Origin of the sequence: Zeimonas sediminis, from assembly GCF_023721795.1 — a bacterium.
Lineage (GTDB): Bacteria > Pseudomonadota > Gammaproteobacteria > Burkholderiales > Burkholderiaceae_E > Zeimonas > Zeimonas sediminis.
Genome location: NZ_JAMQYE010000001.1, coordinates 1732418 through 1957543 on the forward strand (window position 1 = coordinate 1732418; position 225126 = coordinate 1957543).

A 225126-nucleotide genomic window follows, 5' to 3' on the forward strand; every position below is an offset into this window, starting at 1 on the left:
CCGCTCAGCGGGTAATCGGCCGGATCCAGTTCGGCCGGCGCCCGCATCCCGAAGTTCACCACATACGCCTTCCGCTCCCTGGCGCGCCACAGCACCATGCAGCCGCCGGCGGCGAGACCGCTCATCCAGGGTTCCACCACGCCGAGGGCCAGCGAGGTGGCGATCGCCGCGTCGACCGCGTCGCCGCCCTGGTGCAGGATGCGGGCGCCCACGCGGGCCGCAACGACGTGCTGGGCGGCGACGACTCCGGCGGCCGATCGAACCGCTGGCTTGCGGACCTGTTGCGAGATGGAGAAGTTGTCGAGCATGCTGGGAGCTAAGTGCCAGTGGTGAAGGGGGCGGCCTCTGCGCCGACGCGAGCGGCTCGGTCTTGCGCGCGGGAATTTGGAATTCAAGCACGGCGCGCCACATTCGGGACGGATCGGTGCGTCGGAATCGACATTCGAACCGCCACGTATGCCCAGAGAAGCTCGGAAAGGCCGTTCTCGAGTTCCGCCGTGTCGAGGGCCGCACCGCCCCCGTCATCGGAGAAGATCGGACCGGTGTCTCCGTAAGCTCCCCTAGCCGGTGGACATTCGGAAGTAGACTTTTCTGGCAGTGTGACGTCGGAGGAAGTCCGATGAAGAGGACGAAGTTCAGCGAATCGCAGATCGTGGCGATTCTTCAGGGACGCGACGCGGACGTGCCGTTGACAGCGGGGAAGATGCCGGCAGGCGAGACGTATATAAGGATCTCGCTGCTCGACCGCCCGAACCAGCCCAGTCGGCGACCGCTCCCGAACTCGCGGGGTATCGACCGACACGCGTAAGCGTCGTCGGATGCTCGACAGACCCGTTCAGCCCTAGAATCGGCTAATGTCGAACGGGCGTATGTCGACCTCGGGCTCATCACCCGCTACGAGCGCTGCGATGATCTCGCCCGTGGGTGCGGCCGCCGTGAGCCCGACATGCCCATGCCCGAAAGCGAAGTACACGTTGGGCACGCGCGGCGCCCGACCAACGACGGGCAAGGAATCCGGCAGCGAGGGCCGATGCCCCATCCAGCGCTCGAGCTTGCCGAAGGCCAGATCAGGAAACAGGTTCCGACTCAGCGCAACGAGTGCGTCGGCGCGACTGTAGTTCGGCGGTGCGTCGAGGCCAGCGAGCTCGACGGTCCCGGCTATCCTCAGCCCGCCTTCCATCGGGGTGCAGAAGTACTTCCCCTCTCCCGACATCACAGGCACCTTTGGCACGACCGTGGGCGCCGACAGCATCACGTGGTAGCCGCGCTCGGTCTCGAGGGGCACGACGTGCCCAAGGGCTTTAGCGAGCTCGCCAGAATGGGCGCCGGCGGCGATCACCACGTGATCGGTATCGATCTGGCCGGCATCGGTCAGGACACGATTGGCCCGCCCCTCGCGATGCTCGAATCCAAGGGCTTTCCCCGCGAAGAAACGTGCGCCGCCGGCATGCAAGACCGCGGCGAGCGCCTGTGAGAGGCGAAGCGGATTGGGGCAATGACCTTGTTCGGGAAGCACGACCAGATGAGTGACCGCCTTCGACAGCGCGGGCTCGAACTCCCGGACCTCGCCGCCAGTCAGTACCTCGATCGATACCCCTCGCGCGCGCCTCAGCTCCCTGCCGAGCCCGTCTCCCAGGAAGGCCGACTCGCTCCGATAGGCAAACGCGTAGCCGTTCTGGACGACCAGCTCCGGAACGCCGGCCCGCTGGGCCAGGGGCACCCAGGCGTCGATGCTGCGGTCGAGCAAGGGGTGCAGCGCGTCGGCGATCCGATTGACCTGGTCCAGGGAACTCGCCTTGTGCAGGCGCCACAACCATGGCGCGATGCGCGCTGCGTAGCGCCACGGGATCGAAAGCGGGCCGAGCGGATCCGCCAGCCAGCCCGGCACCTTCTTCCAGGCCCCGGGCAAGCCGAGCGGCACACATGAGGCGCGACTGAAACAACCGGCATTACCGAGCGAGCAGTACTCCCCGGGCGGCCGGGGATCGACAAGCGTTACCGCATAGCCTCGGGCCTGCAGTTGAAGGGCGCAAGCGAGGCCGACGACGCCCGCCCCGACGATGCAGACCCGCTGCGCCATGTCGCCCGGCCGATCACTCATGTCGCCCAATCAGTCGAGCTTCGTGCCCGATACGTCGGCGACCATCTTCCACTTCTTGTTCTCGGCTTCGAGGAAGGTCTTGAACTCCTCTGGCGTGTTGCCGACCACGTCGAAGCCCATCTCGCCAAAACGCTTGCGCACGTCAGGCATGGCCAGGATCGACACGATTTCCCGGTTCAAACGCTCCATCACCGGCTTCGGCGTTCCTGCCGGTGCCGCGATCCCGAACCATTGGACCGCCTCGTAGCCGGGCACTCCCGACTCGCCGACCGTCGGCAATTGCGTCTGGGTCGTCGAACGCTTCGGATTCGTGACCGCTAGCGCCGTGACCTTGCCGGTCTTCACGTGCGGCAGGAAGGCCACGGCCGTGCCGAAGGCCATATCCACCTGGCCACCAATCAGGTCGACAACCATCTGCGCGTCGCCGCGATACGGAACATGATTCAGGTCGACCTTCGCCATGGACTTGAAGTACTCGCCAAGCAGGTGCGAGATCGAGCCGTTTCCGCCAGACGCGAAGGTCAGTTTGCCGGGGTTGGCTTTCGCGTAGTCCAGCAACTCGGGAACCGTCTTGATCGGCAGGCTGGAGCGCACGACGATCATGATGTCCGCCGTACCAAGCAGCGTGATCGGGCTGAGATCCCGGACCGGCTGGTACGGAAGCTTCGTGTAGACGTGCGGGGCGATCGCCATGGTGCTGGCCGTGCCGACCAGCAGCGTATAGCCGTCCGCGGGCGACTTGGCGACATAGTCGGAGCCCAACGCCCCTCCGACTCCGGCACGGTTCTCGACGATCACCGGCTGGCCGAGCTTTGGCGCCAATCTCTCGGCGATCAGGCGGGCCACCGTGTCGGTCGAGCCGCCAGCAGTGAACGGCACCACCATGCTCACCGTCTTCGACGGCCAATTCTGGGCGTTCGCCGGCGCGGCAAACGTGGATGCGAGCCCGAGGGCAAGCAGGGCGACAAGGAATCCACGCTTCATTTCCAGACCTCCTTCAGTACACGGATGAAGTTTCCACCCAGGATCTTCGTGATCGTCTGCCGGCTGTAGCCTCGTCCCAGCATGGCGGCCGCGACGTTCTCGAGCTCCGATCTGTGTGCGAAGCCTTTCATCCCGAGGTTCTCGAACTTCGTGCCTCGAGTGACCTCCGGGTAGTACCACGGCGTCGCCCAGTTGACCTTCGTCTTGCCATCGAACCAATCCGTCGCGAAGCTCACGTGATCGTCCCCGACCACAGCGAGCGCGTGATCGAAATGATCGAGGAAATCGTCGAGGGTCGGCTGGCGGTCGGACCGAATGAACGGGGCGTACGTCGTGATTCCGACGACGCCTCCCTTGGCAGCGACCGCCTTGAGTTGCTCGTCGGTCACGCAACGCGGGTTGTCCGTGATTGCGCGCATCGCAGTGTGCGAGATCACTATCGGCTTCATGGAGTGCTCGACCGCATCGAGCGTCGTTCGCACGCCAACGTGGGAGCAGTCGATCAACAGTCCGAGTCGATTGCACTCGCGCACAACCTGCATCCCGAAGTGAGTCAACCCGCGGTTCTCCGGCTCCAGGCAGCCGTCGCCGAGGAGATTGCGCTCCATGTAGGTAAGCTGAAATGAGCGCAAGCCCAGCTTGTGCAGGAGCCTGAGGCGCTCGCGCTGCGAACCAATGCAACTCGGGCTCTGGATGCCGAGGATCACCCCCAACTGCCCGTTCTTCTTTGCCTCGAAGATGTCCTCGACTCGCTCGACGTGTCGAACCTTCGGGCTCATCTCGAAATTCAGCAGGTTCTCGTAGATCGCAAGCTGAGCCTGCTCCCAGGTGGGGTTGTAGTTGGGCTCGGAGACGAGGGTGACGTGCAGCACGTTCCAGCCCCAGCCAACCAGGCTTTCCTCGTACGTCGAGCCCGGGGGCGCGGCTGGCGTGGGATGAACCACGGCACCACCGAGGCCGTCGAGGACTATCGCGTCGCCGAGGATCTCACGCGCACTCTGTGTCTTGGGTTCCGCCATTCCGCCAACTCGCTTTTCGTGGGAGTCGGACCAGTCTAGAGAGCGGATCCATTAATCACAAATTTAACTTTATTGCCAGAGCATTAATTTAATTAATGCTCTGCCCGCCTTGGCAGGGTCTCCTTCAGATGACTGACGAACGCATCGACGATGCGCGAGGAGGTCGCATTTCGTGGGCGCAACAGGAGCGCCCGTATCTCCACCGTCGGCTCGAGCGGCACCATCACCAGGCCTTCGAGCGGGCGCGCGAGGAACAGGGCGGTTTCCATTAGCGCGATCCCCGCACCATGGAGGGCAAGGGTGACCCCGGTCGCCGAAGTGCCGGTCTCGACCACGATATTCAAGGAGGCGTCCGAGGCACTCAAGACCCTGTCGACATGAGGTCGAAGGACAGCCTGGGAGAGATACGTGACGACAGGATATGGTCGAAGATCGCGCAACCTGAGCTTCCTGCGACGGGCAAGCGGGTGAGTCGCCGGCATGATGCAGCCGATGACCGCACGCATCACCTCGTCGACCCGTACCACAGCGCTCGAAGCAGGCTCGTAGGCGACACCCACGTCCACTTCACGGTTGATCACCCGGTCGAGCACTGCGGACGATGGCAGCGCCCGAAGGCTGACACGAACGCCCGGGCGCCGGGCCACGAAGGTCGCCACGGCCTTCGCGACAAAGCCGTCGCACAGCGGACCGGATGCAGCGATCGACAGGACGCCGCGGGAACCCCCTGCCAGGTCCTGACTGAGGCGTTCGAGGTCCGAGATGCGCCCGAAGATCTCGGCGACGTCAGGGAGCAATGCCTTGGCTTCCGGGGTAGGCTGCAAGCGACCGCCGCTGCGGTCGAAGAGCTTCATCTTCAGCCGACTCTCGAGCTGCTTCAACGCGATGCTAACGGCAGGCTGGGTGACGTTGAGGAGCCGGGCGGCCTCGGTGATCGAGTTGGTGCGCATGATCGCGTAGAAGACCTCGACATGGCGCAGGTTCATTGCGATCGATCTCCCGATTTCCAGAGGTAGTGCGAGATTCTAGCCAGCACCACAGCCGTGCCGTCCAGCGCATCCGGGAAACTGCCCTCACACTCTCTTGATGGCGACCTCGGCGGCAAGGATCACCGGGCAGCTCAGCGGCGTGGCCGATACCCCCATGGCCGCTCGAGCGTGCCGCCCGCGTTCGGGCCCAAAGATTTCGATGATCAGGTCCGAGCAGCCGTTGATCACGTTCGTCGTGCGATCGAAACCGGGGGCCGCCAGCACGAACCCGTCGACTCGGAGCCAGGCCACTATACGGTCCAGATCCCCGAGCTCGCGTGAAAGGCTGCCGAGCATCGACATCGTCGCGAGCTGCGCAGCCCGATTCGTCTCGTCGGCAGTGACCTCGGCGCCAACACGTCCGAACGGGCGATGCTGCCATCTCGCGCCTGCGGGCCATGACCGGCCACGCAGACCCGATCGCCGAAGGAACGAGTCCACGCAAAAGACAGCTTCACGCCGGGTGGCGAAATCACCGCCGGTGGGAGGAACAGGTCGAGTTCGTTCAGACGCTCTTCGACGACCATGATTTCCTCCCAAGGTCGATCGACATCGGTGTTACCCGTGCGGGCAGCGTTCGGCATCCGCACCCCGCCCCGCAATCTGGTGGGCCCCCTGGGAGTCGAACCCAGCACCAACGGATTATGAGACCAAATCAGACCGTCGGTGGGGGCTCGAAAGCCGAAGAAGCGCAACGGATTTTTCGGCGCCGCATCGCCGCGGGTCGAAAACCGAACGTATTCCGAACCTATCCTCGGGGTCGGTCGCGCTCCGAACCGGGAAGTCGAAGGGAATCAACGGAGTAGGCGGGGGCGGACCGAACCGATTCCGAACCGCGGGCCCGGCTCACCTCTCTGAGCACACGTCGCCCCCGTTCGTCCGCCTTGTCTAGTTCGCCCCGACAGAACAGCCATGCCGGGGCTCGGCGAGATGGGGCACCGACACCAGGGCATCAATCCGTTCTCAAGCCGGCTGCGGCGCACGCTCGATGACCATTGCAGGCATCGGCATCGCCGACCGCCGAGTCACCAACGCGTCAAGGATCCACGCCTTATGCGGCGTCAGCAGCAAAGGGTTGATCTCGATTTCGTCGAGTCCCGCGTCCATCACCGCTTCCTGCAGGATCTCGACCGCACGTGCGAGTTCGGAGATCGCCAAAGCTGGGCGACCTCTGAACGGTCCGAACAACGACGCGCAGCGCAAGTCGGCAAGCACTAGGCCCAGATCTCCGCTAGAAAGCCGGCCAATGTGCACCGCATAGTCCCGATCCACCTCGATCTGCACTCCGCCGCGACCGACAACGGTGACAAGCCCCATCAGTGGATCACGGCGAACCGTCACGAACAGCTCGACTCCTTCGGCGGATAAGCGCTCCTCGACCAGGACCCCGTCGATCTTCGCCTCTGGCCTGTGTCGGAAAACATCGGACAAGATCTGATGAAATGCGGCCACCACCTCGCCTGGCTCGGCACTGCAAGGCACGACGCCACCGACTTCGCTCTTGTGAGGCACGTCGGGTGACACGATCTTGAGAACGAGTCGACCGCCGACGGCAGTCGCGGCCACTACAGCGGCCTCCGCATCGGTGCAGACCGACCCGCGGGGGATATCAGCTCCCTTCTCCCGCAACCAAGCCTTCACCGCGGCTTCCGTAGCTAGCGACACGCCCGCATCCGCATCACTGAACTCGTTGCCATCCCGCCCCTCGAAGCGCGGCTTCGCGGACGCCCTGGACATCGCTGCAAGGGCTTCGCCCGCCTGCCCGAGATCACGAAACGCGACCAACGATCGACTCCGACTGAGCGCCGCCCACTCGGCATCGGTTGCCGCTTCCCAGATCACCCAGATCGGACAATCGATCTCGTCCGCCATCCGCTCCATGATGGAGATCTTCTCGAGTCCGCCCATCAGGGTCGGCGAACTCGTGAACATGTAGACCACCAGGTGGTTGAATGCGGGGTTGGAAATCAGGCCGCGCAATGAGGACTCGAAGCTCGCCGCGTCGAATACAGCGGGCCCCATGTCCAGCGGATTGGAGGGGGACAGGAAACCAGGCAGTTGCTTACCGAGCAGGTCGCGTTGCGTCGCATCGAGCTTCGGCATCGACAACCCCAGCCGCTCAGAGTGATCCGCCCACAGAGCACAGGCCCCTCCTGAAATGCTCGCATATGCAACTCTCGGCTCACCGTCGGGCACTCGGCCCGTCAGCGCCTTCAGCGTCCACAGGAAGTGCTCCGACGACGAGCACAGGACGACCCCGAGTTGCCGGCACAGCGCGCGGAAAGCGTCTGCGTCCCCGCTCATCGACGCCGTGTGCGACGCCACGGCTTCCGCGCCACGGTTCGAAAGCCCGGAGCGCAAGACCGCGATCCGCTTCCCGGCGGCCCGGCACTTCATCGCGGCCTTCGCGAATCGCTGACCATCGTCCAGCCCTTCGAGATACAGGCCTATGACGTGCGTGCTCGGATCTTCGGCCAACCACTCCATCGCCTCCACCGGGGTGACATCGGCCGAGTTCCCGAACGTCCCCACGCAGCTGAACTCCAGCCCAACCTCTACCTGTCCGCGCACGGCAAGCGAGATGGCCATCGCCCCGCTCTGCGTAAGCAGGGCGACCTGACCGCCTCGGACCACGAAGCGCTCCGTCAGCTGCGACAGAGACATGGGCAGCCCCTCCGTGCAGTTGATCAGCCCTATCGATTGCGGCCCTACAATTCTCAGCCCATTCGTCCGGGCTCGCTCGACGACTTTGCGCTGGGTAGCCGCCCCGGTTGCGCCAGACTCCGCGAAGCCCGCCGCGAGAACGACGAGAAAGCCTGCACCGGCGGCGATTGCATCATCTACCAGGGACTCGATGCCCGCAGAAGGAGTTCTCGCGAGCACGACATCTGGCGATGCCGGCAAATCCCGCAGTGATCGATATACAGGCAAGCCATACAACTCCGGGTAACGAGAGCTGACTGGATATATTTCGCCAACCCACCCGGAGTGAACGAGATCCTGCAGGGTTCGGGTTCCCATCCGCGTGGGATCGTTCGGGCAGGCGCCGACGACTGCAATGCGCCTGGGGCGGAAGAGCCTTTCGAGTTGGTGCGTCATGATGTCAGCCCAGTCCCGTGCCGTCGGGGTCATAGCCCAACTTTCGAGAAAGTTCCTTTGCTATTCCGGAAAGAAACTTTCCGGCGTCGTGTAGACGCGCCTCTGTCATGCGGTCCGATGGCCCGAGGATCGCCAGCGCCGCGATGGCATGCGAACGTCCAACAAGTACTGGCGCGGCCGCGCCTGAGACGCCCTCGCGCCAGCCATCCCGATTTATCGCGTAGCCGGACGCGTGCACGGCCTGGATCTCGTCGCGCAAGCGATCGGGATCCGTGATCGTAGACGGGGTATGCGTCTTTACTCGTCGCAGAACGCGCCGCACTTCATCATCCGGCTGGTAAGCCAGCAAGGCCTTCCCGCTTGCAACGCAGTACGCCGGCGCTCGAAGGCCGGGCTCCGAGCTTGCACGGATCGGTGCGTTGTTCTCGATCTTGTCCAGATAGATGATCTCGGCGTTGTGATAAATCATGATGTGCGCCGACTCACCGGTTGCGCGAACGATGCGCTGCAGGAACGGCCTCGCGACCTCGGACAGGCGCAAGCGTGATACGACGCGTGAGCCAATCTCAAACATCTTGTAGTTGAGCTGATAGACCGGCCCCACGTCGAATCTCACCACGTAGCCCTGATCGACCAGCGTTGTCAGGATGCGGTGCACGTTGCTCTTCTGGTATCCGAGGTCACGTGCAAGATCCGAAACACCCCTGGGCGCTTCGCTCAGCGCGAGCATCTCCATGACCCTCAGGGACTTGACGAGCGACTTTTCCATCTTCTAGCGCCCTTGGCGATCGCCGCCCCTCGGAAGACGCCGTGCCATTTCCTCGCGCATCAGATGCTTCTGTGCCTTCCCGGTCACCGTCATCGGAAATGACTCCACAAACTCCACATGGCGAGGCACCTTGTAATGAGCCATTCGCTCCCGGCACCATTGCCTCAGAGAATCGGCATCCAGATTCGCACCGGGCTTCTTGCGAATCCAGGCACATACTTCCTCGCCGTAGCGCTCGTCAGGGACGCCGAAGACCTGGACCTCGGCGACGGCCTCATGCTGAAACAGCAGTTCCTCTATCTCGCGCGGGTAGATGTTCTCCCCACCACGAATGAGCATGTCCTTGATTCGTCCGACAACGCGGCAGTAGCCGGCTTCGTCAATCGAAGCGAGGTCGCCCGTGTGCATCCAGCCGTTCGCGTCGACGGCCTCGCTGGTGCGGTCCGCATCGCCCCAGTACCCGATCATCACGCTGTACCCTCGGGTCAGCAGCTCCCCCGTTTCGCCTCTGGAGACTGTGCGTCCAAGGGAGTCGACCACCTTCACTTCGACGTGAGGGTGAACCGTTCCAACTGTCTCGGCCCGGAGGGAAACTGGCGCGTCGATCTGCGTCTGGAAGCTCACAGGGCTCGTCTCGGTCATTCCGTAACAGATCGTGACCTCGGTCATCCCCAGCTCCCGCATAACCCGGCGCATGATCGCCTCAGGGCACGGCGCCCCGGCCATGATTCCGGTCCTCAGGCTCGCCAGGTGGCGTGGCTTATTGCCTTGCTCCTCCAGCAGTGCGATGAACATGGTCGGCACACCGTAAAGGGCCGTACAGTTTTCCGCCTCCGCGGTGTCCAGCACGGCGACCGGATCGAACCCTTCGCCCGATAGAACTACGGCGGCACCATGCGTCAGGGCACCCAGCACACCCATGACCAGACCGAAGCAGTGGTAGAGGGGGACGCACAGGCAGAGTCGATCCTCCGGCGAGAATCTCAGCGTCTCCCCGACGAAGAAGCCGTTGTTCAGGATGTTCCGATGCGAAAGGGTCGCCCCCTTCGGCGCTCCCGTTGTGCCACTGGTGAACTGGATATTGACCGGCTCGGCGGCGTCGGTCGCCTCGATCGCTTCACGGAGCGCGCGCTCCGACACCGAAGTTCCGGCTGCAAGCAGCGCCGCCCACGTCATCCATCCCGGCGAAATGGCGGGAATGTCATCGAGTGCGACGACTCTCTCCAGCTGGGGGAGTCGAGCGCTCTCGGCTCCCTGGGTAAGCGACGCTAGCATTTGATAGTAGTTCGAGCCCTTGTGAGCTCGCTGCGCAACGACGGCGCGACAGCCAGACAGCCTCAGAGCATGCAGCGCCTCCGGTTCTCGATACGCCGGATTGATTGTCACGAGTATCAAGCCGATTCGGCCCGCGGCGAGTAGCAGGAGCACCCATTCCGCACGATTCGCTGACCAGATCCCGATGCGGTCTCCCTTCTTGAGACCGATCGCGAGCAATCCGCGGCCGACCGCATCGACCTGCACGAGCAACTCACGATATGAGAGCCACAGCCCTTGAGCTGGGCAGATGAGCGCGTCGCGTTCACCGTATTCCTGGCATGTTCGATCGAGGAACAAGCCGATCGGCTCCTCGATCAGGGGAACGTCAGTTCGCCCCTGAACATGACTCGGCAACGACATCGAACTCGGCTCGCTCATTTCGTCCCTACCGTGCGCGCGCGTGATACTCACGATTAGCATGCATTCCCGTGCCGATCGCGAGGCGGTTAGACATCGCATAGAACGAGGCAGTCGCGACGATGTCCCAGATTGCCCGGTCGCTATAACCCACATTCCGAAGCGCCTGCCTGTCGTCTTCGCCAACCTCCTCGGGCTTGTCGCTCAGACGCACGCAGAAAGCGAGCATCGTCCGCTGCGCCGGCGTCAGATCGGCGATCCGGTGGTTCATGACGAGAGCCTCACCAAGCAGCGGGTCCCCGGAAAGCTCCCTTACCGCCTGCCCGTGAGAAACCAGGCAATAGTGGCAGCGGTTACGCGCCGAAACCGTTGTCGCGATCATCTCTCTCTCGAGTCGCGTCAACTCCGAGTCCGCCAGCATCACGTTGTTGTAGAAGTCGGCGAAAAGCCGAAGCTTGGACGGATCGAAAGCATGCGCGACCAGGACGTTGGGGACGAATCCAAGCTTCGCCTCGCACTTGGCGAAGTACGCAAGCAAGTCCGCCGGCATGGTGTCCGCGTCAATATCCGGAAGCGCAAGCGCAGTGACCGTACTGGGTTGGGGACGGTTTGGCATGATCGGGTCAACTCCCAGTGAATTTCGGCGCCCTTCGGGAGACGAAGGCGTCCTTTCCTTCCGCGAAATCGCGGCTCTCGATCATCTCGCGAACGCGCTCCATCGTTCGAAGAGCATGCACCGTTGGGCTGTCCGGCAGGACATGATGATCGACACTCTCTTTCAGCCAACGAACAACAAGCGGGGCAGCATCGGCGATGTCAGTTGCATACTGCATCGCGGTGTCCACGAGCTCAGGCGATGGAACGACAGCATTGACGAGCCCCATCGACAAGGCGCGCTGCGCGGGCACCGGCTTCGCCCTGAGCATCACCTCCATAGCGAGCTTGTGAGGTATCCGCGCCGCCAGGCCGCTGATCAATCCGTATGCCAATCCGACGCGAGGCTCGGAGTAAAGCATCTGGGCATCGTCGGCCGCGATGCAAAGGTCCGCGGCCTGTACCAGAGCCATGCCGACTCCCACGGCGTAGCCCTGCACTGCGGCAATGACCGGCTTCGACACCGGCACGGCAACGCCGGGAACTCCTTGCCATACATCTGCGGGCATGGCTTTCAGATCCGCGCCAACGGTGAAGTGTTTGGACCGTCCACCCGTCACCACCGCCACGCGCTGCTCGCTTGCCTCGAACCTGCGCCACGCTTCGCACAGCGCCGTTACCATCGCGTCGTCGAAGGCATTGTGGGCCTCCGGCCTGTCGATGATGATGCGCGCCACCGCGCCCACGTTTTCGTAGAGGATCGACATTTTCTGAGGCTCGGGTTCATTGACTCTTCAGGTCAGCCTTCTGGATCAGCTCGCCCCAGCGCGCCGTTTCACGCGCGAGGAACGCCCCCCACTGCCCCGGCGCCATCGCCTCCGGTTCGAAGCCACGCTCGATCAACTGTCGCTTGATCTCCGGATCAGACAGTGCGTTGTTGATGCCGACATTGAGCCGCTCGATCACATCTGCGGGGGTGCCCGCGGGGGCCATCACACCGAACCATGCCGTGGCCTCGAAGCCCGGCAGAATGCGCCCGACCGGCGCGAGATCCGGAAAGACCGCCGACACCTGCTCGCTCGCGACCCCCAGGAATCGGATCTTTCCGGCCTGCTGCATCCCCTTAAGTGCGAGCTGGCTGTCGAGGAGCATGTCGATTCTCCCAGCGGCAAGATCGGTAGCCGCCGCGGCGCCGCCTTTGTACGGCACCAAGACGAGCTTCCCCCCTGTCAGCTGGGAGAACAGTTCGCCGCCGAGATGCGAAGCTCCGCCTGTTGCGGACGAGCCGTAGCTAAGCTTGCCCGGGTTCTTGCGGGCATCGTTGATCAGCTCGCCTACGTCCTGGTGTCCTCCAGCCGGCACGGCAAGCAACAGGGGAACTTTTCCGAGAAACGCCACTGCCGCAAAGCTCTTCTCGCTGTCATAGGGAAGGTTCTGCATCAACCAGGGATTGATCGCATGGCTGGTGTAGTTCATCAGAAGGGTATAGCCGTCGGGTGCAGCACCGGCTACCGAGCGTGAGGCGATCGAGCCGCTTCCGCCAGCCCGGTTCTCAACGATGACCGGCTGCCCGAGCGAGGTGCTCAGGTGCGCGCTGATCGTTCGAACGACAGTGTCCGCTGTGCCTCCCGGAGGTGCCGGCACCACGATCGTCACCGGCTTGGTCGGGAAAGCCATCGCTGTGCCGCAAGCAGCGGCGAGCAAGACGCCGGCGAATGCTCGGGAAAGAAAGTTTTTCATCACGTTGTCTCCACGTCCTGATTCTGGAACGCCGTTCCATCAAACGACGGGCGCAGTTTGGCCGCCGATGACTCGGGATGGCAACGTGAAAATTTGGAACACTAACCTGCAGCACAGGCTGATCGGAAGAAGCCGACGCTTGCCGGGCGCCCCGGCCTGTCGAGTCAGCGCGTCACAGTGCTCTCAACCCCTAGCGGGACGAGACCCTCTGGACCTACTACTTAGCCTTGGCATGGTCGTACTTCGAACGGTCTTATGTCGACAGCCAGCTACACGATGCCCGGGGGCACAGAGGGGAGTCGCCAAACCTCGGAAAGCGCAAGCGCTTCACACAGTTGCCAGCCGGGCTTGAACTTCGCGCTTCCCAACGCCTCGCAAGCTCGCCAGCTTCTCCACCTGCTCAGGGCGTGGCTTCGTCACCCCTCGCTCCCAGTTGTAGATTGTCTGGGTCGATACGCCCATCATTTTCGCCAGAGCGGCAGCCGAAAGCCCAAGGCGCTTGCGCGTTGGCGCAAGGCCCTTCGGAACGAACCGAACCTGCTTTGGAGCGGATCCTGCCGGCGTCCCTTTCTCATCTCTCTTCACCCCTCGCTCCAGTACCCCCACCTGGCGCTTGAGTGCGATCACTTCCGCCTTGAGCTTCGCGATCTCCCGATGCTGCAGCGCCAAGGCGCTCTTCGACTTCAGCAGACTTGCCCGGATCTCCTTTCGGGCAAGACGCGTGATCTCTTCTCTCAGGGCCTTCGCGATGTTTGGCATGCATGCACCTTCGACGTAGCGAAGGGGCATTATGGGCACCAGGCAACAAGCGCCGCAATCAAAGAACTCAACTCGGGCAAAGATGTCTGTGCACCCTACGCCGCAAACAGCCTAGGCAGTCGCCTGCGGCACTCCGGTAATGCAAACGGGCACGTTCCCCTGCTCGACGAGCGCCCGGTTAACGGCTGAGGCAAACCCGCTAGCCGACAGCTTCTTCTCGGCCAGAAAGCCGAAATGCGCACTGTCAGCATTCAGGACCACGTCTCGTGCGCGCAGCCGACTGGCCAATTCGATTGCCGGCTTCTCTTCCTTGGAGGGGAACATTCGTTGGACTCGCCCAGGAAGGGCAGAGAAAGCCTTGCTGCCCACCGAGGTCGCTTGCGTGCGGAGGTCATCCAGCCAATCAATACCCTTATTGGTCCCATTCACGAAGTCGAGAGTCGCAACGAGTTCGCGGGTCGGCAACTCGTTTACAAGGCTGGCGTCGAGCAACCGCTGGGGATCATCGCCGAGCATCAGTCGGCCGCAATGCCGACGAGCCAGCGTTCGCCAAGCCTCGTAGTTCCGCATCAATTCTTCGTGCGCCGCCTCTCGCATTCCCAGTTCATTGGTCGCAAGGGCCGCGCCCATGAAGGACAAGGCGAAATACTCGTCAACCCCCTCGACCTCGCCAATGCTCTCCGCATCTGCCCACAAGTCTCGGTAGTAGTGCGTGAGCATGGTGAACGTCGACTTAGCCTGCATCAGGAGATCGTGTCGCACCCGCTCATCCTGGGCCGTTTCTGCCTGCCGAAGATAATCGATCGCTGCCAGGAGCTGGGCTCTCTGCTGGCTCTGAATGAGCGCCCGAATTTTCGCGACTTGCTTTTGTAGGGCATTGAGCTTGGCGTCTATCTTGCTAAGCCGTTGGCTCAGATACGCGAAGCCTGCTATCGACGTGACAAGCCCCAGGCCTGAGAGCGCCGTGGTCGCCATCGACAGCGAAAGGACCTTGTCGACCGTCTGCTGCAACACCTGAACGTCTCGGCTCAGCATGTACATCTGCCCAACATTGACGACCGAGCCGACGGCAGCCATAGCCGGAAGGGCCATGGCAGCAGCCGGTCCAACCGCAGTGGTCAGAGCGGCGGCGCCAGGTATCAGAGACGCCAACGACGCTGCACCCGCCGGCTGCGCCAAGTGGGCCACGATCTGCCCTAAGCCATTGCGAACGACCCCACCGTGGGCAGTGAGGCTCCCGTTCAACAGGCCTACGGCGAGATGCCCAGGAATTTCCCGGGCCACTGTCAACCCCAACTCCGAGAGCATCGCTCGTCTCCTCTTTGTATGTTTTCCGGCTTACGCAGTCTACGACCGAGAATGGCGCCGCCAATCATTCAAATAATGAAATACGAAACGGCCCCGGATAACCGCCCCACCTGCTCTGCCGAGGCCAGCCCGTGGAATCCCGCCCCAGACGGCAGCGGCCCCCGAGCAATCGTCATTTCCGAATCACAGCCGTCCCCGTTCGATTTCCTTTCTCGTCATAGATCTTGATCACCTGATTCGGCCAGTACATCGTGTCACTGACCGACGTCGGCTCGGTGTAGGCCGAGGCACACCCGGCCAGCAGGCCCACTAGAAGAGCCGAGAGACAGGCAGTTCGCATATGAAGTTCTCCACGGGTTCCATCAGGTAGCGGCGGCAAAGCCGGCGGTCGGAGGCGTCAGGTCAACGCACCTTCGGCGCGGTCAGATAATCGGCCAGCCCCCTTTCCATCTCCGCCTGCAACCCGTCCGGACTGATGATGCGTATGTACGGAATCCAGTACCGCACCACGGGCACGATCTGGTTTGGATGCCCCACGACGGCGGACACGATCAGGCCGCCGTCGCCCAACTCCATCTGGATGACCTGGTTGGCGATCAACTTGCGGCGCTTGAAATAGCCCGAGACCTCGCTGGAGATCTTCAGCACGATCTCGGTCCGGTCCTCGGTGAACCAGATGCCGTCTTCTTTCGCCAGCGTCTCGTCCACCGACGGATCGGGCTCGAACGCATCCTCCGACACCAGCAGACCGTCGATCCGGGTGAAGGCGAAGGTCTTCAACTTGCCCGCGTCGCGGGCGGCCAGGTACCAGATGCCCTTGAGGTTCAGCAGCTTGTACGGCTCGAGGTCGCGATAGGCCTTCGAGACTTCGCCCTTCAGGTAGCGAAAGCCGACTCGCCGATGCCCGACGATCGCTCGCTCCAACTCGCGGAACTGGGCCTCCTTTCCCGAGAGGTCCTCATAGTTGTGCCCCTTCACCAGCAGCGCCGACTGGATCTGGCTGTCGAAGATGTCCCGCAGGAAGTCGTCCGAGAACGACGGAAACAGACCCCGGACGCCGGCCAGCGAGGCGAAGCGTTCAATGTCCCGTGTGCTGAGCTTGCCGAGGAAGGTGGCGTCTAACCGATAGCGTCCATTGACCTTCGTGATCGGCAGGTAGGCGAAGCGTTCGTTCAGGTCGCGCTGGATGGTCCGGAGGTTGACGCCGAACTCGGCCGCGAGGTCGCCCGGATCGAGGCTCTCGCCCTGGTTGAGCTTGACCAGGATCTGGGCCAGCCGATAGACGAGCGTGTCGTGATTACGTTGGTCCAAGAGCATGATCCCCCTGTTGCCCCGCAGATGACGGTCGAGTGCCGCATTGGTCAGGGCAGCTTGCGCAGTCTGCCCGGCCGATTCCGGATCGGCCAGAACTTGCGGATCAAGAATACGATCCCGAGCACCGTGGCCGCCATCACGATCACGAAGAGCGCGTAGGACAGCAGTTTCACGGTGACGGACATCGCGCCGAACTGTGTGAAGAACAGGGCCGAGAAGCCGAACAACACAGCGATCCAGAACATGGGGTTCTCCTGGTGGATGACGGGTGGGCAGTCAGGTTGCCGTGGCAGCGCGACAGGTGATGTCGTTTCTTCAGGGGGTCCCCGAACCGGGGGTAGATCCCGCTACCTAGAGAGGGCAGGCGTAACGTCGGCGAGCGCGTCAGGTTTTCAGGATTTCAGTTCGCCAGACCTTCAGCGCCCCAGCCCCGGGGCCACCCCCGCCCGACCGTCGCCCGACCTGGCCCGCAGGCGCGCCGCCGGGACGAGGCATGGGGTCGCCATCCCCCGCCCCGAACGACGCCCCTCGGGCCCACTACGCCACCTGAGCGGGCACCCCCGGCCGCGGCTGCTGCCCGTCCGCCCCGCCCTCACCCGGGGGCATCGGGTCGGCAGGCATGCCCTCGGCCTGCGGCACCTTCATCGAGGCCTTGATGATGACGGACGCACTGTTGGCGGCGTCCTGCAGCGACTTCGAGCTCAGGTGCGCATAGCGGGTGGTCACCGACGGATCGCTGTGGCCGAGGACCTGCTGAACCTCATACAGGCTCCGGCCCGCGTTGACCAACAGCGAGGCGTACTGATGCCGGAGGTCATGGACCCGAAGGTGCGGCAGACCCGCCTCCTTGCGCAGCTTCTCCCAGACCTTATGGATTGTGGTGTAGGGCCTGCCCATCGAGCCGTCTTCGTTCTTCCAGCGGTGATTGATGAAGACGTGCTCGAACTTGCCCTCGGTCTCGACCTCATCGAGGACCTCCAGCGCACTGTCGTTCAGCGGCACCGAGCGCATGCGCTTGGACTTGGAGTTCGTCGCCGGGATGCGCCAAACGCGGTTGGCCCGATCGATCTGGTCCCAGGTGGCCGTAAGCGCCTCGCTAAGCCTTGCCCCGGTCGACAGCAAGAACAGCGCGATCTGGCAAACACCGCGGGCGCTATCGGTTCGGAGGACTTCCAACAGGGCCGCGAGCTGCTCTGCGTTCAGGTAGTTCTCGACCTGGTTGTCGACGCGCAGCAGCGGAATACGCTCAGCCGGGTTCTTGTCGACCAGGTCCCAGGACACCGCCAAATTGAAGCATCGCTTAATCAGCCGAAGGTGGTGATCGGCCGATGCCGGGGACAGGCCATCATCGAGCAGGCTGGTGTGAAATTGCTGAATCTCGTGGCGCGAGATTTGGTTAAGCCGTCGCCCGCCGAACTTCGGCTGAATGCGCAGGCGATGAAGCTGCTCGTCACGTGCCCAACTGCGCTTTCGGGGCTTCACATAGGGTAGATAGTGAGCTTCAAAGAACTCGTCCCAGGTGATGACAGCCTTTTGGGCCTTGACCTGGCCGCGAGGGTCAGCCCCCAGGGCGATCTCGGCCTTAAGCTGCCTGGCCTTCTTACGGGCGTCGAGCAGGGCAATCTCGACCGTGCGGCCGATTTTCTGGTGACATGTCTTGCCAGTCGCGTCCTTGTATCGAAGGTAGTACGTCCCTTGGCCAGGGGCCGTCGCGCGCACCTCGACGTACAGGCCGGGGACGTCGCTATCGCAGTATTCAATGCGTGTCTTGCCGGACGGGCACTGCAGCTGGCCGGCGATGAACTCGGCCGTCAGTTTGATAACAGGCATGGCGCCTCCTTGAGTTCGAAAAAATGGGGGACGGAGCGGCGGGCACGCGCAGCGCGAAACCGACCGCCCCGGGGCGCTCACTTGAGCCTGTAATACTTCGGGTAGTTGTACTTGCGCTTCACGGGCACCAGGGCGACCGAGCCGCGATCGACCAGATCGCGCAGGCACATGCCGACCCGCCTCGCCGCCAGGGTCCCAAGGCATGCCCAGAAGGCCTCGCCGCAGATCTGCCGGGCGGTATACGCCTTGCCCGGTTCGAGCATCGGGATCATGGCCTCCACCTGCCGACGCACCGCCTCGTAGAGCCGCCGGTGGACCCGGCCAAAGCGGCCGCCGAGCTCAAGCCAGTCGCCGCCGGTCGCAGCGCCGCGCGGGGGTCGATTACACATCGCCGCACCCTCCTGCCTGGTCCGTCTCCGGGGCCTCGGTCGCCGGCCCAGCCTCGCCGAGCAGCGCGAAGACCTTCGCCCCACGCTCGCGAACGACGAACTGCCACCGGTGTCGGGCGGGGTCAGCGCCCGTGTAGGCCTCAAGGATGCGGACCGCCTGGCGCTTGCTCACACCCGCGCGCTCGGCCACGGCATCGGCCAGGCGCATCTTCGTGTCGATGCCCTCGCGAACGCACGCCTGCACGTGGGCGATGAGGTCGGCGTCGCTGCGCTCGGCCTCGGTCCGCTTCAGGGTCAGCAACTCCGACTGATCAACCTCCTCGACCGAGGCGAGGAGCTCGTCGTAGGAAATGTCGGGTTCGATGCAATACCGATACGCGGCTTTGAGCGCGACGTTCCCGCGGCGCTTGATGTTTTCAAGCTCCACGACCCGCTCGGTGTCGCCGGGCGATGAATCAAGCGGTCGCAAGATGTGCACGCAGTCGGCATCGTCCCGGACATCGGTCGTGCCGGCAAACACTGGCTTCCCGTCAGAGCCCAGGTACTTGTTGGTGTGGGCCAACCCGACGATGGTGCCGCCCTTCACGATAAATTGTCGGGCGACCTTCATGAACGCACTGGCCCGCGATTTGTCCATCAGGTCGGTGAACTTCTTGAGCGTGTCGAGGATGACCACAACACCTCGCGCCTGGTCCTCAGCGGTCATCACGCGCAGCGTGTCCAGGAAGTTGGTCGAACTGAATTCGCGATAGCCGTCGACGAGCAGGTGGAAGCCGCACTCGTCCGCGATCCGCAGCTTTTCCAGCAGGCCCTGAGCGTGATCGTCAACGTTGATGTAGTACACGCGGGCTGGATCGACTCGGCCCAGGCGGGTGGCCTCCCTCAGGAGGTGCAACGTAAGCAGCGTCTTGCCGCCGTTCGGTGGCGCGTAGATCGCCGTGAACTGGCCGACCATCGCGATCCTCCCGAGCAGCGGGATCTGTTCGACAGCGTTGCGTTCAACCTCGCCAGCCCGGCCTCGCAACGAAAACTTATCGAGTGCCGTCGGGCGGGGCCGATCAGGGGCGCACTGCTTGCCGTCCTCGCCGAGGGCCATGTCGTCGACCGGCGCGAACGGCGGCTCGACAGCGGCCCAAACATTACCCGGCTCCACGCCCGTTGCCTCGACGATCTGCACCGGGGCGATCATCGGGCAGGGCGTGACATCGACTGGCGGGCGAACTCCCGATGCCAATCGGCGGTTGTGCTCGATGATCGCGGCGATCAAGTCCTGCCCCACCTCGGCCAGATCCGCGAGAGTCTGCGGCCCTGCCCCGAGGAGCCCTCGCCCCTCGCTGGGGGGCAGCGACAAGATGACACCCGCAGCCGCAATCCCAATATGGAGGGGAGGCCGTGACTGTTCACTCAACCAGTCGGACGTCGGGCGCGAACCGGGTGAACATCGAAACCAGTGGCGAATGCCAGTGGAACCGCCGTCGATCATGGTGGGGGTGATGCCGTGCGCCTCTTCAATCGCATCGAGGGCGCGCTGCGCATCGAGGGAACTCACCTCGAACACAACCAACTCGTCGCTGAGGACGACGCCGAAGTCGTGATCGGGGTGCTCGCGCCAATATGCGTCGACCGCATCAGCCGACAGTTGATCGAGCCAAGCCGACGCACCCCCGGTGCTCAGCTCACCACGGCCAATAGGGATCACACTAAAGCCCGCGCCGAGCCAGCGCAGGGCAGCTTCGGCGCGAGACTCGAAGGCCGGCGCGGCTGAAGCGGGGGAAAGGGTAAGACTCGGGTCGATCGGCGCAATGCCCGACCCGGAGCCGACGAGGTTGCTCGTCATGGCTACTCCACAAGTGCAGGTTCTTGAATGCCGCCGGAGTCCTGACCGGTCAGCCCGCACTTGCGGAATAATGAGACTAGGGTGCCGAAGAAGTTGCTCGCCGCGGCGTCGGTCAGGTCCGAGTGCTCGCCGCGTCGGCAGGCCTCAGTTTACCCGCGCCCCCGGGGCCGTCGTCAAGTGCGGCGCGCGCTGCTGCCAGTGCCGAGGCGACAGCTTCCCCGCCGCCGCTGCGACGGCCCGCGCCCCCGAAAATCTGAAAACCTGCGAACCTGGCCCGGCCGACTCGGTGCGCCGCCAACGGCGACATCGCCCGGTCCAGCGCGAGCCCAGGTTTTCAGGTTTTCAGTTTCCCAGCCCGCCGCCGGGCGTCAGTCGATCGCCTGCAGGATCGCCCCAGCCTCCGCGTGCTCGAACATGAGCTCCCGCAACAGGTGGTACTGCCGCGCACAGGTCTCGGCGAAGACCTCGGGCCCACCGAACGACAGGTGGCTATAGGCATAAAGGCACGCCGTGATGCCCAGCGCATCGGCCGACATCGCGCCGTCGAAGCCGTTCGGGCTGACCACGCGCATCGCCTGCTCGGACTCCGGCGCCATGTAGAACGCACCGTTGCTCAGCGCGTACATCGCCCAGAGGCCACCGGTGTAGTCCGGCGACAACTGCTCGGCCATCGTGAAGATGACCGGCTCCAGGCACATCGGGAACTGCACGCCGAACAGCGCCGCCGGGTGACGGACACGCTGACCCTCGTCGAGGGCCATAACTGCTATTGCCGGGCTCGCTTGCATCGTGATTTCTCCTTGATTGAATGGGTTGCCCTCCCCTGCTCCCTATCCACGTGACATCGCCTCCGCAGCAAAGCGGATCGCGTGATCGAATCGGGGGAACAGTCGGGAGGGGTGAAGCGGAAGGAACTGCGGTGTGCTGCGGGGGTACTTCGTGGGTGCTGCGGGGGGTGCTTCGTGGGTACTGCTGGGAACGGCGAACTGCGGGGCCTACATGACCTGCCGTGGTGAGAACATCGCGACCGACATTGCGTCGATGCCGCGTGGCGGGTGGTGCTAGTGCGCGAAGCGGTCGGCCGCCTCGTCCGCGGGGATACGCGCAAGCTGCAGCGCGCGATCGTTCACCGCACCGGCGAACAGCGCATCAGGGACATCGAGGGCCAGCACCGCTGCGATCGCATCGGGAAGGCGGTCCTGGAAGTCCAGGTGGTCAAGGTCGAGCATGGCTATCTCCTTCGGTTGTTGAAGACCCAGGCCGTGAGGCAAAGGGCAAGGACGACGAGCATCGGAATCGGCTGCACCCAGAACAGCAGCGCAGCCAAGGCGAGAAGCGCCCAGTCCAGAAGGCCGAAGGCCAGGCTGGCGAGCGCGAGGACGGACAGGCTGAGAGCGATCAGCGTCAAGCAGACCTCCGGGTTGGGGTGATAGGGAGAGGGGCGCGTCCAGGAAGGGCACGACGCGTGAGACGGGAGAGGGACAGGGAAAGGGGGGTCGGTATAGGGTCGGTATTGCTTTTCGGCTTCATTGCAAAGCCGGAAACCCGTTACCGTTCAAGGACTATGGAAACTCCAAGCGCCAGCACCAGCGGACACTGACTAGCTGGGAGTGCCAGCCGGAAGGAAGCGCTACTTCCTGGCGCGAGGCTTCCCCGCCGGGACAGGTTTTGTGGTGCCCGGCTTGGTGGTGGCGCCCGGCTTCGAGGCCTTGGCAGGCTTGGCGGCAGTCGGCTTAGGCAATGCCGCCGCAGGCTTCTTCGCTGCACCGGCCGGCAGCTTCTTCTTCGGGCTCAGCGGCGTGTCCATCATCGCCTCGACCTGCTTCTCGAAGGCCACGACGTTGCCGAGCTCCCAGCAGCGGCGTTTGGACGTCGACGGCTGCACCAGGCCCTCGTTCCTGAGCACCGCCATCAGGAAGCCCGGGGTGTTCGTGGACTTGCCGGTGAACAGCGTGTTCAGCACGCGCGAGGTGAACGGCCCGGCAGGCGGCAGGCGCTCGACGATGTCCGACAGCGGCACCCACTCTTCGCTGAAGAAGCCCCCGCCCGAGTTGGCGTGGATCTTCAGCTGGATCTCCGAACCCAGGATGCCGACGTGATAGGTCAGCTTCGACTTCCGGGTGATCGACGGGCAGGTCTCCACAGCAAGGACACGCACCTCGCCTTCGAGCACTGCGGTTGCAGTCTTGTCCTTCTTCATGGTCACTCCTTCAGGTTGATGGGATGGATCGCGAAGCCCTTCACAGGGGTTCCCTTCAAATAAGGTGGTCGGATTTGCGCAGTGGCTCGATGAAACTTATGGCCCCCGGGTGTGCACGCAGGACATCCGCCAGGTCGACCATGCGCACATCGACTGCGCCAAGCTCAGCCAACTGAAGCTGCGCACGTTCGACGTCGGCGGTCAGTGCCCAACGGGTCTCACCGCCCAAGGTCATCTGCAGCGCGGTCACGCCAAGCAGCGCCCCGGGGTGTCGCTGCAGCAGCATCAGGAGGGCCAGGCGCTCGGCATCCACGCGGGAATGACCGGCGTCGAACTCGACGATCCCGGCGCGCTCCTCGAACCACTCCCGATCGTTCTCGTCCAGGCGCGTCACAAGGTCAGCCACCAGGGCATCAAGGGGTTGTTGCATTCGGTCTCCGGAAATGAGAACGCCACCTCGATGGGTGGCGCTCAGGGGTTAAGGGAGAGGGGTCGTGGCGGCTTAGGGTGCAGCGGTCGCATAGGTCTCGCAGAAGTTGAGCAGCTCGGCGCTGATGCCGTCCTGCTTGGGGATGAAGATGACGATGCCGAAGTCACCGTCGCCGGGGACGATCACAAGCTCGTAGAACCCGGGGTGCTCCTCCAGGATTTCAAAGCCCGGGGTGAACCCGTCGTCGCCGAAGCGGGTGCCGTCCCAGGGGTCCCGGAGGATTACGCAGCCGAGTGCCTGCTCCAGCTGCTCAACGGTGTCGCCTGGCTCGACCACGACGACGGGGCCGTGAAGGTCCGGGTCGTAGTCCTCGCCGTCGGTCATGTCGGCGATGCGCTGCTGGGCGATCGGGAGGATGTCGGGAAAGGCCGCGGGGACTTCGGGATCATGCAAAACGAGCATGTATTGACCTCCGTTTGTCGTATTGGAATGGGCCAGGCTTGACCCGGAATTGCCTTGTCGGAAAACTCCTAGAGGGAAAGCAAACACCGACCGACCTGGACCGGCTGGCCTTGAAGCAATGCGTGGGTGGGCGGAGAACGCTGCCGCACAGGGGGAGACACGAATGATCTCGGAAGGACTCATCCGGACCTATTTCGAAGCTGATCGCTCCGCGGTGAAACAGCGGTACGACCTGCTTTTCCCTGCCGCCTCGAAACGCGCGGCCCTGAGCGGCATTGAAGCCAAGGCGCCGAGCAAGAAGAGATCGGGGAGTTCGGCGGCCCAAGACCTTCCCCCCGCCGAGCCGATGGAACCGCTCCCCGAGGGCGCGTCATTGCGCGATCTCACGAAGGCGGTCTTGCGAAACCTCGGGAGGATGCTGCACTTGCCAAAGGAGAGCACGGAAGAGTTGCAGAGTGCGAGCCTTGAACTTGGGATCTTTGACACTGGCGCGCTCGTGCATTTCCTAAACGAACTCAATGGAAATGGCACGACGAACGAGTACGTTCTTGAGGGGCTCACGCTCCTCCTTGGCCCGAAGCTCGCGACTGCGATCGTTCACAACTGGGCGCCGCTCGCCTGCTTTCCCGTTGACACCGATTTGCCTTATCCGCGCCTGAAAGCGCAGTTCCGGGCGGCGGGGATTGAATACGACGACGGCGAGCAGCATCTGACAGCAAGCGTCTTAATCAACATCTCTTACGCTGTTAGTGACTATCTCCAGAAACACAAGCTTGAACCCTGGCAGGTTTGGGCCCTCGTCTACGACCTAGGGCCGCGGCTCTTGCCTGAGCAGCGCCCATTCCCGACGGATCCGCCCCCAAGAATTTGGCTAACAGCCGCCGGCCCCGAAAACTACGCATCGGTCGACGCACATCAGCCAACGGATCGAGAGGTTTGGTCGGCGAACCCAAGAGCAAAGTACGGCGACTTGTTACTGATGTACTGTCGCGCTCCGAGATCTGCGATCGTCGGCGTCTATCGCTGCATGGCAGACGCCTACCGCGACCCGCTCAATCAATATTGGACCGGTGTGTGGACGGAGATCGGGGAGAAGCTGCCCCTTCCGTACATCACCTTCGCGGAAATGCGAAGTGATCCAATTCTCAAGAACTGGGCGATGGTCAAAATGCAGTTTCAGGGGCTAATGAAGCATGCAATCCCAGACGAGTACTGGAAGCGACTGCAGGAGATGGTCGCCGCCAAGGACGCCAACGCGGGAGCACTGCTATCTGCCTATGCAGCCTCGGCCACTGGCGTCCGTCTGTTGCGCACATCCCCAGGGGAGATGACGGAGAAGGACTTCGAAGACACCGTCCTGCTTCCACTCCTCGGTCGGCTCGGTTGGCAGCTCGGGAAGTCATTGGATCGGCAAATCGAGATGCCGATCAAGGTTGGTTCCGGCCGCCCCATCCTCGCCCGCGCTGACATCGTGGGCTACAAAGGGCCCCTGGGCTCAGACGTCGCAATTGTGATCGAAAGCAAGCGATCGATCCGAAACTCGGCGGAGTTGGAGCAGGCGATGCTTCAAGCGGAGTCCTACGCGGGCAGACTCCGATGCACCCGGTTCGCTGTCGCTGCGCCCGAAGGGATCTGGGTGTACGAAATGTCGTTCCCGAGCCAGAGCCGCGCCCTGACGGATCAGCCTGTTCCTCTGGAGGAAAAAAGCGTCGGCCGCCTTCGTGAGTTGCTCGGGCGGCGCAATGGCTGACCTGGCAACTCTGAACCCATGTTCTGCGATTAGGAATCACTGCAGATTGAGACGCTTCCTCGGTTGGCAGGCGCCTCTCCCGAGGTCAATCACAGGCTCGGATTCGTTCTCGCTCGGAGGCTGCTGAATGAAGGTTGAAACAGCCTGGGTTTCACCACCGCAAGCGATCGGCGGTCTCGATCATCTCGGCACACAAGCTCCGTGCATCTTGGTCTACGGTCAGTTGCTGCCTGGGATCACCAACGTCACCGATCGCGCGCGTTATTACTCGTTCTATCCCTGGCTGATTTGGTCATTTGACCAACGGTACGCCAAAGACGACGAGGCGCGATTCGTGGAGTTCTTCCGTCGCGCAGATTGCCTGTTCACACTTATCTCCGAGCGTCACGCCCGAAAGACCGACGGCATCAACGAGCGACACGGCGTCGCGATGGTCGGGAGAAACCAACTGACGCCGGCACTGGATCGCCTGGAGAAGGGCGAGCCCATGGTCCTTTCGAAATACACATCGCAAGAGTCGCCTCAGCGCTATTTCAAGAATCCGTTAGGCGGTCTTTCCCAGTATTACGCGGGGACCTTGAGCGAACTGCAGCTGATGGATGCCTCTACCAAGCCGTGGATCAAGTACACGAAGGAGTTGGGCGCACCTCTAGCTCAGCAGGTGGAGTCGCATATCAACGCCAACCGGTTCTGGCAGGTGGTCGAGAGCGACAGCGTCACGGCTGAAGACCTTGACTCCTTAAGTGACCTGTGTGCGTGCCAGCTGCCTCGCAGCGCCGATGAGCGCAATACGCTTGTCGATCTATTTTTCGATCGAACCAACTCTCACGCACAAGAAGGGCTTCAGCGCAGACGCTCACTTGGGCTCATTCTGCATCTGGCCCGTTCGCTCCCAAAGGATCATGACCTAACGGAATCAGTTTTTCGGGCATGCACGTATTCGGGAGCGCTGCCAGGGCGCACCCCCTGGACGGTGCCCGAGGCATTGCGCCACACACTGGCCTGTTGGACGGTATATCAACGAAACGATCTGCTGTCTGTGGCTTGTCAGACGATATTTGGGTTGTCGCTTCGTGAACTGGACACCCAAGACGCCGCTCAGAGGATCGCCCATGGGTCGATCGAATCCTTCGCTGAAGCCTTCTCCAAGAGCATGCCTGTTTCGGCCGTCGCCCGAAGCCTGAACGCCAATTTGATGGGCGATTTCCTAGACCAGCTCACCAAGTCCATGCCCCCCGTCGACTTCTGGGAACATGAGGAGCATGAGGTACAGGTTGCGCTCCGAATGTTGGCCGCCTGGCCTCAAGGCGACGATCTCCAGGGGATGCTCAGACGAGCGGTGACCGTCCTGGCCTTGTTGGCCTGCCGCGACGACGCCTCTCTACCGCCTTACGGCGATGTCGCCATGCCACCCGAAGCGCTCGCTGACTATCCGATCAACTTGGCGAGTTTTAGAGCCCGGGTTGCAGCGTGGCGACCCATGAATTTTTCGGCGTTCATCGCCGATCTCGTTACGTGGTGCCTTAGTACACATCTGCGAGTTGCGCTGCGCAAGCTGAGGCACTCTGGGCGGTCGACCTTCCACCTGCGACCTTCCGAGCGCGGCCTGGAAGTTGTTGGCGAAATACCGCCACCGGCTGCGACCACTCCGCGCTTCCGTCAGGCGGTTCAGATTCTGCGCGATATTGGTGCTCTAACTCGCGACGCGTCACCGCCGAGCCGCCAGACCAGGCCATCGAGCCTCGGGATATCGCTGATGGCGGAATCGAGTGTTTGAACCCGTTTCAATCCTCGATGTCATCAAACGCGGTGGCTACGAGGCGTCACTGCTCACAACGTTCAACGCTACCCTGCCGTTCTACGAGGAGGTTCTCCTACGAAAACTCGTGGGAGCAGGATGCCGTCACAACGTTGTGCTAATGGATCGCTCTCAGTGCGCCATTTCGTGGTCCAGCGAAATGACAAGGCCGAGGCTGGCCGGTCACGCCTATACCCTGCTACCGATCGGCGCACCAGGAGCCTTTCATCCGAAGCTGTGCATCCTTGTCGGCCCCAAGAAAGCCTCAGTCTTGATCGGGAGCCACAATCTGACCCTCTCCGGGTTCGGCTTTAACCGCGAGGTCACCAACTGGATTGAGGTGAGCGGCCCCAAAGACACAGAGGGCGGGGCATTGCTGGCAGACGCATGGCGGATGGCGAGTCAATGGATCGAGATGGAGCGCGGGAAGACCTCTGACCATATGATTGGGGCTGCCCTCGCGCTCGCCAATTTCATCAGTCCTCTCGTCGTCAATGCTGAGCGGTCAAAACGCGCCTTTGCTCTGACTCACACTCCTCTCGGGCCGCCGCTGTTCGATCAGATTTCCGACAGCATCTCATTCGACGTACGCCGCATCGCGATAGTTGGCGCCTTCTTCGACAAGGAGTTTGGCTTTATCGATGCGGTCGGTAAGCGCTGGCCGAAAGCGCAAGTTGTTGTGGGCGTCGATCCGGACTCAGTGCAAATGCTTGCGGCTCCGCCCAGCGGCTCGACCTGCTACGTGGACGTCCGGAAGTTGTGGCCAGAGCAGCATCGTTACATGCACGCCAAGATGCTTTGGTTCGATTCGGGCGGCGATAGCGGCGCCTTTGTAAGTGGTAGCGCGAACCCGAGTCGGCCTGCTTGGATGGGACCACCCACATCGAGCAACGTGGAGGCTGTCCTACTGCGGCTCGGTCGCGACGCGCACGAGGCCGCCGAGTCGCTCGGCTTACTCGGCATCTTTGATCTGGATAAGTTGGACCCTAGCCTATTCAAAGGCATCGCGATACGGAGCGCCACGGAGATTCCTTCGACTGACTCTGCGCCGGTTCCCCTGTGGACTGGGATCGCAAGCGGTCAATCCAGCGAGATACGCATCGGCAGACGAGGCAGCAAGGCGAAAGTCGATCTTGTCATCTTGTTCAACGCCAGCATGGAAACGCTCGGTGAGATTGGCAGCCCACAGGCAATCGAAGACGATCTGATCATCGTGTTCGCGGACGACATCGCGCGCGTCCGATCCTGCCTGCTCTACGCGAACGGCGCCTTGGTCGCTCGCGCCATGATTCATCATCCGGAGCTAGTATCCGCGTCCTCGCAATCCTCGCGACAACATCAGATTCGGACCGCGCTGAGCGGCCTCGGCTCATCCGAGGGGGACATCTCCAAGGTTATCGCGTCGGTAGAGCGCGTCATCTTTTCGGATGAGACGCAGAAGGAGATGGAGGCGGTCCTTCGGGAGGCCAAGGCGAAGCACCCGGACAAACCCAAAACCCCGGGGCCTGAATCGCTTGCCGTCAGCACAGCCGATTTGCCGAAAGAGAAGAAGAAGATTCGCCTCTTGAAGTCTGGCGACCTTGCGTACTTACTCGACGTCCTGCTGCACCACCTCAAAGAGGGGTTGGACCGCCCGCCCCCCGGGGTCGACGCCAGCGGGCTCACTGAAGAAGGACTAGTTGGCACGGAGGGAAGCGAAGTGGAACGACCTGCCGAGCCGATCCTTCCACCGACGAGCCTGAGCGACTCTGATGTTGCCCGTGCAGTTTGTCGCCGGGCCCGAGCATTGACCCGGCGGATGGTGGATCAACTCCGGTTAGCTAGTTCCGATCACTCCCGCAGAGCATCATCGCTCCTGCAGCTCATCGCCGTCCTTGCGCTCGTGCGTGAGCTGCGACACCTCGACAAGACGCCGCGCTGGAAGGCTACAGGTCAGCTACTGGTGGAAGAGAAGGATCGTCGATACCTCCTGGACGAATCCCTGACGTACCTCCTTGGTTCATCTTCACGCATGCTCGCGGAGCTCGACAGCGGCGACGTCGATACCGAGGAGGGCGCCCAATTGAGGGTTCTGCTTGTTTGGTTGGCCTGGGATCTGGGCGAGGAGCTGACGGAGCAGATCGGGCGACACTGGGATACTAGCGAGCAGCAGGCCAAGCTCCGCGCCAACGCGACGTTCTTGAAACTGCTGCCCCCAATTGCGGAGGACGCTGCCGCCCGGGCCGAACTCGAGCAGAGCATTTCCCGAACGGTGCGCCAAACCCCTGAAGCCTCGCTCCGCGCAAGCAAGTGGCTGCAGAGCCATCTGCAATACGGCGCCGCATGGGCACGAGGCGTTTGCAGCGATGATGTCCTTCAAGTCGGAGGGTATTGCCGTGTCCCCGGCGTCGTGGAGGAACCCCGTATCGTCCTTGCAGTCACCGAAGGCATGGTCGACTTCTGGGACTACGACAAGAAGCGGAGTTTCTCGCGCGACCGGGTCGTCGCTGTCGCGCCCGCCTAGCTAACACATACCCGCAAATTCCCGCACGCAAAGGTTGCGTCGCACTGGAGCACCCCATGCGAGAAGCGCTCTCCACAACCGCCGGGCCCGAACCTGCGACTGGTCGACTCCGTGAGATTCTCATCTCTAAAGATTCCCGTTTCAAGAATTTGTTCGACTCACTTCAATCGGCTCAACTCGCCCTGGCGCCGAAACAAGACTGCATCTACCAGTATCCATCTGCCAGTCAGACCACGGCCGTCCACAACGCAACAGCGAACAATGAAGCCCTCCGTCACGCCCTTGCTACGGCCACGCATGGGGACCAGACTGTAGCGCTGCCAATTGCAGCGCACATGTACTTTCTGGGATCGATCGCCACGCGCTTAGCTGCATTCCGTTGGACGAGGAAGAAGGCGATTTCCGAGGCGCTCGACATCATCGCGGTCTGCATCGACCGTGGAGCACTCTCGGCTGCACTGCTGCAATCTCGCGCCAGCCTCGAGCAGGCAGGCGGACTCCTGCTGTTCGACAAGGACATTGCGGGCATCCCTAAGCCTTCGTCGGATAACGCGGCACGCACTCAGTGGCTCGTAGCGGTAAACGCCGCACTCGGAAGCCGGGCCAAGGGCATGCGCATTGACTGGGAAGACGTACTAGCTAAGGGATTGCGACAAGGCCGCTCGAAATCCTATAAACCCGCCGAAGGCGTTCAATCCCTCGAAGCCCGAGATCTCATGAAGGGAATTGATGCGCTTGACCGGGAGATCAAAGGGACTCGCAAGGTTTATGACTTCCTGAGTGAATTCGCACACCCGAACATCGGTATTTTCTCGCTGGGCATCGAAGACTTCGCCCACGAGACGCTCAAAAGTGGACTACGTATATACACGCGAACGTATTCAGCAAAGGGGCGAGGCGCATATGTGACTGAACAGTTGGCGAGCATCTTCTTTGAGACACTCGAGGTCGTTCATGCCGTCAGCGCGCTTGCCCAGCAGAGCGACACAAGATTGGGGACACTAGAATCCGACCTCACTTTGCAGAGTCGCTCCGCCATTCGAACCATTCTTCGCCTGTACCCATGGACCACCAAACGCACGGATCCCTGTCCGTGCTTTTCTGGTCGCATCGCTGACGCCTGCTGTGGACGACGCCTGCGATTAGGCTAGATTTCTCACCGTATAGCATGCGGTGGTTGCTTCTTAGCGCCCCCCTAGGATTTGATGGTTCGCTTCACACCGAGGGCATTTCACAGTCACCAGGTGAGCTTTCGGCTCTGTTTCACGGAATAGACGCCGCTCACAAAATATCTTCACGGTTACCCGCAAGCCGATCGCCGTTCACCGCACCCCCGCCGCCCCGCCCCGATACACGCTCTGCCCCGCCCCAAAGTAGTTCTCGTAGACATGCGCGAACGTCTTGGCCCGCTTCTCCTTCTTCAGCTCCACCGTGTACGCCTTCGGCAGCTGGATGAAGTAATCCCGAATCGTCCGCTCGACGTCGGCCTTGGTCTGCGTCTTCAGCTTCCAGTCCAGTACGAGCTTTTCGGCCTTGAGCTTGGCCAGTAGTTCCTTGGCCACTTTCTTCACCTCGTCCTTTTCCTTCTCGGTCAGCTCGGGTTCCGGCTTCGTCAGCAGGTCGAAGATCGCAAGCTCTTCTTCGGTCAAGTTCTCGCGGTGGGCCCGTTGCTCTTCTTCGGTCAGGTTCTTGGCGAAGGCCATCAGCTCCTTGAAGAAGGCCTCCAGGTTGTGGCTCGATGAGTTGTAGGACTCGATCAGTTTCTGAAACTTCTCCAGGAAGTCGACCCGGCCCTTGTTCTCCCGGACCATCTTCTCCAGCTTCTTCTCGATCTGGCCCTTCAGCTTCTCGGTCTCGGTGGCCTTCTTGCCTTCCTCGAACTTCTTTTGCAGGGCGGCGAAGTCGATCTGTGACAGGTCGATCAAAGCTTCTGCCGCCGGTCGCTCACCGATGCGGTAGCCCTCAGTGGCGATCGAGTCGTCCAGCAACGCGTCGAGGTCGTTCATCACCCCGGAGATGTCCGGCGGCGGCCGCAGGGCCTTGATCATGGCGCCGAGGTAAGCCACCAGCACCGAGGTCGGCGCATGGGCGTTGGCTTCCGGATCAGGGAGGATCGCCCTAAACGTTCGGGCCACCTGACCCGCTAGCAGCAGATACGCCCGGGTCTTGTCCTCCCCTGCCTGGAGGATCACGTCCATCGCCTTCTGAAGGGCTTCCAGACGCTTTACTGGCGGGGTGATCACGATGCCCTTCAGGTCGATCCCGAGGGCCGCACAGAAGCCTTCAGCCTCGCGCAGAAGCTCCTCCAGTTGCGCCACCAGCGCCGCCTTGGCCTTGATCGGCATTTGCCCCGGCTGGTTGGGCTTGGCGTAGATGCGCAGTGCATCCTGAAGGTTGCGGAAGATGCCCACGTAGTCGACGATCAGACCGGCCGTCTTGCCAGGCGCCACGCGATTGGCCCGTGCGATCGTCTGCATCAGCGTGTGGTTGCGCATCGGCTTGTCGAGGTACAGGGTCGAGCAAGTCGGCACGTCGAAGCCCGTGATCCACATGGCGCAGACGAACACCAGGCGCAAGGGACTGTCCGGATCCTTGAACTGCTCGTCCAGGTTCTCGGTGACCATGCGCTGACGGTGCGGGACGATGTCCAGCCCCTTGGCCTCCAGCTCCTCGACCTCGTTCTGGGACTGCGAGACCACCACCGCCATGTCGGTGGACTGCATCACCTCGATCTTGTCGGCGAGCGTTTCCCTGGCGTCGCCGGTGGCGGTTTTCAGCTGGGCCTGGAGTTCGGCCAGGTGCCGCCTCCAATGCGCCTGCACCTTGTCGTACATCCGCACGGCCGTGGCCTTGTCGATGCAGACCATCATGGCCTTGCCCCGATAGCCACGACCCAGGAAGTGCTTCACCAGATCGGCGGCAATCGCCTCCAGGCGGTCGTCGCGGGTGATCAGGTGGTACTCGCGAGCGAACTCCCGCTCCAGCTTCTTCTCCTGCTCTTCGTCGAGCTCCGCGTCTTCCAGCAGTTTCTCGATGTCGCGGTTCAGGTTGTCATTGACGATTTGCAGCTCGGGCGTTCGGTTCTCGTAGTACAGCGGCACCGTGGCGCCGTCTTCGATGGAACGGGCGAAGTCGTAGACCGACACGTAGTCGCCGAACACCTCGCGGGTGCGCTCCTCCTCTCCGGCAATCAGCGGGGTGCCGGTGAAGCCGAGGAAGGCCGCATTGGGCAGGGCGTTCCTCATGTTCAGCGCGAACACGTCGTACTGGCTGCGGTGGGCCTCGTCGGTGATGACGACGATGTCGCCCCGGTCGGAGATCTTCGGATAGGCCTCGCCCTTCTCGGTGCGGAACTTCTGGATCAGGCTGAAGACGTAGCGGTGATCCTCGCGCAGCAACAGCTTCAGGTTCTCGGCGCTGGTGGCCTGAACCTCTGCACCGGTGATCGCGCCCGTGGCGGTGAAGTTCTTGTAGATCTGGTCGTCCAGTTCGGACCGGTCGGTGACCATCACGAAGGTCCACTTCCCCGGCAGCTTCCTCAGCACCTTCTGGGTGAAGAACACCATCGACAGGCTCTTGCCGCTGCCCTGGGTGTGCCAGAACACGCCGAGCTTCTTGGCTGCCTCGGCATCGCCGGACTCCCGCAGCTTGACCATCTGGGCGATTGCCTTGTTCACCCCGAGGTACTGGTGGTTCTTGGCGACCTTCTTGATCAGCCCGCCACGTGCCGTCTCGAACACAGTGAAGTTCTCGACGAGGTCGAGCAGCCGGCGCTTGTCGCACATGCCGCGGATGGCGGTCTCAAGGGACGTTGATCCCGCCTCGGTCTCGTCGTCGATCCTCCGCCATTCGAAGAAGTGCTCCCAGGGGCTGGTGAGCGTGCCCACCCGGGTCTGAGAGCCGTTGGACAGGATGACGAAGGCGTTCGGGTGGAACAGCTGCGGGATGCTCTGGCCCTTGTAGTCCTTCAGGTTGTCGTCGTAGGCCGACTTCAGCGGAACATGCGGCCCCTTCAGCTCGATGAAGACCAGCGGGATGCCGTTGACGAAGCCCAGCAGGTCGCAGCGTCGCTTGTACATCTCGCCCGACACCCACATCTGCTGGGCGAGGAAGAAGTCGTTGTTGTCTGGGTGGTTCCAGTCGATGACCGACAGCTCGACCGTTTGCGGGTTGCCGTCGCTGTCGGTGATCTCCACCTTCACCCGGTCGCGCAGCAGCTTGTAGAAGGCCTGGTTGGCGTTGACCGGGAGCTGCTTGGAGCGATCTTCGGTCAGTTGCTCGATGGCCTGGTCGTAGGCGGAGGCGGGATAGCCGGGGTTGATGCGTTCCAGCGCCTTGCGAAGACGCGGCACGAGGATAACCTCGGCGGCGGACTTTCGCCCTTCGGTGCCATCCTGGCCGAAGGTTTCGGTGTAAAGGTTGGCGGTCTCCCAGCCAAGTGAAGCGAAGCAGTCGATCGCGGGAATCTCGACAAGGGTGAGCTCCCCATAGCCGGCTGTTACCTCCTTGGCCGTGAAAACGGAGGTCATGCGGCGATGGCCTCCTCGGGTTCGGGCAGGGAGGAGACGTCGAGTTCGCCGGAGATCAGCTTGGGTAGCAGGAGGTCTCGGGTGGCGCGGAGGTTGGCGTTCTTAGAGGTCAAAGTAATTGTCATCTGCCTCATGGGTGCGACCAACTCGTCGAACCTCTCTTGAACCACCAGGGGTGGGAGCATGAAGGTAGCTTCAGCCACTCGCCCACGCCCAAGTTCCGTCTGGCCGGTGGCACCGACCCCCTGCTGTTCGAAGTACTGCTCATTCGCGAGCAATGCCAGACCGTAGAAGTGCGTGGTGACCTGCTTTCCAGGTCTCACAATCGTCACGTGCGTATCAACGGTGCAGTTTGGGCGCTCATCCAGAACCTGAGCCACCCGACCAAGGGTTCCCACGCCTGTGGAATTGATCAGGACATCTCCGTACCGAATGCGCTTGTCTGCAGGGATTGCCTTCGACTGTCGGCGAGCCAGATCGTAATTCAGCTTGTGGTCTCGGATGCACTTCTGATTGATGACAGTTCCATCTGCCAAATCGTCGTACTTTGGCGTCAAGCCCCGGTTGATGTACTCGGAAACCGCGCCAAGGGTGGTGTGTTCCCACTCCTCTGGGATCAACCCACACTCCGACTCCACCATCTTCACCTGCTCATGCCCCGGAAAGCGAAAGCGGACGAACCACTCCTCGTAGATTCTCCGGGCTACTTCTTCCAGGATTGCGATGCGTCGCGTGTTGTTTTCGATCAGGTCGTCGTAGGCGGACAGGATGGAGGCGATGCGGCGCTGGGTCTCTAAAGGAGGCAGGTCCACCTCACACTCATCTAAGAATGCCTCAAACTGAAAGTTACTGATTCCCGTGGACTGAACCTGCCACTGAGCAATCCGCCGATCGTCATACAAGCACCGCAGGACGTAGTAAATGAACCTTCCGTCAACCAAGGTGGTGTCAGGGACGATTCGCTTACAAAAACTCGCAGGTATGACGTTGCCCCCAATCGACGCAAGCAATCGATCAGAGCAATACAGCGACCGGCCAACTGGCTGGTCTTTGCTGCCACCGGATACCTCGAAGATAAGGTCACCGACCTCCAGCTTTCTAGACTTCAGATTGGAGATTTTGTGGAAACGTCGAGGAACGCTCTGCACGTTGCCGATCAAAGCACCTGGGATATCTGTGCCACGAATCACCGCCGCCGGCTCATAATAATCAACTGACGCGGACTCGCTCCCCCACCCTCCGCCTATATAGTCTTTGAAGAGGGGGCGTAACGTCGTCCTCGACCAGAGCTGATCACTTCGTCGCACTGAGGACTCCCAGTATCATTTCCGAGATGTTCCGCTCCAAAACCGATGCCTCGCTATTCAGCGATTCAAGCCTTTCACCGAGTTCTTCTAGTCGCTCAAAGAAATCGATATCTTCCGCCGCTCGATCGCCAACCCCAACGTACCTCCCCGGATTCAGACTCCACCCCTGCGCCTCGATCTCCGCGAGCGTCACCGCCTTGCACACCCCGGCGATGTTTCGGTAGACCCCTTCAGGAAACTGCTGCCCAAGCGCCTCTTGGCTACCCGCCTCGGTCTCAGCTTCCTCTCCGCGCCAAAGCCGCACGATATTAGCCATGAGCTCGATCTGTTCGGGCAAGAAATCGCGGATCGCCCGGCTGACCTGCCGATAGAAGCCCCGCGCATCGATGAACAGCACCTCGTCCTTCCGGTCACCTTTGGCCTTGGCTTTGTCGAAGAACCAGAGCGTGCACGGCAGGGTGACCGTATAGAAGAAATTCGGGCCGACCGATACGATCACATCCACGCCGCCGGTCTGGATCAGCTTCTTGCGGATTTCCAGCTCCATACCCCGCGCGTCTCCCGCCGAGTTCGCCATGACGAAACCGGCGCGCCCCCTTTCGTTCAGCGCGGTGTAGAACAGCTGGATCCAGAGGTAGTTCGCGTTGTCGGTAGTCGGGATGCCGAAGGGAAACCTGGGGTCATCCTTCACCCGCGCCTTGTCCACACCCGAGACGTTGAACGGCGGGTTCGCCATGACGAAGTCGAACTTTCCGAGGGCCTTATGCGGGTCCTCGTAGTAGGTGTTGGACTCCCGGATGTCCCCGGACAGGCCATGCACTGCGAGGTTCATCTTCGCCAGCTTGACCGTATCGTTGGCCTTCTCGGCCCCGAAGACGGTCAACTCCTCAGCGGCCCGCTTCTTGTGGCGGCTGACGAACTCCGCACTCTGTACGAACATGCCGCCCGAGCCGCACGCGGGGTCGAAGATCTTTCCGTGGTACGGCTCGATGATCTCGACGATGAGCTTGACGATGCTGGTCGGGGTGTAGAACACCCCGCCCTTCTGGCCTTCCGCCAGCGCGAACTTGCCGAGGAAGTACTCGTAGATCTTCCCGAAGGCGTCACCTTCGATTTCCTCCAGGCCGTTCAGCAACCGCAGCAGCTCGACCAACACCGCGTTGGGCAGCTTCCCGTAGGAGCGCGGCAGGACGCCCTTCAGCTCCTCGTTCTCGGCCTCGACCGCCGCCATGGCCTCGTTCACGGCCTTGCCCAAGTCGTGCCCTTCCGCCAGGTCGAGCAGATAGGAGAAACGGGCGTTGTCGGGCAGGTAGAGCGCCCCGTCGGCCTGGTAGTCGAACTTCTCGATCTCAGAGGCGTCCAGCCCCTTCTCCATCAGCTTGGCCTCGGCCTCATGGAAGCGCTTCTCCGCGTAGCGAAGGAAGATCAACCCAAGGACCGGGTTGGAGAACTCGGAGGGTTTCAGGCCGGTGTTCGCCCACAACTGGTCAGCGGCGGCCCACAGGCGGTTCTCAATCTGGTTCAGATCAACTGACATTGGTGAACTAGGCACTTAAGCGAGTATGACGGGCTAAGCAACATGCTCTTGGCAGCCGAAATCTAGCATGTCATTCTCGCCCTCTGAATGGCAAAAAAAGGCCGGCGCAACGGCTAGATGCTGCACGCCAACGCCGTTCGTCCGCCAGCAGCCCGAACTACTTGACCTCGCCGCATTTCAGCCAGCAGCATTTAACTCAGGCCGTCAACTCCAACCGCACTAGCTCCCGAGGAGCACGAAAGTCTCGGGTGACTCACGACGCCCGAAGAGCAATAGGTGGGACTCATCAAAATTACCGCGCACGTGATCAACCGCGCCACTTCCACAGTAGTAGTCAAATACACCTCGGACGTCCAGAACCGACGCCTGGCGCTGAAGCGCCTGATTCAACAGGCGATCAGCGTCGAGCGGCGGCGCGAACTCGACCTCTACAAGCGATATGCGTCTGATCCGGACTTCAAGCGGGCGTTTGATGCGAGCGTGTCGAGGTTGCTTTCCTCGGCTGCGTGCAAAACGCTTGTGGCTCGGGCGTAACCGGACAGGACTTTCACATGCAATTGCGCCTACTTCCCGCTCTGATCTTGTTCTTGGGCTCCTATTTCCCGTTAAGCCTGATCCTACTGATACAGGACATTAAAGAGACATCTTGGCAGGCTCCTCTTTGCAGAATTACGGCGGCTTCTTCCTGCTATCTTCCCGAGCTTGCAAACCCCAGCAGAGCCCTTGGCCTCCTCGGGATTTGTGCCGTAAGTCTTATCATTTTCATGATCTTGATGAAGAACCTCTCAGGCTATTCAAGTCTGGAGGTCGTCGACTCGAAGTCGGTCCCGAACGATCTCATCAACTACGTTTTCCCTTACGTTGTCTCTTTCATGGGACTCGATTTGGGCGTCGATGGAAAGTTCTTCGGCTTTTTGCTGTTCGTCGTGCTGATGTTCGCCATCACTTACCGATCTGGTCAGATTCTGATGAACCCCTTCTTGCTGGTGGCTGGCTGGCAGCTGTACGAACTGAACATCGTGACCGAGGGGCGCAAGCGCTGCGTGAGGGCGCTTTCCAGAGAACAAGTCAAGCCTGGTGATCACCTTGAGTCCTGCTTGGTCCATGGGATTTACGTTCTGCATCGGGGAGAAAAATGTCAATAGCGGAAGCTCTGCAATCCTTCGGTGCCTTTGATGTTGCTGAGTCAAGAGCATCGCTTTGGGTCTTCAAAAAGCGTCCCGCGACGGGAAAAATGAATCCCTTTACAGCGGTGTCCGTTGTGATGGGAGGTGCCCTGAGGGATCAGCTCAAGGCGCTGGCAAAGAGTTACCAAGCTAGCCACACACTTGCCGAGGAATACAGCTTACTCAGCCAAACCAGCGAGGACGGCTTTCTTGCCGTACGCCGCGAAGAGACGCTATTCCCAAGCCTCCAAGGACTGATTGACCAGCCTTCGGAGGAATGCTCGGTGAAAAACGTCAAGCAACTGAACAATGCCGCTGGGTATGTGCTTCGCCTACGTCACGGTGAATCGGTGATTTACTGTGTCAAGAAGGCGAACGCAGACTGGGCTACTCGCAAGAAGAAGGGGATGATGAACATCTTCTTCACCGAGGCTGGGCTCGACATCATGGACAGCCCGTCATTCAGCATCTCTCGAAGTTTTGATTTCTTCGTGGTTGGCGAATACGTGCTCATGACGAACAAGCCAGCCTTTGAATCACTGCTGAACCACAAGGATACCTATGAGGAGGCCTACGCTGCACTGAAACAGGAGGCTGGATTCTCAGCGGCGATTGCAGACTTCACTGTGTTTGACGCCTTCATCGGGAAAAATGCTACGCACTTACGCCGAATCGCCGTGATTAAAGCGCGGGGGTACTACAAAAACCCCGACTACATGACACGCCTCCGCGAGATCAATGGGCTACGTGGGTGGGGCATCCAGTTTGATGATCAAGGGAGAATCGTTGCTACCCCAGAGAAGATGCGCGATATCTTGCACGTCCTGCTTGATCACCGTCTGCGCTCGGAACTCTCGGACAATCAGTACGACGTGCCTTCAACCACACCCGTGGGGCAGTGAGCAGTGCCAGTCACCGCTCGCCTGGTGATGGTGGCGATATGGCGACTCCATCGTAGAAGGCCAACCCCAAGATGTTTGCTTTCTCAGTTTTTGGCGTGCCCTTGGGAGTCACGTTGTGAACCTCGGTTCGCTTCCTCGGCAGTGACTTCAGCACCGACACGTCCGAACGGGCCGGCGATGCTGCCGTCTCGCGCCTGCGGGCCGTGCCCGGCCACGTAAGCCCGATCGTCGAAGGCACGAGTCCACGCGAATGAAACATTCACGCCCGGTGGCGGAATCACCGCCGGCCGAAGGTAGAGATCGAGTTCGTTCAGGCGATCCTCGATGACCAGCACTCGCGCGTCAGAACTTCTTTGCCTCTCGCTTTCGCAGCTCTTCGTCGGCGCGACTGTTATTAGCGTTCACCGCTTTCGCATACGGAACGTGCTTGTACGTAACGGAGATCATCGTCGGCGCAGCCATGTCCGGCGAGAGGGTGATCCGCACATCGCCGGCACCGAACACGAAGTAGCGACCTTCCATTCCTAGTGCCTTAGCTACGGCCGCATTGGTTTCCTTTTCAGGCGCAGGTTGATATTTCTCCGATAGCGTCTGAAGGACCGCGTCCCAGCGGTCACTACGCAGCGTCATCGACAACCACTTAAGTCGCCGATCGGGGCCGAAACTGTAGTAGACGGTTTGAAGGCCCGTAACGCCGAAAGCATCGGTCCCCGTAACGACTAGCCCGTTCGCGCCAGGAAGATCGACCCTGTCGATAGGAGGCACTACGTAAGCCATTGCCCCGGCCGGCATCGATCCTTTCACGTCATCCAGCGTGGACTGGTCGATGGTGACGCCGAGCACTGTCACCTCGGCACGTGCATGGCTGACCAGGAGAGCGATCCCGATCGCAATAAGGGTTTGAAGAAGAGGAGGCCGACGCACAATTATCCTGCGTGTTCAGGGATCATCCGGGAATAGGGCTTGGCTACCTGCCACCCCTCAGTTCGGCATCCGCACCCCACTCCGCAATCTGGTGGGCCCCCTGGGAGTCGAACCCAGCACCAACGGATTATGAGTCCGCTGCTCTAACCAAGCATGAGCTAGAGGCCCGCGCCGCCGATGATACCCGCTCGGGATCGGCCGGCCGTCTCGATCCGCCGCGCGGGAAACCGGCCCCGGCCGACCCTTCCGGTATCGTTACGCCCCTGCCCTCTCCGCGCCGCACCGCCCTCCATGACCCAGTCCGATCGCACGCTGTTCTGGCTCGCCGCCGCCTCGTTCGCGAGCATGGCGTCGATGCGGATCTGCGATCCGATGCTGCCGGCGCTGGCCGACGACTTCGGCACCACCGCGGCCAGCACGGCCGGGGTGGTCACGCTGTACACGATCGGCTACGGCTTCTCGCAGCTGGCGCACGGCCCCTTGGGCGACCGGATCGGCAAGGCGCGCTACATCGCGGGCGCAGCCATGGCCGCCGCGCTGGCCTCGCTGCTGTGCGCGCTGGCGCCGGGGCTGGCCATGCTCGAGGCCGCGCGGCTGGTCACCGGCTCGATGGCGGCGGCGATCATCCCGCTGTCGATGGCCTGGGTCGGCGACACGGTGCCCTACGCGCAGCGGCAGGCCACGCTCGCGCGCTTCCTGAACGGCACGATCCTGGGCCTGATCCTGGGCCAGGCGCTGGGCGGCCTGCTGGCCGACACGCTGGGCTGGCGCTCGGCCTTCGTGCTGCTGGCGGCGATCTTCGCGACGGCGGGCTGGAAGCTGCGCGCCGTGGTGCGCGCAGGGGCTGCCGCGAGCGCCCAGGCCGCCACTGAAGGGCCCGAGGCGAGCGGTGGCGCAGCCGCGCGCGCCACGCCCGATGCCGCCGGGTCGAGCGCCGTGCAGCCCCCGCCGGGCGCCGGCGCATCGTCCGTGCCCTCCGGCGCGCTGGCCCGCTACGCTGTGGTGCTCCGCTCCGCCTGGGCCCGCGCGATCCTCGCCATCGTAGCGATCGAGGGCCTGTTCGCGTTCGGCGCGCTGGCCTTCATCCCGACCTCGCTGCACGAGCGCGCCGGGATCCCGATCTGGCTGGCTGGCGCGATCGTGGGCAGCTTCGGCTTCGGCGGCTTCGCCTACACGCTGAATGCGGGTCGGCTGTTGCGGCGCTTCGGCGAGAAGGGCCTGGCCCTAGCCGGCGGACTGGTGTTGGCCGCGGGCTTCGGGCTGGTGGCGGCGGCGCCGGGCTTCGTTCCCGGCGTGATCGCCTGCGTGCTGATCGGGCTCGGCTACCAGATGCTTCACAACACGCTGCAGACGCACGCCACGCAGATGGCGCCCTCGGTGCGCGGCACCGCGGTGGCCTTGTTCGCGATGTGCCTGTTCATCGGGCAGTCGGCGGGTGTCACGCTGGCGGCGAGCGCGGTGCCGGCGGCCGGCTTCGCGCCCGTGTTCGTGGCCACGGCGCTCGGGCTGGCGGCGACCGGCGCGGTGTTCGCGTGGCTGCTGCAGCGGCGCGCCGCGGCGCACTGAACCCCCGCGGCGCCGCCGTGGCGCTCGCAACGGAGATCGAGGAGGAACGAGGATGAGCAAGCACCCCGGCACTGCCGACATCGGCGTGGACCTGGCCGACCACGTGGCGATCGTCGAGATGCGGCGCCCGCCGCACAATTTCTTCGACATCCCGCTGATCGCCGGCCTGGCCGGGATCTTCGAGTCGCTCGAGGCGGACCCGGACTGCCGCGCGATCGTGCTGTGCGCCGAGGGCACGGCCTTCTGCGCCGGCGCCGACTTCCGCACCCGCGATGCGGCACCCGAGCAGCCTAGCCCGCGCGGCCTGAACCCGATCTACCACGAGGCGCTGCGGCTGTTCGCCTGCGGCAAGCCGGTGGTCGGCGCGATCCACGGCCCGGCTGTCGGCGGCGGGCTTGGCCTGGCGCTGGTGCCCGACTTCCGCGTCACCTGCCCCGAGGCCCGCTTTTCGGCCAACTTCAACCGGCTGGGCATCCACCCGGGCTTCGGCCTGTCGGTGACGCTGCCGCGGCTGGTCGGCCCGCAGAAGGCGGCGATGCTGCTCTACACCGGCCGGCGCATCGACGGCGAGGAGGCGGTGGCGATCGGACTGGCCGACGTGCTGGTGCCGCAGGGCGAGGTGCGCAACGAGGCGATCCGCCTGGCCACCGAGATCGCGACCTCGTCGCCCCTCGCGGTGCAGTCGACCCGGGCCACGCTGCGCGCGGGCCTGGTCGACCAGATCCGGCTGGCCGTGGCGCGCGAGAGCACCGAGCAGAACTGGCAGTTGAAGTCGGCCGACTTCGCCGAGGGCGTGAAGGCGATGGCCGAGCGCCGGGCGCCGGTGTTCAGCGGGAAGTAGGCGAGCGCAGCCCGATCAACGCGTCCACCCCCACGATCCGGCTCCCCGAGCAGATCAGCGGGTTCAGGTCCAGCTCGGTGATCCGGTCGCGGTGATCCGACGCGAACTGGCCGACCCGGCACACGATGTCGGCCAGCCGCTCGAGGTCGACCGGCTCGCTGCCGCGAAAGCCCTGCAGAAGCGGCGCGCCCTTCAGGCCGCACAACATGTCGAGCGCCTCCTGGCGCCCGAGCGGCGCCAGCGCCACCGCGCTATCGCGCATCAGCTCCACCATGATCCCGCCCAGCCCGGCCACCACCGTGGGCCCGAACTGCGGATCGATCCGCGCGCCCACGAACACCTCGACCCCGGCGCCCACCATCGGCTGCACCAGCACGCCGCGGATCGCGCCGGCATGCGTGAGCTTCAACGCGTTGGCCATGATCTCGGCGTGCGCGGCGCGCACTGCTTCCTCGCTCTGCAGCCCCAGGCGCACCACGCCGGCCTCGGTCTTGTGCGGGATGTCGACCGACTCGACCTTCAGCACGACCGGAAAGCCGGCCTCGCGGGCCGCGGCCGCCGCTTCGTCGGCCGAGGCCACGAGCCGGTCCTGCACCATCGGGATGCCGTAGGCCGCCAGCGCGGCCTTGGCCCGGCTCTCGGTGAGCACCGCGGCCTGGGTCGCGTCGATCGACTCGCCGACCGACCGCACGACCTCGTCGGGTACGAGCGGGGCCGGCGCCTCGCGCCCGGCCTCGGCCTGCCGCCACCACCAGTGCCACTTCGCCAGCGCGTCGAAGCACGAGCCCATCGAGCGGAACACCGCGACCCGTTCCGACTGCTCGGCGATCGTCGCGCCCGGCCCCTCGAGCCACTGGGTGAGCCAGGCGATGCAGGCGATCTTGCCCTGCTCGCGCGCGAGCGCGTCCAGCACCCCGATGCGCGGCGTCGCGGTGTCGTAGGCATAGCCGAACGGCACCACCAGCGTGCCGTAGGCGGGATCCGACAGCAGCGCTTCGGCCACCTTGCGGAACGAGGCCGGATCGCTGATCACCTGCGCGGTGACGTCGCAGGGGTTGCGGGCCGACCCGAACTCGGGAATCGCGTCGACCAGCACCGCTCGGGTGGCCTCGCCCGGCTGCGGCAACTCGACCCCGCGAAGCTCGCCCTCGTCGGCGGCCATGATCGCCGCGCCGCCCGAGGTGGACGCGACCGCGACGCCGGCCGCCAGCGGCTTCGACGCCTTCGCGAAGAACGAGGCGGTCTCGACCAGCGCGGCGAAGTCGTCGACCAGCACGATGCCGGCCCGCTCGAACGCAGCGCGATACGTCTGGTGCGAGCCGGCCAGCGAGCCGGTGTGCGACAGCGCGGCGGCGGCGCCCTGCTCGCCGGTGGCGATCTTGAACACGATCACCGGCTTGCCGCGCGAGCGCGCGAGCTGCGCCGCCTCGATCAGGCGCATCGGGTCGGCCATGCCCTCGAACACGCAGGCGATCGCCTTGCAGGCGTCGTCCTCGGCCAGGTAGGCGACGTAGTCGGCCACGTCCACGTCGGCCGAGTTGCCGGCGGTCAGCACGTGGCTGAACGACACGCCGTGCTCGATGGCCTGCGCCAGCGCGAAGCCCAGCGCGCCGGACTGGCTGGCCAGCCCCACCGACAGCGGCCGCGGCGCGTCGATCACCGCCGAGGCCGCGAAGGACACGATCGCGCCCGACGCGTAATTGACGACGCCCAGGCAGTTGGGCCCGACCATGCGCACGCCGCCGCGGCGCGCGGCCTCGACGATGCGCGCCTGCTCGGCCGCGCGCTCTGGCTTGCCGGTCTCGGCGAAGCCCGAAGCGAACACGATGACGCCGCCCACGCCGAGCCTCGCGCACTCGTCGACCACCGCCTCGACCTGCTCGCGCGGCGCCGCCACGACCACGCAGTCGGGCACCTCGGGCAGCGCCGACAGCGACGGATGGCAGGGTCGCTCCTCGATCCGCTCGTAGCGGGCGTTGACCAGGTGCAGCCGGCCCTTGTATCGGGACAGGTTGCGCAGGAGCCGCAGGCCGAACGAGCCCTCGCGCGCCGACGCGCCGACGATCGCGATGCTCGCGGGATCGACCAGCCGGCGCAGGTCCGCGTGTCGATAGAGTGGCCGACTGCCCATCGCGCTCTCCTCGTGTTGGCGGCGCATCGTAGGCAGCCGGTCCGGCGAGCGTCAAGGCGCCCGCCTCGCCGGGGGTCCGCTATCTGCGCCGAAGGTACAGGTTGTTCGCGACCAGCGCGCCGACCACGATCGCCGCGCCGACGATCTCCGAGGTGCGAAAGCTGGCGCCCTCGGCCGCGCGGAACGCAAAGGTGACCACCGGCATCAGGTTCAGCAGCAGCACCGCGTTGACCGCACCGATCCGCCTGGCGCCGAAGTTCCACATGAACATCGCCAGCACCACGCCGATCAGCGACACGTAGGCGAGCCGCCAGGTGGCCGCGGGCAGCAGGTCGTCGACCGAGTAGGTGGCGCCGGCCAGCCAGGCGATGCCCCATGCGATCAGCACCATCGCGACCGCCGGACCGCTGGTCAGCGCCGACACCCGCACCGTGGACCAGCCGTGCAGCCGCGTGGTGATCAGCACGTAGGACACCCACGCGACCGCCGCGCCGAAGGTCAGCAGGTTGCCGAGCGCCTCGCCGCGCACCGCCGGCGCCGGGTTCAGGATCGCGTCGCCGCCGCGGGTGACCGCGATCGCCACGCCGGCGAAGGCGAGCGCCAGGCAGGCGAGCGTGAACGCGGGCGGGCGCTTCTTCCAGATCGTCCAGTCGGCGATCGCGGTCATCGCGGGCTGCAGGCCGAGGATCAGCACCGCGATCTCGGGGCGGGTGCGCGCCAGCCCGGTGATCATCAGCAGCGCCGAGGCGCCCATCGCCAGGCCCGCCACGAACACCAGCCTGAAGTCGCGGCCGTGCGCGACGAAGGCGCGCACGCCCTCGAGCCACAGCAGCAGCGGGATGAACGCGAGGAAGGCGACGCCGTAGCGCACCACGGTGATCGAGAAACCGTCGAGCGCGGGGAAGATGCCCTTGGCGATCGGCAGTTGCCCGCCCCAGACCAGCACCGCGAACAGCGCGGCGCCGAGCCCTCGGCCCAGTCCTGCCGGCGAGGCCGGCCCGCCCGGCGCGCTCACGGCGCCAGGATCGCCTGCAGGATCGACTTGGCGATGAAGCCGAGGATGCCGAAGGCGAGCACGAAGAACAGGATGAAGGTCCCGAAGCGGCCCGCGTTCGACTCGCGCGCCAGCTTCCAGATGATGAACAGCATGAACAGGATGAATCCGCCGACCCCGAAGGTCATGCCGAATTCGGCGATCTGTTCCTCGGTGAAGCCGAACATCTCAGCGCCCGCGGCCGCCCGGGGCGCCGCCGCTCCGGGCATCGCGCGCCGCCTGCGCGCCGCCCGTTTCGGGGCCGGGCTCGACCAGGTCGCGATACGCGTGCCAGGTGGCGTGCCCGAGCAGCGGCAGCACGACGACCAGCCCGACCACGGTAGCGAAGCCCAGCAGCGTCAGCGCCATGATCGTGGCCGCCCACACGCCGAGCGAGACCGGGTTCAGCCCGACCGCCGCCACGCTGGTGCGGATCGCGGTGGAAAGAGGCAGGTCGCGATCGACCAACATCGGCACCGAGATCGCGGTGACCGCGAACACGATCGCCGCGCCGAGCCCGCCGGCCATCAGCCAGACGAGGAGCCAGGCGTCGCCGGCCGCGAGGAACTGCCGCAGGTAGCCGCCGACGCCGCCGACTTCGGCGGCCGCACTGCCCACCGCCAGCCGCACCAGCAGCGAAGAGAAGCCGACCCAAAGCGTGCCGGCCACCGCGAGCAGCCCGCCGAGCGCCGCGAGCCGCGCGCCGCGGCGCTGCCACACGGCGATGAGCGCGAGCAGGCCCAGCGGGGGCAGCGCCTCGCCGGACTGCAGCCTGCGGCTGAGCTCGTGGAAGCCGGTGACGAGAATCGGCGCGACGATCACGAAGCCGGTGAACGCGCCGGCCAGCAGCCCGGAATCGCGCCAGCCGATCGCGACGATCGCCAGCGCGCCCGCCAGGAAAAGCAGGCCGTGCAGCGCGCTCGCGACCGGCACGCGGGCGAAGTCGCGCCAGCCGGCGGCGAGCCAGCCGAGCACGTGCGCGGGCGTGATCTCGCGCAGCGCGGGCAGGCCCGGCGGGGCGCTGCCCGGCCCGGAGCTTTCGGGGGAGGCGGACATCCGGCGCTCGCCCCTTCGATCACTGGCCTTCGAGGAAGCTCTTCAGCTTGTCGGCGCGGCTCGGGTGGCGCAGCTTGCGCAGGGCCTTGGCCTCGATCTGGCGGATCCGCTCGCGGGTCACGTCGAACTGCTTGCCGACTTCCTCGAGCGTGTGGTCGGTGCTCATCTCGATGCCGAAGCGCATGCGCAGCACCTTGGCCTCGCGCGGCGTGAGCGAGTCCAGCACCTCCTTGACCACGTCGCGCATCGAGCCGTGCAGCGCCGCGTCGGCCGGGGCCAGCGTGGCGGTGTCCTCGATGAAGTCGCCCAGGTGCGAGTCGTCGTCGTCGCCGATCGGCGTTTCCATCGAGATCGGCTCCTTCGCGATCTTGAGGATCTTGCGGATCTTGTCCTCGGGCATCTCCATGCGCGCGGCCAGCGTGGCGGGATCCGGCTCCTGGCCGGTCTCCTGCAGGATCTGGCGGCTGATCCGGTTCATCTTGTTGATCGTCTCGATCATGTGGACCGGGATGCGGATCGTGCGAGCCTGGTCGGCGATGCTGCGGGTGATCGCCTGGCGGATCCACCAGGTGGCGTACGTGGAGAACTTGTAGCCGCGGCGGTACTCGAACTTGTCGACCGCCTTCATCAGGCCGATGTTGCCTTCCTGGATCAGGTCCAGGAACTGCAGGCCGCGATTCGTGTACTTCTTGGCGATCGAGATCACCAGGCGCAGGTTGGCCTCGGTCATCTCGCGCTTGGCGCGGCGGGCCTTCATCTCGCCGGCCGACATCCGCTTGTTGATCTCCTTGAGATCGGGCAGCGGCAGCACGACGCGCGCCTGCAGGTCGATCAGCTTCTGCTGAAGGTCCTGGATGGCCGGCAGGTTGCGCTGCATCACCTCGGCGTACGGCGGGTTCTTCGCGATGATCTGCTCGGCCCACTGCAGGTTGGTCTCGTTGCCGGGGAAGCTCTCGATGAACTTCTCGCGCGGCATGCCGACCCGGTTCACGCAGATGTCGGCGATCGCGCGCTCGAAGGTGCGGACCTCGTCGACCTGGCCGCGCAGCGTGTCGCACAGCTTCTCGACCATCTTGGCCGTGAAGCGGATGCTCATCAGCTCGTCCTGGATCGAGTTCTGCGCCTTGACGTAGGCCTTGCTCTTGTAGCCTTCCTTCTCGTAGGCCACGCGCATCTTGTCGAACCAGCCGGCGATGTTCGTGAACTTCTCGAGCGACGCGCGCTTGAGCTCCTCGAGCTTGGCGGTGCCGGCGGCGGCCGCGGCGTCTTCGTCCTCGTCCTCGTCGTCCGACGCGGCGGCGGCCGACGCGGCCGGGCGCAGGTCTTCGTCCTCGTCGGCGTTCGGGTCGATCAGGCCGTCGACGACCTCGTCGATGCGCATCGTGCCGGCCGAGATCTTGTCGGCGTGCGCGAGCACCTCGGCGATCGTGGTCGGGCAGGCCGAGATCGCCTGCACCATGTGCTTCAGGCCTTCCTCGATCCGCTTGGCGATCTCGATCTCGCCCTCGCGGGTGAGCAGCTCCACCGAGCCCATCTCGCGCATGTACATGCGAACCGGGTCGGTGGTGCGGCCGAACTCGGAGTCGACCGTGGACAGCGCGGCCTCGGCCTCTTCCTCGGCGTCGTCGTCGCTGGCGACCACGGTGGGCTGGTCGGAGATCAGCAGCGTCTCTGCATCGGGCGCCTGCTCGTGCACCTGGATGCCCATGTCGCTGAAGGTGCCGACGATCGAGTCGATCGACTCGGCGTCGACCAGGTCTTCGGGCAGCTGGTCGTTGATCTCGGCGTAGGTGAGGTAGCCGCGCTCCTTGCCCTGCTTGATCAGCAGCTTGAGCTTGGCGCGGGTGGCCTCGCGCTGCTCCTCGGTGATGCCCTGGCGGCCCCCGAATTCCTTGAGCAGCTGCTTTTCCTTGGTGCGGGCGCCGCGGCGCGACTTGACCGCCGGGGCCGCGACCACCTCTTCGGGGATCGTCTCGACGTCGGCCTCGTCGGTGTCGACGTCGGCATCGACATCGGTGTCGTCGCCGAAGCTGTCGTCGTCCTCGAGCAGGACGTCTTCGTCGTCGCCGGCGGCCTTGCCCTTGCCCTTGGCGCCCTTGCCACCTTTCGCGGCCTTGGCGGGCTTGCCGGCCTTCGGGGCCTTCTCGGACTTGCCGGCCTTGGCCGCCTTGCCGGCCTTGCCCGGCTGCGCCTGCTCTGCCGTCTCGACGGCGAGCGCATCGGCCTCGGCCGCCGCCTTCAGCGGCTTCGCAGCCTTGGCCGGCTTCTTGTCGGCGGCCTTGGCCACGACCGGGCGGGCCGCGATTTCCTTGGCAGCCGCCTTTGCCTGGGCTTCTTTCGGGGCAGCCTTGCTCGTGGCCGCCTTCTTCGAGGCCGCCTTGGCGTCCTTCGCTTGGACGGGCTTCGCGGCCTTGGGCGCGGGCGCTTTCGCAGGCTTCTGCGCGACCTTCGTCGCGACCTTCGCCGGCGCCTTGGCCCCGCCCTTCGCCGCGGGTGCCTTCACGCCAGCCGCCTTGGCCGGCGCGGCCTTCGCAGCAGGTTTGGCCGCCTTGGCAGCGCCCTTGGTGGCGGGCGCCACGGCCTTCGAGGCCGCCTTGGCCGGCGTCTTGGTCGCGGCCACCGCCCTGGTCCTCGCCGCCTTGGCCGGCGTCTTCGCTTCGATCGCCTTGGCCGGCGTCTTCGCTTCGATCCTGGACGCCGCGGTCTTGCCCGCGGCCTTGCTGCTCTTGGCGGAAGTTTTCGTCGTCACTGGATGATTCGCCTTGGACGTGTTGCCTGCGCGCCGGATCGCGCCGCCTTTCCGGGACGTGAAAGGATTTAACGGCCCGGACCCCGGTTACGTCGACATCGGCGCGGCGGCCTTGCGCGCGGGTCGTTCCGCTCGCGGCCCTGACCGGCCATGGGGTCCCTGAAGAGCCAGGCGGCTTTTGGCAGGGTAACTAAATATTATATCAAGACCTGGCCCGAAGAGCCATAAGTGCTTGATATCGCTCGCGGTCCGCCTCGGTCCGGAGGCCGCCTCGCGCCAGCTCGTCGATCTGGCGGCGGATGTGCCGGTCGCGCAGCTGGTCGACCGCCGCCGACAGCTCGGCTGCGGCCTCGGCCGCCGACAGGTCGGCCAGCGCCGCCGCGTCGGACGCCATCGCGCGCTCGAAGGCCCTGACCGACGCCGGATCCCCCTGCCGGAGGCTCTCGACCACGTTGCCGGCGGTGCTGCCCGGCGGCAGCGCCGCCACCGTGTCGATCCAGTCGACGAGCTCCGGAGAAAGCCACTCGCCCTTCTCGACCGCCGAGGCCAGCCCCGGGTGCAGGGCGACGAGCAGCCGCAGTCTGGCCTCGAGGTCGGGCCTCGCCACCGGCGGCCGCGGCACCGGCCGGTCGAAGCCGCGCCGCCCCTCCGCGGGCCCGCGCCAGCGCCCGCTCCGGCCCTGCCATCCGCCCTGGCCCGGACCCTGCCATCCGCCCTGACCCGGACCCTGTTCCCACGGCGGGCCTTCCGCTGCGGGCCCGCCGCCGGGATGGTGCGCACCTGAGGCCGCGCCCCCGCCCCCGCCCCCGTCCGCGCCGCGCGGCGCACCCGGCGTCCGGCCCTGCGGCTGGCCGACGCGCGCCGACTGGGCCGCGGCTTCGGCGAGGTAGCGGTCGACCTCCGCCACCGCGAGCTTGGCCAGCTCGGCGATCCGGTGGACCAATTGCAGCTTCAGCGCGGGCGCGGCCAGCGCGTGCAGCAGCGGCGCGGCCTCGGCGAGCAGTCGCGCCCGCCCCTCGGGCGTCTCGAGGCCGACCCGCTCGGACAGCTCCCTGACCATCAGCTCGGACAGCGGCATCGCGCCGGCCAGCGCCTCGCGAAAGCCCTCGGCGCCGTGCTCGCGAACGAAGCTGTCCGGGTCGTGCTCGGGCGGCAGGAACAGGAAGTCGATCCGCTTGGCGTCGGCCGTCTGCGGCAGGCTGGCCTCGAGCGCGCGCCAGGCGGCCTTGCGGCCCGCGGCATCGCCGTCGAAGGCGAACACCACGCGATCGGCCAGCCTGAGCAACTTGCGCACGTGGTCCGGCGTGGTCGAGGTGCCCAGCGTGGCGACCGCGTTGCCGACCCCGTGGCGAGCGAGCATGACGACGTCCATGTAGCCCTCGACCACCAGCACGCAGTTCTCGCGGCGGATCGCGTCGCGCGCCTCGAACAGCCCGTACAGTTCGCGACCCTTGGAGAACACCGGGGTCTCGGGCGAGTTCAGGTACTTGGGTTCGCCGCGGTCGAGGATCCGCCCGCCGAAGCCGATCACCTGGCCGCGCGGGTTGCGGATCGGGAACATGACCCGGTCGCGGAAGCGGTCGTAGCGGCGCTTGCGACCGTCGTCGCCGTCGCTGTCGATGACCAGGCCGGCCTCGACCAGCGCGGGGTCGTCGTAGTCCGGCACCGCCGCCTCCAGCCCCCGCCACTGGTCGGGCGCGTAGCCGATACCGAAGCGCGCGGCGACCTCGCCGGTGAGGCCCCGGCCCTTCAGGTAGTCGATCGCGCGCGGGCTGTCCTTGAGCCTGCCCCGATAGAACTGTGCGGCGCGCGCCAGCAGCTCGAGCAGCCCGGGCGCGCGGGGGTCGGGCCCCCGGCCGCCGCCGGTGCCCGGCTCGCGCGGCACCTCCAGCCCGAGCGAGCGGGCCAGGTCGGTGACCGCGTCGACGTAGCCCAGCCCCGCGTGCTCCATCAGGAAGCCGATCGCCGAGCCGTGCGCGCCGCATCCGAAGCAGTGGTAGAACTGCTTGGTCGGGCTGACCGTGAAAGACGGCGACTTCTCGGCGTGGAAGGGGCACAGCCCCAGGTAGTTGGCGCCCGCCTTCTTCAGGCGGACGTAGCGACCCACCACGTCGACGATGTCGACGCGGGCGAGCAGGTCCTGGATGAAGCTCTGCGGGATCACGCGGGGAGCTTACCGCGGGCCGCCCTGCGCCGGATCAGCGCCCCGCGAGCTTCTCGCGGACCTTCGCCGAGACCGCGGAGAGGTCCGCGCGGCCGGCGAGCTTCTGCTTGAGCACGCCCATGACCTTGCCCATGTCCTGCGGGCCGGCCGCGCCGGCGGCGGCGATCGCGGCCTCGATCTCGGCGGCGACCTCGGCCTCGCCGGCCTGGCTGGGCAGGTAGGCCGAGAGCACCTCGATCTCGGCGCGCTCGCGGTCGGCCAGGTCCTGCCGGCCGGCCTTCTCGTACTGGTCGATCGAGTCGCGGCGCTGCTTGCACAGCTTGTCGACGACGGCCACCACCTGGCCGTCGTCGAGCTCGATCCGCTCGTCGACCTCCTTCTGCTTGATCGCGGCCAGCAGCATCCGGATCGCCGACAGGCGGTCGGCTTCGCGGGCGCGCATCGCGGCCTTCATGTCCTCGCCGATGCGGTTCTTCAGGCTCATGTCTGGATTCCGGAAGTCAAAAACCCGCCGCGGAAGCGATCCGGGGCGGGTTCGGGGACCTGCCGGGGCCGGGGCGCGTGCGCTCCGACGGGGCGCTTTCGCGCCTTTCTACCCGGCTGTTCGAGGCAAGAAGCTCAGTAGAGCTTCTTCGGCAGCATCTGGCTGCGGATGCGCTTGAAATGACGCTTGACGGCGGCGGCTTTCTTGCGCTTGCGCTCGGCGGTCGGCTTCTCGTAGAACTCGCGCGCGCGAAGCTCGGTGATGATCCCGGCTTTCTCGATCGTGCGCTTGAATCGACGAAGCGCGACGTCGAACGGCTCGTTCTCCTTGACGCGGACTGTCGGCATTTAACTCTCACCCCCTTTCATAGAGCCGGAGATCATAGCACGCCCTCCCCGCGCACCGCAAATCCTGCCGTGAGGCCGTTGCCACGGCGCCGCCGTTCGGCAGGCGAGGCCCGGCGCCTCTTGATCGCCCGGGCCGCGTGTGCCTATAAATGAGGCAGCGTCGCAGGAAAGGAGTTGCGCAATGACGTCTTCGATCGTCCCCGCCGCCGACCCACGCGCCACCGGGGGCTCGCCGATCTCGATCGCGGGCTTCCGCAGGATCTACTCGACGAGCCGCGTCGAGTCCGCGCTGGAAGAGCTCGGCCCCAACGGCAACGAGTCGCTGAAGGGCGTCTACGAGAAGATGCTGCGCGCCGGCGGCGAGCGCTTCAGCGTGAAGCCGGGCGCGATGCCCGACTTCGACGGCCTGGCCGCCGAGCTGCCCAACTTCACCGAGGTGCTCGACGACCTGCGCAAACAGCTCGCCCTGTGCCTGGAGACCGACGACCCGGTCGAGCTGGCGCCGCTGCTGCTGCTCGGCGAGCCGGGCATCGGCAAGACGCACTTCGCCCGGCGCGTGTCGCAGCTGCTCGGCACCGGCTACGGCTTCGTGTCGATGAGCTCGCTGACCGCCGGCTGGATCCTTTCGGGCGCCTCGTCGCAGTGGCGCAACGCGCGCGCCGGCAAGGTCTTCGACACGCTGGTCAACGGCGACTACGCGAACCCGGTGCTCGTGGTCGACGAGATCGACAAGACCGCCGCCGACGGGCAGTACGACCCGCTGGGGGCGCTGTACAGCCTGCTCGAGCCGGGCACCGCCGCCGAGTTCGTGGACGAGTTCGCGGAGATCCCGCTCGACTGTTCCGAGATCGTCTGGGTGGCGACCGCCAACGACGCGAGCCGGATCCCGGAGCCGATCCTGAACCGGATGAACGTGTACGAGATCGATCCGCCCGACCGCGACGGCGCCCGCCGGATCGCGCAGTCGCTGTACCGGGAGATCCGCGACTCGCACTCCTGGGGCGCCCTGTTTCCCGAGTCGCTCGACGACGCGGTCGCCGACCGGCTCGCCGGCGTCGCGCCGCGCGAGATGCGCCGGCAGCTGATCGGCGCCTTCGGCAATGCCAAGCTCGCGCGCCGCGAGCGGCTGCTTCCCGAGGACCTGAACGCCGAGCGCTCGATGAAGCGGCAGCGCATCGGGTTCTGACCGGCAACGGCGCGCCGGAGGCCGGGCGAAGGCCGCTCATCTGCCGCCGACCGGAACGCGCGCGCCCGCCTCGCCGCCTCGGGCTCTACCGCCGCGCCCGCGGGCGCAGCATAATCGCCGGATGGACCTCGCGATCCCGCTGGACATCCGCTCGATCTTCCTCGTGTCGGGCATCGGCAGCCTGCTCGGGGCGGGCTTCCTGTTCGGCATGCGCCCCCGCGCCGGCGAGCTGCGCGAAGCCTTCGGACTCTTCTCGCTCGCGGTCACGATGATGGGGGCCGCCTTCATCGGGCTGGGGCTGGGCGGCATGCCCGACTCGGTGGCCGGACGAGTAGCCTCCAACGTTCTCGTCGCCGGGGCCACGGTGGCGATCTGGCAGGCCTGCAGGCGAGTCGCCGGCCGGGCGGCACAGCCGGCGCTGCTGCTCGTCGCGCTGGGCGTTCTCGCGCTGGTGCTTTGGCCGCTCAGCCTCGAAAGCGCAGCGCAGCCGCTTCGCCACCTGCTGGGCAGCGTCTGGGCGCTCGGCTTCCTTGCGCTGGCGCTGCGCGAGTTGCTCGCGTCGCCGCCGATGGGCGACGCTGGGGCGATGCGCCTGGCTCGCGGCACGCTTTGGGTCTTCTGCGCGCTGCTGCTCGCGCGTATCGCGGGGCTCGTCGCCTACGCAGGCCCGGGCGCGGCCGCCGGCGCCGGCACCGGCGTCCTGCTCGGATGGTTCAACCTGGTGTTCGCGACCGTGCCCTTCGTGCTGACGATCAGCGCGCTGGCGATCGCGAACTCGCGGCTCGCCGCCGAACTGGAGCGCCTGGTAGGCACCGACGACCTGACCGGGCTGGTGTCGCGCCGGGTGCTGTTCGAGCGCGGCGAGGCGATGCTCGAGCGGCTGCCCGCCGACGGCTGCCTGGCGGTGCTGATGATCGACCTCGACGACTTCAAGCGGGTCAACGACGCGCACGGCCACGCCACCGGCGACGGCGTGCTGCGCCACGTGGCGCGGCTGCTGCGCGAGGCGCTGCGCGACGACTCGCTGATCGTTCGCTACGGCGGCGACGAGTTCTGCGCGCTGGTGCCGGTGAGCAGCGAGGCCGCCGCCTTCGTGGTCGGCGAGCGGCTGCGGCACGCGCTGGCCGCCACGCCCTGCCCGCTGGTGCAGCCGCCGGTCGCGATCACCGCAAGCATCGGCGTGACCGTGCACCGGCAGGGAAGTTCGCTTCGCGAGCGCCTGGCCGAGGCGGACCGGCGCGCCTACAACGCCAAGGCCAGCGGCCGCAACCAGGTGATCGGCGACCGGTCGATGCACTAGCGCCCGCTTCCTCGCGGCGCGGCAGTGTCGTGGAAGCAACGGCCGCCCGGCGCCACCCATCGGCCCGCGCTTGCCGCGGCCGCGTCCGGCCCGGAAGAATCGCGAGCCATGGCGAGCCTCGAATTCGACATCCCGACGGTCTACCTGCTGACCGGCTTCAGCAGCCTAGCCGCCGGCTGCATCCTTCTCTGGCTGCGCCTCGACCATCGCAACGCCCAGCCGGCGCTGAGCGCGCTGGCAGCGTCGATCTTCATGCTGGGCACGGGCTTCGCCTGCTTCGCTATGCCCCCGCTGGTCATCGGGCCGGTCGGCCTGACCCTCGGCTACGCAGCCTTCGGCACCGCGGCCGTCCTGCTCTGGAGCGGCTCGGCGCTGCTCTTCGACAGGCCCCACAGGCGAGGGCCGGCGCTGGCCGCGCTGGCCATCTACCTGGTGGCGATCGCGATCCCGCACCAGCCGACGGCAGCGCACGCGATGGCGCGGATCACGCTGAACAGCCTGTTCATGACTCCCTTCCTCGTGCTCGGGGCCCTTCACGCGCACCGTTCGCGCTGGGTGAGCCGGCTTCGATCGGCGAGGCTGATGAGGAACCTGCTGGCCGCCTACGCGCTGGTGGTGGCCTTCAGGCTCGCCGCCTTCCTTCTGCAGGACATCCCGCTGCAGGCCGACGGCAGCTCGCCGCCGGGCACGATGCGCCTGCTCTTCGCCCTGGCATTCGGATCGATCCCGTTCGCGCTGGCAGTGGTCGCGCTGAGCGTGGCGAATTCCCGGCTGGCCAGCGAACTGCGCAACCTCGCCGACACCGACGAGCTCACCGGCCTGGTCACCCGGCGCTGGCTCAAGAACTCGGCCGACCGCCTTTTCGAGGCCGCGCATTCGGGCCAGTGCAGGGCCCTGCTGATGATCGACCTCGACGACTTCAAGTCGATCAACGACCGCTACGGCCACGCCGTCGGCGACGCGGTGCTGCGCCACGTCGCGTCGGTGATCCGCGAGAACCTGCGTCCCGATTCGCTGATCGTTCGCTACGGCGGCGACGAGTTCTTCGCGCTGGTGCCGGTGCCCTACGAGCCGGTCGCCTTCACCGTCGCCGAGCGGCTGCGCGCCGCCATGCAGGGCTCGCCGTTCCGGCACGCCGACGCCGTCATACCGATCACGCTGAGCATCGGCGTCACGCTCCATCGCGCAGGTGCCACGCTGTCGCAACTGCTTGACGAGGCCGACCAGCGCGCCTACCGGGCCAAGGCTGGCGGGCGCAACCGGGTCGTCGCCGACGACCGGATGATGTCGGCGTCCGCCTGAACCGTCGCGCTCGGCCCGGCAGCCTGGGCCGACACACGCGCGGCAGCGCGCCTCAGCTTCGCCCGACCGCCTGCCCCGCCACGAAGCCCGAGGCCCAGGCCCACTGGAAGTTGTAGCCGCCCAGCCAGCCGGTGACGTCGACCACCTCGCCGACGAAGTGCAGGCCCGGCGCGCGCCGCGACTGCATCGAGCGCGGGTCCAGTTCGTCGGTGGCCACGCCGCCGGCCATCACCTCGGCCTTCCTGAAGCCTTCGGTGCCGGTCGGCACGATCCGCCAGTCGCGCAGCGCGGCCGCCACCGCGGCCAGCTCGCGGTCGCCGATCTCGGCGAGCCGGCGCGCGGCGATCGCCGCGAAGCGCTCGTCGGCCAGCCATAGTGCGGCCAGCCGCCTGGGCAGCAGGGCGGCCACCGCGCCGGACAGTTGCTGGCGGGTCGCGCGCTTGGCCTCGACGAGCCGCGCCGCGAGGTCCTCGCCAGCGGCCAGGTCGATCGCGAGCGGATCGCCCCGCCGCCAGAAGGTCGAGATCTGCAGCACCGCCGGTCCGGACAGGCCGCGGTGCGTGAACAGCAGGTCCTCGTCGAAGGCAGGGGCGCCGGGGGTGCCCGGCGCGCGCACCGTGACCGGCAGCGCGACGCCGGCCAGCTCGGCATAGGGCTTCCAGGCCTGCGGATCGAAGGTCAGCGGCACCAGGGCCGGGCGCGGCTCGACCACCCGGTGGCCGAAGCGCCTGGCGATCCGCAGCCCCAGGTCGGTCGCGCCGGCCTTCGGGATGGCCAGGCCGCCGGTGGCGACGACCACCGCGCCGGCCCGCAACTCGCCCGCCTCGCGGGTGCGGACGACGAAGCCGCCGCGCGCGGCGCCGGCGTCGGCCCCGGCCCCGGCCCCGGCACCGGCCGTTTCGCCGCGACCCTGCGGGCCTTCGTCGGGATCCACCGCCTCGACGGTGACCGGGCGCAGCCAGCGCACGCCGGCCTCGTCGCAATCGTCGCGCAGCATCGCGATGATCCGCTCCGACGAGTCGTCGCAGAAAAGCTGCCCCTTGTGCTTCTCGTGGAAGGCGATGCCGCGCCGGCGCACCTGCTCGATGAAGCGCTCGGGCGGCAGCGCGCGCAGCGCGTTGCGCGCGAAGGCGGGGTTCTCGCCGGCGAAGCGGTCGATGCGCCCGGCGTCGAGGTTGGTGAAGTTGCAACGCCCGCCGCCGGATATCCGGATCTTCTCGGCGAGCCTGGGCCAGTGGTCGAGCAGAGCCACGCGCAAGCCCCGCCGGCCGGCCTGGGCGGCACAGTACATGCCCGCAGCGCCGGCACCGATCACGATCGCATCGAAGCGCTGGGCCATGGGCGCGGATTATCGCAGGCGCGAGGCCGTGGCAGGGGCGCGCCGGATCGCCGTCGCGTGAGAAAATCGCGGCATGATCGTCCTCGGCATCGAAACCTCCTGCGACGAGACCGGCGTCGCCCTGCACTGCAGCGAGCGCGGCCTGCTCGCGCAGGCGCTGCACTCGCAGATCGCGATGCACCAGCGCTACGGCGGGGTCGTCCCCGAGCTGGCCTCGCGCGACCACATCCGGCGCGTGCTGCCGCTCGCGCGGCAGGTGCTCGGCGAGGCGGGGCTCTCCGTCGGCGACGTCGACGCGGTCGCCTACACCGCCGGGCCGGGGCTGGCCGGCGCGCTGCTCGTCGGCGCCGGCGTGGGCGCGTCGCTCGCCTGGGCGCTGGGCGTGCCGGCGATCGGCGTTCACCACCTCGAGGGCCACCTGCTGTCGCCGCTGCTGTCGGCCGATCCGCCGGCCTTCCCGTTCGTGGCGCTCCTGGTCTCCGGCGGACACACGCAACTGATGGACGTGCAGGGCGTGGGGCGCTACGCGCTGCTCGGCGACACGCTCGACGACGCGGCCGGCGAGGCCTTCGACAAGAGCGCCAAGCTGCTCGGCCTCGGCTATCCCGGCGGGCCGGCGATCGCGAAGCTGGCCGAGTCCGGCCGGCCGGGCCGCTACGAGCTCCCGCGCCCGATGCTGCGCTCGGGCGACCTCGACTTCAGCTTCAGCGGCCTGAAGACCGCGGTGCTGACGCTGGTGCGCCGCGAGCTCGACGAAGGCGCCGGCTCGGGCAACCCCGAGACCACCGACCCGGAGCAGGTCCGCGCCGACATCGCGGCCGAGGTGCAGGCCGCGATCACCGACGTTCTGGTCGCGAAATCGGTCCGGGCGCTGAAGGCGGCGGGGCGCGACACGCTGGTGGTGGCCGGCGGCGTCAGCGCGAACCGCAGGCTTCGCGAGCGGCTGGCGGCCGAGCAGCGCAAGGCGGGTTTCCGGGTGCACTTCCCCGAGCTCGCGCTGTGCTCGGACAACGGTGCGATGATCGCGTTCGCCGGCGCGCTGCGGCTGGCCGCGATGCAGGCGCGCGGCGAGTCGCCCGAACTGGCGGCGCCCGACGGCTTCCAGGTGCGGCCCCGCTGGCCGCTCGACGCGCTCGAGGCGGCCTAGCCTTCGACGACCAGCCGCGCCGCGCCGCGCACGCCGGACGAATCTCCGTGCCGGTTGCGCAGCAGCGGCGTGCGCGCGCGGTCGGCGAACAGCAGCGGCGCCCAGCGGCGCGGCAACTCGTCGTAGAGTTCGTCGACCTTGCTGAGCCCGCCGCCCAGCACGATCGCATCCGGGTCGAGCAAATTGATCACGCCGGCGAGCGCCCTGGCCAGCCGGCCGCAGTAGCGGTCGAAGCTCGCGACGGCCTTCGGGTCGCCAGCGCGCATCGCGGCGACGACGGCGGACGCATCGCCGGCCTGCAGGACATTGCCCGCCGCGTCGGTCGGTGACACGGCAGCCTGGCTGCCCGGCTTGCCGGCTGACCGCGCGTGGTCCGCCGCCAGCGCCGGCCCGCTGAGCCATGCCTCGACGCAGCCGCGGCGGCCGCACCAGCAGGCCGGGCCCGGCAACTCCCCGGCTGCGAAGGGCCCGGGCAGCGGGTTGTGCCCCCACTCGCCGGCGATGCCGTTCGCGCCGTTCAGCACGCGGCCGTTCACGACGATGCCGCCGCCGACCCCGGTGCCGAGAATCACGCCGAAGACCACCGACAGCCCGGCGGCCGCACCGTCGGTCGCCTCGGACAGCGCGAAGCAGTTGGCGTCGTTGGCGACGGCCACGCGCCGGCCGAGCGCGCGCTCGAGGTCCGCGCCGAGCGGTCGGCCGTTCAGCCAGGTCGAGTTGGCGTTGCGCACCAGGCCGGTGTGCGGCGACAGCGAGCCCGGGATGCCGAGGCCGATCGACGAAGCGGCGCCGCAGCGCGCCTCGGCGAGCGCGACCAGCGACGCGATCGCGGCCAGCGTGGCCTCGTAGTCGCCGCGCGGAGAAGGAATCCGATGACGAAAGGTTTCGCCGCCCGCCCCGTCGAGCACGGCGACCTCGATCTTCGTGCCTCCGAGATCGATCCCTATCCTCATCGATTCACCTGGTGGCGCCAGGCCCGGACCGGCCACGACCCGTTCGGCCGCAACCCGCTCAGCGCTTCCCCGCCCTTCCCTTCCCCCTTCCCGCTTCTCCCTTCCCTGTGCTGCCCCCTTCCCCCTTCCCCTTCTTCTCCCCGATCCGGCTCTCCTTGCCGGCCATCAGGTTCTGGATGTTCGAGGCATGCCGCCAGATCAGCAGCAGGCTCATCAGCGTGACCGCGGCGGCGATCGGGTCGGGTCGGAACAGGAACAGGTACCAGAGCGGCGCGAAGATCGCCGACACCAGCGCGGCGAGCGACGAGTAGCGGAAGAACCAGGCGATGATGACCCAGGTGAGCAGCGTGCCGACGCCCAGCAGCGGATGCAGCGCCAGCAGCACGCCGGCGGCGGTGGCCACGCCCTTGCCGCCCTTGAAGCCGTGGAAGACCGGGAAGAGGTGGCCGACGAACACGGCCAGCGCGACCAGCGCGATCGTGCCGTCGCCGAACCCGAGCGGGCCGGCCAGCCCCTTGGCCAGCAGCACCGCGACGACGCCCTTCAGCGCGTCGCCCAGCAGCGTGAACAGCGCGGCTTTCCGGTTGCCGGTGCGCAGCACGTTGGTGGCCCCGGGGTTCTTAGAGCCGTAGCTGCGCGGGTCGGCCAAGCCCATCACCTTGCTGACCACGACCGCGAAGGACACCGAACCGATCAGATAGGCGGCGGCGACCGCCAGCACGCTGTAGAGCGCGTCCATGCTCTCCCCCTGGATCCGCGAATGCGTCGGCGCTGCGCCCGCCCCGCGTGCGTCAGTCGACGAGCGCGCAGTTTACCGGTTGGGCGCGCAGCAGATCGACCAGCACCCGCGGCTCGATCGACACGAGAAAGCCGCGCCGCCCGCCGTTGATCCAGATCTTCGGCAGCTCCAGCACCGACGCCTCGACGTAGACGGGCATCGCCTTGCGGGTCGCGAACGGCGACGTGCCGCCGACCAGGTAGCCGGAATGCCGCTGGGCGACCTCGGGCGCGCAGGGCTCGATGCTCTTGCGGCCCGCCTGTCGCGCGAGGTTCTTCGTGGAGACCTTGCGGTCCCCGTGCATCAGCACGATCAGCGGCTTGCCGGACTCGTCCTGCATGACCAGCGTCTTGACGACCGCGTGCTCGTCGACGCCGAGCTGGCGCGCCGACTCGGCCGTGCCGCCGTGCTCGACGTAGTCGTACGGATGTTCGCCGAAGGCGATGCGCTGCTTGCGCAGCAGTTGCGTGGCGGGCGTTTCGGAGACGTGTTTCGCCATGGGGATCGACAGGATCAGGCCGGCTCGCCCTGCGCCGGCAGCGGATAGAGGCCGCGCACCTGCGCGTGAAGGCGCGCCAGCCCGAGCAGCGCGTCGATGTCGGGCGTGGGCACGCCGACGGCCGCGCCGATCTCGGCGACGATCGTGACGAGCGCGTCGAGCTCGACCGGCTTGCCGGCGTCGACGTCCTGCAGCATCGAGGTGCGGAAGGCGCCGAGCTTGCGGGTGACCGCGTGCCGCTCCTCGGGCGTGATCGGGATCGGCAGGCCGATCCGCTCGCCGATCGCGGCCGCCTCGCGCATCGCCCGCGAGACGAAACCGCGAACCAGCGGATCGTCGAGAATGCGGTCGGCGGTGGCCCCGGTGATCGCCGAGATCGGGTTCATCGTCATGTTGCCCCACAGCTTGAACCAGACGTCCTGCTGGATCCGCTGCGAGACCTCGACCTGCAGGCCCGCCCGGCCAAGCGCCTCGGCCACCCGCGCGCAGCGCGCGCTGTCGCCGCCGCGCGGCTCGCCGACGATCAGCCGGTCGCCCTGGCCGTGCCTGACCGTGCCCGGCCGCGGGGCGGCGCAGGCGAAGTGCACCACCGCGCCGAGCACCCGCTCGGGCGGGATCGCGGCTGCGATCCGCCGGCCGGCGTCGATCGCGGACCACTCGCGCGCGGCGAGCGGCTCGCTCAGGCCGTGGAAGAACCACCAGGGCACGCCGTTCATCGCCGACAGCACGACGGTGTCGGGGCCGAGCAGCGGCGCGATCCGCGGCGCGACATCGGCCAGGCCGGTGGTCTTGACGCTCAGCACCACCAGATCCTGCTCGCCGAGCGCCGCGGGATCGTCGGACACCCGGATCGGCGCGCGGGTCTCGCGCTCGCCGCCTGCAGGCCCTTCGACGAGCAGCAGGCCGTCGCGGCCGACGGCCTGGAGCGTGGCGCCGCGGGCCAGCGCCGAAACCGGCTGGCCGCTTGCGGCGAGCCGGGCGCCGATGAAGCCCCCGACTGCGCCGAGGCCGACGATGCAGGTTCGCATGAGTCCGTGCCCTCCGGGCCGCTTGGTCGAAAGCCCCGATTCTATCGGCGCGCGCGACCCTGCCGTCGGGACCGGGCAACGTCCGCCCGCGCGCGCGCAGACGCCGATTCCGCCGTTCGTCGGCCCGCAGCCGTGCGCGGGGCGCGCTTCGCACTAGGATTTCTTCCGACGGTCGCAGCGCGCTCGCCGTCGACGAGCGCCGCGCGCCGCCGCCCCGGCCCGCCTCGGCGCGCCAAGACTCGACCACGCAACGGAGACCATTCTGGCCACGGTCCGGATATCGGCGCCAGCTTCCGGCCCTGCGGCCGTCAATCGAACCGCCGAACGCGACGCAGCCGTCGTGCGGACGCTGCTGAAGCTGGTCATGGCGCTGACGCTGTCGGCGGTGGCCTTCGGGATGCTGGCGGGCGGCACGGACCCGGCAAGGCTCGCGTTCCGGGCCTTGCTCGCCTCGGTCGCTTTCGGCGGGCTGGTGGCCCTGCGCTTCGGAGGCCCGGCCCTCGCCGTCGCCGTCTTCCTCTACGGCAGCCTGGCGCTGATCTTCGCCGATGCGCTGCTGCTCGCCGGCATCCGCGCCCCGTCGCTGCTCGCGCTGGCGGCGCTCCCGGCGATCGCCGGCTGGTTCCTGGGGCGCCGGGCCGCCACGCTGGTGGCTTCCTGCGCGGGCGTCGCCACCTGCCTGGTGGCCTGGCTGGAGCAGGCGGGCCACATCCGCCCCGACCCCGGCGGCCCCTTCGACCACCTGCTGACGCTGGCAATCATGCTGCCGGTGTCGGCCTTCGTCGGCCTGCACGCGCATCGGCGCTTCCTGAAGCAGTTGCGGATCGCCCGCGACAACGCCGCGCGCCTGGAGCAGGAGCTCGCCGCGCGCCAGGCCACCGAGCGCGACCTGAAGGCCCGCAACGACGACCTGCGGCTCGTCCACCAGCTCTCGGCCCGGGTGCAGGGCATTCGCGACGCCGACGCGATGATGAGGGTCGCGATCGAGACCATCGTCGACGTCGCCCGGGCGGAGCAGGTCACGACCTACCTGGCGGCGCCGGACGACCTTCGGATGCGCCTGGTCGCCAGCCACGGCTTCGACGCGGAGTTCGACCGGGTCGCGGAGAGCTTCACGCTGCAGGGAAGCTGGAGCGAGGAGGCCTTTCGCCTCGGGCGGCCGCTCGTCTCCGCCGACGTCGGAGCCGAAGCGCTCTACACGCCGGAGATACGGGAGGCGCTGATCGCGCGCGGGCTGCGCGGCGTCGCGCTGCTGCCGCTGTCCGAGCGCGGAACGCCGCTCGGCTGCGTCGCCCTCTTCTACCGCCAGGGCATCGTCGAGCGCTTCGGCCCCGGGCAGATCGAGAGCCTCGACGCGGTCGGCCGGACGCTCTCGATGGCGATCGCCAGCGTGCGCCACCTGCAGCACCTTCTGCATCGCGCGCGGCACGACTCGCTGACCGGCCTGCCGAACCGCGCCGTCCTTCACGAGACCTTCGAGGCCATGGCGGACCGCCTGCGCGCCGGCGCGCGCCCGGCCGTCATGCTGCTCGACCTGGACAGGTTCAAGGAGATCAACGACACGCTGGGCCACGAGGTCGGCGACGGCCTGCTCACCGCGATCGCGAGGCGCCTGGAGCGCACCTCGGGCCCCGGCGACACCCTGACCTGCCGGCTGGGCGGCGACGAGTTCGCGGTCCTGCTTCGCCACGCGGATTCGACCGAGGCCGCGCTCGAGCGCGCCCAGCGGATCCGCAGGGCGCTTGAGCATCCGTTCGAAGTGGGCGGCATGAGCCTGAAGATCGGCGCGAGCCTCGGTCTCGCGATCTACCCCGGCGACGGGACCGACAGTCACCAGTTGCTGCGGGCGGCCGACGTGGCGATGTATCGCTCGAAGAACCACGGGCTCGGCGTCAGCCGCTACGACCGGACCACCGACACCCACTCCGCGGACAAGCTTTCGCTGCTCGCAGAGCTGGGCGATGCGCTGGAGCGCGGAGAGCTCCTCCTGCACTTCCAGCCCGAGCTGGAGACGAAGAGCGGCCGAACCGCGTGCGTGGAGGCGCTCGTGCGGTGGCGGCACCCGAAGCGCGGACTGCTGCCGCCTTCGGAGTTCGTGCCGCTCGCCGAGACCAGCGAGACGATCCACGCCTTCACGAGGGCCGTGCTGGGGCTCGCCATGCGCGCCTGCCGCAGGCTGAGGCAGGAAGGATTCGACTGCCAGGTGGCAGTGAACCTGTCCGCGCGCAACCTGGTGGACGAGCGTTGCGTGCATGACATCGAGCGCCTGCTCCTCGAGCACGGACTGGCCAGCGAGGACATCGTGCTCGAACTGACGGAAACGGCGATCATGCACGATCCCGACCAGGTGGCGGGCCTGCTGGACCGGCTCGACCGGCGGGGGGTCGGCCTCGCGCTGGACGACTTCGGGACCGGCTACTCGTCGCTGGCCAACCTGAAGCGCCTGCCGCTGGACTTCCTGAAGATCGACGCCTCCTTCGTCAGGGACATGACGGTCGACGAGCAGGACGCGATCATCGTCCGGTCGACGATCACGCTCGCCCACAACCTTGGCAAGAAGGTGATCGCCGAAGGGGTCGAGGACGCCGACGCCGAGCGGCTGCTGCGGCAGATGGGCTGCGACATCGTCCAGGGCTACCACCTGGCCCGACCGATGCCGCTCGACGAACTGATCCCGTGGCTTCGCGACAGCGAGGCCCGGCGTGTCGCCCCGGAGGCGCTCGCCACCGGGCGCTAGCGGGCCGCCCCACCCGGTTCGCTCAGGCCCGGTATCCCGGGTCGATGCGGTCGACCTGCCTGACCAGCGCGTCGAACATGTCGCGCCCGCCGCCGAAGCGCGGGTCGAACTGCAGCGAATCCGCGGTGCAGCGCCGCTGTATCGCCTCGGGCACCTCGATCGCGGGGCCCATCGCCAGCGTGGCCAGCTGGATCTCGCAGGCGCGGTTCAGCAGCCACAGGATCGCGAAGCTGCGATGGATCGTGTCGCCCCAGGCGAGCAGCCCGTGATTGCGCAGGATCACCGCCGGCCGGTCGCCGATGTTGCGCACCAGCCGCGGGCCCTCGTCGGCATGCACGGTGATGCCCTCGAAGTCGTGGTAGGCGAGCTTGCCGTGCAGCTGCGCGCTGTAGAAGTTGCTCATCGACAGCCCGGCCTGCGAGCAGGCCACAGCCATGCCGGCAGTGGTGTGCGTGTGCATCACGCAATGCGCGCCGGGGATGCCGTCGTGGATCGCCGCGTGCACGGTGAAGCCCGCCGGGTTGACCGGCCAGTCGGAGTGCCCGACGACGTTGCCCTGCAGGTCGATGCGCACGAGGTTGGACGCGGTCACCTCGGAGTAGTGCAGCCCGAACGGATTGATCAGGAAGTGCTTCTCCGGCCCCGGAATGCGGACCGTGATGTGGTTGTAGATCAGCTCGGTCCAGCCGAGCATCGCGAAGACCCGGTAGCAGGCGGCGAGGTCGACGCGCAACTGCCACTCGGCGGGGTCGATGCCGGATCGCGGCGGCGGGTTTCCGTTGAATGCGGCCATGCGCTTCCCTCCTCGGGGAACGAGATTCAGAATGCGTCGCGCACCGCCGCCGCGAGTTCCTCGGCGACCACGCCCGGCGCGTCGGCGAGCAGACCGTGCCCGACGCCAGGCAGGATACGCAATCGGGCGCCGGGAATGGACTCCGCAATCAGCCGGCCGTGGGCCACCGGGCACTGGTCGTCGAGGTCTCCATGCACGACGCGGACCGGCAGGCGCAGCGTTCCGAGCAGCTCACGGAAGTCGGCCCGCCTGGCGGACTGCCAGCAGTGCGCGACCGCGTCCGCATCGGCCGGCCGCGCGTGACCCATGCGGATCGCGCGCTCGCGGGCCTCCTCGATCACCGACTCGACCGGGCCGTTGCCGAACCACGCGGCCCCCCCGCCTGCGCAAGGCGTGCCGGCGAGCAATACCAGCGAGCGCGCGCCCTGCAGGCCGTGGTCGCGGGCCATCTGCAGGATGACGCTGACGCCCATGCTGAATCCCGCGAGCACGAAGGGCTGGCCGAGCTCGTCGAGCAGCGCGCGCAGCAAGCGGGCAAAATGCGCGAGGTGGTAGAAGCCGGCGATGTCTGCCGGCACGTCCGCCCCGGCCAGGCGGCTCCGGTCCGCGAAGCGGACCGAGCGGCCGCGCCCGGGCAGGCTGGGCAGCACGACCCGCACGCCGCTCAAGCGGTCGGTCGCCGCATGCCAGGCCTCGAGCGAACCCTGGATGCCGTGCACGGCCACCAGCGCGGGGCCGGTCCCGGCAACGTGGATCTCGAGTTCGCCGAGGAAGGGTCTTCGTGCCTGCATCGCCTGTCGCTCCGCTGTCCCGACCGGGAAAGATGTGGATATACTAGTTCCATATCAGTCGGATAGCGAACCTGCGACGGAAACAGCCATGTACGCAACTGTCGAGCCGGACGAACGCGCATTCTTCTGCATGCCCAGCCGGGTCGTCTTCGGCGCGGGCTCGATCAGGAAGCTTTCCGGCCTGTGCGCCCGACAAGGCTGGCGCAAGGCGCTGATCGTCACCGACACCTTCTTCACCGGCCGGACCCGGATCGTCTCGGATCTCGTCGCCGACCTCGCCGCCGCCGGCATCGGGGCACGGGTCTTCGACGGTGGCGAGCCCGACCCGTCGGTGGAGCTCTGCGATGCCGCCACCCGGAGCCTGCTCGCGGGCAACACCGACGCCGGGTTCGACCATGTCATCGCGATCGGCGGCGGCAGCAACATCGACCTGGGCAAGGGACTGTCACTCACGCTGAAGTTCGACAAGCCCGCCGAGAGCTTCGTCGGCTCCCCGGTGTTCCCCGGAAAGCCGCTGCCGCTGGTGGCGGTCCCGACCACGTCGGGAACCGGCTCCGAGATCACGGCGGGCGCCATCCTCGCGTATCGCGGATCGGCCACCAAGGTGGCGATCATGAGCAACGACCTGCGGCCCGCGATCGCGCTTATCGATCCCGAGCTCACCCTGAGCTGCCCGCCGAAGGTCACCGCCGACGCCGGCATCGACGCGCTCGCGCACGCGATCGAGTCCTACATCGCGCTCGACGCACGCGACTACGACACCGCCGGCGATCCCGATCCGGCCTACAGCGGCGCCAACCGGATCACCCGCTCGTTCGCCCACGAGGCGATCCGCCTGTGCTTCGGCAGCCTCAGGCGATGCATCGAGGCGCCCGACGACCTGGCGGCCCGCACCGCGATGTCTTACGCGAGCCTGTTCGCGGCGATGTCCTACGCCAGCGCCGGCCTGCACGGCGTGCACGGCACCGCCTACGCGCTGGCCGGCCTCACCCATGCGTCGCACGGCAGCACGAACGGCGTGCTGCTTCCCTACGTGATGGACGCGCTGGCCGGCACCACGACCGCGGCGCTCGCCGAGATCGCGCGGCTCGCCGGCGGCGGCCGCGGCACCGACGCGCAGGCCGCGCGCGAGGCCGCGGTCCTCACCCGCGAGCTCGTCGCGGCCGTCGGCATCCCGACCGACCTGCGCGGCTTCGGCGTGACCGAGGAGCAGGTTCCCGGGCTGCTCCGCGACGCCCTCGCTGTGACGCGGCTCGCGCGCGCCTTCCCGATCCAGCCGCCCGACGAGGCCTACGCCCGCATCTTCGCCAATGCCTGGGCCGGCCGCCTCGGCGAGAACTGAACGCGCCTCATGCCGAGATCACGAGTGCCGAGCCGCCCCGCAGCCGCAAAGAAGGGAGCCCGCAAGTCCGCCGCCGCGCGGCCGGCCCGCACGCCCCGGACCGCGGCCCGGCCAGCGCCGGCAGGCGCCGCGCCGGCCGACCTCGACCTGCTTTCGAGCGGCTTCGCCAGGCCCCGAACGCTCACCGACGAGGCCTACGAGCGTCTCGAGGAACTGATCGTGACGCTGCAGCTGCCGCCGGGCGCCGCGATCTCCGAGGCCACGCTCTCCGAGCGCCTGGGAATCGGCCGCACGCCGATCCGCGAGGCGCTGCAGCGCCTCGCCCGGGAAAGGCTGATCGTGATCCTGCCGCAGCGCGGCAACCTGGTCTCACAGATCGACGTCAAGAGCCAGCTGCGCCTGCTCGAGACCCGGCGAGAGGTCGAGCGCCTGATCGCACGCTGCGCGGCGAGGCGGGCGACGCCGGCCGAGATGCAGCGTTTCGCCGAGATCGCGGAGGGCTTCGATCGCGCCGCCGACGAGAACGACGAGACCAGCTTCGTGCGCCTCGACAAGGAATTCAACGATCTCTGCCTCAAGGCCGCGCGCAACGAGTTCGCCGCCGGCGCGATGAGCCTGATGCACGGCCTGTCCCGGCGCTTCTGGTACCTGCACTATCGCCAGGCCGCCGACCTGCCGGTCATGGCCCGGCTGCATGCCGGCGTGGCCCACGCGATCGCCCGGCGCGACGAGGCCGCCGCGGCCACCGCCCTCGATCGCCTGCTCGACAACATCGAGCAATTCACCCGGGCGACCGTCTCCACCGACGCCTGAGACAGGTTCCGTCGACGCCGGACGCGGTTGCCGCCGGCGCCCGAAACCGTTTCCACCGGCGCCCGAGCCGGTTGCCGCGAACGTCTGGCCGGCCCCTCCCGGGCGAGCGGGCTGTTGACAGCGCCGCGCCTTCCGAATATAAGTAATATATCAGTCCCATAACGTCGGAGCGCCCGCCATGATGACCGAGCGTCAACGCAAGTTTCGCGAAGCGTACAAGGCAGACATCAGCCCGCTATACAACGGCCTCGTGCACATCGGTGTGATCTACGCGGCCGGCATCGCTGCGATCTGGTACTGCGCCTCGCAGTTGCAGGGCGCCACCTGGGAATGGCTGATGGTCGTGCCCGTCTTCATCGCGGGCAACTTCGCCGAGTGGGCCATGCACAAGTACGTGATGCACCGGCGCATCGACGTCTTCGCGCTGCGCGCGATCTACGAGCGCCACACCCGGCAGCACCACCAGTACTTCACCGACATGGATCCGACGATCGACACCACGCGCGAGTTCCGGATCGTCTTCTTCCCCTGGCGCGTGCTGATGGTGCTGGGCGTGATGGGCACGATCCTGGGCTACGTGGCGTCGCTGCTGATCAATCCGAACGCCGGCTACATCGTGTTCATGACGATGGTCGCGCACTACCTGCTGTACGAGGTGTTCCACTACTGCTGCCACGTCCACGACAACTGGTTCGTGCGCAACATGCCCTTCGTCAACACGATCCGGCGGCATCACACGGCCCACCACAACTGGGGGATCATGATGCACTACAACATGAACCTCACCTTCCCGATCGCGGACTGGTTCACCGGCACCAGCGACCTGAAGCGCGGCCTTATCGGGCACCTGTTCAACGGCTACGACGAATCCCACGTCAAGGAAGAGCTGAAGCCGGTGATCGCGAAGTTCCGCAAGGAAGAGAAGCGGATCACGCTCGACGGCCCGCTGCTCACGCCGGAAGAAGAGCAGGCGCTGAGCCACTCGATGAGCCGCGCCTGAGCGCAGGCGCGATGGCCGCCTGAGCGCAGGCGCGACACCCGCTTCGACCGCCCGCATCGCGGGCGGTTTTCGTTTCAGACGAAGCCCTTGCCGACCGGCAGCCGCCGCAGCGCGACCGAGATCCGCAGGCGGTTCTGCTCGGTCGGGCTCAGCAGGTAATGCGCCATCGGGACGACGACCTCGTCCTCGAACAGCGCGTGGTTGCGGTAGGCCTCGGCCAGCCTGGCCACCCGGCCGGGCTCGAGCGCGGCGCCGCCGGCATCGCCGCGCCGGGCGACGGCCTCGACGGCACGGCGCAGTTCCGCCCAGGCGGCCTCGAGCTCGTGGTGCTCCCTGCGAAGCCGCGCGGCGATCGCCTCGAAGGTCTGGAGATCCTCGCCGCGCGCGCTGCGCCGGATCATCGGCCAGAGCTCGCGCTCTTCTTCGCGATGGTGCTCGGGAACGGTGCGCTCGAAGCACCCGAGCACCTCCCCGGCGACCCGCCGGATCTCGGGCAGCGCGCGCTGGCCCGCCAGCGCCGCCGCCAGCGCCTCGAGCGAGGCGATGCCCGCGCGAATCTCGTCGTGGCAGCCGACGAACAGTTGCATCGGGTCCGGGTCGGCCCCGTCCGGATGCCTTCCTTCGCCCGTTGGACTCATGATCGGCCTCGCGCTCCAGTGCTCACATCACCGCGCCGTCGCGCTCGCCCTGCTGCAGCGCGAAGATCGACGAATAGCCGCCCGACCAGTCCGGCGGCATCGGGCAGGGCCGCGGATCGTGATGCGACCGCGCCGGCGCCGTGCCGCGCACGATCGACTGGTCGTGCGGCGAGCGGATCGGGTTGATCGTGTACGGATAGGCGTCGCCCGAACTGAGCGTGTTCAGCAGCAGCGGACGCCCCAGATCCGAGAGGTTCTTCGGCGACGCGTGCAGCGTCCGGCAGTTGTGGATCGTCAGCGAGCCGGCCGGGCCGGTCAGGTAGACCGCCTTGCTCAGGTCGAGCCGGTCGACGTCGGCCTGGTTCAGGCACCCGGTCCACTTGCCGTCGGGGCCGTACTGCGACAGCAGGGGCTCGAACTCGTGGCTGCGCGGCAGCACGCCGAGCGGGCCCTGGTCCATGCCGCAGTCGTACAGGTAGGTGCCGACCGTGAGAGGCGAGTAGTTGGTGTGCGGCCAGAAGCCGATGTCGTAGTGCCACTTGACCTCTTCGCCGCCGGCCGCCCACTTGAAGTTCAGCTTCGAGTGATGGAACTTCACGCTCGGGCCGACCAGGTCGGCAACGATGTCCGGCATGATCGAGCTGGTCACGTACTCCCAGAACGCCGGGTGCTGGTCCACCGGGCTCGACACGCGGCGCAACCGCGGCGCATCGGGACGATGCCCGGGCTCCAGGTCGAAGACCTTGTCCGAGACTGTCACCTTCCGGCTGCGCTCGACCAGTTCGGCGGTCGCGGCGCGCAGGCGCTCGAGCCACGCAGCGTCGATCACGCCGGGCAGCAGGATGTAGCCCTCGCGGAAATAGAACTCCCGCTGCTCCCGGGTGAGGATCCGGGGCGTGATCGCCAGGATTTCTTCCGGACTCATGTCGGCACTCCTTCGTTGGCCGGGCCGAGCGCCTCGCGCTCAGCGAAGTTGAAGCATGACGCTGGGCAGCCAGGTGACCACGCCAGGCCAGGTGAGCGTGACCGCGAGGGCCACCAGCTGCAGCGCGATGAACGGCATGACTCCCCGATACATGTCGCGGATCTGGATCTCCTTGGGCGACACCGCCCTCAGGTAGAAGATCGCGGGCGCCATCGGCGGGGTCAGGTAGCTCGTCTGCAGCATGATCAGGAACAGGATGCAGAACCAGACCGGATCGAAGCCAGCCGCGGTGACCAGGGGCGTGAAGATCGGCAGGAAGATCAGCACCACCGAGATCCAGTCGAGGAAGAAACCCGCCAGGAACAGGATCAGCAACATCAGCGACAGCAGCATCCACGGCGACAACTGCATCTCGGTGATCAGCCGGCTGGCGACGCCGATGCCGCCGCCGCCGATGAAGACGCCGGTAAACAGCGTGCCGGCGAGCAGCACCGCCATGATCATCGCGGTGATGCGCAGCGTCTTCATCAGCGCCTCGAACAGGCCCGACGGGGACAGCTGACGGTACAGCGCCGAGAGCCCCACCGCGCAGAGCGAGCCGATCGCCGCCGCCTCGGTGGGCGAGGCCCACCCGAGCAGGATCGAGCCGAGCACAGCGAAGACCATCAGCAGCGGCGGCAGCAGGTTGACCGTGGTGATCCGAACCTTCTCCAGGAACTTCGGATCTCCGGGCTCGGGCGGAATGCGGGGACCGAACTCGGGCCGCACGACGCAGAGCACGAAGATGTAGAGCAGGTAGAGGCCCGCCATGATCAGGCCGGGGAAGACCATCCCGTACATCAGGTCGCCGACCGACAGGTTGGCCAGCGGCCCCATCACCACCACCACGACCGAGGGCGGGATGATCGTGCCGAGCGAGCCGCCGGCGCAGATCGTGCCGCTGATCAGCCCCTTGTTGTAGCCGTAGCGCAGCATGATCGGGATGGTCAGCAGCCCAACCACCGACTCGGTGGCGCCGATCACGCCGCTGGAGGCGGCGAAGATGATGCACATCAGCACCGTGGCCAGCGCCAGCCCCCCGGGCAGGCGGCGGGTCCAGATGTGGATTGCCTCGAAGAGCCGGTCGGCGATGCCGGACTTCTCTAGCATCGCCCCCATGAAGACGAACAGCGGGACCGCGGCGAGCACGAAGTTCGAGGAAAGGTCCTCGATCTTCTCGACGAACTGGTGGACCACCCGGTCGCCGAAGATCATCAGCCCGAAGAGCACGGCGGTGATCATCATGGAGAACGCGACCTGGATGCCGAGGAAGATCAGCACGAAGGCGACCGGGAGCATCAGGAAGGGAAGCCAGTCCATCGGGGTCAGGCCTCCGCGCGCGAACGAAGGTTCGAGATGGCCTTGAGAAGCTCGGCGAGCACCTGCAGCGCGAGCACGCAGAAGCTGACGAGGAACACGAGCCGGAAGGGCCAGACGACCATGTTCAGCGCCGACTGGCCGCTGCGCTCGCCGCGGCTGTAGCCGGCCACCAGGTACTCGAACAGCGCCCAGGACAGCCAGACCAGCAGCGCGAGCATCACCGCGTACGCCGCGGTGTCGATCGCCGCCCGCAGTCGCACGGGCATGCTCGCGCTGAACAGGTCGATGCGGATGTGCTCACCGGCGCGCAGCGTGTAGGCGAGCCCGAGCAGGAAATGCGCCCCGGTCAGGATGTAGCCGACCTCGTAGGCCCAGATGGTCGGGGCGCCGAGCGCGTAGCGCGCCCAGACCTCCCAGCAGGTGGCGAGGACGAGCGGGACGAGAAGCATGGCGGCGAACACGCCGACGCCGCCCACGAGTCGTTCGATGGATCGGATCAGGGCTGACAAGGGAGCTCCGCTTTCGACGGTTGTCAGGCGCGGCGGGCGCCCTCGCGCCCGCCTCGATGAGCGCGCCGATCAGGCGCGCTCGACCTTCACCTTGCGCCAGTCGTCGGCGTTGAGCCAGGCCTTGTCGAACTCGACCTGGCTCTGGTGCACCGGAGCGAACCACTTGAACTTGCCTTCGCCGGCGGTCTTGCTCGCCCACTCCAGACCGATCTTGCGCGCGGCGAACTGGACCTCGTCGTCGAGCTTGATCAGCTCGACGCCCTGCTTCTTGTAGAAGTCGATCGCCTTCGCGTCCTCGGCGCCGATGCGCATCCAGCTCTCGAGGGTGACCAGACGGGCCACGACCTCGACCAGCGCCTGGTCCGCCGGCGGCATCTTGCTCCAGACGTCCTTGTTGATGACCAGCTCGAAGGGCGCGGTGGGCTGGTGCACCCCCGGATAGATCAGGTACTTGGCGACCTTGTGGAAGCCGGGGCTGATGTTCTCCCACAGCGTGCCCCACTCGGTCGCGTCGATCGCGCCGCGCTCGAGCATCGGATAGACGTCGCCGCCGGCGGTGGTCACCGGCGCCGCGCCGAGCTGTCGCGCCATTTCCAGCCAGGCGCCAGCGGTGCGCAGCTTCAGCCCCTTCAGGTCGGCCAGCGACTTGACCGGCTTGCGCGAATGCAGGAACACCTCGGCCGTCCGGATGAAGAGCGGCATCGACACGATGCCGTCGGTCTCGTCGCGGAACTTGCGCTGCAGGTCGGCGCCGCCGCCCTCGTACAGCCAGTGCAGCATCCGCTCGGTGTCGAAGGTGCCCGCGTAGCCGCCGAACAGCACGGTGGTCGGATCCCGGCCCCAGTCGTAGCCCATCCAGGTGTGCCCGCACTCGGCCAGGCCGTTCTTGACCGTGTCGGGCACCTTCAGCGCGTTGCCGAGCGCGCCGCCCGGGAATGTCTGGATCTTGAACCGGCCGCCGGACAGCATCGCCATCCTTTCCGCGAAGGCCTTGGCGCCGATGTCCATCAGCGGCCCGCCCGCCCAGCCGGTCGCCATCTTCCAGTTGTAGGTCGGACCGGCGGTCTGCGCGACGGCCGAAGCGGCCGCGGCCAGTCCCGCGCCGCCCAGGCCGGCCTTCAGGAACTTTCTCTTGTCCATGTCGTCTCCTCGCTTTCTGGTTTCGAGCGGATTCACCCGGCCGATACAGGCAGACGATCGAGCCCGCGAATTGCGAAACATCTGCGGTCGATGACTAACATATCGGTCGCCGGACAGTAGAGCGATCGCTGATTTCAGTCAAGGACTTCGAGCGTTCCCCGTGCCGCTCGCGGGCCGCCCGGGGCCGAGCGGGCTCAGACCGGGAAGACCGCGTTGATCTGGCCGGTGCCCGAGCTCGCGAAGTACGGCGTGACGATCTCGACCGGCTTGTCGTAGGCGTCCCAGCCCAGCGCGCCGAGCAGCATCGCGGTGTCGTGCATGTCGCCCTCGCCGCAGCAGCGCACCGCGTACTCGGGGAGCATCTTCACGAAGGTCTTCCAGTCGCCGCGCTGCCACAGCTCGACCACGCGCAGGTCGACCTGCCGGAAGAACTCGTCGCTGATCTGGTGAATCGATTCTTCGGGGCTGCCGTTGTCGTTGAAGCGGTGCGACAGCGAGCCGCTGGCGAAGACCGCCACCGTGCCGTCGTAGCGCTCCTCGATCGCGCGGCGCACCGCCTCGCCGAAACGGCGGCTGTCCTCCAGCTTGTGCCAGTCGCACCAGCCGGCCACCGACACCACCTTGAAGTGCCGGTCGGCGTTCATGTAGCGCATCGGCACCAGCGTGCCGTACTCCAGGTCCAGCGTGGTGTCCCAGTGCGCGCGCGTGCCCACCCCCATCCCGGTCGCCACCTCGGCGATCGCCTGGCCGAGCCCGGTGTTGCCCGGGTAGTCGTAGGGCATGTTCTTGATGAAGTGTGGCAGCTCGTTGCTGGTGTACACCCCCTGGAAGCGCGGCGCGCAGTTCACGTGGTAGCCGGCGTTCACGAGCCAGTGCACGTCGAACACCACGATCGTGTCCACGCCCAGCACCCGGCAGCGCCGGCCGATCTCGCGATGGCCTTCGATCGCAGCCTCGCGGCAGCCGTGGTGCGGCCCCGGGAGTTCCGACAGATACATGGAGGGCACGTGAGTGATCTTGGCCGCCAGCGCGAGCTTGCCCATGGAATCACCTCGTCCGGAGAATGTGCGTGGCGACGACCTTGCCTGCGAGCGGGCGGGGTTCTCCGCCTCCGGGCATTTGGCAAGCCGAGCGCTTCGGAAGGGAGCGCGGGAAAAGGCGCGCAGCCTGTCTGAGCCCGCGAAGCGGGCGAGTTCTGCGCGCCCCCGCGCGTACGACGAAGGCGAGGGAAGCCCCGCGAAGCGGGGCCGCAGCCTCATGCCCGGAGGCGGAGAACCCCGCCCGCTCGCCCGCGCACGACATCAGCTCACGCCCATTTTCTGGATCGCGTGATTCCCCAGCGCAAGCGCCACGTTCTTGGTCTCCATGTAGAAGTCGAAGCTGTAGTCGCCGCCATCGCGCCCGATGCCGCTGGCCTTCATGCCGCCGAAGGGCGTGGGGAGGTGCCGCACGTTCTCGGAGTTCACCCAGATCATGCCGGCGTCGAGCGCGAGCGCAACGCGATTGGCGCGGCCGACGTCGTTGGTCCACAGGTAGCCGGCCAGGCCGTAGCGGATGTCGTTGGCGATCGCGACGGCCTCGGCTTCGTCGTCGAAGGGGATGACGGTGAGCACCGGGCCGAAGATCTCCTCCTGCGCGATGCGCATCGAGGCGCGGGCATTCGTGAACAGCGTGGGCTGGACCCACTGGCCGCCGGCGGGGAGATCGGCCCGCGCCGCGGGCGCGCCGCCGACCGCCACGGTGGCGCCGTCCTGGCGCGCGATCGCGGCGTAGGACAGCACCTTCTCGCAATGGCGCGCATGGATCAGCGGCCCGACCTCGGTGGCCGGGTCGAGCGGGTGGCCGACCCGGATCTTCTTCACGCGCTCGGCCAGCCTCGCGGTGAATTCGTCGTGGATGCCCCGCTGCACCAGCAGCCGGCTCGACGAGGTGCAGCGCTCGCCGTTCAGGCTGTAGATCATGAACACGACCGCGTCGAGCGCGCGGTCGAGGTCGGCGTCGTCGAAGACGATGACCGGGTTCTTGCCGCCGAGCTCGAGGTGCACGCGCTTCAGCGTGGGCGCTCCCTGGGCCATGATCAGGCTGCCGGTGCGCGACTCGCCGATGAACGCGACGGCATTGATCGCCTCGTGCTCGGTCAGCGCGCGGCCGGTGGTCTCGCCGATGCCGTTGACCAGGTTCGCGACGCCGTCGGGCAGGCCCGCCTCGGACATGATCTCGGCCAGCAGCCGGGCGGTGAGCGGGCTCCACTCGGCCGGCTTGTGGACGACTGTGCAGCCGGCGGCGAGCGCCGGCGCGATCTTCCAGGTCGACAGCATGAACGGCGTGTTCCACGGCGTGATCACGCCGACCGGCCCGATCGGCTGGCGCGTCGTGTAGTTGACGTGGGTGTCGGTGGGCAACGACAGGCCGTTCGAGGCATCGGGCGCGCGATCGGCGAAGAAGCGGTAGTTCTCGGCGCCGCGCAGCGCGGCCTTGCTCATGAATCGCCAGGCCTGGCCGGTGTCCATGCACTCGACCAGCGCGATCTCGTCGGCGCGCCGCTCGATCAGGTCGGCGATCCGGTGCAGGATGCGTCGGCGCTCGGAGCCCTTCAGCTTCCTCCAGGTGCCGAACGCGTCGCGGGCGGCCTCGCAGGCGGCGGCGACCTCTTCGGGCGTTCCGCTCGCCACCTCGCCGAGCGAGCGGCCGTCGACCGGCGAAACGTTGTCGAAGGTTTCGCCGCTGCCGGTCACGGCCTTGCCCGCGATGAAGTGTCCGAGCGGCTCCGCGCGGAACCGCGCCAGAAAGGCTTCGGCCTTCTTCAGCTGCGCTTCCAGCCCGGTACCGCCCGCTCCGCTTCCGGCGCCGGCCGCCCCGGTCGGGCTCCCCTTGCCGGTCTTGCCGGCGGCACTCGCGCTCATGGCCTCTCCCTGCCCGCCTGGCGGGCCTTCACGTAGTCGTGCAGGTTGTTGTGCTTGAAGCTTAGCTGCGGATCGGATTCGCGAAGCTCCAGCGTGAGGCCGAGCGGCGCGTCGGCGAACAGCGCCCGCGTGTGGGCGACCAGCGCGTCGAAGACCGCCCTGGCGGCGCGCTGCCTGGTTTCCAGGTCGCGCCCGGCGCCGATGTCCATGGTCACGTGCACGAAGCCGTTGTCCGGGTGCCCGTCGGCGATCCGGTAGTGCTCACGCTCGGCGGCCCGGGTGCGCGTGCCGCCGACCGGGAACACCCCGGTGGCGAGCGCGGCCTCGTGCAGGCGACCGACCAGGGCGGGCGGATCGAGCCGCTCCCGGATGTTGGCCGAGTATTCGACGACGATGTGCGGCATTCCGCCTCCTCATGTTTCCTGGCCGGGGGCCGCCGGCGCGGGCCCGCTACTTTCCCGGGCGGGCCCCGAATTACTTAACATGTTAAACGTAAGGCGCGCCTGCCGCCACCCTGAGCGCACCGGGCAGCACCCTGGCGGCCAGCGACGAGAACTCGCCGAGCGGCTCGCCGTCGGCAGCCACCGGAATCGGCGAGTCCGCCTCGATCGCCAGTTCGGCGAAGCGCAGCGCGCGCACCTCCGGATGCCCGAGATGCCGACCCAGGAGCAGCCGAGGCAGCATCGCCAGGGCGCCGAGCCGGCCGAAGCGACCCGCCAGGACCAGGTCCAGCGCGCCGTCGCGAACGTCCGCGTGCGGCGCAATCGGCATGCCTGCGCCGTAGGTCGGCGTATTCAGACAGGCGGCGAACAGGGCCTCGCCATCGTGGAACCGGCGCCCGTCGACCGTCAGGCGCATCCGGTGCGGCCGCAGCGCGGCGAGTTCGGCCAGCGTGGCGGCGAGGTAGCGCGGCATGCCGCCAAGCCAGGCGGGCGAGCCGGCTGCGCGGCTTGCGACCGCCGCGTCGAAGCCGACCGACAGGCTGGACGCGAAGTGCGCGGTGCCGAAGGGCGTTCGCACCTCGCCCAGGTCGCAGGCAGTCGCGGGCGCGCCGAGCGCATGCTCCAGCGCCTTCTCAAGGCCCTGCCCGGACACGCCGATCGCCCTCGCGAAGTCGTTGCCGCTCCCCGTCGGGACCAGCCCCAGCTCGAGGCCACGCTCGACCAGCACCGGCAGCATCCGGTGGACGGTGCCGTCGCCCCCGGCCAGCACCACGCGGCTGCCGGCGGGAAGCGCGGCGGCGCGGGCCCGCGCCTCGGCCAGCCCGGCGACCAGCATCGGGGTTTCCGCCGAATGCCGCGCGAGGCACGCGGCGACCCGGTCGCGCAGGCGCCCTGCCCGGCCGCCGGCGGCGCTCGGGTTGACGACGACGATCGCGGAAGCGGGCATGACCGGCGCTGGTGAACGGAAGGCCCGGCGACGATAGCAGGAGGCGCCGCGAAACGGCCAGACCGGGAGCGAACGGGCCAGGCCGGGAGCGAACCGGCCGACTCGCGCGACACCGCGCTGGAACGGCGGCCGCTAACTAGTTAACATGCGAAACGATGAGACTGGTCAGCTTCGAACACTCCGGACGCGCAACCTTCGGCGCCGTGGTCGGCGCCGGCTCGACCTGGTCGCCCGATGCGGCCGTCGTCGACCTGGGCGCGCGCCTGTCCTGCCCCGACCTGCGCGCGCTGCTGGCGGCCGGCGAGCCGGCGCTCGCGCAGGCCCGCGACCTGGCCGAGCGCGCCGCCGCGAGCCCCGGTTCGGCCGACCTGGCAGCGTCCGACGTCGTTCTGTCCCGGCCGATCCCCTTCCCCGAGAAGATCGTCTGCGTGGGCGTGAACTACGCCGAGCGCAACGAGGAGTACAAGGACGCCAGCGAGCGTCCGAAGTACCCGAGCCTGTTCATGCGAGCGCCCGACTCGCTGGTCGCGCACGGCGCGAGCATCCTGCGCCCGCCGGAGTCCGAACAGCTCGACTACGAGGGCGAGATCGCGATCGTGATCGGCAAGGCCGGCCGGCGCATCCCGGCAGAGCGCGCGCGCGAGCACGTTGCCGGGCTCACGATCATGAACGAGGGCACGATCCGCGACTGGCTGCGCCACGGCAAGTTCAACGTCACGCAGGGCAAGAACTTCGCCGCCAGCGGCGCGATCGGGCCGTGGATCGTCACCGGGGACGAATGCCCGGCCTTCGACGACATGACCTTGTCCACCCGGGTCAACGGCGAGGTCCGCCAGCACGACAGCACGCGCCGGATGATGTTTCCGCTCGCCGAGCTGGTCCGCTACATCTCGACCTTCATGGTGCTGAAACCCGGCGACGTGATCGCCACCGGCACGCCGACCGGCGCCGGCGCGCGCTTCGATCCGCCCAGGTGGCTGGTGCCGGGCGACACGGTCGAGGTCGAGGTGCCCGGCATCGGGGTGCTGCGCAACACGGTCGACGATGAGTTCGCCTGAGCTGCGCGACTTCTCGCGCTCGCTGCCGATGCTGCTGCTGCGCAGCCACCAGGCGGTGATGGCCGAGTTCCGGCCGATCCTGCGCGAGCACGGCATCACCGAGACCCAGTGGCGGGTGCTGCGGGCGCTGACCACCGACGATTCGCTGCGCGCGAGCCGGCTGGCCGCGCTCACGCTGATCAGCGGCCCCAGCCTGACCCGCATCCTGAAGGCGCTCGACGAGCGGGGGCTGATCGCGAGGCGCGTCGAGGCCGGCGACCTGCGCGCCGCCCGCATCTCGATCACCGCCGCCGGACGGCGACTGATCGCCAGGGTGGCCCCGCACTCCGAGGCGCGCTACCGCTCGATAGGCGAGCGGATCGGCCCGACCCGGATGGACCAGCTCTACGCGCTGCTCGGGGAGTTGCCGGAGCGGCTCCGCAAGCGTCGGCCCAAGGGCTGAGGCTCCGGGCCTGACGGCCTGCCTCCTCCCGAAAGGCCTGCCCCCTCGGCCGAACGGCCCACGGTCTTCTGGCCGATGGCGGCCCGCGCTAGACTGGCGCAGCATGTCTCCGACAAGGATCCGCCCGACATGAACGCGGTCATCGAGCCCTCGCGGCACAAGCTGTCGATCGACGATTACATGCGCCTCGGCGAGGCAGGTGTCCTTGCGCCCGACGACCGCGTCGAGCTGATCGAAGGAGACCTGATCGACATGCCCCCGATCGGAACCGGCCACATGTCGGTCGCCAACCGTCTCAACCGGCTCCTGGTCCGGCGCGCCGGCGACGACGCGATCGTTTCGGTGGCGCACCCGATGCGCCTGCCGCCCTGGTCGATGCCGCAGCCGGACTTCATGCTGCTCGAACCCCGGCCCGACGATTACGCGTCGGCCCACCCCGGCGCGGCCGACGTGCTGCTCGCGATCGAGGTCGCCGACTCGTCGCTTCGCTACGACCGGGACACCAAGGCGCGGCTGTACGCCGGCCACGGCGTCGCCGAGTACTGGATCGTCGAGGTCGGCGCCCGTCGCCTGCATCGCTTCCGCGGGCCGCGGCCGGGCGAGGCGGGCTGGGCCTCGTCGGAAACGCTGGAGGCGCCGTTCGCGGTGGCGCCGCAGGCCTTGCCCGGACTGGTGCTGCACTCGGAAGAGATCTGGCCGGAAGGCCTCGCCGGCTGAGTGTCCAGGCCGCTCGTCACGTCGTCGACGGCCAGGCGCCGCGCCGATCGGAACGCCCCGTCGGTCTCACCACACGGAAACGAAGCTGCGCTGCGCTCAGCCGCGCGGATGGTGCCTGGCGTGCAAGGCCTTCAGTCGCTCTCGCGCCACGTGCGTGTAGATCTGAGTGGTGGAGATGTCCGCGTGGCCGAGCAGCATCTGCACCACCCGCAGGTCCGCGCCGTGGTTCAGCAGGTGCGTGGCGAAGGCGTGCCGCAGCACGTGCGGAGACAGCGGCGCGTGGATGCCCGCGGCGACCGCGTGGCGCTTGACCAGCGTCCAGAACATCTGCCGGGTCATCGGCCCGCCCAGCCTCGTCACGAACACCGCGTCGCTGGGCCGCGCGCCGAGCAGCTCGCGCCTGCCCTCGCGCAGCCAGCGCTCGATCCAGGCTCGCGCCTCCTCGCCGAGCGGCACCAGCCGCTCCTTGTCGCCCTTGCCGACGATTCGCACCACGCCCTCGTTCAGCCCGACCTCGACGGTTCGCAGGCCGACCAGCTCGGAGACCCGCAGGCCGGTCGCATAGAGCGTCTCGAGCATCGCGCGGTCGCGCTGGCCGAGCGGCGTGGCCGTGTCCGGCGCCGCCAGCAGCGCCTCGACCTGCTGCTCCGAGAGCGTCTTCGGAAAGCGCGGCGCCTGCCTGGCCGAGCGGATCTGCAGCGTCGGGTCGTCGCCGCGTCGCCCCTCGCGAACCAGCCAGCGGTAGAAGCGCCGGAACACGGTCAGCCGGCGATTCGCGCTGGTCGCCTTCGAGCCAGGGTGGCGCGCGGCGATGTAGCGCTGCAGCTCGCCGGCGCCGGCCTCGGCGAGCGCCGGGCCGCCTTCCCGCTCCAGCCAGCCGGCGTACAGCGTCAGGTCGCGGCGGTAGGCGTCCAGCGTGTTGCGCGCCAGGCCGTCCTCGAGCCAGAGCGCCTCGCAGAAGGCGTCGACGAGCTGCCGGCTCCCGACTGCTTGCTGCGGTTCGTCGGCGGGGCGCGGCATCGCGGTCAGTCGGCGCGGGCTCCGGCGCCGCCCGGCCCGGCGCCGGCCGCACCGCCTTGTTCCTGCACCGGAAGGCCGAGCAGGCCCTGTCGCAGGCCGGCGTCGATCGGCTGCTCGCCGACGAAGGCGCGCAGCAGCGCGTCGCGGAACAGCAGGCCGGCGATCGGCTCGCCGACCGCCATGCCGTTGAAGGACACCCGCGTGCTGCCGCCGGCCAGGTCCAGGACCAGCGTGTCGCCCTTCTGCGTGGGGCCGATCGCCCGAAGCGCGGCGACGAAGGCCTGGATCTGGGCGTCGATCGAAGCGAGCAGGATCGGATCGTGGTTCGCGCGCAGCGCGTCGAGGATTCCGCGCGCGATCCGGTCGATCGACACGTCGGCCAGCAGCGTGATCGCCAGCCGCCTGGGCCCGGGGTCGGCGATCAGCGCCTGCGCGCTTCGCATCGGCGACGGCGCGTAGAGCGCCGCGACCCAGGTCTTCACGATGTAGACCTCGCGCAGCCCGAGCCCGTTGAGCGCGAGCGGCACGCCACCGACCTCGACCCTGTCGTCGAAGCCGACGCCCTCGATCTCGGCGGCGAATCCGCGCGCGGGCGCGGCCGCCCAAAGCGACAGGCAGGTCGCGACCGCGAGGGCGATGAATCCGACTCTCATCCAGAAGACTCCGTTCCCGGACCGGGTCGATGCCGTTCCCGGACCGGGTCGAAGGATACACGCGCCGCCAGCCGCTACACTCTGCCCGCCGATGAACACGATCACCCTTCTCTTCCCCGACCTCGCGCTGATCGCGATCGGGCAACTGCTGTTCCGCGCAGGCATCTGGGGCCGGGGCTTCTGGCAGGAGCTCGAGAAGATGATCTATTTCCTGCTGTTCCCGGCGCTGCTGTTCAACACGATCCTGCGGACCAACCTGGGGTCGGCCGGCGCGCTGCCGGCGCTTTCGGTGGTGATGGGCGCGATCGCGGTCGGGATCTTCCTCGGCTTCCTGGCGAGGCCGGTGCTGAGGCCGGTTCCGGTGCAGTTCGCGTCCGGCGTGCAGTGCGCGTTCCGGTTCAACTCCTACATCCTGCTCGCGCTGTCGCAGCGCTTCGCCGGCGAGCCCGGCCTGGCGCTGGCGGCGATCATCATGGGCGCCGCGGTGCCGATCCTGAACGTGGCCGCGGTATGGCCGCTCGCGCGCAACGTGGGCAGCGGGCTGGCGCGCGAGCTGGCGCGCAACCCGCTGATCCTCGCGACGATCGCGGGGCTGGCCGGCAACCTGGCAGGCCTGTCGCTGCCCGAGCCGATCTCGGCCACGATCGGCCGGCTCGGCAGCGCGTCGCTCGCGCTGGGGCTGCTGGCCGCGGGCGCGGGCCTGCGGCTGGAGCGATCGCCGAGCTCGGATGCGGCCTCGCGCGCGAGCGCGATCAAGCTCGCGGCATGGTTCACCACGGTCAAGCTGGTCGCGATGCCGGCGACCGCGTTGGCGCTGTCGACCGCGTTCGGGCTCCCTCCGCTCGCCCAGCAGATCGCGGTGATGTACTCGACGATGCCGACCGCCCCGGCCGCCTACATCCTGGCGAGCCGCATGGGCGGCGACGGGCCCTTCGTGGCAATGCTGGTCACCGTGTCGATGCTGGCCTCGCTGGTCGCGATGCCGTTCTGGACCGGGCTGGTTCGCTGAGCTGGGCCAGCGCCCAGCCGACGTGCTCGCGCACCAGCGCCGAAGGGTCGTCGACGCGCGACAGCAGCGCCTGCCGCGCCGCATCGATCGCGGCCTCGTCGCCGCTCGCGTTGCCCAGCGCCACCGCGAGGTTGCGCAGCCAGCGCTCGTGGCCGATGCGCCGGATCGGCGAGCCGGCCAGCCTCGCGTCGAAGTCGCCGGCGCTCCACGCGAACAGCTCGGCCAGGCTCGCCGCGTCCAGCCCGTTGCGAGGCGCGAAGTCGGGCAGCGTTGCGGGACGGGCGAAACGGTTCCACGGACAGGCGAGCTGGCAGTCGTCACAGCCGTAGATCCGGTTGCCGATCGGCGCGCGCAGCGGCTCGGGAATTGCCCCCTTCAGCTCGATCGTCAGGTAGGAGATGCAGCGCCGCGCATCGAGCCGGTACGGGGCGACGATCGCGCCGGTCGGGCAGGCCTCGATGCAGCGCTCGCAGCTGCCGCAGTGATCGGCCTGCGGGTCGTCGGCCGGCAGGGCCAGGTCGGTGTACAGCGTGCCGATGAAGAAGGTCGAGCCGCGCTTCGGATGGATCAGCAGCGTGTGCTTGCCGCGCCAGCCCAGTCCGGCCCGGCGCGCCAACTCGACCTCCATGACCGGCGCCGAGTCGCAGAACACCCGGTGGCCGAAGGGGCCGACCGCGGCGGCGATGCGCTCGGCGAGCTTCTGCAGCCGGGATCGCACGACCTTGTGATAGTCGCGGCCCAGCGCGTAGCGCGACACGCAGGCGCGCTCGGGCGAGGCGAGCGTGCGCCACGCGCGCTCGATCCAGTCGGGGTCGTCGGGCGCGTAGTCGAGCGTGACCATGATCGCGCTGACCGTGCCGGGCACCAGTTCGGCCGGTCGCGCCCGGGCCATGCCGTGGCGGGCCATATAATCCATCTCGCCGTGCCAGCCGGCCGAGAGCCAGGCCTGCAGCCCGCCTTCGACCGACGACAGGTCGACGCCGGCCACGCCGAGCGACGCGAAGCCCAGCTCGGCGGCCCACTGCCGCAGCGTTGCGGTTTCCAGATCCGGCGTCGACGACATGACCCGAACATTCTACGGGGCGCACCGATGCCCGCCGAAGCCATCCCAGACCCCGAATCCCTGAGCCTGAAACTGGCCGACGAGGCCGCCACCGCGAGGCTGGCCCAGGCGATCGCCGGCGCGCTGCGTGCCGGCACCACGATCCACCTGTCGGGCGACCTGGGCAGCGGCAAGACCGCGTTCACCCGCGCGCTGCTGAGGTTCCTCGGCCACACCGGCCGCGCGAAAAGTCCCACCTTTTCGCTGCTCGAACCTTATAATCTATCGAGCTTCGACCTCTATCATTTTGATTTTTATAGGCTCTCTTCCGAACGGGCTTGGCTGGATGCAGGCTTCGACGAATATCTCGACGGGCGTGGCGTGGTCGTCATCGAATGGCCAGAGATGGCCGGCGACACGCTGCCCGCGCCCGACCTGCTGCTGCGGATCCGCTGCGATCCGACGGCGGGGGCCGACGCGCGCCTCGTCGAGGCGGTGGGACGCGGGCCGAGGGGTCGCGAATGCCTGAACGCGATTCGCGCCGCCGGCTTCTGCGGGCCGGATTCAGGGCTGGCAGCGGCGCCGCGCTGAGCCGCGCGGTGGCGGCCGCGCTGGCCGCGCTGGGCGCGCCGGCCGCGCGCGCCACGACGATCGTCGCGGTCAGGGTATGGCCGGCGCGCGACTACACCCGCGTCACGCTGGAGCTCGACGCGCCGCTTAGATCGACGCACCTGCTGCTGTCGGATCCGCCGCGGCTGGTCGTCGACCTGGAAGGCCTGGAGATCGACCTCGCGCTGCGCGAACTGATCGCGAAGGTGCAGCCCGACGATCCGTACATCGCGCAGGTGCGGATCGGCCAGAATCGGCCGCGGGTCGCGCGCGTCGTCTTCGACCTGAAGTCCGAGGTCGATCCGCAGCTGTTCACGCTGCCGCCGATCGGCGAATACCGGCATCGGCTGGTGCTGGACCTCTACCCGGCGGTTCCCCACGACCCGCTCGCGGCGCTGCTCGAGCAGATGAGGCCGCCCGGCGGCCCGGCCATGCCGGCGCCCGCCGCGCGGGATCCGCTCGCCGCGCTGCTCGGCGGGCACTTGCCGGGCAAGTCGGCCGTGGACGAAGTCCCGCGGGTGCCGGCGCCCGCGCCCGGAGCCGAGGCTCCGGCGCCCTCGGGCGAGGCCGGCGCCGCCGCGTCGCGGCACGGACCGGCTAAGTCGCGCGCGCCCGGGCGCTCGGGCGGGCAGGCAGCGCCGGCGGCCGGCGAGCCGCGGCGGCTGGTCACGATCGCGATCGACGCCGGCCACGGCGGCGAGGACCCCGGCGCGATCGGGCGCGCCGGCACCCGCGAAAAGGACGTCGTGCTGAGGATCGCGCAGCTGCTGCGCGAGCGGATACAGGCCGACCCCGAGATGCGGCCCTACATGACCCGCGACGGCGACTACTTCGTTCCGCTGGCCACGCGGGTCGCCAAGGCGCGGCGCGTGCAGGCCGACCTGCTCGTGTCGATCCACGCCGACGCGTTCGTGAGGCCCACCGCGCGCGGCGCGTCGGTCTACGTGCTGTCCGAGCGCGGCGCCACCAGCTCGGCGGCGAGTTGGCTGGCCAGCCGCGAGAACGCGTCCGACCTGATCGGCGGCGTGAACCTGAACGCCCGCAACGCGGAGGTCAGGCAAGTGCTGCTCGACCTGTCCACGAGCGCCCAGATCCAGGCTTCCAGCCTGATCGGCCAGCGGGTGCTGGGCGAACTCGGCGAGGTCGGCCAGCTGCACAAGCCGCGAATCGAGCAGGCGGGCTTCGCGGTGCTTAAGGCCCCGGACATTCCGTCGATCCTGGTCGAGACCGCCTTCATCAGCAACCCGCACGAAGAGCGCAGGCTGCGGGACCGCCGCTACCAGGCGCAGATCGCCGACGCGATCTACCGCGGGATCAAGGCCTGGATACGCAGCCATCCGCCGGCCTCGCGCGGCCGGCTGGTCTGAACGAAACGCCCCGGCAGCGGCCCCGGGCGGGTCCGACAAAGGGCTCAGGCGGCCTCGACGGGCTGCTCCAGCCGGTAGCCGACGCCTCGCACCGTGCTGATCCGCGCGCCGGTTCCGGCGAGCTTGCCGCGCAGCCGCGACACGTAGACCTCGATCGCATTGGGCGCGAGCCGCTCGTCCCAGCCGGCGATCGCCCGCAGCAGCCTGTCCTTGGTGACCGCCGCACCCGCGTGCAACACGAGGAACTCCAGGATCGACCACTCGCGCGGAGTGAGGTCGATCGGCACTGAGCCGTGCCTGACCTCGCGCCGCCGGCTGTCGACGACCAGTTCGCCGCACACGACGACGTCCGAGCGCAGCACGCCCCCCTGCCGGCGCAGCAGGGCCTGGCAGCGCGCGACCAGCTCGCGCGGATCGACCGGGCGCACCAGGTGGTCGTCGGCGCCGGCCTCGATCGCGGCGAGCCGCGTGTCGACCGCGTCGAGCGCGCTGACCGTGACCACGCCGAGGCGCACCCGCCGCTCGCGCAGGCTGCGCAGCCAGGCGATCTCGTCGTCCGCCGACCCGACCAGGTCGACGACGATCGCGTCGAAGTGCCCACCGCGCAGCGCCTCGTCGGCCGCCGCGGTCGACGCGGCCGCCTCGACCTGATGGCCGGCCATCCGCAGGGGTTCGGCGAGCGGACCGAGGCCCGACTCGTCGCGGCTGATCGCGAGTATCTTCATCTGCGACTCCGGCCGTTTGCGGCCGGCCGACTGTGGAGCGCCGCGCCGCACGCCCCGGGTTGACCAGACTACGAGGCCGATGCTACGCGGGGCCGCGGCGGCGATCGCTGACATCGGTCAAGTGCATGCACGGATGCGGCGGCCGCCGCGTGCGGATGCGGCACCCACCGAGCGCGGATGCGTCGCCTACCTATAATCGCGCCATGAATTCCCCGCTGCCGCGGCGCCCGATCGCGCCGCTTCCCGACCGCCTGATCAGCCAGATTGCCGCCGGCGAGGTCGTCGAGCGGCCGGCCTCGGTCGTCAAGGAACTGCTGGAGAACGCGATCGACGCCGGCGCGACGCGGATCTCTTTGCGGATCGAGGAGGGCGGCGTTCGCCGCATCGTGGTCTCCGACGACGGCGCTGGCATCCCCGAGACCGAGCTGCCGCTGGCCCCGCGGCGGCACGCGACCAGCAAGATCGCTTCGCTCGAGGAGCTCGAGCGGGTGGCCACGCTGGGCTTTCGCGGCGAGGCGCTCGCCTCGATCGCCTCGGTGGCCCGGCTGGTGATCACGAGCCGGACCGCCGAGGCCGGACATGCCAGCCGCCTCGACGCCGACAGCGGGAAGATCGAGCCGGCCGCCGGCACTCGCGGCACCACGATCGAGGTGCTCGACCTGTACGCGGCCACGCCGGCCCGGCGCAAGTTCCTCAAGACGCCCGCCACCGAAGCGGCGCACTGCCTGGAGGCGCTGCGCCGGGTCGCGCTGGCGCACCCGGACATCGCCTTCGAAGCGATCAACGACGGCCGCGCCGCCGACCCGATGCCCGCCACCGGCTGGCGCGAGCGCGCGCTGGCGGGGCTTGGCGACGAGTACCGGAGCGCCCACCGGGTCGTCGACGCCGAGGCCGGGGGGTTGCGACTGCAGGGGGTGCTGGGCGCGCCCACGCTGAACCGGGCCCGCGCGGACCGCCAGTTCCTCTACGTCAACGGCCGCTTCGTGCGCGACCGCCTGCTCGGCTACGCGGCCAGGCAGGCCTACGCCGACATGATGCACGGCGACCGGCACGCGGCCTGGGTGCTCTACCTGTGGCTTGACCCGTCGCTGGTCGACGCGAACGTGCACCCGGCCAAGACCGAGGTGCGCTTTCGCGACGCGTCGGCCGTGCGCTCCTTCGTGTTCCACGCGGTCCAGGACGCGCTGCGCGAGGCGCACCGCGCGACCGGGGCCGAGGCCGAGCCTGGGGAGCGCGCCGGGGGCAGCTGGCCGGCCCCGGCCCCCGCCGCGGCCGCAGCGCCGGGCTTCGAGGCCTTCCGGTTCGCCGCGCGGGGCGGCGCGATCGGCTCCCGGCTCACCGCCGCCGACGTGAGCCGCAGCCTCGCCTTCCACGCGCCCGGGCCCGGCGGCGGTTTCCTGGACATGCTGGCCCGCGACGGCGCGGCGCCCGGGGCCGGCCCGTCCCCGTCGACCGGCACGGACCGGCTCGCCGGCCGCGACGCCGCTCTGCCGAGCGCGCACGACGAAGCACGGGCGGCCGCCATGCCCGACGACGCGCAAGGGGGGCCCGCCGGCATCCCGCCGCTCGGCTACGCGATCGCGCAGCTGCACGGCCTGTACGTGCTCGCCCAGAACGCAGCCGGCCTGGTCGTCGTCGACATGCACGCCGCGCACGAGCGGATCGTCTACGAGCGCCTGAAGTCGGCCGTCTCCGAAACGGGCCTGTCGCAGCAGCCGCTGCTGATCCCGGCCACCTTTCGTGCCGATCCGCTCGACGTGCGGGCGGTCGAGGACGAGCAGGACGCGATCGCCCGGCTCGGGCTGGAGATCACCGCGATGGGTCCCGACGTGCTGGCGGTGCGCGCGGTGCCGGCCGAGCTGGCCCGCGGCGACGTGGTCGGCCTGGCGCGATCGGTGATCGCCGAACTGCGCGAGTACGGCGCCTCGGCGGCACTGGCCGCGCGCCGCGACCAGTTGCTCGCCACGATGGCCTGCCACGCCGCGGTGCGCGCGAACCGGCGGCTGGGCCTCGACGAGATGAACGCGCTGCTGCGCGACATCGAGCGCACGCCGGCCGCCGACCAGTGCAACCACGGCCGGCCGACCTGGGTGCAGGTCGGCATCGACGAGCTCGACCGCCTGTTCCTGCGCGGCCGATGACCGCCGGCGACGCCCCGGTGGTGATGCTGCTCGGGCCGACCGCCTCGGGCAAGACGGCGGCCGCGCTGGAGATCGCCTCGCGGCTGCCGGTCGAGATCGTGTCGGTCGACTCGGCGCTGGTCTACCGCGGCATGGACATCGGCACCGCCAAGCCGAGCGCCGAGGAAAGGCGCCGGGTGCCGCACCACCTGATCGACCTGATCGAGCCCACCGAGAGCTACTCGGCGGCGCGCTTCGTGGCCGACGCCCGGGCCGCGATCGCGGCGATCCGCGACCGCGGCCGGCTGCCGCTGCTGGTCGGCGGCACGATGCTCTACGCGAAGGCCTTCGCCGAGGGCCTGCACGCGCTGCCGCAGGGCGACCCCGCCCTGCGCGACCGGATCGAGGACGAGGCCCGCGCGCTCGGCTGGCCGGCGCTGCACGCGCGACTCGCGGCGATCGACCCGCGCACCGCCTCGCGGCTCGCGCCGAACGACGCGCAGCGGATCCAGCGCGCGCTCGAGATCGCCGAGCTGACCGGCGTGCCGATGTCGGAGTGGCTCGAGCGACAGCGCCCGGCCGAGGGCCCCGGGCAGGCGATCGCGACGATCGCGCTGGAGCCCTCTTCGCGCGCGGCGCTGCACGAGCGCATCGCGCAGCGCTTCGAGGCGATGATCGCCGCCGGCTTCGTCGACGAGGTTCGACGGCTGCGGGCGCGCGGCGACCTGCACGCGGGGCTGCCGTCGATGCGCTGCGTCGGCTACCGGCAGCTGTGGCAGTGGTGCGATGCCGGCGAGCCGGGCGGCGAAGCCTGGCGCCAGACTGTGGCCGCCGGCATCGCCGCGACGCGCCAGCTCGCCAAGCGCCAGCTGACCTGGCTGCGCGCGATGCCCGGCCGCACGACGGTCGACTGCCTGGCCGCGAATGCCGCCGCGCAGGCGCTGGAAGCGATGCGCCGCGCGGTCGGCGCCTGACCGAGGGGCGCCCCCGGGCCGTTTCGCCGAAGCGCGCCCGGCGCGCCGCGCGCGAGCCGACGATAATCGCGAAAACGCGTCAGCACACGAGGCACCCGCAAAGGACGGACGGCAATGAGCGAAACGACCCACACGGCCGCGACGGCGGCCGGCGACTCCACCGCAGGCCCGGCGCCGATCGCGATGATCGGACTGGGCAGGATGGGCGGCAACATGGCGCGGCGCCTCGCGCGGGCGGGCATCGCGGTCGAAGGCTTCGACCCGCAGGCCGCGAGCCGCGACGCGCTGGCCGGCGAGCCGAGCCTGCGCCTGCACGGCTCGCTCGCCGACGCGGTGGCCGCGCTGCCCGCGCCGCGCGCGATCTGGCTGATGCTGCCGGCCGGCGAGATCACCGAGACCGCGCTGGCCGAGCTGCGCGGCCTGCTGTCGGCCGGCGACCTGGTCGTCGACGGCGGCAACGCGAACTACCTCGACTCGCAGCGCCGCGCCGCCGACATGGCGGCCGCCGGCATCGCCTTCGCCGACTGCGGCGTGTCGGGCGGCGTGTGGGGGCTCGAGAACGGCTACTGCCTGATGTTCGGCGCGGACGACGCCCGGGTCGCCGAACGCGTGGCCGGCTATGCCCGCGCGCTCGCCCCGGCGCCCGATCGCGGCTGGCTGCACTGCGGCCCCGCCGGCGCCGGCCACTTCACCAAGATGATCCACAACGGCATCGAGTACGGGATGATGCAGGCGATCGCTGAAGGCTTCGCGCTGCTCGAAGGCCGCGCGGACATGAAGCTCGACCTGGGCGCGATCGCCGAGCTGTGGCGGCACGGCAGCGTCGTGCGCTCCTGGCTGCTGGACCTGACCGCCGACGCGCTTCGCGAGCCCGGCGCGATCGGCTCGGTCGCCCCGCTGGTGCCCGACTCGGGCGAGGGTCGCTGGACCGTCGACGAGGCGGTGCGGCAGGGCACGCCGGCCCCGGTGATCGCGATGGCGCTGATGAGCCGCTTCGACTCGCAGGGCCGCGCCGATACCGGCAACCGCCTGCTCGCGCTGATGCGCAAGGGTTTCGGCGGCCACGCGGTGACCGCGGCCTCGGCCACGAAGGCGCAGCCGTGAGCGGGCCGGTCGACGCGATCGTCGTGATGGGCGTGTCGGGCTGCGGCAAGTCGACCGTGGGCGGCGCGCTCGCGCAGGCGCTGGGCTGGCGCTTCGCCGACGGCGACGACTTCCACCCGCCGGCCAACGTCGAGAAGATGCGCGCCGGGATCCCGCTCGACGACGCAGACCGGGCGCCGTGGCTGGCGCGGCTCAACGCGATGATGCGGGAATCGGTGGCCGCCGGCCGGCCGGTGGTGCTCGCCTGCTCGGCGTTGCGCCAGCGCTATCGCGACACGCTGGCCGCCGGCCTGCCCGGGCTGCGCTTCGTTCACCTGTCGGGCAGCGCCGAGCTGATCGGCGCGCGGCTGGCCGCGCGCCGGCACCGCTACATGCCGCCGGCGCTGCTGGCGAGCCAGTTCGCGACGCTCGAGCCGCCGCGCGATGCGCTGACGCTCGACGTCGGCGAGGCGGTGGACGCGCTGGTCGCGGCGATCGTCGCCGGCCTTCGCCCGGAGGCGGGCGCCGGGCCCGCCGGCGCGCCGGGCGCGGGCGAGCGGGCGGCGCCCCCTCGATAGCGACTCCGACCGGCACCCGACAAGGAAACGACACGATGCTGCGCAACCTCGCCTACGTCCTGATCGCCGGCTTCGTGGGCTGGGCGCTCGCCGCGCCGAAGCACTTCGAGGGCGTGGCCGGCGCGGCCCTCGCCTTCACCACGCAGAAGTTCAGCTGGTTCTACCTGTGGACGGTCTTCGCGCTGGTCGTCGCCAGCCTGGTTCTCGCCTTCGGCCGCTACGGCAGCATCAGGCTGGGCGACGACGACGAGGAGCCGGCCTTCTCGCGCATGTCGTGGTTCTCGATGCTGTTCGCCGCCGGCATGGGCATCGGCCTGGTGTTCTGGGGCGTCGCCGAGCCGCTCTCCCACTACGTGGCCCCGCCGCCCGGCATCGCGGCGAAGACGCCGGAAGCGGCGAACGCGGCGATGCGCTACGCCTTCTTCCACTGGGGCGCGCACCCCTGGGCGGTCTACAGCGTGGTGGCGCTCGCAATCGCGTTCTTCCAGTTCCGGCGCAAGCTGCCGATCACGATCGGCGCGACGATGTCGGGGCTGCCCGACCGCATGCAGGGCCGCTGGGTGCACGCGGTCGACCTGCTCGCGGTGCTCGCGACCGCCTTCGGCGTGGCGACCTCGCTGGGCCTGGGCGCGCTGCAGATCAACAGCGGCCTGGCGCGGGTCTTCGGGCTGCCGGTCGGGGTCGCCTCGCAGATCGGCATCATCGCGGTCACCACCGCGATCTTCCTGGCGTCGTCCGCCTCGGGCCTCGAGCGCGGCATCAAGTGGCTGTCGAACACCAACCTGATCCTCGCCGGGCTGCTCGCGCTGTTCGTGCTGCTGGTCGGGCCGACTGCCGCGATCCTCGACACCTTCACGACCACGCTCGGGCGCTACCTGTCGGAGTTCGTGCAGATGAGCCTGAGGCTCACGCCCTTCCGCGCCGAGTCCACCTGGGTCGGCGGCTGGACGGTCTTCTACTGGGCCTGGTGGATATCGTGGTCGCCGTTCGTGGGCCTGTTCATCGCCCGGGTTTCGCGCGGGCGCACGATCCGCGAGTTCGTGATCGGCACGATGCTCGTCCCCAGCCTCGCCGGCTTCGCCTGGTTCTCGGTCTTCGGCGGCACGGCCCTGCACGTCGAGATCTTCGAGGGCGTGGCGCTTTCCGAAGCCGCGGGGCAGAACGCCGCGACCGCGCTGTTCGCGCTGTTCGACACCCTGCCCGCGTCGCTGCTGCTGTCCGTCGTCGCGACGATCCTGGTGCTGGTGTTCTTCGTCACCTCGGGCGACTCCGCGACCTTCGTGCTCGGCATGCTCAGCGACCGGGGCAATCCCGACCCGTCGCTTCGGATCAAGCTCTCTTGGGGAATCCTGGTGGCACTGATCGCGGCCGCGCTGCTGGTCGGCGGCGGGCTGAAGGCGCTGCAGACGGCGGCCATCGTGATGGCCTTGCCCTTCGCGCTCGTGATCCTGCTGATGCTGGCTTCGCTGCTGCGCGCGCTGCGCGACGAGGCCGACCGGCTCGAGCGCGAGGAGCGCGCGATGCGCCGGCGGATCCGCGACCAGGCCCGGGCGGCCGAAGGCCAGGCCGCCGCGCCCGGCGCTCAATCGAAGGAATAGAAGTACAGCAGGTCGATCGCGGTGTCGGTGCCGGTCTGCGCGCGCACCGACAGCCGGCGCGTGATGTCGTACTGGAAGCGCAGCAGGCTCCAGATGCCGCGCAGGCCCTGCTCGTAAGTGACCATCATCCGCGAGCCGAAGCGCTTGCCCATCGCGATCACGTCCTGGGTCGCGCCGGTGGTCGGCGTGCTGCCGGTGCCCGCCTGGCCGGGAAAGCTCGCGCCGAAGTTCGCGTCGAAGCCGCTCGCCGCGGCGTTGCGGACGGTCAGCACGTCCAGGCCCAGCGTGCGCTGGATGTCCGACACCAGGCCGTCGCCGCCGCGGCCGAACAGGGTCGCCGCGGCCGCCTGCAGCGCGGCGACCTGGCCGCCGGTTCGGGCATCCTCGGGCCCCACGCCGAGCACCAGCCACGACAGCTTCTGGGCGTCGGGCACGTCGGGCTCCGAAACGAGCCGGACCCGCGGCGAAAGCGCGGTGCCGGTGACCGCCACGCCGGCCTCGACCGCGGGGCCTCGCCGCATCGCGACGATGTCCAGCACCGGGTTGTCCAGCGGGCCGTTGAAGATCACCCGCCCGCGGGCGATCTCGAGCTTCTGCCCGTAGGCGGTGTAGGTGCCGTCCCGGATGCGCACGGTGCCGGTGGCGCGCGGCGCGTCCGGCAGCGTTCCGGTCAGCCGCAGCGTGCCCGAGAGCCGGGCGTCGATGCCGCTGCCGCGCACGCGGATCCGCTCGCCCAGGTCGACCTCGAGGTCGGCGCCCAGGCGCAGCGGCGAACCGGCCTGCCCGGCGGCGTCCTTTCCGGCCGGCGGCGCCGAGGCATCGACGATCTCGACGTCGTCGGGCAGAGACGGCGCCTCGCCGCCGCGCAACTCGATCAGGCCTTCGTCGGCGCGGATCTCGCCGGTCCAGCGCAGCGACGCGGCCTCGCTGACGATCAGCGTGTCGCCGGACAGAACGATCCGCTGGCCTGGACCGATCGGCACCGGCAGCCGCTCGGCGAGCAGCCGGAAGCGTCCTTCCATGCCTTGCAGGGAAAGCGCACCGCGCAGGGTGACCGATCCCTCGCCCGAGGCCAGCCGCAGCGTCTCGACCTCGAGCGTGTCGCCGTCGAAGCGCGCGTCGAGCACGCCGTCCGAAAAGCGCCAGCCAAGCCGGCGCTGCACCATCGCCAGCTGCCGCCCGGAGAGCTTGCCGGCCAGCCTGGGCTCGCGCAGCGTGCCCGACAGTTCCGCGTCCACCGCCAGCCGGCCGGCCACCGCCCACTCGGGCCCGATCGCCCGGTTGGCCACGGCCAGCGAGGGCAGCACCAGGTCGACCTTGCCGGAAAGCCGGCCCCGGTCCAGCGCCAGCCGCGCCTGCCCGTCGGCATCGAGCCGCTCCGAGGTCGACACCTTCAGCTCGAGCTCGCCGTCGAGGTCGTCGATCGAGCTGCCGGCGAGCCGCCAGGCGGCGCCCACGCGCACCTCGTCGATCGCCGCGGCGTCGGCCGGAATCAGCCCCAGGCGCTCTGCCCAGCGCGACACCGGCAGCGCCCGCGCCTCGCCGACGGATTCGAAGCGGCCGTCGCGCAGCTCGACGCGCGCAAGGTCGAGCCGCCCGCCGTCTGCCTGCAGCGTGCCCGGCCCGGCCTCGACGCGCCCGGGCTCGACGGTGAGCGGCATCGACGCCGCCAGGCCGACGCCCAGCGGCGCCTCGGTCGCCAGCCGGTCGACGGCGCCGCGCCAGCGCCAGGCCGGCGCGCCGGGCAGCTCCAGGCCGCCCGACGCCGACAGCGAGCCGGCGACACGGGTGGCGCCGGCGCGGCCGCCGGCGAGCGCGAGCTCGGCGCGGTGGCTGCCGAGGCTGCCCTCGATGCGCGCGCGCGCCCTCTCGAGCGTGAACGCGGGATGGCGCAGCCGCTGCGCATCGATGCGGACCGCGATGCGCGAGCGCTCCAGCGCCGATGCGTCGAGCGCCGGGACGGACAGCTGGCCCTCGGCGACCAGGGAGCCGTCGATGCCCAGCCCGGAAGGCAGCATCGGGTCGACCGCGGCCAGCGAAGGCAGGCGCACGCTGAAGCCAAGCTGGTCGCCGGCGCGACCGGCGTCGCCGGAGAGCTCGGCGCGCAGCACGCCGAGCGACACGCTCAACGCGATGCCGGACAGTCGATCGGCCTCGACCCGGCCTCGCCAGTCGATCCGCAGCGGCCGGCCGTCGAGGCGCCCGTCGGCCAGCCTGAGCCGGGATTCGAGCGCGAGCGCCGGCGCCACCTCGCCGGTGGCCGACCATTCGCCCGAGAGGCCGCTCAGCGCGGCCGCCTGCGCGGGCAGTTCGAGTCCTGCGATCGCCGCCAGTCGCGCGGGTTCCAGCGCGTCGAAACGCCCGGCCAGGTCGACCTGCCAGGGGGCCTGCCAGCGGGCGCTGCCGGCGGCTTCGATCGAACCCGACGGTGTTCGCAGCTTCAGCGACGCGATCCGCAGCTGCTCGCCCTGCAGACTGGCCGAGCCGGCGAGCCCGACGCCGCCTCGCCGGGCGTCGGCCAGATCGAACTCGATCGCATCGGCGTCCAGCGAGAGCGTGCCGCTCAGCCGTGTGGACCAGGCCTGCCGGTGCAGCGCCGAGAGGTCGAGCTCGCGCAGGCTCAGCCTTGCTTGCGCGGCCGGCAGTTCCAGCCCGAACAGCCTGCGGGTCACGGTCGTGTCGATCCGCAGCTCGCCGGCCAGCTTGCCGGCGTCGACCTTCAGCGCGTCGAGCGCCAGCCGGCCGCGATCCCAGTGCAGGCCCGTCACCAGGTTCGAGAAAGGCAGCGCGCCTGCGTCGATCGGCCCGGCGAGCGCGTTGCGCAGCGCGATCCGCCCCCGCCATGCGGGCGCCGCCGGCCCGGCGCCGTCGACGGCCTCCAGCATCGCGCCCCCGCTCAGCCGGGCCCTCGGGACCGGCAGCCCGATCGCGTCGGGCTCGAAGCCATCGAGCGCCATCGCCAGCGCCCCCAGCGGCAGCGGCTCGAAAGGCCTGATCGTGGCCTGCGCGGTGGCCCAGGCCGACGGCGCTCCAGGCTCGCCGATGCCGGGCTGGCCGGCCGGGGCGAGCATGCGCACGCGCGCCTCCAGCGCCGCGAGCGGCCCGGACAGGTCCAGGAGCAGCCGCGGCAGCTTCGGGTACGCGGCGATCGCCGGGTCGATGCGCGCTGCCAGCTCGACGGCGAAGGGCGCAGCCGCCGCCACCCGCGCCTCGGCGTCCACGGCCGCCCAGCCGTCGACCCTGCCGGCCAGGCTCGGCACCTGGAGGCCGCGTTGGTCGAGCCGCAGCGAGGCGCGCAGTTCGCGCAGCGCCGGCGCCTCGAAGCCCTCGCCGCGCACCCGGATCTCTCGGACCTCGAGCGCATCGATGCCGACCGCGAGCGGCAGCGCGACGCGCTCGGGCAGCGCAGGCGGCCCGCCGCCGCCGTTGCCGCCAGCGAGCGCGACGTCCACCCGCGCCGCGCCCAGCTCGCGCAGGCGCAACTCGCCTGCCAGCAGCCGCTCGGGCCGCCAGGCCAGCCGCAGGTCCTCGATCGCGACCTGCAGGCGGGCGTCGCGCCACTCGACCCGCGACACGGTCACGCCGCCGATCAGCGAGCCGCGCACCTCGCCGGCGCTCAGGGCCCCTCCGGTCGCCTGCGAGGCGTGCGCGAGCGCCCAGCGCACGAAGGACGCGGTCTGCCCGACCCACCAGGCGCCCGCCGCCGCCGCGAGCAGCAGCAGGGCCAGAAGCCCCGCCGCGAGCCGGCCGATCACCCTGCCCGCCCGCATCAGAACGCGTACCCGACCGAGAGGTGGAAGCGGAACCGGCGGCTCTGGTCGGCCCAGGCCAGGTACAGGTTCACCGGCCCGACCGGCGAGCGCCAGCCCACGCCCACGCCGGTGCCCCAGGCCGGTTCCCAGTCGCCCCAGCTGTCGACCGCGTTGCCGACGTCGACGAAGGCCGCGCCGTACCAGTCGCGCGCCAGCGGGTGCTGGTACTCGAGACTGCCGAGCGCCATGACCCGGCCGCCGACGATCGCGCCGCCCTCGGGCACGCCCAGCGACAGGTAGGAGTAGCCGCGCACCGTGTGCGTGCCGCCGGTGCGGAAGAGGTTCTCGGTCGGAATGCCCTCGCGCGACGACGCGAAGACCTCGCCGGCCTCGACCAGGCCGACGAGCAGGCCGCCGTCGAAGGCCGAGTCCTCGGGCATCGGCCAGAAGCGCATCGCGCGCGCCCAGGCCCGCACGAAGCTTCGGTCGCTGAGCAGTTCGCGGGCGCCGCCTGAGACCTGGGCGCTGATCGTGTAGCCGCTGCGTGGATCGACCTGCGAGTCGACCCGGCGCAGGTTCCAGCTGTAGCCGAGCGTCAGCGCCTCGCGCCGGTCCGTCTCGGGATCCAGCGGCACCGTGCGCTGTTCGGTCTGGTACTGCAGCGACACGAAGTGGTCGATCTCCTCGCCCCGCTTGCCGCGCCCGACCAGCAGGGTCTGCCGGTCGGTCAGCTCGCCCTGGACCTCGAGCCGCTCGACGCGCGCGCCGACCTGGTCGAAGTAGCCGTCCTCGCGCTGCGGCGTGCGCACCGACGCGAAGGCGCGCCGGCGGACGTCCTGCCAGAGCAGTCCCGACTCGAGCTGCAGGTTCCGGCCGAACAGGTCGCGGTGCTCGTAGCCGACCAGCGCGCGCGGCCCCTCGTCGGAGCTGTAGCCCATGCCCAGCGTGACGCGCTTGCGCCGCCGCTCGCGCAGCACCGCCACGATCGGCACCTGCTCGAGCGACGGATCGGCCTCGACCGCGGCCAGGTCGGGCAGCACGTCGGCGCCGAAGAAGTAGCCCGAGCCGCGCAGCCTGGCCTGGAACAGCAGCAGTTCGTCGAAGTCGTAGGGGTCGCCCGCGCGGCCGGGGCCCGCTTCGTGCCAGGGCTTCAGCGCGTCGACGATCGAGCGGTCGTAGCGCTCGAGCCCGCGCACCTCGAGCGGACCGAAGGGCAGCCGCGGGCCCGCCTCGATCGCGAGCGACAGGCTGGCAGCGGTGGCCTGCACGTCGACCTGGGCGCGGCTGTCGGCGACCTTCGCGCGCACGAAACCGCGCTGCTGCAGCATCTCGAGCATCAGCCGCTTGCCCTGCTCCCACACGCTCGGCCGGAAGAAGCTGCCCTCGGGCAGCGGCCAGCTGTCGCGCAGCGCCTCGCGCAGGTCCTCGACCCCGTCCAGCCCGGCGAAGCCCAGGTCGAGCCGCGACACGGTCGTCCGGGCCCCGGCATCGACGACGATCGTCACCGTGGGCAGCGGCGCGCCGGCCGGCGGCGGCTCGGGCGCCAGCACTGCGGCAGGCTCGGCCGCCTCCGGCGGGTCGACCTTCACCTCGACCTGCGCCGAGAAGTATCCGGCGTCGCGGACGATCGCGGCGGCCTCCTCGCGGCCGCGTATCACGAACAGCGGCAGCTGCTCGCGCTCGAAGCCCTTCTCGGCGACCCAGCGCCCCAGGAGGGTGCGCTCGCGGATCGGCCCGACGAGCTCTGCGGGCGCCTCGATCTCGAGCCGGTAGTTCCCGGCGCGCACCGTCGGCTCCCGCCCGGCAGCCGGCTCGCCCGGCGCGTCTGGCGCCAGTTCCTGTGCGCCGGCCGGCAGACCCATGACGACCAGCAGGCAGGCTCCCAGAAGCCGCAGCCCGGCTAGAGGCGAGCGCGGCTGCGCGCGAGCCCGCTGCCGATCGTCCGGACGATCAGACGACCACGGTCTGCGGCGCATCGCCCCGCCGCTCGACGACCTCGCCGATCCTCCAGGCGGTCTCGCCGGCGTCGTGCAGCGCGGCCAGCGCGGCGTCGACCGAATCGGCCGGCACGATCGCGACCATGCCGACGCCGCAATTGAACACGCGGTGCATCTCGTCGTCGGCCACGCCGCCTTCTCGCTGCAGCCAGTCGAACAGCGGGGGCATGGTCCAGGCGTCGCGATGCAGCACCGCCTGCAGGTCTTCGGGCAGCACGCGCGGCACGTTGCCGACCAGCCCGCCGCCGGTGATGTGGGCCAGGCCGTGGACCGGCAGCGCCTCGAGCAGGCCGAGGACCGGCTTCACGTAGATGCGGGTCGGGGCGATCAGCGCGTCGGCGAAGCTGCGGCCGTCGAAGTCGGCCTGCATGGCCGGCGTGTCGAAGCCGCCATGGGCCCGCTCGACGATGCGGCGGACCAGCGAATAGCCGTTCGAGTGCACGCCGCTGGAAGCCAGGCCGATTACCGCATCGCCGGCGGCGACCTTCGAGCCGTCGAGGATGCGCGACTTCTCGACCGCGCCGACCGCGAAGCCGGCCAGGTCGTATTCGCCGTCGGGATACATGCCCGGCATCTCGGCGGTCTCGCCGCCGATCAGCGCGCAGCCGGCCAGCTCGCAGCCGCGGGCAATGCCGCCGACCACCTGTGCCGCGGTGTCGACATCGAGCCGCCCGCAGGCGAAGTAGTCGAGGAAGAACAGCGGCTCGGCGCCCTGCACCAGGATGTCGTTGACGCTCATCGCCACCAGGTCGATGCCGACCGTGTCGTGGCGGTTCAGCGCGAAGGCCACCTTCAGCTTGGTGCCGACGCCGTCGGTGCCCGACACCAGGACCGGCTCGCGGTAGCGCTTCGGAACCTCGAACAGCGCGCCGAAGCCGCCGATGCCGGCCAGCACGCCGTCGCGCATCGTGCGCCGGGCCAGCGGCTTGATCCGGTCGACCAGCGCGTCCCCGGCGTCGATGTCGACGCCGGCGTCCTTGTAAGAGAGAGATTCGGCCATCGTGGCGGTATCCGGTGGTGACGGTCGTGTGGCGTTCCGGCCGCGGGACGCCCCGCGCCCGATAAAATGGCGTTTTCCTGTCGGATTGTAGCCTCTTGCCCCTCACCGCCCGCCAGCGCCAGACCCTGCTGTGGACCGGGACAGGCGCGCTCTTCGTCTGGGCGCTGGTCGCGCTCGGCCCGGTGCTGACGCCCTTCGTCGCGGCCGCGATCCTCGCCTACGTGCTCGCGCCGCTGGTGGCCGCGCTGCAGCGCCGGCGCGTGCCGCGCGCGGTCGCGGCGGTGCTCGCGATCGCGCTGGCGCTGCTCGCGCTGCTGTCGCTGCTGCTGATCCTGGTGCCGATCGTCCAGAAGGAGTTCACGCTCATCCGCGCCGAACTGCCGGGCCTGGTCGCCTCGATCACCTCGCGGGTGCAGCCCTGGCTCGAGCGCACGCTCGGCGTCACGCCGCAGCTCGACGCGGCGTCGATCCGCGAGTGGCTGGCAGCCCAGCTCGCCGAGGGCGGCGACGACCTGCTCGCCACGCTCTTCGGCTATGCGAAGACCGGCTGGGGCGCCGCGCTGCAGGTCGTCGGCACGCTCTTCCTGGTGCCGGTCGTGCTGTTCTACCTGCTGGCCGACTGGCCGCAGATCACCGGGCGCGCGCACGACCTGATCCCGCCGCGCTGGAAACCCGAGATCGACGCGCTGCTGGGCGAGACCGACGCGCTGCTGGGCCAGTACCTGCGCGGCCAGATGCTGGTGATGCTGACGCTGTCGGTGTGGTTCTCGGCGGCGCTGCTGGTGGCCGGCTTCGAGCTGTGGCTGCCGATCGGCGTGCTGAGCGGGCTGCTGATCTTCATCCCCTACATCGGCTTCGCGCTCGGCTTCGTGTTCGCCGCGATCGCCGGCATGCTGCAGCTCGGACCGCTGGCCGGCTTCGTGTCGGTGGCGATCGTCTACGGCATCGCGCAGGTGGTCGAGAGCACCTGGCTCACGCCGCGCCTGGTCGGCGAGCGGATCGGCCTGCATCCAGTGGCGGTGATCTTCGCGCTGCTCGCCTTCGGCGCGCTGTTCGGCTTCGTGGGGGTGCTGCTCGCGCTGCCGATGGCCGCGATCGCTGCGGTCGGCCTGCGCCGGCTCAGGCGCGCGTGGCTGGACAGCGACTTCTACCGCCGCGAGTCTGGCCAGTGAATCGATCCGACCCGGGCCCGATGCGCCAGATCCCGCTCGAGCTGAGCGCGGCCGAGCCGGCCTCCTTCGACAACTACGTGGCCGGCGGCAACGCCGAGGCGCTGGCCGCGCTGCGCGCGCTCGCCGAGCCGGTGCCCGCCTCGACCGCCGCGCCGGCGACCGGCCGCGCGATCTACCTGTGGGGCGAGCCGGGCGTCGGCAAGACCCACCTGCTCGACGCACTGGCGGCCGCAGCGGGCGAGCGGGCCGCCTGCCTCGGACCGTCCTCGGAGGCCGAAGCCTTCGCAGAGGTGCTGGCAAGGCTGGGCACCGACACCGCCGCCCCGCAGGCGCCGGTCGTCATCGTCGACGACTGCGACCGCCTCGACGACGCGCGCCAGCAGGAAGTCTTCCACCTGTTCAACCGGGTGCGCGCGCTGCCCGGCGCGGCCTTCGTCGCGACCGGCACGCAGCCGCCGCTGGCGCTGGCCCTGCGCGACGAGCTGCGCACCCGGCTCGGCTGGGGCGTGGTGCTGCGGCTCGTGCTGCTGACCGACGTGGACAAGGCCGACGCGCTGCGCCGTGCCGCGCAGGGCCGGGGCATCGCGCTGCCCGACGAGCTGATTCGCTGGCTGCTCACCCACCGCTCGCGCGACATCCGCTGGCTGCTGCGCCTGCTCGACGCGCTCGACCGCTACGCGCTCGAGCGCAAGCGCGCGATCACCCTGCCCTTGCTGCGCGAATTCGAGAATGCCGAGCGGCTGGTAAAATCGCATTGAAATCATGCATTTAAAAGACACCCCCTCCAGCACTGCGCCGGCGCCCGGCGCCGGGCCCGCGCGGCTCGCGCTGTTCGACCTCGACTACACGCTGCTGCCGATCGACAGCGACTACGAGTGGGCGCGGTTTCTCGTGCGCATCGGCGTCGTCGACGGCGCCGAGTACGAGCGACGCAACGACGAATTCTTCCGGCAGTACCACGCCGGCACGCTCGACATCCACGAGTTCCTCGCTTTCCAGCTCGCGCCGCTCGGCGAGCATCCGCCCGAGACGCTCGAGCGCTGGCACGCGCAGTACATGGACGAGGTGATCCGGCCGCAGATCCGGCCGCGCGCGCTGGAACTGGTGCGCGGCCACCTCGACCGCGGCGACCTGTGCGCGATCGTCACCGCGACCAACGAGTTCGTCACCGCGCCGATCGCCCGCGCCTTCGGCATCGAGCACCTGATCGCCACCGGCGTGGAGCGCATCGACGGACGCTACACCGGCCGGCCGCACGGCACCCCGTCGTTCCGCGAGGGCAAGATCCTTCGCACCCGCGAGTGGCTCGCCGGCCACGGTCGCGACTTCGCCGACTTCGGCGAGAGCTGGTTCTACAGCGACTCGTCGAACGACGTGCCACTGCTCGAGCAGGTCACGAACCCGGTCGCCACGAACCCCGACGAGCGCCTGGCGGCGCTGGCCGGCGCGCGCGGCTGGCAGGTCCTGAGGCTCTTCGAATGATCCGCAAGCTCATCGACAAGCTGATCAACGGCCGCAAGGGGCCGCGCGCCGCGGTGCGGCGCAAGCCGAAGCAGTACCGCGCATCGGAACTCGGCGTGAGGATCGACAACGTGTCGCAGGGGGCGCTGCGCACCTGCGAGACGCTGCAGAAAGCCGGCCACCAGGCGTGGATCGTGGGCGGGGGCGTGCGCGACCTGCTGCTCGACCTGAAGCCGAAGGACTTCGACGTGGCCACCGATGCCACGCCCGACGAGGTGCGCGCGCTGTTCCGGCGCTCGCGGATCATCGGGCGGCGCTTCCAGATCGTGCACGTGATGCACGGGCGCGAGCAGATCGAGGTGTCGACCTTCCGCGCGATCCAGGAAGACGCCGAGACCGACGAGCACGGCCGCGTGCTGCGCGACAACGTCTGGGGCACCCAGGCCGAGGACGCCGCGCGGCGCGACTTCACGATCAACGCGCTGTACTACGACCCGGTCGCCGACCTGGTCCTCGACTACCACGACGGCGTCCGCGACCTGAAGGCGCGCACGCTGCGGATGATCGGCGACCCGACCACGCGCTTCCGCGAAGACCCGGTGCGCATGCTGCGCGTGGCGCGCTTCGTGGCCAAGCTCGGCTTCAAGGTCGAGCCGGCCACTAAGAAACCGATCGCGGGCCTCGCGCCGCTGGTGCGCAACGTGCCGTCGGCGCGACTGTTCGACGAGATGCTGAAGCTGCTCACGTCGGGACACGCGATGGCCTGCCTGCACGAGCTGCGGCGCGAGGGCCTGCACCACGGCATGCTGCCGATGCTCGACGTGATCCTCGAGCAGCCCGACGGCGAGAGCTTCGTGTCGATCGCGCTCGCGCGCACCGACGAGCGGGTGCGATCCGACCGCACGATCTCGCCCGGCTTCCTGTTCGCCACGCTGCTCTGGGAGCCGGTGGCGGCGCGCTGGCGCGAGCGCGTCGCGCGCGGCGAGCCCGCGATCCCGGCGCTGTCCGACGCGATCGACTCGGTCATCGACGAGCAGGGCAACCGGCTCGCGATCACCCGCCGGTTCCTCGCCGACATGCGCGAGATCTGGATGATGCAGCCGCGCTTCGAGCGGCGAACCGGCCGCTCGCCCTGGGGCCTGGTCGAGCACCTGCGCTTCCGCGCCGGCTACGACTTCCTGCTGCTGCGCGGCCAGGCCGGCGAGGTGCCCGACGAACTGTGCCGCTGGTGGACCGACTTCCAGGGCGCCGACGCCGGGCAGCGCGAGGCGCTGATCGCCCAGGCCCAGGCGGCCCGCGCCGGCGCCGGGGCCGGGGCCGGCGGTGCCCGCAAGCGCCGCCGCCGCAGCGGGCGCAAGGGCCGCGGCGAGGGCGGCGAAGGCCGGGCCGAGATCGGCGAGGCCCGCGACCAGAGCGATCCCGGCCAGGCCGCCTGAGCCCGGATCGCCCCGAATGGAAAGCCCGGCGCGCGCCTGGGTCGCCCTCGGCGCGAATCTCGGCGACGCCTGTCGGGCGCTGTCCGTCGCGCTGGCAGCGCTGGCGGCGCTGCCCGGCACCCGCGTGGCCGCGGTGTCATCGCTGTACCGCAGCGCGCCGGTGGACGCGGCCGGCCCCGACTTCCTGAACGCGGTCGCCGCGCTCGACACCGCGATGCCGGCCGGCGAGCTGCTGGCCGCGCTGCACCGGATCGAGGATGCGGCCGGCCGCGAGCGCCCCTACCGCAATGCGCCGCGGCTGCTCGACCTCGACCTGCTGATGCACGGCGACTCGGTGTCGAACTCGCCGGAGCTGTCGCTCCCGCACCCGCGCATGCATCTTCGCGCCTTCGTGCTGGCACCGCTGGCCGAGCTCGCCCCGGGCCTGGTCGTGCCGGGCCGCGGGCGGATCGATGCGCTGCTCGCGCGCGTGGCCGACCAGCGGATCGAACGCCTGCCCGCCGCGCCCGACTGGCCGGGGCCGACCAAGCTCGCGGCGCCGGGCGACCGCCCCGCGCCAACCACCTGAACGCCGCCCGGCAATCCATCCACTGCGCGAGAGTCGCGATGAGCACGCTGCCGATCCCCCTGCAGACGGTCCTGCTGCTGACGCTGTCGAACGTCTTCATGACCTTCGCGTGGTACGCGCACCTGAAGGACCTGGCGGCGCGACCCTGGTGGATCGCCGCGCTGGTCAGCTGGGGCGTCGCGTTCTTCGAATACATGCTCCAGGTGCCCGCGAACCGGATAGGATTCGGACACTTCACGCTGCCGCAGCTGAAGATCATCCAGGAGGTGATCACGCTCGCGGTGTTCGTGCCCTTCGCCGTGCTCTACATGAACCAGCCGGTCAAGCTCGACTACCTGTGGGCCGCGCTTTGCATGCTGGGCGCGGTGTACTTCATCTTCCGCTCGTGACGACTGCCTCTCGCTCCCGATGACCGACACCCCGACCTTCGCGCCGGGCGCCAGCCCCGATTCCGCCTCGCCCTTCGAACGCTTCCGGCACATCGTCGTCGAGGGGCCGATCGGCGCGGGCAAGACCTCGCTGGCGCGCAAGCTCGCCGAGCGCTTCGGCGCGCAGCCGGTGCTCGAGGAACCCGCGGGCAACCCGTTCCTCGAGCGCTTCTACCGCGACAGCCGCCGCTACGCGCTGCCCACCCAGTTGTTCTTCCTGTTCCAGCGGGTCAACCAGCTGCGCGACCTGGCCCAGCACGACCTGTTCTCGCAGGCGATGGTCGGCGACTTCCTGCTCGACAAGGACCCGCTGTTCGCGCGGCTCACGCTCGACGACGACGAGCTGAAGCTGTACCAGCAGATCTTCGACAGCCTGAGCCCGCAGGCGCCCACGCCCGACCTGGTCATCTACCTGCAGGCCCAGCCCGACACGCTGGTCGAGCGGGTGCAGAGGCGAGGCATCGCGATGGAGGCCGGCCTCTCCGAGCCCTACCTGCGCGCGCTGGCCGACACCTACAGCCGCTTCTTCTACCACTACGACGAGGCGCCGCTGCTGATCGTGAACACCGAGCACCTGAACCCGATCGAGCGCGACGAGGATTTCGCGATGCTGTTGCGCCAGGTCACCGAGTTGCGCGGACGGCGCAGCTTCTTCAGCATCGGCGAGTAGCGCGCCGCCTCACCAGCCCCGACCCGACCTAACCCGACCCGGTACCGTCACCGTCAACGCATGGAGTCTCCGCTCACACTGGTGCTGATCGCGCTGCTGATCCTGGCGAGCGCCTTCCTGTCGCTGTCCGAGATCGCGATGGCGGCGGCGCGCCGGCTGCGCCTGCAGCAACTCGCCGATGCCGGCGACCAGCGCGCCACGCGCGCCCTGGCGATCCAGCAACACCCGGGCAACTACTTCACCGTCGTGCAGATCGGCCAGAACATGGTGGCGATCCTCGGCGGCATCGTCGGCGAAGGCGCGCTCACGCCGTGGTTCGTGTCGCTGCTCGAGCACGTCGCCAGCCCGGCAGCGGCGGCCACGATCGGCTTCGTGGCCTCCTTCGCCACGGTGACTTCGCTGTTCGTGCTGTTCTCCGACCTGTTCCCGAAGCGGCTCGCGATGGTCAGCCCCGAGGCGCTGGTGCTGCGCGTGGTCGGGCCGATGCGATGGTGGATGTTCGTGCTGCGCCCCGCCGTGTGGGTCTTCGACGGACTGGCCAACTTCCTGATCCGCATCTTCCGCCTGCCCACCGAACGCGACGAGCGCGTGACCTCGGCCGACATCCTCGCCATGGCCGAAGCCAGCGCGCAGGCCGGCCTGCTGGCGGTGCAGGAGCAGCAGGTGATCGAGAACGTGTTCGAGCTCGACACCCGCACCGTGGAAAGCGCGATGACCGCGCGCGAGCGGATCGTCTACCTGCTGCTCGACGACAGCGACGAGCAGATCCGCAGCCGCATCGCCTCGGAGCCGCACTCCACCTACCTGGTCTGCGACCAGCACATCGACCAGGTGATCGGCTACGTGGACGCGCCCGACCTGTTCCAGCGCGTGCTGCAGAACGAGTCGATCTCGCTGAAGGACGAATCCGCCGGCGACCTGATCCGCAAGGTGCTGATCGTGCCCGACCGGCTCACGCTGTCCGAGGTGCTCGAGCAGTTCCGGCAGGCACACGAGGACTTCGCGGTCATCGTCAACGAGTACAGCCTGGTGGTGGGGATCATCACGCTGAACGACGTGATGAGCACGGTAATGGGCAGCCTGGTCGCCCCGGGTGACGAAGAGCAGATCGTGCGCCGCGACGACGGCTCCTGGCTGATGGACGGCCTGACGCCGATCGGCGACGTGGCCCGCGCGATCGACGCCGACGCCGCGCTGCTGCCCCACCGCGGCCAGTACGACACGCTTGCCGGCTTCCTGATGGTGATGCTGCGGCGAATCCCGCGCCGCACCGACACGCTCACCTGGGCCGGCCACCGCTTCGAGGTGATGGACGTCGACGGCTACAAGATCGACCAGGTGATGGTCACGCAGGTAAACCAGGCCGCGCCGGATTGAGCCCCGTGCATGGATGCGAAGGCATGCATCGTGGTGCGGGTCGACGGGCATGTCGAAGGCAGCGAAAATAAAGGTATCCCTGTGCCCCCGCTTCCTGTACTATCCGTTTTGTAGATCTGTTCAAGACTGTATTTCTGTAAGTCTCCTCTGCACCGGCCGGGTTCTCCGGCAGGCTCGGTCGAAATTCCCAGCGGTGAGTTTCTTGGCGTTTCTGCACTGCGTCGGCATGTGCTTGCGCAACACTCATCAAAAGGAAATCGACATGACCGAGACCGGTATCGTCAAATGGTTCAACGAAAGCAAGGGCTTCGGCTTCATCACGCCTGACACCGGCGGGAAGGACCTGTTCGCCCACTTCAGCGAAATCCAGGGCAGCGGCTTCAAGACCCTGGCCGAAAGCCAGCGCGTCCAGTTCGAAGTGGTCCAGGGCCAGAAAGGCCCGCAGGCCGCGAAGATCCGCGCGATCGACTGATCGGCATCGCGGCCCCTGCCCGGGGCACGCGAACGAAAACCGCGGCCCCGGCCGCGGTTTTTTTCTTTGGAGACGATCCGATGAAAGACCTGCAGGAAGCCACCGAGAGGATCTGCGACCTGAAGGGCAGCCTGATCGCGCTCGAGGCGCTGGTCACCGCGATGCTCCACGAGCTGCCGGCCGAGACCCGCGCCGCGCTCGGCACGACCTTCGAGCGCCACGCCGAGGTGGCGCGCACCGTGCTGCTGAACTCGCCGACCTCGGACCACACCCTCGCCGCCTTCGAGCGCGACGTGCGCCGCACGTCGGCGATGATCGCTCTAGCCTGACCCGCCGGCGATCATCCGCGCGCCGAGCGCCTCCGCCACCTCGATGCCGTCCACGCCCGCGGACATGATGCCGCCTGCGTAGCCGGCGCCCTCGCCCGCCGGGTACAGCCCCGCCACGTTCAGGCTCTGGTAGTCCTTGCCGCGCGTGATCCGCAACGGCGACGAGGTGCGGGTCTCCACGCCGGTCAGCACCGCGTCGGCCATCGCGAAGCCGGGGATCTGGCGCTCGAAGGCCGGCAGCGCCTCGCGGATCGCGGCCAGCACTTCGGCCGGCAGGCTCTCGTTGCCCGGCTCGGCCAGGTCGGTCAGCGTCACGCCGGGCTTGTACGAGGGCAGCACGCTGCCGAACTCGCGCGTGACCGCCTTGCCGTGACGTCCGGCCACGAAGTCGCCGACGAGCTGGCCGGGCGCGTGATAGGCGCCCCCGCCCAGCGCATAGGCGCGCGACTCCCAGAAGCGCTGGAAGGCGATGCCGTCGAGCGGCGACACCGGCCCGCTCGCGCCGCGATCCTGGCGGTAGTCCTGGGGCGAGATGCCCACGACGATGCCTGCGTTCGCGTTGCGCTCGGCGCGCGAGTACTGGCTCATGCCGTTGGTGACCACCCGCTCGGGCTCCGAGGTGGCGGCCACCACGGTGCCGCCCGGGCACATGCAGAAGCTGTAGACCGAGCGGCCGTTCTTCGCGTGGTGCACAAGCCTGTAGTCGGCCGCGCCGAGGATCGGATTCCCGGCGTTCGGGCCGAAGCGCGCACGGTCGATCAGGCTCTGCGGATGCTCGATACGGAAGCCCACCGAGAAGGGCTTGGCCTCCATGTAGACGCCGCGCGAATGCAGCATCGCGAAGGTGTCGCGCGCGCTGTGGCCGAGCGCCAGCACCACGTGGTCGGTGCGGATCTGCTCGCCGCCGGCCAGCACGAGGCCGCGGACCTGCCGGCGCGCGCCCCCGCCGGGCGCCGCGCCAGCGGCGCGCTCGCCGCCGGGGGCATCCTCGACCAGCAGGTCGACGACCTTCTGCCCGAAGCGGATGTCGCCGCCGAGCGCGAGGATCTCGGCGCGCATCTTCTCGACCATGCTGACCAGGCGGAAGGTGCCGATGTGCGGCTTGCCGACGTAGAGGATCTCCTCGGGCGCGCCGGCCTTCACGAACTCCTCGAGCACCTTTCGAGTGAGATGCCGCGGGTCGCTGATCTGGCTCCACAGCTTGCCGTCGGAGAAGGTGCCTGCGCCGCCTTCTCCGAACTGCACGTTCGACTCCGGATTCAGCACGCTCTTTCGCCACAGCCCCCAGGTGTCCTTCGTGCGCTCGCGCACCGCCTTGCCGCGCTCGAGCACGATCGGGCACAAGCCCATCTGGGCGAGCACCAGCGCCGCGAAGATGCCGCAGGGCCCGAAGCCGATCACCACCGGCCGCGGCCGCTGCGACGCGCAGAAGTCGGCCGGCGCCTGCGCGACAAGCCGGTAGCGGGTATCGGGCGCGGGGCGAACGTGGCGGTCGTCGGCTAAGCGCGCCAGCACCGCGGCCTCGCCGGCCACCTCGCAGTCGATCGTGTAGATCAGCACGATCGCGGTCTTGCGGCGCGCGTCGTAGTTGCGCCGGAACACGGTGAAGCCGAGCAGGTCGACCTCGTCGATGCCGAGCCGCGCGGCGATGGCCGGGCGCAGCGCGTCCGGCGCATGGTCGAGCGGCAGGCGGAGTTCGGTGATCCTCAGCATCGGGCGGGCACGATTCGAGGGCGAGAGCGTCGCATCGGGCGAATTCTGCCAGTTTGCCGCGACGCCGCCGCGCCAAGCGGCATCGGGCTCAGCCGCCCGCCGGATACCCCGCCGGATTCCCGCTCTGCCAGCGCCAGGCGTCGGCGCACATCCGCTCCAGCCCCAGCTCGGCGCGCCAGCCCAGCAGCCGTTCGGCCAACGCCGGATCCGCGTAGCAGGCGGCGATGTCGCCGGGCCGGCGATCGACGATCCGATAGGGCACCGGCCGCCCGCTCGCCTTCTCGAAGGCTCGGACCATGTCCAGCACCGAGTAGCCGGTGCCGGTGCCCAGGTTCACCGTGAACGCGCCTGCTTGCGTCTTCACCCGGTCGACCGCCGCGAGATGGCCGCGCGCCAGGTCGACGACGTGGATGTAGTCGCGCACGCCGGTGCCGTCGGGCGTGGGCCAGTCGCCGCCGAACACCGACAGCTGCGGCAGCCTGCCGACCGCCACCTGGCTCACGAAGGGCATCAGGTTGTTCGGGACGCCGCGCGGGTCCTCGCCGATCAGGCCGCTCTCGTGCGCGCCCACCGGGTTGAAGTAGCGCAGGATTCCGATCGCCCAGCGAGGGTCCGAAGCGGCCAGGTCGTTCAGCACCTGCTCGACCATCCACTTGCTGCGGCCGTACGGGTTGGTCGGCCCGGTGCGCGCGCCTTCTTCGATGGGCACCTTGTCGGGGTCGCCGTACACGGTGGCGGATGAGCTGAACACGAAGCGGGTCACGCCGGCCTCGCCGAGGCAGCGCAGCAGCGTGGTCGTGCCGCCCACGTTCACGTCGTAGTAGCGCAGCGGCTGCGCCACCGATTCCCCGACCGCCTTCAGGCCGGCGAAGTGGATCGCCGCGTCGAAGCGCTCGCGCTCGAGCAGCCGGCGCAGCAGCGCCTCGTCGCGGACGTCGCCCACGACCAGCGGCACCGGCCTGCCGACGATGCGCTCGACCCGCTTCAGCGACTCCGGGTTCGCGTTCGACAGGTCGTCCAGCACGACGACCTCGCGGCCGGCCTGCATCAGCTCGACCACCGTGTGCGAGCCGATGTAGCCGGCCCCGCCGGTCACCAGGATCCTGCCCGCCGTTTCGCCTGCCATCGCTCCGCGCCCCGTTCGCCTGCCGTTCCAGTGAGCGGAAGTCTCTCATGTCCCCTGCACAGGCGCGTGTGCGCAGTTGCACGGAAAGCGTCCGGCCCGCCCCGCCTTCGATCGCGCCGCGGGGAATGCCACCGGCGGGCCCGGCTACGTACAATCGACCGATGGCCGAACCGACCGCTTCGCGCTTCTTCGTCGCGCTGCGTCCCGACCCGATCGCCGCGAGGCGGCTCGGGCAGCTGGCGGCCGACCTCGCGCGGCAATGCCGCGGCAGGCCGCTCGCCGCGCGCGACCTGCACCTGACGCTCGCCTTCATCGGCGAACTGCCGTTCTCCGAGGGCGATCGCCTCGCCGCGCTGCTTGCCGGCCTGCCCGAACGCAACCCAGGCTTCGCGATGGACGAGATCGGGCGCTTCGGCCCGGCGCTGCTGTGGGCGGGCCCGGAGGAACAGCCCGTCTGGCTCGCGGAGATGGTCGCCGCGGTTCGCGAGCGCCTGAGCGGGGGGAAGGTGAAGTTCGACCGCCGCCCCTTCAAGGCGCACCTGACGCTGGTGCGCAACGCGCGCGACCGGGTCGGCGTCGAGCGGGCCGTCCGCCATCTGCACGCGAAGCACGCCTGCCCGGTCTCGCACTGGCGGCTGATCGTCGGCGGCTCTCATCCCGATCCATCTCCCGAGCGGCGCTACCTGTGGCGCAAGCTGCCGGCCGCGGCCGGCGGCGCCGACGCTCCGTGAGCCGGCGTCATCGTTCCGTCACCTGCCGGTCATAATCTGAAGGGCGTCGAAACCAGCAGGAACCGCCCTGTGTCCGCACGCATACTGATCGTCGAAGACGAGCCCGCCATCCGCGAACTGCTCGGCGTGAACCTGCGCCACGCCGGGCACCTGCCCACCGGCGTCGAGAGCGCGGAGGCCGCGCAGGCGCATCTCGACGTCATGATCCCCGACCTGATCATCCTCGACTGGATGCTGCCCGGACAGTCGGGCATCGACTACGCGAAGAGGCTGCGCGCCGACCCGCGCACCCGCGAGATCCCGATCCTGATGCTGACCGCGCGCGCCCAGGAAGGCGACAAGCTGCAGGGCTTCGACGTGGGCGCCGACGACTACGTGACCAAGCCGTTCTCCCCGCGCGAACTGCTGGCCCGGGTGCGCGCGCTGCTGCGGCGGGCCGCGCCGGAAACCGCCGAGGACCCGGTCGAGGTGGCCGGCATCCGGCTCGAGCCGGCGACGCTGCGGGTGTTCGCCGGCGACACGCCGGTCAGCCTGAGCCCGACCGAGTTCCGGCTGCTGCACTTCTTCATGAAGCACCCCGACCGGGTGCTGTCGCGCTCGCGCCTTCTCGACAATGTCTGGGGCGACCACGTGTATATTGAGGAGCGAACGGTCGATGTCCACATCCGCCGCCTGAGGCTGGCGCTGCAGCCCACCGGCCACGACAGGCTGATCGAAACCGTTCGCGGCGGAGGCTACCGCTTCCTGCCGGCCTGAACCGCGAACTCGCCATCCGCCGCAACACTTGGCCTTCTTCCTCCGCTATCTCGCCGCGATCGTCGCCATCCTGGCGGTCGGGCTGCTGCTGGAGCGCTTCGCGCGGCCGGGCCTGGCGTTCTGGTGGATGGCCACGGCCTTCGGCCTGCAGTCGCTGCTGTCGGCGGCGCACCTGGCACAGCTGAACCACTGGACCGCGCTGCCGCGCAATCGCGAGTTGCCGGCCGGCATGGGCCCCTGGCGCGGCACCTTCGACCGCCTGGCACGCTTCGTCCGGCAGGAAGCCGACGCGCGCGCCGAGATGCTCGGCGAGCTCGAGCGCATCCACGCCGCGGTCGACCGCCTGCCCGACGGCCTGGTCGTGCTCGACCGCTTCGACCACGTCGTGTGGAGCAACGTCGCCGCGCAGGAACTGCACGGCATCTTCGGCGCGCGGCGGCCGATCCACCACTTCATCCGGCAGCCCGAGTTCCACGCGATGCTGGCCTCGGGCGAGGCGGCGCAGCCGATCCGGCTGACGCTGCCGGGCCGCCCCGGGCGCATCTACGAATTGCGCCTGCAGGGTGCGCAGCGCGACCAGCGCCTGCTGATCACCCGTGACATCACCGAGCACGCGCGGCTCGACGCGATGCGCAGCGACTTCGTGGCCAACGTTTCGCACGAGATCCGCACGCCGGTCACCGTGATCGCCGGCTTCGCCGAGACCCTGCTCACGCTGGATCTCGACGAACGCGAGCGCAGGACCTACCTGGAGTCGATCCTGCGCCAGAGTTCGACGATGCAGCGGCTGGTCGAGGACCTGCTCACGCTGTCCACGCTCGAGGCCAGCATCGACCGCCCGCCCGACGACGAAACCGTCGACGTGCACGAGATGCTTCGCGCGCTGGTCGACGAGGCGAAGGTGCTGTCGAACGGGCGGCACGCCTTCGAGCTCGAGCTGCTCGGACCCAGGCGGGTCGACGGGATCGCCGCCGAGCTGGAGAGCGCCGCCCGCAACCTGCTGACCAACGCGATCCGCTACACGCCCGACGGCGGCAGGATCTCGGTCAGCTGGTCGGTGCACGACGGCGAGGGCTGGATCAGCGTCCGCGACACCGGCATCGGCATCGCGCCGGAGCACCTGCCCCGGATCGCCGAGCGCTTCTACAGGGTGGACCGCGGCCGATCGCGCGAAACCGGCGGCACCGGACTGGGCCTGGCGATCACCAAGCGGATCATGCTGCGCCACCAGGGCTCGCTGCACGTGGCCAGCGAGCTCGGCAAGGGCAGCACCTTCTCGCTGCGGCTGCCCGCCGCGCGGCTGCGCGCCGACGACGCCGGGGCGACGTAGCCGGGGCGACGTAGCCGGCCCGACAGCGGCCTGCGGCCCCGCCGGCTCAGCCCCCGGCCGCGATCCGGGCGATTTCCTCGGGCGTGGCGTGGCGAAGGTCCACACCCTCGACCACGTTGACCACGTACTCGGCGATGTTGCGCGCGTGGTCGCCGACCCGCTCGATCGACTGCACCACGAAGATCAGCGCCAGCGCCGAGGAGATCGTGGCCGGCCGCTCCTTCATCACCGCGATCAGGTCGGCGGTGAGCGTGTCGCGCAGGCCATCGACCTCGACGTCGCGCTCGCCCAGCGCGGCCGCCGCCCGGATGTCGTGGCGCACGAAGGCGTCGATCGCTGCCCTGACCATGTCGGCGACCACCGTGGCCATCCGCTCGATCCGATCCATCGCGATCGGCGCCTGCGCGTTCTGCAGGTCGCGGGTCTTCATCGCGATCTTCTTGGCCTCGTCGCCGATGCGCTCGAGGTCGTTGTTCGTGTGGATGATCGCGATGATCTCGCGCAGGTCGATCGCGATCGGCTGCTGCCGCGCGATCGTCTGGTGGCAGCGCAGGTCGGACTCCATGTGCAGCTGGTTGACGCGGTTCTCGTCGGCCAGCACCTGGGCGACGATGCCCAGGTCGCCCAGGCGGATCGCGTCGACCGAGCGGATGAACTGCCGCTCGACCAGCCCGCCCATCGTGGTGACGACGCTGCGCAGCGCCTCGATGTCGGTATCGAATTTCTTGAGGGTGTGGTCCTGAACCATCTGTGTGCTCCGCTCGCCGGCGCGCAGCGCGCTCAGCCGAACCGTCCGGTGATGTAGTCCTCGGTCGCCTTCTTCTTCGGCTTCACGAAGATCTGGTCAGTCTGCCCGAACTCGACCAGTTCCCCGAGATACATGTAGGCGGTGTAGTCGGAAATCCGCGCCGCCTGCTGCATGTTGTGGGTGACGATCGCGATCGTGTACTCGGATTTCAGCTCGTTGACCAGTTCCTCGATCTTCGCTGTCGAGATCGGGTCCAGCGCGCTGGTCGGCTCGTCGAGCAGCAGCACCTCGGGCTTGACCGCCACCATCCTCGCGATGCACAGCCGCTGCTGCTGCCCGCCCGACAGGCTCAGGCCGCTCTGGTCGAGCTTGGTCTTGACCTCTTCCCAGAGGGCCGCCTTGCGCAGCGCCCACTCGACCCGCTCCTCCATCTCGGCCTTGGACAGGCTCTCGTAGAGCCGCACGCCGAAGGCGATGTTCTCGAAGATCGTCATCGGGAACGGGGTGGGCTTCTGGAACACCATGCCGACCTTGGCGCGCAGCAGGTTGACGTCCTGCTTCGGGTCGAGGATGTTGCGGCCGTTGAACAGGATCTCGCCCTCGGCACGCTGGCCCGGGTACAGGTCGAACATCCGGTTGAAGGTGCGCAGCAGCGTGGACTTGCCGCAGCCCGACGGGCCGATGAAGGCGGTGACCTTGTTGCGCGCGATGTCGAGCGACACGTCCTTCAGGCCCTGGAAGCGGCCGTAGAAGAACGACAGGTTGCGCACCTGCAGCGCGGCGGGAACCTCGGTCGCCGCGGCGCCCGCGTTCGCGGGGCGGGCCGCGGACGTCGGCGGCGGGGTCTGGACGGTGGCGTTCATCGGACTTGCGTCTTCCTTGTCAGGCCTGGACCTTGCTGCGGAACAGCACTCGGGCCGAGATGTTGATGCCGAGCACGATCAGCGCGATCAGCGCGGCGGCGCCCCAGGCCAGGTGCTGCCAGTCCTCGTAGGGGCTCATCGCGAAGTTGTAGATGACCACCGGCAGGTTGGCCATCGGCTTGCTCATGTCGGTGCTGAAGAACTGGTTGTTCAGCGCGGTGAACAGCAGCGGCGCGGTCTCGCCGATGATCCGCGCGACCGCCAGCAGCACGCCGGTGATCACGCCGCCGCGCACCGCGCGCAGCGTGACCGCCAGGCTGACCTTCCAGCGCGGCGCGCCCAGCGCGAAGGCCGCCTCGCGCAGGCTGCCCGGCACCAGCTTCAGCATGTTCTCGGTGGTTCGCACCACCACCGGGATCGCGATCAGGCTCAGCGCCAGCGAGCCGGCCCAGCCGGAGAACTGCTTCACCGTCGCGACCGCGATCGCATACACGAACAGGCCGATCACGATCGACGGCGCCGACAGCATGATGTCGGTCACGAAGCGGGTGACTGCGGCGAAGCGCGACTTCGCGCCGAACTCGGCCAGGTAGATGCCCGCCAGGATGCCGATCGGCGTGGAGACCAGCGTCGCGAAGCCGACCATCATCAGGCTGCCGACGATCGCGTTGGCCATGCCGCCGCCCTCGCTGCCCGGCGCCGGCGTCGAGGCCAGGAAGAAATCGGCGCTGAACGCGCTCAGCCCGTTGTAGAACAGCGTCCAGAGGATCCAGAACAGGCCGATCAGGCCCGCCGCCATCGACACGTAGGAGAAGGCGAGGCCCAGCCAGTTGACCAGCTTCCGGCGCCGGTAGATTCCGCGGCTCATCGCGATCTCCTCAGCTGCCGGCCCGGGCCGCGCTGCGGTCGGTCAGCCACTTGGCCCCGATCAGCACGATCACGGTGATGACGAACAGAAGCAGGCCGAGCGCGAACAGCGCCGGGATGTGCAGGACCGGGTCGGCCTCGGCGAACTCGTTGGCCAGCGTCGACGCGATCGAATTGCCCGGCGCGAACAGGCTGGAGGCGAGGCGGTTCGCGTTGCCGATCACGAAGGTGACCGCCATCGTCTCGCCGAGCGCCCGGCCCAGGCCGAGCATGATCCCGCCGATCACGCCGACCCGCGTGTAGGGCAGCACGATGTTGCGGATCACCTCCCAGGTGGTGCAGCCCAGGCCGTAGGCGGACTCCTTCAGCACCGGCGGGACGGTCTCGAACACGTCGCGCATCACCGACGCGGTGAAGGGGATCACCATCAGCGCCAGCACCATGCCGGCGGTGAAGATGCCGATGCCCAGCGGCGGGCCGGAAAAGATCGGCAGGCCGGTCGCGCCGAGCAGCGGCTGGATGTATTCCTGCAGGATCGGGGCCAGCACGAACAGGCCCCAGAAGCCGTAGATGATCGACGGAATGCCCGCCAGCAGCTCGATCGCCGTGCCCAGGGGCCGGCGCAGCGAACGCGGACAGGTCTCGGTCAGGAAGACCGCGATGCCGAAGCTGATCGGCACCGCGAACAGCAGCGCGATCGCCGAGGTGACCAGCGTGCCGTAGATGCCGATGACCGCGCCGTAGACGTCGTCGGTCGGGCTCCAGGTGGTTCCCCACAGGAACCCGAAGCCGAACTCCCGGAGGGCCGGCCAGGCCTCGACGACGAGCGATGCCAGGATGCCGAGCAGAGCCAGCAGCACCAGCGCGGCGAAGGTGAAGGTGACCCAGCCGAACAGGCTGTCCTGGGCGGCGAAACGGCGCACGCGCCTGGCCAGCGCCACCTCGGCGGCATCGGCCTCGCCGGCGGGTGCCGGCCGAAGCTCGGCCGGGGTGGTGCTTGCCGTGGTCCCCATCGGTTTCTTCATTCCGTCATCTTGACAAGAAAACGGGCGGCGTGGCCAGCACCGGCCTCCGCCGCCGTTCCGGGAGCAGGCATCGGGCGGGCTTCAGCACCCCCGCCCGCGCCGACCCCAGCGAGGCTCAGTCGCCCAGCACCGGCTTGCCCGACGCGTCGCGGATCTGGGACCACGACGCCTCGATCTGCTTCACCACGTTGGCCGGCAGCGCCACGTAGTCGAGCTCGCTCGCCAGCTTCTGGCCGTTCTCGAGCGACCACTTGAAGAACTTCAGCGCCTCGGCCGAGCGCTCCGGCTTGTCGGCCTTCTTGTGCATCAGGATGAACGAGGCCGAGGTGATCGGCCAGGCGTCGGCGCCGGCCTGGTTGTTCAGGCTCACGCCGAAGCCGGGCGCCGAGTTCCAGTCGGCGTTCGCCGCCGCGGCCGCGAAGGTCTTCTCGTCGGGCTGGACCGTCTTGCCGTCGCGATTGACCAGCGCGGCGTGAGTCATCTTGTTCTGCTTGGCGTACGCGTATTCGACGTAGCCGAGCGCGCCCTTGATCTTGGTCACGCTGGCGGCCACGCCGGCGTTGCCCTTGCCGCCGATGCCGGAGGGCCAGTTGACCGTCTTGCCGGCGCCGACCTTGTCCTTGAACTCGGCCGACACCTCGGCCAGGTAGCCGGTGAACACCGCAGTGGTGCCCGACGAATCCGAGCGGTAGACCAGCGTGACCGCGGTCGACGGCAGCTTCACGCCGGGATTCAGCGCGGCGATCGCCGGGTCGTTCCACTTGGTGATCGCGCCGCGGTACAGGTCGCCCAGGACCTTGCCGCTGAGCTTGAGCTGGCCCGGCTGCACGCCCTCGAGGTTCATCACCGGCACCACGCCGCCGATGATCGCCGGGAACTGGACCAGGCCGTTCTTCTCGAGGTCCGCGCCCTTCATCGGGTCGTCGGAGGCGCCGAAGTCGACGGTCTTGGAGTTGATCTGCTTGACGCCGCCGCCCGAGCCGATCGCCTGGTAGTTCATCGCGTTGCCGGTGGCCGCCTTGTAGGCCTCGGCCCACTTCGCGTAGATCGGGGCCGGGAAGGTCGCGCCGGCGCCGGTGATGTCGGCCGCCTGGGCCGACAGGACCGCGGCGAACAGGCCGCCGGCCAGGATGGTGATCTTCGTCTTCATGGAGAGTTCCCTCTCGAGGTTGGGAGATTCGACAAGGGAAGACTAAGCGGGGGGGATGACGGTTATGTTACAGCCGTCACAATTTCCGGGGCGGCATTCGACTGACTCACATGTCAGATGCGCGCGATCTCCGGCGCGCCGCAACCGTCAGCCGGCCCGGCTGCTGCACCCGCCGCGGCCCCGGATACCGCAGAATCTCGCCGCGTACGCGGCGTCCTCGGTCTGCAGCGTCGCATGGGTGACCCCGAAGCGCCCGGCGAGAAGCTCGTTCGCCTGCTCCAGCAGCGCCGACGGGTTCCGCCCATCGGTGACCAGGTGCGCGGTCAGCGCGCGCTCGGTGGTGCTGGTCGCCCAGACGTGGAGGTGGTGGATGCCGGTCACGCCGGGCAGCGCCGCGAGCTCGCGACGAATCCCGGGCAAGTCGACGCCCCGGGGCACGCCGTCGAAGAGCAGGTGCAGCGAATCTCGCAGCAGGCCCCAGGTGCCGGCCACGATCACCATCGCGATCGCCAGGCTGGTCGCCGGATCGATCCAGGCCCAGCCCTGCCACAGGTACAGCGCACCGGCGACCACGACGCCGACCGACACCAGCGCGTCGGCCGCCATGTGCAGGAAGGCGCCGCGGATGTTCAGGTCCGTGTGGCTGCCCGACATGAACAGCCAGGCAGTGACCGTGTTGACGACGACGCCGATGCCGGCCACGAACATCATCGTGCCTCCCTGCAACGGCGATGGCTGCTGCAACCGAGCGATCGCCTCCCAGCCCAGCGAGCCCATCGCCACCAGCAGCACGACCGCGTTCACGAAACTGGCCAGGATCGAGCCCCGCCGCCAGCCATAGGTGTGGCGTTCGTCGGAGCGCAGGCGGGCGGCCCCGAAGGCGACCCAGGCGAGCAGAAGCCCGGCCACGTCGCTCAGGTTGTGGCCCGCGTCGGCCAGCAGCGCGAGCGAGTCGATTCGCCAGCCGTACCAGGCCTCGATCGCGACGAATGCCAGGTTCAGCGCGATGCCGATCGCGAAGGCCTTGCCGTAGCGGGTCGGGACGTGCCCGTGGGCGTGCCCGTGCGCGTGCGCGTGCCCGTGGCCATTGCCATGACCATGCGTGTCGCGGGCCGGGCCGCTCATGCCGTGCGGTCTCCTCGTGTCTCACCCGGGTTCGCGCGAACCGCGACTCCGGAAACGCCAGCGGGAACGACGACTGGAAACCAGTGACGCGTCCGGTTCGCGATCGCCACCAGCGACAGCATCACCGGCACCTCGACCAGCACGCCGACCACGGTGGCCAGCGCCGCGCCCGAGCTCAGGCCGAACAGCGAGATCGCCACCGCCACCGCCAGCTCGAAGAAGTTGGAGGTGCCGATCATGCAGGCGGGCGCCGCGATGTCGTGCGGGAGCCTCAGCGCCCGCGCCGCCGCGTAGCTGATCGCGAAGATCCCGTAGGACTGGATCACGAGCGGCACCGCGATCAGCGCGATCACAAGCGGCTGCGACACGATCGTGCCGGCCTGGAAGCCGAACAGCAGCACCACGGTGGCGATCAGGCCCACCACCGACCAGGGCTTGAGCGCCGCCACGCCGCGGGCGAGCCGCGCCTGCCCCTCGCGCAGCCACAGCCGCCGCGTGAGCACGCCGGCAACCAGCGGCAGCACCACGTAGAGCACGACGCTGAGCAGCAGCGTCTCCCACGGCACCGTCACCTTCGTGACCCCGAGCAGGAAGGCGGCGATCGGCGCGAACGCGAACACCATGATCAGGTCGTTCACCGAGACCTGCACCAGCGTGTAGTTCGGATCGCCCTTCGTGAGCTGGCTCCACACGAAGACCATCGCGGTGCAGGGCGCCACGCCCAGCAGGATCATGCCGGCGATGTACTCGCTGGCCGACTGCGGATCGACCCAGGGCGCGAACAGGTGATGGAAGAACAGCACCGCGAGCGCGGCCATCGTGAACGGCTTGATCAGCCAGTTGACGACCAGCGTGAGGAGCAGGCCACGCGGTCGCTTGCCCACGTCCTTCACCGCGGCGAAGTCGATCTGGATCATCATCGGGTAGATCATCACCCAGATGAAGACCGCGACGACCAGGTTCACGTGCGCGAACTCGAGCCGCGCGATCGATTCGAAGAGGCCCGGAATCGCCAGGCCCAGGCCCACGCCCGCAAGGATTCCCAGCCCGACCCAGACGGTCAGCCAGCGCTCGAAGAGACCCATCGTGATCTTCCGTTCTCGTTTTCAGTTCTCGCCGATCGCGAGCAAGGCCTGCCGCAGCTCGGCGCGGCTCATGTCGCCGATCGGCAGCGCAAGCAGCTGCAGCATCCGGTAACCGAGCGCCTGCCGGGTGAGCTCGAAGGCGCGCAGCTTGCCGTCGTGGCCGCCTTCCGCATTCGACGGGTCGGGATAGCCCCAGTGAACCTTGACCGGCGGCCCGCCGGCGCCGCCGAAGAAGACCGGGCAGGTCTCGCCCGCGGCACTGTCGCAGACGGTGATCACGATCGAGATCGGCGGCGCGCCAGGGCCGGTGAACTCGTCCCAGCTCTTGCTGCGATGGCCGGCGGTGTCGATGCCCGCCCGGGCCAGCGCATCGAGCGCGAACGGATTCACGCGACCGCTCGGCGCGCTCCCCGCGCTGTATCCGCGGACCGGCTTGCCGAGTCGGCTCGCCCAGTGGTTGAGCATCCCCTCGGCGAGCACGCTGCGCGCCGAGTTGTGGGTGCAGAGGATCAGGACGTTCGCCGTCATCCGGACCCTCAGCAGCAGGACGACGAAGCCTTGACGGCCACCGCGACCGGCTTGCCGCCCGGCGCAACCGGCGCGCAGCAGGCTGCCTGCGCGGCGCCCGCCGGCTTCGCCTCGTTGAACACCGGGATGTCGCCCAGCGTCTTGAAGTGCTCCCAGGCGATGCCCTGCGGGTCGGTCACCCAGTGCTTCTCGCTGCGGGCGTAGCAGCAGGTGGTCTCGCCTTCGTCGAGCAGGGCCAGGCCGGCCGCCTGCGCGCGTGCCTTCATCTCGGCGAGCTCCGCCGGGTCCTCGGTCTGGAAGCCGAGGTGGTCGACACCGGGCTTCGTGCCGCGCGTCGAGATCGCGAAGTTGACGGCCGGGTCGTCGAGCATCCACTTCGCGTAGTCGGCCTCGACTCGCGCGGGCTGCACGGCGAACAGCACGGAGTAGAAACCGATGCTCTTCTGCAGGTCCTCGACGTGCAGGTGAACGTGAAAGCGCTTCATGGCAGTGTCCTCTTCAGCAGTCGTTGCATGGGGCGGCCGACACCGCGCCGCAGGCCTCGCCCTGGCAGCAGTGATCGGTCAGGTAGCCGATCAGTCCGTTCATCCGGTCGATCGACGCACGGTAGATCAGGTGGCGGCCTTCGCGTTCCTGCGTGACCAGGCCCGCATGGGTGAGCTCCTTCAGGTGGAAGGAGAGCGTGGACGGCGGCACGTCGAGCAGCGCCGAAAGCGCGCCCGGGGTCATGCCGGTATGGGCGGCGCCGACCAGCGCGCGGAACACGCGCAGGCGCATCGGCTGGGCGAGCGCGGCGAGAGAGGCGATGACTTCTTTTTCTTCCATGTTTCTAGTTTCGTGGAACCTTTAACCGCCGTCAAGTCTCCCGTCAGTTCGGTCTTCGCATTCTTGCGTGCCCGCTGGGCGCGCGGCACCCGACCTGAAACGACGACGGCCGCCCGAAGGCGGCCGCCGGCTGGCTCGTCGCGCCCTGTGCGGCCTCAGGCCGCCGCCGCGAAGCGCTCCAGGTGCTGGTCGACGTCGCCGAACTGCTGGGCGATCATCGTCAGGCGCTTGAAGGTGTGGGCCACCTTCATCTCCTGCGTCATGCCCATGCCGCCGTGCAACTGGATCGCCTCCTGGCCCACGTGCCTGCAGGCGTCGGACACCTTGATCTTGGCCGCCGAAACGATGCGCCGGCGCTCGGCGGCATCGATCTCGCCGCGCGCCGCGGCGTCGACCCTGGCGGCCGCCAGCAGGCAGATCGAGCGCGACTGCTCGGCGCTGATCCGCATGTCGACCATCCGGTGCTGCAGCGCCTGGAAGGAGCCGATCGGCACGCCGAACTGCTTGCGTGTCTTCAGGTACTCGAGCGTGGTGTCGTTGGCGAAGCGCATCGCGCCGACCGCCTCGCAGCAGGCCAGCACGGTGGCGAAGTCGACCGCCTCGTCGATCGCGGCGAAGGCCTTGCCGGCCTCCCCCACCAGCGCGTCGCCCGGCAGCTTCGCGCCGGCGAAGCTCACCTCGGCCGCGCGCAGGTTGTCGACGGTGCGGTAGGTCTTCATCGACACGCCCGCCGCCTTCGGGTCGACGACGAAAAGGCTGATGCCGTCTTCGTCGGCGGCCGCGCCCGCGGTGCGCGCCGACACGACCAGCAGGTCGGCCATCGGCGCGTGCAGCACGACCACCTTCTCGCCGTCGAGCTGCCAGCCGTCGCCGGCCCTGGTGGCCTTCGTCTCGACCTGCGACAGCGTGTAGCGCGCGGTGCGCTCGGTGTGGGCGAATGCGAGCTTCGTGGAGCCGTCGATCACGCCCGGCAGCAGCGCCTCGCGCTGCGCGGAGCTGCCGGCGCTGGCGATCAGCCGTCCGCCCAGGACCGTGGACAGGAAGGGCTCGACAACCAGGCCGGCGCCGATCGCCTCCATCGTGGCGATCATGTCGGTGGCGCCGCCGCCGAAGCCGCCGTCGGCCTCGGAGAACGGGATCATCAGCAGGCCCATCTCGGCCAGGCTGGCCCAGACCTCGGGGCTGAAGCCCTCGGCCGACCCGACGATCTTCTTGCGCGACTCGAAGTCGTAGCTCTTCTCGACCAGCCGGGCGACGGCGTCGGCCAGCTGTTGCTGTTCCTGCGTGTACTGGAAGTCCATGGTCAGAGTCCGAGTGACATCTTGGAGATGATGTTGCGCTGGATCTCGTTGGAGCCGGCGTAGATCGAGGTCTTGCGGAAGTTGAAGTAGCGCGCCGCGATCGACCCCATGAACTCGTCGAAGCCGTCGTAGTCGACCGGCTTGAAGCTCTGCGCCATCGGGCCCGCGACCTGCATCAGCAGCTCGGTGATCGCCTGCTGGATCTCGGTGCCCTTGATCTTGAGCATCGACACGTCGGCGCCGATCTGGCCGGTGCGGCGCATCTCGTCGACGAACTTCAGGTTGGTGATCTCGAGCGCCATCAGCTCGACCTCGACCCGCGTGACCTTGTCGCGGAAGCGCGGGTCCTCGATCAGCGGCCGGCCGTTCTTGGTGGTGCGCGCCGCCATGTCCTTGAGCTTGAGCAGCTCTCGCTTGGAGGCGCCGATCCGACCGGTGTTCAGCCGCTCGTGGCCCAGCAGGTACTTGGCGACCGTCCAGCCCTTGTTCTCCTCGAACACCAGGTTCTCGACCGGCACCTTGACGTCGTCGAAGAAGACCTCGTTGACCTCATGCCCCTCGTCGAGCAGGATCAGCGGCCGCACCGTGATGCCCGGCGTCTTCATGTCGATCAGCAGGAAGCTGATGCCCTCCTGCTTCTTGGCCAGCGTGCTGTCGGTGCGCACCAGGCAGAAGATCCAGTCGCCGTAGTGGCCCAGCGTGGTCCAGATCTTCTGGCCGTTGACCACGTAGTGGTCGCCCTGGCGGTCGGCCCGGCATTTCAGCGAGGCCAGGTCGGAGCCCGAGCCCGGCTCGGAGTAGCCCTGGCACCAGAAGTCGTCGCAGTGGTAGATGCGCGGCAGGAAGCGCTGCTTCTGCGCCTCGGTGCCGAACTTCAGCAGCACCGACGCGCACATCGTGGGCCCGAAGGGCGCGATCGGCGGCGCGCCGGCGTAGGCGTACTCTTCCTCGAAAATGTAGCGCTGGACCGGCGACCAGTCGGTGCCGCCCCACTCGACCGGCCACGACGGCGCGACCCAGCCCTTCTTCGCGAGGATCTTGTGCCAGCGCACCAGGTCCTCCTTCGAGAGCTCCTCGTAGTTGAGCACTTTGTCGCGCAGCTCGGGCGGGATGTTCGCCTGCAGCCAGCCGCGCACTTCGTCGCGGAACGCGAGCTCCTCGGCGCTGTAGTTCAGGTCCATGACGTCTCCATCTGTCGGGTCGACCGCAAGTTTAACGCGCGGGCCGGCGGCCCCGCCGGCTACCTGACCAGCTTCAGGCCGGCCTTGACCACCCGGCCGTCGGCGATCTCGCGCGCCACCAGCGCCAGGCCGGCCACCCGCACCTCGTCGCCCTCGACCAGCCTGGGCTGGAGCTGGCGCATCGTCTCGTCGAGCGAAAGCGACGCGTAGTCGGCCGGCGCTTCGCAGCCGTAGGCCGAGCACACGTCGGCCAGGCCGGCCGAACCGTCCAGCACGAAGTCGCCCCACGCCGCCCGGCGCACCGACGTCTCGACGCGGGTGAACATCTCCGACAGGTGGTCCACCTCGCTGTCGGGCGCGATGATCATCACCACGTCGTTCGCCTGCAGCGGGCCGGCCTCGGCGCCTGCCATCAGCTCGGACTCGCGCAACACGCCGACCACCCGCACCCCGGGCGGGAAGATCAGCGAGCCGAGCTCCACGCCGGACAGCGACGAGCGCTCGCCCACCGGGAACTCGAGCACCGCCAGCTGGTCGTTAGAGAGCGTCGGGCGCACCCTCGGCTCGTCGCGCGGCGGCAGCCCCACGCCGAAGCGCCGCGCCGCGAACGGCACCGACGCGCCCTGCAGCAGCAGCGAGCTGAGCACCACCACGAAGGCCACGTTGAACAGCAGCTTCGCGTCGGGCACGCCGGCCAGCAGCGGGAACATCGCCAGCACGATCGGGACCGCGCCGCGCAGGCCCATCCAGCCCATGAACCCGACCTCGCGCGGCGCGAAGTGGAAAGGCCACAGGCAGAGCCAGACCGACAGCGGCCGCGCTACGAACATCAGGAACAGCGACACCAGCAGCGCGGCGCCGAGGATCGCCGGCATCTCGCTCGGCGTGACCAGCAGCCCCATCAGCAGGAACATGCTCGACTGCGCGAGCCAGGCCATGCCGTCCATCGCCTTGAGCAGGTTCTCGCCGGTCCGGCGCATCCGGTTGCCCACGACCAGGCCCACCAGGTAGACCGCGATGAAGCCGCTGCCGCCGACCGAGTTCACCAGCGCGAAGGCGACCACCCCGCCCGAACAGAGCAGCAGCGCCGAAAGCCCCTCCCCGACCTGCGCCCGCTTCATGATCCAGGCCATCGCGCGGCCGAGCGCCAGGCCCAGCACCACGCCCAGGCCGAACTGCATCGCCAGTTGCGCAAGCAGCTGGCCGACGCCGAAAGTGTCCGGCGCCATCAGCACCTGGATCATCATCGTGGTCAGGAAGATCGCCATCGGGTCGTTGACGCCCGACTCGATCTCCAGCGTGTTGGCGACCCGCTCGTTGAGCCGGGTGCCGCTCGCGCGCAGCAGCGCGAACACCGCGGCCGCGTCGGTCGACCCGACGATCGAGCCGAGCAGCAGGCCCAGCCGCCAGTCCACGCCCAGCGCCCAGGCCGCGAACAGGCCGACCGGCACCGCGGTCAGCAGCACGCCGGCCGACGCGAGCACCAGCGAGGGCCTCAGCGCGACCCGGAAGGTCGAGAACTTCGTGCGCAGCCCGCCGTCGAGCAGGATGACCGCCAGCGCCAGGTTGCCGACGAAGAAGGTGGTGCCGTAGTCGGCGAAGCGGATGCCGCCGATGCCGTCCTCGCCGGCCAGCATGCCGACCACCAGGAACACGACCAGGAACGGGATTCCCTGGCGCGAGGAGACCGCGCCCAGCAGGATGCCGGCGAACATCACGAGCGCGCCGGCCAGCAGGACCTGGTTGACGATGTCCATCGCCGCGGATCGGCCAGGAAAGGGTGGGGAGGAGGAGGCCCGTCAGGATAGCAAAGCCGCGGCCTCGTCAGCGCGCGTCGTTCAGGGCCCAGTCGTAATCGAGGAACCCGATCCGGTAGTCGCCGGCGCGCAGCCTCGCCCGGTCGGCCTCGGCGTCGGCGAGCTGCTCGGCGTGCCTCGCGAACAGCGTCTTCAGCGAATCGATGCCGCGATGCCCCTGCTCGAAATCCCTGCCGTACCAGTCGAAGATCTTCGAGACTCGCAATACCCCTGCCGGCCCGTCGAAGCGGTTCCTTCCGCGGTCCGACAGGAAGCGCCGCATCGCGTCGTCGAGCTGGGCATCGAGGCGCGCCGCCGTGAAGGCCTCGTTGCGCAGCATCGGGCAACCGATCGACGCGCAGACCACCGCCACGTGGATGCGCGGATCGTCGAAGGCGCCGGGGGCGCGGATCATCTCGTGCTCGATCTCGTCGAGATGCCGGCTCTTTCCGAGAAGCGTGAAGAAGCGCTTCTTCCATGGCGACTGGAACAGGCTGCCGAGATCCTTGATCGAGCTCAGATCCGGATACTTCGTGAGGATCAGCTCGACGGTGAACGCGTTGTAGGCGTTGACCAGGAAAGCCAGGCGCTGCGCGCGGCTCCAGGCGTCGTACTCGGCCTGTCCGACCGCCGACAGCGAATCCAGATAGGCATGCAGGCTGGCGCGCTCGGCCGCGAAGCCCGCGTAGCGCACGGTCGAAGCGTTGCCGTCGGGCGCATAGACCACGTGGCGGGCGAGCAGTTCGTTCCACTGGCGATGCTCGTGGTCGAAGGCCGCGAGCCCGGGCAGCGACCACGCAGCCAGCAGTGCCAGCAGCCAGAGCCGGAAGGCGATCTTCATCGCGCATCTCCCGCGCCGGCCCCGCGGCGCCACGCGTGAAACCGCTCCAGCCAGCGCAGCACGCGCTCGGGCGCGTGCGCGCGCTTCCAGGCGCCGGCCGCGTACTTGTTCGCCTCGGCCAGCGTCGGATAGATGTGGATCGTGCCGAGGATCCTGTTCAGGCCGATGCGGTGCTTCATCGCGAGCACGTATTCGGCGATCAGGTCGCCCGCGTGCTCGCCGACGATGGTCACGCCGAGGATGCGGTCCTTGCCCGGCACGGTCAGCACCTTGACGAAGCCGTGCGCTTCCTCGTCGGCGATCGCCCGGTCGAGGTCGTCGATGCCGTAGACGGTCACCTCGAAGGCGATCCCCTTCTCCCTGGCCTCCTGCTCGTTCAGGCCGACCCGCGCGACCTCGGGCTCGACGAAGGTCGCCCACGGGATCACCGAGTAGTCGGCCCGGAACTTCCTGATCGGGTCGAAGAGCGCGTTGACCGCCGCGTACCAGGCCTGGTGCGAAGCGGTGTGAGTGAACTGGAAGGGGCCGGCCACGTCGCCGGCGGCGTAGATGTTCGGGTAGTTGGTCTGCAGGAATGCGTTGGTCTCGACGGTGCGGCCGACGCGCACGCCGATCTCCTCGAGGCCGAAGCCCTCCAGGTTGGCCGCGCGGCCCACCGCCACGAGCAGCGTGTCGAAGGGAATGCGGACCTCCTCGGCCGGGCCGGCACCGCGGCGCTGCGCGACCAGGACCTTCTCGCCGCCGTCGATCTCGAAGCGGGTCGCCGCGTGGCCCGCGAGCACCCGGACGCCCTCGGCGGCGAAGCGCTTCGCGACGATCTCCGATACCTCCGGGTCCTCGCGCGCCATGATCCGCGGCAGCATCTCGACCTGGGTGACCTGCGAGCCCAGGCGCGCGAAGGCCTGGGTCAGCTCGCAGCCGATCGGCCCGCCGCCGATCACGACCAGCCTCTTCGGCAGCTCGCGCAGCTCCCACAGCGTGTCCGACGTGAGATAGCCGACCTGATCGATGCCGGGAATCGGCGGCACGAAGGGCCGCGCGCCGGTTGCCACGACGATGCTGCGGGTGGTGAGCCGCTGCACGCTGCCGTCATGGCGCTCGATCTCGACCTCCCAGGGCGAAACGATCCGAGCGCTGCCCTCGACCACGTCGACGCCCAGGCCCGTGTAGCGCTCGATCGAGTCGTGCGGCTCGATCTCCCCGATCACCCGCTTCACGCGGTCCATCAGGTCGGCGAACTCGAACTCGGCCTCTGCGTGCCGCACGCCGAACTCATTCGCGCGGGCAACGTGCGAGAGCAGCTTCGCCGAGCGGATCAGGGCCTTGGACGGCACGCAGCCGGTGTTCAGGCAATCGCCCCCCATCCGGTGCTTCTCGACGAGCGTCACCTTCGCTCGCACCGCCGCCGCGATGTACGCGGTGACCAGGCCCGCCGAACCCGCGCCGATCACCACCAGGTTCCGGTCGAACCGGGCGGGCCGCTGCCAGCGCGCGTAGACCCGGCGGGCCTGGAAGAAGTCGAGCGCCTTGCGGGCGACCAGCGGGAACACGCCGAGCAGCGCGAACGAGCCCAGCAGCCCAGGCGACGCGATGCCGGCCAGCGAGTCGACCTGCGCGAGCTGCGTGCCCGCGTTCACGTAGACCACCGTGCCCGCCAGCATGCCGACCTGGCTGACCCAGTAGAAGGTCGACGCCCGGATCGGCGTCAATCCCATTGCCAGGTTGATCAGGAAGAACGGGAAGGCCGGGACCAGCCGCAGCGTGAACAGGTAGAACGCGCCGTCGCGCTCGACGCCGGCGTTCACCGCCCGCAGCCGATCGCCGAAGCGCGCCTGGACCCAGCCCCGGAACAGCGTGCGCGAGGCCAGGAAGGCCAGCGTCGCGCCGATCGTCGACGCGAACGAAACGATCAACAGGCCCCAGCCCAGCCCGAAGATCGCGCCGGCGGCCAGCGTCATGATCGTGGCGCCCGGCAACGAGACCGCGGTCACCGCCACGTAGACCAGGAAGAAGGCGGCAGCAGCGGCCAGCGGCCGCGAAGCCCGCCAGGCTTCGAGCTCGGCCTGCCGGGACTTGACGAAGTCCAGGCTCAGGTAGCTGCCGAGATCGAACCAGTAGTACGCGCCCGCGACGGCCGCGAGGGCGATGACGACGATCCAGCGCTTGTCGAGAGACATGGAGTCGGTTCCTGGGAGTCTGCGAATCGCGAATGCGCCGCCGAAGCGGCGCGCTCTCCATCAGACGCGATCGGCGCCGGCGGGATTACAGCAGGCGCCGCGCCGGCTCGCGCATCAGCACGAATTCCTCGGCGGCGGTCGGATGCACCGCGATCGTGCGGTCGAAATCGCGCTTGGTCGCGCCGCAGGTCAGCGCCACCGACAGGCTCTGCACGATCTCGGGCGCGTCGGCGCCCAGCATGTGCGCGCCCAGCACCCGGCCGCTCAGGCCGTCGACCAACAGCTTCATGTAGGCCCGCTGCTGGCCGCCCGAGAACGCGGTCTTCATCGGCCGGAATTCCGACTCGTAGACGTCGACCGGCCCCTGGGCGGCGGCCTGCTCCTCGGTGAGCCCGACGGTGCCGATCGGCGGGTCGGTGAACACCGCCGCGGCCACGACCCGGTGGTCGACCCGCACCGGCGCGCCGCCGAACTCTGTGTCGGCGAAGGCCCTGCCCTCGGCGATCGCGACCGGCGTCAGGTTGCGGCGATTGGTCAGGTCGCCGATCGCCCAGACGCCGGGCACCGAGCTGCGGCTGTCGGCGTCGACGACCACCGCGCCGGCGCGATCGGTCGCCACGCCGAGCGCCTCGAGCCCGAGGCCCTTCGTGTTCGGCCGGCGACCGGTGGCGTTGAGCACCGCGGCGGCACCGATCACGGAGCCGTCGATCCGCGACAGCTCGAAGCCGCCGGCCACGCGGTGCAGCTCGGCGAAACCGACGCCCGCGGCCAGCGTGACCCCACGGGCGGCGAGCGCGTCGGCCAGCCGCCGCCGCAGGTCCGCGTCGAAGCCGCGCAGCGGCAGCACGTCGCGATACGCGAGCGTGACCTTCACGCCCAGCCCCGCGAAGATGCTCGCGAACTCGACCGCGATGAAACCGCCGCCGATCACCAGCAACGACTGGGGAACCTCGGCCAGGTCGAGCACCTCATTCGAGGTCATCGCCTGCTCCAGCCCCGGGAAGGCATCGCGCGCCGGGCTTCCGCCAGTGGCCAGCAGGATGCGCGGGGCGCGGAAGCGCCGGCCGTCCACTTCCACCTCGCCCGGCGCGACCAGCCTGGCCCAGCCGCTCTCACGCGCGACACCGGAGCCCTCCAGCAGCTGGCGGTAGATGCCCTCGAGGCGATCGATCTCGGCCGCCTTGGCGCCCGCCCAATGCGCCATGTCGAAGCGCCCGCCGACCTCCTTCCACCCGAAGCCCTCGGCCTCGCGGAAGACCTGCGCGAAACCCGCCGCGTACATCATCAGCTTCTTCGGCACGCAGCCGCGGATCACGCAGGTGCCGCCGACGCGGTCGCCCTCGACGATCAGCACCTTCGCGCCGTGCGCGGCGGCGCGCCGCGAGGCGGCCACGCCGCCCGAACCCGCGCCGATCGTGATCAGGTCGTAATCGGTCTCCACCCTTCCCTCCAGCTTGTCATGGCAAACCGGCAGGCGCGCCGGCCGCGATCCTGTCCGAGACCGGCAAGGCCGGCCCGAGCGCCTGATGGGGCTCGAAGCCCGGCCCGCGCGCGATGCGGTCGAAATACGAGAGCCAGGCGGCCGAGCCCTCCGGCCAGTTCGCGAGGAAGGCCGCCTGCCACAGCGACTCGGCGTAGCGCACCGGCACCAGGCTCACGTGGGCGCCCGCCACTTGCACCTCGGCCAGCGACTCGTGCGGCGAAGGCGACTCGCCGATACGCACGCACAGGCCGTGCAGCCGGCCGCGGAAGTTGGGCATGCCGGCCGCGCCGTTGTTGACGATCCAGCCAGCCGCGCCGCCCGGCAACGCGAAGCGGCGCAGCGCCGGCAGGCAGGTGTGGGTGCTGGCGAACAGGTCGACGATCGCCGAATCGACCGAGTCCGGGTAGGCGCAACCGCAGCCGGCGTCGTCCGCCCCGGCGTCGAACTCGGCCTCCACATTGCCGAGCGTGGCGTCGTGGGCCAGCACCCTGGCGTTGACCTCGGCGAAAGCACCGTCGTCGACGTCGAACCAGTTGAAGTCGCCGTTGAAGCAGATGGTGGCGCCGGGTTCGGCGCGCGCCATCGCCTCTACCGCGTCGAGCGCGGGCAGGTTGCCGTAGAGTCCGCCGACCACGTAGAGCGCGCGGGCTCGCCGCTCGGGCGCCCGTGCGATCGCTCGCGGCCCGTAGCGATAGCGAAGCGGGCAGACGCGGCCCGGGCCGGGCGAGGCCTCGACGGCGGTCTCGTTCGCCCCGGCCACGGGTTCGCCTGCAACCGCGGCAGGTTCGTTCGAGATCATCCGGGCTTCGTCGATCCGCGGGCGGGGGAAGGCGCGATCAGGCGGCGCGCGACTCGGCCTCGGGCGCGTCGGCCAGCGCCCCGCCGCAGCTGGAGCCCTGCCCGGCGGTACAGCCGAAGCAGTGGTCGGCGATCCGAATCGGGTTTCCGTCGAGCGTGCCCCGCCCCAGCTCGCTGATGTGGATCCGCGACTCACCGGCGCCGCGAATCTGCAGGCCGAGCTGCTGGTTGAAGTCGCAGTCGTACAGCCAGCCCTGCCAGTCGACGCTGACCAGGCTGCGGCACATCACCTGCTCCAGGTTCTCGTCCCGGTGCGCGCCGCGCAGCAACTGCATGTAATCGTCGAACTGGCCCTTGGAAACCAGCGTCGAGCCGAAGCGCTGGATCGGCATGTTCGCCAGCGTGAACAGGTCGTCGAAGACCACGCCGTGATGCTGGAGAAGATGGGCCCGGTAAGCCTGCTCGAGCGAAGCCTGGGGCGGCGGCAGCACAGGGCCCTGGGGATTGAACACGAGGTTGAGCCGCAGGCCCGAGCCGGGCCGCCCGTACCCAAGCGAGTTCAGCCGCTTCAGGCCGCGGATGCTCGCGTCGAAGACACCCTTGCCGCGCTGGCGGTCGACGTTGTCCTCGAGATAGCAGGGCATGGACGCCACCACCTCGACCCGGTGTTCGGCGAGAAATTCAGCCAGGTCGTCCTGGCCGGGTTCCTCGAGGATGGTCAGGTTGCAGCGGTCGATCACCGTCACGCCGCGCGACCTCGCGGCGATCACGAGACGCCGGAAGTGCGGATTCAGCTCGGGCGCCCCGCCCGTCAGGTCCAGCGTCGTGATCGCCGGCTCGCGATCCAGGCAGGCGATGACCTCGTCGACCGTCTCGGCCGACATCTCCTCGGTCCGGTTGGGGCCGGCATTGACGTGGCAGTGCACGCAGCTCTGGTTGCAGCGGTAGCCGAGGTTCACCTGCAGCGTGGAAACCTCGCGCCGGCGCAGCGCAGGGAAATCGGTCTTGGCGAGAAGGGCCAGGGTCGGGCGCATCGAAAAGGGTCTCCTCTTGGTCAATTCACGGTTCGACGCGCGGCCCGGCCGGATGCTTACACGGTCGGTCGGGTCCCGGATACTTCCGGATCGCCGACCGCAGCATCTCCATCTGCCCGGAGAAGTTGGTGCAGCTCGCGCACATCCACAGGTGGACGCGAATCCGCATCCGCTCGACAGGCCGCAAGGACCGGTCCATGCCCTCGGCGACCAGCCTGTGGGTTTCCTTGCAGTCCGGCATCAACCAGCTCATTCGCCGCTCATCCTTTGCCTGCGTCGTGGCGGGCGCCGAACCAGTTCAGCGTCAGGCACTCGCGAAGTCGCATCCTGGCTCGATACAGAATCACCCAGCAATTCGACGGGGAAATCCCGGTTTCATGACAGATCTCCTCGGTCGACATCTCCAGCCACTCCCGCATCAGGAACACCCTGGCGGTCTGCGCAGGCAGCTTCTCGACGCAGGCTTCGAGCGTCTCGAAGAACTGTCGCTCCGACAGCGTGGCTTCCGGATCGCTCGCCCAATCGGCCGGCCGTTCCCGGAAATGCCCCGTCTCGTCGAAAAGCTCGTCGAAGCCGATGGCGTCCTCGACGCTGTCGTCAGCGTCGAGCCGGACCTCGCGCCGCAGGCGCCGAAAGTGATCGATGATTCGATTGCGAAGGATCGTCGTGACCCAGGTTCGAAGCGACGATCGACCCGCGAACTGGTGAGCTTGCTCCATCGCCGCCAGGATCGCCTCCTGCACGGCGTCTTCCGCGGCATGCGCATCCCGCAACTGGAGCCTGGCGAAGCGCAGCAGATTCGGGCGCATCGCCGCGAGTTCCTCGAGGAACGCGGAAGGCAGGCCGGCGGAGGGACCCGAAGTCATGCTTGCCATGCTGCGAAATCCGATGGACGCGCGGCGCGAGGGGGGCGGCGCGCGCCGGCCTCCAGATCGAACGAGGCTCGAACAGGCGCAGCGGGCGCGCGCGAAACCTTAACAGATCCGCACACGCCCGCTGGAGCATCCCGGCGAGAATCCCGGGATCGGCAGACAGGGCGCGAACGCGCCCTGGAGAAGGCCCTGGACCGGGGCGGAGCATCCCGCCCCGGCCCCGGCAGCCATCAGGCCGAGTGGCCCGGGCTCGGCACGCGGACGATCGCGTCGGCGGCAACTTCCTCACGCGACAGCATGCTGGCCTGCTCATAGGCCGAGTTCACGCGCACGCCTTCGGCGTTCGACTGGATCAGGAACGGCGTCGCATCGGACGAAGGCGCCGACGCGGCCTGCGCGGGGGCGGTCACCGCCGCGCCGACCGTGCCGGTGACGACCGGGTAGTCGGTCTCGACCGTCTGGGCGCTGACACCGGCGGCACCGAGGGCGAGGGCAGCGGGAACGAGGATGCGTGCGATCTTGATCATGACTAGCTCCTTGAGGACTTGGTGATGGGTCGACAGCACCGCGCTGCCGATGACCGAAGTCTGAAGGGGCGAAATTGCGCATCCGTGGCGGGATGATCGACAGAAGGGATCGTGTAGATAACGATCCTGTCTCGCGCAGGTGCTGCGCTCTCCGGGGCTGGCGCCCGCGAAATTCTTGGTGCCGGAGGCGGGAATCGAACCCGCACGCCCTTTCGGGCACCGGATTTTGAGTCCGGCGCGTCTACCAGTTCCACCACTCCGGCAAGGAGCGCCGGGCCCTGTCCCCGGCGAAGCGGACACGCATTATCTGCAATCGCCGGGCCGCGGGCAAACGGCGCCCGGTCGCGGCTCAGCTCGTCTCGAAACGCCTGACGAAGTCGAGGAACACCTCGGCCGCGACGCCGGCGTCGGCGGCGGTCATCGTCTCGAGCGGATTGTGGCTGATGCCGCCGTTGCCGCAGCGTACGAAGAGCATGCAGACGTCGGTCAGCCGGGCGATCATCATCGCGTCGTGACCGGCGCCGCTGGGCAGCCGGAACGGGGCCACGCCTGCTCTCGCCACGCAGGCCTCGAGCAGATCGGCCAGGCGAGGCGCGCACGGCGCGCAGGGCACCTGCATCGTCGTCGCCAGGTCGAGCGTCACCCCGCGCCTCTCGGCGATCGCGCGGCACTCGCGAACCACGTCCGCGACAGCCGCGTCGCGCGTGGCATCGTCCGCCGCGCGGACGTCGAGGCTGAAATCGCACCGGCCCGGCACGACGTTGGCCGAGCCGTTCGGCACCGACAGCATCCCGACCGTGCCGACCAGCGTCGGCGCCTGACTGCAGCGCCGCTCGACCGCGAGGACCATCTCCGCTGCTGCGGCCGCCGCATCCTTGCGCATGGTCATCGGCGTGGTGCCGGCATGCCCCGCGACGCCGGTCACCGTCGCGGTCATCCGCACGCTGCCGGCGATCGACGTGACGATGCCGACCGGAAGGCCCCGCTCCAGCAGCACCGGCCCCTGCTCGATGTGCACCTCGATGTAGCCGGCCGGCCGCCCGCGGTCACGGGCAAGTGCCTGGATCGACGCTTCGGTGCCGGGCAGGCCGGCCGCGCGGATCGCATCGCGCAACGAGATGCCATCGGCGTCCGTCCGATCGAGAACGCCCATGTCGAAAGCGCCCGCGATCGCGCTCGACGACAGGAAGCTCGTCCGGAATCGCAGCCCCTCCTCTTCGGCAAAGCCGACGATCTCGATCGCGCATCCGAGGCGCTCGCCGCGCGCGTGCAGCGCGGCGACGACCGCGATCGGCAGCAGGATGCCCAGCCGTCCGTCGTACTTGCCGCCGTTGCGCACGGTGTCGAAGTGCGAGCCGGTCATCAGCACCGGCGCGTCGGGCGCCGCGCCCGCGTAGCGGCCGACGACGTTGCCCAGCGCATCGATCTCGGCCTCCATGCCGGCCTCGCGCATCCAGCCGGCCAGGTCGCGGGCGGCGGCGCGGTGCGCCGCGCCCAGGTAGGAGACGGTCAGGCCGTCGGGCTGGTCGGAGTGACGGGCCAGCGCCTCGGCCATCTCCAGGATCCGGGCGCCCAGCGATTCGGGCGAAGTCGGGGTGACGTTCATCGGGCGGCATCCTCCGTGCCGGGGCTCGCCCCGAGCAGGTCGTGCAGCGCGCAGGCGACCACCTTGGTGGCCGTGCGCAGGTCCTCCAGAAGCAGGTTCTCGTCGGCGCGCTTGGCGTTCGCCTCCAGGATCGTCCGCGGCCCCGCGCCGTAGAGCACGATCGGCACGCCGGCCTCGCAGTAGAGTCTCGCATCGGTGTAGAGCGGCGTGCCGGTGACCGGCACCTGCTCGCCGAGCAGCCGCTCCGCATGGCGCTTCAGGGCCCCGACCAGGCGCTCGTGCCCCGGCAGCGGCGTGAGCGCGCGCGCCAGCAGCAACCTGCGGATTTCCACGCGGCAACCCGCCGGTGCGGACGCCTCGATCAGCCGGCGCAGCGAGGCCTCGACCTCGGCCGGATCCTCCTCGGGAATCATCCTGCGGTCGAGCCGGAAGCCGACCCGGTCCGGCACCACGTTCGTGTTGATGCCGCCCTCGATCCGCCCGACGTTGATCGTCGGGCATCCGATCCCCGGCACCTGCGAACGCATCCGCGCGTAGGCGTCCCGCTCGCCGTACAGCGCCTCGATGACCGCGATCGCGCCCGCGAGCGCATCGACACCGGTCTCCGGCATCGCCGCGTGGGCCGCCACGCCCCGCACGGTCACCTCGAGCTGAAGGCAGCCGTTGTGCGCGGTGACGATCCCGTAGGAGAAGCCTGCACCGATCGCCAGGTCGGGCTTGCTCAGGCCGCGGGCCAGGATCCAGCCGGGACCCAGCTCGCCGCCGAACTCCTCGTCGTAGGTGAAGTGCAGCTCGACGGTGCCGGCCAGCGGCAGCCCGGTCTCGCGCAGCGCCCGAAGCGCGAACGCATAGGTCGCGAAGTCGCTCTTGGAAACCGCCACGCCGCGACCGTACATCCGACCGTCGACGATCTCGCCGCCGTAGGGCGGGTGGGTCCAGCCATCGCCCGGCGGCACCACGTCGCCGTGCGCGTTCAGCGCGACGACGGGGCCGTCTCCGAACCGGTGGCGGACCAGCAGGTTGGTCAGCGACTTCAGCCCGCCGGCGGCCACCTCATGCGCCGGCACCGGATGGCGCTCGGCCGGAAAGCCCATCGCTTCGAGCAACTCTGCGGCACGCGCCGCATGCGGGGCGTTGTCGCCCGGCGGCGTGTCCGTCGGCACCCGCACCATCTCTCGCAGGAAGACGACCTGCTCTTCGAAGGCGCGGTCGACTGCGCGACAGATCGCGTCGTGCTGTTCGTTCATCGTTGGGGGCCCAGGTCGATCGTCGGGGGATGGGTGGCGTGCCAGTGTCGGGCGATGTCGACCCGTCTGCAGACCCAGACGTCCCGATGGCCCTGCAGGTGGTCCAGGAAGCGCGCCAGCGCGGCAACGCGGCCTGGCCGCCCGGCCAGGCGGCAGTGCAGGCCGATCGACAGCATCTTGGGGGCGTCGAGGCCGTCGGGATCGCCTTCTCGATACAGCGTGTCGAACGCGTCGCGAAGATAGTCGAAGAACTGGCTGCCGCTGTTGAAGCCTTGCGCGGTGGCGAAGCGCATGTCGTTGCTGTCGAGCGCATACGGGATCACCAGGTGCCGGCTGGCGGGCGCGAGGCCCTCGACCCAGTACGGCAGGTCGTCCGCGTAGGAGTCCGAGTCGTAGAGGAAGCCGCCGTGCTCGAGAACCAGCCGGCGGGTGCGCGGTGAGTCGCGACCGGTGTACCAGCCGAGCGGGGGGCTGCCGGTGAGCTCGCGCAGGATCCCGACCGCCTCGCCGATGTGCGCGCGCTCGGTGGCCTCGTCGACCGACTGGTAGGAGATCCAGCGCAGCCCGTGGCAAGCGATCTCGTGACCGAGCTCGACGAAGGCCGACGCGACATCGGGATGCCGCCTCAGCGCCATCGCGACGCCGAATATCGTGAGCGGCAGGCCGCGCTCCTCGAACAGCCGCAACAGCCGCCAGACCCCGGCGCGCGAGCCGTACTCGTAGATCGACTCCATCGAAAGGTGGCGGTCCGCGAAGGCCTGCGCGCCGATGATCTCGGACAGGAAGGTCTCCGAGGCCGGGTCGCCGTGCAGCACGCAGTTCTCGCCGCCCTCCTCGTAGTTCAGCACGAACGAGACCGCGACGCGCGCGCCGCCCGGCCAGCGCGGATGCGGCGGCCTGCGTCCATAGCCGATCAGGTCGCGCGGGTAGGCGGACGAATTCGCGTCGAGGCTCATGGCTTCTTCCTGGATGAGGCAGGAGCCCTCTTCGGCGCCGGCGCGGCCGCCCGGGCCGGCCTGCGGCCCGGCTTCGGGCCGCGCGCCGCGCCGAACAGGCGCAGGAAATCGATCTCGGGGCGGGCGGACCGCTCCCGAAGCTTCATCTCGCAGTGCTCGAGGTGATGCCCCATCAGCCGCGCCGCGGCCGCCATGTCGCCCGCGCGGATCGCGTCGAGGATCTCGCGGTGCTCGTCGAAGGAGCACACGCCGTGCCCGGGGGTTTCGTAGAGGGCGATCATCAGCGAGGTGCGGGCGACCAGCCCGCGCAGCAGGGACACCAGTTCCCGGTTGCCGAAGGCTCCGACCAGCCGCAGGTGGAATTCGCCCGACAGCCGGATCAGGCGGGACCGCTCCCCTTCGCGATGGGCTCGCTCCTCTTCGTCCACGAGCGCGGCCAGCGCCTGCTGCATCCGGGGCTCGGGCGCCGCGTGCGCCTGCAGCAGCGCGGTCTCGATCAGCCGGCGCGCCTCGAACACTTCCCGCGTTTCCCTGGGCGAGGCCTGGGCGATCAGCGCGCCGCGGTTGTGATGAAGCTCGATCACCTTCTCGCTCGCCAGCCGCACCAGCACCCGCCGCAGCAACGAGCGGTTGACACCGAAGGCCTCGCAGAGCGGCATCTCGACGAGACGGGTGCCCGGCGGCAGCTGATGGGACATGACCGCCTCGAGGATCGCCGCGTGCACGCGATCCTCCTCGGCGCGCTCGTGGCGCGCCGCATCGGCCGGATCGGCGCTGACCCGGCCAGGCGGTGCGGACCGCGGCGAAGGGGATGTCGAAGTGGAACGCATGGTGACGCGGGACAGGGCTAGCACGAGGCATGCCAGCCGAGAAGATTGTGACAAACCGTGCGTCGATTGTACCCGTCACCATGCTCGAAGGCGGGCCGGTGCACGCTCGAGTCGCCAACTGGCCCTCGCCCGCTTCCAAGGCGGAGAGCGCGTCCGAATGCCGCATCGCCCGGAGTACCGTCCACGATCCCCACAGCGGTGCGACAGGCACGAAGCGCTTGCGCTGGCATCCCAACTTGGTGCGAATGGGTGTCGGATCGTTACAAAAATTGCGCCGATCCCGGGGCAGCGCCCTGGCACGCCTCTTGCCTGAGTCCCTGCGGTTTCACTGTCCCTCATTCGCGTGAACAAGGAGGCTCGAATGGCTCGGAATCGATGGCACCTGAAGAAGCTGGCGCTGGCCGCGACGACCGTGGTGGCGCTGGCGGCAGGCTTGAGCGGGCCCGCCACCGCCCAGGAGAAGGTCCTGCGGATCGGCATGACCGCTGCGGACATCCCGCGCACCCTCGGCCAGCCCGACCAGGGATTCGAGGGCAATCGCTTCACCGGGATCCCGATGTACGACGCGCTGACTCACTGGGACCTGTCGAAGCGCGACGAGCCGAGCGTGCTGGTTCCCGGCCTCGCCACCTCGTGGTCGGTCGACGCCAGCGACAAGACCAAGTGGGTCTTCAAGCTGCGCCCCGGCGTCAAGTTCCACGATGGCTCGCCGTTCAATGCGGACGCGGTCGTCTGGAACGTCCGGAAGGTGCTGGACAAATCTGCGCCGCACTTCGACGCCAGCCAGGTAGGCGTGACAGCGTCTCGGATGCCCACGTTGCGCAGCGCCAGGAAGATCGACGACATGACCGTCGAGCTCACGACGAGCGAGCCCGACTCCTTCCTGCCGCTGAACCTGACCAACCTGTTCATGGCCTCGCCGGCGCACTGGGAGGCCAAGCTGAAGGCGGTTCCCGCCAGCGTCACCGATCCGGCCGAGCGCGCCAAGCAGGCGTGGACCGCCTTCGCCGCCGACGCCTCGGGCTCGGGTCCGTTCAAGATGGCCCGCTTCGTGCCGCGCGAGCGTCTGGAACTGGTGGCGAACAAGGACTACTGGGATCCGAAGCGCGTGCCGAAGATCGACCGCGTGGTGATGCTGCCGATTCCCGAGGCGAACGCCCGCACGGCCGCCCTGCTGTCGGGCCAGGTCGACTGGATCGAGGCCCCCGCCCCCGATGCGATGCCCCAGATCCGCAGCCGCGGGTTCGTCATCCACAGCAATCCGCAGCCCCACGTCTGGCCCTGGCAACTCTCCTTCGCCGAGGGCTCGCCCTGGCTCAACCGGGACGTTCGCCACGCAGCGAATCTCTGCGTCGATCGCGAGGGCCTCTCGCAGTTCCTGGGCGGCATGATGGGCGTCCCGAAAGGCACAGTGCCGCCCGGCCATCCCTGGTGGGGCGACCCGAAGTTCGACATCCGCTACGACCCGAAGGCCGCGCAGGCGCTGATGGCCAAGGCCGGTCACTCGGCCCAGAAGCCGCTGAAGGTCAAGGTCCAGATCTCGGCCTCCGGATCGGGCCAGATGCAGCCCCTGCCGATGAACGAGTTCGTCCAGCAGTCGCTCAAGCAGTGCTACTTCGACGTCGAGTTCGACGTCATCGAGTGGAACACGCTGTTCACGAACTGGCGGCGCGGCGCCAAGGACCCGACGGCCAACGGCGCCCACGCGATCAACGTCAGCTTCGCGGCGATGGATCCGTTCTTCGCGATGGTGCGCTTCACCAGCACGAAGGCCTTTCCGCCCGTCTCGAACAACTGGGGCTACTTCGGCAACGAGGAGTTCGACAAGCTGATCGCCGATGCGCGGAACACCTTCGAAGACAAGGCCCGCGACGCGGCCCTCGCGAAGCTGCACGCCCGGATCGTCGAGGAAGCGCCGTTCGTCTGGATCGCCCACGACGTCGGCCCGCGCGCGATGAGCGCGAAGGTCAAGAACGTGGTGCAGCCCAAGAGCTGGTTCATCGACATCGCCCCGATGACGATCGAATGAGCAGGTAGATCCGCGCGCCGCCCGTCCGCGGGCGGGCGGCGCCTCCGGAACCCCGACGATGCTCACTTATCTGTTCCACCGGATCCTCTACACGCTGCCGATCATGCTCGGCGTGGCGCTGGTCTGCTTCGCGCTGGTCCACCTGGCGCCCGGCGACCCGCTCGTGTCGGTGCTGCCGCCGGACGCCTCGGCCGATCTGCAGCAACAACTCCGCGTGCTCTACGGCTTCGACCGCAGCTACCCGGAGCAGTTCGCGAGCTGGATCTGGCGCGCCATGCAGGGCGACCTCGGCACCTCGATCGCGGCAGGACGGCCGGTGGCCGACGAGGTCCTCAGGGCCGTCGGCAACACGCTGATCCTCGCCGGCATCGCAACGCTGATCGGCTTCTTCCTCGGCAGCCTGTTCGGCTTCGTCGCCGGCTACTTCCGCGACTCCTGGGTCGACAAGCTCGCCTCGCTCCTCTCCACGGTCGGCGTCAGCGTTCCGCACTACTGGCTGGGCATGGTCCTGGTGATCGTGTTCGCCTCACAGCTGAACTGGCTGCCGGCGACCGGCGCCGGGCCAGGCGGCTCGTCGGAATGGGCCTGGGACTGGGAGCACATGCGCCACCTGATCCTTCCGGCAATCACGATGAGCGTGATCCCGATGGGCATCATCAGCCGAACGGTGCGTGCCCTGGTGGCCGAGATCCTCGCCCAGGAATTCGTCGTCGGCCTGCGCGCGAAGGGGCTGACCAACCTGGGGATCTTCCGCCACGTGGTGAAGAACGTCGCCCCGACCGCGCTGGCCGTCATGGGCCTGCAGCTGGGCTACCTGCTCGGCGGATCGATCCTGATCGAGACCGTGTTTTCCTGGCCCGGCACCGGGTTCCTTCTCAACAGCGCGATCTTCCAGCGCGACCTGCCGCTGCTGCAGGGAACGATCCTGGTGCTGGCGATGTTCTTCGTGCTGCTCAACCTGATCGTGGACATCCTCCAGAGCCTGCTCGACCCGAGGATGTCGAGGACATGATGACGACCGCGATCGACGCTTCGAAAGTGCCGGCGCCCGCCTTCGACCGCAGCCCGGGCTACTGGACGACGGTCGGCCGCCGCTTCATGCGCGACCCGGTCGCCGTGACGGCCGCCGCGGTCGTGCTGCTGCTGATCCTGCTCGCCGTGTTCGGTGGCTACCTGACGCCTGCCGACCCGTACAAGGCCTCGATGCTCAGCCGCCTGAAGCCGATCGGCACGCCCGGCTTCCTGCTGGGAACCGACGAGCTGGGCCGCGACATGCTGTCCCGGCTGATGGTCGGCGCGAGGCTCTCGCTGTTCATGGGGATCACGCCGGTGGTCGCTGCCTTCGTGATCGGCTCGGCGCTCGGGATCCTCGCCGGCTATGCGGGCGGCTACGTGAACACGGTGATCATGCGCACGATCGACGTGTTCTACGCCTTCCCGTCGGTGCTGCTGGCGATCGCGCTGTCGGGCGCGCTCGGCGCGGGGATCTTCAACGCGCTGCTCAGCCTGACGATCGTCTTCGTCCCGCCGATCGCAAGGGTCGCCGAGAGCGTGACGACACAGGTGCGCGCGCGCGACTTCGTCGAGGCGGCGCGCGCCTCGGGCGCCGGCGCCTTCACGATCGTGCGGGTGCACGTGCTCGGCAACGTCCTGGGCCCCATCTTCGTGTACTCGACGAGCCTGATCGCGGTCTCGATGATCCTGGCCTCGGGCTTGTCGTTCCTCGGACTGGGCGTCAAGCCGCCCGAGCCGGAGTGGGGGCTGATGCTCAACACGCTGCGCACCGCGATCTACACCCAGCCGTGGATCGCCGCCCTGCCGGGCGTGATGATCTTCGTCACCTCGATCTCCTTCAACATGCTTTCCGACGGACTGCGCTCCGCGATGGACGTCAAGCAATGAGCGCGACCCGGCACCACGACGTGGGCGGGCCCGCCCAGCCACTGCTGACCGTGCGCGGCCTGTTCAAGCACTTCCCGCTGAAGTCCCGCCTCGCCGGCAAGGGCGCGGTGGTCCGCGCGGTCGACGGCGTCGACTTCACCGTGCTCAAGGGCGAGACGCTCGGCGTGGTCGGCGAGTCCGGCTGCGGCAAGAGCACCACCGCCCGGCTGCTGATGCACCTGATCGAGCCCGACCGCGGCGAGATCGTCTTCGACGGCCGGATCGTGGGCTCGCGCGACCTGCCGCTCAAGGAGTTCCGGCGCCAGGTGCAGATGGTCTTCCAGGACAGCTACTCGTCGCTGAACCCGAGGCTCACGATCGAGGACTCGATCGCCTTCGCCCCCCGCGTGCACGGCGTGCCGCACCGCGAGTCGGTCGAGCGTGCCCGCGATCTGCTCGCGCGGGTCGGCCTCGAGCCCGCGCGCTTCGCCGAGCGCTACCCTCACGAGCTCTCGGGCGGCCAGCGCCAGCGGGTCAACATCGCGCGCGCGCTCGCCCTGCAGCCCCGGCTGATCATCCTCGACGAGGCGGTTTCGGCGCTGGACAAGTCGGTCGAGGCCCAGGTGCTGAACCTGCTGCTGGACCTCAAGGAGGAGTTCGGGCTCACCTATGTCTTCATCAGTCACGACCTGCACGTCGTACGCTACGTGTCCGACCAGGTGATGGTGATGTACCTGGGCCGCGTGGCCGAGGTGGGCCCGACCGAATCGCTGTTCGACGCGCCGCTGCATCCGTACACGCGGGCGCTGCTTTCGTCGATGCCGTCGATGGATCCCGATCGGCGCACGACCGAGGCGCCGCTCAGCGGCGACCCGCCGAACCCGATCGATCCGCCGCCCGGATGCCGATTCCACACCCGCTGCGCGCTCGCCGAGGCGGTCTGCAGTGAACGCACGCCGGCCCTGCCCGGCACCGCCGCCGGTCACTACGTCTCCTGCCTGGTCCACGAGGCCGGTTCCGGGCACTCGCGCGCCCCGCATCCGACGGTAGTCCGATGAACGACACGCCCCCGACATCGATGCCCAACTCCCCCCTGGTCAGTGTCCGCGGCCTGCAGGTCCTCTTCCAGGGCGGGCGGCGCCCCGTTCAGGCGGTCAACGGCGTGGACCTCGACGTGGCGCGCGGCCAGACCGTCGCGCTGATCGGGGAGTCCGGCTCCGGCAAGAGCGTCACGCTGCGCACCCTGCTCCGGCTTCACGACGCGAAGCGCACCCGGGTGACCGGCGAGATCCGGGTCGCCGGGCTCGACGTCCTGGGCCTGGACGGCCGGGCACTTGCCGATTACCGCGGCAAGGTCACCTCGATGATCTTCCAGGAGCCCCTGCTGGCCCTGGACCCGGTCTACACGGTCGGCAGCCAGATCGTCGAGAGCATCCGGCGACACGAGCGGGTTTCGGTGGCCGACGCGCGCCGGCGCGCCCTCGAGCTTTTCGAGCGCGTGCGCATCCCGAGCCCCGAGCGCCGCCTCGATGCCTACCCGCACGAGATGAGCGGCGGCATGCGCCAGCGCGCGATGATCGCGCTCGCGCTCGCCTGCCGGCCGCAGCTTCTGCTGGCCGACGAGCCGACCACCGCCCTGGACGCGACCGTGCAGATCCAGATCCTGCTGCTGCTCAGGGAGTTGCAGAAGGACCTCGGGCTGTCGATCGTCTTCGTGACGCACGACATCGGCGCTGCGATCGAGGTGGCCGACAGGATCGCCGTCATGTACGCGGGCAGGATCGTCGAGGAAGGCCCGGCGGCAGCGATCGTCCGCCAGCCCCGCCATCCGTACACGATCGCCCTGCTGCAGGGACGCGCGAGCAGTGGTGCAGGACACGGGCTCGCACGCGGTGCAAGGCTCCGGACGATCGGCGGCTCGCCGCCCGACCTGTCGGACCTGCCGCCGGGTTGCGCGTTCGCCGCGCGCTGCGCCTACGCGCAGGCCGAATGCCGGCAGGTTCGACCCGATCCGGTGCGGATCGCGGCCGATCACGGCGTGCGCTGCCTGCGCACCGACGCCACGCTCGACGCGATGGCAGGCGCGCACGGATGAAGATCGTCGTCGTCAACCCGAACACGACCGCGTCGATGACTCGCGCGATCGGCGAGACCGCCGCGCGGGTCGCCGCCGCCGGGACCGACATCGTGGCGGTCAACCCCGCCGACGGTCCGGCGTCGATCGAGGGCTTCTACGACGAGGCCTTCGCGGTGCCCGGGCTGTTGCGCGAGATCGCCCGCTTCGAGCGCGACGCGCCGGCCGATGCCTACGTGGTCGCCTGCTTCGACGACACCGGCCTCGAAGCCGCGCGCTGCCTCGCGCGCGCGCCGGTCGTCGGCATCGGCGAGGCCGCGTTCCACATGGCCTCGCTGCTCGCCGCCCGCTTCAGCGTCATCACCACGCTCGGTCGCTCGGTGGTGGCCCTCGAGCACAACCTGTCGAAGTACGGCCTGTCGAGTCGCTGCGCCCGGGTTCGCGCCGCCGAAGTTCCGGTTCTGTCGCTCGAGCAGCCCGGATCGCCGGCCCGCGCGCGAATCGACGCCGAGATCGCCCGCGCGCTGTCCGAGGACCGCGCCGAGGCGATCGTGCTGGGCTGCGCGGGCATGACATCGCTGGCGGCCTCGCTGTCGACGACCCACGGCGTTCCGGTGCTCGACGGCGTCGCCGCCGCAGTGAAACTCGCCGAGGGCCTGGCCGCGCTGGGACTACGGACCTCCAAGGCCTGCAGCTATGCGCCGCCGCTGGCGAAGACCTTCGACGGGGTTTTCGCAGGCGATGCGCCCCGCTGAATAGAGGAGAGGCCACGATGCTGCTGCCCGAGGATCCCGCCCACGCCTTCGTACCGTACCCGGCGGTGCCGGTGCCCCATGCCGGCGGAGGGCCGCTTGCCGGGCTGAGCTTCGCGGCGAAGGACCTGTTCGACGTCGCGGGATATCCGACCGGGGGCGGTTGCCCTACCGTGCTGGCCATGTCGGGCATCAAGACGAACAGCGCGCCGATCGTGCAGAGACTGCTCGACGCCGGCGCGCGATTCGTCGGCAAGACCCATACCGACGAACTCGCCTTCAGCATGAACGGCCGGAACGCCCACTTCGGCACGCCGCGCAACGGCGGCGCACCGGAGCGGATCCCGGGCGGCTCGTCGAGCGGCTCGGCATCGGCGGTCAGCAATGCGCTCTGCGACTTCGCGCTGGGCACCGACACCGGGGGCTCGGTCCGCGCCCCCGCCAGCCACTGTGGCCTTTTCGGCATTCGCCCGACGCACGGCAGGGTGCCCCTGGAGGCTTGTCTCGATCTCTCGCCCAGCCTCGATACCTGCGGCTTCTTCACCCGGGATGCCGGGACCTTCGCGCGGGTCGCCGATGTGATCCTCGGCCCGGACCCGGCGCCGCTGCCGCGCGTGGTTCGACTGCTGCGGCCCGACGATGTCTGGCACCTGCTCGCACCCGAAGCGAGGGCGGCGCTCGAGCCGGCCCTCGCCCGCGTCGAGCAGGCCCTCGGCGAGGCGGCCCCCTGCAGGGTCGCGCGCGACGGATTCGACACGATGTACTGGAACTTCCGCTACATCCAGGGTCGCGAGGCCTGGGTGGCCGACGGACCGATGATCGATCGCCACGCGCCGCCGCTCGGGCCGGGGGTGGCCGAGCGATTCGAGTGGTCCAGGCGCGTCACCGACGCGCAGTTCGACGGAGCAACGGACTTCCGCAAGGCATTCTCGGCACAGCTCTCCGGCCTGCTCGGCGCCGACGGCATACTGGTCATGCCGACCATGCCCGACGTTGCGCCGCTGCTGTCGGCCGACGAGAGCCGCCTCGAGGACTATCGCAACGCCGCGATCCGGATGCTCTGCATCGCCGGGCTGGCCGGCTTCCCGCAGGTATCGATGCCGCTCGCGCGCCGGCTCGGCGCGCCGCTCAGCCTCTCCCTGCTCGGCCCGGCCGGCAGCGACCGCTCGCTCGTCGCGCTGGTCGAGCGTATCGCGGGTTGACCGCGAATCGGCCACGCATCACGCATTTCTCGTCGAGTCCGGGCCTGCGCAATCTCGTGCGGCAGGCCGGGCGCCGTCGACGGAAGAAGCTGGCCATTCGCCCATGACCAGCGTGCAAAGCACGAGCCAGGCGAGCCCCTCGGCAACGCCCGCGACCACGTCGGTCGGATAGTGCGCACCCAGCACGACGCGGCTGGCCGCCACGGCCAGCACCATCGCGACCGCGACGGCGGCGACCGTCGCGCGGACGGCCCTGTTCCTGGCCCGGCAGGCGAGGAGGACCACGATCGCGCCGTACAGCAGCGTGACGTTGGCGGCATGCCCGCTCGGGAACGCATAGTCGCCGACGCGCGGGGCCAGCGCGTCGAAGCTCGGCCGGGCCCGCTCGAACGCGTGCTTGAGCAGCGCGTTCAGCGCGGCGCCGCCGACCACCACGGCCAGCAGCCATCCGGTGGCGCGGAGTTCGCGCCGCCACGCGAGCGCGAGCGCCAGCACGCCGGCCGCACCCATGACCCACGGCGCGGCATGCGCCGCCGAAAGCGCCTCGAGCCAGCCCGTCCCGGCCGGCCCGACCGCGGCTCGCGCCCAGGCGATGAGCCGCAACTCCGCGGCGGCGAAGGGCGCGCCCAGCGCCACGTACGACGCGAGCGCGGCCAGCACCGTGGCCGCGACCGCGAACACCACGAGCGCGCCGCTCCGACTCATGCCCGCAGCACACACTTCTCGTACAAGCCGAGCATGCGGCCCTGCGGGTCGTAGCGCGCCTTGAGCGCCGCGTAGTCGCGCGTGCCGTAGGCCCGATCGAACTCCTCGCGCGTGAAGAAGCTGTCCGAATACAGCGACTTGATGCCGCCCAGCCGCATCACCTCGCGCTCGACCAGCCGGTTGAAGTGGCCGGCCTCGCGCGGCGCATCGGTCTCGACGACGTCCCAGAACCCGAAGTTCACGTAGCGCACGCCGGGCTCGAGCGGGTACAGCGCGTGCCGGTGCGCGCCGTCCGCCGGCCGGATCGGGCAGGTCCACACCGGCAGGATGCCGATCTCGCGCAGCAGGAAATCGAGGAACTCGCCGGCCCGGTCCAGCGGGACGTCGACGTCCTGTATCACCGACTCGGTGAAGCGCCCGCGCAGCCGGGCCAGGCCGCGTGTGAGCCCCAGCCGCGAATTGAGCCGCATCACCCTCGTGTAGAAGCGCGAATTCAGGCGCTTGCGGCCGAGCAGTCGCCGCACGATCGGGTTCTGCGCGCCGAGGTTCCTCGAGCACCAGAACCAGTCGGTGTCCCAGCGCCAGATGTAGTCGTGCGTGCTCAGGTAGTCGGTGTCGCGCGCGCGCAGCGAGCGCCAGTAGATCCGCTCGTAGCCGTAGTCGCTGGTCCAGGGCGCCTCGTCGACGAAGCGGCCGACACTGAGCACCGCCTCCTTGCCCGAGAAGACGACCCCGTCGACGAAATCGGCGTCGCCCTCGCATTGCCGGGCCAGGTCATCGAAGAAGGCGACCGGCGTCGGGTGCCGGCGGTGCTCGACCCGCACGAAGGGACGGACCGGGATCGTCCTCAGCTTGAGCCGGATCGCGTAGCCGAGCGTGCCGTAAGAGTTCGGGAAGCCGAAGAACAGGTCGCGGTGCTCGTTGTCCGGCGAGCAGGCGACGATGCGGCCGTCTGGCAGCAGCACGTCGAAGTCGAGCAGCGTATCGTGCACCAGCCCCTGCCGGAACGAGGTGGCCTCGATGCCGACCCCGGCCGCCGCGCCGCCCGCGGTGATCGTCTTCAGCTGCGGCACCACCGCCGGCATCACGCCGTGCGGCAGCGTTGCGTCGACCAGCGCCTCGTAGCGGATCGTCCCCTCGACGTCGACCCAGCCGGCCGCCGGATCGATCCCGAGAACGTTCGTGAACTCGCCCAGGTCGAGCCGTCGCTTCGGCCCGGCTGCGCGGTCGCGAAACAGATTGGACGTGCGCTTCGACAGGCCCAGCGGCGCCGCCTGTCCGGCGCCGTCCCCTCGAAGGTCGGCGAGGACCCGGGCCAGGCGCGCCTGGTGCGCCTGGCGGGCCGGCTGCCCCAATCGTGCCTCGTGCGCCGCGCCGCCGGCGGCCATCGGCTCAGTGCCCATGCCCGCTCCCTTGCGCCTCGCCCTCGCCCGCATAGAGGAAGCCGCGCCCCATGGGATAGTTCTCGCGCGTGACGTTGCCCTTGCTGAACACGATCTGGAACAGGTGCGTGTAGCCGGCGGGCGAGCGGAACATCTCGGCACAGCCGATCAGGTAGGTCAGCCAGATTCGCCGGAAGCGCTCGTCGAAGCGCCCGGGATCCAGCGCCCGGATCGCCTCCCAGTTCCGCTGGAAGCGCTCGGCCCAAGCGTCCAGCGTCGGGGCATAGTGCCGGCGCAGGTTCTCGATGTCGACGATCTCCAGCCCGCAGCGCTCCATCTCGACGAGCACCTCGGCCAGCGACGGGATCCAGCCGCCCGGGAAGACGTGCTTGCGGATGAAGAGCTCGGTGTCGTAGCGACCCACGTGGCCGATGAAGTGCAGCATGCCGAGCCCACCCGGCTTCAGGAAGCCTGCGTGCGCGCGAACCACATCGGCCAGCTGGTCTCGCCCGGCATGCTCGAGCACGCCGATCGACACGACCTTGTCGTACTGCGCGTCGACCTCGCGGAAGTCGGCCTCGCGCACCGCGAGCCGGTCCTGCAGGCCGCGCCGGTCGATCTCGCCGCGCAGCCAGTCCACCTGCTCGGTGGTCGTGTTCACGCCCACGCCGGTGGCGCCGGTGGTCTCGGCGGCTCGGAACATGAAGCCGCCGAAGCCGCAGCCGATGTCGACGAAGCGTTCGCCGGCCTCGAGCCGGATCTTGCGGCAGACGTGGTCGATCTTGTTGCGCTGCGCCTGCTCCAGCGTGGCGGTGCCCTCCGGCCAGTAGCCGCAGGTGTACATCATCAGCGGATCGTCGAGCCAGAGCCGGTAGAAGTCCGTGCCCAGCCCGTAGTGCGCGCGGGCGTTCGCCCTGGCGCGCGCCGGATCGCGGTTCGACGTCCGCCACTCGAGCAGGTCGTTCTCGACCTTGGTGACCGCATGGGACTCCAGTTGCTCGAAACCGGTCATCCCGGCGGCGAACAGCGCGCCCAGGTCGCCTTCGACGTCGATCTTCCCGTCGAACCAGGCCTCGAGCAGCCCGATGTGACCGCGGGTGAAGGCCGCGACGAGCGCGGCCTCGCCGCGCAGCACGATCGAGAAGCGCGGCTCGCCGGCGCCGGTGCGGTGGCGGGCGCCGTCCGGCATGACCACTTCGAAGGGCGTGCCGGTCCGCTCGCCGATCGAATCGACGACCCCCTGGATCGAAAGTCGCATCGGTTCTCCTCCGTGCGGCAAGGCCGCTGCCTCAATCCTGCCTCCCGAGCCCATAGAATTCCAGCCCATGCGACTTTCCGACTTCGATTTCGAGCTGCCCGAGGCGCTGATCGCCCAGCATCCCCCGCCCGAGCGCGGCGCCTCGCGGCTGATGGTGGTGCGCGGCGACGCCCTGGAAGACCGCCGTTTCGCCGAGCTGCCCTCGCTGCTGGCGCCCGGCGACCTGATGGTGTTCAACGACACCCGGGTGATCCGCGCGCGGCTGTTCGGCACCAAGGACACCGGCGGGCGGATCGAGGCGCTGGTCGAGCGGGTCACCGGGCCGCACGAGGCGATCGCGATGCTGCGCGCGAGCAAGCCGCCGAAGCCGGGAAGCCGGATCGCCTGGCGCAGCGGCGGCGCCGAGGTGATAGGCCGGGCCGACGAGTTCTGGCAGCTGCGCTTCGACGACCCGGTCATGGAGGTGCTCGAGCGCGAGGGCCGGCTGCCGCTGCCGCCCTACATCACCCACGCCCCCGGCGAAGAGGACGAGCGGCGCTACCAGACGGTGTACGCCCGCGAGGCCGGCTCGGTGGCCGCGCCGACCGCGGGCCTGCACTTCGACGACGCGATGCTCGCCCGGCTGCGGGAGAGCGGCGTGCGGATCGAGTGGGTGACGCTCCACGTGGGCGCCGGCACCTTCCAGCCGGTCCGGGTCGAGGACCTTTCGCAGCACCGGATGCACGCCGAGCGCTACGAGGTTCCCGAGGCCACCGCGCGCGCGATCGCCGAGACCCGCGCGGCCGGCGGCCGGATCCTGGCGGTCGGCACCACCTCGCTGCGCACGCTCGAGGGCGTGGCCGCCGCGCACCACGGCGAGGTGGTCGCCGGCTCGGGCGAGACGCGCCTGTTCGTTACGCCCGGCTTCCGCTTCCGGGTCGTGGACCTGCTGCTCACCAACTTCCACCTGCCGAAGTCCACGCTGCTGATGCTGGTGTCGGCCTTCGCCGGCGTCGAGGAGATCCGGCGGGCCTACGCGCACGCGATCGGGCAGCGCTACCGCTTCTTCAGCTACGGTGACGCGATGCTGCTCGAGCGCAGGCGCGGAGACGCCGGGCCGGCCGCCGCGCCCGTCGGGGAGGCGCCTGCCGAACCGCTATGATCCGCCGATGCTGAAATACGAACTGCTGGCCACCGACGGGCTGGCCCGGCGCGGCCGGATCACGCTGAACCACGGCGTCGTCGAGACGCCGATCTTCATGCCGGTCGGCACCTACGGCGCGGTCAAGGCGATGTCGCCGCGCGAGCTCGACGAGGTCGGCGCCCAGATCATCCTGGGCAACACCTTCCACCTGTGGCTGAGGCCGGGGCTCGATGTCTTCGCGAAGTTCGGCGGCCTGCACCGGTTCAACGGCTGGAACCGGCCGATCCTGACCGACTCCGGTGGTTTCCAGGTCTGGAGCCTGGGCGAACTGCGCAAGATCACCGAGGAAGGCGTGCGCTTCGCCTCGCCGGTCAACGGCGACAGGCTGATGCTGACGCCCGAGGAGTCGATGCGGATCCAGCGCGCGCTCGACTCCGACATCGCGATGATCTTCGACGAGTGCACGCCCTACGAGACCGGCGGCGTGCCGACCGGCCACGACGAGGCCGCCGCGTCGATGCGGCTGAGCCTGCGCTGGGCGCGCCGCTCGCGCGACGAGTTCGACCGGCTGCAGAATCCGAACGCGCTGTTCGGCATCGTGCAGGGCGGCATGTACGAGCCGCTGCGCGACGAGTCGCTGGCGGGCCTGGTCGACATCGGCTTCCACGGCTACGCGATCGGCGGCCTGTCGGTCGGCGAGCCGAAGGAAGAGATGCTGCGGATCCTGTCGCACACCGCGCCGCGCCTGCCCGCCGACAAGCCGCGCTACCTGATGGGCGTGGGCACGCCGGAAGACCTGGTCGCCGGCGTGGCCGCCGGCATCGACATGTTCGACTGCGTGATGCCGACCCGCAACGCGCGCAACGGATGGCTGTTCACCCGATTCGGCGACCTGCGGCTGCGCAACGCCCGCCATCGCGAGGACACCCGCCCGATCGACGAGACCTGCGCCTGCCACGCCTGCGCGAACTTCTCGCGGGCCTACGTGCACCACCTGCAGAAGGTCAACGAGATCCTCGGCGCCCGGCTGGCGACGATCCACAACCTGCACTACTACCTGATGCTGATGGGCGAGATGCGCGAAGCGATCGCCGAAGGGCGCTTCGAGGCCTGGCGCGCCGGCTTTCACCGCGACCGGGCGCGCGGCATCGACTGAACGTCGCCGGCGCCCGCGCGGCTCATCGGCCCGTGGCGCGGGACCAGCGCGACGCGCGCCGTTCGAGCAGCGCGAAGCCTCCCTCGACCAGGAAGGCGAGCGCGGCCGAGGGCAACGCCCCGGCGAGCAGCAGGCGGTGGTCGTTCAGCGCCAGCCCGGTCGCGATCCGTTCGCCGAATCCGCCCGCGCCGATGAAGGCGGCGATCGTCGCGGTGCCCACGCTTATGACGGCGGCGGTCCGGATGCCCGCCAGCAGCGTCGGCAGCGCGATCGGCAGGTCGACGAGCAGGATCCGCTGGCCGGGCCGAAGGCCGAGCGCGCTCGCAGCCTCGCGCAGTGCGACCGGCACCTGCGCGACGCCCACGCAGGTGTTTCGAACCACCGGCAGCAGCGCGTACGCAAACAGCGCGACGAGCGCCGGCAGCGTGCCGATCGCGCCGATGGCCGAGATCAGCAGGGCCAACAGCGCGAGCGAAGGGATCGTCTGCAGCGCGCCGACCCCCGCGAGCAAGGCCGCCCCGAAGCGCGGCCTGAACGCGGCCGCCACGCCGGCGGGCACCCCGACCGCCACCGCGCAGAGCACCGACACCAGGACCAGCGCGACGTGCTGGCGCGCGAGCCGCCAGAAGTCGTCGGCGAACAGGGCCTGCCACAGGCCCCCTCGTCCCGTGTCTACCCCCTTGCCTTCCCCCGTGTCTGCCCCCTTGCCTGCCCCCGTTTCGGCCCCCGCCCCGGCGCCGCCCGACACCCCGCTCTCGGCAGCCACGAAGGCCGCCGCGATTTCGTCGAAGGATCGTCCCCGCAGCTCGGCGGCTGCGTTGAGCTCGATCATCCGCCGCTCGTCGATCCTTCCGGCGAGCCGCTCGAGCGCGCGCCAGGCCTCGGGAAAGCGCGCCGGCACGTCGGCACGGTGCAGGATCAACGCGTCGTAGCGCGGGAAGTAGCCCAGCTCGTCGCGCAGCACGACGAGACCGTAGCGGCCGATCTTCGCGTCGGTCGAGTAGACGTCGGTCAGGTCGATCGAGCCGGCGGCGAGCGCCTCGTAGGCGAGGCCGTGGTCGAGGCCGGCCGGCCGTTGCGGCAGGCGGTAGCGGTCCCTGAGGCCGGCCCAGCCATCGGCGCGACCCAGGAACTCGTGCGACAAGCCGAAGCGCAGGCCCGGGTGTGCGGCGAGCGCGCCGATCGAATCGAGCCGGAGCGCCGCGGCCGTTTCGGCGCGGACCGCGAGCGCATAGCTGTTGTTGAAGCCGAAGGGGACCGACGCCACCAGGCCCAGCGGCGCCAGCTCGCGGTTGACGGCCTCGAGCGAGCCGGTCGCCACGGGCCGCTTCAGGATCTCCAGCTCGATCGTGCCCAGGTATTCCGGGTAGAGGTCGATGCTGCCGGCGCGCAGCGCCTCGAACAGGATCGCCGTGTTGCCCATGCCGGGCAGGTGCTCGACCTCGGCGCGCCCCGCCGCGGTGGCGGCCAGGATGCCGGCGAGCACATAGGATTCGGTGAAGCGCTTGGAGCCGATCCGAAGTGCGTCGCCGGCGCTCGCCGGAACCGCGATCGACAGTCCGCCCAGGATCGCCAGCGCAACTGCCAGTCGCCAAAGCATCGAATCGCCCCCTCGGCCGTCTTGCGGCGCCCTTTGCATCGGTCCGCGCGAGGAGAATAATTGGCGATCGGCTTCGCGCGCAAAGCGCCCCGCCTCCGCCAGAGTCTCGCCTGAGCCCTTCGCCGCGGCGCCCGGGACCGGCGCCGCAGCCGGCCTCCGCGGGCGATTGCGCCTGCAAGGGCGCCGGAAAGCGGCGGGTATAATCCCGCGTTCGCTAAAAGGGAGACTTTCGTGTTCATTTCAACGGCTTACGCACAGGCTGCAGGCGGTTCCACCGAGCAGCTGGTCGGCTTCCTGCCGATCATCCTGATGTTCGTGGTGCTGTACTTCCTGATGATCCGGCCCCAGATGAAGCGCGCCAAGGAGCACAAGGCGATGCTCGAGGCCCTGAAGAAGGGCGACGAGGTGATCACCGCCGGCGGCGTGGTCGGTCGCATCACCAAGGTCGGCGAGGGCTACGTGACCCTCGAGGTCGCGCGCAGCGAAGGCAAGGGCGGCGACGCCGCGATCGAGATGCACTTCCAGAAATCGGCCGTGCAGACGCTGCTGCCCAACGGCACGATCAAGGCGATCTGAGCGCATGAACCGATACCCGGTCTGGAAATACGCGATCCTGGCGATCGCGGTCGTATTCGGCCTGCTCTACACGCTGCCGAACTTCTTCGGCGAGGCGCCGGCGATCCAGGTCTCCAGCGGCAAGGCCACGGTCCGGCTCGAGCCGGCCATGGCGGGCCGGGTCGAATCGGCGCTTCGCGGGGCCGGGATCGAGCACACCGGGCTGTTCGTCGACGCGAACTCGGTCAAGGTGCGCTTCCGCGACACCGACACGCAACTCAAGGCCAAGGACGTCGTCAGCGGCGCGCTGAACCCGGACCCGGCCGACCCGACCTGGATCGTCGCGCTGAACCTGCTGTCGAACTCGCCCAACTGGCTGACCAGCATCGGCGCGCTGCCGATGTACCTGGGCCTCGACCTGCGCGGCGGCGTGCACTTCCTGCTGCAGGTCGACATGAAGGAAGCGCTCAGCAAGCGGGTCGACGCCACGGTCGGCGACCTGCGCACGCTGATGCGCGACCGCAACATCCGCCACGCCGGCATCGCGCGGGTGGGCGACAACGTCGAGATCCGCTTCCGCGACGCCCAGGCCCGCGACCGGGCGCGCACCCTGATCACCGACAGCCTGCCGGACCTGGCCGCGGTCGACGCAGGCGAGGCCGACGCGCTGAAGCTGGTCGCTTCGTTCCGCCCCGAGGCCGCCCGCCGCATCCAGGACAGCGCGCTCAAGCAGAACATCACCACGCTCAGCAACCGGATCAACGAACTCGGCGTGGCCGAGCCGGTCATCCAGCAGCAGGGCGCGGACCGCGTCGTCGTGCAGCTGCCGGGCGTGCAGGACACCGCGAAGGCCAAGGACATCCTCGGCCGCACGGCCACGCTCGAGGTCCGCATGGTCTGCGAGTCGCCCGAGGAGCTGGCCGCGCTGAACGCCGGCACGGTTCCCTTCGGCTGCGAGCGCTACAGCGAGCGCGGCGGCCGGCCGATCCTGGTGCGCCGCCAGGTCATCCTGACCGGCGAGAACCTGAACGACGCGCAGGCGGGCTTCGACTCGCAGACGCAGGAACCGGCGGTCCACCTGAACCTCGACGCCAAGGGCGCCCGGATCTTCCGCGACGTGACCCGCGAGAACGTCGGCAAGCGGATGGCGATCCTGCTGTTCGAGAAGGGCAAGGGCGAGGTCGTGACCGCCCCGGTGATCCGCTCCGAGATCGGCGGCGGACGCGTGCAGATCAGCGGCCAGATGAACACGCAGGAGGCCAACGACGTCGCTCTGCTTCTGCGCGCCGGCTCGCTCGCCGCGCCGATGGAGATCATCGAGGAGCGCACGATCGGGCCCAGCCTGGGCGCCGAGAACATCGCGAAGGGCTTCCTGTCCACCGTCTGGGGCTTCGTGGCGGTGGCGGTGTTCATGTCGCTGTACTACATGCTGTTCGGCCTGATCTCGTCGATCGCGCTGTCGGTCAACCTGTTGCTGCTGGTCGCCCTGCTGTCGCTGCTGCAGGCCACGCTGACGCTGCCGGGCATCGCGGCGATGGCGCTGGCGCTGGGCATGGCGATCGACGCCAACGTGCTGATCAACGAGCGCGTGCGCGAGGAGCTTCGCAGCGGCGCCACGCCGCAGGCGGCGATCGCCGCAGGCTACGACCGCGCGTGGGCCACCATCCTCGACTCGAACATCACCACGCTGATCGCCGGCGTCGCGCTGCTCGTGTTCGGCTCGGGCCCGGTGCGCGGCTTCGCGGTCGTGCACTGCCTGGGCATCCTGACCTCGATGTTCTCGGCGGTCTTCTTCTCGCGCGGCCTGGTCAACCTCTGGTACGGCGGGCGGCGCAAGCTGGCGAAGATCTCGATCGGCCAGGTCTGGAAACCGACTACCTGAAAACCGGCGGCAGAGACCATGGAATTCTTCCGGATCAAGCGCGACATCCCGTTCATGCGGCACGCGCTGCTGCTGAACGCGATCTCGATCGCGACCTTCCTGCTGGCGGTGTTCTTCCTCGCCACCCGGGGCCTCAACCTGTCGATCGAGTTCACCGGCGGCACGGTCATGGAGGTGTCCACGCAACAGGCGGCACAGCTCGAGGACATGCGCGGGGCGATCGGCGGGCTCGGGTACGCCGACGCGCAGGTGCAGAACTTCGGCACTTCCCGCGACGTGATGATCCGCCTGCCGTTGAAGGACGGCAGCAACGCGGCCGCCACGAAGCAGAGCGAGCAGGTGATGCAGGCCCTGAAGGGCGTGGACCCTTCCGCGGAGCTGCGCCGGGTCGAGTTCGTCGGCCCGCAGATCGGCGAGGAGCTGTTCACCGACGGCGCGATGGCGCTGCTGTTCGTGATCGTCGGCATCATGATCTACCTGGCGATCCGCTTCGAGTGGAAGTTCTCGATCGCGGCGATCGTCGCCAACCTGCACGACGTCGTCATCATCCTGGGCTTCTTCGCCTTCTTCCAGTGGGAGTTCTCGCTGTCGGTGCTGGCGGCGGTGCTGGCGGTGCTCGGCTACTCGGTCAACGAGTCGGTGGTCATCTTCGACCGGATCCGCGAGTACTTCCGCAAGATCCGCAAGGCCGAGCCGCGCGAGATCATCGACAAGGCGATCACCAGCACGATCTCGCGCACGATCATCACCCACGGATCGACCCAGATCGTCGTGCTGTCGATGCTGATCTTCGGCGGCCCGACGCTGCACTACTTCGCGCTGGCGCTCACGATCGGCATCCTGTTCGGCATCTACTCGTCGGTCTTCGTGGCCGCCGCGGTCGCGATGTGGCTCGGCATCCGGCGCGAGGACCTGGTCAAGCCGCAGAAGAAGAAGGACGACGGGCAGCCCGAGCTGCCCTGAGCCGGCGCGACCGGCCTTCGACCCGCAAGGCTTTCACGCGCGATGCAGGCCCCGAACAGCCAGCCCGGAAGGACCGCGACGGCCCGTGTGTGGGACCTCCCCACCCGCCTGTTCCACTGGAGCCTCGCCGCCTGCATCGTCGGCTCGCTGGTGTCGGTGAACCTGGGCGGCAACGCGGTCGCCTGGCATTTCCGCTTCGGCTACGCGATCCTGGCGCTGCTGCTGTTCCGGCTGGCCTGGGGCTTCGTGGGCCCGCGCTACGCGCGCTTCTCGTCCTTCCCGCCGAATCCGATGGCCGCGCTGCGCTACCTGCGCGGCGCCGAGGCCCCCGCGGCCGGCCACAGCCCGCTCGGCGCGCTGTCGGTCTACGCGCTGCTGCTGTCGCTCGCCTTCCAGGCCGGCACCGGGCTGTTCGCCAACGACGCGATCATGTGGGACGGGCCGCTGCGCAACCTGGTGTCGAACGCCAGCAGCGACTTCATCACGAAGCTGCACAAGCTCAATCGGATCGTGCTGCTGTCGCTGATCCTGCTGCACCTGTGCGCGATCGCCTTCTACGCACTGAAGCGCCGCCGTTCGCTGGTGAAGCCGATGATCGTGGGCGACGCCGAGCTGCCCGCCGAGATCGCCGCCGGCGCGGCGGCGGCCGACGGTTGGCGCGAGCGGCTGCTCGCGCTGGCGGTGCTCGCCGCCGCGGCGGCGATCGTGTGGGCAGTGGTCACGCTGCTGCCCTGAGCGCGGGCGACGGCCCGTCGGCAGGTCGCCTGGCCGGCCCTCTTGCCGGCACTGCTGCCGGCCCCGTTGCCGGGACCGGCGGTGCCGCGGTCACTGCGCGCGATACTTGTCGTGACAGGCCTTGCAGGAGGCGCCGGTCGCGCCGAGCTGCTTGCGCAACGTTTCCAGGCTGCCGGCCGACTCGGGCAGCTTGGCGGTCTCGCCCATCAGACGGTCCTGCAGCGACTTGAAGTCGGCCGCGTTCTTCCAGGGATCGCCCTTCACGTTGGCGAAGCCGCCGTCCGAGCCCGGCGTGAACGCTTCCCAAGGGAGCTTCGACATCGTCGCGATCAGCTGCGCCGAGGCCTGCGCGGCAGCGGCATCGAAAGGCTTCTCGCCCTTCGCCATCGCCGACAGGCGGCCCATGTGGTTGGCCATCACGGTGAAGGCCGACTGGCGATAGTCGATCGCGTCCTCGGCCTTGGCGAACTGGGCGAGCGCCGGCGTGGCGACGAGAGCGCCGCCGGCAAGGGCGGCGGCGGTTGCGAATGCTGCGAGCTTCCGGTGCATGAACGAGGTCTCCTGCGAAGGCATCGGTGGGAACCGGCCCGACGATCGGGGCCAGCCGACGGAGGGGTGCCGCGCCGCGCGCACGCCCCTCGCCTGCACGCAAACGCGCGCAGCACGCCGATTATTCCCTACAAGGCTTATCCCCGTGTCCCGGTCGGAATCCGGGTCATTGGCGGGACAGCGCCCCGCCCCGCATCGGTGCCACCGGGGCCGCCCGGCTCAGGCGCGCCGCGCGAGCTCCGCGGCCTTGCCGACGTAGGAGGCCGGCGTCATCGCCTTCAGCCGGGCCTTCGCGTCGTCGGGGATCGCCAGACGGTCAACGAAGGCGGCCAGGTCGGCCGCGGTGATCCGCTTGCCGCGGGTCAGCTCCTTCAGCTGCTCGTACGGGTTCTCGACGCCGTAGCGACGCATCACCGTCTGGATCGGCTCGGCGAGCACCTCCCAGTTCGCGTCGAGGTCGGCCGCCATGCGCTGCCCATCGACCTCGAGCTTGCCCAGCCCGCGCCGGCAGGCGTCCCAGGCGAGCAGCGAATAGCCGAGCGCCACGCCCATGTTGCGCAGCACGGTGGAGTCGGTCAGGTCGCGCTGCCAGCGCGACACCGGCAGCTTGGCCGACAGGTGGCCGAGCAGCGCGTTCGCCAGCCCGAGGTTGCCTTCCGAGTTCTCGAAGTCGATCGGGTTGACCTTGTGCGGCATCGTCGACGAGCCGATCTCGCCGGCCTTGGTGCGCTGGCGGAAGTAGCCGAAGGCGATGTAGCCCCAGACGTCGCGATCGAAGTCGAGCAGCACCGTGTTCAGCCGGGCGATCGCGTCGAACAGCTCAGCCATCCAGTCGTGCGGCTCGATCTGGATCGTGTACGGGTTGAAGGACAGGCCCAGCGACTCGACGACGCCCCGGCAGAAGCCCTCCCAGTCGAAGTCGGGCCAGGCCGAGAGGTGCGCGTTGTAGTTGCCGACCGCGCCGTTTAGCTTGGCCAGCGGCTGCACGCGCTCGAGCGCGGCGATCGCGCGCTCCAGGCGCGCCAGCACGTTGGCGACCTCCTTGCCCAGCGTGGTCGGCGACGCCGGCTGGCCGTGGGTGCGCGAGAGCATCGGGACCGCGGCGTGCTCGTGCGCCATGGCCCGCAGCGTGGCGGCGATCTCGCGCGCGGCGGGCAGCAGCACCTCGTCGCGCGCCGCCTTCAGCATCAGCGCATGCGAGGTGTTGTTGATGTCCTCGGAGGTGCAGGCGAAGTGGATGAACTCGGAGGCCGCCACGAGCTCGGGATGCTCGCGCACCGAATCCTTCAGGAAGTACTCGACCGCCTTCACGTCGTGGTTCGTGACCCGCTCGATCTCCTTGATCCGGGCCGCGTGCGAGGCGTCGAAGCGCTCGACGAGCGCGCGCAGGAAGTCGCGCGAACCCTGCGAGAACGGGGGCAGCTCGCCGAAGCCCGCGTCGGACAACGCGATCAGCCACTCGACCTCGACCTTCACCCGGTGGCGCATGAAGCCGGCCTCGGACATCAGCGCGCGAAGCGGCCCCATCCGCGAGGCGTAGCGGCCGTCGAGCGGCGACAGCGCGGTCAGTTCGGAGAGTTCGGTCAGCGAGGCGTTCATGGCGGTAACCGGTGCCGGGCGGAAAACCCTCGATCCTAGCATTCGCCCGCGAACCGGCGGATTCCCGGGGCAGCCAGCGGCCGGCGCCGGCGGCGTTTCCGGGCCGATCCGCAGGCAGGCCGTTTGCTATACTGCCCTCCGCCCTCAACCTCCGGCGGTTGCCAGATGAAGCTCCTCGGATCGAATACGAGCCCTTACGTTCGCAAGGTCCGCGTCGTCATGGCCGAGAAGAAGATCGAGGCGCAATACGAGCTGGTCGACGTCAACGCCCCCGACTCGCCGATCAACGACTCCAACCCGCTGGGCAAGATCCCCTGCCTGATCATGGACGACGGCGGCGCCGTGTTCGACTCGCGGGTCATCGTCGAATACCTCGACAACCTCACCCCGGTCCACCGCCTGATCCCGCCCAACGGACGCTCCCGCGTCGAGGTCCGTACCTGGGAGGCTCTGGCCGACGGCCTGCTCGATGCCGCGCTGCTGGTGCGTGCCGAGCAGACCCAGCGCGCCGAGGGCCAGCGCAGCCCCGCCGTGATCGCCCGCCAGATGGGCAAGATCGAGCGCGCGCTCGCCGCGATGTCCGCCGGTCTCGCCGACAAGCCCTGGTGCGCCGACGGCAAGTACTCGCTGGCCGACATCGCGGTAGGCTGCGCGCTGGGCTACCTGGACTTCCGCTTCCCGCAGCTCGGCTGGCGCGCGCAGTTCTCGAACCTCTCCGCGCACGCGGACAAGCTGTTCGCGCGCCCCAGCTTCGCCGACACCCGCCCGGCCTGAACGCCCGAATCAATCTGCTGCGCGGCCTGCGCAGCGCGGCGAATCACGCCTCGGCGTCGGCCGCGGCGATGATGCCGCCCCCCAGGCAGACCTCGCCCCGGTAGAGCACCGCGCTCTGACCCGGCGTGACCGCCCACTGCGGCGACGCGAAGCGCAGGCGGAAACGGTCGGCGTCCGCCCGCTCGAACGCGCAAGGCGCGTCGGTCTGCCGGTAGCGGGTCTTGGCGCCCAGCCTGCCGTCGTCGACCGGAGGCTCGCCGGCGATCCAGCTGGCGCTGTCGGCCTGCAGCCCGTCGCTCATCAGCCAGGGGTGATCGTGCCCCTGCACGACCACCAGCGTGTTGCGCGCGAGGTCCTTGCGCGCGACGAACCAGGGCTCGCCGCTGCCCTCGCGAAGGCCGCCCACGCCCAGCCCCTTGCGCTGCCCGAGCGTGTAGAAGGACAGGCCGACGTGCTCGCCGACGACCCTGCCCTCGTCGGTGACGATCGGGCCGGGCTGCGTGGGCAGGTAGCGGTTCAGGAACTCGCGGAACGGCCGCTCGCCGATGAAGCAGATGCCCGTGGAGTCCTTCTTCGCCGCGTTCGGCAGGCCGATCCGGCGCGCGATCTCGCGCACCTCGCGCTTGTGCAGGTGGCCGATCGGGAACATGGCGCGCGAGAGCTGCGCCTGGCTGAGCCGGTGCAGGAAGTAGCTCTGGTCCTTTCCCGGGTCGACGCCGCGCAGCAGCTCGAAGCGGCCGTCGGCTTCGCGGACCCGCGCGTAGTGGCCGGTGGCGATCCGCTCGGCGCCCAGCGCGATCGCATGGTCCAGAAAGGCCTTGAACTTGATCTCGGCATTGCACAGCACGTCGGGGTTCGGCGTGCGGCCGGCGGAATATTCCCGCAGGAACTCGGCGAAGACCCGGTCCTTGTACTCGGCGGCGAAGTTCACCGCCTCGAGCTCGACGCCGACCACGTCGGCGGCGCTGGCCGCGTCGATCAGGTCCTGCCGCGTGGAGCAGTATTCGCCGTCGTCGTCGTCCTCCCAGTTCTTCATGAACAGGCCGATCACCTCCCAGCCCTGCTGCTTGAGCAGCCAGGCGGTGACCGAGGAGTCGACGCCGCCGGACATGCCGACGACGACGCGACCGCGCGAGCCGGGGGCAGGCCCGGCAGCGCCGGAAGCGATATCGGAGGCCATTTCGGCGGCTCGTGGCTCGGAGGTTCTCGCCCTGCTCAGCGGCTCAGCGCAGGCAGGACGGGTCGGTGTGGATCAGCTCGAGCGGGAAGCGCCGGCCGGCCAGCCAGTCGTCCACCGTGCGCATGACCAGCGGGCTGCGGTGGCGGTCGCCCGCCGCGCGCAGCTCGTCGGGGCTCAGCCAAAGCGTGCGGACGATGCCGGCGTCGAGCGCCCGGCCCGGCTCCTCGGCGAGCAGCCGGCAGTCGAAGGCGAAGCGCAGGTAGCTGACGTCGATGCCCAGCGCCGGACGATGGAAGCGGGTCATGTAGACGCCGACCAGCGCGCGCGGCTCGACGCGGCAGGCGGTCTCTTCGAGCGCCTCGCGGGCGACCGCCTGCGGCAGCGACTCGCCGGGGTCGAGATGGCCGGCGGGCTGGTTCAGGCGCAGGCCGTCGGGGGTCTCTTCCTCGACGAGAAGGAAGCGGCCGTCGCGCTCGACGACGGCGGCGACCGTGGTGCTGGGCTTCCAGATGCTCATGCCGCGAGGATACCGCAGCCCGCGCGGCGCCGGCCGGGCAACTGTCCCGGCCGTGATATAAAGAAAGGTTGATGAGCCCTCTGGGCTTCTTCCTTTCCAGGAACAGGATCGTCTGGGCCCCCTGCCGGGCCCGCCAACGGAGGGTGCATGCGCATCGGCATTCCCGCGGAAACCCGGGCCGGAGAGACCCGGGTCGCCGCCACGGCGGAAACCGTCAAGAAACTCGTGGCTGCCGGCCACCAGGTCGTCGTCGAGCGCAACGCCGGCGTGCGCGCCAGCCAGACCGACGACGCGTACGCCGCCGCCGGCGCCTCGATCGGCAGCGCATCCGACGCGCTCGGCGCCGAACTGGTGCTGAAGGTTCGCGCGCCCGGCGAGCAGGAGCTCGCCGCCATGCAGCGCGGCGCCGCGCTGGTCGGCATGCTGAACCCCTTCGATCGCGAAGGGCTCGAGCGCCTGGCCGCCGCCGGGCTCACCGCGTTCGCGCTCGAGGCGGCCCCCCGCACCACCCGCGCGCAGAGCATGGACGTGCTCTCGTCGCAGGCCAACATCGCCGGCTACAAGGCGGTGCTGCTCGCGGCCAACGTCTACCAGCGCTTCTTCCCGATGATGATGACCGCCGCGGGCACCGCCAAGGCGGCCCGCGTGGTGATCCTCGGCGCCGGCGTCGCCGGCCTGCAGGCGATCGCCACCGCCAAGCGCCTCGGCGCCGTCATCGAGGCCTCCGACGTGCGGCCGGCGGTCAAGGAGCAGGTCGAGTCGCTGGGCGCCAAGTTCATCGACGTGCCCTTCGAGACCGAGGAAGAGCGCGAGATCGCCCAGGGCGTGGGCGGTTACGCCCGGCCGATGCCCGAGAGCTGGATGAAGCGCCAGGCCGCGCTGGTGGCCGAACGGATCCGCCAGGCCGACATCGTCATCACCACCGCGCTGATCCCGGGCCGCAAGGCGCCGGTGCTGGTCACCGAGGAGATGGTCAAGTCGATGAAGCCCGGCTCGGTCATCGTCGACATGGCGGTCGAGCAGGGCGGCAACTGCCCGCTGTCCGAGGCCGGGCGCACCGTCGTCAAGCACGGCGTTTCGCTGGTCGGCGAGACCAACCTGCCGGCGATGGTCGCGGCCGACGCCTCCGCGCTGTATGCGCGCAACGTGTTCGACTTCCTGAAGCTGATCGTCACGAAGGAAGGCGCGCTGAGCGTCGACATGGCCGACGACATCGTCGCCGCCTGCCTGATGACCCGCGACGGCCAGCTGTTGCGCCAGTGACCCCGCAGGGCGGCCGGCCGCGCGCGAAGCGCGCATGGCCGGACGCCGCAGACGAGCACTTCACCGAGGACATCCGATGGAAGCCATCTCCCCCACCATCGTCAACCTGATCATCTTCGTGCTGGCGATCTACGTCGGCTACCACGTGGTCTGGAACGTCACGCCGGCGCTCCACACGCCGCTGATGGCGGTCACCAACGCGATCTCCGCGATCGTCATCGTCGGCGCGATGCTCGCCGCCGCGCTGACCGAGACCGGGCTCGGCAAGACCATGGGCGTGCTGGCGGTGGCGCTCGCCGCGGTCAACGTCTTCGGCGGCTTCCTGGTCACGCGCCGGATGCTCGAGATGTTCAGGAAGAAAGAGCCCAAGGCCAAGGCGGAAGCCTCGAAGGCATGACCCGCAACGGCTTCATCCTGCTGATGCTCACGACGGTCGTGGCGATCTTCATCGGCGCCGAGATCGCCGAGCGCTACACCGACGAAGGCTTCGGCCGCACCCTGATGGTCGGCGCGATCGCCGCGGCGATCGTGTTCCCCGTTTCCTGGCTGGCCGAGAAGTTCGGCCTGGTCAAGGGAAAGTTCGATCCCTCCAAGCTCGGAGCGCCGCGTGACGGCGATGGCCGCGATGCGCGCGGCGGAGACCAAAAATGAGCCTGAATCTCGTCGTACTCCTCTACCTCGTCGCATCGGTCTGCTTCATCCAGGCGCTGAAGGGCCTGTCGCACCCGACCACCTCGCGGCTTGGCAACACCTTCGGCATGGTCGGCATGGCGATCGCGGTGCTCACCACGATCGCCCTGATCGTCGAGCTCTCCGGCGAGGCCGGCGCGCTCGGGCTCGGCTGGGTGATCCTCGGCGTGGCGATCGGCGGCACCGCGGGCACGATCATGGCCAAGCGGGTCGAGATGACCAAGATGCCCGAGCTGGTCGCTTTCATGCACTCGATGATCGGCCTGGCCGCGGTGTTCATCGCGATCGCCGCGGTGGCCGAGCCCTGGGCCTTCGGCATCGCCGAGAAGGGCCAGCCGATCCCGCTGGGCAACCGGCTCGAGCTGTTCATCGGCACCTTCGTCGGCGCGATCACCTTCTCGGGCTCGGTGATCGCCTTCGGCAAGCTGTCGGGCAAGTACAAGTTCCGGCTGTTCCAGGGCGCGCCGGTGGTCTTCGCCGGCCAGCACATGCTGAACCTGGCGCTGGCGCTGGCCATGCTCGGCTTCGGCCTGTGGTTCTTCCTGACCCAGCAGTGGACGCCGTTCTGGATCATGACGATCCTGGCCTTCGTGCTGGGCGTGCTGATCATCATCCCGATCGGCGGCGCCGACATGCCGGTGGTGGTGTCGATGCTGAACAGCTACTCGGGCTGGGCGGCGGCCGGCATCGGCTTCTCGCTGAACAACAGCATGCTGATCATCGCCGGCTCTCTGGTCGGCTCGTCGGGCGCGATCCTGTCGTACATCATGTGCAAGGCGATGAACCGGTCGTTCTTCAACGTGATCCTCGGCGGCTTCGGCGGCGATGCCGGCGCGGCCGCCGCGGGCGGCGCGGCCGAGCAGCGCCCGGTCAAGTCGGGCTCGGCCGACGACGCGGCCTTCCTGCTCGGCAACGCGGACAGCGTGATCATCGTGCCGGGCTATGGCCTGGCAGTGGCGCGCGCCCAGCATCCGCTGAAGGAGCTGACCGACAAGCTGATCGAGCGCGGCATCTCGGTGAAGTACGCGATCCACCCGGTGGCGGGCCGCATGCCCGGTCACATGAACGTGCTGCTGGCCGAGGCCGAGGTGCCCTACGACCAGGTCTTCGAGATGGAGGACATCAACAGCGAGTTCGGCGACACCGACGTGGTGCTGGTGCTCGGCGCCAACGACGTGGTGAACCCGGCCGCCAAGGACCCGAAGTCGCCGATCGCCGGCATGCCGATCCTCGAGGCCTACAAGGCCCGCCAGGTCATCGTGAACAAGCGCTCGATGGCCTCCGGTTACGCGGGTCTGGACAACGAGCTGTTCTACATGGACAAGACGATGATGGTCTTCGGCGACGCGAAGAAGGTCGTCGAGGACATGGTCAAGGCGATCGAGTGACCGGCGCAGCCAGTATCATCGGCCGATGATCTGGCTGTTCTCGGACATCTTCGCGACCTTCTTCCTGGGCTCGTTCGTGAGCCTGGTCACGATCATCAACCCGCCGTCGGCGATCCCGCTGTTCAATTCGCTGAGCGCGGACCTCGACGACGACGAGACGGAAAGGCTCGCCCGGCGCGGCCCGCTATATGCGTTCGCGATCCTCACGGTGAGCCTGTTCGCCGGCTCGCTGATCCTCAACACCTTCGGCATCTCGCACGCCGCGCTAAGGGTCGCCGGCGGCATCGTGGTCGCGCTGCTCGGCCACGAGATGCTGTTCCGCCGCGAGCAGCGCCGCGGCGACCCGGCCGTCGAAAGGCCGCACAATCCGGCCTTCTTCCCGCTCGCCCTGCCCGGCATCAGCGGTCCCGGCACGATCGCGGTGGTCATCGGCATCTCCACCGAGATCCAGGAGCTGGGCGGCTGGGGCGGCGTCGCGATCGCGTCGATCGCCACCGTCGCCGCAATGGCCCTCACCTGCGTTCTCAGCTGGCTCACGCTGCGCAGCGCCCGGCAGATATCGAATAGACTCGGTCGCAGCGGCATCGAGGCGATGACCCGGCTGATGGGCTTCCTGCTGATCTGCATCGGCGTGCAGTTCATCGCCTCGGGCATCCGCAGCTTCGTCTCCGGCATCTGAACCCGCGGCCCGCGCGCGTCAGGTTCCCCGCCGTCGCCGCGACGCAGCCTGCAAGGAGAAGGAATGAACCGCGCAGTCACCGTCCGCTCGGCCGAAGAGGAGTCGCTTCGCAAGTACGCGATGCTCGGCTACGCGATGCACCTGTTCGGCCTCGTGTCGATCGTGGGCTTCGTCGTCGGCCTGATCGTGGCCTGGATCAAGCGCGACGACGCCGCCGGCACCGTGTACTACAGCCACTTCGCCTGGCAGAGCCGCTCGTTCTGGTGGTTCCTGCTCTGGTTCGTGCTGCTGCTGGTGCCCACGCTGATCACCGTCGGCTTCGTTCCGTTCTTCGTGCTCGCCCAGATCTGGTTCGCCTACAGGATGATCAAGGGATGGATGCGCCTGAACGACGACCGCGAGGTGGCCTGACCGTCGTCCGGGCCAAGGACGCGCCGACGGCATTCGAGCCGCCGGCGAGCACCGGCTCCCCGGGCGACTCGCCGTCGCGGCTGCGCCGGCTGCTGCTGGCCGGCGCAGCGGTCCTGCCCGCCGCCTGCGCCGCGCCGCCCCGGCTGCCGGCGCCTGCCGTGCCGCCGCCGCGCCCGAGCGTGGCGGTCGGCCAGCGCTGGCGCTACGAAACGATCGACCTGTACCGGCGCGAGCGCATCGGCGAGCTGGTCGCCACGGTGAGCGGCGCCTCTCCCCTGCTCGTCGCGCTCGCCGGCGCCGACGGCGCGCCGATCGGCGAGGAGCGCTGGGCCCGCCCCTGGGACGTCGAGCTCGAGCTGGCCTTCGACATGCCGCAGCGCTACGAAAGGCCGATGCCGCTTCTGCCCGACCGGCTCGAGCCGGGAGCGACCCGCAGCGACACCACCTATTTCCGCGTGCCGGGCTCCGACGACCGGCTCTACTGGCAGCAGCGGGTCAAGGCGATCCGCTGGGAGCGGATCGAGGTGCCGGCCGGCGGCTTCGACACGCTGCGCATCGAGCGCTTCGTCAACTTCCGGCACGTGGACATCTGGCGCGAGTACCCGTGGCGGCTCGACACGCTGTGGTACGCGCCGGCGGTCGGCCGATGGGTGCAACGGGAGTGGACCGGCGAGTACCGCTGGCCGGGCGGGCGCTCGCCGGCGATCCTGCGCGAGGACTGGGTGGCCTGGCGGCTGCTCGACTGGCAGCGCGGCGCCTGATCAGGACTTGTCGATCCTCTGGTAGCGGAAGACCGGCTTGCGGTCCGGCCGGACCTTGGGCACGACCTTCGTCGGCGACAAGGGCGTCGGCCCCGGGCCCCCGATCACGAAGGGCACCAGCTTGCCGTCGACCAGCACCACGCCGCCGACCGGCGACGGCGGGATGCCCTGCGACACGAAGGTCGTCACCAGAGGCTTGTCGGGAAGCCGCGCGCCGGTCTGGAAGTCGATCTGGTAGGCACGCGCCGTGCCCAGGTTCAGGCACGAACTCGCGGCGGACTTCGCCTGGAAGGTGCTGAAGTAGGTGACGCCCGCCAGCGTGAGCGGAGCGGTGACGACCTGCTCGTAGGGCTCGACCGTCGTCGACAGGTCGCGGAACCAGCCCTTGAAGCTCGCGATCGTCGTCGGATCGATCGGATCCATGTCGGTGACGTTCTTCAGGTCGGCAAGGTCGATGCCGCCGGCGCTGCTGCCGTAGCCCCGCGCGGCCACCACCCCGGACGTCACCGCCACGTTGTCGCGGATGCCGTAGAAGCGGTTCAGCACCTTCGCCGCGTTCGACGATGAGGTCGGCTTCTCACGATCGCCGGTGCCCACCAGCACGGTGACCTGGTTGCCCAGCACGACCGTGCTCGGCGCGTACATGAACTTCCGGCGCTCGGACAAGTCGCCGCCCCACTGCGACACCTCGGCGATCTTCACCATCGGCCAGTCGGCCACGCCGCCCGGATAGGCCCGGTAGCCGTCTGCCGGATTGCTGGTGTTGATCCGCCAGACGTTGCCTCGCGTGTCGACCGCATAGAGCGCATCGACGAAGCCGTCGCGGTTCACGTCGACCGCGGCGACGTCCGCCGCGAAGCGGCCGCCGTCCGCGCCCGGATCGAAGAAACGCAGGTGGGACGGGCTGGACGCCGCCGCGTCGCGGACCACTACGCCGCGCCCGCGGGTGACGCCGGCGCAGGCGGCGGCCGGGTCCTCGCTGTCCTCGCAGCTGTCGTAACCGGCCCCGAAGACGACCAGGGGCTCGGTGATGCCCTTGACGCGGAAGGCCGTCGGCGTCGACCAGCTCTGGCCCATCCGGGGTTCGTTGGCGTCGCTGTAGCGCCACATCAGCGTCGGCTGGTTCGCGCCGGTGCCCGGCTTCTTCGACACGTCGAAGGCGTAGACGGCCCGGCCGCCGCGGCGCATCGTCGGGAAGACGTAGACCTTGTCCACCGAGCTCGCGCTGCGCTCCTGGTAGCCGCCGATCGAACCGTCGAAGAAATAGGTCTTCGGCTTGGGCGCCGGCGTCAGGTCCGGGTCCACGTTCGGGAAGGAGACCAGCGGCGAGTTGCTGCGCAGCCGGGTCAGGCCGCTCCAGTGTTCCGGCGCCACGAAGGCCCACAGCTCGTTGCCGTCGGCGGCCCCCTGGTTCCCGTTGATCGCGCGCAGCATGCCGTCGCCGGCGCCGTAGAACACGACCACGTCGTCGACGCCGTTCACGCCGTAGTTGACCGCCAGCGGCCTCGAGTGGACGACCTCGCCGTGGACCGTCGGGCGCGTCGCGCTGGCCGCCAGGCCATAGGCGGTGTAGTCGCTTGCGCCGGTCCCGGCGTTGTAGACGCCGTCGCCGCGGTTCTCGCCGCGCACCCACTTGACCAGGTCCTCGCTGAGCCCGAAGGCGCCGCCGCTTCCCGAGGTGAAGTCGACGATCGAGGCGCAGGTCGCGTTCGAGCAGGTCCGGATGTTGCGCGCGGCGTGCCCGAGCGCCCGCAGCCGCTGCGCGGCCCCGCCGCGCTCGACCATCGGCCCGTCGGGGCGGTCGGACCACGGCGACAGCGCCGAGGTCTCGCACGCGCTCGGCAGGTTCATGCCGGTGATGCTCTCCCAGTACGTGCCGCTGTCGCTGGTCCAGTAGCTGACCGCGCAGTTCTGGATGAAGCCGGTGTTCACCGCGTCGACGGCGACGGCCCCGAGCGAATCCGCCAGGTACATCGTGCCGCCGTCGAGGCCGAAGCGGTACTGCTTCAGGTTGCCCTGCCAGCGCTGCTGGGCGTTCGCGTCGGGCCGGAACACGCCCATGAACACCTGGTTCAGGAAGGTGCCCTGCGTGTTCACGCTGACCGGCAGCGAGGCCGAGGCGAACACGCTGTTGACCGACGCGATCTGGGTCAGGATGTTCGTGAAGGCCGAGACCAGCGCGTAGAGGTCGCCGCCGACGGTGAAGTAGCCGCCGACCCCGCTCTGGTCGGCCATCGACTTCAGCAGCGCGGACTGCTTCAGGTCCTGCGCCTTGTTGAAGACGTCGATCGTGAACAGCCGGACGTTCTGCGCGCCGGGCGCATCGCTCACATCTGTCGTGTACAGGAACTTCGCCCACTCGTCGCCGAAGCGCACGTCGCTCTTGTCCCTGTTCAGCAGCGGCTTCGGGTAGATCTGCGGGCCCGGGTCGTGGCCCAGGCGGCTCATCAGCGTGTTGCTCGGGTACGGCGACGCGTTCGCGTTCGTGCCGTAGTCCGAGTTCGGCCAGGTGTTGCCGACCAGCACCATGTAGTTGTTGCCGCAGGAGGCGTCGCCGGTCAGCGGGCTCCGGTAGGTCATCCGCGAGCCGTCGGTGAAGGCATCCGGGTCGTCCGCCGGCGTCGGGTCGCCGTAGCGCTCGGGCCCGTAGCCGGTGCGGCCGACCGGCGTGCCCGGCGTGCCCGATGCGTAGCCGCCCGGGCTGGTCCAGCCGCCGAAGTACTTGAAGGCCTCGTACATGCCGTTGCCGTAGCCGGCCGACGACGAGGTCTTCAGGCTGCTGTCGGTCGGGTTGCTCGCCATCCACTCCAGGTCGGCGAGCATCGTCGCGCAGCGCGCCGCGGTCATCGGGGCCACCCGATGCCGGATGTAGGTGCTGGTGACCGAGCTGCCGTCCGCCGCGCCGACGTTCGAAGGCGAGAACATCATGATGCCGACGTTCACCGACAGCTTCTTGTCGGCGCCGCAGACGAGCTCGTTGAGCACCAGCTTCAGCGCCCGGGCCTCGACCGCGCCCTGCACCAGCGACGAGTTGGCGCCGAAGACCTGGTCGACGTAGCCGCTGCACACCGCGGCCTTGGTCGGATCGGCGAGCGCGCTGCACTTGGCCAGGACGTCCGACTTCTTCCAGGCCTGGTTGTTGGCCGACCAGTTCGAGGTGTTGTCCAGATAGAACAGCACGTTCGGCGCCACCGCGCCGCCGTCGACGCCGGCGTACAGGTCGATGTCCTCGGCCGACGCGGGAAGGATGGCCGCCGCGGCCAGCGCCGCGAGCAGGCACGACTTCGATCGATTCTTCTTCATCGCAGGAATCTCCCGGCCTGTTTCGAGGCTGGCCCGTTGCCCGGTCGCGTCAGTCGCATGAATCGAGTTCGTCGACGCCGCGCCGGACCGCGACGCCCTGCCTGACCGCGACCGACGCGGCCAGCAGCTGGTCGTCGCTCGCGGCGGCCTCGAGCTGGTAGAGCACGTCGGCGCACAGCGATTCGTCGTTGGCCGAGCCGAGCGCGGTCGGATCGACGATCGTCAGCGGCGTCCCGCCCCCGCCGAAGCACGACGAGTCGCTGGCCGCCACGTAGGAAACGCCGGCGCCGGTCGTCTTGATCAGCTCGCCGTTCTTCAGCACCCTCGAGCGCACGCAGCGCATGTTCCTGACGCTGACGTCGATCGAGGCCGCGGTGCCGTCGGCGGAAGTGGACAGCCCGAGGTTCACCGGCAGGACAGCGCCGGCGCCGCGATAGACGTCCCAGGTGTCGGCCGGTGAGTTCAGCACCAGGTCCAGCGCATAGTTGGCGGCGGTGGTCGCCTCGCTGCGGACCTGCTCGTTGCCGACGACCTGCGTGTGCCGCATCGACAGCCGGATGACGCCCACCGCGATCAGCATGACCATCAGCAGCATCACCATGCCGACCAGCAGGGTGGCGCCGCGCTGGCCGGGGCGGGATCCCGCAAAGTGCCCGTTCGCGCTCATCACTGCTCCCGCCGCGATTTCGGCGTCACGAATGGGACGTAGGTGCTGTACACCCGGCGCTTCACGTTGCCGGAGGCGACGGCGGGCACGTCGAGCGTCACGTCGTCCATCACGAACTGCATGGCCGCGCCGGTGTTCCGGCTCGCGACGTCGGAGCGCGCCAGCAGCCAGACCTTCGCGCCCACGACCTGCGGCCACTGCGCGCCGGCACAGCCGGCCAGCTTGGCCGCGAAGCAGTCGGCAGTGCCGTCCCCGTCGGCGTCGAACCCGTAGCTGACCTGCATCTGCTCGATGCCCTCGACCAGCGGCGCCGCCGCGGCCGGCCCGGCGGGAAGGATGTCCACCCGGGTCAGCACGTCGTTGCCGTCGACGTAGTAGAAGCGCCGGATCAGCTTTCGCTTCTCGGCGAGCACGCCGCCGCAGTCCTTGTCCCTCAGCGGGAAGGAGCCTCCGCCGACCGCCAGGACGAAGGGCGTCGTGCTGTACTCGGGACCGCACTCGGACACCTGCAGGTAGGCATTGGTCGCGGCCTCGGCCTCGCACGCCGCCTCGCCGACCGCGCAGGTGCTGGCGCGCTGGATGAAGATCGCGTCGGTGCCGGCCTTGCGGACCACGCACCCGGGATCGGCTTCGTCGTTGTTGATGCCCACCGCGTGAACGGCCAGGGAGTCCGCCCAGTCGGCCAGGTCGACCGAGCACACGGAAGCGTTGCTGCCGATCGGCTGGGCCAGCGTGCCCAGGAAGCCGGCCTGAGACAGCTCCCGGGCCAGCAGGTCGGTCGCGTAGCGACCGTTCTCGATGACGTCGGCGCTGAGCTGGACCTCTCGGCGCGACGAGGAGCTGCCGACGAAGATCGCGGTCATCGCGACCAGGATCAGCAGGCCGATCGTCATCGAGATCATCAGCTCGACGAGGGTCAGGCCGAACTGCCGGCGCGGGCGAGCGAAGCGTTGCGGGCGATGCGGTCTCATGCGGCCGGCCCTCAGAGCGTCAGCTTCAGGTCGGGCACGAGCACGCGCAGCGAGACGCCGCGCCGAAGCCCCGCGCCGAAGTCCACGCCCGACGCGCAGCGGTTCGCCCCCGCCGGAGAGTCCGCCGGCGGCTCGGCGCCTGCCTGCAGGCCCTGCCAGACGACGACCAGGAAGACGTCGGCCAGCGCATTGGCCTGCGGCGGCTCGACGCGGATCAGGCAGCCGCGGGCGCCGATCATCGCGCCGACCTTGCTGCCGCCCTCGATCGCCGCCGCACCTTCCAGCGAGCGAGACCATTCGCACAGCTGCGCCTTCGCGCCCGCCGGGGCGCCGGAGCAGTCGAGCAGCCCGGCCTCGCCGGCTGCGCCGCCGCCCACGTGGACGCTGCCGTCGGTCGAGCTGAGATCCGCCGCGAGGAACTCGTCGATCACGCCGCGCGAGCTCGCGAGTCGCGATTCCATCTCGCGCAGCAGCGACAGCGCCTGGCCGCGCTGGTAGGACTCGAACTCCACGCTGGCGGCGCGCGTCTGCATCGCGACCACGCCGAGCAGCCCGATCGAGACGACGACGATGGTGACCAGCACCTCGATCAGCGTGAAACCGCCGGACGCGAGCCGCGCCCGCGCGAGGCGGGATTCGCCGCGCGGCATCCGCCTGGCTAGCATTCGCCGTCCTCCGCCGACGTGCGGCCGGTCGAGGTGACCGTCACGCACTGCGCGACCCCCGCATTCGACACCTCGACCGTGAGCGGAACGCCATCGCGCTCGGTCAGGCGACCGTAGCCGTTGAACACGAAGCGGGCCGCCCCCGAGGCGACGCCGGAGAACGGATCCTGGGTGTGCAGCGTGGCGCCGCCCGACTGGATGGTCCAGCCGTCGGCGACGTCGTCGAATTCGAATGCAACGTCGGCGTTGCGCTTGATCGCCTCGCTGCGCGCGAGCCAAAGCGACTCGTTGAGCGCGGACACCGCCGAGCGCACCTTCTGGGTCGCTGTCAGCTCCCTGAAGGACGGGCCCGCGAGCGACGCGAAGATCGCGACGACCGCGAGCACGATCATCAGCTCGACGAGCGTGAAGCCGCGCGCGCCTGCTGCGGCCCGCGCGGCGCGGGCGCCGGTTGCGGGCCGAGGATGCGCGACGCGTCCCGGAGCCGTCATCACTTGCCCCAGTAGCCGCTGGTATCGGCCGGCGTCTTCGCCCCGGTCTCGTCGACGGTCAGAGACTGCTCGCCGTGCGCCTGCAGCGCGGCCGAGGGCGTGGCCTGCACGGTGAACTGCGGCGGCACCGCCGTCGAGTCGAAGCCGGGGAAACTGAAGGTGTAGTCGCTGGCGATCTCGGAGGGCACGGCGAATCCGAGCGCCGACAGGTCGCTCGTGTAGACGCGCCGGTCCAGCAGGTAGGCCTGCTGCCGGCTCGCGATCTCCATCAGCGCCGCCTGGGCGGTCGCGCGCTTGCCCTTGCGGATGTAGTCCACGTACGACGGGTAGGCCACGGCAGCGAGGATCGCGACGATCGCCACCGCGATCATCGCCTCGATCAACGTGAAACCGGCATTGCCCGGCGGTCCGGATGGTCGGCGATAGGGGTTCATCTCGGGCCCTGTCATGGAATGCCCCGATTGGACCCCGTGCGCGCCGCCGCTGTCCGGGTCGACCGGACGAGCGGCGGCGCAGGCCCGGTGAACGTCAGCCGGGCGCCGCCATCGCCTCGTCCAGCCACTCGATCCAGTGGCGCACCGGGGTGCCGGTCCCGGCCTGCAGGTGGGCCAGGCAGCCGATGTTGGCCGACAGGATCAGGTCGGGCTGGCCCGCCTGCAGGTTGGCCAGCTTGCGCTCGCGCAGTTGTTTCGACAGCGCCGGCTGCAGCACCGAGTAGGTGCCGGCCGAGCCGCAGCACAGGTGCGAATCCGCCACCGGCAGCGACTGCACGCCCAGCGAGGCGAGCAGCTTCTCGACCGCGCCGCGCACCTGCTGGCCGTGCTGCAGCGTGCACGGCGGATGGAAGGCGACCTTCGGGGCGCCGCGGGCGGCGAGCTTCTCGCGCAGGGCCGGCGCCGCATCGGCGATCACGGCGGGCAGCCACTCGGCGAGGTCGCGGGTCAGCGACACGATGCGCAAGGCCTTCGGACCCCACTCGGGATCGTCGCGCAGCAGGTGGGCGTAATCCTTGACCATCGCGCCGCAACCCGACGCGTTGATCACGATCGCCTCGGCACCGGCCTCGACGTGCGGCCACCAGGCCGCGATGTTGCGCCGCGCGTCGGCCAGCGCGCCGTCGGGGTCGTTCAGGTGCTGCCGGATCGCGCCGCAGCAGCCCGAGCGCGGCTCGACCACGACCTGCACGCCCAGGCGGTCGAGCACGCGCGCGGTGGCCGCGTCGATCGACGGCATCATCGCCGGCTGCGTGCAGCCGTTCAGGATCAGCACGCGGCGCTCGTGCCGGGCGGTCGGCCAGGCGCCGGCCGGACGGCGCGCCGGCACCTTGTCGCGCAGCGTGGCCGGCAGCAGCGGCCGCACCGCCTGCCCGACCCGCATCGCCGGGTCGAACAGCCAGCGCCGCGTGAGCCCCTCGCGCAGCGCGGTGCGGACGATCCGCTCGCCCAGCGGGCGCTTCACCTGGCGCTCGACCAGCTTGCGGCCGACGTCGACCAGGTGGCCGTATTGCACGCCCGACGGACAGGTGCTCTCGCAGTTGCGGCAGGTCAGGCAGCGATCGAGGTGGCTCATCGTGGCCGCGGTGGCCGGCTTGCCCTCGACCACCTGCTTGATCAGGTAGATGCGCCCGCGCGGGCCGTCGAGCTCGTCGCCGAGCAGCTGGTAGGTCGGGCAGGTCGCGGTGCAGAAGCCGCAATGCACGCACTTGCGCAGGATCGCTTCGGCCTCTTCGCCATCGGGCGTTCCCTTCAGCCAGTCAGCGAGATGGGTTTCCATGTTCGGCGCGTCCGGTTCGGATCAGAGGTCGGGGTACATCCGACCGGGGTTGAAGATGCCCTTCGGGTCGAGCTCGGCCTTCAGCCTGCGGTGCAGGGCCATCAGCGCCGGCGACAGCGGCGCGAACACGCCGGCCGACCGGTCGCCGCCGCGGAACAGCGTCGCGTGGCCGCCCACCCGCGCCGCCGCCTCGCGGACGGCCCTCGGCTCGGCATCGCTGCGCCACCAGCGCAGCGCGCCACCCCATTCGATCAGCTCCTCGCCCGGCAACGCGAGCGGCGGCGCGACCGAGGGCACCGACACCCGCCACAGCGGCAGCGAGGCCGCGCCGCCAGCGCCCGGTTCGGCGCCGGCGCTTCCAGCGCCGGGCAGCCCGTCGAAGAAGGGCAGCGTCTGCTCGCGCACCGCCGCCCAGAAGCGGTGAACCTCGCCGTCGAGCTGCTGGGCGCCGTGCTCGCGCGCGAAGAAGGCCACCGCCGCGTCGACCGCCGCGCGCGCGCCGGCCAGCCGCAGCGCGAGCGTGCCGCCCAGCCACGCGCTGGCCGAGATCGGCAGCGGCCTGCCGGCCCACTCGTTGAGCAGGCGCAGCGCGGCCGGCCGATCGAGCGGCATGCTCACGGTGGCGGTCGCCGCCGGCCGCGGCAGCACCTTCAGAGAAACCTCGGCGACCACGCCCAGCATGCCGAGCGAGCCGCACAGCAGCCGGGACACGTCGTAGCCGGCCACGTTCTTCATGACCTGCCCGCCGAAGTTCAGCGCCCTGCCCTGGGCGTCGAGCATCGCCGCGCCGAGGACGAAATCCCGGACAGCGCCGGCGGACTGGCGCCCCGGGCCCGACAGGCCGGCCGCGACCATGCCGCCGACCGTGGCGCCTTCACCGAAGGACGGCGGCTCGAAGGGCAGCCACTGCCCCTTTTCGGCCAGCGCCGCCTCGATCTCGGCCAGCGGCGTGCCGCAGCGGGCGGTGATCACCAGTTCGGTCGGCTCGTAGGCCACGATGCCCCGGTACTCGCGCGTGTCGAGCGAATCGCCGCGCGGCTCGCAGCCGTAGAAGCCCTTGGTGTCGCCGCCGCGGATCCGCAGCGCCTTGCCCGCCTCGTGCGCGGCAAGGACCTGCTCGCGCAGCCGGGCCAGCGCCGCCTGCGAGGAAGAATCGCTCATCGTTTCAGAACCTCGGCAGGTCGGGGAAGGCGAGCCGCCCCGCGTGGACGTGCATCTTCCCGTACTCGGCGCAGCGCGCGAGCGTGGGAATGCCCTTGCCCGGGTTCAGCAGCCCCGGCGGATCGAAGGCGCGCTTGACCGCGAAGAACGCCGCGCGCTCCTCGGGCGAGAACTGCACGCACATCGAATTGATCTTCTCGATGCCCACGCCGTGCTCGCCGGTGACGGTGCCGCCGTATTCGACGCAGAGCTCGAGGATCTCGGCGCCGAAGAGCTCGGCCCGGTGCCATTCGTCGGGATCGTTCGCGTCGAACAGGATCAGCGGGTGCATGTTGCCGTCGCCGGCATGGAACACGTTCATGCAGCGCAGCCGGTACTTGTCCTCCATCGCCGCGATGTCGGCGAGCAGACGGCCGATGTTCTTGCGCGGGATCGTCCCGTCCATGCAGTAGTAGTCGGGCGACACGCGGCCGGCGGCCGGGAACGCGTTCTTGCGCCCCGACCAGAACAGCAGCCGCTGGGCCTCGGACTCGGAGACCTGGATGCGGGTGGCGCCCGATTCGCGCAGCACCGTCTCCATCCGCACGATCTCCTCGGCGACTTCCTCGGGCGTGCCGTCGGACTCGGCCAGCAGGATCGCCTGGGCGTCCAGGTCGTAGCCGGCGTGGACGAACTCCTCGACCGCGACCGTGGCCTTGCGGTCCATCATCTCCAGCCCCGCAGGGATGATGCCGGCGGCGATGATGCCTGCCACCGCGTCGCCGGCCTTGACCACGTCGTCGAACGAGGCCATGACCACGCGCGCCAGCTGCGGCTTGGGCACCAGCTTCAGCGTGGCCTCCATCGTGACCGCCAGCATGCCCTCCGAGCCGATGACCAGCGACAGCAGGTCCAGCCCGGGCGAGTCGAGCGCCTCGCTGCCGAACTCGACCGGCTCGCCGTCCACCGTGTAGCCGCGCACCCGCAGCACGTTGTGCACCGTGAGGCCGTACTTCAGGCAGTGCACGCCACCGGAGTTCTCGGCGAGGTTGCCGCCGATCGAGCAGGCGATCTGCGAGGACGGGTCCGGCGCGTAATAGAGATCGTAGGGCGCCGCCGCCTCGGAAACCGCCAGGTTGCGCACGCCGGGCTGCACCCGCGCGGTGCGGGCCACCGGGTCGATCGCGAGGATGCGGTTGAACTTGGCCAGCGAGAGCACGACGCCGGCCGCGTGCGGCATCGAGCCGCCCGACAGGCTGGTGCCGGCGCCTCGGGCGACGATCGGGACCTCGAGCTCGTGGCAGGCCTTCAGGATGCCGACGACCTGCTCCTCGGTCTCGGGCAGGGCCACGACCATCGGCAGCTGCCGGAAGGCCGACAGCGCGTCGCATTCGTAGGGGCGGACGTCTTCCTCGCGAAACAGCAGGGCGTGCGGGGGCAGGAGCGCCTTCAGGCGCTCGACGACCTGCTGCTGTCGGCCCGGCGCCGGCGCAGCGGCCAGGTCCGCGAAGCGGTCCTCGTAGACGGTGCTCATGTTCGATTTCTCCCGATTCCCGACAGTATCGCCGCAGGCGGCGCCGGGGAAGATACCCGATCGTCGAAGATCTTTTACACTGGCCGGCCGATATGCCGCCCGACTCCCCGTCGACCCGCCGCCTGCAAGGCTACGCCCTGCTCTTCTCCGGCATGGCGCTGGTCGGCACCTACGTGGCGCTGAGCAAGCCGCTGACCGGCGCGTTTCCGGTCTTCCTGCTGGCCTGGCTGCGCTTCGCGATCGCGGCGGCGGCGATGCTCCCCTGGCTGCGCCGCCGGCCGGGCGAGGCCCCGCTGGACGGCCGGCTGCTCGGCACGATCTTCGTGCAGTCGCTGTTCGGCAACTTCCTGTTCTCGATCCTGATGCTGACCGGCGTGTCGATGACCTCGGCCGCCGCGGCCGGCGTGATCCTGGCGATGCTGCCGGCGGCCGTCGCGCTGCTGTCCTGGCTCGTGCTGCGCGAGCGCCTGGGGCCGCGTACCTGGACGGCGGTCGCACTGGCCGTGGGCGGCGTCGTGGTGCTCACGCTCGGCCGCAGCAGCGGCGGGGGCGCGCATTCGGTCGTCGGCAACCTGCTCGTGCTGGGCTGCGTGTTCTGCGAGGCAGTCTACGTGATCCTCGGCAAGCGCCTGACCGCCAGCCTGTCCGCCAAGCGGATCTCCGCGCTGCTGAACCTCTGGGGGCTCGCGCTGATGACGCCGCTCGGCCTGTGGCAGGCAGCCGGCTTCGACTTCGGCGCGGTGGGCGCCCGGGTCTGGTCCCTGCTGCTCTTCTACGCGCTGGCCGCCAGCATGTTCTCGACCTGGCTGTGGCTGAGCGGGCTGCGGCACGTGCCGGCCAACCACAGCGGCGTTTTCACGATCGCGATGCCGCTGGCCGCGAGCGCGGTCGCCGCGACCTTCCTCGGCGAGAGCCTGGGCCCGGCGCACGCGGTGGCCTTCGCCTGCGCCGCCGGCGGCATCCTGCTGATCGCCGTTCCGGCTCGGGCCGCCTCGGCGTCGACGCGCAACGGCCCGGACATTTGACATCGCCCCGCCCGGTTGGCATCCTCCCGCGAGCCGAACAACCGCTGTGGAAGAGATCGCGCAGGCCCCGCAGGCCCCGCGCGGCGCCGAAGGTGTATCGCCCCGGAAACTCTCAGGCAAAAGGACTTCAGCGGTTCGGCGCTCTGGAGAGAAGCCGCGCCCCGTGGTGAACGGGTCCCGGCTCGCCGAAGGAAACAGGCGGCGCGCCTCGCGGCGCGCAGCTGAATGTCTCAGGCAAACGGACAGAGGGGGCTCCCGGCCGGCTCGTTGCGGCCGCCCTTCGTCTTTTCCGCTTTCGCATCCGCTCGATCCGCCCGAGCACGAACGCCCCAGGAGCCAGCCTTGGACAACCCCACCGACCTGAAATACACCGCCTCGCACGAGTGGCTTCGCCGCGAAGGCGACGGCACCGCCACCGTCGGCATCACCGACCACGCCCAGGACGCGCTCGGCGAGCTCGTCTACGTCGAACTGCCCGAGGTCGGCCGCCGGGTCGAGCAGGGCGAGGCCTGCGTCGTGGTCGAGTCGACCAAGGCGGCCTCCGACGTGTACGCGCCGGTGGCCGGCGAGATCGTCGCGGTCAACGAGGCGCTGTCCGACGCGCCGCAGACGGTCAACGAGGCTCCGTTCGCCGGCGGCTGGCTGTTCCGGATCAAGCCCGACGACGCGGCGCAGGTGGACGGCCTGCTCGACGCCGCAGCCTACGCCGCCGGTCCCGGCGCGGCCTGACCCCGGCAGGAGCGATCACACGATGACCCCGCACGACCGGGCGGGCGACAGCGTTCGCGCGCTGTTCGCCGCCGACGAATTCCACGGCCGCCACATCGGGCCCTCCGAGGCCCAGCAGGCGGCGATGCTGGCGCTGCTCGGCCATCCGAGCCGCGACGCGCTGATCCGCGCCACGGTGCCGCCCTCGATCCTGCTCGACGCCCCGCTGGCCTTCGAGGGCCCGGCCTCCGAGGCCGACGCGCTGGCCGAGCTGCGCGGGCTCGCCGCCCGCAACCAGGTCTGGCGAAGCTACCTCGGCGCCGGCTACCACGACACGATCGTGCCCGAGCCGATCAAGCGCAACGTGCTCGAGAACCCCGGCTGGTACACCGCCTACACGCCCTACCAGGCCGAGGTGGCCCAGGGCCGGCTCGAGGCGCTGCTGAACTTCCAGCAGATGGTCATCGACCTGACCGGCCTGCCGGTGGCCAATGCCTCGCTTCTCGACGAGGCGACCGCCGCCGCCGAGGCGATGGCGATGGCGCGCCGCGCGTCGAAGTCGAAGTCGATGCGCTTCTTCGTCGACGCCGACGTGCACCCGCAAGTGCTGTCGGTGATCCGGACCCGGGCGCAGTGGATGGGCTTCGAGGTCGTGACCGGCCACGCCGAGACCGTGCTCGGCGGCGATGCGGACTTCTTCGGCGCCCACCTGCAGTCGCCCGACACGCAGGGCCGGCTGCGCGACTTCACGCCGCAGATCGCCGCGCTGCACGAGGCCGGCGCGCGGGTCTCGGTCGGCTGCGACCCGCTCGCCGCGATGCTGGTCAAGTCGGCCGGCGCGATGGGCGCCGACATCGCGATCGGCTCGGCGCAGCGCTTCGGCGTCCCGCTCGGCTACGGCGGCCCGCACGCCGCCTTCATGTCGGCGCGCGAGGAGCTGGTGCGCACGATGCCGGGCCGGATCATCGGCGTGTCGAAGGACGCGGCCGGCAACCCTGCGCTGCGCATGGCGCTGCAGACGCGCGAACAGCACATCCGCCGCGAGAAGGCCACCAGCAACATCTGCACCGCGCAGGCGCTGCTGGCCAACATGGCCGGCTTCTACGCGGTGTGGCACGGACCGCAGGGACTGCGCCGGATCGCGCTGCGGGTCAACGCGATGGGCCGCCTGCTGGCGCGGCTGCTCGACGACGTCGCCCGGACGCAGGGCGGCGCGGCGCTTCAGCCAGCGCACGCAGCCTGGTTCGACACGCTGGTCTTCGACGTCGGCACGCTGCTCGCCGACATCCGCGAGCGCTCCGCTGCGCTGCGCATCAACCTGCGCGAGCTGCCGGTGGCCGACGGCGAGCCGGCGCGCATCGGCATCGCGCTCGACGAAACCGTGAAGCCGGCCGACGTCGTCGACCTGGTGTTCGTGCTGACCGGCCAGCACCTGGACTCGGCAGCCGTCGAGTCCGCGCTCGACGCGATCGGCGCCGACCCGGCGTCGATCCCCGCCGGGCTGCGCCGTGCCGACGCGGTGCTGACGCACCCCGTGTTCAGCCGTCACCACAGCGAGAGCGAGTTCGTCCGCTACCTGAAGAAGCTGGAGAACCGCGACATTTCGCTGGTCCACTCGATGATCCCGCTCGGCTCCTGCACGATGAAGCTGAACGCGGCCTCGGAAATGGCGCCGGTCACCTGGCCGGAGTTCGCCGCGATCCACCCGTTCGCGCCGCGCGAGCAGGCCGCCGGCTACGCCGCGATGCTCGATCAGCTCGGCCGCTGGCTGGCCGAGATCACCGGCTTCGATGCGGTGTCCTTCCAGCCCAACTCCGGCGCGCAGGGCGAGTACGCCGGCCTGCTGGCGATCCGCAACTTCCTGGCCGCACAGGGCCAGGGCCACCGCGACGTCTGCCTGATCCCGGCCTCGGCGCACGGCACCAATCCGGCATCGGCCCAGATGATGGGGATGAAGATCGTCGTGGTCGCCTGCGACGACGACGGCAACATCGACCTGGCCGACCTCGACGCGAAGATCGCGAAGCACCGCGACGCGGTGGCCGCGCTGATGGTCACCTACCCGTCGACCCACGGCGTGTTCGAGGACACGATCGTCGAGGTGTGCCGGAAGGTCCACGAGGCCGGCGGGCAGGTCTACATGGACGGCGCGAACCTGAACGCGCAGGCCGGGCTGACCAAGCCGGGGCTGATCGGCGCCGACGTCTGCCACATGAACCTGCACAAGACCTTCTGCATCCCGCACGGCGGCGGCGGCCCGGGCATGGGACCGATCGCGGTCGCCGCCCACCTGGCGCCGCACCTGCCCACCGATCCGCTGACCGGCGGGACGGGCAGCGTGTCTGCCGCGCCCTTCGGCAGCGCGCTGATCACGACGATCTCGTGGATGTACATCCGGATGATGGGCGCGAGCGGCATCCGCAAGGCCACCGAGGTCGCGATCCTGAACGCGAACTACGTGGCCGCGCGGCTCCAGGACCACTTCCCGGTGCTGTACCGCGGCGCCTCGGGCAGCGTGGCCCACGAGTGCATCCTCGACATGCGCAACCTGAAGGCCGAGTACGGCGTGTCGGCCGAGGACATCGCCAAGCGGCTGATGGACTACGGCTTCCACGCGCCGACGCTGTCCTTCCCGGTGGCCGACACGCTGATGGTCGAGCCGACCGAATCGGAACCGAAGGCCGAGCTCGACCGCTTCTGCGACGCGATGATCGCGATCCACGGCGAGCTGCAGAAGATCCGCAGCGGCGAGTGGGACCGCGAGGACAATCCGCTGAAGTGCGCGCCGCACACCGCCGCCGAGATCGCCGGCGAATGGCGGCACGGCTATTCGCGCGAGACGGCCGCCTTCCCGCTGCCCTGGGTGCGCGAGGCCAAGTTCTGGCCCTCGGTCAAGCGGGTCGACAACGCGGCCGGCGACCGCAACCTGGTCTGCAGCTGCCCGCCGATGTCGGACTACGAGGAAGACGACGCCCCCGAGGCGCACCCGGCACCTGCCGCGGAACTGGCTGGAGCGAACCGATGACCGAGACCCGACGCGTCCCGCTCGATGCGATGCACCGCGCCGCCGGCGCGAAGATGGGCCCCTTCGCCGGCTGGGAGATGCCGATCCAGTACCCTGCCGGGCTGAAGGCCGAGCACCTTCACACCCGCGAGGCGGCGAGCCTGTTCGACGTCTCGCACATGGGGCAGCTGCGGGTCGTGGCCGCCGACGGGCGGGCGTCGACGCTGTACGCGCAGCTCGAGGCCGCGCTGCCGGTCGATTTCGAGGGCTGGCAGAGCGGGCAGCAAAAGTACTCGTACCTGCTGAACGACACGGGCGGCATCGAGGACGACCTGATGCTGGTGCACCTGACCGACGGCAGCCAGGCCGAGGTCCGGATCGTGGTCAACGCCGGCAATCGCGATGCCGACCTGAAGTGGTTCCACGACCATTGCCCGAAGCTGCGCTTCGAGTGGATCCCGGCAGCGCTGGTCGCGCTACAGGGCCCGCAGGCCGAGCAGGCGCTCGCGGCGCTGGACCCTGAGGCCGCGACGCTGCGGTTCATGCAGTCGGCCACGCTGCACCTGCTCGGAGCGGCCTGCTTCACGACGCGCTCGGGCTACACCGGCGAGGACGGCTACGAAATCTCGATACCGCTCGACAAGGCCGAGGCGGTGGCCGGGCGCCTGCTCGAGATCGACGAGGTCCGCTGGGCCGGGCTCGGCGCGCGCGACACGCTGAGGCTCGAGGCCGGCCTGCCGCTGCACGGCAACGACATCGGGCCCCAGACTTCGCCGGTCGAGGCCGGGCTCTCGTTCGCGATCCCGAAGTCGCGCCGCGCCGGCGGCCTCAAGGCGGGCGGATTTCCTGGCGCCGACACGATCCTGCGGCAGTTCGCCGAGGGGCCGCGCCGCCGCCTGGTAGGCCTGGTGTCGCACGACCCGGTGCCGATCCGGGCGCACGCAGCGATCGTCGACGCTCGCGACCGGCAGGTGGGCGAGGTCAGCAGCGGCACCGTGTCGCCCACCCTCGGGCACCCGGTGATGCTGGCCTGGATCGAGCGGCAGGCGCTCGAGCACGAGGCCACCGAGCCCCTGCGGGCGGTGGTCCGCGACAAGCGGTTGGCGGTCCAGGTGACCGGCCTGCCCTTCGTGCCCAAGCGCTACAAGCGCTGACCGTCTCTCCGCGAGCGGCTGCCGGTCGCTCGCGGCTCCCGGCCGCGGCGCGTCGCGCGTCGCGGCGGCCGCCCCTCGGTGGCCCCTCGGTGGCCCACGTCTTGCTTGTCCAATCCACGGATATCTGGCTAGACTGCGCGCCGGGACCTCCAGACGCCCCGTCAGGAGGGCGCGCGGTCCCGACCTTGGAGACGACCGAATGACCCGACGCTTTCTCATCGGCCTGGCGACCGCCACGGCCCTGCTCGCCCCCACGCTCGCCTCGGCGGGCCCTACCATCGATTCGATCAAGCAGCGCGGCGCGCTGCGCTGCGCGGTCAACACCGGCCTGCTCGGCTTCTCGGCGCCCGACAGCACCGGCAAGTGGACCGGCATCGACGCGGACTTCTGCCGCGCGGTGGCGGCTGCCATCCTGGGCGACCCCGACAAGGTGCAGTACGTGGGCACCAACGCCCAGAACCGGTTCACCGTGCTGCAGTCCGGTGAAGTCGACATGCTGTCGCGCAACACCACCTGGACCTCGTCGCGCGACTCGACGCTGGGCTCGGTGTTCGCCGGCGTGCTCTTCTACGACGGCCAGGGCTTCATGGTGCCGAAGAAGCTCGGCGTGAAGAGCGCCAAGGAGCTCGACGGCGCGACGATCTGCGTGCAGCCCGGCACCACGACCGAGCTGAACGTCAGTGACTACTTCCGCTCGCGCAAGATGAACTTCAAGCCGGTGGTGATCGCCGAGCTGAACCAGATCGAGCAGGCCTTCTTCGCCGGCCGCTGCGACGTCTACACGACCGACATCTCGGGCCTGGCGGCCACCCGCCTGAAGGCGCCCAACAAGGACGACTACGTGATCCTGCCCGAGGCGATCTCGAAGGAGCCGCTCGGCCCGATGGTCCGCCGCGGCGACTGGGAGTTCTTCACGATCGTCAAGTGGACGCTTTTCGGCCTGCTCGAGGCCGAGGAGATGGGCGTCACCAAGGCGAACGTCGACGCGAAGAAGGGCGAAGCCGGCAACAATCCGCCGCTTCAGCGCCTGCTCGGCCTGTCGGGCGACGCCGGCAAGGGCCTGGGCCTGGACAACGACTGGATGGTCCGGGCGATCAAGGCCGTCGGCAACTACGGCGAGATGTACGAGCGCAACATCGGCCCGCTCGGCATCCCGCGCGGCCTGAACGCCCAGTGGACCCAGGGCGGCCTGATGTACGCGCCGCCGATCCGCTGATTCCGCGCACTCCCCGGGGAAGGGGCCGGCCGGTCCCTTTCCCTTCCTTCCAGACCCTCACCGTACCTGGCACAGGAGACCGCCCATGCTCTCCAGCGAGCGCGCACGCGGCATCTTCTACCAGTTCCTGCTGCTCGCCGCGGTCTTCGGCCTGGGCTGGTACCTAGTCGGCAACACGCTGCACAATCTGTCCACCCGGCAGATCCAGGTCGGCTTCGAATTCCTGGGGCGCGAGGCCGGCTTCGAGATCGCCGAGTCGCAGATCGCCTACGCGCCGAGCGACTCCTACTTCCGCGCCTTCCTTGTCGGCCTGTTCAACACGCTGCACGTCGCCCTCCTCGGCATCGTGCTCGCCACCGTGCTCGGCACGCTGGTCGGCATCGCCAGGCTGTCGTCGAACTGGCTGATGTCCCGGCTCGCCTCGGCCTACGTCGAGACTATGCGCAACATCCCGCTGCTGCTGCAGCTGTTCGTCTGGTACGGACTGTTCACCGAGCTGATGCCGCCGGTGCGCCAGGCGATCGAGCTCGGCGGCGGCATCTTCGTGACCCAGCGCGGCCTCTACTATCCGTGGCCCGAGCCGCACGCCGCCTGGAGCGCGGCGGGCTGGGCGCTGCTGGCCGGCGCGGCGCTGGCCTTCGCCTGGCGCGGGCACGCGCGCAGGGTGCAGGAGCGCACCGGCAGGCAGCTGCCGGTCGGCCTGGTGGCTGCGGCGCTGCTCGCCGGCCTGCCGCTGGCGGCGTGGTTAGCGCTCGGCGCGCCGACCCAGCTCGTTTACCCGGAACTGCGCGGCTTCAATTTCCGGGGCGGCAAGGTCCTGTCGCCCGAGTTCCTCGCGCTGCTGATCGGCCTGTCCACCTACACCGCCGCCTTCGTCGCCGAGATCGTGCGGGCCGGCATCCTGGCAGTGGACAAGGGGCAGACCGAGGCCGCGATGTCGCTCGGGCTGACCCGCGGCCAGGACCTCCGGCTGGTCACGCTGCCGCAGGCGTTGCGGGTGATCATCCCGCCGATGACCAGCCAGTACCTGAACCTGACCAAGAACTCGTCGCTGGCGGTGGCGATCGGCTATCCGGACCTGGTGGCAGTGGCCAACACCACGATGAACCAGACCGGCCAGGCGATCGAGGCGATCGCGATCCTGATGGCCGTCTACCTGACGATCAGCCTGCTGATCTCGCTGTTCATGAACTGGTACAACAACCGCGTGCGCCTGGTGGAGCGATAGCCGATGGCCGATCCCGCGACCCGAGCCGCTGCCTCCGCCAAGCCGCCCGCCTCGCGCGGCGGGCCGTTCGCCTGGATGCGCACGAACCTGTTCGCGACGCCGTTCGACGCGGCGCTGACCGTGCTGCTGCTCGCGGCGCTGGCCTGGCTGGTGCCGAAGGCCTCGGGCTGGCTGTTCGTCGACGCGGTCTGGGGGCGGCAGCCGCTCGAGGCCTGCGACGCGGTGCGCGGCCAGGGCGCCTGCTGGGCCGTGGTGTGGGAGAAGTTCCGCTTCATGATGTTCGGGGTCTACCCGTTCGACGAGCAGTGGCGGCCGGCGCTCGCGATCCTGGTGCTGACGGGACTGCTGGTCGTCTCGGCCTTCCGCGCGTTCTGGAACAAGCGGCTCGCGCTGATCTGGACCGCCGGCATCGCGCTCACCTTCTGGCTGATGGGCGGCGGCCTGGGCCTCACCCCGGTGCGCGCCGAGCAGTGGGGCGGGCTGCCGGTCACGCTGATCCTGGCGATCTTCGGGATCGCCTTCGCGTTCCCACTGGGCGTGCTGCTGGCGCTCGGCCGTCGCTCGCAGCTGCCGCTGGTGCGCGCCTTCTGCGTCGTCTACATCGAGGTGATACGCGGCGTTCCGCTGATCACCGTGCTGTTCATGGCCTCGGTGATGTTCGCGCTGTTCATGCCGGAGGGCATGCGCATCGAGCAGCTGCTGCGCGCGCAGATCGCGATCATCCTGTTCGTGGCGGCCTACCTGGCCGAGGCGGTGCGCGGCGGCCTGCAGGCGGTGCCCAAGGGCCAGTACGAAGCCGCCGAGGCGCTCGGCCTGCCCTACTGGAAGTCGATGGGGCTGATCGTGCTGCCGCAGGCGCTGAGGATCTCGATCCCGCCGATCGTGAACAGCTTCATCTCGCTGTTCAAGGACACCTCGCTGGTCGTGATCATCGGCATCTACGACTTCGCCTACGCGGTCAAGAAGTCGGTCGAGACCGATTTCGCCTGGAAGAAGTACTTCATCGAGGCCTTCCTGTTCTCGATCGTCATCTACTGGATCTACTGCTTCGCGATGTCGAAATACAGCCAGAAGCTGGAACGCGACTTCGCGCGCGGCCACCACCGCTGAGCGCCGCCCGCGCGACGCGAGACACCGACGAAGCCCCTGCGAACGGAGCCCGACACGTGAACCAGAACGCCCAGGCCGGCGCCCAGCCGGTGCCTCACCGGGTCGAGGCCGGCGGTCCGCCGGCCATCGTCATCGAGAAGCTGAACAAGTGGTACGGCGACTTCCACGTGCTCAAGGACATCGACCTGAAGGTGTCGCGCGGCGAGCGGATCGTCGTCTGCGGGCCGTCGGGATCGGGCAAGTCGACGCTGATCCGCTGCATCAACCGGCTCGAGACCCACCAGCAGGGCACGATCACGGTCAACGGGATCGCGCTGACCGACAACCTGAAGAACATCGACCAGGTCCGCTCCGACGTGGGCATGGTCTTCCAGCACTTCAACCTGTTCCCGCACCTGACCGTGCTCGACAACTGCACGCTGGCGCCGATCTGGGTGCGCAAGAAGCCGCGCGCCGAGGCCGAGGCCATGGCGATGCAGTTCCTCGAGCGGGTCCGGATCGCGGACCAGGCCCGGAAGTACCCAGGGCAGCTGTCGGGCGGCCAGCAGCAGCGGGTCGCGATCGCCCGGGCGCTGTGCATGACGCCGTCGATCATGCTGTTCGACGAGCCGACCTCGGCGCTCGACCCCGAGATGGTCAAGGAGGTGCTCGACACGATGATCATGCTGGCCGGCGAGGGGATGACGATGCTCTGCGTGACCCACGAAATGGGCTTCGCGCGCGCGGTCGCCGACCGCGTGATCTTCATGGACCGCGGCGAGATCGTCGAACAGAACGCGCCCGAGGCCTTCTTCGACGCCCCGCAGAACGAGCGGACCCGCCAGTTCCTCGGGCAGATCCTGCACCGCTAGGTCACGAGGGGGCGCAGCAGGGCCGGCCCCGGCCACCGGGCAGCATGTTCCCGGCGCAACGGGCCTTCCCGGGACCCCTCAGATGTGCGCGACCACCTTGTCCAGCGCGTGGCGCAGGTGCAGCGTGAGCCCCAGCGCGGCCATGTCGTTGGGCTTCAGGATGCGCTCCGACAGCGGCAGCCAGACGGTTTCCTCGAAGTGCGCGTGCTCGCCGTAGGCGCGGCAGAGCCGATCGACCGCCTTCGCGTCGATCTCGACCGTCTTGCCCCGGGCAAGGTTCTTCATGGCGGGCTCGAGCCCGGCCCACAGCGCCTCGAGCTCGCGGTGCTCGCGGGTCAGCCGGGCGACGAGCGAATCGACGAGCTGGCGCTCGTCGCCGGCCGCAGCGCTGCGGGCGACCGCCGGAAACAAGGCCTGCTCCTCCTCGGCGTGGTGCTCGAAGACCGCGTCGCGAACGAAGCGGACCATCCCGTCGGCGAACTGGCGGGCGGCCGGAAGGTCGGCCGGATCGGCGAGCAGCTGCGGCAGGCGCCGCAGGCGCTCGAAGCGCGACAGGATGCCGGCATGGCAGTTCGAGAAGCCGGCGATCGGCTCCGGCGTGGGGACGTTCTTGGCGTTCATGGTCGGCGGGCCCGGACGGAAAGTTCGGGCCAGTCTGACCTCATGCCGCCGGCATGGTCTTGACGCAGGACAAGCCCCCCGCGGGGGCCGCGCCGCGCCGCGGCCACGGAGGCCGCCGCTTTCACTCGAGCCGGAAGATCTTGCCCGGGTTCAGGATGTTGTCGGGGTCGAGGGCTCGCTTGATCCGCCGCATCAGGTCGATCGCGTCGGCGCCGGCCTCTTCCTCGAGGAATCCGATCTTGTGCAGGCCCACCCCGTGCTCGCCGGTGCAGGTGCCGTCCATCGACTGGGCGAGGCGGACGATCTCGTCGTTCAGGCGCTCGGCCTCCTCGGCCTCGTGCGCGTCGTTCGGGTCGATCAGCAGCACCGCGTGGAAGTTGCCGTCGCCGACGTGGCCGAGCAGCATCGTCGGGAACTTCGCCGTGTCGAGGATGCGGCGCGCGCCGGTGATCGAGTCGGCGAGCCGCGAGATCGGCACGCAGGTGTCGGTCGAGATCGCGCGGGAGCCGGGCCGCGCCTGCAAACAGGCGAAGTAGGCGTTGTGCCGGGCGTTCCACAGGCGGGTGCGGTCCTCGGGGCGGCTGGCCCATTCGAAGTCCTGTCCGCCGTGGTCGCGGGCCAGCTGCTGGACCAGCTCGGCCTGCTCCCTGACCGAGGACTCGGTGCCGTGGAACTCGAAGAACAGCGTGGGCGCCTCGCGCAGCGCGGTCTTGCTGTGCGCGTTGATCGCGCGGATCGTGTGCTCGCACAGGAACTCGCTGCGCGCGACCGGCACGCCGAGCTGGATCGTCTGGATCACCGTGTTGACCGCGTCGGCCATCGTCGGGAAGTTGACGACCGCCGCCGAGACCGCCTCGGGCACCGGATACAGCTTGACCGTGACCTCGGTGATCACGCCCAGCGTGCCCTCGGAACCGATGAACAGCCGGGTGAGGTCGTAGCCGGCCGAGGACTTCTTCGCGCGGGTCGCGGTGCGGATCACCTTGCCTTCGGCGGTGACCACGGTGAGCCCCAGCACGTTCTCGCGCATCGTGCCGTAGCGGACCGCGTTCGTGCCCGAGGCCCGCGTGGCGCTCATGCCGCCGATGCTGGCATCGGCGCCCGGGTCGATCGGGAAGAACAGGCCGGTGCTCTTGAGCTCCTCGTTGAGCTGCTTGCGGGTGACCCCGGCCTGCACGGTGACGGTCAGGTCCTCGGGGTTGACCGCCAGCACCTTGTTCATCTGCGACAGGTCGATCGTGAGGCCGCCCTGAACCGCCAGCAGGTGGCCCTCCAGCGAGGAGCCCACGCCGAACGGGATCAGCGGAACCTTGTGCGCGGCGCACAGCCTGACCACCTCGGCGACCTCGTCGGTGCCGTGCGCGTAGACGACCGCGTCGGGCGGAATGGCCGGGAACGGGGACTCGTCGCGGCCGTGGTGGTCGCGCACCGCCTGGGCGGTGCTGAAGCGATCGCCAAATCGCGCGCGCAGCGCGGCGACCATGGCGTCGGGCAGCGGGCGACGCAGCGCGTCGGTGAAGGCGTAGGGGTGGTTCATCGCGGGTCTCCTGCGTTCCCGCGATTGTAGCCCCGCCGGCTCTCAGAACCGGTGCCGCATCCCCACCGCGACCACCCGCTCCTTCTGCCCGGCCGGCGCCTTCAGCGCGTCGCGGTAGAGCATCGCGTACAGGTCGGTGCGCTTGGACAGCCGATAGTCGTAGCCGACGGTCCAGGTGTCGCGATCGTCCGGCGTCAGCGGGTCGGCGTCGTCGAGGCTGGAGCTCGCCCAGGAGGCGAGCACGTTGCCCGCACCGAGCGGCACCGCGGCCCCGAGCTGCCAGGTGCGCACGTCCAGCGCGCTGGCCGGCCCCGCGCCGCTGTCGGCGATGTCCTGGTACTGGCCGAACAGCTTCGCCGCCTTCAGGTCGTAACTGGCGCCCAGCAGCCAGGCTTTCTGGTCGCGGCCGTCGGCCGGCGCGATCGTGCCCGACAGGTCGATCGAGCGGTAGGCGAGCGAGGCCTCGAAGGGGCCGGACGCATAGTGGATCGCCGCGTCGAAGGCGCGGCCGCGATGGCCGTCGGGCTCGGTGCCGCGCTCTTCGCCGGCCGACCAGAGCAGGTCGGCGCGCCAGGCGCCGCGGCCGGCCGCCTGCAGGCGGACCGAGTTGTCCATCGCGGTGTCGCCGGCCAGCGGCCCGCGGAAGGTGTGCGCGATCATCGGCCCGACGACGAATGAATCGGCGAGCGGATTGAACTTCAGCGTGGCCGCGAAGTACGGCGTCGTGTTCCGGCCGAAGGTGCTGCGCCCGAACTCGCCCTCGAAGCCGACGGCCGCGCTGCGCGCCCAGAAGGCGTCGCCGTCGAAACGGCCGGCCGCGCCGGCGTCGACGCGCAGGAAGGCCTCGAGCTGGAAGACCGCCTTCAGGCCGCCGCCGAGGTCCTCGGAGCCGGCGATGCCGACGAACGAGGTCTGCATCCCGCCCGAGTCGACGGCGGTGCGCGACGCGGCCGGGGCGCCGGGCGCCTCGGTCCGGATCGAGCCGGCGAAGGCGTCGAGCACGCCGTAGACGACGGCCTGTTGCGCGGCCGCGGACGTGGCCGCCAGCGCCAGGGTCGTCCCAAGCGCGAGGACCGCCACGCGGGGAGCGAATCGGTTCTTCTTCATGTCGGTGCCGTGCACGGATCGGTCCGGAGGCGGAATTCCCGCGCGCCGGGAAGTGGTGTTCGTGCCGGCGATCTTAGCCGACCCGCCGCCGCGGCTAAACTCGAAGGCTTTTCCTCCCCCTTCAGGACCACCGAGATGGGACACCGACTCTCGCGCATCGCCACCCGCACCGGCGACGACGGCACCACCGGACTGGGCGACGGCAGCCGCACCGGCAAGGACAGCCTCAGGATCGCGGCGATCGGCGACGTCGACGAGCTGAATTCGACGATCGGCCTGCTGCTGGCCGAGCCGTTGCCCGACGCGATCCGCGACGAGCTTGTGGCCATCCAGCATGACCTGTTCGACCTGGGCGGCGAGCTCTGCATTCCCGGCTTCGAGAACGTCCACGAAGCGCAGGTCGCCCGGCTGGACGCCCTGCTCGAACGCCACAACGCCGAGTTGCCCAGGCTCCAGGAATTCATCCTGCCCGGCGGCGCCCGCACCGCGGCGCTCGCTCACGTGGCGCGCACCGTGTGCCGGCGCGCGGAAAGGGCGGTGGTGTCGCTGGGCCGGGAAGACGGCGTGCGACCGGTCTGCAGGCAATACCTGAACCGGCTGTCGGACCTGCTGTTCGTGCTCGCCCGGGTGCTGAACCGGGAGGCCGGCCGCGGCGACGTTCTCTGGCAGAAGGACCGGGTGAAGGACGCCTGAGGCGGCTCAGGCGTCGCGCGCCGCCTCGAGGTAGGAAACCAGCTTGGCGCTGGTCTGTCGCAGCCGGTCGGAGAGCAGCTGGACCAGCTTGAGCAGGATCTTGTTGCCCAGCGCAGGCTCCTCGCTCAGCACCAGCATCAGCGCGTCGCGCGACAGCACCGCAACCCGGCAGTTCTCGAGCGTGACGCAGGAGGCGAAGCGCGGTTCGCCGTCGAACATCGACATCTCGCCGAGCGCGTGCCCGACGTGCGCGACGGCGATCCGCGACGGATAGTTGTAGCGGTTGCGCCGCAGGACGTCGATCATGCCGTCCATCAGCAGCATCATGAAATCGCCGGGCTCGCCCTCGTTGATGATCGTGACCCCGGGCGGCGCCTCGTAGACGTACATGAAGCCGCCCAGCTTGCGGGTCTCGTCGATTTCGAGCCCCGAGAACAGCGGCGTGCGCGCCATCAGGCGATGGATCTCCTCGGCGTACTCGTTCGCCCGGCCGACCGGCACCAGCCCCAGCGCGGTCAGCCGCTCGTGGGGCGTGCGCGCCTGGCCGCCCGCCGGCGCGGTCTTGTCGGGGGCCGCCGCTTTCGTCGTCTGCATTTCCACCTCCGGAAGCAGGCCCGAAGTCTAAAGCACCAATGGGAACCCGGTCACTCCTCGAGCGCAAGCCTGCGCTGACGAACGGCATCGGCGAGGTGCTCGAGGATGGACGTGGTTTCGTCCCAGCCGATGCAGCCGTCGGTGATGCTCTGGCCGTAGGCGAGCGGCTTGCCCGGCACCAGGTCCTGGCGGCCCGGGTTCAGGTGGCTCTCGACCATCACGCCGAAGATCCGCATGTCGCCGGCGGCAAGCTGTCCGGCGACGTCCTTCAGCACCGGGATCTGGTTCTCGGGCTTCTTCTGGCTGTTGCCGTGGCTCGCGTCGATCATCAGCCGGCAGGCCAGCGCGGCCCCCGCGGCCTCCTTGCAGGCCGCGTCGACGCTGGCCGCGTCGTAGTTGGGCGCCTTGCCGCCGCGCAGGATCACGTGGCAGTCCTCGTTGCCGTTGGTCGACACGATCGCCGAGTGGCCGCCCTTGGTCACCGACAGGAAGTGATGGGGCTGCGAGGCGGCCTTGATCGCGTCGAGCGCGATCTTCAGGTTGCCGTCGGTGCCGTTCTTGAAACCGACCGGGCAGGACAGCCCCGAGGCCAGCTCGCGGTGCACCTGCGACTCGGTGGTGCGCGCGCCGATCGCGCCCCAGGCGATCAGGTCGGCGATGTACTGCGGCGTGATCATGTCGAGGAACTCGGTGCCGCAGGGCAGCCCCATCTCGTTGATGTCGAGCAGCAGCGAGCGGGCGGTGCGCAGGCCCTTGTTGATGTTGAAGGTGTCGTCGAGGTCGGGGTCGTTGATCAGCCCCTTCCAGCCCACAGTGGTGCGCGGCTTCTCGAAGTAGACCCGCATGACGATCTCGAGATCGTCCTTCAGCCGTTCGCGGAGCCCGGCCAGGCGCTGCGCATACTCGAGCGCGGCCTTCGTGTCGTGGATCGAGCAGGGCCCCACCACGACGAGCAGCCGGTCGTCCATCGAGTGCAGGATGCGGTGGATCGCCTGGCGGGATGCGAAGGTCGTGGCCGCCGCCCGATCGCCGATCGGGTATTCGCGAAGCAGGTGGGAGGGCGGCGCGAGCTCCTTGATCTCGCGGATCCGGACATCATCGGTGGTGACGGTCATGACGGGCCTTTGTTGACTGTGCTCTTCGGGATCGGCGCGGCGGCGCAAAAAAAAACCGCCGGGTTCGCCGGCGGTCTTCATCGGATTCGGTTCAGTCCTGCTTGTTACGAACGCGCTCCCGACTCGTCCCGCCGCTGGCGGAAAAAGCCGAAAAAATAAAAGAAGTAGAACGCGGTGCGATGCAGCATGACGGATCGAGTGTATGCGTTCGAAGCCCGGCGCGCAAGTCGGCCCGCGCGGTCGCGCCCGCAGCAAGCCGGCCCGCCGCGGGTCGGCGCGCGCCGGCCGCGCTACTTCAGGCTGAGCTCGACACCGGCAGCCTGCTCCGGGTCCGCGGCGCCGCCCTCCTTCGGGGCGGTCAGGAACAGCCGGCCGGGCTCGATGCCGCCGTCGGCAGCCAGCCAGTCCTTGACCGCCTGCGCCCGCCGGTTCGCGAGCTCGCGCAAGGCCCCGTCGGGCAGCGCGGTCGCCTCGACCAGTTCCTTCTGCATCGCCTCGGCGGAAGGCAGATCCTTCGGGGCCGGCGCCGGGACCCTGCCCATCAGCCAGGCCTGCGACAGCAAGGCCGGGCGCTGCTCGGCGGTGATCGGCAGCTTCTCGTCGGTGCCGGCCATCGCATGCCGGATCCGCTTGAGCCGCGCCTCGAGCTGGGCCAGCTGCATCGCCTGCCGATCGGCGGCGGTCCAGCGTCCCGCGACGTCGAGCTTCAGGCCCGGCCGCTCGGTCAGCGCCTTGGCGAGCGCGGCGAGCCGCTCGCGCGCCTTGTCGTCGAGCGCGGCCCCGGCTGGCGCGAAATCGAGCCGGGACAGTTCCTCGGCCGAACCGCCGACCAGCCCGGCGATCAGCGAGAACGGCGCGGCGACCGCCTTCACGATCAGGTTGCCGATGATCCGCAACACGATGCCGCCGATGCTGAACTGCGGATCGTCCAGGGAGCCGCTGATCGGCAGGCGCACGTCGATGACACCGTTGCGGTCCTTCAGCAGCGAGACCGCGAACAGCACCGGCAGCTTCAGCGCGTCGGGGCTCTCCACCGGCTCCCCGAAGGTGAGCTGGTCCAGCACGATCTGGTTCTGCGCGCTGAGCTGGCCGCTCTCGACCCGGTACTCGACGCTGGCCGACAGCTTGCCCTTCTTGATGCCGTAGCCGACGTACTTGCCCGAGTACGGCGACAGCGCCGGCAAGTCGATGTCGCGCGCATCGGCGCGCAGGTCCAGGAACAGCGGCTCGCCGATCGGGTCGATGCGCCCGGCGATCGTCACCGAGCCGGTATTGTCGATGCGGCCGTCGAGCTTCAGATCGGCCACCTTCCCGCCGCCCATCTCGCCGACCGAGCCGGCCAGCCCGGTCAGGTTGGCCGAATAGTTCGGCTGGATAAAGTAGTCGCTGAAGTCGACGTTGCCGTCGGCCAGCTCGATGCGCCCGATCCGCAGCGGCGGCGGGTCGGTCTTCGGCGGCGGCTCGCTGCGCGCGGCGGGCGCCTCGGCGGCCGGCATCGGCGGCCCGTCGTCGGCGAGCGGCGGGCGGCCGTCGGGCGAGCCGTCGGCAATGCCGGCGCCGCCGGCGGACGCCGCCGCCGAGGCTGCGCCACCCGCCGGGGCAGGCTTGCCGTTCGCGCCCCCGGCGTTCGGGCCCTCGATCACCTCCTGCAGGTTGAAGCGCCCGTTGGGCTGGATGACCAGGCGCGATCGAAGGCCGGCGAGCTCTATGTCGCCGAGATCCACGAACAGCGGCGAGAACGTGACCCGCGTGGCCGATAGCCGCAGCGATTTCCAGCTCAGCAGGTCGGCCGGATCCGCGCCCTCGCGGACCATGGCGGCCGGGATCGCCGCCGCGGCTTCCCGTTTCAGGCGCGCGTTCAGGTCCGTCACCGCCAGCGCGCCTTGCCAGTCGCCGCGCGGCTCGCGACCGGCAGCGACGGACAACCGGAGCCGGCCGTCGGCGGACAGCGCGCCGGAGGCGAGCGACGCGTTGACCTGGGGAGGCAGCCAGGGCTGGGCCGCAGGCAGTGGCAGCGACCGCGCCGCCAGGGTCAGCGAGACGGCGCCGGTGGCCGGCATGACGGTACCGCGCGCCGACAGCCTGCCGCCCTGCCCGACCGTGGCGGAAGCCGTCAACTGCACAGGCCGCTTCGAGTCGGTCGCGAAGTCGCGAGCCTCGACCGCGATCGCGCCGACGCGCAGCGGAGGGAAGCGCTCGCCCCGCACCGCCGCGTACTCGAGCACGACCTCGGAGCCGTCGATCTCGACCCGATCGACCGCGACCCGCCAAGCCTCGTCGTCGCCCGTCGGCGTCGCGCCGCCTTGCGAGCCGGAGCCGCCCGGGTCACTGGAGCCGCCCTTGCCCGCGCCTTCGCCCGGCGCGCCGGCTGCCCGCCACCAACCGGCGGCATCGAACGCAGCCGTCGCGTCGCGCCGAAGCGCGATCCGGGCATCGCCGAGCGCGACCGAGCCGACCGAAACGCTGCGCGAGGCCGGATCGACCGCGACCCGCTCGACCGAGAAGCCCCCCGCGCGCACGACTTCCCGCTTGCCGTCGGCGAGCGCGAGCGAGCGCACGCCCAGCTTGCCGTCGGTGAGCTTCCAGCCGACCGCCTGGCCGCCCGAGCCATCGGCGGCGCGAACCTGGAAGCGGGTCGACGCGGCGAGCTCGCCTGCCCGCACGTCGAGCGCGAGCGACGGGCCGACCAGCCAGGCCCACGGGACCGCTGGCACCTCGGCGAGCGACGCCTCGCCGTCGACCGCGAGCGGCGCAAGCGCGAGCTGCGCGCTGCCGGCCAGCATCTCGCCGTTGCCGCCGCGGGCCGAGAGCTTCAGCGCCGCCGGCTGCGCCTGCGGCTGGCCGAGGCCGCTGGCCTCGAACTGCAACGCGCTCAACTCGAAGCGCAGGGGCTTCGGCGAGAAGGCCCGGTCGTCGAACAGAAGCCGCCCTTCGTCGACCGCGATCGTTCCGATGAACCAGGACAGCCTACCCGCCGGAGAGTCGGCCTGCGCGGCAGGCGGGGCGCCCGCGCCAGAGACCGGCCGTGTCTCCAGCGCGCGCATCACCGGCTCGAGGAATCTCGCCTCGCCGGCGCGCCGCTCGATCGCGATCTCGGGCCGGCCGATCGCCAGCCTGCCGACCGAGAGCCGCGAGCCCAGCAGGTCGAACTCGACATCCGCGAGCTCGAGCGCGGGCAGCTTCAGCAGCGCGCGATCGTCGGGCTGGCGCAACTCCACGCCGCCGAGCCCCGCCTTGCCCCGCACGGTCACCTGGGCCGGCTCGCCCTCGGGCGCGGCGAAGGCCACGGTGAGCTCGCTCGCCAGCGCGGCCGAGACCAGCTTGACCGGCAACTCGGGCAGGTGCGGCAGCCAGCGGGTCAGGTCGAAGGACTCGAGCTTGACGGCGAGCTCGCCGGTGCGCGTGTCGGCGAAGGGCAGCAGCTGGCCGTTCGCCTGGATCGGCGCCCCGTCGAGCGTGAGCTCGAGGCCGGGCTCGACCCGGATCTCCTGGTCGACCGGCAGGCTCGACACGAAGGGAATTCGCAGCCCGATCGCCGTCGCCTCGTGCCTGACGTCGAGCTTGCGATCGTCCAGGCCCGCGCTGCCGTCGCGCAACTCGATGTTGGCCACCGAGAAGCGGGCGGGCCCCGTCTCCGGCGGCGCTTCCGGCCCGGGCGCGGCCAGCCGCTCGACGATGTCGGTGCCGTCGTAGACGCCGTCGGCGTCGCGCGCGACGAACACGGCCGGCTCCACCAGCACGAGCCGCTCGAGCACCGGCGCCAGGTGCCGCAGCGAGCGCCACGACAGGTCGGCCTCGAGCAGCGCGAGCCGCGCGTGGCTGCGGGCCGGCGCGCCCGCGCTGCCGTCGCTCTGCTCGCCGACCTTCAGGCCGTGCAGCCTGAAGACCAGCGCATAGGGCTCGATCTCGATCCGCTCGACGCTCGCCGGCCGGCCGGTCAGCTCGGCGAGCTGGGTCCCGATCGCGTCACGCAACAGCCCGGGCGCGACGAAGCGCAGCAGCAGCCCCCACAGCGCGACGAGCGCGACGGCCACCGCGAGCGCCCGGAACCAGCGGCTGCGAAGCCAGGATCGCGGCGCCGGCGGGCGTGCAATGGCCGGCGCATCGGCCGGCGCCTCGCCTGCCGGGGCGGACGCTGCAGCCCCGGGCGCCGCCGGCCCTGCGGCGGGCTCGGGCTGCCGCGCGCTGTCAGGCGGTCCCGCCAACGGTGAGGCCCTCGATCCGCAGCGTGGGCTGGCCGACGCCGACCGGCACGCTCTGGCCGTCTTTCCCGCAGACTCCGACGCCCGGATCCATGCTCATGTCATTGCCGATCATGGTGACGCGGGTCAGCGCGTCGGGGCCGTTGCCGATGATCGTGGCACCCTTGACCGGGTACTGGAGCTTGCCCTTCTCGACCCACCAGGCTTCGGAGGCGGAGAACACGAACTTGCCGTTCGTGATGTCGACCTGGCCGCCGCCGAAGTTGACCGCATAGAGCCCCCGGTCGATCGACGCGAGGATCTCGGCCGGATCGCGGTCGCCGTTCAGCATCAGCGTATTGGTCATGCGCGGCATCGGCAGGTGCGCGAAGGACTCGCGCCGCCCGTTGCCGGTGGCCGGCACCTTCATCAGCCGGGCGTTCAGCGAGTCCTGCATGTAGCCGCGCAGGATGCCGTCCTCGATCAGCACGTTGCGCTGGGTGGGGTTGCCCTCGTCGTCGATGTTCAGCGAGCCGCGCCGGTCGGGGATCGTTCCGTCGTCGACCACGGTGACGCCCTTCGCCGCGACCCGCTCTCCGATGCGCCCCGAGAACACCGACGAGCCCTTGCGGTTGAAGTCGCCCTCGAGCCCGTGGCCCACCGCTTCGTGCAGGAGAATCCCGGGCCAGCCGGGCCCGAGCACGACGGTCATCGTGCCGGCCGGGGCGGGCCGCGACTCGAGGTTGGTCAGCGCGGCGTGGACCGCGTCGTCGACGTAGCGGGTGATGACCGCGTCGTCGAAGTAGGAGAGGTCGAAGCGACCGCCGCCGCCGCCGTGGCCCTGCTCGCGCCGGCCGGCCTGCTCGGCGATCACGGTGACCGACAGTCGCACCAGCGGCCGCACGTCGGCGGCGATCAGGCCGTCGGAGCGCGCGACGAGCACCACGTCGTACTCGGCAGCCAGCCCGGCCATCACCTGCGTGATGCGCGGATCGCGCGAGCGGGCCAGCGTCTCGACGCGGCCCAGCATCTCGACCTTGGCCGCCGCCTCGTGGCGGGCGATCGGGTCGTCGGCCGGGTAAAGGAAGCGGCCGCGGTACGGGTTCATGCCGGTGGCCACCTTGACCCTGCCCGCGCCGTTGCGCGCGATCGTGCGGGTGGCGCGAGCCGCCGACAGCAGCGCCTGCTCGCCGATCTCGTCGGAGTAGGCGAATGCGGTCTTGTCGCCCGCCACGGCCCGCACGCCGACGCCGCGGTCGATCGAGTAGCTGCCCGACTTGACGATGCCTTCCTCGAGGCTCCAGCCCTCGCTGCGGGTGAACTGGAAGTACAGGTCGGCGTAGTCGACGCGGTGGCGGAAGATCTCGGCCAGCGCGGCCGACAGGTGGCTTTCGTCGAGCCCCGCGGGCTCGAGGAGGAGGCGGCGGGCCACCGCCAAGTGTTCGATGGAGGTGTCGATCGGTTTCATGGGGTTCATCCTACCCGAGCCGGCCGGCGAGCGCGCCGAGGCTTCAGAGCACGCGGTGCGACAGGGCCGGCAGCGTCGCGCGCACCCGCTCGATCCGCTCGCGGGCGATGTCGCCGACGACGATGCCCTCGCCCTCGGGCAGCACCTGCAGCACCTCGCCCCAGGGGTCGACCAGCATCGTGTGTCCCCAGGTCCGGCGCCCGTTCTCGTGCGTTCCGCCCTGCGCGGGCGCGAGCACGTAGCACTGGTTCTCGATCGCGCGGGCGCGCAGCAGCGTTTCCCAGTGCGCGCTGCCGGTGGTGAAGGTGAACGCCGACGGCACCAGCAGCAGGTCGACCGGGGCGAGCGCCCGGTACAGTTCCGGAAAGCGCAGGTCGTAGCAGACGCTGAGGCCCACGCGCCAGCGTGCGCCGCCCTCGTCGACGTCGACGACCGCCGGCGTGCGGCCCGCCTCGATCGTGGCCGCCTCGTCGAAGCGCTCCTCGCCGTGCTTCAGGCCGAACAGGTGGATCTTGTCGTAGCGGGCCACCCGCGAGCCGTCGGGCCCGTAGACCAGCGACGCGTTGAAGACCTTGCCGGGCTTCGGCGAGGCCAGCGGCACCGTGCCGCCGACCAGCCATATCCGGTGCCTGCGCGCCTGCTCCGACAGGAAGGCCTGCAGCGGGCCGTCGCCGTCGGGTTCGCGGATCGCGAGCTTGTCGCGGTCGCTGCGGCCCAGCATCGCGAAGTACTCGGGCAGCGCGACCAGCCGCGCGCCGGCGCCCGCCGCCTCGGCGATCAGCGGCGCGACGGCCGCCAGGCTCGCGTCGACGCTGGCTGCCGTGACCGTCTGCACCGCGGCCACCCGCAACGCGGCCGTCCCGTGGTTTCGCTGTACTGTCGTCATCGCTGTGTTCCTCTGTCCGGGTGCGGGCGGGCCGGCGCGCCTCCGGGCGCGACGCCCTCCCGAACTCAACCGCCGGGCGGCGGGGTTTCGATCGTGGGCCGGGACTTCGTGCTGACCACCGGATCGTCCCAGGAGCCGGAAACCTCGTACTCCCAGGCAAAGATGTCCTTCAGCGGCTCGCGCAGCAACAGCTGCGCGAGGAAGGTGCCGAGCCCGATCGCCGGGTTGGCCAGCGCCGCGTAGGCGAGCGACGCGAGGCCGGCGTTCAGCTCCGGGCGCACCTCGACCACCAGGTTCTGCTTCTCGGCGGCGAGATTCGCTTCGCCGGCGATCCGGACCTGCGCGGTGACGCCCCGCATCGAGAAGTCGTCGGTGCGCAGGATGCCTTTCGAGACCTTCGCGCTGGCGGAGATCTCGTCGAACGCGAACCCCTCGGCGAACAGGTCGCGGAAATCGAAGGCCAGCCTGCGCCTGAGCGACTGCAGGTTCAGCACGCCGATCAGCTTCGCGATGCCCGGGTCGGTCTTCAGGAAGTCTCCCTTGCCGAGCTTCAGCGCAAGGTCGCCACCCAGCGACGGATAGTCGATCGAGAAGGGCGAGCCGGCCCAGGCGATGCGCCCGGTCAGGCTGCCCGCTCCGGCCTTCATCGTGCCGGGAAAGCCGTAGATCTCGAGCAGTTTGCCGGCATCGCGGATCGCGAGGTCGAAGTCGAGCGACATGCTGCGGCGCTGCTCGCCGCGCGGCGCGCGCCAGTCGCCGCTGGCCCGCAGCGTCGCGCCCGCGTTCTCGACGCTCAGCGACTCGAGCCGCCACACCGGCGCCGCCTCGGCCCCCGCATTCACCGCCCTGAGCGCGAGACGGCCGAGCCGGCGGTCGTTCAGCACGAAGTCGTCGGCCGCGACGTCCAGCGCCGGCATCTGCTTCGGCGCCCGGTCGAGCAGCGACGCGACCTCGTCGCCGCTGCCGCGCGGGATCTCGAGCTTGCGGAACCGGGCGGTCAGCGTGCCGATCGGCTGCCCGGGCAACGCGGCCAGCCAGCTGAAGAAGCCGTCGACCTCGCGCGAGTGCACGTTGGCGCGCCAGAAGCCGCCACTGCGGGTCGCGCCGACCACGACCTCGTTCAGGTCCTTGCCCGCCAGCCGCAGCTCGCGGGCGACCAGCGAGACCTCGCTCGGCAGCAGCGAGAACGCCTGCCCCGCGTCGCCGGACTCGGCCTCGAGCGCCGGGCCGAGCACCGCCGCCCACGCATCGATGTCGACCCGGGGCGCGACCAGCCGGGCCGCGAAGCCCGCGGCCGGCATCAGCGGCTCGGCCGCCAGCGCGAACACGCCCCGCCTGACCCGCATCGCCCGCGCCCCGGAGTCGCGCTCTCGCTCGAACACCAGCCGGACGTCGTCGCGCATGGCGATGGTCAGCGTGTCGCGGCGAGCGCCCGGATCGCCGCGGGGCGCCGCGGCCGGCACGGTCTCGATGCGCAGCGGCCAGCGCTCGCCGGCCTGCTTGGCGAAGGGCGCCGGCAGGCTGCTCGACAAGCCGGAGAGGTCGGACTCGAGGCTCATCGCCACGCTCTGCCCGCGCACGTCGAGCGTGCCGCGCCAGGTCGTGGCGCCGTCGAGGGCACGCGTCAGCGCATTGTCGGCCAGCAGGCGGATGCCGCCGGCGCTCGCGCTGCCGCTCGCCCTGAGCGCGAAGCGGCCTGCCTCCGGCGTCTCGCCGTCGACCCGGACCGTGCCGCCCAGGAAGCCGCCGGACATGCCGCGCAGCGCAAGCGCCCGCTCGCTGAACTCCAGCGTGCCGGCGACCCGGGAGAACGGTGGCACCGCCGGGTCGACGACGACGTCGTTGCCTTCGAACCGCACCGCGCCGGCGACCCGGGTCGCGTCGACGTCGTCGAGCGGAATGTCGAGCTTCAGCGCGAGCTTCGCGGCGCCGGACACCGCGATGCCGCGGGTGAAGTCGTCGATGCGGTTGCGCAGCGGGCTCTCGTCGATGAAGCGCATCATGTCCTGCGCCGGCCCCTCGCCGCCGCCCTCGATCCGCAGCAGCTCCTCGCGAAAGTCGGCGATCGTCGCGCGGGTGCGGCCGAGCGCCACGCCCCACAGCCGCCCCGACTGCGCGTCGATGTCCATGCCAGCGCCCTCGAATACCAGGCGCCCGCCGATCTTCTCGATCGCCGGCCAGCCCGGCGCGTAGGCGAGCGTTGCATCGCGCAGCGCGGCCTCGACCCGGAACAGGCCGGTGCCGGGCTCGCGATACGGGAAATCGGCGAGGTCGCCGCGCAGCACGAACTTCACGTCGTCGGAGCGCCCCGCCCGGATCGCGCGCGCCACCCAGCCGCGCACGCCCTCGGGGATCTTGAGCGGCAGGTAGCGTGCGACCCGGGTCGCGTCGGCCCGGCTCAGCGTTCCGCTCAGGTCGACGATGCCGGGCCCCTTGCCGCCGCTGGTGTACCGACCCGAGACCTCGCCGGCGGCATCGGCGGCGGCGAAGCGGACCCGCTCGACGTCGACCTCGACGCGGGCAGGCGCCTGCGCGTCGGCAGGCAAGCGGCGCCACGACACCCGCGCGTCGAGCGCCTCGAGCGGTACGGCCGGGTCGGCGAACATTCCCGGGAAGCGCAGCACCGCCTTGCGGCCGGCCACCGCGAGCGTTCCGCCCGCCTCGTTCAGCGAGACGGTCCCGGAAAGGTTCCGGAAAGAAGGCAAGCCGAGCTCGCCGCGCGCCGGGGGCGGGGCGTCGAGCCCGAAGGACAGGCCGTCGAGACGCGCATCGGCCCGGTAGCGCAAGGCCGGCGTCGCGGCCGGATCGGCCGGGTCCGCTTCCCAGCCGATCGCGAGTCGTTCCACGTTTCCGTCGAGCCGCACCGCCGCGAGCCGCGCGCGCGCGGCCTCGGGCCAGGGCAACCGCCCGGCCAGCCCGAGCAGGCGGCCCGCGTCGAAGCGCCCGAGCACCAGCTCGCCGCCGAGCAGCCGACCGTCGCGGTCGAAGCGCAGCGCCTGCATCTCGCCGGGCACCGTTTCCAGGCGCAGGCCCTCGCCGCCATCGACCGACAGCCGCCGCAGGCGCAGCGTCGATTCGCCGTCGCCGCCGCGGCGCAGCTCCGCGTCGGCGTTTACGCTGGCGAGCGCGAGCGGGCCGTCGTCCAGCTCGAGCTCGGCGTCGACGGCGGCGAGCCTGACCAGTGCGTCGACCGGCGCGCCGCCTTCGAAGCGCGCCCACAGCTGTGCGGCCGCCCGGCCCCGGGAGAACGACGGACCCGACGGCGAGTCCTCGCCGAGCAGCGCCGCGTGCGACTCCCGCGCGAATCTCGCCAGCACGGGAAGCTCGGCCTGCGCCACCGACAGGTGAAGCTCGCCGCCCCAGCTTCGCCAGTCCCGGAGCTGCGAGAAGGCCGGGCGGCGGATCTCGATCGCAGCGTCGACGCCCGCGCCGATCCCCGGAGCCTGCGCCACCTTGATCGACAGCCGGTGCCGTCTTCCGACGGCCCCCAGCGCGAGGTCCGCGCCCTGCAGCCGCAGGGTGCGATCCGCGACCCGGTCGATCAACTCGAGGTCGATGCCGCGCAGCACGATGCGGCGCTGCGCGAAGAGCCAGTCGGCGGCGCCCGCGTCCTTCGCGCCGGCGCCGCCGCCGAGGTCCACCTCAACGCCGCCGATGCTCAGGCGGTCGGCGGCGTGCCGTTCGATGCGCAGCGAGGGGGCGTCGATGTCCAGCCGCGCGAAGCGCAACTGGCCGGTGGCGAGGCTGGAGAGCGACAGCGTGGCCCGGATGCGGTCGACCGAGAAGCCCGGCGTTCCGTCGGCAGCGAGCACCTCGACGCCCTCTACCTCGAGCGACGGCCTCAGGCCTTCGAACCCGGCGCGCACCGGCCCGATCCGCAAGGGCCTCCCGACCGACTCGACCAGCACGCGCTCGACGTACGGCACCCACAGGCCGGTGTTCGGCCACAGCAGGTAGCGCAAACCGAGGTAGCCGAGGCCGGCGACGAAATAGCCGACGACCAGGAGCCAGGCCAGCGCGCGGAGCACGCGAGTGCCGGCCGGGTGGCGGGCGGGCGGATCGAAGGCACTCACGTGGAAGGGGGCGAAAGCGACGGCGTCCGGTTTTGCGACAATGGCTCGTGGCGAGGGGCAAGCCCCTCTCGTTAGCATAACCGGCGCCTGCCCGCCCCGTGGCACGGCCGACGAATGGAGATTGCGGTCGATCATGCGGTTCGAAGCGGAACGGCTTTCCGGATTCTTCAGGCGCTCGCTGGTCGCCCTCGGCGCCAGGCTGGGCGAACAGGCGACAGGCGACCGGCTCGAGGCGCTCGTCGGCGCCCCGGTCGACGCGGCGGCGATCGAGCGGCTCCAGGACGAGGAGCTCGCCGACGGCGGGGTGTCGATCGAGACCGGCCTGCGGCGGGCGCGGCAGTGGCTGATGCTCGCGCTGATCGAGCGCGACGTCCGCGGCGCCGCCAGCCTCGACGAAGTCTGCCGGGCGATGACCAGCTTCGCCGGGCAGGCCACCGGCCGCGCGATGCGCGACGCCGCCGCCACGCTGGCCGAGCGGCACGGCCGGCCGCTCGACCGCGAGGGCCGCCCGCAGGACCTGCTGGCCGTCGGCATGGGCAAGGCCGGCGGCGACGAGCTCAACGTGTCGTCCGACCTCGACCTGGTCTTCGTCTTTCGCGACGAGGGCGAGACCGAGGGCGTCGACGGCGTGGGCCGGATCCCCTCGAGCGACTGGATGCACCGGCTCGCGCGGCGCACGATCTCGGTGCTGTCCGAGATCACCGCCGACGGCTTCGTCTTTCGCGTCGACACCCGCCTTCGGCCGAACGGCGACTCGGGACCGCTGGTCGTGCCGCTCGGCATGCTCGAGACCTACTTCTACGCGCAGGGACGCGAGTGGGAGCGCTTCGCCTGGCTCAAGGGCCGGGTCATCGCCGACTCCGGCGCGGCGGGCGCCGAGGCGCGCCGCGCCGACGAGCTGTCGCTGCAGAGGATCGTCGAGCCCTTCGTGTTCCGGCGCTACATGGACTACGAGGCCTTCGCCGCGCTGCGCGACCTGCACCGCCTGATCCGCCAGGAAGTCGCGAAGCGCGGCGCCCGCGACCCCGAGGCGATCGACGTCAAGCTCGGGCGCGGCGGCATCCGCGAGATCGAGTTCACCGCCCAGCTGTTCCAGGTGGTGCGCGGCGGACGCGACCCCGGGCTGCGCGACCGGCGAACGCTGGTCACGCTTGCCGCGCTGGCCGAGCGGGGCCTGCTGCCGGCCGACGACGCCGCGCGGCTCGACCGCGCCTACCGGCTGCTCAGGCGCACCGAGCACGCGATCCAGTACCGCGAGGACGCGCAGACCCACCGCCTGCCCAACGACCCGGCGGTGCGCGCCGAGGTCGCCGCGATGCTGCGCCTGGCGCCCGCCGACTTCGACGCGGCGATCGCCGAGGCGACCGATGCGGTCGAGGCGATCTTCGATCGCCTGCTCACGCCGACCACTGCCCCCGCCAAGGAATCCGCGCCGGCGGCCGGCGCGACCGGCGAGCTGGATCCGGAGGTGGCCCGCCGCTTCGAGGGCCTGCGTGCCGGCCCGCGCTACGCGGCCGCCAAGGCCACGACCCGCGAGGCGATCGAACGGCTGCTCGCCGACGCGGTGCGGCTGCGGACCGGCAGTGCCGGCCTGGTCAGGCTGGTCGACCTGCTCGAGACCGTGTGCCGGCGCCCAGCCTACGTGGCCTTGCTCGCGCAGTTCCCCGAGGCGTTCCAGCGCGTGCTGCGCATCCTCGACTGGTCGAAGTGGCCGGCCGAATACCTGATGCGGCATCCGGTGGTCCTCGACGAGTTGCTCGACGGCGAGCTGCTCGAGCCGACCGACTACGACGAGTGGGCGGCCGAGCTGGCCCGCCGGGTCGACGCGGCCCTGATCGACGGCCAGCCCGACGTCGAGCGGCAGATGGACATCGTCCGCGAGGCCCACCACGCGCAGGTGTTCCGGCTGATGGTCCAGGACCTCGAGGGGCGGCTCACCGTCGAGACGGTTTCCGATCACCTGAGCGACCTGGCCGACCGGGTGCTCGACCTGGCGATCCGCATCGTCTGGTCGCAGCTTCGGCACCGCTTCCGGGACACCCCCCGCTTCGCCGCGATCGCCTACGGCCGGCTGGGCGGCAAGGAGCTCGGCTACGCGTCGGACCTCGACCTGGTGTTCCTGTTCGACGACGACGACGAGCGGGCACCCGAGGCCTACGCGGTGCTGGCCCAGCGGCTCGCCGGCTGGCTGTCGACCCGCACCGCCGCCGGCCTGCTGTTCGAGATCGACCTGCGGCTGAGGCCCAACGGCGCCGCCGGGCTGCTGGTCTCGACGCTGTCGGCCTTCGAGGCCTATCAGCGCGAGTCGGCCTGGCCCTGGGAGCACCAGGCGCTGACCCGGGCGCGGTTCTGCGCCGGCGACCGCGCGATCGGCGAGCGCTTCGAGGCGATCCGTCGCGAAGTGCTGGCGCGGCGGCGCGACCTCGCCAGGCTCGGAGAGGAAGTCGTCGCGATGCGCCGCAAGATGCACGACGGGCATCCGAACCGCAGCGAGCTGTTCGACATCAAGCACGACCGCGGCGGCATGGTCGACATCGAGTTCATCGTGCAGTTCCTGGTGCTGGCCCATTCGGCCGACCACCCCGAGCTGCAGGCCAACCGCGGCAACATCGCGCTGCTGGGCATGGCGGCCGACGCCGGCCTGATCGAACCCGCTCTCGCCGGCAAGGTGGCCGACGCCTACCGCCGATATCGGCGGCTGCAGCACAAGCTGCGACTCGACGACGCCGAGTACGCGCGGATCCCGCCCGAAGAGGCGAAGGACGAACGCGAGGCGGTCACGCGCCTGTGGCAGACCGTGCTGGGCGCCGACCAGCGGCCGGCTTGAGCCGGCCGGGCCGCGAGGCAGGCCCGGGGCGTTCGCTCAGCCGAGCGCGAAGAAGGCCGCGACCCCGGCGGCCAGCGCGGCCAGCGCGTTGCGGGTGACGCGGCTGACGACGATCACCACGACTGCCGACAGCACGCGCGGATCGACGAAGCCCGCCCACGAGAAACCGGGGGCACGCAGGATCGGCTGGGCCAGCTCGGGTGCCAGCAGCGCGACCAGCGCGGCCAGCGGCGCGTAGCGCAGCGCGCGCTCCAGCGTGCCGCGCGGCAGCCAGTCGCGCGGCAGCACCAGGAAGGCGTTGCGCAGGCCGACGATGACCAGCGCGAGCATCAGGATCGTGGTCCAGATCTCGAAGGCCGGAAGCGAGATCGGCGCGCTCATGCCGCGCCCCCGCGGTCGTCGGCGCGGCTCATCGCGGCTGCACCCCGGGGTCGGGCCGGCCGACGAAGCGCTCGATCGCCAGCGCCGCCGCGACGCCGGCCAGGATCGCGAGGAACATGCCGAGCCGCCACGGCCAGTGCCAGCCGACGATCGCCACGAAGGCGCTCGCGGCGGCCGCGCCGATTGCCGCGCGCGACGCGACCATCGGCACCGTGATCACCAGAACCGCCAGGATCCCCAGCCAGGCGTAGCGCGGATCGGCCGGCAGGGCGGCCGCCAGGCCGATGCCCGCCAGCGAGCCGAGGTGCCAGGCGACCCACACCGGCGCGTTGTAGCTCATGTACAGGAAGATCCGCTGCGGCGGCGTCTCCCGCGCCCGCCGCATCTGGTAGACGGCCATGCCGGAGTCGCTCATCAGGTAGCCCCACATCAGCCGCTTCGGCAAGGGCAACCGGCCGATGTCGCGCGACACCGAGGCGCTGTAGACGATGAAGCGCAGGCCGGTGAGGATCGCGGTCAGCGCGATCATCGCCTGCGAGGCGCCGGCCGCCATCAGCGGCAGCGCCGCGAGCTGGGTGGTGCCCGAGTAGACGAGCAGCGACATCCCGATCGCCTGCGGCAGTGTGAGCCCGGACTGGACCATCGCGATGCCCGCGATCAGCCCCCAGCTGCCGGTGCCGAAGGCCGAGGGCAGGATCGCGCGCAGGGCCTGCCGCCGGTGCTGCCGCCTGATCCGCGCCACGCCGGGCGCAGGCGCCCGCCGTTGCCGGCGGCTCACGCCGCCACGGCCTTGGGCAGGGTGCGGCCCAGCCTCCAGCCCTCGCGCGTTCCGAGCCACAGCACGGCGGCCAGCACGAACAGGACCGCAGGCAAGGAAAGCAGGTTCAGGATCGACCAGCCGTTCACGAAGAGCAAGGCCCCGGAGCTGGCCGACGACGTGACCATCACGCCGAACACGCAGAGATCCATGAAGCCCTGGACCCGGTTCTTCTCGGAGGGACGGTAGGCCGACGTGAGCAGCGCGGTGCCGCCGGTGTACATGAAGTTCCAGCCGATGCCGAGCAGGATCAGCGCCGAGGTGAAGTGCATCAGCTCGACGCCCGACAACGCGATCCCCACGCAGGCCAGCATCAGCAGGCAACCGGTCACCACGATCTGCAGCGTACCGAAGCGCGCGATCAGCGCGCCGGTGAACAGGCCCGGCGCGAACATGCCGACCACGTGCCACGAGATCACGAAGGCGGCCGCCTCGTAGGGCAGGCTGCAGACCTCCATGGCCAGCGGCGTGGCGACCATCAGCAGGTTCATCACGCCGTAGCCGAGCGCCGCGCAGACGATCGCGACCCAGCAGGCCGGCTGGCGAAGGATCTCGGCCAGCGGCCGCGCCGCCTCGGCGCCGGCGGCTGCCGCCTGCTTCGAGACCGGCAGCCTGAGCAACTGGGCCAGCAGCATCGACAGGATCGCGAAGCCGACCAGCGTGAGGTAGGTGCCCGCGAACTGGGCGGGCAGCCAGCCGCGCGACCAGGTCGACAGCGTGGGGCCGATGATTCCGCCGGCGATGCCGCCGGTGATGACCAGCGAGATCGCCCGCGCCTTGAAGTCGGGCCGGTAGGCGTCGGCGACGTCGGCGGCGGCGAAGCGCAGGCTTGCGCCGAAGGCGTTGTACAGCCCGCACACGAAGGTGGCCAGGCAGAGCAGCCACAGGCTGCCCACGGTCAGCGCGAACCAGCCCAGCGCGGCGCCGCCGATCGCGACCATCGAGCCCAGGGTGTAGCCGGCGCGGCGGCCGAAGCGGCGCATGAACGCGGCCGCCGGCATCGCCCAGAAGGCGCCGCCCAGCACGTAACCGGTGACCGGCAGCGTGGCCAGCAGCTTGTTGTCGGCGAGGCTGAGCCCGGCCAGGCCGTTGACCGCGACCAGCGTCACGTTGTTGGTGAACAGCAGCGCCTGCATCAGGGCAAGCAGGCCGACCTGGAATCTGAGATTGGCGAACATCCGGCAAGTTTAGCCCTGCGCCGATCAGGGGCTAAAATAATCAGTTGCTTGAAAATTCCGGAAGCCGGCGGATCGGGCCGGCGCCCACGTAATCCGAAAGTTCCCTCTGGAGAGACTTCCATGTCGATGGCCGACCGCGACGGTCTGATCTGGTACGACGGCAAGATGGTCGATTGGCGCGACGCCAAGCTTCACGTGCTGACCCACTCGCTGCACTACGGGATGGGAGTCTTCGAGGGCGTGCGCGCCTACAAGACCGACGCCGGCAGCACCGCGGTCTTCCGGCTGGCCGAGCACACGCGCCGGCTGTTCAACTCGGCCAAGATCTTCCAGATGAAGCTGCCCTTCTCGTTCGACGAGATCGTGCAGGCGCAGAAGGACGTGGTGAAGGCCAACAAGCTCGAGTCCTGCTACATCCGCCCGATCGCCTGGATCGGCTCGGAGAAGCTGGGCGTTTCGCCGCGGGGCAACACGATCCACGTGGCGATCGCGGCCTGGGCCTGGGGCGCCTACCTCGGCGAGGAAGGCCTGGCCAAGGGCATCCGCGTCAAGACCTCGTCGTTCACCCGGCACCACGTCAACGTGTCGCTGGTGCGCGCCAAGGCGAGCGGCTACTACATCAACTCGATCCTGGCCAACCAGGAGGTCACCGCCCACGGTTACGACGAGGCCCTGCTGCTCGACACCGAGGGCTACGTGTCCGAGGGCGCCGGCGAGAACGTCTTCATCGTGAAGGACGGCGTGCTGTACACGCCCGACCTGGCCTCCTGCCTCGACGGCATCACCCGCAACTCGGTGATCCAGATCGCGAAGGACCAGGGCATCGAGGTGCGCGAGAAGCGGATCACCCGCGACGAGATGTACTGCGCCGACGAGGCCTTCTTCACCGGCACCGCCGCCGAGGTCACGCCGATCCGCGAGCTCGACGACCGCCCGATCGGCGAAGGCCGTCGCGGCCCGGTCACCGAGAAGCTGCAGTCCACCTTCTTCGACATCGTGGCCGGGCGCAACCCGAAGTACGCCGGCTGGCTGTCGCCGGTCTGACGGAGGGCGCAGCGATGTCCGCCGCCACCGAAAGCCCCGCCGTCGTCGAGGTCGAGGGCAAGGACCTTCCGGTCCACTGCCCGAACCCGAAGATGCCGGTCTGGTCGTCGCACCCGCGCGTGTTCCTCGACATCGTCCACACCGGCGAGGCCAAGTGCCCGTACTGCGGCACGCTGTACCGGCTGCGCCCGGGCACGGTGATCAAGGGCCATCACTGAACGGGCGGGCCGCCGCCGGAGTCCCGGCGCCCGCGGCCTGCCCGTCCGCCTTCGCGGCCCCGTCATGCTCACGCTGATCGTCGCCCCGAACTGGATCGGCGACGCGGTGATGGCCCAGCCGCTGCTGGCGACACTGCGGCGGCAGCAGCCCGAGCAGCGCATCCATGCGCTGTGCCCGCCGCACATCGCCCCGGTCTTCGCCGCGATGCCCGAGGTCGACTCGGTCGTCGAATCGCCCAACGTCCACGGAAAGCTCGACCTGGCCGCCCGCTGGCGGCTGGGCCGCGCGCTGCGGGCGAGCGGCTACGACCGCGCGATCGTGCTGCCCAACTCGGCCAAGTCGGCGCTGGTGCCCTGGTTCGCCGGAATCCCCGAACGGATCGGCTATCGGGGCGAGGCGCGCAGCCTGCTGCTGAACCGGGTCCACGAGGACCGGCCGGGCCGGCGCGGCCAAGCCTCGGGCAGCGGGCGCGGCCCAGGGGCGGGCAGCGGGCGCGGCCCGCGGGCGAGCGGCGCGCGCGGCGCCCCGGAGCGGCCGCCGATGGTCGAGCACTACGCCGCGCTGGCCTGGGCGCCCGGCCAGGCCCCCGAAGGCCCCGCGCCGGACCCTCGCCTGGCGATCGACCCGGCGCTCGCGCGCGCCGCCCGGGAGCGCCTGGGCCTTCCGATCGACGCGCCGCTGTACGCGCTCTGCCCGGGCGCCGAATACGGCCCGGCCAAGCGCTGGCCGGCCCGGCACTACGCGGCACTGGCCGGGCTGATCCGGGCCGACGAACCGGCCGCGGCGGTCGTCGTGCTCGGCGGCCCGAAGGACCGGCCGGTCGGCGACGAGATCGCGGCGCTCGCTCGAACGCCGGTGCGCAACCTGTGCGGAGAGACCACGCTGGCCGAGGCGATGGCGCTGCTCTCGCAGGCAGCCGGCGTGGCGTCGAACGACTCCGGCCTGATGCACGTGGCGGCCGCCTTCGACCGGCCGATGGTCGCGCTGTTCGGGTCCTCGGACCCTCGGCACACGCCGCCGCGGTCCCGGCACGCCCGGGTCGAGTGGCTGCATCTCGACTGCAGCCCCTGCTTCGAACGAGAATGCCCGTTCGGGCATCTCGACTGCCTCGAGCGGATCGAGCCCGCGCGGGCGATGCGCTCGCTCAAAGATGCAATGGAAGGCTGACCCGATGCGCCGCACCCCCTTGTTCGACACCGCAGAATCGGTCGAAGAGGCTTTCTACGACGCGATGCGACGCGGCGACCTGCCGGCGATGATGAGCCTCTGGTCGAGCGACGACGAGGTCGTCTGCATCCATCCGGGCAGCGCACGGCTGACCGGACTCGACGCGATCCGCGCCTCGTGGGAATCGATCTTCTCGGGCGGAGGCGTGGCCGTGCGCACGCGCGACGCGGTCGTGCAGAGCAGCGGCGTCGTCTCGGTGCACAACCTGGTCGAGCAGGTCACGATCACCGGCCGGATGGGCAGCCAGGTCGTCGAGTGCGTGGTCACCAACGTCTACGCGAAGACCGCGGCCGGCTGGCGGATCGTGCTGCACCACGGCTCGCCCGCCGCCGAGGTCGAGCCCTCCGCGCCGGCCGGCGCCGTGCTGCACTGATGGCCGCGCGCGCCCCGCGGGCGCAGGGTCCGGGACCGGGCGCGGGCGCCGCAGGCATGCCGGGGAGCGAGGGCTACCGGCCGCCTGGCTGGCTGCGCGGCGCCCATCTGCAGACGATCTGGCCGGCAAAGCTCGCGCCCAGGCCGCGCGTGCGCTACCGGCGCGAGCGCTGGGACACGCCCGACGGCGACTTCATCGACGTCGACTGGCTGGCCGACGACCGGGCCGACGACGCGCGGCCGCTGGTCGTCCTGTTCCACGGACTCGAAGGCGATTCGGACAGTCACTACGCCCGCGCGCTGATGGCCGCCGCTCGCCGCCGGGGCTGGCGCGGCGCGGTCGCGCACTTTCGCGGCTGCAGCGGGGAGCCGAACCGCCTGCCGCGCGCCTACCACTCGGGCGACTCCGACGAGATCGACTGGGTCCTGCGGCGTTTCTCGGCGCTGCACGCGCGGGGCGCGCCGCTGCACGCGGTGGGCATCTCGCTGGGCGGCAACGCGCTGCTCAAGTGGCTCGGCGAGCGCGGCGAGTCGGCCGGATTCGTCCGCTCGGCCGTCGCCGTGTCGCCGCCGCAGGACCTGGCGGCCGGCGCGCAGGCGCTGGCGCGAGGCTTCAACCGCGTGTACACCGCCAACTTCCTGGCGACCCTGAAACGCAAGAGCCTGCTGCAGCTGGAGCGCCATCCGGGCCTGTTCGACCGCGCGCGGGTGATTGCGGCGCGCGACTTCTTCGACTTCGACGACGCGGTGACCGCGCCGCTGCACGGCTTCGCCGGCGCGCGCGACTACTGGCGGCGTTCGTCCTGCAGGCCGCTGCTCGGCGGCATCCGGGTGCCGACCGCGATCGTCCACGCGCTGAACGACCCCTTCCTGCCCGCGCGGGCGCTTGCCGGGCCGACGGATGTCTCTCGCGAGGTCAGGCTCGACTACTCGCCCGAGGGCGGGCACGTCGGCTTCGTGACCGGCGCGCCGCCCGGCCGGCTCGACTGGCTGCCGGCGCGCATCCTGGAGCACCTCGATGGATGAGCAGGTCCTGAAGGCGATGGCCCGTTGGCCGAACGTGCCGGCGGTCCACGGCTGGCTGCGGCTCGACCGCCGCGGCGGCTGGCATCTGGTCGACCGCGGCCGGCCCGGCTTCGACGAGTCGCGCGATCGCGCCGGCAGCCCGATCACCAGTCCGCCGATCGTCGACTTCATCCACCGCAACTACACGCACGACGAGAGCGGCCGGTGGTACTGGCAGAACGGGCCGCAGCGCGTGTACGTCGACCTCGACTGCGCGCCACTGGTCTTCCGGGTGTTCGGCGAAGGCCGCGACGCGCGGCTGGTCGCGCACACCGGCGAGCCGGTGTCGCGCGTGGATGCCGCCTGGACCGGACCGGCCGGGGAGATCCTGCTGGCCACCGACATCGGGCCGGGGGTGGTGCACGACCTGGACCTCGGGGCGCTGGAGATTCACGAGGGCGCAGGCGGGCTCGAGCTGGCGCTCGGCGAGCGGCGCCTCGCTCTCGGGGAGACCGAAGATCCGCCGCGCGCGCTGGGCTTCGCGGCGCGTCCGCGTCCGTAGGCCCGCCCGCGGACCCGCGCGCGAGCCCCAGGCCCGCGCCGCTACTGCCGCTCGCGCTCTTCCCGCTCGCGCAGGTATTCCTGCTGCAGCTCGCGAAGGCGCGCATCGACCTGCGAGCCGGTGTAGAAGTCGAGCGTGCCCGCCTGCCGTGCGCGCCTGAGCTGCTCGATCGCGGCCGGCAGGCCGCCGAGCAGCGCGAAGTGCTCGGCCGACGCCCTGTGCGCGCGCGCCGGATCGCCGGCGCCGCTCCAGGCCTCGGCCAGCAGCCGCCACAGCGTCGCGTCGCCGCGATGGATCTCGACCGCCTTGCCGAGCGCGTCGGCCGCGTCGCGGTGGCGGCCGGCCGCGAGCAGCGCCTGCGCCCTGACCCGGATCAGCGCCCGGTTGGACGGCTGCTGGGCGAGCGCGGCCTCGGCGATCGCGCGGGCCCTGCCCGGCAGGCCTGCGTCGAGCTCGATCTGGGCGGCTAGCCGCTCGACGAAGGGATGCGGCCCGATGCGGCTGCGCACCTCGGCCAGCGCCGCGCGCGCGCCATCGGGGTCGCGCTGCGCGTTGCGCACGGTGGCCAGGCCGAACCAGCCCGCCGCCTCGTTCACGGTGCGATTGCGCAGCTGCCGCTCGAAGGTGGCGGCCGCGCGGGCCAGCGCGTCGACGCTGCCGTCGGCCAGCGCGCGCAGCCTGGCCTGCACCAGCAGGAACTCGGTGCTGTCGGGCCGCTGCCGGTAGCGGGTGTCGCGCAGGCGGTTCTGGATGTCGGCCATCCGCTCGGAAGTGACCGGATGGGTGCGCAGGTAATCCGGCGCGCCGTTCTCGTACAGCCGGCCTGCCTGCTGCAGTCTGCCCAGGAAGCCGACCATGCCGTTGGCGTCGTAGCCTCCCTCGATCAGCATGTCGAGGCCGATCCGGTCGGCCTCGCGCTCGGCGTCGCGCGAGAATCCGAGCATCTGCTGGCGCGCGATCGTGCTGCCCAGCGAGGCCACGCCCATCGCGGCCTGCGGGTTCGAGCTCGCCGCCAGCGCGGCGAGCACCAGCGAGGCGAGCATGACCACCGAGGTCTGGCGGTCGCGGGCGAGCATTCGCGCGATGTGGCGCTGGGTCACGTGGCCGATCTCGTGCGCGACCACCGACGCGAGCTCCGACTCGCTCTGCGCGGCCACGATCAGCCCGCTGTGCACGCCGATGAAGCCGCCGGGCAGCGCGAAGGCGTTCAGCGTGCCGTCGCGCACCAGGAACAGCTCCAGGCTGTGGCCGGCGGCCGTCGTCGTCGAGGCCAGCCGCTCGGCGAAGTCGTTAAGCCAGTCGGTGATCTCGGGATCGTCGGCGATCACGCGCTCGCGGTGCATGTCGCGGACGATCTGTTCCCCGATGCGACGCTCCATGGCCGGCGACAGCTCGTCGGCGGCGGCGTCGCCGAGCCGCGGCAGGTTGGCCGCCGACGGCGCCGGCTGCGCGAGCCCGAGCGGAGGCGCGAGCGCGAGCGCGGCCGCGACCAGCGCGGCCATCGTGCGGCGGGCCGCCGGGGCGGAAATGACGGGGTGACTGCCGACTGCCAAAGAGGAAACCCTGGAGCGCGCCGACCGTGGCGCAGCGCATTGATATGATAGTTCCCGAACGAAGTCGACCGATGAAACAGACACTTACCCATTTCGATGCGGCCGGCCACGCGCACATGGTCGACATCGCCGACAAGGCGGTCACCCACAGGGTGGCCGTGGCCCGCGGCACCATACTGATGAAGCCCGAGACGCTGGCGCTGGTCAGGAGCGGCACCGCCAAGAAGGGCGACGTGATCGGCATCGCCCGGATCGCCGCGATCCAGGGCGCCAAGCGCACCGCCGACCTGATCCCGCTGTGCCACCCGATCCCGATCACCCGGGTCGCGGTGGACTTCGAGATCGACGAAGCCGCCAGCGCGGTCCACTGCACCGCCACCGTCGAGTGCGACGGCAAGACCGGCGTCGAGATGGAGGCGCTGACCGCGGTGCAGGTCGGCCTGCTCACCGTCTACGACATGTGCAAGGCCGCCGACCGCGGCATGACGATGACCGACGTGCGGCTGATGGAGAAGCACGGCGGCAAGAGCGGGAGCTTCGTGGCGGGGGAGTGAGCCCGGCGGACGTGTGAGCCGGTCCGTGGATCGAGCCCTGTCCGTCGGGCGCTCGGCGCCGGGCGTCGGGCGCCGCTCGGCAGGGCCCGCCCGCTCGTGTTCGGATCGCAGGCGTCCGTGCGGCGCGGGCGCCGTCCGCCCCCGTCGATTACCGAACCGCTGAAGGATCCAAGACATGAAGCGTTTCCTCCTCGCCGCAGGCCTGGCGGCCTGCGCGCTGCCCGCGCTGGCGGCCGACGTCGGCGTGTCGGTCAGCATCGGCCAGCCCGGCTTCTACGGCCGGATCGACATCGGCGACTTCCACCGCCCGCCTCCGCTGCTCTACCCGCAGCCGGTGATCATCCAGCAGGCACCGGTGGTCGTGGGGCGCCCGCTGTACCTGCACGTGCCGCCCGGTCATGCCAAGAACTGGGGCAAGCACTGCCACAAGTACGGCGCCTGCGCCCAGCCGGTGTACTTCGTCGACGGGGGCTGGTACGAGCGCGAGTACGCGCCGCGCTATCGCGAGCATGCCCGCGCCCGTCAGGTGGAATACCGCGGCGACGAGCGCGGCAGGGGCCGCGGCCGCGACGACGACCACGGCCCCGGGAGGGGCAACGGCAAGGGACGCGGCCACGATCGCTGAGAATCGCCTGCATGCAGCAAGCGGGCGACAACGACGGCATCGGGATCGACGCGACCGACGGGATCGTGTTGATCCGGAATGCCAACACGACGATCGGCTATTGCCGCTTCGACGACGCGGGCGACATCGAGTACATCTTCGTCAACCCGATGTACCGGCGCCGGGGACACGGCACGCGGCTGGTCGACGAAGTCCGCCGCCTGACCGGCGGCGCATGCAGGCCCCTGGAGCCGATCTCGCCGCTGGGCCGGCGATTCTTCGGCCTGCCCCCTGAAGCCGGGCAGGCCGGCGACCGCCAGCAGCCGGCTCAGAATCCCTGTCCTGCCCCCTGATCGATCGTCGCGCGGCCGAGCAGCCCGTAGACCCGGTTCCTGCGGGGCTGCCTGCCGCCGCAGACGAGCACGACGTCGGCGCGCGACTTCTCCAGCGCGGCGCGCGCCTCGCGCAGGGTGGCGTTCAGGTCGACGGTGGCGAACGCGGGCAGCACGTCGGGCAGCGACCAGGGCGTTGCCTCGTCGACGTCCTGACCCGAGAGCGCGGGCAGGTCCGCCGCCCTGAGCGCGCCGACGACCTCATCGCCCTTGACCACCAGCAGCCAGTCGGGACGGCCCGAGAGCGCCCGCTGCAGCGCCGCCTCGTCCGCCCCCTGCTCCACCGCGACGAAGCGCCGGCTCATCACCGCGCCGACGCCGGTGCGCTCGAGCGCCTGCGCCACCGGATCGAAGCGGAAGTCCATGCCGCGCGAACGCAGGATCGACACGAACATCGGGTCCTGCCGGAAGACCACGCGCGCGACAAGGAAGGCGGTGATCACCGCCACCATGCCCGGCAGCATCGTGTTCGGGTTCGCGGTCAGCTCCAGGATCGCCATCAGTGCGGCCAGCGGCGCCTGCAGGCTCGCGCCCATCATCGCCACCATGCCGAGCGCGGCGTAGAAGGCCGCCGACGCGCTCGCGTCGGGAACGATCGCATGGCCGACGACGCCCAGCGCGCCGCCGGCGGTGGCGCCCATCACGATCATCGGGCCGATCAGCCCGCCGGGCAGGCCCAGCCCGCCGCAGGCGATCGTGGCCACCAGCTTGGTCGCGGCGATGACGACCAGCGCCCCCAGGCCGATGCCGCCGATCAGCGTGAGCTGAACCGTGTCGTAGCCGAGCCCCATGATCTCCGGCGCGACCAGCGCGCACAGCCCGCAGATGGCGCCGGCGAGCGTGGTCCTCAACACCAGCGGCAGGTGGCGGAAGCGCTCGTCGACGCGACGCACGCCGGCCACGTACGCCGCCGCCATGCAGCCGATGACAACGCCGAGCAGCACGATCCAGGGAAGCTCGAGCAGCGAGACCAGGTGCAGCTCGGGCACCGCGAAGGCCGGGTCGGGGCCGTAGACGAGCCGGCTGAGCGAGGTCGCGGTGACCGCCGCCAGGATCACCGGCGCGAAGCCGAGCAGCGTGTACTCGAGCATCACGACCTCCATCGCGAACACCACGCCGGCGATCGGCGTGTTGAACGACGCGGCGATCGCGCCGGCCACGCCGCAGGCGACCAGCGTGCGGATGCTGTTGTTCGGCAGGCCCATCCACTGGCCCAGCAGGCTCGCGCTGGCCGCGCCCACGTGGATCACCGGTCCCTCGCGGCCGACCGAATGGCCGGACACGATCGACAGCGCGCCGCCCACGAACTGCAGCAGCGCGTTGCGCCAGGGCATGCGACCGCCGTGCGCCGCCAGTTGCGCCATCACGTGCACCGGGCCGACCTGGCGCGCGCCCACCGCGAACAGCCTGAACAGCAGCCCGATCGCGAGCCCGCCCGCGATCGGCAGGCCCAGCCGCCACTCCCAGGCGAGCAGCTCGAAGCGCTCGGCGTTCGGCAGCAGGCCGGCCAGCACCAGGCTCCACTCGGTGAGCATCCGGAAGGCGACGATGACGACGCCGGTCACGAGCCCGGCCGCCACGCCGAGCAGCGACAGCCCGACCAGCGCGTCGGCTCGCGACAGGTAGAGACGAAAATCGTCGAGGGCCGAGCGCAGCGCCGCGGCGACGCGCGCCCGCCGCGGCCGCGCCGCGCGAGGGTCGGAAGGGTCGTCGGAACCCAAGGGTCACTCCTTCGTCGGCGGGCGCACGGCCCGGCTGCGAAGACCCAATCCTAACCGCCTCAGCCGCGCGCCCGCGCGTCGAGCCGTTCCATGTTGTCGAGCAGCTTCAGCAGGTAGTGGATCGCGTGGGTCATGTCGTCGGCCGAAAAACCCTCGAGCGCCTGCGCGTAGTAGGCGTGGATCTTCGGTTGCGCCAGTTGGTTCCAGACACGGCGCCCGGAGGGCGTCATCGTGATTCGCCGTGCTCGCCGGTCCTGTCCGTCGGTCGCGCTGGCGAGATGGCCGTCGCGCTCCATCCGGCCGATCACCCCGGAGAGGTTCTGGCGACTGACCATCAGGTAGCGCGCGAGCTCGTTGACGGTCATGCCGGCGGCCGCCTGCGGACGCGACAGCGCGCCGAGCACCGCCCACTGCTGGGTGGTGAGCCCTTCCTGCTCGACCGCGCGCGACCCTGTTTTGTGCAACATGTTTGCGCATTGGTACAGCCGGAAGAAGAGCCTGTTCGCCAGGTCCATCCTGGCAGGGTCCTGAATCGTCTGTTTTCGCCTGGTCATATCCGGTCGACTCCGGGGGCTTGAATCGCCCGTGCATCGCGGATACTATACGTCAACATATTGACGTACAACAGCCGGCCCGCGCCAGCTGATCCACACCCGCTCGTGCGCTCGCCCGGAGGCCGCGCACGGCAGCGCCGACAAGGAGGAAACCGTGAGCGCATTCGAAGGCAAGACCGTGATCGTGACCGGCGGTGGCGGCGGCATCGGCGGGGCCACCTGCCGCCGCTTCGCCGCGGCGGGCGCCAGGGTCGCGGTCCTGGACCGCAACGCCGAGGCCGCCGCCAAGGTGGCCGGCGAGATCCGCGCGGCAGGCGGCGTTGCCGAGGCGATCGGCTGCGACATCACCGACCGCGCCAGCGTCGACGCCGCCGTCGCGGCCACGACCGAGCGCCTCGGGCCGGTCGACGTGCTGGTCAACAACGCCGGCTGGGACATCTTCAAGCCCTTCACGAAGACCGAGCCTTCCCAGTGGGACCGGCTGATCGCGATCAACCTGGTCGGCGCGCTGCACATGCACCACGCGGTGCTGCCCGGCATGGTCGAGCGCCGGCGCGGCCGCATCGTGAACGTGTCGTCCGACGCCGCGCGAGTCGGCTCCTCGGGCGAGGCGGTCTACGCGGCCTGCAAGGGCGGGCTGGTCGCGTTCTCCAAGACGATCGCGCGGGAGCACGCGCGCCACGGCATCACGGTCAACGTGGTCTGCCCGGGGCCGACCGACACCGCGCTGTTCGCCGACTACAAGGAAGGCGCCGGCAACCCGGAGAAGCTGGTCGAGGCCTTCACCCGCTCGATCCCGCTGGGCCGCATCGGCCAGCCCGACGACCTGCCGGGCGCGATCCTCTTCTTCGCGGGCGACGACGCCGGCTACATCACCGGCCAGGTGCTGAGCGTTTCCGGCGGCCTGACGATGGCAGGCTGAGGACGCACGGGGAAACCTGCAGCGCGTCCCGATCTCACGACAAGGAACCCGACATGAACTACGAAGACATCCTGTACGAAGTGCGCAACGGCGCGGCCTGGATCACGATCAACCGGCCGGAGAAGATGAACGCCTTCCGGGGCAAGACCTGCGACGAGCTGATCCACGCGATCAACCGCGCCGGCTACGACCGGAACATCGGCGCGATCGTGCTGGCCGGCGCCGGCGAGCGCGCGTTCTGCACCGGCGGCGACCAGTCGGCCCACGAGGGCCAGTACGACGGCCGCGGCACGATCGGCCTGCCGATCGAGGAGCTGCACAACGCGATCCGCGACGTGCCCAAGCCGGTGATCGCCCGGGTGCAGGGCTATGCGATCGGCGGCGGCAACGTGCTGTGCACGATCTGCGACTTCACGATCGCCTCCGAGAAGGCCATCTTCGGCCAGGTGGGCCCGAAGATGGGCTCGGTGGACCCGGGCTTCGGCACCGCCTTCCTGGCGCGCGTGGTCGGCGAGAAGAAGGCGCGCGAGATCTGGTACCTGTGCCGCCGCTACCCGGCCGCCGAGGCGCTGGCCATGGGGCTGGTCAACGCGGTGGTGCCGCACGAGCAGCTCGACGCCGAGGTGCAGAAGTGGTGCGACGAGATCATGGAGAAGAGCCCGACCGCGATTGCGATCGCCAAGCGCTCGTTCAACATGGACACCGCGCACCAGGCCGGCATCGCCGGGATGGGCATGTACGCGCTGAAGCTGTACTACGACACCGAGGAGTCGCGCGAGGGCGTCAAGTCCTTCCAGGAAAAGCGCAAGCCGGATTTCCGCAAGTACGCGAAGTGATCGACGCATGCGAGGGATGACGATGAACCCGTACATCGACGATGACCTCGCGGCGCTGAGCGAGCACGCCCGGCGCTTCGCGACGGACCGCATCGCACCGGGCTTCCTGGAGCGCGACCGCACGCGGGTGCTCGACCGCGAGCTGATGCGGCAGATGGGCGAGATGGGCTTCATCGCGCCCGAGCTGCCCGAGCAGTACGGCGGCCAGGGCCTCGGCTGCCTGGCCGCCGGCGTGATCCACGAGGAGATCGCGCGCGCCGACCTGAGCCTGTCCTACATCAACCTGCTCGCGTCGCTGACCGGCCAGATCCTGGCCGAGCACGCGCGGCCCGAAATCGCCGCGCACTGGCTGCCCAGGCTCACGCGCGGCGAGGCGCTGCTCGCGATCGCTCTGACCGAACCGCGCGGCGGCTCGGACGCCGCCAACCTGCGGCTGAAGATGACGCGCGACGGCGACCACTACGTGATCGACGGCGAGAAGACCTCGATTTCGGCGGCCGACCAGGCCGACGCGACCGTGGTGTTCGCGCGAACCGGCTCGGTCGATTCCGGCGCGCGCGGCGTGTCGGCGATCCTGGTGCCGATGGACACGCCGGGCGTCACCACCACCCGCTTCGACTGTCACGGCCAGCGCGCGATCGGCCGCGGCTCGATCTTCTTCGAGAACGCGCGCGTGCCGGCCGACCACCTGCTCGGCCAGGAAGGCCAGGGCTTCGTGCAGGTGATGCAGGGCTTCGATTTCTCGCGCGCGCTGATCGGCCTGCAGGTGCTGGCGGTGGCGCGGGTCGCGCTCGAGGAGACCTGGGAATACGTCGCGCAGCGCGAGGCCTTCGGCAAGCCGCTGTCGGCCTTCCAGGGCGTGTCGCACCCGCTGGCCGATTACGAGACCCAGGTCGAAGCCGCGCGGCTGCTGTGCCTGCAGACCCTGTGGCTGAAGGACCGCGGCCTGCCGCACACCGCCGAGGCGGCGATGTGCAAGTGGTGGGGCCCGAAGCTCGCCTACGACGCGATCCACCAGTGCCTGCTGTCCTTCGGGCACGGGGGCTACGACCGCGGCCACATGGAGCAGCGACTGCGCGACGTGCTCGGCTTCCAGATCGGCGACGGCACCGCGCAGATCATGAAGACGATCATCGCGCGCGGTCGCGCCGGGCGGGGGGCGGTGCCGGCCTGAGGCATCGCGCGAGCGGGAGAACCGCGGATCCGGTCATCGGCATCGCGGTCTCCCGGTCGTCACCGGGCGACGAATCGCTCCATCTCGTCGAACAGCTCCGGCCAGGCCGCCTCGCCCCGCAGCAGCACGTGGTTGGGGCTCTCGAGCAGCACGAACTCCGCGCCGGGAATGCCGGCGGCCAGCTCGCGTCCCTGGTCCACCGGCTGCACCGAGTCGCCGCTGGCGTGCAACACCAGCGTCGGCACGGTCACCCGCTGCAGCAGCGCCGACACGTCGAAGTTATCGACGGCCGCCCGCAGGCGAGCGGCATTCTCCGGCGACGTCGTGTTCAGCTGCAGGTCCACCAGCGAGTCGAGCTGCTCGCGCGTCGCGCCCGGCACGAACATCGAGGCGAACGCGCGCACGAAGGCGCTGCCCGGGCGGCCCCAGCCATGCCGGATCAGCGTCAGCATCGCCTCGCCCTGCTCGCGCTCGGCCGGGGAGCCGCGCCGCAGGCGGCCGACCGCGAAGCCGCCGTGAAGGATCAGGTGGCTGACGCGCCCCGGGTGGCGAACCGCGTAGGCGATCGCGATCGCCGCGCCTTGCGAGGTGCCGTACAGCGCGAATCGGTCCAGCCCCACGGCGTCGACGACCGCCTCGAGGTCCTCGACGAAGCGGTCCAGCGAGAAGTCGGCGACGTCCCACTGCGACAGCCCGTTACCCCGCTGGTCGTAGCGCGTGACCCGGAAGCGCCGGCCGAACTCATCGAGGATCGGCCGCCAGATCGGGCTGTGCCAGTCGTGTTCCAGATGCGTGAGCCAGTGCCCGGACTTGAGGAGCGGTGGCCCCTCGCCGGTGGCGCCCCATGCGATCCGGGTGCCGTCGGCGGAGCGGCAGAAGCGGACGTGCTGGTGGCCGTCGGCCGGCGGCGCCTCGCCAGACGCCGCGGCTGAAGCGGCGCGCGGCGCATCGGCCGGCGCAACGCCGGGTGCCTGCTCGCCGATGAGCTCGACGACCTCGCCGACGAAGCGGAAGCCGCGGCGCGGCACGGTGCGGATCCAGCGCTGGGCATTCCCGTCGTCGCCGATCGCCGCCCGCGCGGCGCTGATCCGCGCGCTGATCGCGGAGTCGGACACGACCCTGCCCCGCCAGACTTCGGCGACCAGTTCGTCGCGCGACACGACCCGATCGCGCGCGCGCAGCAGGCACAGGATCAGGTCGAAGACTTGCGGCTCGACCGGGACCACACGGCCGGCCACGCGAAGTTCGCGGGTCGCGCACAGCATCTCGCCGGGCCCGAACCGGTAGCCGACGACCTCTCCTTCCGCCATCCGCGCCTCCTGGATCCTGGCCCCCGGCGGCCGCAGGGAAACCACAGGGAAAAGGCAGGGCTTTCCCGAGCGAAGCCCAGAGCACGCCCCGGCCCGCCGCGCGATCCTGTCCTCACCGTAGAACGGGACAAAGGAGCGAGGCGATGAGAACCGGCACCGAGAAACGCGGCACAGCGACCGCGATCCGCAGGCGCGACGACGGTTCGATCGACATCCGCCACTACGTGGAGCGCGGGCTGGACGCGCGCGCTGCCACGATGAGGCGCGCGATCGACTCGGCGCTTCCGACCCTCCGCAGGATCCTAGCTCAGGGACCGCGCAAGGTGAACACGACCAGGCCGGCTCGTGCGGGCAGCTCCCGAAGCGATCCATTATCCTGAGGGCTGGTCCACGATTCGCCGGCACGCTTCCGCGGGCCGGTCGACGCCAGCTCGAGAATGCCCGAGATATCCGGCCTGATCCCCGTCGCCGCCGCGCTGCTCGCCCTGACCGGCGCGCTGCTGCTGATCGCCGCGCTGTTCGCGCTGCGCCGCGCGCGGCTGTGGCGCTTCGGCTGGCGGACGCTGGTCGGCGCGCTGCTGCTGTCGGCGGGCTTCGTGCTGGCCGGCCTGCACGGCTACTCGCGCCTCACGCACGAGGCGCTGGCGGCGACGATCTCGGTGCGGCCCGCCGGCCCCCAGCGCTTCGACGCCACCTTCCGCTTCCCCGACGGCCGCGTCGCGGTCTACCGGCTGGCCGGCGACGAGATCTACGTGGACGCCCGTATCCTGAAGTGGAAGCCCGCCGCCAACCTGATCGGCGTGCACACGCTGTGGTCTCTCGATCGCGTGGCGGGCCGATACCGATCGCTCGAGCAGGAGCGCGCTGCGGCACGCACGATCCACACGCTCGCCGCCGAAACGCCGGTCGACCTGTTCGAGATCCGCCGTCGCTTCGCCTGGCTGGCGCCGCTCTACGATGCAGAATACGGATCGGCGAGCTTCGTGGCGGTGAACGGCCCGGCCGAGCTGGAGCTCAGGGTCTCGACAACAGGCTTGCTGATCCGGCCCGCGCCCGCCCGCTGAGCCCCTTTCGATGCTCCTGCTCAAGCTGGCGCTCGTTCCCGCCTCCATCCTGCTCGCCACGCTGGCGGCCCGGCGCTTCGGCCACGCGATCTCGGGGCTGCTGGCTGGTTTCCCGATCATCGGCGGGCCGATCGTCGCCGCGCTGCTGATCGACCTGCCCCCGGCAAGGGTGGCGGACATCGCGCAGGCCACGCTGTCGGCCTGTCCGGCGGCG

Annotated in this window: 207 protein-coding genes, 2 tRNA genes and 2 riboswitches (2 of these 211 only partly in view); of the genes, 86 read left to right on the forward strand and 123 right to left on the reverse strand. The window is 69.6% G+C overall.

The annotated features are described in order from the left end of the window. The 25 genes from M6I34_RS08085 to M6I34_RS08205 form a co-directional block, all read right to left on the reverse strand. A protein-coding gene (locus M6I34_RS08085; protein ID WP_272485185.1) for a gamma-glutamyltransferase family protein crosses the window boundary here: on the reverse strand, positions 1–308 show its beginning. 1267 nt of this gene lie to the left of the window's left edge; 308 of the gene's 1575 nt are visible here — the first part of the coding sequence; the start codon lies at positions 306–308; the stop codon falls past the left edge of the window. Positions 309–841: 533 nt separating this feature from the next. Continuing rightward, positions 842–2101 (reverse strand): NAD(P)/FAD-dependent oxidoreductase, encoded by a 1260-nt coding sequence (locus M6I34_RS08090; RefSeq protein WP_272485186.1) that lies wholly within the window; start codon positions 2099–2101, stop codon positions 842–844. Positions 2102–2110: 9 nt separating this feature from the next. Further along, a complete protein-coding gene (locus M6I34_RS08095; RefSeq protein WP_272485187.1) occupies positions 2111–3085 on the reverse strand; it encodes a Bug family tripartite tricarboxylate transporter substrate binding protein in 975 nt (324 codons plus the stop codon). After that, entirely contained in the window at positions 3082–4104 is a 1023-nt protein-coding gene (locus M6I34_RS08100) for a dipeptidase (RefSeq protein WP_272485188.1), read from the reverse strand. The genes M6I34_RS08095 and M6I34_RS08100 overlap by 4 nt, the downstream gene beginning before the upstream one ends. 92 nt (positions 4105–4196) lie before the next feature. Then, a complete protein-coding gene (locus M6I34_RS08105; protein ID WP_272485189.1) occupies positions 4197–5090 on the reverse strand; it encodes a LysR family transcriptional regulator in 894 nt (297 codons plus the stop codon). An 87-nt stretch (positions 5091–5177) separates the two neighbouring features. After that, positions 5178–5573: a RidA family protein gene (locus M6I34_RS08110; protein ID WP_272485190.1), complete on the reverse strand. Its 396-nt coding sequence runs from the start codon at positions 5571–5573 to the stop codon at positions 5178–5180. A 522-nt stretch (positions 5574–6095) separates the two neighbouring features. Next, positions 6096–8231 carry an acetate--CoA ligase family protein gene (locus M6I34_RS08115; RefSeq protein ID WP_272485191.1) on the reverse strand — a complete coding sequence of 712 codons (2136 nt, stop codon included), beginning with the start codon at positions 8229–8231 and terminating at the stop codon, positions 6096–6098. A gap of 4 nt (positions 8232–8235) precedes the next feature. Next, a complete protein-coding gene (locus M6I34_RS08120; protein ID WP_272485192.1) occupies positions 8236–9000 on the reverse strand; it encodes an IclR family transcriptional regulator in 765 nt (254 codons plus the stop codon). A gap of 3 nt (positions 9001–9003) precedes the next feature. Further along, positions 9004–10695 carry an AMP-binding protein gene (locus M6I34_RS08125; RefSeq protein ID WP_272485193.1) on the reverse strand — a complete coding sequence of 564 codons (1692 nt, stop codon included), beginning with the start codon at positions 10693–10695 and terminating at the stop codon, positions 9004–9006. Between the two features lie 7 nt (positions 10696–10702). Continuing rightward, entirely contained in the window at positions 10703–11290 is a 588-nt protein-coding gene (locus tag M6I34_RS08130; RefSeq protein WP_272485194.1) for a peroxidase-related enzyme, read from the reverse strand. Between the two features lie 7 nt (positions 11291–11297). Next, complete coding sequence (locus M6I34_RS08135; protein ID WP_272485195.1) at positions 11298–12035, reverse strand: enoyl-CoA hydratase/isomerase family protein; 738 nt, start codon at positions 12033–12035, stop codon at positions 11298–11300. Between the two features lie 16 nt (positions 12036–12051). Beyond that, positions 12052–13008 carry a tripartite tricarboxylate transporter substrate-binding protein gene (locus tag M6I34_RS08140; protein WP_272485196.1) on the reverse strand — a complete coding sequence of 319 codons (957 nt, stop codon included), beginning with the start codon at positions 13006–13008 and terminating at the stop codon, positions 12052–12054. 327 nt (positions 13009–13335) lie between these two features. Beyond that, complete coding sequence (locus M6I34_RS08145; RefSeq protein ID WP_272485197.1) at positions 13336–13767, reverse strand: helix-turn-helix transcriptional regulator; 432 nt, start codon at positions 13765–13767, stop codon at positions 13336–13338. A 111-nt stretch (positions 13768–13878) separates the two neighbouring features. Further along, on the reverse strand, positions 13879–15075 hold the full coding sequence (locus M6I34_RS08150; protein ID WP_272485198.1) for a hypothetical protein: 1197 nt from the start codon (positions 15073–15075) through the stop codon (positions 13879–13881). Between the two features lie 402 nt (positions 15076–15477). Beyond that, positions 15478–16386: a helix-turn-helix transcriptional regulator gene (locus M6I34_RS08155; protein ID WP_272485199.1), complete on the reverse strand. Its 909-nt coding sequence runs from the start codon at positions 16384–16386 to the stop codon at positions 15478–15480. A gap of 50 nt (positions 16387–16436) precedes the next feature. Continuing rightward, entirely contained in the window at positions 16437–16634 is a 198-nt protein-coding gene (locus tag M6I34_RS08160) for a hypothetical protein (RefSeq protein ID WP_272485200.1), read from the reverse strand. A 292-nt stretch (positions 16635–16926) separates the two neighbouring features. Next, positions 16927–18219: a site-specific integrase gene (locus M6I34_RS08165; RefSeq protein WP_272485201.1), complete on the reverse strand. Its 1293-nt coding sequence runs from the start codon at positions 18217–18219 to the stop codon at positions 16927–16929. A 77-nt stretch (positions 18220–18296) separates the two neighbouring features. Next, a complete protein-coding gene (locus M6I34_RS08170) occupies positions 18297–18608 on the reverse strand; it encodes a hypothetical protein (RefSeq protein WP_272485202.1) in 312 nt (103 codons plus the stop codon). Next, the gene (locus M6I34_RS08175; RefSeq protein ID WP_272485203.1) at positions 18601–20445 is read right to left on the reverse strand and encodes an AAA family ATPase; all 1845 of its coding nucleotides are present in this window, start codon (positions 20443–20445) and stop codon (positions 18601–18603) included. Before M6I34_RS08175 ends, M6I34_RS08170 begins: the two co-directional genes overlap by 8 nt. A 368-nt stretch (positions 20446–20813) precedes the next feature. Then, positions 20814–21206 (reverse strand): antirestriction protein, encoded by a 393-nt coding sequence (locus tag M6I34_RS08180; protein ID WP_272485204.1) that lies wholly within the window; start codon positions 21204–21206, stop codon positions 20814–20816. A 300-nt stretch (positions 21207–21506) separates the two neighbouring features. Then, positions 21507–21674: a hypothetical protein gene (locus tag M6I34_RS08185; RefSeq protein ID WP_272485205.1), complete on the reverse strand. Its 168-nt coding sequence runs from the start codon at positions 21672–21674 to the stop codon at positions 21507–21509. Positions 21675–21676: 2 nt separating this feature from the next. Then, entirely contained in the window at positions 21677–21853 is a 177-nt protein-coding gene (locus tag M6I34_RS08190) for a hypothetical protein (protein ID WP_272485206.1), read from the reverse strand. A gap of 222 nt (positions 21854–22075) precedes the next feature. Further along, complete coding sequence (locus M6I34_RS08195) at positions 22076–22645, reverse strand: hypothetical protein (RefSeq protein ID WP_272485207.1); 570 nt, start codon at positions 22643–22645, stop codon at positions 22076–22078. Between the two features lie 55 nt (positions 22646–22700). Beyond that, complete coding sequence (locus M6I34_RS08200) at positions 22701–23075, reverse strand: hypothetical protein (protein WP_272485208.1); 375 nt, start codon at positions 23073–23075, stop codon at positions 22701–22703. A gap of 72 nt (positions 23076–23147) precedes the next feature. Continuing rightward, positions 23148–23537 carry a hypothetical protein gene (locus M6I34_RS08205; RefSeq protein ID WP_272485209.1) on the reverse strand — a complete coding sequence of 130 codons (390 nt, stop codon included), beginning with the start codon at positions 23535–23537 and terminating at the stop codon, positions 23148–23150. A 163-nt stretch (positions 23538–23700) separates the two neighbouring features. Here M6I34_RS08205 and M6I34_RS08210 point away from each other — a divergent pair, with 163 nt between their 5' ends. From M6I34_RS08210 to M6I34_RS08225, 4 genes are all read left to right on the forward strand, one after another. Then, entirely contained in the window at positions 23701–25287 is a 1587-nt protein-coding gene (locus M6I34_RS08210) for an EVE domain-containing protein (RefSeq protein ID WP_272485210.1), read from the forward strand. Between the two features lie 127 nt (positions 25288–25414). Beyond that, positions 25415–27064 (forward strand): hypothetical protein, encoded by a 1650-nt coding sequence (locus M6I34_RS08215; RefSeq protein WP_272485211.1) that lies wholly within the window; start codon positions 25415–25417, stop codon positions 27062–27064. Continuing rightward, a complete protein-coding gene (locus M6I34_RS08220; protein ID WP_272485212.1) occupies positions 27057–29588 on the forward strand; it encodes a phospholipase D-like domain-containing protein in 2532 nt (843 codons plus the stop codon). Before M6I34_RS08215 ends, M6I34_RS08220 begins: the two co-directional genes overlap by 8 nt. 56 nt (positions 29589–29644) lie before the next feature. Beyond that, entirely contained in the window at positions 29645–30739 is a 1095-nt protein-coding gene (locus M6I34_RS08225) for an SEC-C domain-containing protein (RefSeq protein ID WP_272485213.1), read from the forward strand. Between the two features lie 171 nt (positions 30740–30910). Here the strand turns inward: M6I34_RS08225 and M6I34_RS08230 are convergent, their stop codons facing one another. From M6I34_RS08230 to M6I34_RS08240, 3 genes are all read right to left on the reverse strand, one after another. Next, the gene (locus M6I34_RS08230; RefSeq protein ID WP_272485214.1) at positions 30911–34117 is read right to left on the reverse strand and encodes a type I restriction endonuclease subunit R; all 3207 of its coding nucleotides are present in this window, start codon (positions 34115–34117) and stop codon (positions 30911–30913) included. Continuing rightward, positions 34114–35307: a restriction endonuclease subunit S gene (locus tag M6I34_RS08235; protein ID WP_272485215.1), complete on the reverse strand. Its 1194-nt coding sequence runs from the start codon at positions 35305–35307 to the stop codon at positions 34114–34116. The genes M6I34_RS08230 and M6I34_RS08235 overlap by 4 nt, the downstream gene beginning before the upstream one ends. A 103-nt stretch (positions 35308–35410) precedes the next feature. Then, positions 35411–36961 (reverse strand): type I restriction-modification system subunit M, encoded by a 1551-nt coding sequence (locus tag M6I34_RS08240; RefSeq protein WP_272485216.1) that lies wholly within the window; start codon positions 36959–36961, stop codon positions 35411–35413. A gap of 276 nt (positions 36962–37237) precedes the next feature. Between M6I34_RS08240 and M6I34_RS08245 the strand changes: the two genes are divergently transcribed. Genes M6I34_RS08245 through M6I34_RS08255 form a run of 3 tightly spaced genes read left to right on the forward strand, consistent with a single transcriptional unit; the run spans position 37238 to position 39029 of the window. Then, positions 37238–37495, forward strand: a complete 258-nt coding sequence (locus tag M6I34_RS08245) for a hypothetical protein (protein WP_272485217.1) — start codon at positions 37238–37240, stop codon at positions 37493–37495. Positions 37496–37512: 17 nt separating this feature from the next. Next, positions 37513–38106, forward strand: coding sequence for a hypothetical protein (locus tag M6I34_RS08250; RefSeq protein WP_272485218.1), 594 nt, complete (start codon positions 37513–37515; stop codon positions 38104–38106). Continuing rightward, positions 38097–39029: a Kiwa anti-phage protein KwaB-like domain-containing protein gene (locus M6I34_RS08255; protein WP_272485219.1), complete on the forward strand. Its 933-nt coding sequence runs from the start codon at positions 38097–38099 to the stop codon at positions 39027–39029. The genes M6I34_RS08250 and M6I34_RS08255 overlap by 10 nt, the downstream gene beginning before the upstream one ends. Positions 39030–39112: 83 nt before the next feature. Here M6I34_RS08255 and M6I34_RS08260 read toward each other — a convergent pair whose 3' ends face one another. The 3 genes from M6I34_RS08260 to M6I34_RS08270 all read right to left on the reverse strand — a co-directional run bounded on the left by M6I34_RS08260 (position 39113) and on the right by M6I34_RS08270 (position 40121). Beyond that, entirely contained in the window at positions 39113–39364 is a 252-nt protein-coding gene (locus M6I34_RS08260; RefSeq protein ID WP_272485220.1) for a hypothetical protein, read from the reverse strand. Positions 39365–39371: 7 nt separating this feature from the next. Further along, on the reverse strand, positions 39372–39872 hold the full coding sequence (locus M6I34_RS08265; protein ID WP_272485221.1) for a hypothetical protein: 501 nt from the start codon (positions 39870–39872) through the stop codon (positions 39372–39374). Positions 39873–40042: 170 nt separating this feature from the next. Continuing rightward, positions 40043–40121 (reverse strand) — tRNA-Ile (locus M6I34_RS08270). A 123-nt stretch (positions 40122–40244) separates the two neighbouring features. Between M6I34_RS08270 and M6I34_RS08275 the strand changes: the two genes are divergently transcribed. Together M6I34_RS08275 and M6I34_RS08280 are read left to right on the forward strand one after the other, a co-directional pair. After that, on the forward strand, positions 40245–41519 hold the full coding sequence (locus M6I34_RS08275; protein ID WP_272485222.1) for an MFS transporter: 1275 nt from the start codon (positions 40245–40247) through the stop codon (positions 41517–41519). 52 nt (positions 41520–41571) lie between these two features. Continuing rightward, the gene (locus tag M6I34_RS08280; protein WP_272485223.1) at positions 41572–42360 is read left to right on the forward strand and encodes an enoyl-CoA hydratase/isomerase family protein; all 789 of its coding nucleotides are present in this window, start codon (positions 41572–41574) and stop codon (positions 42358–42360) included. Here the strand turns inward: M6I34_RS08280 and M6I34_RS08285 are convergent. The 8 genes from M6I34_RS08285 to rpsU form a co-directional block, all read right to left on the reverse strand. Beyond that, positions 42347–44491, reverse strand: a complete 2145-nt coding sequence (locus tag M6I34_RS08285) for an acetate--CoA ligase family protein (RefSeq protein ID WP_272485224.1) — start codon at positions 44489–44491, stop codon at positions 42347–42349. The two genes, M6I34_RS08280 and M6I34_RS08285, sit on opposite strands and share 14 nt — an antisense overlap. Before the next feature lie 79 nt (positions 44492–44570). Next, positions 44571–45506, reverse strand: coding sequence for a DMT family transporter (locus M6I34_RS08290; protein WP_272485225.1), 936 nt, complete (start codon positions 45504–45506; stop codon positions 44571–44573). After that, entirely contained in the window at positions 45503–45712 is a 210-nt protein-coding gene (locus tag M6I34_RS08295) for a DUF2788 domain-containing protein (RefSeq protein WP_272485226.1), read from the reverse strand. Before M6I34_RS08295 ends, M6I34_RS08290 begins: the two co-directional genes overlap by 4 nt. A gap of 1 nt (position 45713) precedes the next feature. Continuing rightward, positions 45714–46580 carry a DUF2189 domain-containing protein gene (locus M6I34_RS08300; protein WP_272485227.1) on the reverse strand — a complete coding sequence of 289 codons (867 nt, stop codon included), beginning with the start codon at positions 46578–46580 and terminating at the stop codon, positions 45714–45716. Between the two features lie 19 nt (positions 46581–46599). Next, positions 46600–49200 (reverse strand): RNA polymerase sigma factor RpoD, encoded by a 2601-nt coding sequence (gene rpoD / locus M6I34_RS08305; RefSeq protein WP_418953542.1) that lies wholly within the window; start codon positions 49198–49200, stop codon positions 46600–46602. Positions 49201–49531: 331 nt separating this feature from the next. Beyond that, a complete protein-coding gene (gene dnaG, locus M6I34_RS08310; RefSeq protein WP_272485228.1) occupies positions 49532–51493 on the reverse strand; it encodes a DNA primase in 1962 nt (653 codons plus the stop codon). Between the two features lie 34 nt (positions 51494–51527). After that, positions 51528–51977, reverse strand: a complete 450-nt coding sequence (locus M6I34_RS08315) for a GatB/YqeY domain-containing protein (protein ID WP_272485229.1) — start codon at positions 51975–51977, stop codon at positions 51528–51530. Between the two features lie 134 nt (positions 51978–52111). Beyond that, complete coding sequence (rpsU, locus tag M6I34_RS08320; protein ID WP_272485230.1) at positions 52112–52324, reverse strand: 30S ribosomal protein S21; 213 nt, start codon at positions 52322–52324, stop codon at positions 52112–52114. Between the two features lie 181 nt (positions 52325–52505). Between rpsU and M6I34_RS08325 the strand changes: the two genes are divergently transcribed. The 3 genes from M6I34_RS08325 to M6I34_RS08335 all read left to right on the forward strand — a co-directional run bounded on the left by M6I34_RS08325 (position 52506) and on the right by M6I34_RS08335 (position 56112). Further along, complete coding sequence (locus M6I34_RS08325) at positions 52506–53510, forward strand: AAA family ATPase (protein ID WP_272485231.1); 1005 nt, start codon at positions 52506–52508, stop codon at positions 53508–53510. A 121-nt stretch (positions 53511–53631) separates the two neighbouring features. Beyond that, complete coding sequence (locus tag M6I34_RS08330; protein WP_272485232.1) at positions 53632–54810, forward strand: GGDEF domain-containing protein; 1179 nt, start codon at positions 53632–53634, stop codon at positions 54808–54810. A gap of 108 nt (positions 54811–54918) precedes the next feature. Next, positions 54919–56112 (forward strand): GGDEF domain-containing protein, encoded by a 1194-nt coding sequence (locus M6I34_RS08335; protein ID WP_272485233.1) that lies wholly within the window; start codon positions 54919–54921, stop codon positions 56110–56112. A gap of 52 nt (positions 56113–56164) precedes the next feature. Here the strand turns inward: M6I34_RS08335 and M6I34_RS08340 are convergent, their stop codons facing one another. Continuing rightward, complete coding sequence (locus tag M6I34_RS08340; protein ID WP_272485234.1) at positions 56165–57451, reverse strand: BaiN/RdsA family NAD(P)/FAD-dependent oxidoreductase; 1287 nt, start codon at positions 57449–57451, stop codon at positions 56165–56167. A gap of 73 nt (positions 57452–57524) precedes the next feature. Between M6I34_RS08340 and tsaD the strand changes: the two genes are divergently transcribed. Beyond that, positions 57525–58598, forward strand: a complete 1074-nt coding sequence (gene tsaD, locus M6I34_RS08345) for a tRNA (adenosine(37)-N6)-threonylcarbamoyltransferase complex transferase subunit TsaD (protein ID WP_272485235.1) — start codon at positions 57525–57527, stop codon at positions 58596–58598. Here the strand turns inward: tsaD and M6I34_RS08350 are convergent. Genes M6I34_RS08350 through M6I34_RS08365 form a run of 4 tightly spaced genes read right to left on the reverse strand, consistent with a single transcriptional unit; the run spans position 58595 to position 61856 of the window. Then, positions 58595–59551 carry an ROK family protein gene (locus M6I34_RS08350; RefSeq protein WP_272485236.1) on the reverse strand — a complete coding sequence of 319 codons (957 nt, stop codon included), beginning with the start codon at positions 59549–59551 and terminating at the stop codon, positions 58595–58597. The genes tsaD and M6I34_RS08350 overlap by 4 nt on opposite strands. Before the next feature lie 58 nt (positions 59552–59609). After that, entirely contained in the window at positions 59610–60290 is a 681-nt protein-coding gene (gene plsY / locus M6I34_RS08355) for a glycerol-3-phosphate 1-O-acyltransferase PlsY (protein WP_272485237.1), read from the reverse strand. A 52-nt stretch (positions 60291–60342) separates the two neighbouring features. Next, positions 60343–60834: a Cys-tRNA(Pro) deacylase gene (ybaK, locus tag M6I34_RS08360; RefSeq protein WP_272486632.1), complete on the reverse strand. Its 492-nt coding sequence runs from the start codon at positions 60832–60834 to the stop codon at positions 60343–60345. An 8-nt stretch (positions 60835–60842) separates the two neighbouring features. Continuing rightward, complete coding sequence (locus M6I34_RS08365; RefSeq protein ID WP_272485238.1) at positions 60843–61856, reverse strand: 2-dehydropantoate 2-reductase; 1014 nt, start codon at positions 61854–61856, stop codon at positions 60843–60845. A gap of 340 nt (positions 61857–62196) precedes the next feature. Between M6I34_RS08365 and M6I34_RS08370 the strand changes: the two genes are divergently transcribed. After that, entirely contained in the window at positions 62197–64593 is a 2397-nt protein-coding gene (locus M6I34_RS08370) for a putative bifunctional diguanylate cyclase/phosphodiesterase (protein WP_272485239.1), read from the forward strand. A gap of 22 nt (positions 64594–64615) precedes the next feature. Here the strand turns inward: M6I34_RS08370 and M6I34_RS08375 are convergent, their stop codons facing one another. Together M6I34_RS08375 and M6I34_RS08380 are read right to left on the reverse strand one after the other, a co-directional pair. Then, positions 64616–65386 (reverse strand): class II aldolase/adducin family protein, encoded by a 771-nt coding sequence (locus M6I34_RS08375; protein ID WP_272485240.1) that lies wholly within the window; start codon positions 65384–65386, stop codon positions 64616–64618. 26 nt (positions 65387–65412) lie between these two features. Continuing rightward, positions 65413–66177: an alpha/beta fold hydrolase gene (locus M6I34_RS08380; protein ID WP_272485241.1), complete on the reverse strand. Its 765-nt coding sequence runs from the start codon at positions 66175–66177 to the stop codon at positions 65413–65415. An 88-nt stretch (positions 66178–66265) separates the two neighbouring features. Here M6I34_RS08380 and M6I34_RS08385 point away from each other — a divergent pair, with 88 nt between their 5' ends. The 3 genes from M6I34_RS08385 (at position 66266) to M6I34_RS08395 (ending at position 69332) form a co-directional block, all read left to right on the forward strand. Continuing rightward, positions 66266–67519 carry an iron-containing alcohol dehydrogenase gene (locus M6I34_RS08385; RefSeq protein ID WP_272485242.1) on the forward strand — a complete coding sequence of 418 codons (1254 nt, stop codon included), beginning with the start codon at positions 66266–66268 and terminating at the stop codon, positions 67517–67519. A gap of 24 nt (positions 67520–67543) precedes the next feature. Further along, the gene (locus tag M6I34_RS08390; protein WP_418953500.1) at positions 67544–68332 is read left to right on the forward strand and encodes a GntR family transcriptional regulator; all 789 of its coding nucleotides are present in this window, start codon (positions 67544–67546) and stop codon (positions 68330–68332) included. A 178-nt stretch (positions 68333–68510) separates the two neighbouring features. Next, a complete protein-coding gene (locus M6I34_RS08395; protein ID WP_272485243.1) occupies positions 68511–69332 on the forward strand; it encodes a sterol desaturase family protein in 822 nt (273 codons plus the stop codon). A gap of 74 nt (positions 69333–69406) precedes the next feature. On the opposite strand, the gene M6I34_RS08400 is transcribed toward M6I34_RS08395, so the two are convergent. The 9 genes from M6I34_RS08400 to M6I34_RS08440 form a co-directional block, all read right to left on the reverse strand. Continuing rightward, on the reverse strand, positions 69407–69919 hold the full coding sequence (locus M6I34_RS08400; protein WP_272485244.1) for a hemerythrin domain-containing protein: 513 nt from the start codon (positions 69917–69919) through the stop codon (positions 69407–69409). 73 nt (positions 69920–69992) lie between these two features. Further along, a complete protein-coding gene (locus M6I34_RS08405; RefSeq protein WP_272485245.1) occupies positions 69993–70895 on the reverse strand; it encodes a phytanoyl-CoA dioxygenase family protein in 903 nt (300 codons plus the stop codon). 39 nt (positions 70896–70934) lie between these two features. Continuing rightward, positions 70935–72254, reverse strand: a complete 1320-nt coding sequence (locus M6I34_RS08410) for a TRAP transporter large permease (RefSeq protein ID WP_272485246.1) — start codon at positions 72252–72254, stop codon at positions 70935–70937. Positions 72255–72259: 5 nt separating this feature from the next. Continuing rightward, positions 72260–72763, reverse strand: coding sequence for a TRAP transporter small permease subunit (locus M6I34_RS08415; RefSeq protein WP_272485247.1), 504 nt, complete (start codon positions 72761–72763; stop codon positions 72260–72262). Positions 72764–72832: 69 nt separating this feature from the next. Continuing rightward, on the reverse strand, positions 72833–73903 hold the full coding sequence (dctP, locus tag M6I34_RS08420) for a TRAP transporter substrate-binding protein DctP (protein WP_272485248.1): 1071 nt from the start codon (positions 73901–73903) through the stop codon (positions 72833–72835). Positions 73904–74097: 194 nt separating this feature from the next. Next, positions 74098–74946: a 3,4-dihydroxyphenylacetate 2,3-dioxygenase gene (hpaD, locus tag M6I34_RS08425; RefSeq protein WP_272485249.1), complete on the reverse strand. Its 849-nt coding sequence runs from the start codon at positions 74944–74946 to the stop codon at positions 74098–74100. A 258-nt stretch (positions 74947–75204) separates the two neighbouring features. Next, positions 75205–76806, reverse strand: a complete 1602-nt coding sequence (gene hpaE, locus M6I34_RS08430; protein WP_272485250.1) for a 5-carboxymethyl-2-hydroxymuconate semialdehyde dehydrogenase — start codon at positions 76804–76806, stop codon at positions 75205–75207. Then, on the reverse strand, positions 76803–77210 hold the full coding sequence (locus M6I34_RS08435) for a 5-carboxymethyl-2-hydroxymuconate Delta-isomerase (protein WP_272485251.1): 408 nt from the start codon (positions 77208–77210) through the stop codon (positions 76803–76805). The genes hpaE and M6I34_RS08435 overlap by 4 nt, the downstream gene beginning before the upstream one ends. A gap of 82 nt (positions 77211–77292) precedes the next feature. After that, entirely contained in the window at positions 77293–78195 is a 903-nt protein-coding gene (locus M6I34_RS08440; protein WP_272485252.1) for a diacylglycerol/lipid kinase family protein, read from the reverse strand. A 155-nt stretch (positions 78196–78350) separates the two neighbouring features. Between M6I34_RS08440 and M6I34_RS08445 the strand changes: the two genes are divergently transcribed. The 3 genes from M6I34_RS08445 (at position 78351) to M6I34_RS08455 (ending at position 80412) form a co-directional block, all read left to right on the forward strand. After that, the gene (locus M6I34_RS08445; RefSeq protein ID WP_272485253.1) at positions 78351–79253 is read left to right on the forward strand and encodes a fumarylacetoacetate hydrolase family protein; all 903 of its coding nucleotides are present in this window, start codon (positions 78351–78353) and stop codon (positions 79251–79253) included. After that, positions 79240–79695 (forward strand): homoprotocatechuate degradation operon regulator HpaR, encoded by a 456-nt coding sequence (gene hpaR, locus M6I34_RS08450; RefSeq protein ID WP_272485254.1) that lies wholly within the window; start codon positions 79240–79242, stop codon positions 79693–79695. The genes M6I34_RS08445 and hpaR overlap by 14 nt, the downstream gene beginning before the upstream one ends. 129 nt (positions 79696–79824) lie before the next feature. After that, positions 79825–80412 carry a Uma2 family endonuclease gene (locus tag M6I34_RS08455; RefSeq protein WP_272485255.1) on the forward strand — a complete coding sequence of 196 codons (588 nt, stop codon included), beginning with the start codon at positions 79825–79827 and terminating at the stop codon, positions 80410–80412. 96 nt (positions 80413–80508) lie between these two features. Here the strand turns inward: M6I34_RS08455 and xerD are convergent, their stop codons facing one another. Together xerD and M6I34_RS08465 are read right to left on the reverse strand one after the other, a co-directional pair. Continuing rightward, on the reverse strand, positions 80509–81432 hold the full coding sequence (xerD, locus tag M6I34_RS08460; protein WP_272485256.1) for a site-specific tyrosine recombinase XerD: 924 nt from the start codon (positions 81430–81432) through the stop codon (positions 80509–80511). A 5-nt stretch (positions 81433–81437) separates the two neighbouring features. Beyond that, positions 81438–82085 (reverse strand): chalcone isomerase family protein, encoded by a 648-nt coding sequence (locus M6I34_RS08465; protein WP_272485257.1) that lies wholly within the window; start codon positions 82083–82085, stop codon positions 81438–81440. A gap of 91 nt (positions 82086–82176) precedes the next feature. On the opposite strand from M6I34_RS08465, the gene M6I34_RS08470 reads away from it, so the two are divergent. Next, the gene (locus M6I34_RS08470) at positions 82177–83094 is read left to right on the forward strand and encodes an AEC family transporter (RefSeq protein ID WP_272485258.1); all 918 of its coding nucleotides are present in this window, start codon (positions 82177–82179) and stop codon (positions 83092–83094) included. Here M6I34_RS08470 and queG read toward each other — a convergent pair. Further along, positions 83033–84157, reverse strand: a complete 1125-nt coding sequence (gene queG, locus M6I34_RS08475) for a tRNA epoxyqueuosine(34) reductase QueG (RefSeq protein WP_272485259.1) — start codon at positions 84155–84157, stop codon at positions 83033–83035. The genes M6I34_RS08470 and queG overlap by 62 nt on opposite strands. A gap of 27 nt (positions 84158–84184) precedes the next feature. On the opposite strand from queG, the gene tsaE reads away from it, so the two are divergent. Together tsaE and M6I34_RS08485 are read left to right on the forward strand one after the other, a co-directional pair. Continuing rightward, on the forward strand, positions 84185–84727 hold the full coding sequence (tsaE, locus tag M6I34_RS08480; RefSeq protein ID WP_272485260.1) for a tRNA (adenosine(37)-N6)-threonylcarbamoyltransferase complex ATPase subunit type 1 TsaE: 543 nt from the start codon (positions 84185–84187) through the stop codon (positions 84725–84727). Beyond that, positions 84658–86112, forward strand: coding sequence for an N-acetylmuramoyl-L-alanine amidase (locus M6I34_RS08485; RefSeq protein ID WP_272485261.1), 1455 nt, complete (start codon positions 84658–84660; stop codon positions 86110–86112). The genes tsaE and M6I34_RS08485 overlap by 70 nt, the downstream gene beginning before the upstream one ends. 44 nt (positions 86113–86156) lie before the next feature. Here M6I34_RS08485 and M6I34_RS08490 read toward each other — a convergent pair whose 3' ends face one another. Beyond that, positions 86157–86837, reverse strand: coding sequence for a winged helix-turn-helix domain-containing protein (locus M6I34_RS08490; RefSeq protein WP_272485262.1), 681 nt, complete (start codon positions 86835–86837; stop codon positions 86157–86159). A 203-nt stretch (positions 86838–87040) separates the two neighbouring features. Here M6I34_RS08490 and mutL point away from each other — a divergent pair, with 203 nt between their 5' ends. The 5 genes from mutL (at position 87041) to M6I34_RS08515 (ending at position 93190) form a co-directional block, all read left to right on the forward strand. Next, the gene (gene mutL / locus M6I34_RS08495) at positions 87041–88978 is read left to right on the forward strand and encodes a DNA mismatch repair endonuclease MutL (protein WP_272485263.1); all 1938 of its coding nucleotides are present in this window, start codon (positions 87041–87043) and stop codon (positions 88976–88978) included. Next, positions 88975–89931, forward strand: coding sequence for a tRNA (adenosine(37)-N6)-dimethylallyltransferase MiaA (miaA, locus tag M6I34_RS08500; RefSeq protein WP_272485264.1), 957 nt, complete (start codon positions 88975–88977; stop codon positions 89929–89931). Before mutL ends, miaA begins: the two co-directional genes overlap by 4 nt. 114 nt (positions 89932–90045) lie before the next feature. Then, positions 90046–91035, forward strand: a complete 990-nt coding sequence (gene gnd, locus M6I34_RS08505) for a phosphogluconate dehydrogenase (NAD(+)-dependent, decarboxylating) (RefSeq protein ID WP_272485265.1) — start codon at positions 90046–90048, stop codon at positions 91033–91035. Between the two features lie 26 nt (positions 91036–91061). Further along, the gene (locus M6I34_RS08510) at positions 91062–91592 is read left to right on the forward strand and encodes a gluconokinase (protein ID WP_418953544.1); all 531 of its coding nucleotides are present in this window, start codon (positions 91062–91064) and stop codon (positions 91590–91592) included. A gap of 35 nt (positions 91593–91627) precedes the next feature. After that, entirely contained in the window at positions 91628–93190 is a 1563-nt protein-coding gene (locus M6I34_RS08515) for a BCCT family transporter (protein WP_272485267.1), read from the forward strand. Here M6I34_RS08515 and M6I34_RS08520 read toward each other — a convergent pair. The 3 genes from M6I34_RS08520 to purM all read right to left on the reverse strand — a co-directional run bounded on the left by M6I34_RS08520 (position 93175) and on the right by purM (position 99939). Then, a complete protein-coding gene (locus M6I34_RS08520; RefSeq protein ID WP_272485268.1) occupies positions 93175–96960 on the reverse strand; it encodes a translocation/assembly module TamB domain-containing protein in 3786 nt (1261 codons plus the stop codon). The two genes, M6I34_RS08515 and M6I34_RS08520, sit on opposite strands and share 16 nt — an antisense overlap. Further along, positions 96960–98729, reverse strand: coding sequence for an autotransporter assembly complex protein TamA (locus tag M6I34_RS08525; RefSeq protein WP_272485269.1), 1770 nt, complete (start codon positions 98727–98729; stop codon positions 96960–96962). Before M6I34_RS08525 ends, M6I34_RS08520 begins: the two co-directional genes overlap by 1 nt. A gap of 163 nt (positions 98730–98892) precedes the next feature. Beyond that, on the reverse strand, positions 98893–99939 hold the full coding sequence (gene purM / locus M6I34_RS08530; RefSeq protein ID WP_272485270.1) for a phosphoribosylformylglycinamidine cyclo-ligase: 1047 nt from the start codon (positions 99937–99939) through the stop codon (positions 98893–98895). 95 nt (positions 99940–100034) lie between these two features. Between purM and M6I34_RS08535 the strand changes: the two genes are divergently transcribed. From M6I34_RS08535 to M6I34_RS08580, 10 genes are all read left to right on the forward strand, one after another. Then, entirely contained in the window at positions 100035–101111 is a 1077-nt protein-coding gene (locus tag M6I34_RS08535) for an AI-2E family transporter (RefSeq protein WP_272485271.1), read from the forward strand. Next, on the forward strand, positions 101108–101869 hold the full coding sequence (hda, locus tag M6I34_RS08540; RefSeq protein ID WP_272485272.1) for a DnaA regulatory inactivator Hda: 762 nt from the start codon (positions 101108–101110) through the stop codon (positions 101867–101869). The genes M6I34_RS08535 and hda overlap by 4 nt, the downstream gene beginning before the upstream one ends. A gap of 4 nt (positions 101870–101873) precedes the next feature. Beyond that, entirely contained in the window at positions 101874–102593 is a 720-nt protein-coding gene (locus M6I34_RS08545) for a histidinol-phosphatase (RefSeq protein WP_272485273.1), read from the forward strand. Then, on the forward strand, positions 102590–104008 hold the full coding sequence (gene pcnB, locus M6I34_RS08550; protein WP_272485274.1) for a polynucleotide adenylyltransferase PcnB: 1419 nt from the start codon (positions 102590–102592) through the stop codon (positions 104006–104008). The genes M6I34_RS08545 and pcnB overlap by 4 nt, the downstream gene beginning before the upstream one ends. Before the next feature lie 16 nt (positions 104009–104024). Next, on the forward strand, positions 104025–104576 hold the full coding sequence (gene folK, locus M6I34_RS08555) for a 2-amino-4-hydroxy-6-hydroxymethyldihydropteridine diphosphokinase (RefSeq protein WP_272485275.1): 552 nt from the start codon (positions 104025–104027) through the stop codon (positions 104574–104576). A gap of 38 nt (positions 104577–104614) precedes the next feature. Further along, entirely contained in the window at positions 104615–104965 is a 351-nt protein-coding gene (locus M6I34_RS08560; RefSeq protein ID WP_147702810.1) for a DMT family protein, read from the forward strand. Positions 104966–104984: 19 nt separating this feature from the next. Beyond that, on the forward strand, positions 104985–105674 hold the full coding sequence (locus tag M6I34_RS08565; protein ID WP_272485276.1) for a deoxynucleoside kinase: 690 nt from the start codon (positions 104985–104987) through the stop codon (positions 105672–105674). A 60-nt stretch (positions 105675–105734) separates the two neighbouring features. After that, a complete protein-coding gene (paeA, locus tag M6I34_RS08570) occupies positions 105735–107051 on the forward strand; it encodes a polyamine export protein PaeA (protein ID WP_272485277.1) in 1317 nt (438 codons plus the stop codon). A 262-nt stretch (positions 107052–107313) separates the two neighbouring features. After that, on the forward strand, positions 107314–107523 hold the full coding sequence (gene cspE, locus M6I34_RS08575) for a transcription antiterminator/RNA stability regulator CspE (protein ID WP_272485278.1): 210 nt from the start codon (positions 107314–107316) through the stop codon (positions 107521–107523). Between the two features lie 80 nt (positions 107524–107603). Beyond that, on the forward strand, positions 107604–107852 hold the full coding sequence (locus M6I34_RS08580) for a hypothetical protein (protein ID WP_272485279.1): 249 nt from the start codon (positions 107604–107606) through the stop codon (positions 107850–107852). Here the strand turns inward: M6I34_RS08580 and M6I34_RS08585 are convergent. Both M6I34_RS08585 and galE read right to left on the reverse strand, forming a co-directional pair. Then, positions 107844–109565, reverse strand: a complete 1722-nt coding sequence (locus M6I34_RS08585) for an NAD(P)/FAD-dependent oxidoreductase (RefSeq protein WP_272485280.1) — start codon at positions 109563–109565, stop codon at positions 107844–107846. The two genes, M6I34_RS08580 and M6I34_RS08585, sit on opposite strands and share 9 nt — an antisense overlap. An 88-nt stretch (positions 109566–109653) precedes the next feature. Further along, complete coding sequence (gene galE, locus M6I34_RS08590; RefSeq protein ID WP_272485281.1) at positions 109654–110691, reverse strand: UDP-glucose 4-epimerase GalE; 1038 nt, start codon at positions 110689–110691, stop codon at positions 109654–109656. 161 nt (positions 110692–110852) lie between these two features. Between galE and thpR the strand changes: the two genes are divergently transcribed. The 3 genes from thpR (at position 110853) to phoR (ending at position 113508) form a co-directional block, all read left to right on the forward strand. Beyond that, a complete protein-coding gene (thpR, locus tag M6I34_RS08595) occupies positions 110853–111422 on the forward strand; it encodes an RNA 2',3'-cyclic phosphodiesterase (RefSeq protein WP_272485282.1) in 570 nt (189 codons plus the stop codon). A gap of 69 nt (positions 111423–111491) precedes the next feature. Continuing rightward, positions 111492–112178: a phosphate regulon transcriptional regulator PhoB gene (gene phoB, locus M6I34_RS08600; protein ID WP_272485283.1), complete on the forward strand. Its 687-nt coding sequence runs from the start codon at positions 111492–111494 to the stop codon at positions 112176–112178. A gap of 28 nt (positions 112179–112206) precedes the next feature. Further along, positions 112207–113508, forward strand: a complete 1302-nt coding sequence (gene phoR, locus M6I34_RS08605; protein ID WP_272485284.1) for a phosphate regulon sensor histidine kinase PhoR — start codon at positions 112207–112209, stop codon at positions 113506–113508. A gap of 46 nt (positions 113509–113554) precedes the next feature. On the opposite strand, the gene phoU is transcribed toward phoR, so the two are convergent. The 26 genes from phoU to M6I34_RS08735 all read right to left on the reverse strand — a co-directional run bounded on the left by phoU (position 113555) and on the right by M6I34_RS08735 (position 138268). Next, the gene (gene phoU, locus M6I34_RS08610; protein WP_272485285.1) at positions 113555–114256 is read right to left on the reverse strand and encodes a phosphate signaling complex protein PhoU; all 702 of its coding nucleotides are present in this window, start codon (positions 114254–114256) and stop codon (positions 113555–113557) included. Positions 114257–114288: 32 nt separating this feature from the next. Then, the gene (gene pstB / locus M6I34_RS08615) at positions 114289–115119 is read right to left on the reverse strand and encodes a phosphate ABC transporter ATP-binding protein PstB (RefSeq protein ID WP_272485286.1); all 831 of its coding nucleotides are present in this window, start codon (positions 115117–115119) and stop codon (positions 114289–114291) included. Positions 115120–115138: 19 nt separating this feature from the next. Then, a complete protein-coding gene (pstA, locus tag M6I34_RS08620) occupies positions 115139–115987 on the reverse strand; it encodes a phosphate ABC transporter permease PstA (RefSeq protein WP_272485287.1) in 849 nt (282 codons plus the stop codon). A gap of 10 nt (positions 115988–115997) precedes the next feature. Continuing rightward, a complete protein-coding gene (gene pstC / locus M6I34_RS08625; protein ID WP_418953545.1) occupies positions 115998–116999 on the reverse strand; it encodes a phosphate ABC transporter permease subunit PstC in 1002 nt (333 codons plus the stop codon). Between the two features lie 127 nt (positions 117000–117126). Next, positions 117127–118161, reverse strand: coding sequence for a phosphate ABC transporter substrate-binding protein PstS (pstS, locus tag M6I34_RS08630; protein ID WP_272485289.1), 1035 nt, complete (start codon positions 118159–118161; stop codon positions 117127–117129). A 147-nt stretch (positions 118162–118308) separates the two neighbouring features. After that, positions 118309–119286 carry a cation diffusion facilitator family transporter gene (locus tag M6I34_RS08635; protein WP_272485290.1) on the reverse strand — a complete coding sequence of 326 codons (978 nt, stop codon included), beginning with the start codon at positions 119284–119286 and terminating at the stop codon, positions 118309–118311. Next, positions 119283–120371, reverse strand: coding sequence for an ACR3 family arsenite efflux transporter (gene arsB / locus M6I34_RS08640; RefSeq protein ID WP_272485291.1), 1089 nt, complete (start codon positions 120369–120371; stop codon positions 119283–119285). Before arsB ends, M6I34_RS08635 begins: the two co-directional genes overlap by 4 nt. Positions 120372–120392: 21 nt before the next feature. After that, on the reverse strand, positions 120393–120899 hold the full coding sequence (locus tag M6I34_RS08645; RefSeq protein ID WP_272485292.1) for an arsenate reductase ArsC: 507 nt from the start codon (positions 120897–120899) through the stop codon (positions 120393–120395). Between the two features lie 8 nt (positions 120900–120907). Beyond that, positions 120908–121384, reverse strand: a complete 477-nt coding sequence (locus M6I34_RS08650) for an ArsI/CadI family heavy metal resistance metalloenzyme (RefSeq protein ID WP_272485293.1) — start codon at positions 121382–121384, stop codon at positions 120908–120910. Positions 121385–121397: 13 nt separating this feature from the next. Next, on the reverse strand, positions 121398–121724 hold the full coding sequence (locus tag M6I34_RS08655) for an ArsR/SmtB family transcription factor (RefSeq protein WP_272485294.1): 327 nt from the start codon (positions 121722–121724) through the stop codon (positions 121398–121400). Positions 121725–121879: 155 nt separating this feature from the next. Then, positions 121880–123025, reverse strand: a complete 1146-nt coding sequence (locus tag M6I34_RS08660) for an acyl-CoA dehydrogenase family protein (RefSeq protein WP_272485295.1) — start codon at positions 123023–123025, stop codon at positions 121880–121882. 2 nt (positions 123026–123027) lie between these two features. Next, positions 123028–124206, reverse strand: a complete 1179-nt coding sequence (locus tag M6I34_RS08665; RefSeq protein WP_272485296.1) for an acyl-CoA dehydrogenase family protein — start codon at positions 124204–124206, stop codon at positions 123028–123030. Positions 124207–124265: 59 nt separating this feature from the next. After that, a complete protein-coding gene (locus tag M6I34_RS08670) occupies positions 124266–125963 on the reverse strand; it encodes a potassium/proton antiporter (RefSeq protein WP_272485297.1) in 1698 nt (565 codons plus the stop codon). A gap of 67 nt (positions 125964–126030) precedes the next feature. After that, positions 126031–126843: a DUF547 domain-containing protein gene (locus tag M6I34_RS08675; protein ID WP_272485298.1), complete on the reverse strand. Its 813-nt coding sequence runs from the start codon at positions 126841–126843 to the stop codon at positions 126031–126033. Further along, positions 126840–129020: an FAD-dependent oxidoreductase gene (locus tag M6I34_RS08680; RefSeq protein ID WP_272485299.1), complete on the reverse strand. Its 2181-nt coding sequence runs from the start codon at positions 129018–129020 to the stop codon at positions 126840–126842. Before M6I34_RS08680 ends, M6I34_RS08675 begins: the two co-directional genes overlap by 4 nt. Before the next feature lie 85 nt (positions 129021–129105). Beyond that, on the reverse strand, positions 129106–130461 hold the full coding sequence (gene gorA, locus M6I34_RS08685; protein ID WP_272485300.1) for a glutathione-disulfide reductase: 1356 nt from the start codon (positions 130459–130461) through the stop codon (positions 129106–129108). A 16-nt stretch (positions 130462–130477) separates the two neighbouring features. Next, on the reverse strand, positions 130478–131302 hold the full coding sequence (locus M6I34_RS08690; protein ID WP_272485301.1) for a hypothetical protein: 825 nt from the start codon (positions 131300–131302) through the stop codon (positions 130478–130480). 37 nt (positions 131303–131339) lie between these two features. Next, the gene (gene arsS, locus M6I34_RS08695; RefSeq protein WP_272485302.1) at positions 131340–132335 is read right to left on the reverse strand and encodes an arsenosugar biosynthesis radical SAM (seleno)protein ArsS; all 996 of its coding nucleotides are present in this window, start codon (positions 132333–132335) and stop codon (positions 131340–131342) included. Positions 132336–132360: 25 nt separating this feature from the next. After that, complete coding sequence (locus tag M6I34_RS08700) at positions 132361–132588, reverse strand: zf-HC2 domain-containing protein (protein WP_272485303.1); 228 nt, start codon at positions 132586–132588, stop codon at positions 132361–132363. A gap of 7 nt (positions 132589–132595) precedes the next feature. Continuing rightward, positions 132596–133210 carry a sigma-70 family RNA polymerase sigma factor gene (locus M6I34_RS08705; RefSeq protein ID WP_418953501.1) on the reverse strand — a complete coding sequence of 205 codons (615 nt, stop codon included), beginning with the start codon at positions 133208–133210 and terminating at the stop codon, positions 132596–132598. Positions 133211–133437: 227 nt separating this feature from the next. Continuing rightward, the gene (locus M6I34_RS08710) at positions 133438–133734 is read right to left on the reverse strand and encodes a hypothetical protein (protein WP_272485304.1); all 297 of its coding nucleotides are present in this window, start codon (positions 133732–133734) and stop codon (positions 133438–133440) included. A gap of 176 nt (positions 133735–133910) precedes the next feature. Then, positions 133911–133997: transfer RNA gene (locus M6I34_RS08715), tRNA-Leu, on the reverse strand. A gap of 86 nt (positions 133998–134083) precedes the next feature. Then, a complete protein-coding gene (locus tag M6I34_RS08720) occupies positions 134084–135340 on the reverse strand; it encodes an allantoate amidohydrolase (protein WP_272485305.1) in 1257 nt (418 codons plus the stop codon). Further along, a complete protein-coding gene (locus M6I34_RS08725; RefSeq protein WP_272485306.1) occupies positions 135337–136587 on the reverse strand; it encodes a M20/M25/M40 family metallo-hydrolase in 1251 nt (416 codons plus the stop codon). The genes M6I34_RS08720 and M6I34_RS08725 overlap by 4 nt, the downstream gene beginning before the upstream one ends. Next, positions 136584–137543, reverse strand: coding sequence for an allantoinase PuuE (gene puuE, locus M6I34_RS08730; RefSeq protein ID WP_272485307.1), 960 nt, complete (start codon positions 137541–137543; stop codon positions 136584–136586). Before puuE ends, M6I34_RS08725 begins: the two co-directional genes overlap by 4 nt. Beyond that, entirely contained in the window at positions 137540–138268 is a 729-nt protein-coding gene (locus tag M6I34_RS08735) for a GntR family transcriptional regulator (RefSeq protein WP_272485308.1), read from the reverse strand. The genes puuE and M6I34_RS08735 overlap by 4 nt, the downstream gene beginning before the upstream one ends. Before the next feature lie 466 nt (positions 138269–138734). On the opposite strand from M6I34_RS08735, the gene M6I34_RS08740 reads away from it, so the two are divergent. Genes M6I34_RS08740 through M6I34_RS08770 form a run of 7 tightly spaced genes read left to right on the forward strand, consistent with a single transcriptional unit; the run spans position 138735 to position 146311 of the window. After that, a complete protein-coding gene (locus M6I34_RS08740; protein ID WP_418953502.1) occupies positions 138735–140402 on the forward strand; it encodes an ABC transporter substrate-binding protein in 1668 nt (555 codons plus the stop codon). 58 nt (positions 140403–140460) lie between these two features. Further along, positions 140461–141414: an ABC transporter permease gene (locus tag M6I34_RS08745; RefSeq protein WP_272485309.1), complete on the forward strand. Its 954-nt coding sequence runs from the start codon at positions 140461–140463 to the stop codon at positions 141412–141414. Then, positions 141414–142304 carry an ABC transporter permease gene (locus M6I34_RS08750; protein WP_272486636.1) on the forward strand — a complete coding sequence of 297 codons (891 nt, stop codon included), beginning with the start codon at positions 141414–141416 and terminating at the stop codon, positions 142302–142304. Before M6I34_RS08745 ends, M6I34_RS08750 begins: the two co-directional genes overlap by 1 nt. Continuing rightward, entirely contained in the window at positions 142301–143341 is a 1041-nt protein-coding gene (locus tag M6I34_RS08755) for an ABC transporter ATP-binding protein (RefSeq protein ID WP_272485310.1), read from the forward strand. The genes M6I34_RS08750 and M6I34_RS08755 overlap by 4 nt, the downstream gene beginning before the upstream one ends. Before the next feature lie 20 nt (positions 143342–143361). Continuing rightward, positions 143362–144378 (forward strand): ABC transporter ATP-binding protein, encoded by a 1017-nt coding sequence (locus M6I34_RS08760; RefSeq protein ID WP_272485311.1) that lies wholly within the window; start codon positions 143362–143364, stop codon positions 144376–144378. Continuing rightward, entirely contained in the window at positions 144375–145112 is a 738-nt protein-coding gene (locus tag M6I34_RS08765; protein ID WP_272485312.1) for an aspartate/glutamate racemase family protein, read from the forward strand. Before M6I34_RS08760 ends, M6I34_RS08765 begins: the two co-directional genes overlap by 4 nt. Positions 145113–145129: 17 nt before the next feature. Next, complete coding sequence (locus M6I34_RS08770; protein WP_418953503.1) at positions 145130–146311, forward strand: amidase; 1182 nt, start codon at positions 145130–145132, stop codon at positions 146309–146311. A gap of 18 nt (positions 146312–146329) precedes the next feature. Here the strand turns inward: M6I34_RS08770 and M6I34_RS08775 are convergent, their stop codons facing one another. Genes M6I34_RS08775 through M6I34_RS08785 form a run of 3 tightly spaced genes read right to left on the reverse strand, consistent with a single transcriptional unit; the run spans position 146330 to position 149656 of the window. Continuing rightward, the gene (locus M6I34_RS08775; protein WP_272485313.1) at positions 146330–147016 is read right to left on the reverse strand and encodes a phosphatase PAP2 family protein; all 687 of its coding nucleotides are present in this window, start codon (positions 147014–147016) and stop codon (positions 146330–146332) included. Then, positions 147013–148419: an FAD-binding oxidoreductase gene (locus M6I34_RS08780; RefSeq protein WP_272485314.1), complete on the reverse strand. Its 1407-nt coding sequence runs from the start codon at positions 148417–148419 to the stop codon at positions 147013–147015. The genes M6I34_RS08775 and M6I34_RS08780 overlap by 4 nt, the downstream gene beginning before the upstream one ends. Beyond that, the gene (locus M6I34_RS08785) at positions 148409–149656 is read right to left on the reverse strand and encodes an SAM-dependent methyltransferase (RefSeq protein ID WP_272485315.1); all 1248 of its coding nucleotides are present in this window, start codon (positions 149654–149656) and stop codon (positions 148409–148411) included. Before M6I34_RS08785 ends, M6I34_RS08780 begins: the two co-directional genes overlap by 11 nt. A gap of 67 nt (positions 149657–149723) precedes the next feature. Between M6I34_RS08785 and queA the strand changes: the two genes are divergently transcribed. Further along, the gene (gene queA / locus M6I34_RS08790) at positions 149724–150797 is read left to right on the forward strand and encodes a tRNA preQ1(34) S-adenosylmethionine ribosyltransferase-isomerase QueA (RefSeq protein WP_272485316.1); all 1074 of its coding nucleotides are present in this window, start codon (positions 149724–149726) and stop codon (positions 150795–150797) included. A gap of 7 nt (positions 150798–150804) precedes the next feature. After that, a complete protein-coding gene (tgt, locus tag M6I34_RS08795; protein ID WP_272485317.1) occupies positions 150805–151935 on the forward strand; it encodes a tRNA guanosine(34) transglycosylase Tgt in 1131 nt (376 codons plus the stop codon). 22 nt (positions 151936–151957) lie between these two features. On the opposite strand, the gene M6I34_RS08800 is transcribed toward tgt, so the two are convergent. Beyond that, entirely contained in the window at positions 151958–153535 is a 1578-nt protein-coding gene (locus tag M6I34_RS08800; protein ID WP_272485318.1) for a glycine betaine ABC transporter substrate-binding protein, read from the reverse strand. 231 nt (positions 153536–153766) lie between these two features. On the opposite strand from M6I34_RS08800, the gene yajC reads away from it, so the two are divergent. The 4 genes from yajC to M6I34_RS08820 are packed head-to-tail and all read left to right on the forward strand — an operon-like array spanning position 153767 to position 157670. Further along, on the forward strand, positions 153767–154111 hold the full coding sequence (gene yajC, locus M6I34_RS08805; protein ID WP_272485319.1) for a preprotein translocase subunit YajC: 345 nt from the start codon (positions 153767–153769) through the stop codon (positions 154109–154111). Between the two features lie 4 nt (positions 154112–154115). Continuing rightward, the gene (gene secD, locus M6I34_RS08810; protein ID WP_272485320.1) at positions 154116–155972 is read left to right on the forward strand and encodes a protein translocase subunit SecD; all 1857 of its coding nucleotides are present in this window, start codon (positions 154116–154118) and stop codon (positions 155970–155972) included. Between the two features lie 18 nt (positions 155973–155990). Next, positions 155991–156935: a protein translocase subunit SecF gene (gene secF, locus M6I34_RS08815; RefSeq protein WP_272485321.1), complete on the forward strand. Its 945-nt coding sequence runs from the start codon at positions 155991–155993 to the stop codon at positions 156933–156935. A 42-nt stretch (positions 156936–156977) separates the two neighbouring features. Continuing rightward, positions 156978–157670, forward strand: coding sequence for a cytochrome b/b6 domain-containing protein (locus M6I34_RS08820; RefSeq protein ID WP_272485322.1), 693 nt, complete (start codon positions 156978–156980; stop codon positions 157668–157670). A 90-nt stretch (positions 157671–157760) separates the two neighbouring features. On the opposite strand, the gene M6I34_RS08825 is transcribed toward M6I34_RS08820, so the two are convergent. Both M6I34_RS08825 and purB read right to left on the reverse strand, forming a co-directional pair. Further along, on the reverse strand, positions 157761–158219 hold the full coding sequence (locus M6I34_RS08825; RefSeq protein ID WP_272485323.1) for a c-type cytochrome: 459 nt from the start codon (positions 158217–158219) through the stop codon (positions 157761–157763). A gap of 219 nt (positions 158220–158438) precedes the next feature. Further along, a complete protein-coding gene (gene purB / locus M6I34_RS08830; protein WP_272485324.1) occupies positions 158439–159818 on the reverse strand; it encodes an adenylosuccinate lyase in 1380 nt (459 codons plus the stop codon). A 165-nt stretch (positions 159819–159983) separates the two neighbouring features. Here purB and M6I34_RS08835 point away from each other — a divergent pair, with 165 nt between their 5' ends. Then, entirely contained in the window at positions 159984–160592 is a 609-nt protein-coding gene (locus M6I34_RS08835; RefSeq protein WP_272485325.1) for a glutathione S-transferase N-terminal domain-containing protein, read from the forward strand. Between the two features lie 43 nt (positions 160593–160635). On the opposite strand, the gene mnmA is transcribed toward M6I34_RS08835, so the two are convergent. Both mnmA and M6I34_RS08845 read right to left on the reverse strand, forming a co-directional pair. Next, positions 160636–161772, reverse strand: coding sequence for a tRNA 2-thiouridine(34) synthase MnmA (gene mnmA, locus M6I34_RS08840; protein ID WP_272485326.1), 1137 nt, complete (start codon positions 161770–161772; stop codon positions 160636–160638). Positions 161773–161815: 43 nt separating this feature from the next. Next, positions 161816–162289 carry an NUDIX hydrolase gene (locus M6I34_RS08845; RefSeq protein WP_272485327.1) on the reverse strand — a complete coding sequence of 158 codons (474 nt, stop codon included), beginning with the start codon at positions 162287–162289 and terminating at the stop codon, positions 161816–161818. Positions 162290–162436: 147 nt separating this feature from the next. Between M6I34_RS08845 and M6I34_RS08850 the strand changes: the two genes are divergently transcribed. From M6I34_RS08850 to M6I34_RS08880, 7 genes are all read left to right on the forward strand, one after another. Beyond that, on the forward strand, positions 162437–163552 hold the full coding sequence (locus M6I34_RS08850) for a Re/Si-specific NAD(P)(+) transhydrogenase subunit alpha (protein ID WP_272485328.1): 1116 nt from the start codon (positions 162437–162439) through the stop codon (positions 163550–163552). Between the two features lie 76 nt (positions 163553–163628). Continuing rightward, positions 163629–163949: an NAD(P) transhydrogenase subunit alpha part 2 gene (locus tag M6I34_RS08855; protein WP_272485329.1), complete on the forward strand. Its 321-nt coding sequence runs from the start codon at positions 163629–163631 to the stop codon at positions 163947–163949. Beyond that, positions 163946–164203 (forward strand): hypothetical protein, encoded by a 258-nt coding sequence (locus M6I34_RS08860; RefSeq protein WP_272485330.1) that lies wholly within the window; start codon positions 163946–163948, stop codon positions 164201–164203. Before M6I34_RS08855 ends, M6I34_RS08860 begins: the two co-directional genes overlap by 4 nt. Continuing rightward, entirely contained in the window at positions 164200–165630 is a 1431-nt protein-coding gene (locus M6I34_RS08865; protein ID WP_272485331.1) for an NAD(P)(+) transhydrogenase (Re/Si-specific) subunit beta, read from the forward strand. The genes M6I34_RS08860 and M6I34_RS08865 overlap by 4 nt, the downstream gene beginning before the upstream one ends. A 25-nt stretch (positions 165631–165655) precedes the next feature. Further along, positions 165656–166309 carry a MarC family NAAT transporter gene (locus M6I34_RS08870; RefSeq protein WP_272485332.1) on the forward strand — a complete coding sequence of 218 codons (654 nt, stop codon included), beginning with the start codon at positions 165656–165658 and terminating at the stop codon, positions 166307–166309. Positions 166310–166372: 63 nt separating this feature from the next. Further along, positions 166373–166720 (forward strand): DUF4870 family protein, encoded by a 348-nt coding sequence (locus M6I34_RS08875; RefSeq protein ID WP_272485333.1) that lies wholly within the window; start codon positions 166373–166375, stop codon positions 166718–166720. Continuing rightward, the gene (locus M6I34_RS08880; RefSeq protein WP_272485334.1) at positions 166684–167481 is read left to right on the forward strand and encodes a hypothetical protein; all 798 of its coding nucleotides are present in this window, start codon (positions 166684–166686) and stop codon (positions 167479–167481) included. Before M6I34_RS08875 ends, M6I34_RS08880 begins: the two co-directional genes overlap by 37 nt. On the opposite strand, the gene M6I34_RS08885 is transcribed toward M6I34_RS08880, so the two are convergent. From M6I34_RS08885 to M6I34_RS08925, 9 genes are all read right to left on the reverse strand, one after another. Beyond that, positions 167482–170784 carry a pilus assembly protein gene (locus M6I34_RS08885; protein ID WP_272485335.1) on the reverse strand — a complete coding sequence of 1101 codons (3303 nt, stop codon included), beginning with the start codon at positions 170782–170784 and terminating at the stop codon, positions 167482–167484. A gap of 49 nt (positions 170785–170833) precedes the next feature. After that, entirely contained in the window at positions 170834–171451 is a 618-nt protein-coding gene (locus tag M6I34_RS08890) for a pilus assembly PilX family protein (protein ID WP_272485336.1), read from the reverse strand. After that, complete coding sequence (locus M6I34_RS08895; RefSeq protein ID WP_272485337.1) at positions 171451–172422, reverse strand: PilW family protein; 972 nt, start codon at positions 172420–172422, stop codon at positions 171451–171453. The genes M6I34_RS08890 and M6I34_RS08895 overlap by 1 nt, the downstream gene beginning before the upstream one ends. An 11-nt stretch (positions 172423–172433) precedes the next feature. Beyond that, positions 172434–173087 (reverse strand): type IV pilus modification protein PilV, encoded by a 654-nt coding sequence (gene pilV, locus M6I34_RS08900; protein WP_272485338.1) that lies wholly within the window; start codon positions 173085–173087, stop codon positions 172434–172436. After that, entirely contained in the window at positions 173081–173578 is a 498-nt protein-coding gene (locus M6I34_RS08905; RefSeq protein ID WP_272485339.1) for a GspH/FimT family pseudopilin, read from the reverse strand. Before M6I34_RS08905 ends, pilV begins: the two co-directional genes overlap by 7 nt. Beyond that, positions 173578–174027: a type IV pilin protein gene (locus M6I34_RS08910; RefSeq protein ID WP_272485340.1), complete on the reverse strand. Its 450-nt coding sequence runs from the start codon at positions 174025–174027 to the stop codon at positions 173578–173580. The genes M6I34_RS08905 and M6I34_RS08910 overlap by 1 nt, the downstream gene beginning before the upstream one ends. Before the next feature lie 79 nt (positions 174028–174106). Beyond that, a complete protein-coding gene (glcF, locus tag M6I34_RS08915; protein ID WP_272485341.1) occupies positions 174107–175351 on the reverse strand; it encodes a glycolate oxidase subunit GlcF in 1245 nt (414 codons plus the stop codon). A 21-nt stretch (positions 175352–175372) separates the two neighbouring features. After that, the gene (gene glcE / locus M6I34_RS08920; RefSeq protein WP_272485342.1) at positions 175373–176512 is read right to left on the reverse strand and encodes a glycolate oxidase subunit GlcE; all 1140 of its coding nucleotides are present in this window, start codon (positions 176510–176512) and stop codon (positions 175373–175375) included. Positions 176513–176516: 4 nt separating this feature from the next. Next, on the reverse strand, positions 176517–178025 hold the full coding sequence (locus M6I34_RS08925) for an FAD-linked oxidase C-terminal domain-containing protein (RefSeq protein WP_272485343.1): 1509 nt from the start codon (positions 178023–178025) through the stop codon (positions 176517–176519). 92 nt (positions 178026–178117) lie between these two features. Between M6I34_RS08925 and M6I34_RS08930 the strand changes: the two genes are divergently transcribed. From M6I34_RS08930 to M6I34_RS08965, 8 genes are all read left to right on the forward strand, one after another. Then, positions 178118–179050 (forward strand): DMT family transporter, encoded by a 933-nt coding sequence (locus M6I34_RS08930; protein WP_272485344.1) that lies wholly within the window; start codon positions 178118–178120, stop codon positions 179048–179050. Positions 179051–179087: 37 nt separating this feature from the next. Next, positions 179088–179188, forward strand: a riboswitch (glycine riboswitch). Positions 179189–179191: 3 nt separating this feature from the next. Next, a riboswitch (glycine riboswitch) is annotated at positions 179192–179298 on the forward strand. Positions 179299–179392: 94 nt separating this feature from the next. Further along, on the forward strand, positions 179393–179779 hold the full coding sequence (gcvH, locus tag M6I34_RS08935) for a glycine cleavage system protein GcvH (RefSeq protein ID WP_272485345.1): 387 nt from the start codon (positions 179393–179395) through the stop codon (positions 179777–179779). Positions 179780–179801: 22 nt separating this feature from the next. Further along, positions 179802–182783, forward strand: coding sequence for an aminomethyl-transferring glycine dehydrogenase (gcvP, locus tag M6I34_RS08940; RefSeq protein WP_272485346.1), 2982 nt, complete (start codon positions 179802–179804; stop codon positions 182781–182783). Beyond that, the gene (gene gcvT, locus M6I34_RS08945) at positions 182780–183916 is read left to right on the forward strand and encodes a glycine cleavage system aminomethyltransferase GcvT (protein ID WP_272485347.1); all 1137 of its coding nucleotides are present in this window, start codon (positions 182780–182782) and stop codon (positions 183914–183916) included. The genes gcvP and gcvT overlap by 4 nt, the downstream gene beginning before the upstream one ends. A gap of 199 nt (positions 183917–184115) precedes the next feature. Then, positions 184116–185132, forward strand: a complete 1017-nt coding sequence (locus M6I34_RS08950) for an amino acid ABC transporter substrate-binding protein (RefSeq protein WP_272485348.1) — start codon at positions 184116–184118, stop codon at positions 185130–185132. 85 nt (positions 185133–185217) lie between these two features. Beyond that, complete coding sequence (locus tag M6I34_RS08955) at positions 185218–186360, forward strand: amino acid ABC transporter permease (RefSeq protein WP_272485349.1); 1143 nt, start codon at positions 185218–185220, stop codon at positions 186358–186360. 3 nt (positions 186361–186363) lie between these two features. Further along, on the forward strand, positions 186364–187470 hold the full coding sequence (locus M6I34_RS08960) for an amino acid ABC transporter permease (protein ID WP_272485350.1): 1107 nt from the start codon (positions 186364–186366) through the stop codon (positions 187468–187470). A gap of 125 nt (positions 187471–187595) precedes the next feature. Beyond that, on the forward strand, positions 187596–188321 hold the full coding sequence (locus tag M6I34_RS08965; RefSeq protein ID WP_418953546.1) for an amino acid ABC transporter ATP-binding protein: 726 nt from the start codon (positions 187596–187598) through the stop codon (positions 188319–188321). Between the two features lie 78 nt (positions 188322–188399). Here the strand turns inward: M6I34_RS08965 and M6I34_RS08970 are convergent, their stop codons facing one another. The 3 genes from M6I34_RS08970 to M6I34_RS08980 form a co-directional block, all read right to left on the reverse strand. Continuing rightward, on the reverse strand, positions 188400–188942 hold the full coding sequence (locus M6I34_RS08970; protein ID WP_272485351.1) for a hemerythrin domain-containing protein: 543 nt from the start codon (positions 188940–188942) through the stop codon (positions 188400–188402). 121 nt (positions 188943–189063) lie between these two features. Next, positions 189064–190479: an FAD-binding oxidoreductase gene (locus M6I34_RS08975; protein WP_272485352.1), complete on the reverse strand. Its 1416-nt coding sequence runs from the start codon at positions 190477–190479 to the stop codon at positions 189064–189066. A 42-nt stretch (positions 190480–190521) separates the two neighbouring features. Then, the gene (locus M6I34_RS08980; protein ID WP_272485353.1) at positions 190522–191586 is read right to left on the reverse strand and encodes a porin; all 1065 of its coding nucleotides are present in this window, start codon (positions 191584–191586) and stop codon (positions 190522–190524) included. A gap of 135 nt (positions 191587–191721) precedes the next feature. Here M6I34_RS08980 and M6I34_RS08985 point away from each other — a divergent pair, with 135 nt between their 5' ends. Then, complete coding sequence (locus M6I34_RS08985) at positions 191722–192279, forward strand: cob(I)yrinic acid a,c-diamide adenosyltransferase (protein WP_272485354.1); 558 nt, start codon at positions 191722–191724, stop codon at positions 192277–192279. Positions 192280–192285: 6 nt separating this feature from the next. Here the strand turns inward: M6I34_RS08985 and M6I34_RS08990 are convergent, their stop codons facing one another. From M6I34_RS08990 to M6I34_RS09015, 6 genes are all read right to left on the reverse strand, one after another. Next, positions 192286–192873: a cyclic nucleotide-binding domain-containing protein gene (locus M6I34_RS08990; protein WP_272485355.1), complete on the reverse strand. Its 588-nt coding sequence runs from the start codon at positions 192871–192873 to the stop codon at positions 192286–192288. 50 nt (positions 192874–192923) lie between these two features. Beyond that, positions 192924–193988, reverse strand: coding sequence for a 3-deoxy-7-phosphoheptulonate synthase AroG (gene aroG, locus M6I34_RS08995; protein ID WP_272485356.1), 1065 nt, complete (start codon positions 193986–193988; stop codon positions 192924–192926). Between the two features lie 290 nt (positions 193989–194278). Continuing rightward, positions 194279–198193 carry a DUF748 domain-containing protein gene (locus M6I34_RS09000; protein WP_472926568.1) on the reverse strand — a complete coding sequence of 1305 codons (3915 nt, stop codon included), beginning with the start codon at positions 198191–198193 and terminating at the stop codon, positions 194279–194281. Next, positions 198177–199637 carry a metalloprotease TldD gene (gene tldD, locus M6I34_RS09005; RefSeq protein WP_272485358.1) on the reverse strand — a complete coding sequence of 487 codons (1461 nt, stop codon included), beginning with the start codon at positions 199635–199637 and terminating at the stop codon, positions 198177–198179. The genes M6I34_RS09000 and tldD overlap by 17 nt, the downstream gene beginning before the upstream one ends. 43 nt (positions 199638–199680) lie before the next feature. Further along, positions 199681–200523, reverse strand: a complete 843-nt coding sequence (locus M6I34_RS09010; protein ID WP_272485359.1) for a carbon-nitrogen hydrolase family protein — start codon at positions 200521–200523, stop codon at positions 199681–199683. A gap of 65 nt (positions 200524–200588) precedes the next feature. Further along, positions 200589–204551: a YhdP family protein gene (locus M6I34_RS09015; RefSeq protein WP_272485360.1), complete on the reverse strand. Its 3963-nt coding sequence runs from the start codon at positions 204549–204551 to the stop codon at positions 200589–200591. A 178-nt stretch (positions 204552–204729) separates the two neighbouring features. On the opposite strand from M6I34_RS09015, the gene glnE reads away from it, so the two are divergent. Then, the gene (glnE, locus tag M6I34_RS09020) at positions 204730–207423 is read left to right on the forward strand and encodes a bifunctional [glutamate--ammonia ligase]-adenylyl-L-tyrosine phosphorylase/[glutamate--ammonia-ligase] adenylyltransferase (protein WP_272485361.1); all 2694 of its coding nucleotides are present in this window, start codon (positions 204730–204732) and stop codon (positions 207421–207423) included. Positions 207424–207459: 36 nt separating this feature from the next. Here glnE and M6I34_RS09025 read toward each other — a convergent pair whose 3' ends face one another. Genes M6I34_RS09025 through M6I34_RS09035 form a run of 3 tightly spaced genes read right to left on the reverse strand, consistent with a single transcriptional unit; the run spans position 207460 to position 209799 of the window. After that, positions 207460–207804, reverse strand: coding sequence for an AzlD domain-containing protein (locus M6I34_RS09025; RefSeq protein ID WP_272485362.1), 345 nt, complete (start codon positions 207802–207804; stop codon positions 207460–207462). A 28-nt stretch (positions 207805–207832) separates the two neighbouring features. Further along, positions 207833–208582, reverse strand: coding sequence for an AzlC family ABC transporter permease (locus M6I34_RS09030; protein ID WP_272485363.1), 750 nt, complete (start codon positions 208580–208582; stop codon positions 207833–207835). Then, entirely contained in the window at positions 208579–209799 is a 1221-nt protein-coding gene (locus M6I34_RS09035; RefSeq protein WP_272485364.1) for an MFS transporter, read from the reverse strand. The genes M6I34_RS09030 and M6I34_RS09035 overlap by 4 nt, the downstream gene beginning before the upstream one ends. Positions 209800–209919: 120 nt before the next feature. Between M6I34_RS09035 and M6I34_RS09040 the strand changes: the two genes are divergently transcribed. From M6I34_RS09040 to M6I34_RS09065, 6 genes are all read left to right on the forward strand, one after another. Beyond that, complete coding sequence (locus M6I34_RS09040) at positions 209920–210843, forward strand: branched-chain amino acid transaminase (RefSeq protein WP_272485365.1); 924 nt, start codon at positions 209920–209922, stop codon at positions 210841–210843. Positions 210844–210857: 14 nt separating this feature from the next. Then, positions 210858–211061: a zinc-finger domain-containing protein gene (locus M6I34_RS09045; protein WP_272485366.1), complete on the forward strand. Its 204-nt coding sequence runs from the start codon at positions 210858–210860 to the stop codon at positions 211059–211061. 64 nt (positions 211062–211125) lie between these two features. After that, positions 211126–212229 carry a lipopolysaccharide heptosyltransferase II gene (gene waaF, locus M6I34_RS09050; protein ID WP_272485367.1) on the forward strand — a complete coding sequence of 368 codons (1104 nt, stop codon included), beginning with the start codon at positions 211126–211128 and terminating at the stop codon, positions 212227–212229. A gap of 4 nt (positions 212230–212233) precedes the next feature. Beyond that, complete coding sequence (locus tag M6I34_RS09055) at positions 212234–212662, forward strand: YybH family protein (RefSeq protein WP_272485368.1); 429 nt, start codon at positions 212234–212236, stop codon at positions 212660–212662. A gap of 56 nt (positions 212663–212718) precedes the next feature. Continuing rightward, entirely contained in the window at positions 212719–213687 is a 969-nt protein-coding gene (locus M6I34_RS09060; RefSeq protein WP_272485369.1) for a hydrolase, read from the forward strand. Beyond that, positions 213680–214228, forward strand: coding sequence for a DUF2946 family protein (locus tag M6I34_RS09065; protein ID WP_272485370.1), 549 nt, complete (start codon positions 213680–213682; stop codon positions 214226–214228). The genes M6I34_RS09060 and M6I34_RS09065 overlap by 8 nt, the downstream gene beginning before the upstream one ends. 41 nt (positions 214229–214269) lie before the next feature. Here M6I34_RS09065 and M6I34_RS09070 read toward each other — a convergent pair whose 3' ends face one another. Further along, positions 214270–215730 carry a M48 family metalloprotease gene (locus tag M6I34_RS09070; protein ID WP_272485371.1) on the reverse strand — a complete coding sequence of 487 codons (1461 nt, stop codon included), beginning with the start codon at positions 215728–215730 and terminating at the stop codon, positions 214270–214272. 122 nt (positions 215731–215852) lie between these two features. Here M6I34_RS09070 and moaC point away from each other — a divergent pair, with 122 nt between their 5' ends. The 3 genes from moaC (at position 215853) to M6I34_RS09085 (ending at position 217292) form a co-directional block, all read left to right on the forward strand. Next, the gene (moaC, locus tag M6I34_RS09075) at positions 215853–216335 is read left to right on the forward strand and encodes a cyclic pyranopterin monophosphate synthase MoaC (RefSeq protein ID WP_272485372.1); all 483 of its coding nucleotides are present in this window, start codon (positions 215853–215855) and stop codon (positions 216333–216335) included. Between the two features lie 175 nt (positions 216336–216510). Next, complete coding sequence (locus M6I34_RS09080) at positions 216511–216960, forward strand: hypothetical protein (protein WP_272485373.1); 450 nt, start codon at positions 216511–216513, stop codon at positions 216958–216960. An 11-nt stretch (positions 216961–216971) separates the two neighbouring features. Beyond that, entirely contained in the window at positions 216972–217292 is a 321-nt protein-coding gene (locus M6I34_RS09085; RefSeq protein ID WP_272485374.1) for a GNAT family N-acetyltransferase, read from the forward strand. Here the strand turns inward: M6I34_RS09085 and M6I34_RS09090 are convergent. Both M6I34_RS09090 and M6I34_RS09095 read right to left on the reverse strand, forming a co-directional pair. After that, the gene (locus tag M6I34_RS09090; protein ID WP_272485375.1) at positions 217268–219052 is read right to left on the reverse strand and encodes a chloride channel protein; all 1785 of its coding nucleotides are present in this window, start codon (positions 219050–219052) and stop codon (positions 217268–217270) included. The two genes, M6I34_RS09085 and M6I34_RS09090, sit on opposite strands and share 25 nt — an antisense overlap. Positions 219053–219111: 59 nt before the next feature. Next, positions 219112–219567 (reverse strand): MarR family winged helix-turn-helix transcriptional regulator, encoded by a 456-nt coding sequence (locus M6I34_RS09095; protein WP_272485376.1) that lies wholly within the window; start codon positions 219565–219567, stop codon positions 219112–219114. 193 nt (positions 219568–219760) lie between these two features. Between M6I34_RS09095 and badH the strand changes: the two genes are divergently transcribed. From badH to aliB, 3 genes are read left to right on the forward strand one after another with little or no spacing between them, the layout of a single operon-like run. Next, positions 219761–220528, forward strand: coding sequence for a 2-hydroxycyclohexanecarboxyl-CoA dehydrogenase (gene badH / locus M6I34_RS09100; RefSeq protein ID WP_272485377.1), 768 nt, complete (start codon positions 219761–219763; stop codon positions 220526–220528). A gap of 53 nt (positions 220529–220581) precedes the next feature. Beyond that, positions 220582–221364, forward strand: coding sequence for a 2-ketocyclohexanecarboxyl-CoA hydrolase (gene badI, locus M6I34_RS09105; RefSeq protein WP_272485378.1), 783 nt, complete (start codon positions 220582–220584; stop codon positions 221362–221364). A 22-nt stretch (positions 221365–221386) separates the two neighbouring features. Further along, positions 221387–222538, forward strand: a complete 1152-nt coding sequence (gene aliB / locus M6I34_RS09110; RefSeq protein ID WP_272486639.1) for a cyclohexanecarboxyl-CoA dehydrogenase — start codon at positions 221387–221389, stop codon at positions 222536–222538. A 59-nt stretch (positions 222539–222597) separates the two neighbouring features. On the opposite strand, the gene M6I34_RS09115 is transcribed toward aliB, so the two are convergent. Next, complete coding sequence (locus M6I34_RS09115; RefSeq protein ID WP_272485379.1) at positions 222598–223848, reverse strand: alpha/beta hydrolase; 1251 nt, start codon at positions 223846–223848, stop codon at positions 222598–222600. Between the two features lie 437 nt (positions 223849–224285). Here M6I34_RS09115 and M6I34_RS09120 point away from each other — a divergent pair, with 437 nt between their 5' ends. Beyond that, complete coding sequence (locus M6I34_RS09120) at positions 224286–224912, forward strand: hypothetical protein (protein ID WP_272485380.1); 627 nt, start codon at positions 224286–224288, stop codon at positions 224910–224912. 10 nt (positions 224913–224922) lie between these two features. Next, positions 224923–225126: the start of a hypothetical protein gene (locus M6I34_RS09125; RefSeq protein WP_272485381.1), read on the forward strand. The gene runs 561 nt beyond the window's last position; only the first 204 of its 765 coding nucleotides appear in the window; its start codon is at positions 224923–224925; its stop codon lies off the right edge, out of view.

Bases quoted from the DNA above. Each gene is read 5' to 3' on its own strand.
- M6I34_RS08090 (WP_272485186.1), bottom strand. From the start codon at position 2,101: ATGAGTGATCGGCCGGGCGACATGGCGCAGCGGGTCTGCATCGTCGGG.
- M6I34_RS08095 (WP_272485187.1), bottom strand. From the start codon at position 3,085: ATGAAGCGTGGATTCCTTGTCGCCCTGCTTGCCCTCGGGCTCGCATCC.
- M6I34_RS08100 (WP_272485188.1), bottom strand. From the start codon at position 4,104: ATGGCGGAACCCAAGACACAGAGTGCGCGTGAGATCCTCGGCGACGCG.
- M6I34_RS08105 (WP_272485189.1), bottom strand. From the start codon at position 5,090: ATGAACCTGCGCCATGTCGAGGTCTTCTACGCGATCATGCGCACCAAC.
- M6I34_RS08115 (WP_272485191.1), bottom strand. From the start codon at position 8,231: ATGACGCACCAACTCGAAAGGCTCTTCCGCCCCAGGCGCATTGCAGTC.
- M6I34_RS08120 (WP_272485192.1), bottom strand. From the start codon at position 9,000: ATGGAAAAGTCGCTCGTCAAGTCCCTGAGGGTCATGGAGATGCTCGCG.
- M6I34_RS08125 (WP_272485193.1), bottom strand. From the start codon at position 10,695: ATGAGCGAGCCGAGTTCGATGTCGTTGCCGAGTCATGTTCAGGGGCGA.
- M6I34_RS08130 (WP_272485194.1), bottom strand. From the start codon at position 11,290: ATGCCAAACCGTCCCCAACCCAGTACGGTCACTGCGCTTGCGCTTCCG.
- M6I34_RS08135 (WP_272485195.1), bottom strand. From the start codon at position 12,035: ATGTCGATCCTCTACGAAAACGTGGGCGCGGTGGCGCGCATCATCATC.
- M6I34_RS08140 (WP_272485196.1), bottom strand. From the start codon at position 13,008: ATGAAAAACTTTCTTTCCCGAGCATTCGCCGGCGTCTTGCTCGCCGCT.
- M6I34_RS08145 (WP_272485197.1), bottom strand. From the start codon at position 13,767: ATGCCAAACATCGCGAAGGCCCTGAGAGAAGAGATCACGCGTCTTGCC.
- M6I34_RS08150 (WP_272485198.1), bottom strand. From the start codon at position 15,075: ATGCTCTCGGAGTTGGGGTTGACAGTGGCCCGGGAAATTCCTGGGCAT.
- M6I34_RS08160 (WP_272485200.1), bottom strand. From the start codon at position 16,634: ATGTTCTGGATCGCTGTGTTGTTCGGCTTCTCGGCCCTGTTCTTCACA.
- M6I34_RS08165 (WP_272485201.1), bottom strand. From the start codon at position 18,219: ATGCCTGTTATCAAACTGACGGCCGAGTTCATCGCCGGCCAGCTGCAG.
- M6I34_RS08170 (WP_272485202.1), bottom strand. From the start codon at position 18,608: ATGTGTAATCGACCCCCGCGCGGCGCTGCGACCGGCGGCGACTGGCTT.
- M6I34_RS08175 (WP_272485203.1), bottom strand. From the start codon at position 20,445: ATGACGAGCAACCTCGTCGGCTCCGGGTCGGGCATTGCGCCGATCGAC.
- M6I34_RS08180 (WP_272485204.1), bottom strand. From the start codon at position 21,206: ATGGCCCTCGACGAGGGTCAGCGTGTCCGTCACCCGGCGGCGCTGTTC.
- M6I34_RS08185 (WP_272485205.1), bottom strand. From the start codon at position 21,674: ATGCTCGACCTTGACCACCTGGACTTCCAGGACCGCCTTCCCGATGCG.
- M6I34_RS08195 (WP_272485207.1), bottom strand. From the start codon at position 22,645: ATGAAGAAGGACAAGACTGCAACCGCAGTGCTCGAAGGCGAGGTGCGT.
- M6I34_RS08200 (WP_272485208.1), bottom strand. From the start codon at position 23,075: ATGCAACAACCCCTTGATGCCCTGGTGGCTGACCTTGTGACGCGCCTG.
- M6I34_RS08205 (WP_272485209.1), bottom strand. From the start codon at position 23,537: ATGCTCGTTTTGCATGATCCCGAAGTCCCCGCGGCCTTTCCCGACATC.
- M6I34_RS08210 (WP_272485210.1), top strand. From the start codon at position 23,701: ATGATCTCGGAAGGACTCATCCGGACCTATTTCGAAGCTGATCGCTCC.
- M6I34_RS08215 (WP_272485211.1), top strand. From the start codon at position 25,415: ATGAAGGTTGAAACAGCCTGGGTTTCACCACCGCAAGCGATCGGCGGT.
- M6I34_RS08225 (WP_272485213.1), top strand. From the start codon at position 29,645: ATGCGAGAAGCGCTCTCCACAACCGCCGGGCCCGAACCTGCGACTGGT.
- M6I34_RS08230 (WP_272485214.1), bottom strand. From the start codon at position 34,117: ATGACCTCCGTTTTCACGGCCAAGGAGGTAACAGCCGGCTATGGGGAG.
- M6I34_RS08240 (WP_272485216.1), bottom strand. From the start codon at position 36,961: ATGTCAGTTGATCTGAACCAGATTGAGAACCGCCTGTGGGCCGCCGCT.
- M6I34_RS08250 (WP_272485218.1), top strand. From the start codon at position 37,513: ATGCAATTGCGCCTACTTCCCGCTCTGATCTTGTTCTTGGGCTCCTAT.
- M6I34_RS08255 (WP_272485219.1), top strand. From the start codon at position 38,097: ATGTCAATAGCGGAAGCTCTGCAATCCTTCGGTGCCTTTGATGTTGCT.
- M6I34_RS08275 (WP_272485222.1), top strand. From the start codon at position 40,245: ATGACCCAGTCCGATCGCACGCTGTTCTGGCTCGCCGCCGCCTCGTTC.
- M6I34_RS08280 (WP_272485223.1), top strand. From the start codon at position 41,572: ATGAGCAAGCACCCCGGCACTGCCGACATCGGCGTGGACCTGGCCGAC.
- M6I34_RS08285 (WP_272485224.1), bottom strand. From the start codon at position 44,491: ATGGGCAGTCGGCCACTCTATCGACACGCGGACCTGCGCCGGCTGGTC.
- M6I34_RS08295 (WP_272485226.1), bottom strand. From the start codon at position 45,712: ATGTTCGGCTTCACCGAGGAACAGATCGCCGAATTCGGCATGACCTTC.
- M6I34_RS08300 (WP_272485227.1), bottom strand. From the start codon at position 46,580: ATGTCCGCCTCCCCCGAAAGCTCCGGGCCGGGCAGCGCCCCGCCGGGC.
- M6I34_RS08315 (WP_272485229.1), bottom strand. From the start codon at position 51,977: ATGAGCCTGAAGAACCGCATCGGCGAGGACATGAAGGCCGCGATGCGC.
- rpsU (WP_272485230.1), bottom strand. From the start codon at position 52,324: ATGCCGACAGTCCGCGTCAAGGAGAACGAGCCGTTCGACGTCGCGCTT.
- M6I34_RS08325 (WP_272485231.1), top strand. From the start codon at position 52,506: ATGACGTCTTCGATCGTCCCCGCCGCCGACCCACGCGCCACCGGGGGC.
- M6I34_RS08330 (WP_272485232.1), top strand. From the start codon at position 53,632: ATGGACCTCGCGATCCCGCTGGACATCCGCTCGATCTTCCTCGTGTCG.
- M6I34_RS08335 (WP_272485233.1), top strand. From the start codon at position 54,919: ATGGCGAGCCTCGAATTCGACATCCCGACGGTCTACCTGCTGACCGGC.
- M6I34_RS08340 (WP_272485234.1), bottom strand. From the start codon at position 57,451: ATGGCCCAGCGCTTCGATGCGATCGTGATCGGTGCCGGCGCTGCGGGC.
- tsaD (WP_272485235.1), top strand. From the start codon at position 57,525: ATGATCGTCCTCGGCATCGAAACCTCCTGCGACGAGACCGGCGTCGCC.
- M6I34_RS08350 (WP_272485236.1), bottom strand. From the start codon at position 59,551: ATGAGGATAGGGATCGATCTCGGAGGCACGAAGATCGAGGTCGCCGTG.
- plsY (WP_272485237.1), bottom strand. From the start codon at position 60,290: ATGGACGCGCTCTACAGCGTGCTGGCGGTCGCCGCCGCCTATCTGATC.
- M6I34_RS08365 (WP_272485238.1), bottom strand. From the start codon at position 61,856: ATGCGAACCTGCATCGTCGGCCTCGGCGCAGTCGGGGGCTTCATCGGC.
- M6I34_RS08375 (WP_272485240.1), bottom strand. From the start codon at position 65,386: ATGGCCGCATTCAACGGAAACCCGCCGCCGCGATCCGGCATCGACCCC.
- M6I34_RS08380 (WP_272485241.1), bottom strand. From the start codon at position 66,177: ATGCAGGCACGAAGACCCTTCCTCGGCGAACTCGAGATCCACGTTGCC.
- M6I34_RS08385 (WP_272485242.1), top strand. From the start codon at position 66,266: ATGTACGCAACTGTCGAGCCGGACGAACGCGCATTCTTCTGCATGCCC.
- M6I34_RS08395 (WP_272485243.1), top strand. From the start codon at position 68,511: ATGATGACCGAGCGTCAACGCAAGTTTCGCGAAGCGTACAAGGCAGAC.
- M6I34_RS08400 (WP_272485244.1), bottom strand. From the start codon at position 69,919: ATGCAACTGTTCGTCGGCTGCCACGACGAGATTCGCGCGGGCATCGCC.
- M6I34_RS08405 (WP_272485245.1), bottom strand. From the start codon at position 70,895: ATGAGTCCGGAAGAAATCCTGGCGATCACGCCCCGGATCCTCACCCGG.
- M6I34_RS08410 (WP_272485246.1), bottom strand. From the start codon at position 72,254: ATGGACTGGCTTCCCTTCCTGATGCTCCCGGTCGCCTTCGTGCTGATC.
- dctP (WP_272485248.1), bottom strand. From the start codon at position 73,903: ATGGACAAGAGAAAGTTCCTGAAGGCCGGCCTGGGCGGCGCGGGACTG.
- hpaD (WP_272485249.1), bottom strand. From the start codon at position 74,946: ATGGGCAAGCTCGCGCTGGCGGCCAAGATCACTCACGTGCCCTCCATG.
- hpaE (WP_272485250.1), bottom strand. From the start codon at position 76,806: ATGAGCGCGAGTGCCGCCGGCAAGACCGGCAAGGGGAGCCCGACCGGG.
- M6I34_RS08435 (WP_272485251.1), bottom strand. From the start codon at position 77,210: ATGCCGCACATCGTCGTCGAATACTCGGCCAACATCCGGGAGCGGCTC.
- M6I34_RS08440 (WP_272485252.1), bottom strand. From the start codon at position 78,195: ATGCCCGCTTCCGCGATCGTCGTCGTCAACCCGAGCGCCGCCGGCGGC.
- M6I34_RS08445 (WP_272485253.1), top strand. From the start codon at position 78,351: ATGAGACTGGTCAGCTTCGAACACTCCGGACGCGCAACCTTCGGCGCC.
- hpaR (WP_272485254.1), top strand. From the start codon at position 79,240: ATGAGTTCGCCTGAGCTGCGCGACTTCTCGCGCTCGCTGCCGATGCTG.
- M6I34_RS08455 (WP_272485255.1), top strand. From the start codon at position 79,825: ATGAACGCGGTCATCGAGCCCTCGCGGCACAAGCTGTCGATCGACGAT.
- xerD (WP_272485256.1), bottom strand. From the start codon at position 81,432: ATGCCGCGCCCCGCCGACGAACCGCAGCAAGCAGTCGGGAGCCGGCAG.
- M6I34_RS08465 (WP_272485257.1), bottom strand. From the start codon at position 82,085: ATGAGAGTCGGATTCATCGCCCTCGCGGTCGCGACCTGCCTGTCGCTT.
- M6I34_RS08470 (WP_272485258.1), top strand. From the start codon at position 82,177: ATGAACACGATCACCCTTCTCTTCCCCGACCTCGCGCTGATCGCGATC.
- queG (WP_272485259.1), bottom strand. From the start codon at position 84,157: ATGTCGTCGACGCCGGATCTGGAAACCGCAACGCTGCGGCAGTGGGCC.
- tsaE (WP_272485260.1), top strand. From the start codon at position 84,185: ATGCCCGCCGAAGCCATCCCAGACCCCGAATCCCTGAGCCTGAAACTG.
- M6I34_RS08485 (WP_272485261.1), top strand. From the start codon at position 84,658: ATGCCTGAACGCGATTCGCGCCGCCGGCTTCTGCGGGCCGGATTCAGG.
- M6I34_RS08490 (WP_272485262.1), bottom strand. From the start codon at position 86,837: ATGAAGATACTCGCGATCAGCCGCGACGAGTCGGGCCTCGGTCCGCTC.
- mutL (WP_272485263.1), top strand. From the start codon at position 87,041: ATGAATTCCCCGCTGCCGCGGCGCCCGATCGCGCCGCTTCCCGACCGC.
- miaA (WP_272485264.1), top strand. From the start codon at position 88,975: ATGACCGCCGGCGACGCCCCGGTGGTGATGCTGCTCGGGCCGACCGCC.
- gnd (WP_272485265.1), top strand. From the start codon at position 90,046: ATGAGCGAAACGACCCACACGGCCGCGACGGCGGCCGGCGACTCCACC.
- M6I34_RS08510 (WP_418953544.1), top strand. From the start codon at position 91,062: ATGGGCGTGTCGGGCTGCGGCAAGTCGACCGTGGGCGGCGCGCTCGCG.
- M6I34_RS08515 (WP_272485267.1), top strand. From the start codon at position 91,628: ATGCTGCGCAACCTCGCCTACGTCCTGATCGCCGGCTTCGTGGGCTGG.
- M6I34_RS08520 (WP_272485268.1), bottom strand. From the start codon at position 96,960: ATGCGGGCGGGCAGGGTGATCGGCCGGCTCGCGGCGGGGCTTCTGGCC.
- purM (WP_272485270.1), bottom strand. From the start codon at position 99,939: ATGGCCGAATCTCTCTCTTACAAGGACGCCGGCGTCGACATCGACGCC.
- M6I34_RS08545 (WP_272485273.1), top strand. From the start codon at position 101,874: ATGCATTTAAAAGACACCCCCTCCAGCACTGCGCCGGCGCCCGGCGCC.
- pcnB (WP_272485274.1), top strand. From the start codon at position 102,590: ATGATCCGCAAGCTCATCGACAAGCTGATCAACGGCCGCAAGGGGCCG.
- folK (WP_272485275.1), top strand. From the start codon at position 104,025: ATGGAAAGCCCGGCGCGCGCCTGGGTCGCCCTCGGCGCGAATCTCGGC.
- M6I34_RS08560 (WP_147702810.1), top strand. From the start codon at position 104,615: ATGAGCACGCTGCCGATCCCCCTGCAGACGGTCCTGCTGCTGACGCTG.
- M6I34_RS08565 (WP_272485276.1), top strand. From the start codon at position 104,985: ATGACCGACACCCCGACCTTCGCGCCGGGCGCCAGCCCCGATTCCGCC.
- paeA (WP_272485277.1), top strand. From the start codon at position 105,735: ATGGAGTCTCCGCTCACACTGGTGCTGATCGCGCTGCTGATCCTGGCG.
- cspE (WP_272485278.1), top strand. From the start codon at position 107,314: ATGACCGAGACCGGTATCGTCAAATGGTTCAACGAAAGCAAGGGCTTC.
- M6I34_RS08580 (WP_272485279.1), top strand. From the start codon at position 107,604: ATGAAAGACCTGCAGGAAGCCACCGAGAGGATCTGCGACCTGAAGGGC.
- M6I34_RS08585 (WP_272485280.1), bottom strand. From the start codon at position 109,565: ATGCTGAGGATCACCGAACTCCGCCTGCCGCTCGACCATGCGCCGGAC.
- galE (WP_272485281.1), bottom strand. From the start codon at position 110,691: ATGGCAGGCGAAACGGCGGGCAGGATCCTGGTGACCGGCGGGGCCGGC.
- thpR (WP_272485282.1), top strand. From the start codon at position 110,853: ATGGCCGAACCGACCGCTTCGCGCTTCTTCGTCGCGCTGCGTCCCGAC.
- phoU (WP_272485285.1), bottom strand. From the start codon at position 114,256: ATGGTTCAGGACCACACCCTCAAGAAATTCGATACCGACATCGAGGCG.
- pstB (WP_272485286.1), bottom strand. From the start codon at position 115,119: ATGAACGCCACCGTCCAGACCCCGCCGCCGACGTCCGCGGCCCGCCCC.
- pstA (WP_272485287.1), bottom strand. From the start codon at position 115,987: ATGAGCCGCGGAATCTACCGGCGCCGGAAGCTGGTCAACTGGCTGGGC.
- pstC (WP_418953545.1), bottom strand. From the start codon at position 116,999: ATGGGGACCACGGCAAGCACCACCCCGGCCGAGCTTCGGCCGGCACCC.
- pstS (WP_272485289.1), bottom strand. From the start codon at position 118,161: ATGAAGACGAAGATCACCATCCTGGCCGGCGGCCTGTTCGCCGCGGTC.
- M6I34_RS08635 (WP_272485290.1), bottom strand. From the start codon at position 119,286: ATGAGCGGCCCGGCCCGCGACACGCATGGTCATGGCAATGGCCACGGG.
- arsB (WP_272485291.1), bottom strand. From the start codon at position 120,371: ATGGGTCTCTTCGAGCGCTGGCTGACCGTCTGGGTCGGGCTGGGAATC.
- M6I34_RS08645 (WP_272485292.1), bottom strand. From the start codon at position 120,899: ATGACGGCGAACGTCCTGATCCTCTGCACCCACAACTCGGCGCGCAGC.
- M6I34_RS08650 (WP_272485293.1), bottom strand. From the start codon at position 121,384: ATGAAGCGCTTTCACGTTCACCTGCACGTCGAGGACCTGCAGAAGAGC.
- M6I34_RS08655 (WP_272485294.1), bottom strand. From the start codon at position 121,724: ATGGAAGAAAAAGAAGTCATCGCCTCTCTCGCCGCGCTCGCCCAGCCG.
- M6I34_RS08660 (WP_272485295.1), bottom strand. From the start codon at position 123,025: ATGGACTTCCAGTACACGCAGGAACAGCAACAGCTGGCCGACGCCGTC.
- M6I34_RS08665 (WP_272485296.1), bottom strand. From the start codon at position 124,206: ATGGACCTGAACTACAGCGCCGAGGAGCTCGCGTTCCGCGACGAAGTG.
- M6I34_RS08670 (WP_272485297.1), bottom strand. From the start codon at position 125,963: ATGGACATCGTCAACCAGGTCCTGCTGGCCGGCGCGCTCGTGATGTTC.
- M6I34_RS08675 (WP_272485298.1), bottom strand. From the start codon at position 126,843: ATGAAGATCGCCTTCCGGCTCTGGCTGCTGGCACTGCTGGCTGCGTGG.
- M6I34_RS08680 (WP_272485299.1), bottom strand. From the start codon at position 129,020: ATGTCTCTCGACAAGCGCTGGATCGTCGTCATCGCCCTCGCGGCCGTC.
- M6I34_RS08690 (WP_272485301.1), bottom strand. From the start codon at position 131,302: ATGATCTCGAACGAACCTGCCGCGGTTGCAGGCGAACCCGTGGCCGGG.
- arsS (WP_272485302.1), bottom strand. From the start codon at position 132,335: ATGCGCCCGACCCTGGCCCTTCTCGCCAAGACCGATTTCCCTGCGCTG.
- M6I34_RS08700 (WP_272485303.1), bottom strand. From the start codon at position 132,588: ATGAGCTGGTTGATGCCGGACTGCAAGGAAACCCACAGGCTGGTCGCC.
- M6I34_RS08705 (WP_418953501.1), bottom strand. From the start codon at position 133,210: ATGGCAAGCATGACTTCGGGTCCCTCCGCCGGCCTGCCTTCCGCGTTC.
- M6I34_RS08710 (WP_272485304.1), bottom strand. From the start codon at position 133,734: ATGATCAAGATCGCACGCATCCTCGTTCCCGCTGCCCTCGCCCTCGGT.
- M6I34_RS08720 (WP_272485305.1), bottom strand. From the start codon at position 135,340: ATGAACGTCACCCCGACTTCGCCCGAATCGCTGGGCGCCCGGATCCTG.
- M6I34_RS08725 (WP_272485306.1), bottom strand. From the start codon at position 136,587: ATGAACGAACAGCACGACGCGATCTGTCGCGCAGTCGACCGCGCCTTC.
- puuE (WP_272485307.1), bottom strand. From the start codon at position 137,543: ATGAGCCTCGACGCGAATTCGTCCGCCTACCCGCGCGACCTGATCGGC.
- M6I34_RS08740 (WP_418953502.1), top strand. From the start codon at position 138,735: ATGGCTCGGAATCGATGGCACCTGAAGAAGCTGGCGCTGGCCGCGACG.
- M6I34_RS08745 (WP_272485309.1), top strand. From the start codon at position 140,461: ATGCTCACTTATCTGTTCCACCGGATCCTCTACACGCTGCCGATCATG.
- M6I34_RS08750 (WP_272486636.1), top strand. From the start codon at position 141,414: ATGACGACCGCGATCGACGCTTCGAAAGTGCCGGCGCCCGCCTTCGAC.
- M6I34_RS08755 (WP_272485310.1), top strand. From the start codon at position 142,301: ATGAGCGCGACCCGGCACCACGACGTGGGCGGGCCCGCCCAGCCACTG.
- M6I34_RS08760 (WP_272485311.1), top strand. From the start codon at position 143,362: ATGCCCAACTCCCCCCTGGTCAGTGTCCGCGGCCTGCAGGTCCTCTTC.
- M6I34_RS08765 (WP_272485312.1), top strand. From the start codon at position 144,375: ATGAAGATCGTCGTCGTCAACCCGAACACGACCGCGTCGATGACTCGC.
- M6I34_RS08770 (WP_418953503.1), top strand. From the start codon at position 145,130: ATGCTGCTGCCCGAGGATCCCGCCCACGCCTTCGTACCGTACCCGGCG.
- M6I34_RS08775 (WP_272485313.1), bottom strand. From the start codon at position 147,016: ATGAGTCGGAGCGGCGCGCTCGTGGTGTTCGCGGTCGCGGCCACGGTG.
- M6I34_RS08780 (WP_272485314.1), bottom strand. From the start codon at position 148,419: ATGGGCACTGAGCCGATGGCCGCCGGCGGCGCGGCGCACGAGGCACGA.
- M6I34_RS08785 (WP_272485315.1), bottom strand. From the start codon at position 149,656: ATGCGACTTTCGATCCAGGGGGTCGTCGATTCGATCGGCGAGCGGACC.
- queA (WP_272485316.1), top strand. From the start codon at position 149,724: ATGCGACTTTCCGACTTCGATTTCGAGCTGCCCGAGGCGCTGATCGCC.
- tgt (WP_272485317.1), top strand. From the start codon at position 150,805: ATGCTGAAATACGAACTGCTGGCCACCGACGGGCTGGCCCGGCGCGGC.
- M6I34_RS08800 (WP_272485318.1), bottom strand. From the start codon at position 153,535: ATGCTTTGGCGACTGGCAGTTGCGCTGGCGATCCTGGGCGGACTGTCG.
- secD (WP_272485320.1), top strand. From the start codon at position 154,116: ATGAACCGATACCCGGTCTGGAAATACGCGATCCTGGCGATCGCGGTC.
- secF (WP_272485321.1), top strand. From the start codon at position 155,991: ATGGAATTCTTCCGGATCAAGCGCGACATCCCGTTCATGCGGCACGCG.
- M6I34_RS08820 (WP_272485322.1), top strand. From the start codon at position 156,978: ATGCAGGCCCCGAACAGCCAGCCCGGAAGGACCGCGACGGCCCGTGTG.
- M6I34_RS08825 (WP_272485323.1), bottom strand. From the start codon at position 158,219: ATGCACCGGAAGCTCGCAGCATTCGCAACCGCCGCCGCCCTTGCCGGC.
- purB (WP_272485324.1), bottom strand. From the start codon at position 159,818: ATGAACGCCTCGCTGACCGAACTCTCCGAACTGACCGCGCTGTCGCCG.
- M6I34_RS08835 (WP_272485325.1), top strand. From the start codon at position 159,984: ATGAAGCTCCTCGGATCGAATACGAGCCCTTACGTTCGCAAGGTCCGC.
- mnmA (WP_272485326.1), bottom strand. From the start codon at position 161,772: ATGGCCTCCGATATCGCTTCCGGCGCTGCCGGGCCTGCCCCCGGCTCG.
- M6I34_RS08845 (WP_272485327.1), bottom strand. From the start codon at position 162,289: ATGAGCATCTGGAAGCCCAGCACCACGGTCGCCGCCGTCGTCGAGCGC.
- M6I34_RS08850 (WP_272485328.1), top strand. From the start codon at position 162,437: ATGCGCATCGGCATTCCCGCGGAAACCCGGGCCGGAGAGACCCGGGTC.
- M6I34_RS08855 (WP_272485329.1), top strand. From the start codon at position 163,629: ATGGAAGCCATCTCCCCCACCATCGTCAACCTGATCATCTTCGTGCTG.
- M6I34_RS08860 (WP_272485330.1), top strand. From the start codon at position 163,946: ATGACCCGCAACGGCTTCATCCTGCTGATGCTCACGACGGTCGTGGCG.
- M6I34_RS08865 (WP_272485331.1), top strand. From the start codon at position 164,200: ATGAGCCTGAATCTCGTCGTACTCCTCTACCTCGTCGCATCGGTCTGC.
- M6I34_RS08870 (WP_272485332.1), top strand. From the start codon at position 165,656: ATGATCTGGCTGTTCTCGGACATCTTCGCGACCTTCTTCCTGGGCTCG.
- M6I34_RS08875 (WP_272485333.1), top strand. From the start codon at position 166,373: ATGAACCGCGCAGTCACCGTCCGCTCGGCCGAAGAGGAGTCGCTTCGC.
- M6I34_RS08880 (WP_272485334.1), top strand. From the start codon at position 166,684: ATGGATGCGCCTGAACGACGACCGCGAGGTGGCCTGACCGTCGTCCGG.
- M6I34_RS08885 (WP_272485335.1), bottom strand. From the start codon at position 170,784: ATGAAGAAGAATCGATCGAAGTCGTGCCTGCTCGCGGCGCTGGCCGCG.
- M6I34_RS08890 (WP_272485336.1), bottom strand. From the start codon at position 171,451: ATGAGCGCGAACGGGCACTTTGCGGGATCCCGCCCCGGCCAGCGCGGC.
- M6I34_RS08895 (WP_272485337.1), bottom strand. From the start codon at position 172,422: ATGAGACCGCATCGCCCGCAACGCTTCGCTCGCCCGCGCCGGCAGTTC.
- pilV (WP_272485338.1), bottom strand. From the start codon at position 173,087: ATGCTAGCCAGGCGGATGCCGCGCGGCGAATCCCGCCTCGCGCGGGCG.
- M6I34_RS08905 (WP_272485339.1), bottom strand. From the start codon at position 173,578: ATGACGGCTCCGGGACGCGTCGCGCATCCTCGGCCCGCAACCGGCGCC.
- M6I34_RS08910 (WP_272485340.1), bottom strand. From the start codon at position 174,027: ATGACAGGGCCCGAGATGAACCCCTATCGCCGACCATCCGGACCGCCG.
- glcF (WP_272485341.1), bottom strand. From the start codon at position 175,351: ATGGAAACCCATCTCGCTGACTGGCTGAAGGGAACGCCCGATGGCGAA.
- glcE (WP_272485342.1), bottom strand. From the start codon at position 176,512: ATGAGCGATTCTTCCTCGCAGGCGGCGCTGGCCCGGCTGCGCGAGCAG.
- M6I34_RS08925 (WP_272485343.1), bottom strand. From the start codon at position 178,025: ATGAGCACCGTCTACGAGGACCGCTTCGCGGACCTGGCCGCTGCGCCG.
- M6I34_RS08930 (WP_272485344.1), top strand. From the start codon at position 178,118: ATGCCGCCCGACTCCCCGTCGACCCGCCGCCTGCAAGGCTACGCCCTG.
- gcvP (WP_272485346.1), top strand. From the start codon at position 179,802: ATGACCCCGCACGACCGGGCGGGCGACAGCGTTCGCGCGCTGTTCGCC.
- gcvT (WP_272485347.1), top strand. From the start codon at position 182,780: ATGACCGAGACCCGACGCGTCCCGCTCGATGCGATGCACCGCGCCGCC.
- M6I34_RS08950 (WP_272485348.1), top strand. From the start codon at position 184,116: ATGACCCGACGCTTTCTCATCGGCCTGGCGACCGCCACGGCCCTGCTC.
- M6I34_RS08955 (WP_272485349.1), top strand. From the start codon at position 185,218: ATGCTCTCCAGCGAGCGCGCACGCGGCATCTTCTACCAGTTCCTGCTG.
- M6I34_RS08960 (WP_272485350.1), top strand. From the start codon at position 186,364: ATGGCCGATCCCGCGACCCGAGCCGCTGCCTCCGCCAAGCCGCCCGCC.
- M6I34_RS08970 (WP_272485351.1), bottom strand. From the start codon at position 188,942: ATGAACGCCAAGAACGTCCCCACGCCGGAGCCGATCGCCGGCTTCTCG.
- M6I34_RS08975 (WP_272485352.1), bottom strand. From the start codon at position 190,479: ATGAACCACCCCTACGCCTTCACCGACGCGCTGCGTCGCCCGCTGCCC.
- M6I34_RS08980 (WP_272485353.1), bottom strand. From the start codon at position 191,586: ATGAAGAAGAACCGATTCGCTCCCCGCGTGGCGGTCCTCGCGCTTGGG.
- M6I34_RS08985 (WP_272485354.1), top strand. From the start codon at position 191,722: ATGGGACACCGACTCTCGCGCATCGCCACCCGCACCGGCGACGACGGC.
- M6I34_RS08990 (WP_272485355.1), bottom strand. From the start codon at position 192,873: ATGCAGACGACGAAAGCGGCGGCCCCCGACAAGACCGCGCCGGCGGGC.
- aroG (WP_272485356.1), bottom strand. From the start codon at position 193,988: ATGACCGTCACCACCGATGATGTCCGGATCCGCGAGATCAAGGAGCTC.
- tldD (WP_272485358.1), bottom strand. From the start codon at position 199,637: ATGAAACCGATCGACACCTCCATCGAACACTTGGCGGTGGCCCGCCGC.
- M6I34_RS09010 (WP_272485359.1), bottom strand. From the start codon at position 200,523: ATGACGACAGTACAGCGAAACCACGGGACGGCCGCGTTGCGGGTGGCC.
- glnE (WP_272485361.1), top strand. From the start codon at position 204,730: ATGCGGTTCGAAGCGGAACGGCTTTCCGGATTCTTCAGGCGCTCGCTG.
- M6I34_RS09025 (WP_272485362.1), bottom strand. From the start codon at position 207,804: ATGAGCGCGCCGATCTCGCTTCCGGCCTTCGAGATCTGGACCACGATC.
- M6I34_RS09035 (WP_272485364.1), bottom strand. From the start codon at position 209,799: ATGTTCGCCAATCTCAGATTCCAGGTCGGCCTGCTTGCCCTGATGCAG.
- M6I34_RS09040 (WP_272485365.1), top strand. From the start codon at position 209,920: ATGTCGATGGCCGACCGCGACGGTCTGATCTGGTACGACGGCAAGATG.
- M6I34_RS09045 (WP_272485366.1), top strand. From the start codon at position 210,858: ATGTCCGCCGCCACCGAAAGCCCCGCCGTCGTCGAGGTCGAGGGCAAG.
- waaF (WP_272485367.1), top strand. From the start codon at position 211,126: ATGCTCACGCTGATCGTCGCCCCGAACTGGATCGGCGACGCGGTGATG.
- M6I34_RS09055 (WP_272485368.1), top strand. From the start codon at position 212,234: ATGCGCCGCACCCCCTTGTTCGACACCGCAGAATCGGTCGAAGAGGCT.
- M6I34_RS09060 (WP_272485369.1), top strand. From the start codon at position 212,719: ATGCCGGGGAGCGAGGGCTACCGGCCGCCTGGCTGGCTGCGCGGCGCC.
- M6I34_RS09065 (WP_272485370.1), top strand. From the start codon at position 213,680: ATGGATGAGCAGGTCCTGAAGGCGATGGCCCGTTGGCCGAACGTGCCG.
- M6I34_RS09070 (WP_272485371.1), bottom strand. From the start codon at position 215,730: ATGGCCGCGCTGGTCGCGGCCGCGCTCGCGCTCGCGCCTCCGCTCGGG.
- moaC (WP_272485372.1), top strand. From the start codon at position 215,853: ATGAAACAGACACTTACCCATTTCGATGCGGCCGGCCACGCGCACATG.
- M6I34_RS09080 (WP_272485373.1), top strand. From the start codon at position 216,511: ATGAAGCGTTTCCTCCTCGCCGCAGGCCTGGCGGCCTGCGCGCTGCCC.
- M6I34_RS09085 (WP_272485374.1), top strand. From the start codon at position 216,972: ATGCAGCAAGCGGGCGACAACGACGGCATCGGGATCGACGCGACCGAC.
- M6I34_RS09095 (WP_272485376.1), bottom strand. From the start codon at position 219,567: ATGGACCTGGCGAACAGGCTCTTCTTCCGGCTGTACCAATGCGCAAAC.
- badI (WP_272485378.1), top strand. From the start codon at position 220,582: ATGAACTACGAAGACATCCTGTACGAAGTGCGCAACGGCGCGGCCTGG.
- aliB (WP_272486639.1), top strand. From the start codon at position 221,387: ATGAACCCGTACATCGACGATGACCTCGCGGCGCTGAGCGAGCACGCC.
- M6I34_RS09115 (WP_272485379.1), bottom strand. From the start codon at position 223,848: ATGGCGGAAGGAGAGGTCGTCGGCTACCGGTTCGGGCCCGGCGAGATG.
- M6I34_RS09120 (WP_272485380.1), top strand. From the start codon at position 224,286: ATGCCCGAGATATCCGGCCTGATCCCCGTCGCCGCCGCGCTGCTCGCC.